Genomic DNA, 230,686 nt, shown 5'->3' on the forward strand with positions numbered 1-230,686 from the left:
TCGCCGAATACGCGTTGGCGATCCGCCTGGTCAGCCGGGCTGATCTGCCCCTGCTCGACAGTGCGCAACCGGCCGATGAGTGACGAGTGAGGGGAGTCTTCCCCATTGACGCCCGGGGTCGACGACCGATACTGCTTTACCCGTACACGGGGAGGAACGCGGTGAGTACAGCACAGGGTTCGGCGAATGCGTTTTACCGCGGTCAGGCGCGAGTGCCGGGGGCGGCCGACGAGGCGACCGGTCGGCTGGGCGGCGAGACGCTGAAGGAGCGCCGCAGGTGGCTGCCCTCGTTCGGCGGCATCGGCAAGCTGCCCAAGCGATTCGGGCGCAGCCTGCGCGGGCTGAAGCGGCGGACGGTCTCGTCCATCGCGCTGGTGCTCTCGGCCGGGCTCTTCGTGATAGCGGCACTCACCGCCGGCGGCTTCCCGGCCGCCGACCTCAACCTCAACGACGGCGGCGTGTGGGTCACCAACCGCAACCTGAACCACTTCGGCCGCTTCAACCGGCCCATCGAGCAGCTCGACGCGATGCTCCTCGCGGGCGGCGCGCAGCCCGACATCGATCTGCTGCAGCAGGAGTCGACCGTCTTCCTGGTCGACCGCACCGAAGGGCTGCTGCGCCCCGTGGACGTCTCCGGCGGGGTGCTCGGCGACAACGGTCCGGCGTTGCCAGCCAAGGCCGAGGTCGCCCTGGGCGCGGGCGTGGTGGCACTGCTGGACAGCTCCAACGGCAAGCTGTGGGTCCGGGACGCCGACAAGATCGAGAATCTCGACATCGCCCAGGACCCGCCGACCGCCGAGGTCGGCGGCGGTTCCGCCGTCGCGGTCGGGACCGACGGCACGGTCTTCGCCGTCTCGTCCGATCAGGACACGATCACGTCGATCCCGCGCACGGGCGAGCGGGAGACCCGCAAGCTCGACGTGGATGTGGAGGCGGCGCGGATCACCGCCGTCGGCGACGTGCCGGTCGTCCTGGGCAAGGGCGGCAAGCTGGTGCTCCCCGACGACGTGGTGACGATCGCCGACGGCGGGCTGCTGCAGCAGGTCGGTCCGGAGGGCGGGACCGTCCTCGTCGCCACCCCCAAGCAGCTGCTGGAGGTGGACCTGACCGGTGGCGGTGTCCGGGAGCTCGTCGGCGACGGCTCGGGCGACCCGGCGGCACCCGTACGCCTCGACGGCTGCGTCCACGCCGCGTGGGGTGCCTCGCCGCCGACCTATGTGCGCCAGTGCGAGGGCGCCGCGCCGGAGAAGGCCGTCTCGTTGCAGAACCTGCCCGCCGCCGCCGATCTGGTCTTCCGGGTCAACCGGGACGCGATCGTGCTCAACGACGCCGCGGGCGGCGCGATCTACCTCTTCGAACGCGGTGGCGAGGACCTGGGCAACTGGCAGGAGCTGCTGGAGCAGGCGAAGACCAACCCGAGCCAGAAGCCGCGCGACGCGGTCCGCGATCCGCGCGTCAACACCAAGCCGGCGGCGAAGGACGACGTCCTCGGCGCGCGGCCCGGCTCGGCGGCGCTGCTGCACGTGCTGGACAACGACTCCGACCCCGACGGCGACATCCTGATCATCCGGTCGGTGACGGCGGTGAAGCCGGCCGGCGCCGGGACCCTGTCGATCGTCTCGGGCAGCCAGATCCTGCAGTTCACCGCGAGCCCGGGCGACCGGACCGCGACGGTGAGCTTCCAGTACACGATCGACGACGGGCGGGGCGGGTCCGCGCACGCCGGCGTCACGGTCAACGTGCGCCCCGAGGCGAGCGGCAACTCGCTGCCCCACGAGCGGCCCAACCCGCAGGCGAAGGACCGCGAGGTGGCGCAGGGCGGCACGATCACCTTCAACACGCTGCGCGACTGGCGCGACGACGACGGGGATCCGCTGCTGCTCGTCGGTGCCGACACCGCTTCGCCGGACCGGGTCAGGTTCACCCCCGCCGGCGACATCACCTTCACCGCCGCACCGAACTCGTCGGCGGCGAAGAAGAACATCCAGATCGAGGTCTCCGACGGAATCGGCACGAAGAAGGCGACGGTCAACGTCGTCGTGGTCGACCGGGACCGGCCGCCGACCGCCGAGAACGACCTCTTCACGGCGGTCGCCGGGCAGACCGTGACGCTCCGGCCGCTGGAGAACGACTCCGACCCCAACGCCGGGGTTCCCGGCCCCAATCCGCAGCGGTTGCGGCTGACCTTCGTCTCGCCGATGAAGCAGGGCGCGAGCGCCACGCCGAACTACCTCGCCGGGACGATCGGGTTCACCGCCTCCCGGCCGGACACGTACTACCTGGAGTACCGGGTCACCGACGGCAAGGCCGAGGCGACGGGGCGGATCCGCGTCGACGTGCGCAAGGCGAGCTCGGCGTACGCGCCGGTGGCGGTCGCGGACCAGGTGGCGCTGCGCGGCAACGGACCCGCCGTGGTCGACGTGCTCGCCAACGACGTCGACCTCGACGGTGACATCCTGGTCGTGCGCTCGGTCGAGGTGCCCGAGAACTCCGGGCTCAGCGTCTCGGTGATCGAGCACCGGTGGCTGCGGATCGTGCTGACCCGCAGCGATTCCGGCGCACCGCGGTTCGTGCTGCGCTATGTCGTCTCCGACGGCGACCGCAGCGACACCGGTGTGGTCACGGTGGCGCTGCTGCCGCAGGCGCCGGAGAACCAGCGGCCGGTGACCGTGCCGGACATCGGTACGGTCCGGGCGGGTGATGTCGTCGATGTCGACGTGCTCGCCAACGACGGCGACCCGGACGGGACGGCGCTGTCCCTGGACCCCTCGGTCATCGACGACGACCTGGAGGGCAAGCGCGGTCTGTGGCTGGTCGCCAACGGCCGGGTGCGCTTCCACGCGTTCGACAAGCCGGGCACGGTCACCGCCAACTACACCGCGCGCGACGCGCTGGGGCTCTCGGACCCGGGCCGGGTCTCGGTGACGATCATCGCGGCGAACGCGCCCAACCAGATCCCGATGCCGCCGCCGATCCAGGCCCGCGACTTCGCCGGATCGACGATCAGGATCCACACCCCGCTCACCGGGGTGGACCCCGACGGCGACTCGGTGGTGCTGCTGGGGCCGGTCTCGGCACCGCAGCTCGGCCGGATCGTCCAGCAGGGCATCGACTTCTTCGAGTACGAGGCATACCCGGACAGCGCCGGGACGGATGTCTTCACCTATCGGGTGCAGGACGCGTTCGGCGGCCGGGGCACCGGCACGATCCGGGTGGGTGTGGTGCCCTTCCCGGACGTGGACTCCGCACCGGTGGCGGTCGACGATGTCTACACCGTGGCACCCGGCACCGGCGTACGGGTACCGGTGCTCGCCAATGACTCCGATGTGGACGGCGACTCGCTGCTGCTGGAGCCGCTGGCCCCGCTCAACCCCACCCTTCCGCAGGGTGCCTCCGTCGACCGGGACCGGGTGGTCCTCAACGCCGGCGGCCGTGACGGCGACGTGGTGACCCTGCGGTACGGCATCTCCGACGGCCGCGGCCAACGTGCCACCGCCTCCATCAAGCTGATCTCCAAGGACTCGGCGAACCTCGCCCCGATCGCCCGCGACGACGCGGCGGACCGGCTCACCAGCCCGGCGACCAGCGTCGATGTCGACGTGCTCGCCAACGACGAGGATCTCGACGGCCCCTTCGACGAGCTGAAGATCGAGCCGATCGACGTCGGCGGCGCCAACAAGGCGACCGTCACCTCCGACGGCAAGCTGCGCGTACCGCTCACCGCGTCGGCCCGGCAGGTCGCCTACCGGCTCACCGACGGCAAGGACGCCTCGGCGATCGCCTTCGTGCGGGTGCCCGGCACCGACAACCAGGCGCCCTATCTCCGGCCGGACGCGCCCGAGTTGGAGATGGTGAGCGGTGGCGAGCTCCAGGTCGACCTGGCCGAGCTGGTCGCCGACCCGCAGGGCCGGCCGGTGACGCTGACGAACACCGCGGCGATCTCCACCTCGCCCTCGGCCGGGCTGCGCCTGGTCCCCAACGCCAGCACCAAGACGGGCTTCAAGCTCGCCGCCGCCGCCAACTTCCGCGGTCAGGCAGCCGTCGTCTTCGAGGTGGAGAACGGCAGCGCGACGGCATCGCTGAGCGTGAAGGTGAAGGTGACGCCGTCCGGGACGACGCCACCGGTCCTCGCCTGCCCGCCGGCGGAGCCCGCGGCCGGGGCACCGGCGGTGCTGGTCAACCTCGCCCGCTGCGTCCGTGGCGGCGGCGCGGACGGGATGACGTTCAGGATGACCGGCCAGGCGCCGCAGGGCGTCACCGCCCGCCTCGCCGGGACGGTGCTGGAGATCTCCGCCACGCCGGACGCCGAGATCGGCGACCGGGGCAAGATCGCTCTCAGCGTGACCGACGCCAAGGGCGCGTCGGCCAACGGCACGATCGCCATCGTGGTACGCCCGTCCGGGCTCGCGGTGGCGGTGGCCGACACCGTCGACGCCGAGGTCGGCCGGGAGATGACGATCAACGTGGTCGCCAACGACCTCAACCCCTTCCCGAGCTCGCCGCTGAAGCTGATCAGCGTGGATTCGGACCTGCCGGGGCTGCGGTTCGACGAGGGCACCGGCGATGTCGTCTTCACCCCGGCCAAGCACGGCAAGTTCACGGCGCGCTACGTGATCCAGGACATCACCGGCAAGCCCGATCGCCGCGTCAGCGGCCAGCTCCTCGTCACGGTGATCGACAAGCCGACGGCGCCGGGGCAGCCGGTGGCGCGTTCCGTGGGCGACGAGTTCGCCGTGCTGGTCTGGTCCGAACCGGACAGCCGGGGCTCGCGTATCGACGGATACACCGTCACCGGGTCGAGCGGCTTCAAGCAGACCTGCACCGGTACGGTCTGCCGCCTGACCGGGCTCACCAACGGCCGGGACTACCGGTTCAAGGTGCGGGCGCACAACGAGGCGGGTGACGGGCCGGAGAGCTCGGAGTCGGCGGTGGTGAAGCCCGATGCCAAGCCGGATGCCCCGGACGCGCCGACGACCACCTTCGGCGACTCGTCGATCAAGCTCGCCTGGGCCGCTCCGTCGAGCAACGGCGGCTCGGCGATCAAGGAGTACGACGTCGAGATCTCGCCCGGCGGGACGATCCGTACCGTGACCACCACCTCCTACACCTGGACCGGGCTGACCAACGGTGCCGCCTACACGTTCCGGGTGCTGGCGCGCAACAAGAACCTCGAGAGCGGGTTCAGCCCGTCCTCGGCGCCGGAGATCCCGGCGAAGGCACCCGACGCGCCGCAGGCGCCGACGGGGTCCGGGGTCGCCGACGGCGTCGGCGAGCAGATCGTCGTCGACTGGGTCGAGCCGCCGGTCAACGGTGCCGCGATCACGCAGTACCGGCTGACCGTGGTCCGGGCCGGGGTGGTCGAGCGCACGATCAACGTCAACGGCGACACCACGCGGACGACGATCAGCGCCGACAACGGCGTCAATTACCAGTTCCGGCTGGTAGCGGTCAACAAGGCCGGGCCGTCGCAGCAGAGCCCGCTGTCGGCGGTGACGGTCGCCCACGGCAAGCCGTTCCCGGTGACGGCGCACAGCTACTCCGACAACAGCGGCGGCACCGGTCTCGACGGGCGGGTGACCTACTCGCTCTCGCCGCCGAACGACAACGGCATGGCGATCGCACGCTACGAGTTCGATGTGGACGGCAACGGCACCGCCGACCGGTCCGACACCGGTTCGACCGGGTCGGTGACCGGGCTCGCCAACGGCACGAGTTACCAGATCCGGGTCCGGGCCTGCAACGACGTCTGCGGCAACTGGTCCGGTGCGGGCAACTCGGTGACGCCGTACGGTCCCGTGCCCCGGCCCAACGCCGGTGCGTCGAAGCTCGGCGCCACCCAGGTCCGGCTCTCCTGGAGCAGCGGCGGCACCAACGGCCGCCCGCTCAACCGGGTGGAGTACCGGGTCAACGGCGGCGGCTGGGTCAACGGCGGCACGAGCGGGTCGGTGGATGTCGGCAACGGCAACAACCAGACCTGGAGCATCGATGTCCGCGCGTTCGACAGCGCCGGGCAGGTCTCGCCGACCGCGTCGGCCAGCGCGACGACGGATCCGCCGACGCCGCCCACGGTGACGGTCGAGAAGGGCGGCAGCGCCGTCGGCCAGCCGGGCTGCTCGGCACCGTCCTGCGCGTTCATCGTCGCGACGTTGACCAACTTCGCGGGCGGCACGGCGTACACCTGCTCGATCAACTCGTCGCAGGGTGCCCTCGGCTCGGTCACCGTCACGACCAACGGCAGCGGCAACGGCAGCAGGCAGTCCCTGTCCTACTTCGGCTTCCCGACCGGGTGGGTGTCGGTGACCTGCGCCGGCAACACCGGGCGCCGGGATCCCTGGGGCAACTGACCTTTCCTCGAAGAACGCACATTTCAACCTAGTGGAGATAAATTGACTACCACCCCGGACGAGGCCAGGCAGTTCCATCGGGACTTCATCAGTCTGGTCGACAACATCGAGCAGGCGGTGCTCGGCAAGCAGGTCTGCGTCAAGCTCGCGCTGGCGTGCCTGTTCACCGGTGGGCACCTGCTGCTCGAGGACAAGCCGGGCACCGGCAAGACGCTGCTCGCCAAGGCCATGGCGAACAGCATCGACGGGGACACCAAGCGGGTCCAGTTCACCCCGGACCTGCTGCCCGGTGACATCACCGGCGGCATGGTCTACAACCTGGAGACCCAGAACCTGATCATGCGTCAGGGCCCCATCTTCACCAACATCCTGCTCGCCGACGAGATCAACCGTGCCTCGCCGAAGACGCAGTCGGCGCTGCTGCAGGCGATGGAGGAGGCCCAGGTCACGATCGACGGCACCTCGCTGCGGCTCGCCGACCCGTTCATGGTGATCGCCACGCAGAACCCGATCGAGCAGGCGGGCACCTACCCGCTGCCCGAGGCGCAGCTCGACCGCTTCATGGTCCGCACCGAGCTCGGCGACCCCGATCCGGACTCGGCGCTGCGGCTGATGAGCGAGTCCTTCCAGATCGACCGGTCCTCGCTGATCAAGCCGATCATCAGCGCGGAGGGCGTGCACAACCGCAAGCGGATCGCCCGCGAGGTCCACGCCGACATCGCGGTCCTGCAGTACATCAACGACATCGCGATCGCGACCCGCAACGACAAGCAGGTGCAGGTCGGCGTCAGCATGCGCGGCTGCCTCGCCCTGGTCCGGCTCTCCAAGACCTGGGCCGTGGCCGAGGGCCGGCACTTCGTGCTCGGCGACGATGTCAAGGAGCTCGCGGTCGAGGCGCTCGCGCACCGGATGGTGCTCACCGTCGAGGCGGAGTTCCGCGGCGTGAAGCCCCAGGAGGTCATCCGCGGCATCCTGGACCGCCTGGTCGTCCCGGTGGGAGGTCCCGCGCGATGAGCGTGATGGTGGACGGCGTAGCGGTGCGCCTCAGCTTTCCGGCGCAGGTGGCCGCGGCGTTGCGCCCGTTGCTCCGGTCCACCGCGGTGTCGCGGGCCCGGGAGGTGCTGCGCATGCCGACCAGGCTGGGCTGGACGGTGCTCACGGCGGTCCTCGTCGCGGGCGTCGCGGGCTGGGTCTTCGCCTGGACGGAGCTGCGCGTCATCGCGCTGTCCGGCTTCTTCGTGGTGCTGCTCGCGATCCGCTACACCCTCGGCAAGGCCGACCTGCAGGTGAGCGTCGACGTCCCGGCACCGTGGGTCAGCCGCGGCGTCGAGCCCGGCGTCGAGGTCCAGGTGCGCAACATCGCCCGGCGCGGGCTGCGCCAGGGCGCGCTGATCGAGATCCCGATCTCGGTCGGCCGCCAGCGCCCCGAGATCGGCGAGCGCCCGCTCGGCTCCCTGGGCGCCGGGGCCACCCAGGTCATCCCGCTCACCAAGCAGGTGCCGACGGGCAGTCGCGGCGTGGTGACGATCGGCCCGGTCCGCACCGTACGCGGTGATCCGCTGGGCCTGCTGCGCCGTGAGATGGCCCTGGCCGAGCCGCAGGAGCTGCTCGTCAACCCGGACACCGTCGTCATCGGCAGCCTCGGCGCCGGCCTGCTGAAGGACCTGGAGGGGCAGTCCACCAACGACCGCTCGGTCAGCGACGTCTCCTTCCACTCGCTGCGCGACTACGTGCCCGGTGACGACCTGCGGCACGTGCACGCCTTCACCTCGGCCCGGTTCGGCCGCCCGATGGTGCGCCAGTTCGTCGACACCCGCACGGCGCGACTGTCCATCATGGTCAGCGGCGTCCGCGGCGAATACGCCAGCGAGCAGGAGTTCGAGGACGCGCTCTCGGTCGGCGGCTCGATCGCGATGCGCGGTGTCGACGACGACCAGCACGTCGCGGTGCTCGCCGCCGGGCAGCACGCCCCGGCCCGGCCGCGCCAGTCCCGGCTGCTGATCCTGGACCCCTTCGCCCGGGCGGAGCTCGGCGGGGGAGCAGACGTGATCGCCTCCGCCACCCGGATGCACCGCCTCGCGCCGGACACGAGCATCGCGATCTTCATCACCGGTGGGCCGGTCGAGCTGATGGTGCTGCGCCGCGCGGCGAACGTCTTCGGCCCGGATGTCCGGGCGCTGGCGATCCGGGTCGACGAGACCGCGGAGGTCGACGTGGCACGGGCCCGGCGGCTGCTCGTCGTCACCGTCCCGTCCCTCGCCGAGTTCGGCAAGATCGGCTCAGTCTTCGGGGAGGCCTGGTCATGACCGCGTCCACGTCCACCACGGGCGGCTCGGCACCGCGTACCTCGGCGCTGGACCTCGTCGTCATCGCGCTGCTGATGCTCGTCGCGCTCACCACCCTGGACTCCGTCTACGCCGGGCGCGGCTACCTGCTCGCCGGTGCCGTCGGGCTCGCCATCGGCATGGGCGTGGCCTGGCTCGCCAACCGCCGCCACTGGACCGCGCTGACGGCGGTGGCGGCCGGGCTGGTGCTGCTGATCCTCGGTGCCGGCCCGCTGGCGCTGCCCGAGACGCTGATCGCGCACACGGTGCCGACCTGGTCCACGCTGACCGGGATCTGGGACGGTGCGGTCGGCGGCTGGCGGGGCCTGCTCACCACCGTGCCGCCGGTCGTCGACGACGGTCCGCTGCTGCTCGTACCCTATGTTTCGGCATTTCTGGCCGGGCTCAGCGCGGTCCTGCTCGCCGGGCGGCGCCGGATGCTCGGCGCCCCGCTGCTGCCCGCACTGCTGCTGCTCGCGACCGGGCTGCTGCTCGGCACCAGCGAACCGGTCTCGATCCTGCTCAACGGCACCGTCTTCGCCGCGCTCGCGCTGATCCTGGTGACGGTCCGGCAGCGGCGGGCCACCGGGTCCCGGCTCGTCGGCGTGGACCAGGCCAAGCGGATCGCGCGTTCCACCACGATCGTCGCGATCGCGGCGGCCCTGGCCTGGGCCGCGTCGCTGTCACCGGTGGTGGCGAGCGCCGACGACCGGTTCGTGCTGCGCGAGCACGTCGAGCTGCCGTTCGACCCCAACATCTACCCGAGCCCGCTGAGCGGGTTCCGCCGTTACGAGGTGACGCAGAAGAAGGATGTCCTCTTCTCCGTCACCGGCCTGCCCGCCGACGCGCGGCTCCGGCTCGCGGTGATGGACACCTTCGACGGCGTGGTGTGGGCGGTCGCGCCGGTCGGCGGCCGCAACGCCGCCTCGGGAGTCTTCGAACGGGTCGGTGCGCGCATCCCGGTCAAGGAGGAGGGTGCCCGGGCCACCGTCCAGGTCACCATCCGCGACCTGGGCAGCGTCTGGGTGCCGACGGTCGGGTCCGCGACGAGCGTCACCTTCCCCGGCCAGCGGGGCAGGGAGCTCACCGAGGCGTTCCGCTACAACCGGGTCACCGCCACGGGCGTGCTGAGCGACCACACGAAGCTGCGCGAGGGCGACACGATCGTGCTGGAGGCGGTGATCCCGCCCGCCAAGGACTGGCTCTCCCACGGCAAGAGCCTCGCCGGGCAGCCGGTCCAGCAGCTCTCCCAGGCGTCGCCGCTGGGCGCGATGGACCGGGTCGACGCCGTCGTCGCCGAGCGTACGACCGGGATGACCGGCGCGGCCGAGGTGATCGACAGCCTCTACAAGTTCCTGCAGGCGGGTGACTTCAGCGACGGCACCGGCCTCGCGGGCAGCGGCCTGTCGGTCTTCCCCGGGCACAGCGCCGGGCGGATCAAGGAGTTCCTCAGCCCGGCGCGCCCCGTCGGCGACCCGGAGCAGTACGCCGCCGCCTACGCCCTGATGCTGCGCGAGCTGCACCTGCCCACGCGGGTGGTGCTCGGCGTGCGGCCCAAGGAGCGCAACGGCGCCACCGATGTCACCGGTGCGATGGTCACCGCCTGGGTCGAGGTGCTCTTCGACGGGGCCGGCTGGGTCGCCATCGACCCGACGCCGGAGGTGCGCAACAAGCCCCGCCCGCCGGACCCGCCCGCGGAGCAGAAGGGCACCGCGCAGCTCGTCCAGCCGCCGATCGCCCCCGAACTGCCCCCGGCCCAGCAGCCGCCGCCCAGCAGTGGCGACCGGCCGCCGCCACCGCCGCCGCCCGGGTGCACCTGGTGCGCCACGGTGCTGGCGATCCTCACCTACGTGGGGCCGCCGCTGCTGCTCGTCGCGCTGGTCTGCGCCCTGGTCATCGGGGTCAAGACGGTCCGCAGGCGGCGCCGGCGCTCCTATGACACGCCCCGGATGCGGGTCGCGGGCGGCTGGCTGGAGCTGCTCGACAGGTTGCGCGACCATCGCGTACCCGTCCCCTATGGGCAGACGCGGCGCGAGACCGTGAGCGCGCTCTATCGCCTGAGCGACGCGGAGCTCGCGGCGGCCCACAAGGTGGCGGTACGCAACCTGGCCCACCGCGCCGACCGGACCGTCTTCGGGCCGCCCGAGTTCGAGCAGGCGGACCAGGACACGCAGTTCTGGTCCGATGTGGAGGAGGCGATCCACGTGCTGGGACAGGGCCTTCCGTTCTGGCGGCGCCTGCGTGCGCTGCTCAATCCCGTGTCGCTGCTGCCGGCGACGACCTTCGGTAGTGGTGGGAAGCGACGATGACGAGCCTGAAACTGACCCTCCAGCAGGGCGAGGGCCGGGCCGACCTCGCCGTCACCGTGCCGTCGGGCGTGACCGTGGGCTCGCTCGCCGCCGCCCTCTTCGACCGGGACCCGGTCCAGGGCGACCGCGGCGGCAGCCCGGTCACCCTGGCCCTGCACGGCCGGGACGGGGTGCGGGCGCTGGACCCGGCGCACGAGATCGAGGAGGCGGGCCTCGGCTCCGGGGTGACGGTGAGCGTGCGCCCGGCGTCCGCCTTCGCCGGTGACGCGGGCTCGGTCGGCGTCGCCGGGCAGCTCCGGGTGCTCGACGGACCGGACCGGGGCCGCAGCTTCCCGCTGCGCAGCGGCAACAACCTGATCGGCCGGGACGCCTCCTGCACGGTGCGGCTCAGCGACACCCAGGTCTCCAAGGTCCACGCGAGCCTGCACGTCGGCGCGTCGGTCGAGATCCGCGACATCAACTCCACCAACGGCGTCGAGTTCGGCGGCGGGCTCGTGTCGCGGACCGTGCTCAGGCCCGGTGACCAGGTCAAACTCGGCAACACCGTGATCACGGTCAACGCCACCGCCCAGCCGATCGCCGCCCACGTCTCGGCGAGCCGCCACGCGACCCAGATGTTCAACCGGTCGCCCCGGCTCGACCCCACCTATGAGGGGGTGGAGCTGGACCCGCCGACCCCGCCGAAGCGCCCGAACAAGCGGCGGTTCCCGATCGTGCCCATGCTCACCCCGCTGCTCATGGGCGCCGCGCTCTTCATGCTCACCAGGTCGCCGTTCTCGCTGATCTTCATCTTCATGAGCCCGATGATGGTCGGCGGCTCCTACGCCGAGGACTACTTCAACCGCAAGAAGGAGTGGAAGCAGGCGCTCGCCGACTTCCGCACCGCGCTGGAGGCCCTCGACAAGAACCTGCGCAAGGCGGTCGGCGAGGAGCACCTGCAGCGCTGCGCGTCGCACCCCTCCGCCGGTGAGCTCGTCACCAGCGCGCACGCCTACGGCCCGCTGCTGTGGACCCGGCGCCCCGAGCACGCCAGCTTCCTGGAGCTGCGCACGGGCCTCGCCACGCTGCCGTCGCAGAACACGATCAAGATGCCCAACCGGGGCGAGTCGCCGCAGGAGGTGTGGGACGAGCTGACCGAGGCGGTCGCGCCCTACGCCACCGTCGACGCGGTGCCGGTCGTCGCCGCGCTGCGCAGCTGCGGTGCGCTCGGCGTCGCCGGGCCCGGCCAGGCCGCCCGGCGCGTCGCCCGGGGCATCATCGCCCAGCTCGTCACCCTGCACTCACCGGCCGAGCTCGTCGTCTGCGCGGTCATGTCGGCCGCCGCGGCCGCGGAGTGGAACTGGCTGAAGTGGCTGCCGCACACCTCGCCCTTCCCGCTGTCGGCGCACACGCCGCTGCGGGTGGACCACCTCACCACCGGCGGCGGCGCCTCGATCGCGCTGCTCGCCGCGCTCGACGACCTGATCAAGGTACGCACCGAGGCCCGCTCGGCACCGCTGCCCGCCGTCGTGCTGCTCGTCAGCGACGACACCGAGGTCGACCGCGGCCGCCTCGTGGACCTCGCCGAACGCGGACCCGAGGCCGGGGTGCACGTCATCTGGTTCTCCGCCAACGTGGTCCGGCTGCCCGCGGTCTGCCGCACCTTCGTCGAGGTCGCCGACGACGCCACGGCCGGCGAGGTCGGCCACGTGCGCACCGGCGACCGGGTCGAGCCGGTCCGGGTGGAGCTCATCAGCGGGGCACAGGCGGAGGCGCTCGCGATGCGGCTGTCGCCGGTCGTGGACGCCGGTGCGCGTACCTCCGACGAGAGCGACCTGCCGCGCTCGGCCTCCTTCGTGACCCTCGCGCAGGCCCCCGTCGACACGGATCCGCAGTGCATCATCGACCGCTGGGACGAGACGAAGCCGGGGCTGCGCGCGCTCGTCGGTGCGCTCGGCACCAACGAGGCATACCACCTCGACCTCGTCGCGCAGGGACCGCACGCGCTGCTCGGCGGCACCACCGGCGCCGGCAAGAGCGAGCTGCTGCAGACCTGGCTGCTGGGCATGGCGACCGGCCACGACCCGCGCCGGGTCAACTTCCTGCTCGTCGACTACAAGGGCGGGTCGGCCTTCGGCGTGATCTCGCAGCTCCCGCACTCGGTGGGCATGGTCACCGACCTCGACCCCCATCAGGTACGCCGTGCGCTGACCTCGCTGCGGGCCGAGCTGACCCGCCGGGAGCACCTGGTCAAGCGGTTCCGCGCCAAGGACCTCGCCGACATGGAGCGCTACCACCTCGACCACGCCCCGGCGCGCCTCGTCATCGTCGTCGACGAGTTCGCGGCGCTGAAGAAGGAGATCCCCGAGTTCGTCGACGGGATGGTCGACATCGGCCAGCGCGGGCGCTCCCTGGGCCTGCACCTGATCCTCGCCACCCAGCGCCCCACCGGCGTCATCAACGACCAGCTGCGCGCCAACACCAACCTGCGGATCGCGCTGCGGATGGCCGACGCGGGGGACAGCAACGACGTGCTCGGCTCGCCGATGGCCGCCGCGTTCGACCTGGACATCCCCGGCCGGGCGGCGGCACGCACCGGACCGGGCCGGGTCACCATGTTCCAGGCCGCCTACGCCGGTGGCTGGACCGCCGGTGACACCGCCGGGCAGGACGTGCTGATCCGGCCCATGCCGTTCGGCCTCGCCGACCCGTGGCAGGCCGCCTTCACCGCGCCCGACCACGTCGCCACCGACATCGGCCGGATCGTGGCGACCATCCGGCACGCCAACGACATCCTGCGCCTGCCCGAGCCGTTCGTGCCGTGGCGGCCGGAGCTGCCGGTGCGGCTCGACCTCGCGGCGAAGTCGGCGGGCGACGGCCCCGGCATCGTCATCGGCCGCCGCGACATCCCCGAGGAGCAGCGCCAGCCGCTCGCGCTCTTCGACCCCGACACCAGCGGCAACCTGATCGTCTACGGCTCCGGCGGCAGCGGCAAGAGCACGGTGCTGCGCTCGCTGGCGCTGGCGGCGGCCCGCGGCGACGCCGGTCCCTGCCACGTCTACGGCATCGACTTCGGCAACCACGGGCTCGATCCGCTGGAGGCGCTGCCACAGATGGCCGACGTGGTGCGCGGCGACGACGTGGAGAAGCTCACCCGGCTGCTGGGCCGGCTGCAGCGCCTCATCGACCAGCGCGCGCCGCTCGTCACCGCGGCGCAGCCGAGCAACCTCAGCGGATACTGGCAGCGGCTCTCGGTCGCCGACCGGTGGAAGATGCCGAGGGTGCTGCTGCTCGTCGACGGCGTCGGCTCGCTCTACCAGCAGTTCCCGCCCGGGACGGCGTCCGGCATCTACGAGCGGCTGATGGACGTCGCCACCCGGGGGCGCAGTGCCGGGGTGCACCTGGCGATGACGACGGACCGCCCCAACTCGGTGCCCGGCAGCCTCGCCTCGACCGCCCAGCAGCGCCTGGTGCTGCGCATCGCCGAGGCGGACTACAACCTGCTCGGCATCCGCAACACCGACGCGCTGAGCCCCGACGCGCCGCCCGGACGGGCCCTGGCCGACCGCACCGAGATGCAGGTCGGGATCGCCGGCGGCGCGGATGTCGAGGCCGAGCTCAACGCGATCGAGTCGCTCGCCGACGCGCTGCGCCGGGCCGACCTGCCGGTGCCCGCACCGGTCGACTCGCTCGCCTCCCAGGTCCGCCTCGCCGACCTGCCGGCCGGGGATCTGCCGGTGATCGGGCAGGCATACGACACGCTGGAGCCGGTCGGGTTCGACCCGCGCGGGTTCTTCGTCGTCGCCGGGCCCACCGGCAGCGGCCGCACCACCACGCTCACCACGATCGTGGCGAGCCTGCGCCGCTCGCGGCCGGGCATGGAGCTGCACCTCTTCTCGCCACGGGTCAACCCCGGCCTGGTCGGGGCCGCCCAGTGGGTCAGCAGCGCCACCAACGCCGACGACGTACGCAAGCTCGCCGAGCAGCTCACGGCGGACCTGCGTACGTCGGCGCCCCGCACGATCATCGTGGAGTCCTTCCCGGACCTCGCCGACATCCGCGATCCGCAGGCGACCCTGGAGAACCTCTTCAAGGTCTGCCGCGACCACGGCCACTTCGTGGTGGTGGAGGGCGACTCCAGTCGGATGCTGAAGTCGGACCCCGTCTACCAGCTCGTCCGGGCCCGGACCGGTGTCGGCCTCCAGGTCGCCCCGGCCCTGCAGTACGCCACGATCTTCGGCTTCGAGCAGGCGAAACAGCCCAAGCTGTCCTCGCCACCGCCGGGACGCGGCCTGCTGGTCCTGCGCGGGCAGCCGCGCATCGTCCAGATCGCACTACCCAACTGATCTCACAGACGAGGGGAGGCACGACATGAGCACCTACGTAGGGGCCGATCCGGTCCAGCTCGACGCCCTGGGCGAGCACCTGCTCAGCCGGGCGGCGCTGCTCGATGAACTGCGGCTGCGCCTGACCGCCGAGCTCTTCGACACCGGCTGGGCCGGTCCCGACGCGGAGGACGCGCGCTCGGACTGGGACGCCAGCCACGCCCCGGCACTGGGCTCGGCCGCCCAGCTCTTCCACGCGATGAGCCAGACGCTGTTCGCCAACGCCGGTGCGCAGCGCGACGCGAGCGCCGGTGAGGTGGCCCTGGCGGCGCTCTACACGCCGCGTATCCCGTTCCCCGGGCCCGATGCCACGCCGGAGGAGCTGCAGGCCTACTGGCTCGCCATCGCCGCGGACAGGGCCGGCATCGACATGTCGGTGTGGGACCCGGCCCTCGGTGCCACGGTCCTCAAGGACACCGTCACCGACGTCTACACCTATTACGGCAAGCTCTTCCTGGAGAACCCCAACCTGCAGTGGGCGGGGATGGCCAACATGGTCGGCCCGTCGCTGTCGGCCGGGTTCTTCGACATCGAGATGTTCCGGGACCTCGCGGCGAAGTTCGCGGGCCTGCCCGGCGTACCGCCGGGCATGGACCTGCTCGCCAACGCCTCCGAGGCGGAGCTGAAGTTCTACGAGACCACCTTCCTGCAGATGGAGAAGGACGTCTTCACCGACATGGCGATGCAGCACGAGGCCTACCTCGGCGCGGGCATGCCGGGCATCCAGCAGCTCGGCGACGCCGGGCTCATCGACGCGCAGACGGTCCAGGCCTGGGAGAAGATCGATCTGGGTACGCGCACCGGCGACCAGGACCTCGTCATGCAGGGCAACGAGGAGCTCCTGCACCGGGAGCAGTGGACCGTACTGGACCGCAACTACCAGCTCATGTACGACCACTCCCCGACCGGACCGGCCTTCACCTACGCGATGACGGCGATCGGGGAGCCGTCGATCCCGGGTGCGCACGGCTTCGGCGAATACCGGCCGTTCGAGTTCACCCAGGAGACCCCGGGCCCGGACCGGATCCCGTTCACGCCGTGGGACAACCCGCTGCAGGGCTCGGTGACGGTCACCACGCCGTTCCCCGACGGCAACCTCGCCAACTTCAACGACCGCTGGGACTACATCACCCACGACACCCTGCCGGCGTTCCAGGACCTCTTGCGCAACGATCCGGACCAGGCCCGTGCGATCATCAGCTCAGACGTCGTCGACCGGACCGAGGACAACCGGATCTACAACCGGCTCGACACGTTGGGCGAGCACTACTTCACAGACTGGAAAGTTGACTTCGACCAATGATCAACCGGAGACGGGCCTCGATGGCGTTGGCGTTACTCGTTCTGCTCGGTGTGGAGGGATGCTCGGTGGACAGCGATACAGGCACTCGGGACGTGAAGGTGTTCGACCTCACCAGTCCGCCCTCCCGTGCGGCGGTGGGGCTGCCCGACGGCAAGGCCCAGTACGCCTTCCAGACCGACGACCACAAGCCGTTCCCGATCAAGGTGAGCCTGCCCGGGGGCAAGCAGCTCGCCTTCGACGCCAAGATCGTCGGCGTCGACGCGATGCGCGCACCCGACCCGAAGACCGGCGCACCGACCACAATGGACATCCAGTTCTACGCGCCGACCCTGGAGGAGGGGCGCGACCACCTCGCCGCTGCCCTGAGTGATTTCGGTCTCGATGCCGGTGCCGCGCAGACCTGGTTTACCAAAGCCGCCGCCATCAGGGACTCCGGCAAGGTGGAGGAGACCCGCACACCGTGGGCTGCCACCAAGGTCGGATACCTCGACCTGCAGCTCCAGGGCGGATACAAGTCGACCGGCACCGCACCCGGCCAAACGGTCATCCACTACGTGTTCAGTTGGGCAGCAGCATAGGGGAGTTGTCCCCATGTACTTCCGTCCACACAGCCCCGTATCTTTCAGTCGGCGGACTTCGCGGCCTCAGCCGTGAAGGTGACTGAAACGGGAGATGAAGATGACTGGTCCCTACCTGGGTATGGATCCGGAGCAGGTCCGCGCGATGGCTGCCCAGCTTTCCACGGGCTCCACGCAGATCCGCGACCTGGCTTCGAGCATCGGCGCGCAGATCGAGGCCACGCCGTGGACTGGACCTGACCGGGATCAGTTCGTCGGCGAGTGGCAGGGTCACCACATGCAGGCACTGCTCGCTGTGGCCGACTCGATCGAGCACGCGGCGCAGAAGGCGCTGTCGAACGCCGACGCGCAGGAGCAGACCTCAGCCAACTGAGCTGCGACACGGGCCCGCGCAAGCGGGCCCGTGTCCGTATCCGTCACTGCGGGGGAGGTGGAGATCCATGTCAGGGTTCGTGGGCAATGACCCGCACCAGGTACAGATGCTCGGCCGCCACCTGCTGTTCGGAGCGCAGTTGCTGGAGGAGCTGCGCGGCCGGCTCACCGGCGCCCTGTTCCACTCCACATGGGACGGTCCGGACGCCCACGAGGCGCGGTCGGAGTGGGCCAGCTCCAACGCGCCCGCGCTCGGCCTCACCGCCGAGCTGATGCGGCGCATGAGCATCATCGCCTTCGTCAACGCCAACGAGCAGATCGAGGCGAGCCAGGACGGCCACGGCGTCTTCGGCGAGGCTCCTGCCGACGGTCACGGTGTGTTCGGCGAGGCTCCCGCCGACGGCCACGGTGTCTTCGGCGAGGCGCCGCACGGCCCGCTCGACGACTTCCTGCACTTCATGCACGGCCTGCACTTCTGGAGCGACATCGGCGACATCGGTCTCACCCTCGTCGAGCAGTCCGTGCACGCGCTCGACCACGCCTCGCCGCTGCTGAAGTTCCTGCGGCCCGCCGGTGCCGCCGTCGGTGTCTTCGGCCTCGCCCTGGACGGGTTCGCCCTGGGCGGCTACATCGTCGAAGGCGACACCGGCGGTGTGATCCTGATGGGGCTCGCGGTCGGACTCGGCGGTGCGGCACTCGTCGTCGGCCTGGTCGCGACCGCGCCGCTCACCATCGCCGTCGCGGCAGGCGTGGGGATCGTCGCCGCGGGGATCTCCATCGCCGCGAGCTACGAGCCGGTCCGCGACTGGGTCGGCGACCGGTGGGACGATGCCTGGGAGGCCGGCACCGGGCTCGTCGAGGGCGCCACCGAAGGCTTCCACGAGACCTTCGACCCGCTGATCGAGGGCGCGGGCAATGTGGTCGAGGGCGTCGGCAACCTCGCCTCCGACGCACTGAACACCGGCAGGGGGATCTTCAATGCAATCTTCTGAGGAAGAGCCGACGGCGCGCCTCGGCATGACGGCCTCCGCCGACCGGGTCTCGTTCACCGCAGCGGAGCTCTCCTACCTCATCGCCAGCAGCCCGGCGACGACACCGCTCGGCGGGCGGGCCGCGCAGGTGATCGGGCTGACCGACGCCGAGCGTGGTGAGGCCGCCATCTCGGCCGGGTTCAGCTCCCTGATCGTCCGCGGGCTCGCGGTCAGCGACGGCGAGCGGGTCACCTACGCCCCCGCGACGGGCGCCGTGAGCGAGGCGGTCACCAAGGCCTCGGTCTGCGTCCAGCTGGGGCTGATCTCGGCGGACAAGTCCGACGGCGCGGTCCTCTTCGACTCGGGGCGGGCCCGGCTGCTGGTGACGCCGCGCAAGCACCGCTGCTTCGACGTGACGGGCATGAACCGGACCCTCGACGTGGGCGGGCAGCTGCTCGCGGTGGCGCGCCAGTTCCTGGAGCGGAACCGCCCGGGTGTCGTCTCCTTCGCGGTCGACACCACCGGCAGCGGGGTGACCGAGGACATCGGGTGGGTCACCGCCGCCGCGGACAACGACACGTGGTCGGTGGTGTTCAGCCGCGAGCCGTCCGACGCCGACCGCGGGCTGAGCGAGTCCGAGGCGGTCGAGCGCCTGCAGCGCCGCCTGCACCAGCTCCTCCCCGTCGCCTGAGGCGCTGGCGCTGGAGTGCCGCGCTCGGGGCATGATCGCGCTGTTGCCCGGAAGTCGGCCCTTCACCGGCGGTGGCAGGGGACTGTTTCCGGGAACCTGCGTGATCAAGGGTGCGACGGTCGAGCGAGGATGAGCGCATGAACCACGTTCTGTCGACGCCGTCCGCCATCCCGGCCGGGACCCTCGTCGCGGCACCGCAACCCGTTCTCGCCGCCGGTGGCGGCGTGCTGCTGCGGCCGTGGGAGGCCGCCGATGCACCGGTGTTCCTCGCCGCCTATCAGGACCCGGCGATCCAGCGCTGGCACACGCGCCGACCGGTGTCCGAGGCCCAGGTCCACGAGTGGTTCGACGACTACCGCCGGGACTGGGCCCGGGAGAAGGCCGCGCACTGGGCGATCACCGGCGACGACAGCGGCGAGGTGCTCGGGCGGCTCGCCATGCGCGGGATCGACCTCGATGACGGTGTCGCCGGCTGCGCCTACTGGGTGCTCCCGGCCGCCCGCGGCACCGGTGTGGCGACCCGTGCGCTCACCGCCGTGAGCAGGTGGGCGCTGGAGCAGATCGGCTTCCACCGCCTGGAACTGGACCACTCCACCCGCAACGAGGCATCGTGCCGGGTCGCGGTCAAGTCCGGCTATCTCCTGGAGGGCACCAAGCGCAGCGCCGCCGTCCACGCCGACGGCCGACACGACATGCACCTGCACGCCCGCGTCCGGGACACCGGCACCGCCCCGAGCTGAGTGAACGCTCGGGGATCAGGCGACGAAGATGCAGAACGGGTGGCCGGAGAGGTCCGCGAAGACATAGAGCGGCTCGCCCTGGTCGGCCGTGCGGTCCAGCAGGATCTTCGCACCGAGCGACTCGGCCCGCTCCCGCTGGCGCTGCAGCTCCTCGAAGCTCGACACGGTGAAGTCGAGGTGCAGCTGCATCGGGACCTCGTGTGTCGGCCACGTCGTCGGCCTCAGCTCGGCTTCCTGCTGAAACGCGAGCTTGCGGACACCGTCGGCGTCGACGAGGACGAGCCAGTCCGCATCGTCGGCGGTGCCGTCGGCGGGAGGTTCGTCACCCGGCCGGTACTGAAGGCCGAGCAGGTGCCGATAGAACTCGGCCAGCGCCCGGACGTCGGTGGTGTCGAGCACGGTGTGCAGCAATTGCGGGAACTCAGCCATGGTCACCTCTCCTGTCCGGCCCATCCTTGCACGAGCCACCGACACCCGCCCGGAACGCGTACTAGGGTGCTCAGGTGGCGATGGTTCGGACGCGTACACCGGAGTGGGGTTGATCTTTGTGGCTGACGCCGACGACGTGCGCCGACTGGCGCTCGCGCTGCCCCACGTCGTCGAGATCGACAGCGAGGGCTTCGACTTCCGGGTCGCCGGCAAGGGGTTCGTCTGGTCCTATCCCGAACGGCAGCCGGGCAGGCCGCGCGTCATCCGCACCGATGTCGCCGTGCTCTACGTCGGTGACGAGGCGGAGAAGCGGGCGCTGCTGCTCGGCGAGCCGGAGCTCTTCTTCACGACGCCCGCCTATGACGGGATGCCGCTGGTCATGCTGCGGCTGGGGCGGGTCGATGCCGAGCGGCTCACCGAACTCGTCACCGACGCGTGGCGGATGCGCGCTCCGGCCGGCCTCGACCTGCCCGGCGGCCGTTAGCGGTCGATCCGAGGGCCTGCCACCGAAGGGAGGTCGAGCGTCAGGTGGTCCGGGCCGAGCGATCGCAGGAAGTCTCGCGCGTCGAAGAGTTCGCCGGCCGCGAAGACCCCGCTCGGCCCGCCCGGCACGGCGAGGATGCGCTGGACCGCCGCCACGACCAGGGGCGCGGTGACGGCATAGATGTCCTGGCCGCGGGCGACCGCGCGGCGCGTCTCGCCCGCCGCGTGCGCGACCACCTCGACGAGGAACGTCTGCGCGGACCGGCCCTGCGCGTCCGTCGCCTCCGGCGGTGGCGACGCCGGATCGCGCAGGTCCCTGACCGCATCGACCGACATGTACGTGTGGATCTCGCGCGTCGACAGGTGCGTGGGGATCGTGGCGCTGTCCGCCATCGTGAACTCCGCGACGACCGCCCGGGTTCCGATCGGCTCGGGGAAGGTCCACTCGGTGACCGGAGCCTCGCCGGTGCGGAACTCCAGCCGGTGGTTCGCGTAGCGGATCCGCCTGCCGTCCCTGCGCCCGGCGGAGACCTGACCCGTCGCCCGGGTGCCGTGCGTGGGCTTCCAGCTGCTGAGGGCGTAGGCGATGCTGATCCGGTCCGCCGCCGCCCAGTCGCCCATCGCCACCGTCGCGAGCAGGTCGCCGAGGCCGCCGAAGAACGCCATCGCCGGGACGACCGGGATGGCGGCGTCGCGGGCGCGGTCGGCGTACTGGGCGAACGTGTCGATGACCGCCTCGGTCTCCGCCGTCACGTCCAGGTAGGGGATCCGGGCCCGCAACGCCGCCTCGAGAACCGCTGCGGACGTTGAGGCGAAGGGTCCGGCGCAATTGATCACCGCGGCGGCACCGGCGAGGGCCCGGTCGAGCGAGGCCGGGTCGTCGACCGACGCGGGGCGGACCTCCGATCCGGGATGAGCCGCCCCGAGCGCGTGCAGCCTGCCGGCGTCACGACCGGACAGGATCGGAGTCAGCCCGCGCCGGCGCAGCTCCGCGACGACGAAACGGCCGGTGTGCCCGTACGCGCCGATGACGGCGACTGTCTGTTCTGTCATGCTCCCAGCCTCGCGTTCATGATCGTCGAGCACCAGTGGCCGCAATGACGTGCCCCGTACACTTTCGGACATGCACTCGGTCGCCCTGGCAGTCGCCGACGGAACCCCGCTCTTCGAGCTCGCCGCGGCGTGCGAGGTCTTCGGCACCGACCGGGGTCTCGCCGACCCGTGGTACGCCTTCTCCATCTGCGGTCCCGACACCGCCGAGGTCGGCGGCTGGCTGCGGGCCGGCATCCAGCACGGGCTCGACACGCTCGCGGCGGCGGACACCGTCATCGTCCCGTCCATCCGCAGCGCCGAGGACCCGCCGCCGCCCGAGCTGGTCGACGCCGTGCGCGCGGCACACGAGGCGGGTGCCCGGGTGGTCTCCCTCTGCACCGGGGCCTTCGTCCTGGCCGCCGCCGGGCTGCTCGACGGGCGGCGAGCCACCACCCACTGGGCGCACACGTCGCTGCTGGCCGAGCGGCATCCCCGGGTGCTGGTGGACCCGGATGTGCTCTACATCGACGACGGCACCGTCCTGACCTCCGCGGGGAAGGCGGCCGGGATGGATCTCTGCCTGCACCTCGTCCGGGCCGACCACGGCGCGGCGGTCGCCAACGCGCTCGCCCGCAGCCTCGTCGTGCCACCGCACCGGCAGGGCGGTCAGGCGCAGTTCATCCCGGCTGCGGTGTCCCACGGGCGGGACCACGTCCTCGCCGAGCTGCTGGCCTGGGCCGGCGCCCGGCTGGAGCAGGACCTGACCGTGCCGGACCTGGCCCGCCAGGCGAGCATGAGCTCGCGCAACCTCACCCGGCACTTCCACGCCGTCACCGGCACGAGCCCGCTGCGATGGCTGCTGACGCAACGGGTGCACCGGGCGCAGGAGCTCCTCGAGACCACCGACGACACCATCGAGCTGATCGCCGACCGGACCGGCATGGGCACCGCCGCCACGCTGCGCCGGCACTTCCACCGGCTGCTCGGGGTGCCGCCGGAGGCCTACCGGCGGACGTTCCGCACCGCCCGGCCGGGCCTCACCCGAGGCTGAGCCGGTGCTCCGCCAGCGCCGCCTCGATGATCCGCAGCGCTTTGGGCCCCATGCCGTGCAGCTTCGCCAGATCCTTCCCGGGTACGCCCGCCAGCTGCCGCAGCGTGGTGTAGCCGGCGGCGTTGAGCGCGCGCGTGGCGGGTGCGCCGATCCTCGGCAGGGCGTCCAGCGGGGATGTGTCCATCACCGCATCCTATGCGGAGGATCCGTCCTGAAACTTTCACGAGGCACGATGCGGCGATCGTGGTCGGGTCGGTCGGCATCAACACAGAATTGCTGATCGATGCCGAGTTGGAGAGGGCGAGAATTTCGTGAACTTCCGGAAGTTGTTGACAGTCCGATCGAGCTGAACGAATACTGCCAGCATCGATGAACTTCAACGCTGACGTGCGGCCGCGCCCTGGCGGCCCGCGACGGCGTCGAGTCGTGTCACGCGGCCTGGTCCTCGGGCCGCCCTCACGAAAAGGATGGACGCACGTGTCCGAACTCCCGTCCCCACCGTCGCGCCGCAGGCGCACCTACCCGAAGCTGCTCATCGCCGCCGCCAGTGCCGCCCTGCTGGCCGCAGCCTCGATGACCCTGGCCGGTGTCGCCCACGCCGAGGCCAACCGGACCATCACCTCCAACACCACCGGCACGCACAACGGGTTCTTCTTCTCCTACTGGAAGGACAGCGGCAACGTCACGATGACCCTCGGCGCCGCCGGGCAGTACAGCGTGCAGTTCAGCGGCATCAACAACACCGTCGTCGGCAAGGGCTGGAACCCCGGGTCGAGCCACACCGTGAACTACTCGGGCACGTTCAGCCCGGGCGGCAACGGCTACCTGGCGCTCTACGGCTGGACGACCAATCCGCTCATCGAGTATTACGTGGTGGAGAACTTCGGCAGCTACAACCCGAGCACCGGCGCGACCCGGCTGGGCTCCGTCACCACCGACGGCAGCACCTACGACATCTATCGCACGCTGCGCGTCAACCAGCCCTCGATCATCGGGAACGCGACGTTCTACCAGTACTGGAGCGTCCGCCAGCAGCACCGGACCGGCGGCACCATCACCACCGCCAACCACTTCAACGCGTGGGCGGGCCTCGGCTTGAACCTCGGCACCCACAACTACCAGATCCTCGCCACCGAGGGCTACCAGAGCAGCGGCAGCTCCAACATCACCGTGAGCGAGGGGACCGGCCCGCAGCCGAGCGCGACGGCGAGCTCGCCGCGTCCGAGCGCGAGCCCGAACCCGTCGACCTCGCCGGGCGGCGGCAACGGCACCTGCCGGGTGACCCAGTCGGTCAGTCCGTGGAACACCGGCCTCACCGACAACATCACCATCACGAACACCGGCTCGACGCCCACCAACGGCTGGTCGCTGCGGTTCACGCTCGCATCCGGGCAGACCATCACCTCCGGTTGGAGCGCCACCTACGCGCCGACGAGCGGGCAGGTGACCGCGACCAACGTCAACTACAACGCCGTCATCCCGCCGGGCGGCTCGACGACCATCGGTTTCCAGGCCAACCACAGCGGTAACGCCGCTGCGCCGAGCGGGTTCAGCCTTAACGGCACCGCCTGCAGCTGAGCACGGCGCGCCGTGCCGGGTCCGGGAATCCCGGACCCGGCACGGCGGCCACGCCGGTGCCGAGCCGATCCTGCCGCCCGCGGTGACCAGCCACTCGCCGGTCTCCCGGTCGTCGAGCCCCTCCACGCGCCTTGACGTGATGCTCGTCGATGGACTACAGAGGAACGATGAGACGAATGTCGATCGGTCGAGCCTCCGTCGTCGCGCTCGCCGCCATGGTGCTCGGGCTCCTGCCGGCCACCGGAGCGGCGGCTGCCCCGATCATGTTCCAGGCGGAGAACGCCACGATCAGCGGCGGAGCCGTCGCATCCGACCACAGCGGCTACACCGGCACCGGATTCGTCGACTACAACAGCGCGGCCGGCTCCTACGTGCAGTTCGCGACGAGCACCGGGATCGCCGGCTCGATGTATATCGGCTTCCGCTATGCCAACGGCTCGGCGACGAACCGGCCCATGGACATCACCGTCAACGGCGTGCTGGTCGCCCGCAACCTGGCGTTCGGCAGCACCACGAGCTGGGACGTGTGGCAGAGCACGGCGTTGAGCGTTTCCGTCCTCGCCGGTCCGATCGTCATCCGGGCGACCGCCGCCACGGGAGCGGGCGGTCCGAACCTCGACTCGCTGACCTTCGAGATCAGGCCGATCCCGCCGTCCGGGGCTACGGGCGGGGCGTCCGCCCGACCGTAGCCCCGGACAGCGCTCAGCCGAGGATCTTCTCGATCTCGGCGAGCTCGGCGTCGTCGAAGCCGAGGTTGTTCAGCGCGGCGACGTTGTTCTCGAGCTGGCCGACGCTCGACGCGCCGATGATGAGGCTGGTCATGCGGGGGTCGCGCAGGGCCCACGCCAGCGCGAGCTGCGCCAGCGACTGCCCGCGCCCGGCCGCTATCGCGCCCAGGGCGACGACCTTCGCCATCATCTCCTCGCTCAGCGCGGATTCGTTCAGGAAGTGGCTGGTCGCGATCCGGGAGTCGGCGGGTACGCCCTTCAGGTACCGATCCGTGAGCAGCCCCTGAGCGAGCGGCGAGAAGGCGATGGCACCGGCACCGGCGGTCTCGAGTGCGTCGAGCAGCCCGTCGCCCTCCAGCCAGCGGTTGACCATGGAGTAGGACGGCTGGTTGATGAGCAGCGGGATCCGGTGCTCGGCGAGGATCGCCGCCGCCCGGGCCGACTGCTCGGCGTTGTAGTTGGAGATGCCGACGTAGAGCGCCTTGCCCGAGGTGACGGCCGAGGCGAGCGCCCCCATCGTCTCCTCCAGCGGCGTCTCCGGGTCGAACCGGTGCGAGTAGAAGATGTCGACGTAGTCGAGGCCGAGGCGGCGCAGCGACTGGTCGAGCGACGCGGTGAGGTATTTCCGCGAGCCCCACTCGCCGTAGGGACCCTCCCACATGTAGTAGCCGGCCTTCGTGGAGATGATCAGCTCGTCGCGGTGGCCGTGCAGCTCGGTGGCGAGGATCCGGCCGAAGTTCTCCTCGGCGGAGCCGGCCGGCGGGCCGTAGTTGTTGGCGAGGTCGAAGTGGGTGACGCCGAGGTCGAAGGCACGCCGTGCGATCGCCGCCTGGGTCTCCAGGGGGCGGGCATGCCCGAAGTTGTGCCAGAGGCCCAGCGAGATGGCCGGCAGCAGGAGGCCGCTGCGCCCGGCGCGGCGGTAGGTCATGGAGTCGTAGCGATCGGTCACGCGGCCACCCTAACCAAGGTCACCCCGCTCCCGCCGCCGGACCGGTCGAATCCCGGACTGTCAGCTGAGGGCGCGCCGGTTGAAGCCGAGGATTCCCAGCGCGCTGAACAGGAGCGAGAACCCGACCAGCGCCGCCGCGGCCACCGCCGGAGGCAGGTGCACGATCTCCGGGACCATCGCCGCCCGGACCCCCTCCGCGCAGTAGGTCAGCGGGTTCAGCGACGTGATCACCTGGAACCACCGCATCGAGTCCAGCGACGACCACGGGTACTGCACGGCCCCGGTGAACATGATCGGCGTGATGATCAGCCCGAACATGATGTTGATCCGGTGGGGCGGGACGAAGGTGCCGATGGTCATGCCGACCCCGCCGCCCGCCCAGGAGCCCAGGACGAGCATCGCGATCAGCAGCGGCAACCCCTGCGGATGCCACGGCGCCGTACCGATGATGAGCGCGCCGACCGGGTAGATGATGGCGGCCGAGACCATGCCCCGCAGCATCGCCACGACCAGCTTCTCCACCGCGACGAGACTGGTCGGCAGCGGGGCGAGCAGCCGGTCCTCGATCTCCTTGGTGAAGCCGAACTCCATCACCAGCGGCAGGGCGACGCTCTGCAGCGCGGCGAGGAAGGTCGAGAGCGCGACGATCCCCGGCAGCAGCGTGTGGCCGTAATCTCCGGCGACGACCTGCATGGAGCCGAGGACCTTGGCGAAGATGAAGAGCATGAACAGCGGCGCGATGGCGACCTGGATCAGCAGGACCCAGAACTCCTTGCCGGTGACGAAGACATCGCGCCAGAGGATCGCCCGGAAGGCCAGCCAGGCCGAGGCGGCGGGCGAGACCGGGGGCGCGGGGTGCAGCGCGGTCAACGCAGGTCCCTTCCGGTGAGCTCGATGAAGACGTCGCCGAGGCTGCCCTGGGCGACGCGCACGTCGGTGACGACGGCCGCGCGGTCGGCCATCGCCGTCACCACGGAGCCGATCAGCTCCGGTGGTTCGCTGCTCAGGTGCAGCCGCAGGCGCAGCCCGTCCGGGTCGCCGCCGGGTCCGGCGTCGATGCGGGAGCCGCTCGACACCCCCTCGATCTTGAGCAGGACCTCCAGCAGCGACTCCGCGGTCGGGGCGATGGCCCCCGCGGCCGGGATCACGGCGAGCTCCAGGGTCGAGCCGCCGGTCAGCTCCCGGGTCAGCGCCGTCGGCGTGTCCAGGGCGAGGAGCCTGCCGTGGTCGACGATGCCGACGCGGTCGCAGAGCGCGGCGGCCTCGGACATGTCATGGGTGGTGAGCACGATGGTGACATCACGCGCGCGCAGCTCGCGGATCCGTTCCCAGACGAAGAGCTTGCTCTGCGGATCGAGGCCCGTGGCCGGTTCGTCGAGGAAGAGCACCTTCGGCTCGTGGATCAGCGCGCGGGCGATCATCAGTCGCTGCGCCATGCCGCCGGAGTACCAGGCGACCTTGTCGTCGGCGCGCTCGGTGAGCCCGAACTGGTCGAGCAGGTCCACGGCGCGCGCTCGCCGCTCGGCCCGGCCGACGCCGTGATAGGCGGCGTGGAAGGTGAGGTTCTGCCGGGGGGTCAGGGAGCGGTCGAGGGTGCTCGACTGCGGCACCACGGCGAGCAGGGACCGGGCCGCGACCGGGTTGCGCAGGACGTCGACCCCGGCCAGGCGGACCTCGCCCGAGGTGGCCCGGACCCGGGTGGTGAGGATGCCGACGGTGGTGCTCTTGCCCGCGCCGTTGGGTCCGAGCAGGCCGAAGACCTCACCTGTCCGCACCTGGAACGACAGCCCGTCGACGGCGTTGACCTTCCGCTTCGGATAGCGTTTGACCAGGTCGCGGACTTCCAGGGCGGCGTCACTCAACGACTTGCTCCCTCGGGCTGGCCGTGGCGGAACGGCGTACTCACCGTGAGGCATCCATGGTGCCAGATGAGTACGCCGTTGCCGCACGATGTTTCGTCTCAGCCGAACAGGCGCAGCGGAATCGCGTTGCCCATCGCGGTGTAACCGGCCGGGTTGGGGTGGATGTGGTCACCGCTGTCCCACTCGGCCTTCAGCTTCGTCGGCTGGGCGGGGTCCTTCATGACGGCGTCGAAGTCCATGACACCGTTGAAGTCGTTGCTGCCCAGCAGCCAGGTGTTGACCGCCTGCCGGGTCGCCTCCTTCTCCGGCGACCAGTTGACGTAGCCCTCGAACGGCGTCATGGTGCAGCCGATCGCGATCAGGCCGCGCTCGCGTACCTGGAGGGCCGCCTGCTTGAGCCCGGCGATGACGCGCTCGGCAGGGTCGTTGGAGAGCTGGATGTCGTTGATGCCGAGGCACACGAAGGCGGCACGGACGGCGGCCTGACCGAAGATGTCGCGGTCGAGCCGGGCCAGGCCGTTGACGCCGAGCCCAGGCGAGCCCGCCGCGCCGACCTCGGAGCCGTCGTGGGTGAGCTGGTTGCCGCCGATGCCCTCGTTGAGGACGCCGAGCTCGAACGGTCCGAGCGGCTTCTCCGCCTGGAGCCGCTCGGCGAGCCGGTCGCTCCAGCGGGTGTAGCCGTTGAACTGCGAGAACGCGCCATCCACGATGGAGTCGCCGAGGACGACGATCGAGCCCAGCGCCTTCCACGTCTGCACATCCACCCCGGTGAGGAAGTAGATGTTGGTGCGTACCACGGTGAATCCGGTGCCGACGGCCGTGGCCGCCTGATCGCCGGCGCCCACGTAGGTCTGGGCCGACGCGACGTTGTGGAACGTCGGCGGCCCGGTGGGGGTCGGCAGGTGGCTCGTGACGACCAGCTCCTGCAGTGCGGCGACGGTCATCGCGATCGGATCGCTGACGATCTCGGCGCCCTTGGGCACCAGGGTCGTCGGGCTGCCGCCGAAGGTCACCTCGCGGATGGTCGCGCTGTCGACGTCGGTCCGCTCGGGGGTGGCGGCGTTCGGCAGCGCGACGGTGGTGTGCCCGATGGTGATGTGGCGGTCGCCGAAGGTGTTGGCGAACCGGAGCCGAACGCTGTCGCCACTGATCGACGTACGCACGATCGAGCGGACCGACTGGTCGTTGAATCCGGCGAACGGCGCCGGGTTGGCCGGTCCGGGGACCGACGACGCCGCACTCCAGGAGCCCACCCACTGCTTGAGGCCGAAGGCGGGAGCCGCGGAGCTGTTCGTGGCACCGGCACTCACGATCGTGGTCATGATCGAGACTGCGAGCGCCGTGATGATGGCGGGCCGGAGCCCGCGGGAGCGTAATGTCACGTACTCAAATAGATACACTAAGCGATCATCATCGCTTCCACCTATTGGACGGCGTGACTCGGCCGTGCGGCTGGGGATTCGCCCTCGGGGGAGGAGGATGAGTTAAAGATTTATTCGTTTAGTTTGATCTATGTTAATGATAGCGTGTCCACCGTAACCGCCTGACCGGAGGGGGAGTGGGCAGGTGTCTGCACAGGTCACCGTTGCGGCGGTGCTGCGTCGGCATGCCGTCGAGCGCGCCGATCGGTCGGCGCTCATCTATGCGGCGGACCCGGCCGTGGCGACCGCCGACATCGCGCTGACCTACGCCGATCTCGACCGTGCCGCGCAGCGCCTCGCCGTCTGGCTGCGCGCCCGGATGCCCGCCGGATCCCGGGCGATGCTGCTCTACCCGCCCGGTCTGGGGTTCGCCGTCGCCTTCGTCGGCTGCCTCTACGCCGACGTGATCGCCGTGCCCGTGCCGATGCCCGCCGCCGGGATCCGCCAGCGCGACCAGCAGGCCACCGGCATCGCCCGCGACGCCGGGATCGCCGTCGCGCTCACCGAGTCGGCGAGCCTGCCCACCGTCACCGCCTGGCGCGACGCCGCCGGCCTGGCCGACGTGCTCTGCGCGGCCACTGACGCGCTCGACGACGCTGCGGACGCGCCGCCGTGGACTCCGCCGGACGCCGACGCCGCCTCGCCGGTCATGCTGCAGTACACGTCGGGCTCGACCGGTGACCCCAAGGGCGTGGTCATCACCCACCACAACGTGCTGGCGCAGGTCGCGATGACCCGCCGCGTCATGGCCGCGAGCGAGCAGTCCCGCTTCGGCGGCTGGCTGCCCATGCACCACGACATGGGCATGATCGTCCAGCTGCTCCAGCCGCTCGTCCTCGGCGCCACCAGCGTCTTCATGTCGCCCTTCGAGTTCCTCAAGCGCCCCGTGCGGTGGCTGCAGCTCATCGAGCGCCACCGGGTGGACATCTCCCTCGCCCCGCACTTCGCCTACGAGGTCTGCGCCCGGCACGTCACCGACGCCCAGGTCGCCGGGCTGGACCTGAGCTGCTGGACGGTGGCGGGGATCGGCGCCGAAGCGGTGCGGGCCCGGACCCTGGACGCGTTCTCCGAGCGCTTCGGCCCGGCCGGCTTCCGCCGCGAGGCGCTGACCGTCGGCTACGGCATGGCCGAGGCGACCGTCTACGCCTCCGTGGGCGCCCGGGGCATCGCACCGACGGTCCACGCCGTCGACGGGGACCTGCTGGAGCGCAACGAGTTCAGGCCCGTGCCCGCGACCCGGGACACCCCGACGATCGTCAGCTGCGGCAACCCGTGCGAGATGGAGATCATCGTCGTCGACCCGGCCACCTCGACCCCCCTGCCCGAGGGCGGGGTCGGCGAGGTGTGGCTGCGCGGCGACGGCGTCGCCGGCGGCTACTGGGGCGCGGCCGCCGCCACCGCCGCCACCTTCGGCGGGACGCTGGCTGGCGGCGAGAGCGGCTACCTGCGGACCGGTGATCTGGGCGCCGTGCACGGCGGCGAGCTCTACATCACCGGCCGGCTCAAGGACCTGCTCATCGTGCGCGGCCGCAACCTGCACCCGCAGGACATCGAGGACGAGGTCCGATCGCTGCACGAGGCCCTGCACACCCGCTACGGCGCGGTCGTCGCGGTGCCCGGCCAGCCGCAGGGCGAGCACGTGGTGATCCTCCAGGAGTGCTCCGGCGAGCTCGCCGGGGACACCGAGCGGCTCGCCGAGCTGGTCGGGCTCATCCGCGACCACGCCGCCAACCAGATCGGCTTCCACGCCGCCGCCGTGGTCCTGCTGCGCCCCGGCGGGGTGTCACGGACCGCCAGCGGCAAGGTCCAGCGGGCGCTCATGCGCGAACACTTCATGAACGCAGCCCTCGATCCGCTCCACGAGGAGCTCGACCCCGAGCTCCGCCGCCAATACCGAAAGGACAACGCCGGTGGACGTTACGGCCGACCTGCAGTCGTTCACGGCGCTGCGTGACTGGCTCACCGCCCAGGTCGCCGGTTACCTGGACCGGTCGGCCGACCAGATCGACCCGGCCGCGTCCTTCGCCGAGTCCGGCCTGGACTCCATGTACGCGCTGATGCTCTGCGGCGACGTCGAGGACACCTTCGGCCTGCCGATGGAGCCGAAGGTGGCCTGGGACAACCGCAGCATCGACGCGCTCGCCGGCTATCTCGGCGAGCGCCTGGCCCGAGTCCCGTTGTGACGTCGCTGGAATCCGTCGCCGTCTACCTCCCCGAGAACCGGGTCCGCATCGGCACCCTGCGCGAGCAGCTCGGGATGACCGTCCCAGAGATGAAGGTCTTCGAACGCTACTTCGGGCTCGCCGAGGTCCCCCGCGACGAGGGCGATCTGGCCGACCTCCTGCTCGGTGCGATCACCCGGCTGGAGCTCACCCCGCAGCGGGCCGCCCGGATCCGCTACGTCGTCTACGCCAGGTCCATCCCGGTCGTCGCGCCCTACCCGGCGAACCCGCTGCACGACGCCCTGGCCCGGGCGGGGCTGGGTCACGCGGTCGCCTTCGCGGTGACCCAGCACGCCTGCGCCGCCGGGCTGCTCGCCGTCGACCTCGCCGGGCGGCTGCTCGCCGCGACCGGCGATCCGGACGCCCGAGCGCTGGTGCTGACCGGCGAGAAGGCCTTCACCCGGGGCGCGATGCTGGTCCCGCGTACGTCGGTGATGGGCGAGGCGTCGGTGGCGTGCGTGGTACGGGCCGGTGGCGAGCGGGACCGGGTGCTGACCTACGCCGTGGAGCTGCGCGGGGAGTTCGACACGTTCCGGATCTCCGACGAGATGGCCGCCCAGTACCGCGAGGACTACCCGAAGATCCTCGGCGAGGTCATCCAGGCCACGATCGAGCAGGCCGGGCTGCGCCCCGAGGAGATCGCGCTGATCCTGCCGCACAACGTCAACACGATCTCCTGGGAGCGGATCTGCGACCTCATGGGCTTCCCCGTGGAGCGGGTGCTGCTGGAGAACGTGCCGAAGACCGGGCACTGCTTCTGCGGCGACGGATTCCTCAACTACCGGACCGCCGTCGACAGCGGACGGCTGCGGCCGGGCGACCACTACCTGATGATCGGGGTGGGCACGGGTGCCACCTTCGCCGCGATGGTCCTGCAGCACTAGGGCTGCGCAGACAGAGGAGGTTGGGATGGGCGAGGGCTTCACCCGCAGGCTCAAGACGGCGCTCACCGGTGACGCGGCGGCGCGGTTCGTCTTCATCGGCAACGTCGAGGTCGAGCGGCAGTGGGCGGTCGGCGCCATCAGCCTGCCCCGGATGTCGTTCGGCGCCTCCGACGTGGTGGTCAACCGGATGGACGAGCTGGCCATCACCCTCGCCGGTGCCGACGACTACGTGCTGCTCAAGACGGCACCCGACCCGGCCTACCTGAGCTACCTGGCGGAGCTGGGATTCGAGCTGCCGACGGTGGTCGCCGTCGCCGGGCAGGACCCGGGGCGGATGGTCACCGAGGACGCCCTCGCCGACGAGACCGTCATCGAGGAGCTCCGCCGGATCGCGAGCCCCGGCACCTACCTGCTGCCGCACGGGATCTCGGCGCTGGAGGAGGAGCTCGCCCGGCGTACCCGGATAGAGGTGGCGGGACCGTCGGCGGCCGTGTGCCGCGCGGTCAACAGCAAGGTCTACAGCCGTCGCGTCGCCGACGAGCTGGGCCTGCGCCAGCCGCAGGGGTGGGCCTGCGACGACCTGGACGAGTTCGCCGCCGCCGTCACCGCCGCGCACGAGGTACTCGCGGCCGGGCGGCGGGTCGTGGTCAAGGACGCGTTCGGCGTCTCCGGCAAGGGGATCGTGGTCGTGGACGATCCCCGCCGCCTCGACCGGCTGCACCGGATGGTGGTAAAGGAGGTCGAGCGCGACGCCGCGCAGGGCGGACACGGACGGGTCGCGCTGCTCATCGAGGAGTGGGTGGCGAAGGACGTCGACCTGAACTACCAGTTCACCATCGGCACCGGCGGCGGTGTGCACTTCGACTTCGTCAAACGGGCCGTCACCCAGGCAGGTGTCCACAAGGGACATCAGATGCCGTCGGGGCTCGACGGCGCCCAGCTCGAGCAGGTCCACCGGGCCACCGCGCTGCTCGGCGACCGGCTCGCCGCCGACGGCTTCAGCGGCGTGGTCGGGGTGGACGCGATGCTCGACCCCGCGGGCGGCGTCTACCCGGTCACCGAGATCAACGCGCGCAGCAACATGTCGACCTACCAGGCCACGCTCGCCGAGAAGCTGATCGGACCCGACGCCGTCGCGCTCGCCCGCCACTTCGACCTGAAGCTCACCGAGCGGCTGCCCTTCGACCGGCTCCGCGACCGGCTCGGCGGGCTGCTGCTCGACCGCGCGGGCGGTGCCGGGCTCATCGTCAACGCCTTCGCCACCGTCAACGCGGGCGCCACCGAGGACGGCGGGCCCTTCACCGGCCGCCTCTACGGCGTGCTCGTCGCGGACTCGGCGGCCGAACTAGAGAAGATCGACACGCAGATCGAGGGAGCCATCCATGAGTGAGCTGACGATCCAGGGCATCGGGATCACCGCCCTGGCGCAGACCTACGGGACGCCGCTGTTCGTCTACGACGGCGACGTGCTGCGGCGGCAGTTCCAGCAGCTCCGCGACGTGCTCGACACCCGGGTCGAGATGTTCTACTCGCTCAAGGCCAACCCCAACGTCTCCATCTGCGCGCTGCTGCACTCGCTCGGCGCCCGCGCGGAGGTGTCGTCCATCGTGGAGCTGATGACCGCCCGGCGGGCCGGCGTCGACCCGGAGAACATCATCTTCCTCGGCCCCGGCAAGAGCGACGAGGAGCTGGCGGCCTGCCTCGACGAGGGCATCTTCGCCATCGTCTGCGAGTCGTTCGAGGAGCTGGGGCGCATCGACGAACTCGCGGCCGAGCGTGGCCTGACGGCACCGGTCGCGCTGCGGGTCAACCCGAGCTTCACCACCACCGGTGCCGGGCTCACCATGTCGGGCAAGCCGCGCCAGTTCGGCATCGACGGCGACCAGCTCCTCGCCGCCACCGACCTCGTCGCCCGGCACCCGCACGTGCGCTTCCTGGGGGTGCAGGTCTACCTGGGCACGCGCATCCTCAAGGAGTCCGACATCGTCGACAACACGGCGCGGATCCTGGAGCTGGCGCAGGAGCTGTCCGACCGGCTCGGCATCGCGCTGGACCTCGTCGATGTCGGCGGCGGGCTCGGGGTGGCGTACTTCGCCAAGGAGACCGACCTCGACCACGAGGTGCTCGCGGCCGGGCTCAACCCGCTCTTCGCCGCCTTCGCCGACGCCCACCCCGGGACCCGGCTCGCGATGGAGCTGGGCCGCTACCTCGCCGCGCACAGCGGCACCTACGTCGCGCGGGTGCGCTATGTGAAGACGTCGATGGGGGAGAAGTACGCGGTCACCGACGGCGGCACCAACCACCACATGGCGGCCGTCGGCATCGGCTCCTTCGTCAAGCGCAACTTCCCGATGGCGCTGCTCAACCGCATCGACGAGGACGCCGACGAGACGTGGCAGGTCTGCGGGCCGCTCTGCACCCCCAACGACCAGCTCGGCAAGGACGTGCCGCTGCCGGCGGTGCGCCCCGGCGACCTGTTCGGGGTGCTGCGCTCGGGCGCCTACGGGCCGACCGCGTCACCGGGACTGTTCCTCAGCCACGGCTACCCCGCCGAGGTGCTCGTCGACGAGGGCGTCGACCATCTGGTCCGGGAGCGGGACCGCCCGGCCGACCTGATGCGCCCGCAGCGCCTCTACAAGGAGTAGGAACCGCGATGTATTTCGCCACACCGCCCAACCCCGGCACGGTGCCGGCGTCGCTGCGGATCGCGGCGGTGCGGCGGCGCTCCTTCACCGGCGAAGGGGAGGGCAGCCCGCGCCTGCAGCAGTACACCGAGGACCTGGCCAGGCCGTACGGTGTCGGCGTACGCGAGGACGTGCTGGCCCGGTCGCACACCTCCTACGCGGCGATGAGCGACGCCATGGTGGCCGACCTGGTACCGGAGGCGTCACCACCGGACCTGATCGTCATCGCCTACACCGTTCCCGAGATCGATCCGCGTCGGTGCGTGACGACCCGCCTCAACCAGCATTCGGCGGGTGACCCGTTCGGCTTCGCCGTCTCCGACCAGGGCACCGCGGCGCCGTTCACGGCACTGGCGCTGATCGGCGAGCACCTGGCGGCCGGCCTGGCCCACCGGGCCGTGCTGATCGTGGTCGAGCAGGGCGACGTGCCCTACGAGACCCCGCCGGGCACGGTCGTTCCCGGGCAGGACACGGCGGTGGCGCTGCTGCTGGAGGCGGCCGGTTCCCACCGGGTGACCGCCCTGCGCCGGCGCACCGGCGTCGCGCTGTCCGATGTGGACGCGATGGTCGCCGCCGAGCTCGCGGCCCTGCCGGACGGGCCGTCGCTGGTCACGGTGATCGGTCCCGACCGGGTGGTGGCGGACATGGTGTGTACGGCACCGTGGTGGACCCTGACCGAGGAGCTGGGTGCGGCGGGCCGGACGGTCGTCGTCGACCACGACCCGGACCTCGGCTACCTGTCGGTCCTCGTCGTCGACACCGAATAGGCCGCCTTCACGTGCTCGATCCCTCCCATAGGACCAACTCTTGAAGAGTTGGTCCTATAGGAGGCGGTGCTCAGCGCCCTTCGGACGCGGTCAGGGGGTAGCCGAAGTGGGCGGCGACCCGGATCAGGTCGGGGTCCTCCAGGTGCTCGGCGTAGGACTCGACCACCTCGTCGCGCGGTGCCAGCCTGCGCCGCGTCCGGCCCCACGGCGCCGGTGCGTGCACCACGTCGTCGAGCATGCCGTGATCCACCGCGCCGACATCGAGGTCCAGGAAGGCGCAGATCGACGCCAGGACGGCGGCCCGGTCGCCGGTGAGGTCCTCGTACCGGATGGGCAGGACCGTCCCGGCGAGGTCGGGCGCGTCGAGGAACGACCCGTTGATGTCGCGCCACGAGTGCAGCGCCGCGACCGTCCGCTCCCGCTTCCAGCGCCCGCCGGAGGTCAGCTCCCACCAGCCCAGCGAGCGCAGCACGGAGATCGGATCGCGGGTCAGGTGGATCACCCGGGCCTCGGGGAAGTAGCCGGTGAACCGGCGGGCGAACGCGGCGCCGTAGCGGACCTCCTTGAAGCCCCAGCGCAGCTCCCCGGCGGGTTCGGAGCCGTCCGGCAGCCGCCGGAACAGGCCGCGGATCATGGCGTGCACCTGCTCGCGGAGCACCGCCTCGGTGGGGGCGAGGTTGGCCATGAAGCCGGATGTGCCCGCCGCCTCGAACTCCTCGCCGGCGAGCGCACCCTGGTCGTTGCTCCAGGCGGCGAAGGTGTCGGCGGCGGCTAGCATCGTGTCGAGGGCACCGCCGTGCTCGCCCCAGATGAAGACGCCTGGGTGCGTGGTGAGGGCGCGCTGGAGCCAGGTGCTGCCGCACCGCTGTCCGGTAGCCAGGATGAGGATGGGGCGTTCGGCCATCCGCACATTGTGATCCGCTACGCCCCTGTCCGCCATCCACGGATCGACATAGGCTGAACCGATGTCGACCCGGGTCCTCTTCGTCAGCGGTTTCCACCGCAGCGGCACCACGCTGGTGACGGCGGCGGCCACCGAATCGACGGGGGGCGCGACGCTGACCGTGGGGCAGCTCGCCCGGCACATCCCCACGCTGGAGCGCTTCCTGCGGGCCGCCGGAGCCCGGCAGAAGGTGCCCGACCGGGGCGTGGACCGGCTGCCGGTCACCGAGTCCACCCCGGAGGAGTACGGCTGGCTCCTGCACCACGTCACCGGCGACTACGGGTTCGGTGAGCGGGCGGCGCGCGACGGCATCCTGGAGTCGCTCGTCGCGGAGATCGCGGCGGAGCCGGGCACCGGGATCGTCATCCTGAAGAACCCGTGGGACACCGGTCGCGAGCGCGAGCTGCTGCGCCAGTTCCCCGACGCCCGCATCCTGCTCGTCCGCCGAGGCTTCGCCTCGATGGAGGAGAGCATGGCGCGGGCCTGGGAGCGGTACGTCACCTCCAGCGGCTACCTGCGCGCGCTGATGGGGGACCGCACCGCCGCCGCGCAGCTCCTCGGTGTGCTGATGGACCCGGCCAAGCGGGCGGCGATGGTGGCGCGGTCGCGGTGGCGGGTCCGGCGCAGCGCGCTGCGCCTCGCCTTCACCGTGGCGAGCCTGCCGCCCGACCGGGTCGCCTACCTCTCCTACGACGAGCTGCGGGCCGATCCCGGGTCCGGGGCGGCGTGGGCGGCACATGTGCTCGACCCGGCGGCGTTCGCGGCCTCGCTGGCGGCCCATACGTTCCCGGAGTACAACCGGGAGGGCGGTGGGGACCGGGTGGTCCGCCTGCTCGACGCGCTGCTGGAGCGGGCCTGGCGCCGGGCCCGCCGTCGCCAGGTCAGGGCGGGTCTGCTGGCGCCGCCGGCCGGCCGTCCCCGGAGCTGAGCACCTCCCGGCCCCGCCAGGCGCGGTCATCGTCCACGTCGGACGGTGCATCGGCGCAGAGGACGTAGCGGCCGGGGGCGATCGTCGTGTAGGCGAGGTAGTCCAGCGCGGCGGGCCCCGGCAGCGCCGCCACGCAGAGCTCATGGGCTTTCTCCGGGCTGTCCGCCGGGCCGCCCGCGACGTAGGCCACGAGGACCGCAGTGCCGTCCGGCGCCGGCTCGACGAGGACCGTGGTCACCGCCGGTTTCAGTGCGTCGGCGACGAGCCTGCGAGCCTGGGCCAGCTCGATCCAGCAGCCGTCGACGTAGTGCCAGCCGGGTCCGCGCGCAACGGGTTCCACGCCGGTGCACTCGGTCAGCTCCGCCAGGTCGACATCGGTGTCGGCGGCGGCGATCAGCAGCGCCTCGATGCCCCGGGACAGCATCTCCAGGTCCGCGGCGGGCACCCACCGCACGGAGGCGGTCGCGAGGCGGAAGGTCAGCGCGGTGGCGTCGAGGCGGAACATCCGGAAGTTGAGCAGCTGCGGTACGCGTTCCCAGGATGTCCACTTGGTGCTGGTCAGCGCTGCCGCCGCGGGGATGCCGGACAGGTCGGCCGGGGTCGGGTCGACGGTGTGGTTGCCGAGGGCGTGGTGGATGTTGTTGACGACGATGTCGCGGGCGAAGGCGACGCCGCGCTGGGCGTACACCTCCTGGGAGAGCTCGTTGAGCGCGGCCACGTCGACGACGGAGTGGCGCGCGGCACCGAGCGACGCGTTGCCGGTGCGCCGGGCGAGATCGTCGAAGCCGGCGGCGTCGGTCTCGACCTGGACCAGGCTCGGCCCGGCGATCGTGCCGACGTAACCGTGCAGGTGCCGCCCGAGCCGGTTGCCGACCAGGGAGATGAAGGCGCAGCGGGGATGGCCGGTCCGCCGGGCCAGAACGGCGACGAACGCGGCGACCACGACCATGGTCGGGCTGACCCCGGTCCGCTGGGCGATGTGCGGCACGGCGATGGCGGCGGCCGGGCTGCGCAGCTCGAAAGCGGGTGAGCGGCGGTCCGCCGCGCTGCTGCCCGGCGGTGCCCAGTCGGCGGGCGCCCGGGGGGCGAGGGGTACGGCGTAGACGCAGTGGGGCGCGGTGCGGAGCTGCCGTTCCCAGTAGCGCAGGGCGCTGCCGAGCTGTCGCTGCCCGCTCGGTGACCGCTCCCATTCCGCGCGCTCGACCGGCTGCCAGGCGCCGTCGGCGAGCGGCGCGGCGGCGGGGTCGGCGGCGAGCTCGGTGAACCGGCGTCCCGCCAGCGCCGCGCCGCCGATGTCGAGGGCCAGGTGCGAGAAGGTCATGACGCCGGTCCGCACCGTCCCGTCGACCACGAGCAGCCCGATGCGGACGGGCAGCTCCGTCGCCGGGTCGAAGGGCGGGTGGCGCAGCCGGTGGTGCAGGTGGTCCACGGCCGTGTCGTCGTCGACGGTGCGGTCGCCGGTGAACACCTCGACGGGCAGGTCACCGGCACCGAGGACCCGCTGCCGCTGCTCGCCGTCGAGGTCGAAGCAGGTGCGCAGCGATTCGTGGTCGGCGACCAACCGCGACAGGGCGGCCCGGACGTCGTCGACGGTGCGGCCGGGCGGGACGGTGAGCGCCCACTTGTTGACGCCGATCGCCGCCGTGCCGGCCTTGCCGAGCCAGATCAGCACGTTGCGCTGCCCCACGGTCAGCGGTGCCGCCCGCTCGGGCAGGCCGTGGAACGCCACCGGGAAGCTGCCCGCCCGGGCGATCTCAGGCGACATTGCGGGCCGCGGCGTCGGTGGACCGGGCCTGCTCCTGCTGCGCCTCCAACCGGGAGAGCCGGTCCCGCAGCGACTTGCGGATGATCATGTAGGCGTCGCTGCCGAGGGCGAGGCGGCGCGGTGCCGGCTCGCCCGCCGCGGAGTCGATGATCGCCTCCGCCATCAGGCCGACATCGCCGGGCTGGCGCACGGTGCCGTCCTCGATCGCGCGTCGCGCTCGCCCGGCCGGAGTTTCGGCGTACGCCGCCAGTGCTGGACCCGTCTCCCGGCTGCGCGCGGCGAACCCGGTCGGCGCGCTGCCCGGCTCCACGATGGTCACCCCGATGCCGAATCCGGCGACCTCGGTGCCGAGGGAGTCGAAGAAGCCCTCCACACCCCACTTCGACGCGTGGTAGATGCTCATGTTCGGCAGCGCGACCTGCCCGGCGGCGCTGGAGATCTGGACGATCCGGCCGCCGCCCTGCGCCCGCAGGTGTGGCAGCACCGCCCGGGCGAGCTGGATCGGCCCGACGAGGTTGGTCCGCAGCTGCCGGTCGATCTGTTCGTCGGTGACCTCCTCGGCGGCGCCGAAGAGGCCGTAGCCGGCGTTGCTGACGACGACATCGATCCTGCCCAACGCGGCGAAGGCGTCGTCGACGCAGCGGCGGAGCTGGTCGTGGTCGGTGACGTCGAGTCGGCCGGTCCACCACTGCCGCGCGTCGGCGGGAGCGAGGTCGGTGAGGGTCTGCGGGTCGCGTGCGGTGGCGGCGACCCGGTGGCCCCGGGCGAGCAGGCGTTCGCAGAGCGCCCGGCCGAGGCCCGAGGAGGCGCCGGTGACGAACCATGTGTCGGCTGGCATCCGCGAATTTTAGTGCGGCGACAGAGAGCCGTCGATCCCCGTGGTGGCGATGGTTCAGCGGGGCATAGACATATATGCTCGAAGTCGCATCACATTCAAGATCATTTGTGGCAAGGGGAGTCGTCATGGAGCGCAGCGAGATCGTCGCCGTCGTCGAGAGCTCGATCGCCGAGGTGCGCAAGGAGGAGGTCACCGGCCTCACCGAGGAGACCCGCCTCCTGGAGGACCTGCACCTCGACTCCACCTCGATCCTGGAGCTCCTGATGTCCCTGGAGGACGCGCTCAACATCGAGATCGACGCGCAGAGCCTGAGCATGGACGACTTCGCCACCGTCGGCACCCTCGCCGACTACATCACCACGGTCCTGAGCGTCACGGCATGATGCGCCTCGGCGTCGACCTCGTGGCGGTCGACGAGCTCGACCGGCTCATCGAGCGGGCCTGGTTCGTGCGCTACTTCTTCGCCGACGTCGAGATGGCCCACGCCGACACGCTCAGCGGCACCCGCCGCCGGGAGTTCCTCGCCGGGCGGTTCGCCGCCAAGGAAGCCGTGCTCAAGGTGCTCGGCGTCGGGATCTTCGACAGCGTCGTCCCCCGCGACATCGTCGTCGAACGAGGCTCCTCCGGTGCGCCGACCGTCACCCTCGCCGACAGCGCCGCCCTGGCCGCCCAACGCGTGGAGATCGAGCAGGTGAACGTCTCCATCTCGCACAAGCGGGAACTCGTGGCGGCCGTCGCCGCCGGGTGGTGACGCGGTGCTCGAGACCGTCCGCCGCTACCCCTTCGGCGAGCCCGACCGGATGCTGCTGGACCCCGCCTACGCCCGGCTCCAGCGCGATGAGCCACTGGCCCGGGTCCGCATGCCCTACGGCGACCTGGCCCTGCTCGCCACCCGCCACGCCGACGTGCGGGCCGTGCTCGCCGACGCCCGCTTCAGCCGTGCGTTCGGGCGCGACGAGCCGCGGACCGTCGAGCAGCTCACCGACGGCGGCATCTTCTCCCTGGACCCGCCCGAGCACACCCGCATCCGCGGCCTCGTCGTCAAGGCGTTCACCGTCCGCCGGGTCGAGCAGCTCCGGGAGCGCACCGAGCAGCTCGCCGACCGGCTCGTCGACGAGATGATCGCCCACGGCGGGCCGCTGGACCTGGTGGAGCACTTCGCCCTGCCGTTCCCGGTGACGGTGATGTGCGAGCTGCTCGGCGTTCCGGTCGCGGACCGCAAGCGCTTCGGCACCTGGGCCAGTGTCATCGTCGCCACGACCTCGCTGTCCCCGGAGAAGATCGTCGAGTACAGGGCGCGCCTCGGCATCTACATGGGACGGTTGATCGACCGCCGCCGCCGCGAACCCACCGACGCCGACCTGCTCGGCGCCCTCGTCCAGGCCCGCGACGACGACGACCGCCTCACCGAGGACGAGCTGCTGCACCTGTCGGCGACCCTGCTCAGCGTCGGCTTCGAGACCACCTCCGCCGAGATCCCCAACTTCATGTACCTGCTGCTCACCCGGCCCGACCTGCTCCACCGCCTGCGGGCCGAGCCCGAGCTGCTGCCGACCGCCGTCGAGGAGCTGCTGCGCTATTCGCCGATCGCCGCCTTCGCGATGTTCCCCCGCTATGCCCGGGAGGACGTCGAGCTGCCCGGCGGGCCGGTCCGCGCGGGTGAGCCCGTCCTCGTCCACACCGCCGCGGCGAATCGCGATCCCCGGGTCTTCACCGACCCCGACGAGATCGACCTGGCCCGGTCGCCCAACCCGCACCTGGCGCTGGGCCACGGGGTCCACCACTGCCTCGGCGGGCCGCTGGCGCGGATGGAGCTGCGAACCATGCTGGCTACGCTGATCCGGCGCCTGCCGAACCTGCGGCTCGCCGTCACCGCCGAGGAGATCCCATGGAAGACCGGACAGCTGATCCGGGGACCGCAGTCACTGCCGGTGACCTGGTGAATCCCGAGGCCACCTGGCGGGTGCGGGTCAACACCGGCGCCTGCATCGGATCGGGGAGCTGCGTGGGGATCGCACCCCGGCACCTCTTCATGGACAGCTATGTGGCGCTGCCGCTGCGGGAGCTCGTCGAGCCCGACGAGGACCTGCTCGCGGCCGCCGACTCCTGCCCCGCCGAGGCGATCAACGTCATCGACACGGCGACCGGCGAATCTCTGATCCGTTAGACGATCGAGTTCGAAATCCTGGCCGCCCCGGTTTGCGGTGCCCTGTGCGCGAGTAGCGCGGCCGCGGGTCGGTGTGGCCATGACCGTTACTCAGTGTCAACGGACTGGTGGGGTGGCCTGTTCGTGTGCGCGGCGCTTTGCTCTGCTTACACCGGCGCATCACCGGGAATGTCCGGATCTAGTGGTCGATGCGTGGGTGTAAGCAGAGCAAAGCGCCGTGCGAGGTGGTGGTCCCGGAGCGGAGGCGCGTCACTGTCCGCGATGGCGGCCGCCGGCCCGTCACGCTCAGAGCATGTCCACCACGTCCGCGGTCGCCGACACCGCTGCGTGGGTGTAAGCAGAGCAAAGCGCCGTGCGAGGTGGTGGTCCCGGAGCGCAGGCGCGTCACTGTCCGCGATCGCGGCCACCGGCCCGTCACGCTCAGAGCGCGTCCACCACGTCCGCGGTCGCCGACACCGCGTCGATCGGCTGCGACAGCGGCTGCGGCAGGGTCACCCGCCCCCGCGCCAGGACGGCGTCGAGCTGGCGCAGCACCGCATCCGGCTCCCACGACGACTGCGGCAGCCAGTGTGCCAGCGAGACCGCCGCCAGCCGCCGGGCGTTGTCCGGCCGGTCGAACCCGGACGGCAGGATCAGCTGCGGCGTCCCCGACACCAGCGCCCGCGCGCTCACCCCGATCCCGCCGTGGTGGATCACCGCCGCGACCTGCGGGACCACCTCCCGAAAGGGAAGGTGCGGGAACCACCGCACCCCCGACGGCAGCGGGTCGGGCAGCAGCTCCGGGCTGCGGGTCGCGACGATCACCGGCCGCCCGGTGGCGACGGCCGCGGACACCGCAGACCGGTAGAACCGCGCGCTGCTCAGTGCACCCGTGCTCCCCGCGACGAGGACGGCATCGCCGGTCACCGCTTCCGGCAGCGGCCCGGCCGCCGGGCCGTCCTCATCGCCAAGGACAAAACCGGTGAGGTGTACGCCGTCCGGCGCCCGCGCACCGGCCGCGTCGAACCACGCCGGCCAGGTCCCGATCCGGGTGCCCGCGCTGCCCAGCCACGACACCCAGTCCGCGATGCCCGGCAGGCCGAACTCCGCCCGGACCAGGTCCACGCCGGTGCCGAAGATCTCGGCATACTCGGCGGCTGCCCGGTCCAGCACGGCGAGGTGGTGCGGTGACGCGGCGAGGCACACCGCCGGGGCGCCCAGCAGCTCGGCCGCGGTGAGCACCGACAGGCACGACAGGCTCAGTCCTACCAGGACGGTCTCGCCGGGGCGGTGCAGCCGTCGCAGGGCCCGGCACTCGAAGCGGAGCTGGGCACCGAATCCGTGCCGCTCGTAGTAGTCGCGTACGGCGGCGAGGTCGGTCCGCTCGCCGATGCTGTTGAGGTCGGCGACACCGTCGGCCTGGCTGTCCGCGTCGGCGGCGACGGTGTCGACGGCCACGAACCGGATCCCGGCGGCCCGGGTGCGCCGCGAGTAGCGGGCGTGGGTCAGCAGCGCCACCCGGTGCCCGCGCCGCTGCAGCTCCGCCCCGATCCGGATCACCGGCGCGACGTCGCCGTCGGTGCCGTGGGCCACCATCAGGACGGTCGTCACGGGGTGCGGATCAGGTTCAGCAGCGGTTGCGTACCCACCAGGTCGTCGACGGTGATCCCCTCGATGCCGCGCGCGCGGAGCTCGACCAGGAGCTCGGCGACGCGTTCGAACCGCCCACCCGCCAGCGAGTAGGGGAGCGCGAGGTCGATCCGGTCCGCGGCGAGGGCGGGGTGGGCGGCCGCGATCGCCGCGGCGAGGGCGATCTCGGCGTCGCTCTGCGGCAGCAGCGGTTCGTCGGTGCTGCCGGACCCTTCGGCGAGGGTGGTCGCGGCCGACCACGCGGCGTGGTCGTCGCGCTGTGCCGGTGCCGCCGCGACCACGGTGAACAGGTGCGGGGCCAGCACCTGCCGGTGCTCGGGGAGGCGGCCGAGGACCGCGAGCCGCAACCGCCGCAGATCGGTGAGCCGGTCGTCGCCGACGAGGAAGGCGTGCAGCCGCCCGGCCCGGGCGAAGACCGCGCAGTCGGCCACCCCCGCGACCTCGCCCAGCAGGGTGGACACCCCGGCCAGGTCGACCCGGGTGTGGTCGACGGTGACGACGGTGTCGGCCGGACCGGGCGGTCCGACCTCCGCGACCGCCTCGGCGAGCTTGCCCAGTGGCAGGTCGCCCTGGGCGGCGAGGGCCGCCAGCACGGCGGGGAAGAGCGCGACCACCCGTTCGGCGGTGGCGAAGTCGAAGATCTGCTCGCCGCCGATCAGCTCGACGGTGACCCGGCGCCACAGGATCTGCGCCCGCAGGTAGACCCCGTCGAGGGGGCCGGGCAGCAGCTTCGCCCGGTACTCGTCCTCGGGAACGGGCGGGATGTTCGCGGGCAGCACAACGTCGGGCCGCCGGGTCGCGGCCGCCCCGACGCCGAAGATGTTGAGGATCGGCAGGCGTTCCAGCTGGACGCCGCGCTCCAGGCCCACCTCGGCGGCGGCGCGCAGCAGCGTGTTGGGGTCCGCGTGGCTGTGCTGGTAGGCACCGATCGTGGCGGCGGCCACCAGCCCGGCCCAGGCGCTGAAGGTCTGTGCGGGGTCGGCGACGACGTTGATGAGGCTGCGGTCGAGCATCGGGCTGACCGAGCGGCGCAGGTCGCGGTGGCTGCGGTTGTTGGAGGCGATGGTGGCGCAGACCCGGGGCCAGCCGCCGACCCAGGAGAGGATCGCCAGCGCCGTGGCGGTCAGGATGGCGGGCTCGGTGACGCGGAAGGCGGCGGCGAGGTCGCGCACGATCGGCCGGAGGTCCTCGCGCCCCAGGAAGATCGTGAACCGGGAGTCGTCGGGCCGGCCGGGGCGTGCCGTGGTGAAGAGCGTCTCCGGGGCGGTGATCATCGCGCGGCGCCAGTAGTCGAAGGCGCGCTCGTCCCGGCGGCTGCCGGCCGGAGACTGCTCGAAGGCGGCGATGTCGATCGGGTTCCACGCGGGCGGCTCGGTGCCGTCGATGATGGATCCGGTCCGGAAGCCCCGGTGGAAGCAGCCCCGGATGACGATCGAGCCCTCCCGGTCCAGGATCATGCGGTGCACCGCGAGCCGCAGCACCCAGCGGCCGTCGGCCCGGCGCCACGCCGCGACCCGCAGCGGCCAGGCGCCGGTCAGGTCGAAGGGCGCGGTGAGCCATGCCGTCGTCTCGGCCGGTGGCTCCCCGTCGGCCGGGTGGGCCTGCGACACCGAGCGGGGATAGCCGTCCGCGCGCATCGGGTGCACGACCTGGCGGGTGGCCCCGTCGGCGGGTTCGAAGGTGGTCCGGAGCCCCTCGTAGCGCTCCACGATGTCGTCGAGGAGACCGAGCGCGGTCTCGACGGTGGCCTCCGGCGGTGCGATCACGTCGAAGGTCAGGATCATGAAGTAGGTGTTCTTGTCCGGTGCCGCGTTCTGCGTCACCCACGGCAGGTACTGGCCCCAGGTGAGGGGACCGGATCGCTCGTTCATGTGCTCCCCGCGATGACGCTATTCGGGCGCAGTCGGCAACGCCGCAGCGGCAGGGAATAGACTCAATGATGAGTCCGCCAATCGGCGAACCGATTGACGGACCTGATGCTCTTGCTCGCAGTGACCAGCTTAGGTGTCGAAGCCGACAGCTAAAACTAGTTCGCCTGCTGCGTGATGTTGATCAGGTCGCTCATAGCGGTCTCCCTCCACGATCATTCACACGTTAAAGATTTGTTCACTGGAGGCTAGCGCAGCCCTCCAGCAGCGTCAATCCATTCGCATGGATCGATGACGTTTAGTAGCTGGTCGGTATACCCTGCACCCCCGTTGACGTGCTCGGATCCAGTGCCGCCGACACGAGCACCTCCTCGATGGAGAGCAGAATCGCCTCCTGCTCGGCGGGCGTCAGAGCGTGGGTGTCGACCCGGAGCGTGTAATTGATCGTGTCCGATGCCCGATTGACATTGAGATAGGCGCTCGTATCGGGATTGCTGAAACGCACCCCCGCGGTCAGGGCGGATCGCCCCAGCGCCGCCCGGATCTCCTCGGCCGTCGGCACCGAGCCCTCGCCCGCCTTCGCCGCCGCCCGCCGCCGATCGTTGAAGTAGCACAGCGGGTCGGCCGGGAATCCCTGCTCGGCACCGAGCCGGTCCAGCAGCGACCACAGGTCGCGCGGGTCGTAGTAACCGTGCTGGGCCGCCGCGAGCTGGCTGCGCCACGCCCGCCGGACCGCCTCCTCCACCGTGCAGTCCGCCACGTCGATCACGCAGAGTCCGGGCTGCACGAGGGTGCTGACGGAGCCCGCGAAGTCGGGCCGGAATCGATTACTGACCTGCGTGCGCAGCACCCGGGGGCTGATCCCGGTCACCCGGGCGAGCGCGACGGCATAGGCCGCCATCAGCACCGGACCCGTGTGGACCCGCAGCCGCGCACCGATCGCCGCCGCCGCCAGAAACGCCGCGGGCGAGTCGTAGGTCGCCTCCCAGTAACGCGGCTCGCGCCGATCGGGCGAGTCGCGGAACTGCCGGGGCGGGTGGTGCCGCAGCAGCCGCTCCCAGTGCCGGACGGCCTTCGCGCTCTGCCGCCGCGCCGCCGCCCCGCGCTGCTCCCGAGCAAGATCCATCGGTTGTACGCCGACCCGGGGCCCCAGGTGCCGCCCGGAAGTCCGGTCCAGCTTGCGCAGGTCGGCGATGAGCGCCGCGAAGCCGTATCCGTCGATCACCACGTGCGGGTACATGGCGACGAAGTGCGCGGGTTCTCCGTCGCGGAGCACCACGGCCATCCGTACCGGCCACTGCGTCGCGAGGTCGAAGGGCTCCCCGGCGTAGCGCGCCCGGACCGCCCGCGCCACCTGTGCCGGGTCCGCCCCGCCGCCGGCGTCCACGATCTCCAGGGCCACCTCGCCGGCTTCGGCGAGCACCTGCACCGGCCTGCCGTCGGGCTCGGTCCGGATCCGGGTCCGCAGCGACTGGTGGCGGCTCATGATGAACGACAGCAGGTGCACGATGTGCTGGATCGTGGTGCCGGGGGTCAGCGGCATCGTCCCGCCGACCATGCGCGGCGCCCCCGAGTTCTGCGTCGTACGCCAGACGTCGTGCTGGCCCCAGGTGAGCTCCTCGACTCCCGATCCGTCTCCCGCGAAGGGGACCAGGATCCGTTGCGGCACCGCCGTCACCGCCATCTCGCGCTCCACATCTCGTCAATCTTCGATGGCTGCGCTGGCGGCGTCAATCGCAAGATCGAGATGCGTACCCTGCGGCATCTCGGCCCCGGCATCCCCGATGTACCTAATTGGACGGTGAAGGTGCACGATAGTCCGCGATGACTGACCTCCACGCCGAGGCGCCCCGCGCCCACCACCGCTCCCCGAACCCCCGCCGCCGGGTCCGGCGCAGCCTCGACTTCTTCGCCGCCCACCTGCAACCCGGCATGCAGCTGCTCGACCTCGGCTGCGGACCCGGGTCGATCACGGTGGAGCTCGCCGACCTGGTCGTGCCGGGCACCACCACCGGCGTCGACCAGACCGACCCGGGCGAGCTGCCGGGCGTGACGTTCGTCCGGGCCGACGTGCGGGACCTGCCGTTCGCCGACGGCTCGTTCGACGCGATCCTCCTGCACGGGGTGCTCCAGCACCTGCCGGACCCGCTCGCCGCGCTCCGCGAGGCCCGCCGGGTCGCGGCCTCGGGCGCCGTCATCGGCGTACGCGACGCCGACTGGGACGGCCAGCTCATCGCGCCCCCGGACCCGGCCCTGCCGCGCACCTTCGAGATCCTCGCGGCGCTGCGGTCGGGGACCAGCCCGCGGGTCGGCAAGCACCTGCGCGGGCTGCTGCACGAGGCGGGGTTCGTCGACTGCACGGCGAGCGCGAGCGTCGACTACGACGGCACCGCCGAGGCCGCCTGGTCCACCGCCGAGGCGCACATGGCGGTGCTGTCGCGTCCCGCGCTCACCGAGCGGGCCGTCGCGGCCGGGCTGACCAGTGCGGCGGAGCTCGCGGAGCTGCGGGAGGCGTGGCGGCGCTGGGGCGAGCAGCCGGGCGCGTTCCTGGCCCGCTTCTGGTGCGAGGCGATCGGCTTCGCCGACTAGCGCGGACGGGAGCCGGCCCGGTAGCGGCTAGAGGGCCTTGAGCTGGGACCAGCCCGTGGCGACCGGCCGGTAGCCGAGCCACTCGTTGATCGCGAGCATCGGCCCGTTGACCTCGTCGTTGCTGGTGTAGGCCGTGACCACCCCGTGCGCAGCAGCCCGGTGCAGGCAGACCCCCTTGGCGATCTTCGCCAGCCCGCGCCCCCGGTACTCGCGCAGCGTGCCGGTCCCGCCCGACCACCCGCGGCCGGTCGGCCGATCCACCTCCAGCAGCGTCACCGCCGCCGGGACCCCGTCGACGAGCACGCCCACGCTGAGCTCCTTGTCCAGCTCCGGACCGTCCCAGACGTGCAGAAGCCACTTGTCGTAGTCGATCCGGTCGTTGGGGATGTCACCCGGCTCGTCCAGCGTGGCGACGCTGTCCACGGCGTAGACGGCTGCGGGTCCGAGCTCCGCGAAGGTCGCCGTCGTCACCCCGGCAGGCAGGGAGGGCACCGGCGGCAGCGCGTCGAGCCCGATGGCGGAGTAGCGCAGCTCGTGTCCGGCGGTGAAGCCGTGCGACGCGAGCCAGCGCATCGTCTCGGCGTCGTCGGCCGACCAGCCCTGCATCCGGGTTCCGCCGACACCGCGCAGGTGCTCCTCGGCCTGGGCGAGGAGCTGAGTGCCGATGCCCTGGCCGCGGTGGTCGGGGTGCACGAGCACGAACACGATCGCGGTGCCCTCCTCGCTGCTCCAGGTGTTGAGCCCGGCGCGGGAGAAGCCGACGAGCTGCCCGTCTCGTTCGGCGGCGACGAGGCGCAGGTGCTCGTCGGCGGGCACGTTGCGCCAGAAGTGGCGTACCCCCTCGATGGTGTTGACCTGGTGCGGGAAGACCAGGTTGCGCAGGGCGAGGTAGCGCTCGACGTCATCGGGTCCGGCGGTGCGGAAGGTCGTCATCCGCCCTGTCTATCCCGCCGGACGGGGAATCTCACCTGATTTTGGCGGGCCGGGCCTCGCGGTGGGCCTGCTGTCGGACCCGCGCGGCGGCCACGAGCAGCTCGAAGTGCGGTGCGAAGGTCGGGTTGACCTCGGCGGGATAGGTCCGGGCCCGGTGGTCGCGTTCGGCGGCGATCGCCGGGGCGAGCGCGTGCCAGGCGCGCATGGCCCGCGTCGAGACGAGCGGCAGGATCGTCTCGGCCCGGACGAGCTGCCCGGCGACGAGCCCGCCGATGTCGTCGAAGGCCTCGGTGACGAGCTGCGCGCTCTCCCGGTCGGGCGCGGCGAGGGAGTCGAAGCCCATCGGCAGCTCCAGGTCCGCGGGCAGGCGCACGGCCGCGTCGAAGGCGTCGCGGAATTCGGGGGTACGCAGGTCGTGGAGCAGGCCGGCCACGACCGCGAGTTCCTTGCCGCCGACGCCGATCTCGGCAGCCCGCACGGTCTGCCGCCAGGCGCTGAGGACCGCCACGATCGCGACGGCGGCACCGGCCACGATGATCCAGCTCTGCTGATCCACAGTCGACTCCCGGGGGCGGAGGGACGTCCTGAACCTCAGGGTAGTCATCTCCGGCGATGGCTGCTCGCTGATACACCCGATGGTGTCTCATGTCAAGATCGGCCGAGCTGGGATGGTGACGTGGGCCTCACCGCAGAGCCCGCTGGCGTAACAGACCCGCAACATCATTCCTGGTAGCGTTACAGGTGCCAAACACCCGCGCGGGAGAGTCCGCGAGCCCAGGTTCGACCAGGGCAGACGGCGCCGAAGGGGCAATTCCTCCCCGGAACCTCTCAGGCACCCGAACCGCGATGGGAACGGCGACGCTGAAGCGACGGCGCGACAGCGGGGGAGGGACTGACTCATCGTCCCCGCAACCCCGTGGAGCAGCCGCATGACCAGCAACTTCGCCGAACGACACCTCGGATCCGGCCCCGACGCGATCCGCCGCATGCTCGACACCGTCGGCTACACCAGCCTCGACGAGCTGATGAACGCCGCGATCCCCGAGTCGATCCGCTGGCACGCCGAGCTCGACCTCCCCGCCGCGGGCAGCGAGGCCGAGGTCCTCGCCGAGCTGCGCGAGCTCGCGAGCCGCAACACGGTCGCCACCTCGATGATCGGCCTGGGCTACTACGGCACCCACACCCCCGGCGTGATCAAGCGCAACGTGCTGGAGTCCCCGGCGTGGTATACGGCGTACACCCCCTATCAGCCCGAGATCAGCCAGGGCCGGCTGGAGGCGCTGCTCAACTTCCAGACGATGGTCTGCGACCTGACCGGCATGCACACCGCCAACGCCTCGATGCTCGACGAGGGCACCGCCGCCGCCGAGGCGATGACGATCGCCCGCCGCACGTCCAAGGCGAAGGGCCAGGTCTACGCGGTCGACGCCGACACGCTGCCGCAGACGATCAACGTCATCGCGACCCGGGCCGAGCCGCTCGGCATCGAGGTCAAGCTCTTCGACACCGACCGTGACGAGCTGCCCGAGGGCGTGTTCGGCGTGCACCTGCAGTACCCGGGTGCCTCCGGTGCGATCCGCGACCACGCCCCGATCGTCGAGGCCGCCCACGCCGCCGGTGCGCTCGTCACCGTCGCGGGTGACCTGCTCGCCCTGACGCTGCTGCGGGCGCCGGGGGAGATCGGTGCCGACGTGGCGTGCGGGAGCGCGCAGCGGTTCGGCGTACCCATGGGATTCGGCGGACCGCACGCGGGCTATCTCGCGGTGCGCAGCGGCCTGGAGCGGGCACTGCCCGGCCGCCTGGTCGGCGTCTCGAAGGACGCCGACGGCGCCCCCGCCTACCGGCTCGCCCTGCAGACCCGTGAGCAGCACATCCGCCGCGAGAAGGCGACGAGCAACATCTGCACCGCGCAGGTCCTGCTCGCGGTCATGGCGAGCATGTACGCGGTCTACCACGGCCCGGACGGCCTGCGCGCCATCGCCCGGCACGCCCACGACCACGCGACGCTGCTCGCGGCCGGTCTGACCGCCGGTGGCGTGGAGCTGGCGAGCGGGCAGTTCTTCGACACGGTCACCGCGATCGTGCCCGGCCGGGCCGCCGAGATCGTCGCCGCCGCCGAGGCCGCCGGGGTCAACCTGTGGCACGTCGACGCCGACCGGGTCGGCATCGCCTGCGACGAGACGACCACCGCCGAGCACCTCTACACCGTCTGGGCCGCCTTCGGGGTCGAGCCCGCCGACGCGACCGACGTCGCCGACCTGGCGCTGGCGCGGACCACCGACTTCCTGACCCACCCGGTCTTCCGCACCCACCACTCCGAGACCGCGATGCTGCGCTACCTGCGCCGCCTCTCCGACCTCGATTACGCGCTGGACCGGGGCATGATCCCGCTCGGCTCCTGCACGATGAAGCTCAACGCGACGACCGAGATGGAGTCGGTGACCTGGCCCGAGTTCGGCGCCATCCACCCCTTCGCCCCGGCGTCGCAGACCGAGGGCTACCGGGAGCTGATCGGCTCGCTGGAGTCGTGGCTCGCCGAGATCACCGGCTATGACGCGGTCAGCGTGCAGCCCAACGCCGGTTCGCAGGGCGAGCTCGCGGGACTGCTGGCGATCCGGGCCTTCCACCGCGCCAACGGCGACGTGCAGCGCGACGTGTGCCTCATCCCGTCGAGCGCCCACGGCACCAACGCCGCGAGCGCGGTCATGGCCGGGATGCGGGTCGTCGTGGTCGCCTGCGACGACCTGGGCAACGTCGACCTCGTCGACCTCGACCGCAAGATCGAGGCGCAGGGCGACCGGCTCGCCGCGATCATGGTGACCTACCCCTCGACGCACGGCGTCTACGAGACCGGCATCGCGACGCTCTGCGCGAAGGTGCACGACGCGGGCGGCCAGGTCTACGTCGACGGCGCCAACCTCAACGCGCTGGTCGGTTTCGCCAAGCCGGGCAAGTTCGGCGCGGACGTGTCGCACCTCAACCTGCACAAGACCTTCTGCATCCCGCACGGCGGCGGCGGCCCCGGTGTCGGACCGGTCGCGGTCCGCGAGCACCTGGCTCCCTACCTGCCCGGCCACCCGCTGCACCCGCAGTCCGGGGTGGGCGCGATCAGCGCCGCGCCGCACGGCTCCGCCGGGATCCTGCCGATCCCGTGGGCGTATGTCCGGCTGATGGGGCCCGACGGTCTCGCCCAGGCGACGGCCCACGCGGTGCTCGCTGCCAACTACGTGGCGGTCCGCCTGCGGGAGCACTACCCGGTGCTCTACTCCGGCAACAAGGGCCTGGTGGCGCACGAGTGCATCCTGGACCTGCGCACGATCACCAAGGCGACCGGTGTGACCGTGGACGACGTGGCGAAGCGCCTGATCGACTACGGCTTCCACGCTCCGACGATGTCGTTCCCGGTGGCCGGCACGCTGATGGTCGAGCCGACCGAGAGCGAGGACCTGGGTGAGCTGGACCGGTTCGTCGCGGCGATGATCGCGATCAAGTCGGAGATCGACGCGGTGGGCCGTGGTGACTGGCCTGCTGATGACAATCCGCTGGTCAACGCGCCGCACACGGTGAAGTCGGTGAGCGCGGACATCTGGGAGCACGCCTACCCGCGATCGGTGGCGAGCTACCCGGCGGGTGTGATGCCAGTAGGTAAGTACTGGCCGCCGGTGCGTCGCATCGATGGCGCCTACGGCGACCGGAACCTGGTGTGTTCCTGCCCGTCGCCGGAGGATTTTGAGTAAGACTTCTACAGCTCCCCGGCCCACTGCTTCGTGGTGGGCCGGTGGCGCTGGTCAGCGCTGGCGGATCTGTGCTGCTGGGGCCCTTCCCCGGGTCCGCGGTCGGCTTTGGCCGCGGCGGGGAAGTGTGGCGTGGTTCGCTTTAGGCGAAGGCGTGGACCGCGGGGCCCCGGTGGGGCGCTACGGTGCTGCCGTCGGGGAGCAGCTCGCCGGTGTCTTCGAAGACGATGACGCCGTTGCAGAGGAGGCTCCAGCCTTGCTCCGGGAAGGAAGCCACTACGCGAGCTGCGTCGTGGTCACCTGCGTCGGCGGTGGGGCAGGGCGGGTTGTGCTGGCACATGAGGGTTGACTCCGGTGAATTATGGGCGGTCCGGGCGCGCCGCTTTAGCGGTCTGCACGGTCCCCCCGCGGGGTTGCGCTCGGTTTCTCGCCTGCATTGGCGGGTCGCCTCGCGCTATGAGGTTGTGCCGGGTGCCTTACGTGGTGCCGGGGGTGGTGGCTGCAAGGTCACTGCGGTGTGTAGTTGGTCACATGTTCAGTGATGAACGCTACCAAGGCGAACGATGCTTTTTCGAGCAGGTGACGGGGGTCACCCCCTGTAATCAACCCTTTGGATGATCACATTGCGTCCGAACGTCGTAGATTCGATAGCCATGCGGGGCCATCACCCACCCGTCGTACCGAAGTCGTGCCGCGGATACGCCGTCGAGCGGGCCCGTTTCTCGTGGCGGCTGGGCGACCCCGGCGACCCGGCCGCGTTGCTGGAGGATTTCCTTGCCGGGCAGGGTCTGCCCGTCGTGGATCTCTCGGCTGCAACCGTTTCCGCCCCGGGCCATGACGCACGCTCCCACGACATCTGCGGCGCCGCCGTCTACCTCTCCGCGGCGGCGGGCGCAACGCTCATCGGCGGACCGCCGGGGCGCCCCAGTCCGGTGCCGGGATTGCCGGATTGCGTGGCGATTGTCTACGCGCATGGGCGTGATTTGATTACGGAGAGTGAGATTTCGACGGGAAATGGCTGGGATCTGGGCCCCTGGCGGCCGAGCTGGACCGATGCCGATCACGCCGCAGCCGTCGCCGAGGTTCGCGACGCCATCGCCCGCGGCGACGTCTACCAGGTCAACGTCGTCGGTCACGCCGCCGCCGAATACTCCGGCGACCCCGTCGCCGCGCTGGCCCGGATCGCGGCGGTGCCGGGCGCCCATTACGCGGGCCTCGTCGCCGGGGACGGTTGGGTCATCGGCTGCGCCTCCCCGGAGACGCTGGTGGAGGTCAGGGACGGGCGCATGCTCACCCGGCCCATCAAGGGCACCGGGCCCGCCACCGCCGAGGGCCGGACCGAACTGCTCGCCTCTGCCAAGGAACGCGCCGAACACATCATGATCGTCGACCTGGAGCGCAACGACCTCGCCCACGTCGCGAGCATCGGCAGCGTCCGCGTCGACGAACTCTTCGCGCTGCGCCGCTGGGGCGACCTCTGGCAGGCCGAATCGACCGTCAGCGCCGCCGTGCGCCCCGGCACCGGCCTCGCCGCCCTGCTCCGGGCGGTCTGCCCGCCCGGTTCGGTCACCGGCGCGCCGAAGCTCGCGGCGCTCGCCCAGATCGCGATGCTGGAGCCGGTCGGGCGGGGTGCCGGGATGGGCGCCTTCGGCTGGGTCGGCCGCGACCACATCGACCTGGGTCTCACCATCCGGACCGTCGCCGCCGACCGGCACCGGCTGCACCTGTGGGCGGGCGGCGGCATCACCTGGGGCAGCGACCCGATCGCCGAGGTCGCCGAGGCAGCAGCGAAGGCGGCCCCGATCCGGGCCCTGCTCGCGTAGCGCTGTCACCCGCACATTCCCACGGTGCCACGGCCGGCGGCACGAGCCTTCACCCGTTCGTGCGCTGTTCACAATGGTCATGGATGCGTCACGATCGTGGACCGACCTGTATCGGGTGCGGGACAGGCGAGTGCGCAATCAGGGTCCTGCGGTAATGGGACGGTTACAGTACGCGTAACGCCCGAGTAGCCCCGGCCATGTGGAGACAGCGATGACCCAGCTCACCATGAACGAGTCGGCACTGTTGTGGTTCGAGTCCGATGTCGATGGTCACAGCGCCGCCGTGACCGTCTACCGCGACCGTGTCGAGTGGGCCCGCCCCGAGTACGCCATCTGCGCCAAGATCGGGCTCTCGACGCTGGCGGTCCTGACGCTCGGGCTGTCCCTGCTCGTCCCGCCGGCCCGCCCGTGGCACCGGGGCATCCGGCACACGATCCCGGCCCGCTCCATGCACGCGATCAGCGACCACCGGACCAGCCCGACCCAGCGGGAGATCATCATCTCCGGCGGCGCCTTCATCCTCACGCTGCGCGTACCGCAGCACCAGGCCGACACCATCCGGGCGGCACTCGCCCGCGTCTCGATGGGCAACACCGAGTTCGCCGCCTGAGAGGTTGCCGAGGCCCGACTGTTCGGGAATGATCGACGGTGAGATGCGATGTGTTCTTGCCGAATCGACGCGGCTGGGTTACGCCGCGGACAGTCTGACGGGGCTCTCCGTCGGGGATGCGCTTGGCGCGCAGTACTTCACGGTCGGCCCGAAGGTCGACGACCTGCTCGCGGGGATCGTCCCACCACCGGTGTGGGAGTGGACCGACGACACCGAGATGGCCTGCTCGATCGCCTGGATGCTGGCCGACTCCGGCCGCGTCGACCAGGACGAACTCGCGGCGGCGTTCGCGGATCGGTGCGAGCCCCATCGGGGCTACGGCGTCGGCGCCTTCGTGATCCTGCACAACATCCGCCTGGGTATGCCGTGGCGCGAGGCGGCCGCCGGGGTCTTCGACGGCCAGGGCTCGATGGGCAACGGGGCGGCGATGCGGGTGGCGCCGCTGGGTGCCTATTTCCCGGACGACCTGCTCCGGGCTGCTCGGGAGGCACGCCTGTCCGCCGAGGTGACGCACGCGCACCCCGAGGGCGTCGCCGGTGCCGTGGCCGTCGCGGTCGCCGCGAGCGCCGCGGTCGCGGGCAGGCTCGCCGGGGAGCGCCCGAAGGCAGGGCCGTTCCTGGACACGGTGATCGAGGCGACGCCCGCCGGCCAGGTCCGCAAGGGCCTGGTCCGGGCGCGCACGATGCTGCACCTCTCGGTGGCGGAGGTGGCATACGAGCTCGGCAACGGAGCGCTGGTGCTCGCGCAGGACACCGTGCCGTTCACACTGTGGGTGGCGGCTCGCTGCCTCGCCGACTATCCGCGGGCGATCCGTGAGTGCGTGCAGGCGGGCGGGGACATCGACACGACCGCGGCGATCGCCGGCGGGGTCGTCGCCGCGTACAGCGGGGTCGACGGCATTCCCGCGCCGTGGCTGGCGTCCCGTGAGCCGCTGCCGGACTGGCTGCAGCTGTAACGGTCCGCGTCGGCGAACTTCGGGTGAACAGCGGCGCCGGATCTTCCACCCCGGTCCGGCCGGGTTCTATGGTCCGATCATGACCGCACCGTTCCCCGCGCTGTGGCTGCGCGACAACTGCGACTGCGCCGCCTGCCGCGACCCGCGCAGCGGCCAGAAGCTGTTCGGCATCACCGACCTGCCGGCCGATCTCGCGGTCGCCGACACCGCCGTCGACGGCGACCAGGTCACCGTGACCTTCGCCCCCGACGGGCACGTCTCGGTCTTCGACGCCGCGTTCCTGGCCCGGCCGGCTGAGGCCGACCCGCGCTCCGAGCACGCCAAGGCCGACCCCGGCGGCACCGTCGCCGAGGGGTCGTGGCCCCGGTTCCGGTCCGATCCCCTGCACCGGGAGCACTGCCTCGACGCGGTGCTGCGCCTCGGATCCGTGCTGCTCCGCGACGTCCCGGTGGTGCCGGGGGCGGTCCTGGAGGCGGCTGCGGGCTTCGGATACGTGCGGGAGACCAACTACGGGAAGATCTTCGAGGTACGCGTCGAGCCCGCACCCACCAACCTCGCGTTCACGTCCCTGGCGATCTCCCCGCACACCGACAACCCCTACCGGGATCCGGTGCCGACGGTCCAACTGCTGCACTGCCTGGTCAACGATGCCGACGGCGGCGAATCCGGCCTCGTCGACGGCTTCGCGGCCGCCGCGGTGCTCCGCGCGGAGGATCCGGCCGCGTTCGCGATCCTCAGCACGACGCCGGTGACCTTCCGCTACGCCGACGCCGACACCGACCTCACCTCGACCCGGCCCATGATCGGTGTGGACCCGCGCGGGGCGATCCGGGAGATCCGGTTCAACAACCGCTCGACCCAGCCGCTGCGCCTGCCCCGTGCCGAACTGGACGCGTTCTACGCCGCCTACCGCGCGTTCGCCACGATCATCGCCCGGCCGGAGCTGCGGGTGGACCTCCGGCTCGTACCCGGCGATTGCCTGGTCTTCGACAACACGCGGATGCTGCACGCGCGGACGGCCTTCACCGCCGACGGCGCCCGGCACCTCCAGGGCTGCTACGCGGACCTGGACGCGGTCGCGAGCAACCTCGCGGTCCTGCGCCGCGACCCGGTGGGGCGGCTCGCCGCGCTGTTCGGCGGTGACGGCGCCGCCGACTACCTCGGCGAGCCGGTCACCCTCGCCGAGCACATGCTCCAGGCCGCCACCCGGGCGCGGGCGGCCGGTGCCGACGACGCCCTGGTCGCCGCCGCGCTGCTGCACGACATCGGCCACCTCGCCGGGGTGGTCACCGGCGCGGAGCTGATGGCCGGCACCGACAACCGGCACGGCCACACCGGTGCCGACTGGCTCGCCCGGTGGTTCCCGCCGCAGGTCACCGAGCCGGTACGCCTGCACGTGGCGGCGAAGCGGTACCTGTGCGCGGTCGAACCGGCATACGCCGCGGAGCTGTCCGAGGCGTCGGTGTTCACCCTGGCGGTGCAGGGCGGACCGATGACGGCGGCGGAGGTCGCGGCGTTCGAGGCCGAGCCCTACGCCCGGGCAGCGGTCGCGGTGCGGCGCTGGGACGACGAGGCCAAGGACCCGGAGGCCGACACCGCCGGTTTCGACGAGTTCCGCCCGCTCCTGCAGCGGCTCCTCCGGTGAAACGGCACGTCAGCGGCGACAGCCGACCGGCCAGCGGGTGAAATTCGCCGCCGCGGGCTGCTGTCGCGTGGCACAGTGGCGGGCGTGGAGAGCAGCCTCACCCGCGACACCCTGCACCACCCGGCCGTCACCGGCGAGGTGCCCTTCGCCGTGCTGACCCCGGCGGAGTGGACCACCGCCGAGAAGCTGCCGCTCATCGTCGTCCTGCACGGCGCGAACTCCTCCTGCGAGCTCCTCGCCATGCTGCAGCCGCTGATCGAGGGCTTGTGGGCGGACGATTCGCTGCCGCGGTCGGTCGTGGCGTGTGCGTCCACGCCCACGGTCGGCGGCTTCTATGTCGACGCACCCGGCGGCGCCTGGGAGACGCTCGTCGCGGAGGTGCTGCCGCAGGTGGTGGTGGAACGCTTCCACACCGACCCGGCTCGTGCCTCGCTCGTCGGCGCGTCGATGGGCGGCTACGGCGCACTCAAGATCGCTTTCGCTGATCCGGGACGCTGGCAAGCGGTGGCCGCGGTCGCCCCGGCGCTCCTGCCGGGGTTGTCACCGGAAGCCGTGCTTCCGCGCAACACCCTGGGCGTGCTCGCCGACCTCGTCACCCGCATGGCCGGCGGCGGTGCCGACGAGCGCCGGTACGCCGAGAACCATGTGCTGCACCGGCTGCACGCCCACGCCGACGCGATCAGGGCCAGCGGGCTGCCGATCCTCCTGCGCTGCGGCGACCGGGACGTGTTCAACATGCACGACGGCACCGAGCAGCTCCATCGCGCGCTCTGGGATCTCGACATCGGCCACGACTACCACCTCGTCCTCGGCGCCGACCACATCGGACCCGAGGCGATGGCGGCCCAGCGAGCCGCCTTCGCCTTCGTCGGAGCAGCCCAGCGGGCGCAGGCGGGCCGGGACCGGACCCCGGCCGACCGGGCGCTCGAAGCCGCCTGGCATGAGTGGAGTGCCCGGGGACGGCAGGGGAGCCCGCCGGACCTCGACGCGTTCGGCGTCACCGGTCCCGTCGCCGTGCGGGTGCTGCTCGAGGCGGAGCTCGCCGAGGCGGCGCGGCGCGATCCGACGGCGGCTCGCCGCTATGGCCAGGTCGCGCCGGAGTAGCGGCGAGTGCTGTTCCGCCGGGCGGAAAGGTCGGTTGCACCGGTCAGCGGTGATTTCCGATGCCGGGCCTCCCGACCCGAGGAGGCGATGGTGGGAGCAGCCACGTCTGCGCCTCCGTCGTCGGCGCCGGACCCGAACGCGGCGCCTACATACTCCCGATCCACATCACCAAGGTCATCGAACCAGGTGGCTACGCCCCCGAACCGGCCCGCGGGTGATCACTCGTCGGTCCGGAGGCGGTGGGGTGTCCAACCTCTGCTGACGGCGCCGATGAGCTGCGGTGGTGTCGACTTGCGGGCCATCGCCCGGAAGACCAGGTAGGTGCCGATGAGGATCGCCCACCGCAACACCTGGAAGGCCAACGAGACCGCCGGCCTGCCGCAGCCGAGGGTGGCGGAGGTGTCGTTGGCGGAGTGGACGGCCATGACCAGGATGATGGCGCCGACCGCACCCGTGGTGCCCTGGCGGCCGTAGAGGTGCCACAGCCGCCATGCGACCGCCACGGCGATGCCGGTCCAGAGCCAGTGCAGCGGCGACACGGTGAAGATCCGCATCACCTGCGCCTGGATCACCGAGGTCACGGTCGGTGCGGCGGTCTCGGTGCCGCAGAAGTCCGGTCCGGATGCCTGCGCGGTCGCGTAGGCGTACTGGGTGGTCTCGGTGATGGCGAATCCGAACCCGGCGGCGAGCCCCAGCCCGATCCCGGCGCGGGGATCGCGGTAGCGGCCCAGGGCGTAGAGGGCGAGCGGGACCAGCAGCTTGGTTCCCTCCTCGACGAAGCCGACGGTCCCCGCCGCCAGCCGGATGCCGCCCGCGTCGATGAGCGCCGAGTTGGCGTTGGCCGCGATGAGGATGACCGCTCCGGCGACGGCGGTGGCGACCGCGATCATCTCGGTGATGCCGATGGCGTCGTCGAGGGCCAGCTGTCGGGCGGCGAAGCGGTAGAACGCCCAGCACACCCCGGTCATGGCGAGGCCGCTCGTCACCGCCATGACGTGCACGTTCCCCGTCGTCCGGTAGACCGCGCAGCCGACGGCGAGAACGACGAGGGTGGCCGCCAGGATCCAGATCCACCGGCCCAGGAACCGGCCGCGCAGGTGCCGTCCCCGATTGGCGGCCGCCGATCCGGGCTCGACCTGCGACGTCCAGGCACGCGCATCCCACCGCCGCGAGCGCAGGAACATGCTGGCCGGGTCGGGGAACCATCCCGCGGCGGGGACCCCGGCCCGCTCCCGCGCCGACAGGTACGCCGCGACGAAGCCGCCGAGCAGGAGTACCGCGCCCACGGCATTGAGGATGACCATGGCGCCAGAATCGCATAAATCACCCCAGTAGGGATGATTTTGGTTCATGCCAGCGCCTCAGCACGGGTACATGGGCGCAACGTGCCGGGCGTAGATTCGCGGCATGCGCGTGCTCTTTGCCAGTCTGGCGACGGTCGGCCACACCTATCCGCTCATCCCGCTCGCGCTCGCCGTGCGGGACGCCGGGCACGAGGTGCACTTCGCCGTCGGCGAGGAGGTGCACGAACCGCTCGCCGCGCACGGGCTGCTGCCGTTCCGCCCGGCGGACTCGTTCTACGAGATCTACGCCGAGGACCTCGCACCGGAGCTAGCCCGGTTGGAGCCCGACCTCGTCGTGCACGAGTGGGGCGTGCCGGGAGCCGCGGTCGCCGCGCACCGGGCGGGGATCCCCGGCATCTGGCACGGGTTCGGCCGCATGATCCCCGACGGGATCGGCCTGGAGTCGCCCCTCGGCAACGCCGAGGCGCCCGGGCTCCCGCACGTCGACATCTGCCCGCCGTCCCTGCAGGACCGCGACTTCCTCGCCACCGGCGACCGCATCGAGCTGCGCCCGGTGCCGTTCTCACCGCCCGCGCCGCTGGCCGCATGGGTCGGCCACCGCGACGGGCGCCCGCTGATCTATCTGACGCTGGGGACGGCGTTCGGCACCCCGGAGCTGCTCACGGCGGCCATCGCGGGGCTCGCGTCGCTCGACGCCCGGGTGCTGGTCGCCGCCGGCCGGGTGCCGCTGGACCAGCTCGGCAAGCTGCCCGGCAACGTGACCGTGCGGGCCTGGGTGCCGCAGGCGGAGCTGCTGCGGCACGTGGACGCGGTCGTGCACCACGGCGGCAGCGGCACCACCCTCGGGGCGCTCGCCGTCGGCGTGCCGCAGCTCGTCATGCCCCAGGGGGCCGACCAGTTCGCCAACGCCGACGCCCTCGTCGCCGCGGGTGTCGCGCTGCGGCTGCTCCCCGCCGACTTCAGCGCGGACGCCCTCGCCGCGCAGACCCGCGCGCTGCTGTCACCGCCCTGCGGCCACCGCGACGCGGCTCGGGGGATCGCCGAGGAGATCGCCCGGATGCCCACTCCGCACGATGTCGCCCGGCGGCTGCCGGACTACGCCCGTCGATAGGCGGCCGACGGGATCGTTCACGACATCTTTAGATTCATCATCTTCCATTTATCGACTCCTGGCGGAGATCATGGTGTATCCGTGCCCCCCGGTCCCAGGAGGAACCCGTGACCGTCACCCCCCGCCGCGCGAGCGCTCCATCGTGGACGCTGCGCATGCTCCTCGTCGCCGTGACCCTCGTCGCCGCCGTCGTCGCCCCGGTCGCCGCCGCCCCGGCATCGGCGGCCGTCTACTCCTCGTGCACGATCTCCCGCTGTGCCGACGCCCGCGCCGCGCAGGCCGGGTGGTCCGCGAAGGGCTACCCCACCACCAGCGGTTGGTACGCGTGGAGCGGCGGCAAGTACAACTACACCGGTGGCCGCTTCTACAACAGGGAGGGCCAACTCCCCGCCGGTGCCACCTACTATGAGTACGATGTCTACGCGCGGACCAAGGGTGCTGCTCGGGACGCCTACCGGATCGTCGTCAACCGCAGCACCGGGGTCACCTGGTTCTCCCCGAACCACTACACCGACTTCTACCGGCTCTGAATCGCGCGGGCGAAGGAGATCCTCATGGCGTACCCGGCCGGATGGCTGAGGATCTCCACCGCCGGCGTACCGGCCGAGGGTTTCGTCGTGCTCGACGCGCGGCGCTGCCGGACCAGGACCGGGCTCTTCGCCGAGTTCGCCGCGGCGCTGCGGCTGCCGGGGTATTTCGGGCACAACTGGGACGCGCTCGCCGACTGCCTGAGCGACCTCGGGGCCGACGGGCCGCCCCTCGCCGTGCTGCACGCGGAGGAGCTGCTGGCGGACGAGGCGCCCCGGCAGCTGGCGACGCTCCTCGACATCCTCGCCACCACGGTGCCGGGGGTCTCCGTCGTGCTGCACACGGCGGCGGGCGTCGAACTCCGGCGGCGGGTCGGGGATGCCCTCGGGCTCTGACCGGCGCCAGGTCCGGCGTCACGCGAGATAGCGGCGCAGCAGCTCCTTGAGCTCGGCGAGGATGGTCTCGTCGCCGCGGGGGTTGGCGCGGAACGCGCGCGTCAGCAGATCGTCGGCGACGTTGATGGCGACCCGGAGCCGGATCCGCAGCTGCTCGGTGGGCGGCCGCCCGAGCGTCGTGGTCAGCACGTCGAAGAGCCTGCTGACCAGCAGATCGTCATTCTCGACGAGGGCGCCGGGGGTGAACTGCGCCTTGACCGGGCCGAACCAGATCTGGCGCAGTCCGGGGCTGGGCAGCTCGTGCTCGCCGCGCCAGAACGCGGCGAAGGCGTCGACCACCTGGTCGACCAGGGCGTCCCCGTCCGGCGGCGCCTCGGCGAGCGCCCCGTCCATGATCTCGACGTAGCTGTCGAGCCAGTGCTGCCCCAGGGCGTCGATGACCGCCTGCTTGTCGACGAAGAAGCGGTAGAGCGAGCCCACCGAGACGCCGGCCCGGGCCGCGATGTCCTTGGTGGTGATGCGCTCGAAGGGGACCTCTTCGAGCAGCTCGCCGACGGCCACCAGGATCCGGTCGCGCTTGTCGCGGCTGCGCCGCTGCGACGGTTCGGCGCGGATTCCAGTCGTCATGCGCACGATTCTTCCACGCGGGTCCTTGACTGTCGGAAAAACCTGAACCAGACTCCGGTTCATGTCTGAGTTCCGGCTCCTGCTCGCCGCCTCGACGGTCTCCTCGCTCGGCAACGGCGTGCGGTGGATCGCCCTGCCGCTGCTCGCGGCGCAGATCTCGGCCGATCCGCGCGCGGTGTCGCTGGTGACCGCCGCCGAGCAGGCGCCCTTCCTGCTGTTCGGGCTGCTCGCCGGGGTGCTGGCCGATCGCCGGGACCGCCGGGCGCTGATGTGGCAGGCGGACCTGGTCCGGGGCCTGATCATGGCGGCCTTCACCGTCGCCGTCCTGCACGGCACGGTCGAGATCTGGATGGTCGCCGCGATCGGATTCCTCATCACCTGCGGCGACATGATCAACAATGCGGCGTTCGCCGGGCTGGTGCCCGTCCTCGTCACCGCCGAGCGGCGCCCGAAGGCCAACAGCCGGGTGCAGATCGGCGTACTCATCGCGGATCCCCTGGTCGGCTCGGTGCTCGGCGCCGTCCTGTTCGGACTCGCCGCCGCGCTGCCGTTCGGGCTCGACGCCGCGACGTTCTTCGCCGCCGCGGCCCTGGTGGCGCTGGTCCCGGGCAGATTCCGGCCGCAGCGTGCCGCTCGGCCGACGATCCGGGCGGACCTGGCGGAGGGGGTCCGGTTCCTGGTGCGCAGCCGCCCGCTGCGCCAGCTGTGCCTGCTCTTCGCCTTCTCCCAGCTGCTCGGCGCCGGGCTCGTGGCGATCCTGGTCCTCTACTCCGGCCGGGAACTCCACCTGAGCGCGACCGGATACGGCCTGCTCATCGCGTCCTTCGCCGTCGGCGGTGTGGCCGGGGCGCTGCTCACGCCACGGCTGGCGGCCGCCATCGGCGACCGCCGGGCGCTGCTGCTCGGCATCGGCATGTGCGCCGCGACCACGCTCACCATGGGGGTCACCGCCAGCCCGACGGTGGCGGCGGCGGCCGTGGCGCTCTACGGCGGAGCCAGCTCGATCCTCGGCCTCGTCACGACCACGGTCCGGCAGGCCCTGGTGCCGCCGGAGCTGATGGGACGGGTGGTCAGCACCTACCAGATGGTGGTCTTCGGCGTGACCCCGCTCGGCGCCATCGGCAGCGGGCTGCTGGCGCACGCGGCCGGCCTGCGCGCGCCGTTCCTGGTCGCGTCGGTGGCACTGGTGGGCGCGCTGGGGGTCGCGGCCTGGAAGATCAGGCTGCCGTCCGTCAGCGCGGCCGAGCCGCTGCTGTGACAAGCCCACTGTGGGTACGGGCCGAGCCCCCTGAGCACCGTGGCCTACTGTGCGGAGATGTCTTCGCGTGATCGGGCCAGAGCGCGCCGTGGATCCGTGCCCGGCCGGGCCCCGATCGAGAAGGGGCGCCGCGACGGCTCCGGTCCGTGGCAGGCGACTGTGCCGTTCGGACCCGCGGGCCGCCTGCTGGCATCCACCCTGTGCGTCCTGGTCTGCCTACCCGGGCCGGTCCTGCTGTTCTTCGCGGCCACCGTCGGCGAGATCACCGCGGGGGAGCGGTGGGGGCTGGCCGCCGGAGGGGTCTTCACTACGCTGGTCGGGGTCTTCTGGGCCGTCGTCATCGGGCGCTGGGAGCGCAGTGCCCGCCGGGACGCCGAGCGGCTCAACGAGGTCGGCGTCACGGCCGTCGCGGAGATCGTCGCCATCGCACCCGCCATCGTCGGCGACGACAACGGCATCGCCCTCAGCCTGCGCATCAGCGGTCCGGGCGTGGAACCCTTCGACGCCGTGTCGGAGTGCATGGCGGACCCGTCCCTGGTGGTCGGGGCGCGCCTGGCGGCCGTGGTCGATCCGGCCGACAACCTCTTCGCGATCGTGCCCGGCTGACCCCTCGCGTCCGTGTCGACCGGATCGCGGGCGGGTGTGCTCGCCGTCCCGGACCCCGGCTACGCTCGGCGGATGGTGGCCGCCATCGGCATCCCGGCGGATGTCCACGCCTTCGTCCGGGAGCTCGCGGACGCGCTGCGCGCGGTGCGGTCCGACCTGGTCGGGGTCTATGTGCACGGGTCCGCCGCCCTCGGCGGGTTCCGACCCTCCGCCAGCGACGTGGACGTGCTCGCCGTCGTCTCGGCATCCGCCCCGACCGCGGTCCAGCACTGCGCCGGCGAGGCGATGGCGTCGGTCGGAGGGTGCCCCGCCACCGGTCTGGAGATGAGCGTCATCACCGCCGCCACCGCAGCGGAGGTCGGCGGCTGCGAGTTCGAGGTCCACCTCAACACCACCGGCCCGGCGCCGGTGATCGTGCCCGGCGCCGGCGGGCCGGGCGACCCTGATCTCGTGCTGCACTGCGCGGTCAGCCGGGATCACGCGGTCGCGGTCGTCGGCCCGCCCGCCCGGCAGGTGTTCGGGCCCGTCCCGCGGCCGCGGATCCTCTCGGCCATGGTGGACGAGCTGCGCTGGGCGGCGGACCACGCCTGCGGCGCCTACGCCGTCCTCAACGCCTGCCGTGCGCTGCGCTACGCCGCGGACGGGCGGCTGTGCTCCAAAGTCGACGGTGGTGAGTGGTACCTGTCGGCGCGGGCACCCGACCGCATCGTCGCCGCCGCGCTCGATCTCCAGCGCGGAGGGACGAAGCAGGTGGCTCGGGGCGACGCGGCACGGTTCGTCGAGGAGTCGTGCCGTGCCCTGAGGGGAGTCGGCGGATAGCGGATCAGGGGCAGGCGGCGACCACGGCCAGGTTGGTCACGCCGGTCAGCGCGATGACAGCCGGATCGTGGCTGCCCGCGACCTCCAGGCGTACCTGTCCGCCGTCGGCCGACAGCAGCGTTCCGCACGTCGTGCCGTGCTGGTCGGTCACCCGGACGTAAGCCGGTGGCTCCGACGGGATCGGCGGCGCCCACCAGGTGGCGATCACCCCGGTCAGCAGGAGGGCGATCGACACGGCGACCGCGGTGCGGGCCCTGCTCAGCCGCTGGCCGGCGCTCTTGGCCAGGGCGACCTGATAGGCGGCGACCGACGCGTGCCGGGCGTGGATGTCGGCCAGGGTCAGCGGCGCGGCGCGGGTCCCCGCCTCGGCACCGAGGGCATGCCACAGCCCCACGACGGCGGCGGCGAGCCCGGCGCCGATCAGCACCGTGATCCCGGCCCGCCAGCCGGGCGAGAGTTCGGCGGCGGTGGTGCGACCCTGGATCGCCACCCCCGCCGTCACCAGGCCGATCAGCGCGGTCAGCCCGTTTCGCCAGGCCTGGGCACTGGCACGGACGGTCGGCAGCGACTGCGCGACCAGCGCGTCGAACGCGGCGCGCTCGTGGCGGCTGACCGGCTCCGGGCCGCTCGCGGGCTTCCGGTAGGACGGGGCCGGCTCATCGGTCATGACGTCACCCGCACGGTGAGCTCGACCCGGAAGCTGACGCCGCAGCCGGTGGTGTCGCCGGGCGCGTGCGGGTGCGTGTGCGTGCAGCCGCAGGCGATGTCGACCGGCAGCTGGATCGGCGGCGGGGTGCCCTTGGTGGCCGGACGGCGACCCGGCCACCGGAGCTCGTCGACGAGCGCCGTGTGCACCTGCCGGTCGTCCAGCTGGTGCCCGCAGCGGGGGCACGGACCCCAGACGTGCGAGGAGAGAACGCCGTCGGCGGCGAACGCCCTGCCCTGCAGATCGCCGCTGCTCAACAGCTCGTATGCCCGCTCGGTCCACCGGTAGGCGGCGCTCTCGTCATACTGCTCGTCGTCGCGTGGTCGGATATCCGTCGCCATAGGACTCTGCTTCTCCCCAGCCATACAGTGTGGTCGATCGCCTTCCGGTGAGCCAGTGACTACCATAGGGCACTCGCGCCGCTCGGAGAGATCCGTGGGAGGAGACGTATCACCATGGGGAACCTGCTGCGGCTGCTCATCGGCACCGTGCCCCGTCGGCTCCTGACGGCTGCGGTCGGGGCGGTCGCCATCAACGCGACCTTCTCCGCGCTGGCGGGCGGCTTCTCCACGCGTACCCTCGTGATTGGCACTGCCTGCTCTTTCGTGTCCTTGATCTTGTTTTTGGGCACCTTTCGCGGCCAGCCGGCGGACCCGGCCAGGACGGCGGCGGAGGCGAACCGGCGAGGCCGTGCCGAGCTCGTCTCGTTCTACAACCTCGGCCGCGTGCTGCACCTCAACATCGCCGTCAAACTCTTCACCTTCGCCCTCGAGGTCGCTCCCGCCGACGATCCCGAGCGGGGCCGCTACGCCTCCGGGCTCGCCACCGCGCTGGCCGCCCGCTACGAGAAGAACGGCGATGCCGAGGACCTCGACGCGGCGATCGAGGCGGACCGGCTCGCGGTGGCCACGATCGCGCCGGACGCGCCGGACCGCGGCCAGATCGGATCCGACCTCGCCATGTCCCTGCTGCTGCGGTTCGGACGGTCCGGCGACCTGGCCGACATCGACGCCTCGATCGACGCGGGCTCGGCGGCCGTCGACGCCCTGCGGGACGCGGAGTCGGGTCCGGGTCCCGCACTGGCGCTGAGCAACCTCGGGGCGGCCTACACCACCCGGTTCGAGCGCACGGGGGAGCAGGCGGACCTCGAAGCCTCCATCGACCTGTGCCGAAGGGCCGTGGCGGCGTTCCCCGCGGATTCACCGCATCGCTCGATCGCCATGTCCAATCTCGGCATCGCACTCAAGCAGCGCTTCGAGCGCACCGGTGCGGTCGCGGACATCGACGAGGCGGTCGAGATCGGTCGGGCCGCCGTCGCGGCGACGCCGGACCGCCACCCCAACCGGCACAAGCACCTGCTCAACCTGGGCATCACGCTGGGCGTCCGGTTCAACCACGGCAGGCAGGCCCGCGATCTCGACGACTCGATCGACATCCTCGAGCAGGGCGCTGCCGCCACCGGACCACGCCATCCCGACCGGGCCATGGTGCAGTCCAACCTGGCGCTCGCGCTGTCGCAGCGGTCCGAGCCGGCCGAGGGGTCCGACCTCGACCAGGCGGTGGCGGCGGCCCGGTCGGCAGTGGACCTGGTCGCCGACGACGGCCACCCGCACCGGGCCGGGATGCTCTCCAACCTGGCGCTCATCCTGGGGGAGCGGTTCGACCAGACCGGCCAGGTGGCAGATCTCGACGCGGCGATCGAATCCGGCCGGGCCGCCGCCGACGCCGTGCCCGACGACGATCCGGGCCGGGCGATGTATCTGTCCAATGTGGGTGGACTGTTCCTGAAGCGCTTCGAGCGCACCGGCGACGCCGGTGACATCGACGCCGCGATCGACGTCACCCGGCGGGCGGTGACCGTGCTGCCCGACGACCACCCGGATCGCGCCGCCTACCTCAACAACCTGGGCTACCTCGCGCTGAGCCGGTTCGAGCGGACCGGGCAGCCCGGCGATCTGAAGGCCGCGCTCGCCTACCAGCGCACGGCCGCCCAGGTGGCGGCCGCCCCGCCGACGATCCGGCTGAAGGCGGCCCGGGAGTGGGGAACGCTGGCGATGACGGCCGGTGACCCCGCCTCGGCCGCCGACGGCTGGGCCGCCGCCGTGGGGTTCCTCCCCCGCCTCGCCTGGCACGGGCTGGACCGGACCACTCGGGAGGACCAGCTCACCCGGTGGCAGGGGCTGGCACCGGACGCCGCCGCAGTCGCGATCGCCGCCGGGCGGCCCGAACTCGCCGTCGAGCTGCTGGAACTGGGTCGCTCGGTGCTGTGGACCCAGGCCCTGCACCTGCGCGGCGACCTGAGCCTGCTGGCCGAGACGGCGCCGGAGCTCGCCGCCGACCTCCGCCGGGTCGGCGACATCCTCGATCAGCGCACCGGCGACGCCGGGGCCGACGAGCGGCGCCGGTACGCTCGGGAGTGGGACGAGCTGATCGGCGAGGCGCGGCAGCGGCCGGGGTTCGAGCACTTCCTCGAACCCGTCCCCTTCGACGAGCTGCGGACCGCGGCCACCGGCGGCCCGGTCGTGATCGTCAACGCCAGCGCCTACGGCTGCCACGCGCTCGTGGTCACCGCCGAGCACGGGGTACGCGTCACCGCGCTGCCGTCGCTCACGCTGGCCGAGGCGGACGAACGGGCCACCGCCTTGCGCGGGATCCTCGACCGGGGGATCGCCGACACGACCACCGCACGGCCGCTGCCCGCCCGCGAAGCCGACCGGCACGCGCTGCTCGACCTCCTGGAGTGGCTGTGGGACACCATCGCCGCGCCGGTGCTCGACGGACTGCCCCCGGCCGCAGCCGATCCCGCCCGGGTGTGGTGGTGCCCGACCGGACCGCTGACCTCGCTGCCGCTGCACGCCGCGGGTCGGCACACCCGCACCAACAGCCGTCCCACGGCCGTCGCCGACACCGTCGCCGGCCGGGTGGTGAGCTCCTACACGCCGACGCTCGCGGCGCTGCGGCGAGCCGGCGCGGCCGCGGCGAACCCCGCGATCCGGCAACTCGTGGTGGGCCTGCCGCAGACACCGGGCCAGTCGCCGCTGCCGGCCGTCCGCGAGGAGCTGGAGATCCTCGCCGGTCACCTGCCGCCGCCCGAGTCGGCCCGGCACCTCGTCGACTCGGCCGCGACCCGGGCCCGGGTCCTCGCCGAGCTGCCGGACCATCCCTGGCTGCACCTGGCCTGCCACGCCGTGCAGGACGACCGGGACCCGTCGCGCAGCGCGCTGATCCTGTGGGACGGCCAGATCACCGTCGCCGACCTCGCCGAGCTGCGCATGGAGGCGGCCGAGTTCGCGTTCCTGTCGGCCTGCCAGACCGCCACCGGCAGCCGCCGGCTCGCGGACGAGGCGGTGCACCTGGCCGGGGCGATGCTCCTGCTCGGCTACGGCCAGGTGGTCGCGACACTGTGGACGATCCGCGACGCGGCCGCGCCCCGGGTGGTGGAGGCGGTCTATGCCGAGCTGCCCGGCTCCGGGACGGGCGGACCGGTGGCGTCCGCCGCGGCGCTGCACCGGGCGGTGGAGGCGTTACGGCTGACGAGGCCCGCCGATCCGCTGCTCTGGGCGCCCTACATCCACACCGGTCGCTAGGTCGCTACTCGGCTGAGGGCAGGGGGATGCGCAGGCTGAAGGAGCCGCGCAGGTCGAGCCAGGCGCCCGCCGGATCGCGGACCACCCGCAGCACCACCTCGTCACACCCGGCGCAGCGTGCGACCAGTCCCGGTGCCTGGGCGTAGACGCGCAGTGCGGCGACGGGCCCGGTCTGCCCGCACCCGGCGCACCGGCTGCGGGCCACGGTGATGTCGACGGTGAAGATCTCGCCCAGCGGACCGGCGAGGGCGTTGCCGTCCAGATAGGAGTCGGTCATCTCAGGCTCCGCTCGGGCCGAACCGCTCGGTCCTGACCCGCTGCGGGTCGTGGCCGAGCGCGACCAGGATGTCGGCGACGGTCTCCACGAAGCCGGTCGGTCCGCAGATGAAGCACTCCGGCTCGAAATCGGCCGGCCAGCCGTGCGTGTTGACCTCGGCGACCCCCAGCCGCCGGGGCGGTGACGGCCAGCCGTCGGGCACCGCCCGGGTGAAGGCGTAGGCGACGTCGAGCCCGGCGTCGTCGCGGGCGCGCATCCGCAGCTCATCGGCGTAGTAGATGTCGTGCGGCGTGCGCACCGAGTAGATCAGCCGGAACGGCACCCGGCTGCCCGCGGCTCGGCGGGCCCTGATCATCGCCATCAGCGGCACGATCCCCGACCCGCCCGCGATGAGCAGCACCGGTGCGGTCGACTCCGGCCGCCAGGCGAAATAGCCGCCGACGGGCCCGCGGAGCTCCACCGGGTCGCCGATCGAGAGCACCTCGCCCAGGTAGGGCGAGACCTCGCCGTCCGGCACCTGCTGCACGGTCAACTCGACGGTCTCGCCGTCGGCCGCCGACGCGATCGAGTAGCTGCGTTGCGTGCTGTAGCCGTCCTCGGCGGTCAGCCGCACGTCGACGTGCTGCCCGGCGAGGTGGCCGGGCCAGTCTGGCACGGTGAGGACGAGGGTACGGGCGGTGGCCGTCTCGTCGCGGATCGCCGTCAACCGGGCCACCCGCCAGACCAGCCGTGCGCTCAGTCGCCCTGGTACCGCTGCTCGCGCCACGGGTCGCCGTATTCGTGGTAGCCGGCCGTCTCCCAGAAGCCCGGCACATCGTCGAGCAGGAGCTGGATGCCCCGGATCCACTTCGCCGACTTCCACAGGTAGAGGTGCGGGACGAGGAGCCGGGCCGGGCCGCCGTGCTCCGGATGCAGCGGCTCGCCGTCGTACTCGTAGACGATCCAGGCCTTGCCGTCGAGCAGGTCCGCCAGCGGCAGGTTGGTCGTGTAGCCGCCGTAGGACCGGGCCATCGCGAAGTCGGCCGCCGTCTCCACGTCACCGAGAAGGGTGTCGAGCGAGACCCCGCGCCAGCCGGTGCCGAGCTTGGACCACTTCGTCACGCAGTGCAGGTCCACGGTCGGCGTCTGCGCGGGCAGCGCGGTCAGCTCCGGCCAACTCCACGTATACGCCGTCCCGGCCTCCGTCGTGATGCTGAACTCCCAGGTCTCCAGCGGGATCCGCGGCGTCGGACCGGCCGACAGCACGGGGAAGTCCTCGGTCAGGTACTGGCCGGGTGGCAGCTGCGGACCCGGCGATCGGGGTCGGCCGCGAAACCCGGGCGAGATGATGCCCACGCCATAGTCCTACCACCTCGGGCGGGGTCAGCGGCGGCGGACGGCGAAGCGCTCCACGGTGATCGTCCCGCCGTCGAGGCGGACGCCGAACCCGTAGCGGTACTGGGCGCGGACGGCGGGGTCGTCGAGGCGTGCGTACCGGCCGGCGTCGGCGGTGAAGAGGTACTGCCAGCCGTTGGCGGCGACCGCGTAGGCGGTGAGCTCGTCGCCGTGCAGGACGCAGGCGAGCCGGGCGTTCGGACCCGGGTAGTTGATCTTCCCGTCGAGCTGGGTGATGCGCTCACCGGTCAGGACGCCTGCGATCCGCACGTCCCAGCCGACCCGCTTGAGCTTGTGGTTGTACCAGACCAGGAAGTAGTTCGCGGCGTCCTTGACCAGCCCGGCGAAGAGGGTGTCCTGGCTGGTCGCGGCGGCGCCGGCGTAGGACCGCTGGCTCACGATGACCGCGACATCGGTGTGGGTGGCGGGTATGTCGGAGCGCAGCAGCGCGAACGCCGGCGCCCCGCCGGCCGCGACGGTCAGCGCGCCGCCGGCCGCGGCGACGGTGCCGGCGCGCTGCTCCGGCGCCGGGGCCAGCACGGTGAGCCCGCCCAGCCCGCCGTCGAACTCCTGCTCGGTCACGAGGACCGGCAGGTTGGCGGGGGAGGGTTCCGGCGGGAACAGGTCGACATCGCGCAGGTGCGCGTCGAGGGCCGCCTGCAGCTCCTGGGTCTTGGCCGGCAGGCTGGTGGCGAGGTTCGCCGTCTCGCCCGGGTCGGCGACGAGGTCGAACAGCTCGGTACGCCCGTCGTGCAGGTATCGCAGCAGCTTGTGCTTTCCGCGCCGGACGGAGGCGGTCGGCGCGCCCGGGTTGTGCCAGTGCGGGTAGACCCAGAACAGCGTGTCCCGCTGCGGTGCCGCGCCGCCGCTGAGGAGCCCGGCGAAGCTCACCCCGTCGAGGTGCACGCCGGGCGGCCGGGCCACCCCGGCGGTGTCGAGCAGCGTCGGCATCACATCGACCGTGCTGAACGGGGTGTCGACCACCCGTCCGCCCGGTGCCGCGGGGTGGTAGGCGATCATCGGCACCCGGACACCGCCCTCGTAGAGGGTGGCCTTGGCGCCGCGCAGCGGGGTGCTCGGTGCCACCGCGCCGTCGCCGCCGTTGTCCGAGAGCAGCAGGATCACCGTGTCGCCGGCGATGCCGAGCTGGTCGAGGGTGGCCCGGATCGCGCCGACGCCGTCGTCGACGACCTGCAGCATCGCGGCGAGGACCGGGTTGCGGCCGGGCTGTCCGGCGCCGGGCTTCGCAGCGTACTTGTCGATCAGGGGTTGGGGAGCGGCGAGCGTCGCGTGGGTGGCGTAGTGGGCGAGGTGGAGGTAGAACGGCACACCCTGCTGGTGGGCGGCGATGATGAAGTCGACCGCCTCCAGGTTGAGCCGCTCGGTGAGGTACTCGTTCGGAAGGCGCTGCGGCAGGTCCGGCAGCATGAAGTAGGGGTGGAAGTAGTCACCCCCGGCGATGTACTTCTGCTCCGAGGCGATGACGTCGGTGAAGCCGTGCGACCAGGGGTTGCCGGGCCGGTTCCGGACCGGCCCGGTGTAGGTCTCGGAGAGGTGCCACTTGCCGATGAGGCCGGTCCGGTAGCCCGCGGCCCGCAGCGTCTCGGGCAGGGTCTGGAAGCTGGTCGGCAGGAAGTCGTCGCCGGCGGGGCCGAGGAACTCGGTGATGCCCACCCGCGCCGGGTACTGCCCCGTCATCAGGCTGGCCCGGGTCGGCGAGCAGACCGGCGCGGCCGAATACCCGGCGGTGAACCGGGTGCCGTCGGCGGCGAGCCGGTCCATGTGGGGCGTCTCGTTGAAGGTGTTGCCGTAGCAGCCGAGCTCCCGCCGGGCGAGGTCGTCGATGAGCACGACGATGACGTTCGGTGGAGTCGCCGCCTCGGCGGCATCCGCACCGATGGCCCAGCCGGTGGCGGCCCCGAGCCCGGCAGCGCCCAGCCCGCGCAGGATGCCGCGGCGGTCGATCTTCGCGTCGGTCATGGCGGCGACGCTACGGCGGGCCGAATCCTCCGTCAATGATTGATAAATAGAAATTTATTACCTTTATGTGAACGCTCGGTGATCCAGAAAGCATACATATCCTATCTGTGAAGTAGGGTATGTGCAATAGATTTACGTCCTTAAGTGCGAAACACAACACCAGCAGCGCGAATCGTTGACAGTGGACACGGCATTGGGTTGGACTGTGGGTATGTCCTGCGAGCTGCGGTTGACGACGCGCTCCCACATCGACTTCGGTCGGGTGTGGTCGAGCTCCTGTCCGAGCTGACCTTGTGAGCTGAACCGGCGGTCCCTCACCCGCCGGTGGGTGAACCTGCCGCCTCACGCCACCTCTTGTGCACGCACCCACGCTCTGTCCGTCCCGGGCCGGGCGGCGCACAGCCGCGCCGTCCCCCCGGATGCCCTCTCTCGGTGATGTCCTGATCGGACTGGAGTTCCATCGATGCTGCCCTTTTCGCGTACCCCGAGGCTGGCCGCCGCCGCCGCAGCCCTCGCTCTCGCCCTGACCGCCTGCTCCGGTGGCGGCACCGGTGACACCGCCGACTCCGCCGGGCAGCCGGTCGCCGGCGGCGCCCTGACCTGGGGCATCGAGACCGAACCGATCACCTTCAACCCCCACCAGTACGCCCAGGCCAAGGCCCGGCTGCTGGTGTGGAATTCGTTCGAGGCGCTGCTCACCCACGACGCCGACGGCGGCTTCGTGCCGTGGCTCGCGACCGGCTACCAGGTGTCCCCGGACGGCCTCGTCTACACCGTCAAGCTGCGGACCGATGTCACCTTCCACGACGGCGAGAAGTTCGACGCCGCCGCGGTGAAGGCGAACTTCGACCAGCTCCTGCAGCCCGGCTACGCACCGGCCCTGCGCGGGGTGCAGCTGCGCAACCTGGGCAGCGTCACCGTCACCGTCACCGACCCGGCCACCGTCACGATCACCCTGACGGCCCCCGACGTGCTGATCCTGGACTTCCTCGCCTCACCCCAGGGCGCGCAGATCTCGCCGAAGTCGCTGCGGGAGGCGAAGAACCTCAAGGCCGGCGGCCCGGATGTCGTCGGCACCGGCCCCTTCGTCCTCGACCGCTACACCCCCGGCCAGGAGGTCCACTACCGCAAATACCCCGCCTACCACTGGGCGCCGGCCAACGCCGGGCACCAGGGCGCCGCCTACCTCGACGAGGTCACCTACCGCTTCCTCAAGGAGTCATCGGTACGGGTCGGCGCCCTCACCTCCGGACAGGTGCAGGTCATCGAGGGCGTGCCCGCCACCGATCAGGACCTGGTCAAGACGACACCGCAGCTCGCGTTGAACAAGTCGCTGAACTCCGGCTCCGCGTACTCGTACTACTTCAACACCGGCCACGCACCGTTCGACGACGTCCGGGTGCGCCGGGCGTTCCGGGACGCCGTCGATGTCGACGCCGTCCTGCAGGCCGTCTACCGGGGCACGGCGACGCGGGCGTGGAGTGTCATCGGGCCGACCAGCCCGCTCTACGACAAGCGGTTCGAGGGGAGCTACGGCAACAACGCCGCCAACGCCGACAAGCTGCTCGACGAGGCGGGCTGGAGCGGGCGCGACGCCGAGGGATTCCGCACCAGGGACGGCAAGCGCCTCACCGTCCGGGTGGTCCAGTCCGCGCCCTACGTCCGGGACCGTCGCGACATCCTGGCCCAGGCCGTGCAGGCGGCGGTGAAGCAGAGCGCGGGCATCGACCTGAAGGTGTCCATCGTGGACCAGGGCACCGCGACGGCGGCGATCGCGGCCAACGAGTTCGAGATCTTCGACAACTCCCGTGCCGACACCGACGCCGGTGCCGCGCTCAACCTGCTGCTCTTCTCGACCGGCGCGATCAACCGGACCAACTACAAGGACCCCGAGCTCGACGGGCTCCTCGCCGCCGGGCAGGCGACCGGTGATCCCGCCAAGCGGGTCTCGGTCTACTCCGACATCCAGCGCCTCACCGTCGCCGACCAGGCCCTGCTGCTGCCGCTGTATGCCCCGGCCGACCAGATCGGCGCCGCCCGCACCATCGGCGGGATCGGCTTCGAACCGACGGCGGGCGTGCCGGGCAGCGCCTACAACATCTGGATCGGCAAGTGACCCTCGTTCGAGCGGTCGCCCGCCGGCTCGCCACGGCGGCGGTGGTCCTCTGGGCCGCCGCCACCGCGGCCTACCTCGCCCTGCTGCTCGCGCCCGGCAGCACCGTCGACAGCATCATCGGCGACGGCGCGGACACCCCGGAGATCCGGGCGCAGATCATCGCCGAGTGGCACCTCGACCGGCCCGAGATCGTCCAGTACGCCACCTACCTGCTGCGCGCCGCCCAGGGCGATCTCGGCCGCTCCTACCAGCTGCAACGCCCCGTCAGCGATGTCATCGGCGCGCAGCTGCTCCCGACGCTGAAGCTCGCCCTCGCCGCCGTCGCCATCGCCGTGGTGATCGCGGTCGTCGTCGCGGTCGTCACCGCCGGGCGCCGGCCGTGGCTGCGCCGGGCCAGCTCCACCACCGAGCTGGTCCTCGTGTCGACGCCGACGTTCCTCATCGGACTGATCCTGCTCAACATCTTCTCGTTCCGGCTGGGTCTCTTCCCGGTCTCCGGCGACCGGGACCTCTCCGCCCTCGTGCTGCCCGCGATCACCCTCGCCCTGCCGATCGGGAGCCTGCTCGCCCAGGTGCTGCGCGACGGCATCGAGCGCGCGCTCGACGAGCCGTTCGTCGTGACCGCCCGCGCCCGGGGCGTGCGCGAGACCGCCGTGCTCGCCCGCCACGCGCTGCGCCACGCCCTGCTGCCCGCGGTCACCCTGACGGGCTGGCTGTTCGGCGTACTGATCGGCGGCACCGTGATCATCGAGCAGGTCTTCGGCCGCCCCGGCATCGGCCAGGTCACCCTCCTCGCCGTCTCGACCAAGGACATGCCCGTCGTCCTGGCGGTCGTGGTGCTCTCCGCAGCCGTCTACGTCGCCCTCAGCACCGCCGCCGACCTCGCTTACCTGCTGATCGATCCACGGCTGCGAAGGAGCTGACGCGATGAGCCTGACCACCGAAGCCGGCCCGCTGACCAGGGTCGCCGCACCCGCGACGGCGGACCCGTCGGCACGCCGCCGGTGGCGGGCCCGTCCCGGTGTCATCGCCGGCGTCGGTTACCTCGTGCTCGCGCTGATCGCCGTCGTCCGGCCGCAGCTGCTCGCCGGTGCCGATCCGCTCGCCGCCGACCCGTTCCACGTGCTCGAACCGCCCAGCAGCGGCCACTGGTTCGGCACCGACTATCTCGGCCGCGATGTCTTCGACCGGGTCGTGCACGGCGCCCGGCACTCGCTGAGCATCGGCGTCGCCGCGACCGGAATCGCCGTGGCCTGCGGCGTCCTGCTCGGTGTCATCGCCGGGCTCGCGCACCGCGTCGCCGACGAGGCGCTCTCCCGCTCCTTCGACGCGCTGTCGGCGTTCCCGCTGCTGCTGTTGGCGCTGCTGTTCATCGCGATCGCCGGACCGGGCACGGTCAGCCTCATCGTCGCCATCGGCATCGCCACCCTGCCGCACTACGCCCGGGTCGTGCGCTCGCAGACATTCGTCGTCCGCCGGGCCGGCTATGTCGAGCAGGCGGTCGCGTTCGGCGCCTCGCGGACCCGGCTGGTGATCCGGCACGTCCTGCCCAACGTGCTCGGCCCCATTCCGGTCATCGCCGTGATCGGGCTCGGCGAGGCGATCCTCACCGCCGCCGGGCTCAGCTTCCTCGGCATGGGACCGCAGCCGCCGTCGCCGGAGTGGGGCGCGATGCTGTCGGACGGCCGCAGCTACCTGCGCATCGCCTGGTGGGCGTCGATCACCCCCGGCATCGCCGTGACCCTCACCGTCATCAGCCTCACCGTGCTCGGCCGCCACCTCCAGCGCCGCTTCGACGGCAGGTCGGGCCGATGACCGCGCTGATCCGGGTCGAGGACCTGCACGTCACCTTCCGGACCGCCCGGCACGACGTGCCCGCCGTCCGGGGGATCACCTTCGACATCCACCGGGGTGAGTGCGTGGCGATCGTGGGGGAGTCCGGCTCCGGCAAGAGCGTCACCGCGCGGACCCTCGTCGGTCTCGCCGGATCGAACTCGCAGGTCAGAGCCGAGCGCCTCGACATCGACGGCAATGACGCCACCGGTTACCGGACCCGTGACTGGCGACGCGTCCGCGGGCGCTTCGCCGGGCTGGTCCTGCAGGACGCGCTCGTCTCCCTCGACCCGCTGCGCACCGTCGGCGACGAGATCGGCGAGGTCCTGCAGACCCACGGCGTCGTGCCCTGCTCCCAACGCTCGCAGCGGGTGGAGCAGTTGCTCGCCGATGTCCACGTGCCGGAACCAGCACGCCGCGCCCGGCAGTACCCGCACCAGCTCTCCGGCGGGCTGCGCCAGCGGGCCCTCATCGCCTCCGCTATCGCGGCCGAGCCGCCGCTGCTCATCGCCGACGAGCCGACCACCGCGCTCGATGTCACCGTGCAGGCGCAGATCCTGCGGCTGCTCGCCGAACGCCGGGCGGCCGGAGCGACATTGCTGCTGATCAGCCATGACCTCGCGGTCGTGGCCCAGCTCGCCGACCGGGTCCTGGTGATGAAGGACGGCGTCATCGTCGAGGAGGGGGAGACCGGGCAGGTGCTGCGTGAGCCTCGGCACGCGTACACGAGACTGCTCTTGGCGGCGATCCCCTCGGCGGCCTCGCGCGGGCGGCGGTTGTCCACGCCGGTGAGCGCGGTCGCGGCGGCCCTGCCGCCGGTCACCGTGGACCCGGCGGCGGTCGTGGCGCGGGTGGAGGGCGTGCACAAGCGCTACGGCGACCACGAGGTGGTCCGTGATGTCAGCTTCACCATCGCGCGCGGCGAGACCCTGGGCCTCGTCGGCGAGTCAGGGTCCGGCAAGACCACCGTCGCGCAGCTGCTGTTCGGGCTGGTCGAGCCCACGGCGGGATCGGTCGCCTTCGGCGGGCAGCGGTGGTCGGGCATTCCCGAGCGGCAGCGCCGTGCCCAGCGCCGCGGGATGCAGCTGATCTCCCAGGACCCGCTGAGCTCGTTCGACCCCCGCTATCCGGTGGAGCGGATCATCGCCGAGGCGCTGCCGGACGCGCGCGATCGCCGGGCCCGGGTCGCCGAGCTGCTCGACCGGGTCGGGCTGGACCGCGACGTGCTCGACCGCTATCCGCGGCAGCTCTCCGGCGGGCAGCGGCAGCGGGTCGCGATCGCCCGCGCGATCGCGCCCCGGCCGAGCCTGATCATCTGCGACGAGCCGGTCTCCGCCCTCGATGTCTCCGTGCAGGCCCAGGTCCTCGACCTGCTCGCCGAGATCCGCGCGCAGGACGGCACGGCGCTGCTGTTCATCTCGCACGACCTCGGCGTCGTGCACCACCTCAGCGACCGGGTCCTCGTCATGCACGAGGGCAGCGTCGTGGAGCAGGGCCACGTCGGCGACGTGTTCGTGCACCCGAAGCACGCCTACACCCGGACCCTGCTGGACGCGCTTCCGGCGCTGGGGGTGTGACGGCCGTGACCGCCTTCCACTGGTTCCTGCCGACCGGCGGCGACAGCCGCACGGTCGACGTCGGCGTGCACGGCACCACGATCGGCGCGAGCAGCGCCGCCGCCGGCACCCGGCCGCCGACGCTGGACTACCTCGGCCAGCTCGCCCGCGCCGCAGACACCCTCGGCTACACCGGCGTGCTGACACCGACCGGCGCGCACTGCGAGGACGCGTGGGTCGTCACCGCCGCGCTCATCGCGCAGACCCGGCGCTTGCGCTTCCTGGTGGCGCTGCGGCCGGGGCTCGTCGAGCCGGTGCTCGCCGCGCAGATGGCGGCCACGTTCCAGCGGTTGTCGGGCGGGCGGGTCCTGCTCAACGTCGTCGCCGGCGGCAGCGACGAAGAGCAGCGGGGGTACGGCGACCGGCTCGGCCACGACGACCGTTACCAGCGGGCGGCGGAGTTCCTCGACGTGGTCCGCCGGGCGTGGAGCGGCGAATCGTTCGACCACACGGGCAAGCACTACACCGTCGAGGGCGGACACCTGCGCCGGCCGCCCGACCCGGTGCCGGAGGTCTACCTCGGCGGGTCGTCACCGGCCGCCGTCGAGGTCGCCGCCCGGCACGCCGATGTCTACCTGACCTGGGGCGAACCCGTCGACCAGGTGGCGGCGAAGGTGCAGCGGGTCCGGGCGGCCGCCGCCGAGCACGGGCGGGCGCCGAGGTTCGGCATCCGGCTGCACGTCATCGCCCGCGACACCGCCGAGCGGGCCTGGGCGGACGCCGACCGGCTCATCGCCGGGCTCGACGACGAGACCATCGCGGCCCGGCAGGCGGCACTGCGCCTGCTGGCGTCGGACGGCCAGCGCCGGATGCTCGACCTGCACGGCGGCGACCGCGACCGGCTCGTCGTCGGCCCGAACCTGTGGGCCGGCATCGGCCTGGTCCGCGGCGGTGCGGGGACGGCGCTGGTGGGCAGCCACGCCGAGATCGCCGACCGCATCGAGGACTACCGCCGGGTCGGGATCGACGAGTTCATCCTGTCCGGCTACCCGCACCTGGAGGAGGCCTACGCGTTCGCGGAAGGCGTCCGGCCGCTGCTGCTCCCCACCGGCGAAAGGCTTCCACCGCGATGAAGGTCCTGCTGATCACGCTCATCACGCACCTGCCGGACCCGATCACCGGGGTCCGCCTGTCGACGACCGAGCGGCTGCGGCAGGTGGTGGCGAAGGCGGTCCTCGCCGAGGAGCTGGGATTCGACGGCTTCGGCGTGGGGGAGCGCCACGAGCGCCCGTTCATCTCGTCATCGCCACCGGTGGTGCTGAGCCACATCGCGGCGAAGACCTCGACGATCCGGCTCTTCACGGCGGTGACCACGCTGAGCCTGCTCGACCCGGTCCGGGCCTATGAGGACTACGCCACCCTCGACCACCTCTCCGGCGGCCGGCTGGAGCTGATCATCGGCAAGGGCAACGGTGCCGCGCAGGCACAGCTCTACCACGTCACCACGCAGGACCAGTGGGACCGCAACCGCGAGGGCTACGAGCTGTTCCGGCGGCTCTGGCGGGAGGAGAGGGTGAACTGGTCGGGGCGGTTCCGGCCGTCGCTGACCGAGGCCGAGGTGTGGCCCCGCCCGTTGCAGCAGCCGATCCGGGTCTGGCACGGCAGCGCGACGAGCCGCGAATCGGTGGACCTGGCGGCGTTCTTCGGCGATCCGCTCTTCTCCGCCAACGTCACCAACCCCATCGAGCCCTACGCCGACCTCATCGACCACTACCGCGAGCGGTGGGCGCACTACGGGCACGATCCCGCCGACGCGCTCGTCGGTGCGGGGTCGGCGGGCTTCTACGCGGCGCGCACGTCGCAGGAGGCGATCGAGACCTACCGGCCGATCTACGAGGCGCGCCGGGCCGCGTTCGCCCGGCTCGGCATCGATCCGGTGTTCCACAGCCTGGAGGACGCGATCGAGCGCAGCTCCATCCTGGTCGGCAGCCCGCAGCAGATCCTCGACAAGGTGCACCGCTATCACGAGCGGTTCGGACACGAGGTGATGCACCTGACCGCCGACGGCGACGGCCTCACCGACCACCAGCACCGCGCGACGCTGGAGCTCTTCCAGAGCGAGATGGCGCCGGTGCTGCGCCGCGACATCCCCAGCCGCCCGTTCGCCGACCTCGGAGGAGCCACCCGATGACCGTTCCACTCTGCATTCTCGACCTGTCACCGGTCCCGGCGGGCGGCGGTGTCGCCGCCGCGCTGCGCAACAGCGTGGACCTGGCCCGCCGGGCGGAGGAGTTCGGCTACCACCGCTACTGGGTCGCCGAGCACCACTTCGCTGCCGGGGTCGCCAGCTCCCATCCGGCGCTGCTGATCGCGCAGATCGCCGCCGCGACGAGCCACATCCGGGTCGGGTCCGGCGCGGTGCAGACCGGCCACCAGACCGCGCTCTCCATCGCCGAGCAGTTCGGGCTGCTCGACGCCCTCTACCCCGGCCGCATCGACCTCGGGCTGGGACGGTCCGGGCAGCGGCGGGTCGAGGCGATCGCCGAACTCGGCCGCCCGCCGGTGGCCCCGCCCGAGGCGCGGGTGGTGGACGGGCTGCTGATCCCGCGGCCGTTCTCGTTCGCGAAGCTCATCGGCTCCCCGCGCTTCGCCGTCTACGCATCCCTGCTGCAGCAGGAGGGCGCGCTGCCGCCGGACTTCCCGGCTCAGGTCGACGAGATCCTGGCGCTGCTCGCGGCGGAGTACCGGAGCGAGGACGGCGTCGAGGCGTACGCCCGCGCGGGCGAGGCCACCGACGTCGAGGTGTGGGTGCTGGGCAGCAGCGGTGGGGAGAGCGCACGGGTGGCGGGTGCCCGTGGGCTGCCGTTCGCGGCGAACTACCACGTCAGCCCGGCGACGGTGCTGGAGGCGGCGGAGGGCTACCGGGCGGCGTTCCAGCCGTCGGCCGGTAACGCGGCGCCGAGGATGATGGTCTCGGCGGATGTCGTGGTCGCCTCCGACGACGAGGAGGCCCGCAGGCTGGCGACGCCGTACGCGTTGTGGGTACGCAGCATCCGGCTCGGCGAGGGCGCGATCCCCTACCCGACCCCGGAGCAGGCGGCCGCATACGCCTGGAGCGACGAGGACCGGGAGCTCGTCGCCGACCGGCTCGCGACGCAGTTCGTCGGCTCGCCGCAGACCGTGGCGGAGCAGCTGCGCACGCTGCAGCGGGTGACCGGTGCCGACGAGGTGCTGGTCACCACGATCACCCACGACCACGCCGACCGGGTGCACTCGTTCGAGCTGCTTGCCAAGGAGTGGTACGCATGACCGTCCTGACGCCGGCCGTCCGCGGCGGCGACCCGTCCGTCCCGCCCCAGGCCGGCCCGCCCGACCCGGCGGATCTCACCGTGGTGGCGGCGAAGCGGCCGTGGCGCTGGGTCGTCTCGATCGCCGCGATCGTGATCACCGCGCAGTTCGCCCACGGGCTGGCGACCAACCCCGGCTGGGACTGGGCGACGTTCGCGGGCTACTTCCTGGAGCGCTCGGTCGTCGACGCGCTCATCGTCACGCTGGAGCTGACCGCCGCGAGCGCGATCCTCGGCTTCCTCGGCGGCACGGTGCTCGCCGCGATGCGGCTGTCGAAGAACCCTGTTCTCCAGGCGTTGAGCTGGACCTTCGTCTGGGTGTTCCGGTCGGTGCCGCTCATCGTCCAGCTGCTGTTCTGGGCCAACCTCGGCTACCTCTACCAGACGCTGCAGTTCGGCGTACCGTTCGGACCCGGCTTCTACGAGGTGCAGACGCTGCACCTGGTCAGCTCGTTCGGGGCGGCCCTGCTCGGGCTCAGCCTGCACGAGGCCGCCTATGCCGGGGAGACCGTGCGGTCCGGCATCATCTCCGTCGACCAGGGGCAGCTCGAAGCGGCCGCCGCGCTCGGCATCCCGCGCGGACGGCAGTTCCGCCGGATCCTGCTGCCGCAGGCGATGCGCGCGATCCTGCCGTCGGCCGCCAACTCGCTCATCAACCTGCTCAAGAGCACGTCGGTGGTGTATGTGCTCGCCATCGGTGAGCTGTTCTACCAGGTCCAGGTCGTCTACGGGCGCAACGGCCGGGTCGTGCCGCTGCTCATGGTCGCCACCGTCTGGTACGTGGTGCTCACCGCGATCCTGTCGGTGCTGCAGTATTACGTCGAGCGCCGCTATGCCCGCGGCGCCCTGCGTACGCTGCCGCCGACACCGTTGCAGCGCCTGCGCGCGAGCCTCGCCCGGGGTGCCCGATGAGCGCCATGGTCGAGGTACGCGGAGTGCACAAGACCTTCGGCACCCACGAGGTGCTGCACGGCATCGACCTGACCGTGCACGCGGGCACCGTCACGGTGATCCTGGGCCCGTCCGGCTCGGGCAAGTCGACACTGCTGCGCGCGATCAACCACCTGGAGAAGGTCGACCGGGGCCTGATCAGCGTCGACGGCGACTTCATCGGCTACCGGCGCGTCGGCAACCGGCTGCACGAGCTCAGCGAGCGCCACATCCTGCGCCAGCGCGCCAACATCGGCTTCGTCTTCCAGAACTTCAACCTCTTCCCGCACCTGACCGCGCTGGAGAACGTCGTCGAGGCACCGATCTCGGCGCTGCGGCGGCCGCGCGCGCAGGCTCATGAGCACGGTCGCCAGCTTCTGGAGCGGGTGGGCCTGGCGGACAAGGCGGACGCCTACCCCCGGCAGCTCTCCGGCGGCCAGCAGCAGCGGGTGGCGATCGCCCGCGCGCTCGCCCTCGAACCGAAGCTCGTGCTCTTCGACGAGCCCACCTCGGCGCTCGACCCCGAACTCGTCGGCGAGGTGCTCGACGTCATCGCGACCCTCGCGCGGTCGGGGACCACCATGATCGTCGTCACCCACGAGATCGGCTTCGCCCGCGAGATCGCCGACACGATCGTCTTCCTCGACGAGGGGCGCGTCGTCGAGCAGGGGCCTCCCGAGCAGGTCCTCGACGACCCGCGCCACGAGCGGACCCGCGCGTTCCTGTCGAAGGTCCTCACCTGACCTCCGCCGGTGCTCGCGACCCGAGCGCCGGTCTCCGCCCTCACACCACAGAAACCCAAGGAGCGATCCATGAGAGTACGAGCGATACTGCTGGCACTGGCGGTCTCGGCAGGCGTCGGCGCCTGCGCGGCACCGCAGGAGACGCCGAGAAACGTCTCGGCCAGCGGTTCCGCCGCCGCGTTCGTCGTCAATGACGGGCCCGACCAGCACCGCATCGTGCCCGCGAAGGTCGACGCGATCGCGAGCCTCGTACCCGAGGCGATCCGCACGACCGGCAAGCTGCAGATCGGCATCGGCGCGGCCGGTTCCGGGTTCCCGCCGCTGGCGTTCACCGCCACCGACAACAAGACCCTCATCGGCAACGAGCCCGACATCGCCGTCGCCATCGCCGGGGTCCTCGGCCTGGAACCGGTGCTGGAGAACACCTCCTGGGAGAACCTGTTCGTCGGCCTCGACAGCGGCAAATACGACGTGGGCGCCTCGAACATCACCGTCACCGAGCTGCGCAAGCAGAAGTACGACTTCGCCACCTACCGCCTGGACAACCTCGCGTTCGTGGCGAAGAAGGGCAGCACCTGGCGGGTCGACGGACCCAAGGACGTGGCCGGGAAGAAGATCGCCGTCAGCTCCGGCACCAACCAGGAGAAGATCCTCGTCGAGTGGGCCAAACAGGTCGAGGCCGAAGGGCTGGCCCCGGTCGAGATCAAGTACTACCAGACCAACCAGGCCACCCTTCTCGCCATCGGGTCCGGCCAGATCGACGGCTACCTCGGCCCGAACCCCAGCGCCGCATACGGGGCCGCGGTCACCGGGCAGACCCAGATCATCGGCACCTACTCCGGGGCCGGAGCCAGCCTCCAGGGCAAGATCGCGATCACCACGAAGAAGGACAACGGCCTGGTCAAGGCCCTCGCCGAGGCGCTCAACCACCTGATCAAGTCCGGTGACTACGCGGCGATCCTCGCCCGGTGGAACCTCACCAACGAGGCCACCACCGAGTCCGAGGTCAACCCGCCCGGGCTGCCCATCGCCGGGAAGTGAACCGGTCGGCCGGTGGGTGTCGGGCGCCCACCGGCCGACCGCCGCACCGCACGCCATCCGAGGAGAAACCCATGACACCGCCCCTTCCCCTGCACCTCGCCGTCGCGCTGGACGGCGCGGGCTGGCACCCCGCCGCGTGGCGGCAACCCCGCGCCCGCCCCGGTGACCTGCTCACCGCCGGTTACTGGGCCGACCTCGCCGCCGAAGCCGAACGCGGGCTGCTGGACTTCGTCACCATCGAGGACTCCCTCGGCCTGCAGTCCTCGCGTATCGACGGGCTCGACGGACGCACCGACCAGGTACGCGGGCGCCTCGACGCGGTCCTGACCGCCGCCCGCATCGCACCGCTCACCAGCCGCATCGGTCTCGTGCCGACGGCCACCGTCACCCACACCGAGCCGTTCCACGTCTCCAAGGCGCTCGCCACGCTCGACTACGTCAGCACCGGCCGGGCCGGGTGGCGGGTGCAGGTCTCCGGCCGCCCGGACGAGGCGGCGCACTTCGGCCGCCGCGGCATCCCGCGGGTGCCCCTGCACGACCTCGCCGACCCGGCGGTGCAGGCGCTCATCACCGAGCTGTTCGACGAGGCCGCCGACCACGTCGAGGTGGTCCGGCGGCTCTGGGACAGCTGGGAGGACGACGCCGAGATCCGCGATGCCGCCACCGGCCGCTTCATCGACCGCGACCGCCTGCACTACATCGACTTCGAGGGACCGCGGTTCAGCGTCAAGGGGCCCTCGATCACCCCCCGGCCGCCGCAGGGCCAGCCCGTCGTCACCGCGCTCGCGCACGCCACCATCCCCTACCGGCTGGCCGCCCGCGCCGCCGATGTCGTCTACACCACGCCGGTCGACGCCGACCACGCCCGCGCCATCGTGGGGGAGGTCTGCGCCGAGCAGGCCGCCGCCGGTCGCGAGCACGACACGCTGCACGTCTTCGCCGATCTCGTGGTGTTCCTCGGCGAGACCGACGCGCTCGCCGCCGATCGCAAGCAGCGGCTCGACGAGCAGGCCGGCGATGCGTACACCTCGGATGCCCTGGTTTTCACGGGGACGCCGCAGGGCCTCGCGGACCTGCTGCTGCGGTGGCAGGGCGCGGGCCTGAGCGGTTTCCGGCTGCGACCCGGCGTGCTCCCCGACGACCTCGAGGCGATCACCCGGGGCCTCGTCGGCGAGCTGCGGAGCCGTGGCGCGTTCCGCCGCGACTACGCCACCACCACCCTGCGCGGGCACCTGGGCCTGCCGCGCGCCGCCAACCGCTACGCCGCAGCATGAAGGCCGAGGACGACAGATGACCGAGCCACGCAAGCAGATCCACCTCGCCGCGCACTTCCCCGGCGTCAACAACACGACGGTGTGGAGCGACCCGGCGGCGGGCAGCCACATCGAGTTCTCCTCCTTCGTCCACCTGGCACAGACCGCCGAACGCGCCAAGTTCGACTTCTTCTTCCTCGCCGAGGGACTGCGGCTGCGGGAGCAGGGCGGGAAGATCTACGACCTCGACGTGGTCGGGCGCCCCGACACGTTCACGGTGCTCGCCGCGCTCGCCGCCGTCACCGAGCACCTCGGCCTCGCCGGGACCATCAACTCCACCTTCAACGAGCCCTACGAGGTGGCCCGGCAGTTCGCCTCCCTCGACCACCTGTCGGGCGGGCGCGCGGCGTGGAACGTCGTCACCTCCTGGGACGCGTTCACGGGGCAGAATTTCCGCCGCGGCGCGTTCCTGCGCGAGGACCAGCGCTACACCCGCGCCGAGTCGTTCCTCAGCGCCGCCCGGGGGCTTTTCGACTCCTGGCGCGGTGACGAGATCGTCGCCGACAAGGACGGCGGCACCTTCCTCGACGACCATCGCGCCGGGGCGTTCACCCACCGCGACGAGCACTTCGACATCACCGGGCAGTTCAACGTCCCCCGCAGCCCGCAGGGCCGCCCGGTGATCCTGCAGGCGGGTGACTCCGACACCGGCCGGGAGTTCGCCGCCGCCTCCGCCGACGCCATCTTCAGCCGGCACTCCACTCTGGAGGCCGGCAAGGCCTTCTACACCGATGTCAAGAACCGGCTGCCGCGCTACGGGCGTACCCCCGATCAGCTCCTCGTCCTGCCCGCGGCGACCTTCGTCCTGGGCGACACCGACGCCGACGCGCACGAGCGCGCCGATGTCGTCCGGCGCCAGCAGGTCAGCGGCCAGACCGCGCTGCGGTTCCTGGAGCAGCTCTGGAACCGCGACCTCAGCGCTTACGACCCCGACGGGCCGCTGCCCGGGATCGACCCGCACGTCGGCGAGAACACCATCTCCCGCGGCCGCGCCAGCGACCGGGCGCACCGCGACCCGATCGCCACCGCCCGGCAGTGGCGCGAGCTCGCCGAGGCGAAGCAGTTGTCGATCCGGGAGCTGGTCATCGAGGTCAGCGGGCGCCAGACCTTCATCGGCTCTGCGGCGACCATCGCCGAGACCATCAACGACCTGGTCCAGCAGGACGCGAGCGACGGGTTCATCCTCGTGCCGCACGTGACCCCGACCGGCCTCGACGAGTTCGCCGACACCGTCGTGCCGCTCCTGCAGGAGCGCGGCGTCTTCCGCACCGAATACACCGGCCCCACCCTGCGCGACCACCTCGGCCTCGCGGTTCCCCACCCCCACACCACCACGGGGGGAAGCCGATGAGCGCCCTCGACACCGTCGGCGCGGACCTGCTCGACAACCCGGTCTGGGCGACACTGACCGGCTCGCACGCCCGGTTCGCGCAGACCGTCGGGCAGGCGACCCGATTCGACCCCGAGGTCGCCCTGTTCGCCGCGCTGGCCCCCGGCGCCGATGACACGGCCTGGGCCGACCTCGCCGCTCTCGCGGGCCCCGGCGGGCTCGTCTCCCTGACCGGCACGCTGCCGCCCCTGCCCGACTGGCCGGTGACCTGGAACACCGACGGCGTCCAGCTCCTCGGCACCGACGTCCACGGCGCGGACGACCCGGAGGCGGTCCTCCTCACCGCCGACGACGTGCCGGAGATGCTCGACCTGGTGCAGCGCACCCGCCCCGGGCCGTTCCTGCGGCGGACGATCGAACTCGGCACCTACCTCGGCATCCGCCGCGGCGGCGCCCTCGTCGCGATGGCGGGCGAACGGCTCCAGCCGCCGGGCTGGACCGAGATCAGCGCCGTCTGCACCGATCCCGCCCATCGCGGGCAGGGCCTGGCGACCAGGCTCACCCTCGCCGTCGTGGCCGGGGTACGCCGACGCGGCGCGGTGCCCCTCATCCACACCCGGATCGGCAACACCGACGCGATCCGGCTATACGAATCCCTCGGGTTCCGGCTGCGCCGGCGTACCCCGTTCATCACCGTCAGCGTCCCGGACCCCGGAGCCGCGACCAGCGAAGGAGATCCGAGATGACGACGACCCGGCATGCGGTGATCGCCGACGAGGACGAGTGGGTCCGGGAGTGGCGGCGCTGGCACTCCGGGCGCGACGAGGACCTGCGCTCCCCGTACGGGCTGCTCAGCCTCACCGGTCTGCACTGGCTGGACACCGCACCGGCCACTGTGGATGGTCTGCCCGGGCTCTGGTCGGCGGACCGGTCGGGGATCGAGGTGACCGCCCTCGCCGATGCGGAGCTGCGCCTCGACGGTGAGCCGGTCGCCGACGGCACCCGCTACGCACCCGCCGACGCCGCACCCGGGATCACGCTGGCCCACGGCGGCATCCAGATCGAGCTGATCCGCCGCGGCGACCGGCACGCCGTTCGCGTCCGCGATCCCCGCTCGCCCGCGATCGCGGGGTTCGTCGGCATCCCCGCCTACCCGCCGTCGACCTCGTGGGTCCTCGCCGGGCGATTCGAGCCCTTCGAGTCGCCGCAGGTGGGGACGGTCGGATCGGTGGTCGACGGGGTCAGCCACATCACCGTCTCGCGGGGCGTGGTGCGCTTCGCCGTCGGCGGCGAGGACCATGCGCTGACCGCGTTCGGCGCCGGGGCGGGCCTGTCCATCCAGTTCCGCGACGCGACGAGCGGGGTGACCACCCACGCGGCCTCACGGGTCCTGGCGGTCGACGCGCCCACTGCCGACGGCACGGTGGTGCTGGACTTCAACCGGGCCGCGAACATGCCGTGCGCGTTCACCGACTTCACCACGTGCCCGCTGCCGCTGCCCGAGAACACGCTGCCGTTCCCGGTCGAGGCGGGCGAGCAGGCCCCCGCCTGACTCCTGTGCGCCGTTCGACGCCGGGAAGGCCGATCACGGCCTTCCCGGCGCGGTCGATCCGTGCCGCCCTCACTGGTCGTATTTCTGGCGTGCCTCGACGATGTCGGGAGCGTGCTCGATCGCCCAGCTCATGAGCGACCAGGCGGTCTTCAGGAAGGTGTGGCCGAGACCGGTGAGCTCGTAGTCGACCCGGGGCGGAACGACCGGATAGACGGTCCGCGACACCAGTCCGTCCCTTTCCAGATTACGCAGCGATGCCGTCAGCATGCGCTGGCTGATTCCATGAATGGCCCTTTTCAATTCTGTGAACCTTCGCGTGCCGCCGCCGAGTTCGTTGACGATCGCGAGTGACCACTTGTCGCCGACACGGTCGAGAATCTCACGGACCTGGCAGGTCAGCTCGTCGTGTGGCAGCGGGACCTGCACGGTTACCTCCATGTCACTGACGCAGTAAATAGTGCCGTCTTCCCCGGCAGGTCGATGGTTCCGCACGATGGGTTCAGTTGCCAACCCGTACCATTGAGAGGGTCTGAATTGAGCATCGACGAAACGTTCGACGAGTCCTTTGCCGCCCCGGCCGACGCCGGTCAGGTCGATCGGGCGGCGGGCGCCCTGCAGGAGAACGGCTTCACCGTCCACGTGGTCGACACCGCGGAGCAGGCACGTGACCTGGTGCTCGGGCTGCTCCCCACCGACCAGGCGGTGTTCACCGCGCTCAGCCAGACGCTGCGCAGCGTCGGGATCGCCTCGGCCGTGGACGAGAGCGGCAGCTTCGTCTCGGTACGCCGACTGGCCGGGCAGCTCGCCGACGACGACCTCGACGGCAAGCTGCGCCTCGGTGCCACGCCGGACGTGGTGGTCGGCAGCGTGCACGCCGTGACCGAGGACGGCCGGCTGGTCGTGGCCTCCGCGAGCGGGAGCCAGCTCGGGCCCTACTCCGCCGGAGCCCGCAAGGCCGTCTGGGTGGTCGGCGCGCAGAAGGTGGTGTCCGATCTGGACACCGCGCTGCGCCGGGTGCGCACCTACAGCCTGCCGCTGGAGCGCCGCACGTGGCAGGCGCAGGGCGGTGACTCCTTCATCGGCAAGATCCTGATCGTGGAGCGGGAGTTCCTGCCGGGCCGGGGCACCGTGGTGCTGGTCCGCGAGCCGATCGGGCACTGAGCACGGTCGCCGGACGGGGCCGGGCCGCGGGGACGGCTCCGCCCGGCGAGGTGCGTCAGCGTGCCGCCGCCAGCCGGTCCCGCCGAGCCGCCGGCACGACCAGCGGGGTGCCGGCCTGCGGATCGGTGATGATCTCGCACTGCAGGCCGAACACGTCGGCGACGAGCTCGGCGGTGACGATGTCACCGGGGCGGCCCTGCGCGGCGATCCTCCCGTCGCGCATGGCGATCAGGTGGGTGGCGTAGCGGCAGGCGTGGTTGAGGTCGTGCAGCACGGCGACGAGGGTCCGTCCTCGGTGTTCGTGCAGGTCCGCACAGAGGTCCAGGACGTCGATCTGGTGGGCGATGTCGAGGAACGTGGTCGGCTCGTCGAGCAGCAGGATCGAGGTCTGCTGGGCCAGCGCCATCGCCAGCCACACGCGCTGCCGCTGCCCGCCGGAGAGCTCGTCGACATAGGCGTCGGCGAGATCGGTCACCTGGGTGGCGGCCATCGCCTCGGCGACCGCCGCCTCGTCCGCCGGCGACCACTGCCGCAGCGGGCCCTGGTGCGGGTAGCGGCCGCGGGCGACGAGGTCGACGACGGTGATGCCGTCCGGCGCCACCGGTCCCTGGGGGAGCAGGCCGAGGCGGCGGGCGACCTCCTTGGACGGCAGGCGGCGGATCTCCTGGCCGTCGAGGTGCACCGCACCGGCGGTCGGCTTGAGCATCCTGGCCAGGCCGCGGAGCAGGGTCGACTTGCCGCAGCCGTTGGCGCCGACGATGACGGTGAAGGACGTGTCCGGGATCTCCACGTCGAGTCCGTCGACGATGATCCGCCGGTCGTAGCCGAGGGTGACCTGCGCGGCCCGCAGCCGGCTGGTCCCGCCGGGCTCGCTGTTGCTGTTCATGCGCGTCCTTTCCGCCACTGCGCGGCGAGTAGCCAGGCCAGGTAGACGCCGCCGACGGCGGCGGTCATGACGCCGACCGGCAGCTGGGTCGATCCGAGCAGCCGCTGCGCGGCGAAGTCGCTGACCACGAGCACCAGCGCCCCGGTGAGGGCCGAGACGACGATGTTGGGGCCGGGTACCTTCGTCAGCCGGCGGGCGACCTGGGGTGCGGCGAGCGCGACGAAGGCGATCGGGCCGGTGCAGGCGGTGGCGATCGCGGTCAGGCCGACGCCGACCACGACCGAGGCGAGCCGGGTCCGCTCCGCGGCGATGCCGAGCGCCCGGGCGGTGTCGTCGCCGAGCTCGAGCATCCGCAGGTGCCGGCCGAGCCAGATCGCGGGTACCGCCAGCACCAGCAGGGCCAGGGCGACCGGTCGGACCTGCTCCCAGCCCCGGCCGTTGAGGCTGCCGGTCAGCCACAGCACCGCGGTCTGCGCGTCGGTGATCCGCGCCCGGGTGATGAGGTAGTCGTTGACCGCCATCAGCATCGCGGCGATGCCGATGCCGACGATGATCAGCCGGTATCCGGACACGCCGCGTTTGATGGCGAGCAGGTAGACCGCGATGGCGGTGCCGACCCCGCCGACGACGGCGCCGGTGGCGACCTGGGCCATCGTGCCGTGCCACAGCAGGATCACCAGCAGCGCCCCGGTCGCGGCGCCGGTGTCGAAGCCGACGATGTCCGGGCTGCCCAGCGGGTTGCGGGACACGCTCTGGAACATCGCGCCGCCGACGGCGAGCGCCGCGCCCACGAGCAGCCCGGTCAGGAGCCGGGGGAGCCGCAGCGTCTCCACGATGAACGCCTGCGCGGTGGTGCCCTCGCCGGCCAGGGTGCGGATCACGTCCATGATCGGGATCTGGTAGGCGCCGGTGGAGAGCGCTATCACGGCCATCACCGCGATCGCCGCGCCGAGCACGGTGCCGACGAGCAGGGCGCGCCGCTCGATCCTTATCGAGAGGGGGCCGAGGCGCAGCGCGCGGGGGCGGCGCCGGGGGAGGGCGGGAGCGGTCACAGCTGCGCCATCCGCCGTCGCCGGGCCAGCGCGATGAGCACGGGTGCGCCGATGAACGCCGTCACGATGCCGACCTCGATCTCGCCCGGCCGGGCGATGACCCGTCCGACGACGTCCGCGGTGAGCAGCAGGATCGGTGCGAGCACCATCGAGTAGGGCAGCACCCATCGCTGGTCCGGTCCGGTGATGGCGCGGGCGATGTGCGGCACGGTCAGACCCACGAAGGCGATCGGGCCGGCGGCTGCGGTCGCGGCACCGCAGAGCAGCGTCACCGCGCCGATGCCCCAGGCGCGGGTGGTGCCGAGCCGGACGCCGAGGGAGCGGCCGGTGTCCTCGCCCAGCGCCAGCGCGTTGAGCGGCCGGGCCAGGGCGAGGGCGATCACCGCGCCGACGATGAGCAGCGGTCCGGTCTGGTAGAGGACCGACAGCGGGCGCCCGGTCACCGAGCCCACCAGCCAGAACCGGAAGTCGTTGAAGGTCGACTGGTCGGTCAGGACGACGGCGGTGATGAACGCGTCCAGCACGGCGCTGATCGCCGCACCTGCCAGGGCCAGGCGGACCGGGGTCGCGCTGGCCCGGCCGCGGGACCCGAGCGCGTAGACGAGCACCGAGGCGGCACCCGCACCGGCGAGGGCGAACCACACGTACGCCGAGGGCTGCGTGAGGTGCAGCATCGCGATCGCGGCGACGACCGCGGCCGAGGCGCCGGCGTTGACACCCAGCAGGCCGGGGTCGGCCAGCGGGTTGCGGGTCAGCGCCTGCATGAGGGCACCGGCCAGGCCCAGCGCGGCGCCGACGGCGAGTCCGAGCAGCGTCCGCGGCAGCCGCAGGCTGTGGATCACCACCCCGTCGGCCGAGCCGTCGAAGTGCGCCAGCTGCTGCACCACCGTGCCGAACGGGATCGACTTCGCGCCGACCGCGAGGCTCGCCACCACGACCAGACCCAGAACCAGGGCCGCGAGGAGCAGGCCCGCGGACCGCGTCAGCCAGGACCGGCGTTTCGGACCATCCGGGGGTACGCCGGGCCGGGGCCCGCTCTCGCGAGCGACGGTGGGGGCGAGCACGGCAACTCCTTTAGGTTAGCCTCTACAAAGTTAGGGAAGCCTAACCTAGTATGCCGTTGTGGATCTAGTGGCCCCCGCCGCCGCGATCCCGCAGTAGCACCCCATCGACCTGCACCACTGCACAGAAGAAGGAACCCCATGCGACCCCGAACCGCGCTTCGCGCCCTGCTGGCGGCGACCGTCGCCGCCGTCGTGCTCACCGGGTGCTCCGGCACCACCGACGCCGGGCCGGACGCCGCCGCCCCCTCCACCTCCGCCGGAGCCGAGGCCGGTGCGTTCCCGGCCACGTTCGACCACGTCTACGGCAAGACGACCGTCACCGCGGCGCCGAAGCGCGTCGTCACCGTCGGCCTCGTCGAGCAGGACGCGCTCCTGGCGCTCGGTGTCGTGCCCGTCGGTGTGACCAACTGGTTCGGCAACGCCCCCGGGCGGATCTTCGACTGGGCCAAGCCGAAGCTCGGCGCCGCGCCGCTGCCCGAGGTGCTCGGCACCGAGACCGAGTTCGAGAAGGTCGCAGCCCTCAAGCCTGACCTGATCATCGCGCTCTACGCGGGCATCAAGAAGACCGACTACGACCTCTACAGCGCCATCGCGCCCACCATCGCCCACCCCGCCGGGCAGAACGACTACTCGATCTCGTGGCAGGACGTCACGCGTACCGTCGGGAAAGCGGTCGGCAAGCCGGCGGCGGCCGACAAGCTGGTGGCCGAGGTCGACGCGCGGTTCGCGCAGGCCCGCAAGGACTACCCGCAGTTCGCCGGGAAGCGCGCGCTGATGGTGACCCCCTACGAGGGGATCTTCATCTACGGTCCGCAGGACCCGCGCGGGCGCATCCTGTCCGACCTCGGCCTCGTCTTCCCGCAGGAGCTCAACTCGGTCGTCACGGACGGCTTCGGCGCGTCGATCTCCGCCGAGAACGCGCACCAGGTCGACGTCGACCTGCTGATCTGGATCAACTCGCGGGCCGACGTGGACAAGGCGATCCCGACCTACGGGCAGCTGAAGGTGGCGAAGGGGAACCACGCCGTCTACATCCCCGAGAACGACGACGACGCGTACTACGTCTCCACGTCGTTCGTGACCGTGCTGAGCCTGCCCTTCCTGCTCGACAAGCTGCTGCCGCAGCTGGCCGCGGCACTCGCCGGAACCGCGAGCTGACATGGGACAGCACATCGGAAGGCTCGCCACGGCAGCTCTGCTCGCCGTCGCGCTCACCGCGTGCGGTGGCCAGGGCGATGACACGGCGACCCCGGCACCGTCGGCGGGGGCGGCGTTCCCGGTCACGATCGAGCACAAGTTCGGCGCCACCACGATCCCGGCCCGGCCCGGCAAGGTCGTCACCGTCGGCTGGAACGACCAGGACTTCGCGCTCGCCGTCGGTGTCGTCCCGGTCAGCACCCGGGAGTGGTTCACCGAGTACCCCACCTACCCGTGGGTGCAGCCGAAGCTCGGCGGCAAGCCGCTGCCGGCGTTCTCGGCGGAGCTGAATTACGAGGCGATCGCCCAGGCCCAGCCCGATCTGATCATCGCCATCTACGAGACCGTCACCCGGCAGATCTACGACCGGCTGTCGCAGATCGCGCCGACGGTGATCCAGGCCGCGGCCTATCAGGACGAGCAGACGCCGTGGCACGTGCAGGCCCTCACGGTCGGCACGGCCCTGGGCAAGCAGGCCGAGGCGCAGGCCCTGGTCGACAAGGTCAACGCGAAGATCGCCGCGGTCAAGCAGGCGCACCCGGAGTTCGCGGGCAAGACGCTCGTCGTCGACTACGGCCCCGACCAGGGCCAGCACTGGCTCATCGGCGCGGGCGACCCGCGACGGTCGCTCTTCGACGCCCTGGGCTTCGCGACCCAGGACACCGCGGACGAGATCAGCGAGGAACGCCTCGACCTCATCGACCACGACGCCCTGCTCGTGATCGGCGCCACGAAGGCGGCGATGCTGAAGTCGCCGGTCTTCAGTGCGCTCAAGGTCGTCCAGACCGACCGCACGCTCTACACCGCGTTCGAGACCCCGCTCGCCGGAGCCCTCTCCTACAGCGGTCCCGAGGCGCTGCTCTACGCCCTGGATGTCCTGGTGCCGCAGCTCGCCAACGCGCTGGACATGAACCCGGCGACGCCGGTGGCCGACCTGTCGGCCATCAGCTGATCGCGATGCCCGACACCCTCGCCGCCACGCTGGCGTCCCTCCACCTCGACACCGGGTTCCGGCTCGTCGCGGGACCACCCGACGGCCCGGACTGGTTCGGTCTCGACGAGATCGCCGCCGATCCGGTCCTCGTCACCCGGTGGCTGGATGACCTGCGTGGTGGCGAGGCGTGCGGGCGGACCGATGTCGCCGCGGTCAGCCTCGTCACCTACCTGGTGTCGGCGGTCGCCGACCCGTTGACGATCGCCGTTTGCACGCTGCGGCAGGGGTGGTCGCTCCCGCCGGGAAGTCTCGCCGTCCACCGGCATCCCGACGGCTGGTTCGACGGGCTCGCCGTGGCCGACCCTTCGACCGTCGTGCCGGTCGAGGCCGAGGGCGCCGTCGATGGGCTCAGCGCGCAGCTTGTCGCGCTGTTCCGGCCGGTCTTCGACCTGATCCGGGAGCGGACCCGGCTCGGCCGGCCGGTCATGTGGGGCGCGCTCGGCGACACGATCGCCGGAGCCGCCGTCGACAACGCCCGTGAGGCGGGGACCGACGCCCGCGTCGCCTGGCGCAGCGCCGCCGCGCTCATCGACGGCATCGCCCGGCTGGTGCCGCAGGTCCGAGCGCGGCGGTCACCGGCCACGGTGGAGTGGTCGGGTGGGACGGCTGTCTTCGTCAACCGGGGCGTGTGCTGCCTCTACTACCGGGTGGCATCCGCCGAGGAGTGTGCCGACGGCGGGGGCAACTGCACGCACTGTCCCCTGCGCTCGCCCGACGACCGGGTCCGGCGCTGGGCGGCGTACCTGGAAGAAGAACGCTCCGGGCATTGACCACCGGTGTTCTCGGCCGGTGTCGATGAACGTCCTGTTTGATGTGGTGTCCGCCCGTGTTCAGGCGGCCCTCGGCGGCGACGCCCACGTCGTGCTCGACGAGCAGGCGCTCGCCGATGCCGCACCACACCGCCGCCATCGGCGCACGAGGGCTTGATCATCGGTGGGAAAGGCTGCACAATCCGCCGCATGCAGCCGGAGAACGAGGACGCCGTCGAGGTCACCATCACGCCCACGGTCGAGGACTACCGCAGTGCGGCGTACCGGGCCGGGGGCGTGTTCGGGTGGAACGCAGCCCTCAGCGGACTGCTGGTGCTCGGGGCGTTCCTGAGCTGGGCCGCGACCCAGATGGTCGGTGCGATCATCTGCGGCGGCATCGCCGCGCTGCTGCTCGGCTACACCTACCTCTCCGTGGGTGCGCAGCTCCGGGCGCTTCCGCAGTGGGCTTTCGCGGAACAGACCTACCGCCTCGCGAGTGACGGTCTGGCGATGAGCAGCCCTGTCGGCCACCACCTGGTCCACTGGAGCGCCATCTCGGCGACGCGGAAGGATCCGATCGCCTACTGGTTCTCCGGCGCGGGCAATGTGCGGATGCTGCTCTTCCGTCGGACGCTCTCGGCCGAGCAGGAGGCGGCGCTCGACGCGGCCATCAGCCGGTTCGCCGCGCCGCCGAGCGGGGCGGTAGTCGTCGGATGACGGCGCCAGACGGCCGACGACGTGATCCTGAGGCTCCGGACCTGCACGGTAGCAGCATCCAGGTACTCCGGCGCGCGGTCGGCACGTAGTTCCTGGATGCTGCCACCGGGCAGCGAAGTGACGGGTCAGCTGACCCGGAAGGTCGTCAGGACGGCCGCGTGGTCGGATGTCCAGGCGTTGCTGCCGGGATTGGTCTGGGACGGCGTGCCCTCGACGACCGTCTGCGATGCCTGGACCGCCAGCGGCCCGCGGTAGTGAATGAAGTCGATCCGGTCCTGTGGTTCGGGCTCACCGGCGTGGCTGTCGTAGCCGTAGCCGCCGGTGTACGTCTTGAAGACGGGGGACCAGGTGTTTCCGGGTGCCGTCGCGGGGTTGGGGTTGGCCTGGCGGAAGGAGTCGGTGAGACCCGCGTTCTGCGGGGCCGTCGAGGTGGGCCAGGCGACGGCGCCGTAGCCGCAGCGGGAGTTGCCGCCGGTCCAGTCCAGATGGGACGGTGCGTTGAAGTCCCCGACGAGCAGCACCGGGACGGATGACGAAGCCGTCAGGTCCGCCTGCATCGCGGTGATGATGCTGGTGATCTGCTGGGTCCGTCCCGACTGGGCCTCACGGTTGAGCAGTTGCGACGTGCTCATCCTGCCGAAGCACGCGTCGTAGGGGCCGTAGGGGGTGTAGCCGAGGTGGGCGCTCCACAGCTTCACCGACCGGCTGCCCAGATTGATCGTGGCGGCGATGGCCGAACCCGCCACGACGGGGCCGGTGGCGGTGATCGGGTAGCGGCTCAGCACGGCGATGTCGCTGTTCTGGTGGTAGCTCCAGCCGAGTGCCTGGGCGAGCTGCTGCGCCGCGCTGCCCTCGTTCTCCTGGATGCCGACGGCGTCGACATCCTGCTCCAGCAGGAACCGCAGCTGCTTCTCGCGGTAGCCGCCGACCTGCGTACCACCGTGCCAGAGGTTCCAGCTGAGCACCTTGAGCGTCGGTACGAGGACGCTCGCCTGGACCTCGACCCGGGCGACGGTGTCGGCGGTCAGCCCGGAGGCGTTCGTCGCGCGGATGCCGACCGGCGCGATGCCGGTCGCGGTCGGAGTGCCGCTGACGGTCCCGTTGGCGGCGACGGCCACCCAGGCGGGTCCGGAGGTCTTGCGGAACGTCAGGCCGGTGGTGTTGCCGACGACGAGCCCGCCGACGGTGGCACTGTATGCCGTGCCGACCTTCGCGTTCCTCAGGTCGAATGCCGTGCTGACGAAGCGCGGCTGGGTGGTGGCGACCAGTTGCACGGTGACGGGCGGCGCAGCCCACGCGTAGCCGTCGTCGCGCAGGAAGTAGAGGATGTACCGCCCCGCCGTGAGTCCGGCGCTGGGCAGCGAGCCGGTGCCGCTGGCAGCGGCGGTGTAGACCCACTTCGTCGACGGACCCACATACTGCTCGTTCACCGGACCGTTGCCCGGGTCGCTGTAGAGCCCGACCCAGTTCTTCGCGTTCGGCAGCGGCGTCGTGTAGGAGAACCCGATCGCGTCGCCCACCAGGACGGTGGCGGAGGTGGGGGTGAGCGTGCCGTCCGGCGCGGAGTGTGCGGGCTGCGCGAGCAGCAGCACCGGTAGGGCCGCCAGCGCAAGGGCGAGTATTCGCCGCATGGGTGCTCCTCAAATAGATCATCGTGGAATGCCCAGCCTGGTCAGCCCAGGTGAACGCATGCCGTCGAAGGACGCACCGGCTCGCGAACGGTAGTCGACGCCCGTGCCACCCGATCGTCGTCCGGATCGCGCGGCCAAGATCGCGCCGCCAAGATCGCCGCAACTCTTGAAGAGTTGGTCCTATCGGCGCGGCCGCTACCGCTACCGCTGCCGGTGCCGGTGGCGTGCCGGTGCCGGCCGGGCAGGGCGGGGGAGAGCCGACGGGCCCGGGTGGGAACGGCTGGTCGGCCGGTCCCACCCGGGGTGCGTGCTAGGCGACGGTCAGCGCCGTGTCGTCGATGACGAACGACGTCTGCAGCGAGGAGTCCTCCACGCCGGTGAACTTCAGGGTGACGGTCTGCCCGGCGAAGGCGGACAGGTTGTAGGAGCGCAGGGTGTAGCCGCTGACGTTGAGGTTGGAGAAGACCTGCAGCGTCGTGGTGCCGACCTGGACGGTGAGCTTGTCGTACTGCACCGTGGTGGTCGTCTCCGCCGTGCTGATCTTCAGGTAGAACGACAGCGTGTAGCTGCTGCAGCCGGCCGGCAGCGTCACCGACTGGGACAGGGTGTCGGTGTTGGTCGATCCGACGCCGTTGAGCCAGGCGGAGCGGGTGCCGCTGCGGGGCGAGCCGTTACCGGTGAAGGCGCCGATGACGCCGCTCGTCGCGGTCCACGGCGACGACGCGGTCTCGAAGCCCGGGTTGCCGAGCTTCTGACCGGGGCTGCTGCAGGTCCCGGTCCCGTTGACGGTCAGCGTGTAGGTGGCGGAGTGGGTCGCGCTGCCCGTACCCGTCACGGTGATCGTGTAGGTGCCGGGCGCGGCCGAGCTGGTGGTCGAGACCGTGAGGGTCGAGGAGTTTCCGGAGGTGACCGACGACGGGCTGAAGCCGACCGAGACGCCGGAGGGAGCGCCGGAGGCCGTCAGGGCGACGGTCTGCGCGCTGCCGGAGGTGGTGGCGGTGTTCACCGTGGCGGTGACCGACGAACCCGGGTTGACCGAGCCCGAGGTGGGGCTCAGCGACAGGGAGAAGTCGTTGGTCGGGGTGCCGCCGGTGGTGAGACCCCAGACCGCGTACGCGATGGAGTTGGCGTAGCGGCCCAGCGACGTGCTGTTCACATTGGACGGGTAGGTGTCGCACGACCGGTGGTAGCACGGGTCGTAGGCCGCGCCGGCCGTGCCGCCCCACTTGGTGACCTGGGCGCTCGTCTTGGTGCGGCTCGCGCCGGTGGAGTTGATCGAGGCGGGGATCCCGGCGTCGCGGAACGAGCCGTCGTCGCTGCAGCACTCGGTCGAGGTCTCCGTGGGTACGCTGATCGAGCTGAAATACTCCCGCAGCTTCACCGCGACGGCGTCGGTGCCGGTGACGAAGTAGCCGCCGTTGGTGGAGGCGATCATGTCGAAGGTGCCGTAGGCCTTGATCGCCGTCCGCTGCGCCGAGGTCAGCGAGTTGACGTAGAACTTCGAGCCGACCAGGCCCTGCTCCTCGCCGGTCCACCAGCCGAAGCGGACGTGGTTGGTCATCGTCGGGTTCGTCGCTGCGAGCTGCAGCGCGACCTCCAGCAGCGCCGACGAGCCGGAGCCGTCGTCGTTGATGCCGGGGCCCGCCGAGACGCCGTCGAGGTGGGCGCCGAACATGTAGGTGTTGCTGGTGTTGCCGCCCGGCCAGTCGGCGATGATGTTCTTCGCCGAGCCCGAGCAGGTGGTGCAGGTCTGCGCCGTGACGGTGAAGCCGGCCGCCGTCAGCTTCTGCGACACGTAGTTGAACGACGCGGTGTAGCCCGCGGTGCCGGTCGCCCGGTTGCCGCCGTTGTTCGTGGCGATCGTCTGCAGTTGCTGCAGGTGGGTCTTGACGTTGTTGACGTCGATGGCGGGGGGTGCGGCCAGCAGCGTTGCGCCGGACGCCAGCGTGGGGTGGCTGGCCGATCCGGGAGATGATGCTGCCACCGACGACTGGACGCTCAGCGCCAGCACGACTGCGGCGAAGACAGCTACGGCAGGTCCTGCCGCCACCGTTCCTCTTCTCATGGGGGGCTCCTATAGTCGGGCCGATTTCACGGCTGGCCGTAGATAAGCAGAATTGATCACCTCGCACAAGAGATAGGAACCCTTAAATTTAATCTTGGCCCGAAACCTTATCCGAAAACGCATTTCGCAGCGGTTGCGGGCCGGTGCCGAGAGTGGCACCGACCCGGGCCATTCAGCCTGCGACCGGGACGAATCCACCTGGTTCTATAACCTTGGCGATATGGACCGGCAGTATGTAGGCGCCGCGTTCGGGTCCGGCGCCGACGACGGAGGCGCAGACGAGGTCGCCGTCGGTGATGTCGCCCTGATACAGGTCGTCGTGGAGCATTTTGGCGGTGCTGGCGCTGACGAGGTTGCCGAAGCGGCGGGCGTTGGTCGGTGCTTTGCCGTCGGGGAGGTCGGCGAGGCGGGCGAACTCCTGGACCAGGGCGGGGCTGGCCTGGTGGGTGTAGATCCGCTTCACCCGGTCCACATAGCCCGGCAGGGCGGTGTCCAGGGCGGCGTGGTTGAGCATCATCCCCTTGGTGTAGTAGCGCTTCACCTGCGGCCCGTTCATCCCGTAACACGCCAGCTCCGCCGCTCCCGGGGTGCCGGTCGGGTGGACCGCGCCGCCGCCGAGGTAGTGGATCAGCGGATCGGCGAATCCCGGCTCGTCCCCGAACGCCTGCGAGTCGCGGGAGTAGAGCACCAGCCCGGGGCTGTCGGTGTGGCGGGTGAAGACCAGGGCGGCGGCACCGTCGGAGAAGATCCCGGCCGACGCCCACAGACTGCGCCCCAACGGATGCACGTCGTTGTGCCGGTAGAGCGGGTTCACGCCGCCGTCCAGATCGCCGGTCACCCGGCTCGGCGCGTTGTAGGTGACCACCAGGACGTTCGACGCGTCCACCCGGGCCGCCAGGGCCGCAGCCCGCGCCAACCCGGCGCACCCCGCCCCGATCTGGACCGGTACGACATGATCAGGCAACCCCAGCTCCCGGGCCAGCCGGAAGGTGTCCTGATCCAGCATCACCTCATACGGCGAGCAGGTGACGACGATCATCGCGTCGACGTCGTGCGGCTGCAGGTCGGCGGAGACCAACGCATCCCGGGCCACATCGGTGATCCGGCCCAGATCCGCGAACAACCGCGGATCCCAACTCTTCCCCGCGATCCCCAGGATCCGCTCGACGAGCTCACCGGACATGACACCACCACCGCTGCGCTGCGGGATCTGCGCCGCATCCGCCCACTCGTCGATGCTGAGCACCTGCCCGACCAGCGTGCTGAGACCGGTCACGGCGTACGGAAAGGGTATGGCATTTACGAACTTCATTCTTGCTCCCACTGTTGGTCGCAAGCAGTCTCGTTCGGCGCCGTGGCCGTGCACACTAGGAAGATCCCTAGGGGCTTCCGCCATGATCCGACAGAAGATCGCAGCCTTCGGCTCGTCGGGCGGGCCTTGGCCCCTCGACCTACACTCGGCTCGTGATCAACAATCGCGGCGCGGAGCAGCCCGTGGCCGCCGATCCGCAGACCGCAGCCCGTGTGATCTTCGAGGAGTTCCTCGCGGTGTCGCGGACGGCCGACGCGGCGAGCCTGCTCGCGCTGGTCACCCGGCTGGAGGAGCTGCGCGCCGACCCGCCGGACCCGGTCGTCGAACTCCTGGCTCACACCCTGGCCGGTGTCGTCGGCGTCCGGGCCCGGCTCCCCGACGGATCGCAGCGGCTGGAGGCGGCGCTGCGCGTCTTCGCCGACCACGACCTGACCGGCGACCCGCTCTTCCTCGAATGCGCGCTCCTCGCCACCCTCACCCTGATCCGTCCACATCAGACTCGACCGCTGATCGCCCCGCTCGTCGACCGGCTGCCGCTCGACCCGGCGCAGCGGGCCCGGCTCGTCGCGATGATCGGTCTCGGCGACGCGTGGGCGGGCAACCTCGTGCGCGGCCAGGCCGAGATGCTCGAAGCCCGGGAACTCGCCATCGTCGCCGAGCGCTCGGACGTGCAGGCCGAGGTCACGTCCTGGCTGGTCAAGTGCGAGGCGCTGCGCGGCGACCTGGCCGCGTCGGCGGTCCACCTCGCCGAAGCCCGGGAGCTGGCCGCACGGACGGGTTCAGCCTGGGTGGCCGGCCACGTCACCGAGAGCGCCGCAGCCCTGCACTTCGCCAACGGCGACACCGAGGCCTGGCTCGGGCTGCTCGAACTGATGGTCGCCTCCGGCCTCGGTGTCGACTCCGGCCTGCTCTTCGAGTACCGCTGGGAACTCGCCACCCACCACGCGCTGTGCGGCGACCACGCGGCGGCGAGCGCCCTGCTCGACGGCTGCCCCGATCCGCCGTTCGTGTGGCCGGGCGGCCCTGCGATGCCCGCGTGGCGGGCCTGGATCCTCAATCCCGACGACCCGCAGGCGATGGCCGCGTTCGAAGCCGTGCTCCCCGCCCTCAGCCAGCCCGCCGAGCGGCTGCCGCGGGCCCGGATGGCCTGGCTCCTCGGCGGGCACCACGGTCGCGCGGGTCGGCGGGTGGAGGCGGTCCGGCTGCTGGAGGCGGCCTGTGCCGGTTACGCCACGATCGGCGCGGCCGGGATGCTGGCCCGGGTCGCCGCCGATCTGCGCGAGGTGACCGAGCGGTTCTCCTCGCCGATGCCCCGCACCGCGCCGCTGCTGCTGGCGCCGACCGTGGGGGAGCAGCCGCTGACCGGGTCGGAGGTGCGGGTGGCGGTCGCGATCGCCGACGGGCTGAGCAACCGCGAGGCGGCGGAGCGGCTTTTCGTCTCGGTGAAGACCGTCGAGTTCCACCTGGGCAACATCTTCCGCAAGCTCGGCGTACGTAACCGGACCGAACTCGCGCGCAGGCTCGGTTACCTCGGCTGAACCGTCGTCGGGCGGAAGAGGTAGAGCAGGTCGTCGAGGGCGGCGACGAGGCCCCCCACGATCAGGCCGGCGAGTGCGGCGACCAGCGCCGGGCCGAGCAGCACCGCCCCACCGGACCCGGCCGCCACCGCGCCGAGCACGGCGATCGCGATGAGGAAGACGTTGCGGATCACATGGTGGCGGCCCAGCGGCGTGGCGGAGCGGCCGAAGCACCGGCACGGTTGCGTGTTGCCGCGCCGCAGCGACAGTCCGATGGCACCGGCGAAGACCGCGAGCAGCCCGGCGGCGAGCACGAAACCGGCGGCGGCGGCGACATCGCGCGGCACCGCGAGCAGCACGACGACGGCGACCTCGACGGCGACGGCGATCCCGGCGAGCGGTCCGGCCCAGCGCGACGGAACGACCCGCATCTGGCGCAGGGAGCTGACGAAGTCGCGGTAGGCGGCCCGGCCGGAGAGCTTCCCGACGGCCGCGACGACGAAGACCACGGCGAGGACGACCCGGCACGCTACGGCGACATACTGCACATCGACGACGATAACAGCGAGATCAACCTCGCGGGTACCGGTCCGCCCGTGCCGGGTGGCCGACGACTGTGAAGCTGCTGTTCTCGACGGCGGCGCTCGTGCCCGAGGACCGGATGTGTGGCGGCCGGACCCCAGCCCGGGTCCGGCCGCCACGATCGCAGATCACATCACGTGCTTGAAGGTGCCCCAACCATTCCCGATCTGTACGGGCGCCGAGAGCCCCGTGCCGTTGTGCGGGTAGTACCACAGCAGTCCGGCGGCGTCCACGCCGAGCACGTCGGCGGCTCCGTCACCGCTGAAGTCCGATGCGATGACCTGCTTGAAGGTGCCCCACCCGTGCCCGATCTGCACCGGTGCGGAGAGCCCGGCGCCGTTGTGCGGGTAGTACCAGAGGTCGCCTGCGGCGTCCACGCCGAGCACGTCGGCCTTGCCGTCGCCGCTGTAGTCGGCTGCCATGACGTGCTTGAAGGTGCCCCAGCCGTTGCCGATCTGCACCGGTGCGGAGAGCCCGGCGCCGTTGTGCGGGTAGTACCAGAGCAGGCCGCTTGCGTCGACGCCGATGACATCGGCCTTGCCGTCGCCGCTCCAGTCCGCCGCCATGACGTGCTTGAAGGTGCCCCAGCCGTTGCCGATCTGCACCGGTGCGGAGAGCCCGGCGCCGTTGTGCGGGTAGTACCAGAGCAGGCCGCTTGCGTCGACGCCGATGACATCGGCCGCGCCGTCGCCGCTCCAGTCCGCCGCCACGACGTGCTTGAAGGTGCCCCAGCCGTTGCCGATCTGCACCGGAGCGGAGAGGGCCTGGCCGTTGTTGGGGTAGTAGAGGAGCAGCCCGGCCGCGGTGACACCGAGCACGTCGGCCGCGCCGTCACCGCTGAAGTCGGAGACGTGGTCGTGGCTCGTCGTCCGGCCGCAGTTGGCGCTGGTCACGTTGCGGGGCGCCGAGACCGGGCCGTTGACGTAGATCGGGCCGGTGGCGGCGCTGCCGTCGGAGGTGATGCCGGACGGCACTCCGTTGAAGTAGGCCTCGGTCTTCACGCCGTCGCGGTTCTGGGCGTGGTGCAGGTGCGGGCCGGTGGAGTTGCCGGTGCTGCCGACGTTGCCGAGCTGCTGCCCAACCGCGACGGACTGCCCGTTCGAGACGATCGGCGCGCTGATCATGTGCAGGTACTCGCTGGTCCAGCCCCCGCCGTGATTGATGATCACATACCAGCCGCCGCTGTTGCCCCACCCGGCGAACGAGACGGTGCCGCTCGCGGCGGCGAGGATCGGGCGGTTGTTGCTGGCGCCGCCGGTGAAGGTCATGTCGATGTCGTAGTCGTCGTGCCCGGCATAGGTGGCCAGGCGCCAGGTCTCACCGCACGGGAACGGCAGCTGGAAGTTGGGGCGCGGCCCGGCGGCGTGCGCGGTTGTGGGCGCGGCGAGTCCGGTCGCGGCGAGGCAACCGACCGCGAGGAGCTGGATCAGCCTTCGAAACATGAGGACCTACCTATGTCGAAGTGACGAAGTCGGTCGATGGTAGGGCGGATCCGAAAGTGACGAAAGGCGATGTGTGGCGGATGTATGGGTTCGGCGGGCGGTCCTGCCGTTTTGTCCGCCGGGTGTGTGGTGACCGTATGAGGCTTCGGCCGCGCTGCGGCAGCCGGGTGGCGGGCCGGTGCTGCCGGCGTCACTGAACCGTGCAGGGGAGCGGCTTGCGGCCGGTCTCCGGTGACAACGCCGCCGGGAAGTTGAAGATCAGCGTGGCGGAGTTGTTGCCCTCGTCGCTCTCGGCGATCTGCTTCTTCGGGTCGACGACGAATCGCAGCCGACCCGGCCGGCCGAGGGAGGTGGGTCCGATGTCCTCGCTGGCGAACACCTTCAGCGAATCCGTCGTGAGGATGCTCGTCAGCCGCCGCTGGGTCTCCGTGGTCACCTGCCCGGCCAGGGTGGTGGTCGCCACCGCGTACGCCGCGAAGGGCGGATCGTGCGTCCAGGTGACCTCGTAGCCGTAGTGCACCCGCCAGCTCGTCGGGACGCCGTTGACGTGACCCTGTGCCTCGACCTGGCACTCGCCGACCGCCACTATCGCGAGGTCGGGCAGGGGCGGGGCGGAGGAGGTCGCCACCGCGGGGCTGACGGCCGCCAACGGTGACTGCGTCGCCGCGGGCAGCGCGACCGGTGACGCCGACGCTGCCGTCCAGGGTGTGCCGTTGATGCTGGCGGGCGGCAGGTCCGGGCCGTCTCCGCAGCCGACGAGGCCCAGGGTGGCGAGCAGGCACACCGAGGCGAAGATCAACGGCAGTCGCATGGCGGCACGCTACGAGGGGCGGGCCAACCGCCCGGGTCCCGGCTGTGAACGCCACATGGCCGCCACGTGGCCGGTGCCGCTCAGGTGCGCAGCAGCCAGGAGGCGGCCGCCGCGCGGGCGGTCTGTGGCGCGTGCGGATGCTCGCGAATATACGCCAGCAGGCTGCGGTGGCCCTCGGTCCCGATCCCGAAGGCGATCCCGTGCAGGATCGACCCGTTGGTCGTGTTCGGCGACTGCCGCCACGCCGCGAACTGGACCGTGAGGATCTGCCGCCAGATCGGTTCCGGGAACCGGCCGAAGCAGAACGGTGTCGCCCAGGCCGCCGCCTGCCGGACCGTCTCGCTGGCGCCGCGCTTGGTGAGCAGATCGTGGACCAGCGGCCGGTGGGTGTCGACGCCGAGGAGGGTGAGTGCTCGCAGCGCCGAGGCGAGGGGGTAGGTGCCGCGCTGCCGGGCGAGGTCGAGTTTGACCTCGTCGAGCAGCATCTGCGTGAACGGGATCCGGTAGGGCGTGGCCCCGATCAGCATCGCCGAGGCGAGGCTCAGGTCCGGGTCGGGATGGAACATCGTCTCCTCGACGAGCGTCGCCAGGATGGCGTCCGTGCTGCCGGCCTCGCGGGCGAGCTGGTTGTGGACCCGGGCGGCGATGCGCGCGCTGACGACCTGCGCCGCGGTCGGCTCGGCCGAACGGCGGGCGGTCCACGCGTCGTGCACGACCGGGCCGGTGTGCAGCTGGAGGGGGACGACGCCGGCGTAGGAGGGCTGTCGCGAGAGCCGCCGCCCGGCCTCGACGGCGAGTGCGAGGACGGCGCCGCTGGTCGAGGCGTCGTTCATCAGGGAGGTGAGCGATGCGACGAGCCGGATCGACTCCTGGTGGTGGAAGTGCTGCTGACTGACCTTGCGGATGACCGCCTGAAGCGCTCCCTCCAGCGCTCGTTCGCCGTCGGGGTGTTCGAGCTGCCGGAGCACATATCGGTTGGCGACGGGATCCTGGGTGTTGTTCAGCAGGGACAGCGGCTCGACGATCGAGAGCGACGTGGGGTCGCTCGCGTGCGCGATGCATCCCTCGACGGCGTCGTGGCGCGCCGCGGGGTGCCGAAGGAGCCTGCTCATCGCCTCCTGCCGTTGCAGCCACTCGATGCCGACGGCGTCGACCATCTCGTCGAGGAGCCGGTCGGTGATGGCGAGCCAGATCTTCGACGGGTAGAGCTCGAGTTGGGGGCGGGCTGCGACCAGCTCGGTCAGCGAGCTCCAGTCGGCCCCGCTCAGGGCGTCGGCCCCCGTCACGCGGTCGAGCATGTGGAAGAGGCGGACCCGATCGAGATCATCGTCGGTCTCGTGGCTCGACCGCAGGGATGCGCCATCGGCGGCGTATCGCATCGTCGTGTCGGCGACCGACACCAGCGACTCGGGAGTGAGGTGCAGCAGCTGCTCGTATCGGCGGATCGCCTCCCGGCCGAGCGGCAGTTGGCCGGTCTCCCAGCGGGTGATCTGCGATGGCGCGAGCGGGCGGCTTCCCAGGGCGGAGAAGGCGCGCGCGAATGTCCGGCCGGAACGCAGCGCCTCGTCCGCGCCGAACCTGCGGCTCGTCCGAAGCAGCCAGCCGATGCGGCGGGTCGCGGTCGCCAGGCTCATTGACCGAGGGTGCTCCATTCACCGAAGCGATGTCAATAGATAGTAATCAATTGTGACTGATGCCGTCGAATACGAGCGTTGCATGAAAATACCAACCGGCAACACCGGGCAACCCCGCGACTAGAGCATCACAGAATTGCGTGAGCACATCGCTCGAACGGAACCTGACCAACGCCCCAGTTCCACGGGGGACTGGGGCGTTGGCCATAGTGGATTCACGGTGGCGTTCTGCCAGTCGAGTGAAGATCTCCTCGGTGCTGGAATCGCTATATCCGGCGACCTGCACCATCGCGTCGAAGTCCCCGGAGGTGAGTGGGCCGTCGCCATCGGTGTCGAACATCGCGGAGCGCCGTGGCGCAAGGGCTTTCCGGGGTTCCCGCGGGGGAGGTCTGGGCCTATGGTCTGTCTGACGGATCACCGGCGGCTGGAGGCATCGCGATGCGCATCGCCCGCATCTTCGACGGGGTCACCGCCGATGCCGGACCCCGGATGGCCGCCGACCATGCGAAGGCCGAGCCCGCCGCGGCGGAGCGGCTCTCGGCGTACCTGCGAAGTGGTGTTCTTGTTCTGGGGAGTGCCGCGACTCTGGACGACGTGGTCGACCCCGCGCGGGGTGCCGTGGTGCCGATGAGCTTCCGCACCGATGGCGACTGGGTCTGGTGCGAGGCGGTCGCCTACTACGTCGAGGAGCACGGGCTGCTGCCGGAGGCCGAGTTCGTGGCGGCGATCCAGGCGCGGGGCTTCGTCCATCGACCGGTCGACGACGCGACGCTGCGGCTGGCGCTGACTGTGCTGCTGGAGCCGGATCCGGCGGACGGACCGGCCTGGGTCAAGCCCGGCTGACCCGCGGCGCTATTGATCATGGATGCTGGCTGGGTGGTCCTGGCGTCGGCGCTCGGCGGCGGGCTGATCGGCGGCGCCGCCGTCTACTGGCGCATGCGTCGCGACAACGCGGCGATGGCGCAGCAACTCTCCAGTGTGGAGCAGCTCGTCGAGCGCCGGGCGGATCAGATCAACGCGCTCAGCCATGAGCTGCGGACGCCGCTGAGCATGATCAAGGGAGCGGTGGATCTGCTGCGGGAGGGTATGCCGGGACCGCTGACCCGGTCGCAGGAGCGCCTGTTGCAGGTCGCGGGGCACCAGTCGACACAGGTCATCGATCTGTGTGAGAGTCTCCTGATACAGGCCAAGATCGAGGCGGGCCTGTTCGCGCCCAGGCTGGAGAAGGTGGACGTGTCGGTGGTGGTCCGCGACGTCGTCACCGCGATGCGGTCGCTCTGCGAGCAGCGCGACCAGCGGATCAGCCTGGACCTGCCGCAGGTGATGCCGCGGATCCCGGGTGACCCGATGCTGCTGGCCCAGGCCCTGACCAACCTGCTCTCCAACGCGAGCCGCTTCACCACGACCGGCGGGAGCATCACGGTCCGGGTGATGGTGATCGACAGCGGGGTCGCGGTCTACGTCACCGACGACGGGGCCGGGATGACGACGGCGGAGCGGCACCGGCTCTTCCAGCGGTTCGGCACCGGACGGCCGCTCGCCGACGGAACGGGTCTGGGCCTCGTCATCACCAAGACGATCATCGAGCTGCACGGAGGCGAGATCATGGTGCACACCGCGTCCACCAAGGGGACGACGTTCCTGTTCACCCTGCCGAGGGGCGCGTGAGCGGCGACACGGGCGCCGGTCCCGTCGCGCTCGTCGTCGACGACGAGCCGCAGATGACGATCATCGTCGGTTTCGCGCTGGAGACGCAGGGCTTCACCGTGCTCACGGCCCACGACGGGGCGACGGCGCTCAACCTGATGCGGACGCGGGCGGTGGACCTGGTCGTGCTCGACGTGATGATGCCGACGATGGACGGGCTCACACTCTGCCAGCGGATCCGGGCCCGGTCCGAGGTGCCGATCATGCTGCTCACGGCACTCGCGCAGCACGACGACGTGATCGTCGGGCTGGAGCACGGCGCCGACGACTATGTCACCAAACCCTTCCACCCCCGCGAGGTCGCGCTGCGCGCGCAGGCACTGGTACGCCGCCGCCGCGGCTCCGGTGCCGTGATCCGCGTCGGCGACCTGGTGATCGATCCGGCCGCGCAGACCGCCACGCTCTCCTCGCACCGCCTGGACCTGCCGTTCACCGAGTTCAAGCTGCTCACCCACATGGCGACGCGGAAGGGGACGCCGCAGTCGTGGCAGGACCTGCTGCGCGAGGTGTGGGGCACGACCGACCTGATCGGCGGCCGCGACGTGGTGAAGTCCACCGTCTACCGGCTGCGGTCGCGGCTGGCGGCGGTGCCGGGCGGGTCGGTCTACATCCGCACGCTGCGCGGGATCGGTTACCTCATCCCGGATCTGCCGTCGCACGGGTGAGTTTGGTGACGGCGGTGTCACCAAGGATCACGCCGCTGTTACCGCAGCACCCGTCACACGCCCATAACCTTCCCGTAACATCGGCCCGCACGGGTGGGCCGGTCGGATAACTGGAGGTCAACGACGTGATGACGGATATGTTGCACCGGCGCGTGGCGAAGTCGATCGCCGTCACCGCCCTTGTCGCCCTCGCCGCCACCGGCTGCGCCCGCGAGGCGGCGGCGCCCGGCACGACCAAGGACGGCGGCGTCGTGCACGTCGTCTGCGGCGCCACCGAGGACTGGTGCGCGGCCACGACGAAGAAGTTCACCGAGACGTCCGGGTTGAAGGCCGACTTCGTCCGGCTCTCCAGCGGTGAGGCGCTCGCCCGCATCAAGGCGGGCAAGGGCAACGCCGAGTTCGACGTCTGGTATGGCGGTCCCGCCGACGGGTTCTCCGCCGCCAACGAGGGTGGATTCCTGGAGCCCTACGTCTCGCCGAACGCAGCCAAGATCCCGGCGAAGTACAAGGACGCCAACGGCGCCTGGACCGGTGTCTACGTCGGCGCGCTCGGGTTCTGCAGCAACACCAAGCTCCTGCAGGAGAAGGGGATGGAGGTCCCGAAGTCCTGGGCGGACCTGCTGAACCCCAAGCTCGCCAAGGACATCGGCATCGCGCACCCCTCGACGTCGGGCACCGCCTACACGGCGCTGTGGACGCAGGTGCAGCTCGCGGGCGGCAGCGAGGACAAGGCGCTGGACTACATGCGCAAGCTGCACCCGAACGTGCTGCAGTACACCAAGTCCGGCGCGGCACCGGCCCAGATGACGGCCCGCGGCGAGGTCGCCGTCGGCGTGATCTTCTCCCACGACTGCATCGCCACCAAGGAGGCGGGCTTCCCCGGCCTCGAGGTGAGCTTCCCGTCGGAGGGCACCGGCTACGAGACCGGCGGCGTGGCGCTGATCCAGGGCGCGAAGAACCCGGTCAGCGGCAAGAAGTTCGTCGACTGGGCGCTGACCAAGGAGGCCCAGGAGGTCGGGCCGACCGCGAAGGCATACCAGTTCCCGACGAACCCCGACGCGAAGGTCTCCGACAAGGTCGTCGACCTCGCCGGCATCACCATGGTCGACTACGACGCCGTCGCGGCCGGCAAGGCCAAGATCGCCCTGACCAAGCGTTTCGACGCCGAGGTCGCGCAGGCACCGAAGTCATGACCACGCTGCTGCACGACCGCGTACCGGCCGCCTCTCCGCCTGAGGTGACCACCCCGCGGCGGCGGCGACGGCTCGACCTGGGTGTCCAGGTGCTGATCATCATCAGTGTCGTGCTGGTGGTGATCGGCAGCGTCATCCCGCTCGTCGCCGTCCTGGCCGCCGCGTTCGCCCCCGGCGCGCTGCCCCGGTACGCCGAGTTCTTCACCTCCACGGTGGACCTGGGCATCCTGCGCAACACGATCGTGCTCGGCGCGCTCGTCGGCACCTGCGGCACGGCGCTCGGCTTCCTGTTCGCCTTCGTCCAGACCCGCCTCGACGTACCGGGCAAGAAGATCCTGCACGTCATCGCGATGGTCCCGATCGTCAGCCCACCGTTTGCGGTGGCGACGGCCACGGTGGTGCTCTACGGCCGCCGCGGCGTCATCAGCCACGAGATCCTCGGCCTGGAGTACGACATCTACGGCCTGGACGGCCTCGTCTTCGTCCTGTCGATCTCGCTCTTCCCGGTGGCCTATCTCGGCCTGCTCGGGATGATGCGGGGCCTCGACCCGGCGCTGGAGGAGGCGGCGATGAACCTCGGCGCGAGCCGCTGGCAGATCCTGCGCACCGTGATCCTGCCGCTGCTCGCTCCGGGCCTCGTCGCCCCGTTCATGCTGCTGTTCGTCGAGGCGATCGCCGACCTCGCCAATCCGTTGGTGCTCGGCGGCGATTACACGGTCCTCGCCAGCCGGGCCTACCTCGCGGTGACCGGCGAATACGACACCACCAGCGCCGCCGTCTACTGCGTGATCCTGCTCGTGCCGTCGCTGGCGATGTATTTCGGCCAGCGGGCGTGGCTGGGCAAGAAGAGCCGGGCCACGATCACCGGGCGGCCGTCGGGCAGCGTACACCTCATCACGGGGTGGAGCCGGTGGCCGATCTACGGCCTGGCGCTGTTCGCCGCGGCGGTCATCGTCAGCCTCTACGGCACGGTGATCCTCGGTTCGGTGACGAAGGTGTTCGGGGTGGACAACACGTTCACGCTGGACTACCTCAAGGAGGTCCTGGTGGGGCCCGGCACCGAAGCGGTGCTGGACACGCTCACCTTCGCGGCGATCGCGACCCCGATCGCGGCGATGGTCGGCCTCATCGTGGCCTGGCTCGTCGTGCGGCACCTGCGCTGGACCGCCTGGCTGCTCGATCTCGGCGGCACCCTCGGTGTCGCGGTGCCGGGCACGGTCCTGGGCATCGGGTTCGTGCTCGCCTACCGGCCCGACCGGATGATCGGCGACTACGAGATCTTCCCCAGCCTCGTCGGTGGCAGCGCGCTCGCCGGGGGAGCTGTCGCGATCATTCTCGCGTTCGTCGTGCGGAGTTTGCCGGCTGGTCAGCGTACCGCCGTGGGAGCGCTGACACAGTTGCACCCGTATATCGAGCATGCCTCCACGGATCTGGGTGCCAGCCCCTTGCAGACGTTCCGCTTCGTCACGCTGCCGCTCATTCGCCCGGCGCTGCTGACCGGGCTCAGCTACAGCTTCGCGCGCAGCATGACCTCGATCTCGACGATCGTCCTGCTGGTCACCCCCGAAACGAAGATCATCACCGCGCAGGTGCTCAGTGCTGCCGGCACGGGGCGCTACGGGGTGGCGTTCGCCTACTGCACCGTGCTCACGGCGATCGTGCTCTCCGCCTTCGCCCTCATCCGATTCATCGTCGGCGGGGGCGCCTCCCTGCACCGGGTCGCCGGACACTCCGAAAGGCAGAAATGATGACCATCGCCGCGCCCGAACCGGGCACTGTGCCGTCGGTGGAAGCCGGCACCGGGCGGCTGCAGTTGGACGCCCTGACCAAGCAGTTCACCGGCCGCTCCGGCACGGTGACCGCCGTCGACCACGTCTCGCTGGACGTCGCGCCGGGGGAGTTCATCACCCTGCTCGGCCCGTCGGGCTGCGGCAAGACCACCACCCTGCGCATCGTCGCCGGGTTCGAGGAGTCCAGCAGCGGGCGCATCCGCCTCGACGGCAGCTACATCGATGACATGCCGCCGCAGCGCCGCCCGATGGCGATGGTGTTCCAGTCCTACGCGCTCTTCCCGCACCTCACGGTCGCCGAGAACATCGGCTACGGCCTGCGGCTGCAGAGGCGCGGCAAGGACGAGATCGCCAGCGCCATGCGGATGGCGGTGACGAGCATGAACCTCGTCGGCCTGGAGGACCGCAGCCCGCACGAGCTCTCCGGCGGTCAGCAGCAGCGCGTCGCGCTGGCCCGGGCGCTGGTCGTGCAGCCGAAGGTACTCCTCTTCGACGAACCGCTCTCCAACCTCGACGCGAAGCTGCGCGACGCGATGCGCGCCGAGATCCGCCGCATCCAGCGGATGTTCGGCATCACCAGCATCTATGTCACGCACGACCAGGACGAGGCGATGAGCATGTCCGACCGCATCGTGGTGATGAACAAGGGCAAGGTCGAGCAGGTCGCCACGCCGGGCGAGATCTATGCCCGCCCGTCCAGCGTCTTCGTCGCCGACTTCATCGGTCGGGCCAACTTCATCGAGACGGTCCCGCAGCGAATGGTGGGGACGTCCGCGGTGGTCACGGCACTCGGCCACGAGCTGACCGTCGCCGCACACCCGAAGATCTCGGCGGGTACGGACAGCGCCTACCTCATGGTGCGACCGGAGACGGTGAAGGTGTCGGCGGTGACCGACGGCGGCAGCGGGATCGGGACGGTGCTGCGCACCACGTTCCACGGCCCGACGATCGACTACGAGATCGAGACGACCGGCGGGACGATCACCGTCACCGAGGCCGGCATCGACTCGCGGCTCGCCCTGTCGGAGGGCACCAACGTCCACCTCGTCCTCAACCCCGAGCGGGCCTATCTCCTCACCCGCGACTGACCCGCCCCCGGTCACGTTTTGCAGCAAAGCGTGGCTTCGCGAAGCGAAATGGCCACGCTTTGCTGCAAAACGTGACCGGGGTGGTGCGGGAACGATTCGCACCACCCACCAAAGAGGCAGAAGAGTCCGCCCTTGTCGAGTCGATCCATTCGAGGAGACTGTGTCCATGATCGCCGTCAAAGTCGCCGGCCGTGACGAGCTGGCCGCCGAAGCCCTGGCTCACAAGGCCTCCGGTCGTCATGTCGTCCTCATCGGAGCGACGGGGGTCGGGAAGTCCACTGTGCTGCGGGCTCTCGCCGACCAGGTGGCGGCGGAGGGGGAGCTGGTACTCCGGGCGGCTCCCGTCGAGGCGGACGCGCGGTTGCCGTTCGTGACGCTGATCGATCTGCTGGGCGGCGTACCCGACGCGGTTCTCGCTCGGATGGGCGCGTCCTCGCGGCGGATCGCGGAGCTCGCGCTGCGACGGCGCGATCCGGCCGGCGGCCCCGTCGACACCCTCGCGGTCTGCCTGGCGATGCTGGAGCTGCTGCGGCTCACCGGCGAGGCCGGACCGACGCTGCTCTGCATCGACGATCTGCAGTGGATCGATCCGGCCAGCGCCGAGGTGCTCACGTTCGTGATCCGGCGGCTGCCCGCGGGTGGCGTGACCGTCCTCGGGGCCGAACGGGTGCTGCCGGGGCACGGCCGGCGCGGGCCGCAGCTCGCCGGGGCCGCGGAGCTGGAGGTCGGGCCGCTGCCGGAGGAGGTGCTGATCCAGGCGGTGCTGGACCGGGTCGGCGGGCTGGTCGGGCGGCCGATCGCGCGGCGGATCTGCCTGCTGTCGGGAGGCAACCCGCTCTTCGCCCTGGAGATCGCCGACGGGATCCGGCGCGGCGGGGTCCGGCCGGTGCTGGACCAGCCGTTGCCGGTGCCGCTGCACCTGGACGCGCTGATGCGCCAGCGCCTCGCCGTGCTGTCGGCACCCGCGTTGCAGCTCGTCCGGGTCGCCGCCGTCGCGCACCGGGCCACCCTCGACACGCTGACCCGCGCCGACTGCCCCGACGTGGTGGCGAGCCTGACGGAGGCGTCCGCGGCCGGGGTCTGCGATCTGGGAACGGACGGCTCGGTCTCCTTCGGACATCCGCTGCTGCGGGCCGCCGTCTACGCCGAGGCACCGGCGATCGTGCGGATGTCACTGCACGCACGGCTCGTGGAGGCCGTGGACGATCCGATCGAGCGGGCCCGGCACCTGGCGCTCGCCACCGCCCGGGCCGACGCCACGGTCGCGGCGGCGCTGACCACCGCCGCCACGCTCGCCGCCGGACGGGGGGCCGCCGGGGTCGCCCGGGAGCTGTCGGGGCTGGCGGCGCTGCGGACCCCCGCCGCCAACGTCGAGGACTGGGCGGAGCGGAAGCTCGCCGAGGCCCGCTACGCCCACCGGGCCGGGCTGCCGGAGGAGGCGATCGAGGCCGCCGACGCGGTGCTCGCCGCCGAGGTGCCCCGCGACACCCGGGTCCGGGCTCGGCTGGTGGCGTTCGAATCCGCCGGTGACTGGATCGGGCGGATGGGCGACCAGGTGACGGCGGCCCTGACCGAGGCGCGCGGGGACAGCGTGCTGGAGCCGCAGGTCCGGGTGCATCTGGCGCGTTACTACGCGATGGGGCTGCGGTCCGGGGAGGCGCTCGCCGAGGCGCTGGCCGCGGCATCGGCGGCCGCCGCGGTCGGCGACCACCGGACGGAACTGCTCGCGCTGCACGTGGTGCTGACCGCACAGTCGCGTCTCGGGCAGCCACGGGAGGAGATCCTCGCGCGGGCCTGGCGGCTGATCGGGGAGCATCCGGGGCTGGGGGAGTCCGCGCCGATGGTGACCTATGAGGTGGCGTGGGACGACTACGAGGCAGACCGGTGGGACGCGGCCTATTCGACGTTGGCGGGGGCGGTGATCACGGCGGACGAGGCCGGGGTGGTCGGGTCGCTGGAGCCGGTGCTGTGCCTGATGGCCGTCATCGACCTGCGACGGGGGCGCACCGCGCAGGCCCAGGCGGCACTGGCACGGGTGCAGCAGATCTCCGCGTACGCCGAACTCGCCAGCCGGGACCGATACCTGATCGTGGCCGCGCTCGCCGAGTCGATCAGCGGGAGCGTGCCGCGGGCCCTGTCGCTGGCGCAGGCCGCGGTCGAGGAGGCGGAGAGCATCGGCAGCGCGGGGCGGCTGATCACCTACTGCCACCTGCTGGGGGCGCTGCGGCTCTGCTCGGGGGACGTCACCGGCGCGGCGGAGACGCTGAGCCAGGCTCGACTGCACGCCGCCGGGCGGGTGCACACCAACGAGACCACCCGGCTGCTCGCCGATCTCATCGAGGCGCTGGTCCGAGTGGGTCAGCTCGACGAAGCCCGGCAGATCATGCCGGAGCTGCGGGGCCGCACCCCGGTGGGCGGTGAACCGGTGAACCGGGCACTCGGGTCGGCGTGTGCCTCGGCCCTGCGGGCCGAGGCACACCTGGCGTTCGCGGAAGGGCAGGCCGAGCAGGCCGCTGCCCTGCTCACCCAGGCCGCCGAGGTTTATCGCGGGCTGGGTGCGCCGGTCGAACTGGTGCGGGTGCTGCTCGCCGCTGCCGACGTGCAGCGGCGGGGCCGGCGGCGGGCCACGGCGCGGAAGCTGTTGGAGGAGGCGCGGTCGCTGTGCGTCGAGGCCGGTGCCTCGGTGTGGCTGTCCCGGGTGGAGGCGGAACTGGCTCGGCTGGCGCCGGTGCGGGACGGGGTGAGCACGCTGACGCCGATGGAGGAGCGGATCGCGGCGCTGGTGGTGCAGGGTGCGACCAACCGGGAGATCGCCACGTCGCTGCATATCGCGGTGACGACGGTGGAGGGGTCGCTGACGCAGATCTACCGGCGGCTGGGACTGCGGTCGCGAGTGGAGCTGGCGCGCGCGTTGGGCAGCGGCCAGTGACCGGCGGCGGTCGGTGACCCGGGTGGGATGCCCCGGCGTCCCTTAATCGCTGGCGCTCGGGCGAGCGGTTGGCGACACTCTGCTGGTGAGCCGCTGGACATTCGAGGTCGACGACTCCTTCACGATCACCGGTCGAGGTGTCGGCATCGTCGGCCGGTACGAGGGCGTCATGCACTCCGGCGAAGCCGCGGTCGTCGACACGTCGACCGGTGCCGTTCCGGTCAGGAGGATCTCGGTGGAGATCTGTACCGGCATGGACGGCAGCCGGGTGGCGCTCCTCCTCGTCGGCGTGCAGAAGCACCAGGTTCCGCCGGGTGCGACAGTGAGATCAACCGACTAGATCTCTCGACGGGTACGCGATGGGCGGATCCCCGGGCACCCGGATGCGGCTGCAGGCGCTACCGTGACGATGTGACGATGATCGATCGCAGGTCCCGATGAGCGGCGGCCTGGCCGTCGCGGTCCGTGAGCTGCGCCATCTGCCGTCGGTGTGGCGGGCGCCCCGGCGCGATCCGGCGACGACCAGGCGGCTCGCCCTGGCGGGGGTCAACGAGATGCTCGCCTACTGCCGGGAGCGGGTGCCGCACTTCGCGGGTGACGCCTATGCCGGTGGGCCGCTGCGCAGCCTCGACGAGCTCGCCACGCTGCCGACGCTGACCAAGCGCGAGGTGCTGGACGCGGGCGTCGAGGCGTTCCACGCACCGGACCTGCCGGAGAGCCGCTTCCGTACCGATGTCACCAGCGGTACGACCGGCACCCGGCTGACGATCCGCCACGATGTCGACGCCTATGGCTACCACGGCGCGACGGTGCTGCGCCGGTTCCTGCTGTCGGGTTACCGGCCGTGGTGGCGGATCGCGCACATCAAGCCGTTCCCGCGCCCGACGCGGTGGTTCCAGCGGCTGGGCCTGTTCCCCCGGGTGGTGGTCAACGCGGGGCAGTCGGAGGCGGCGATCGCCCGGGACGTCCTGGCGGTCCGCCCCCAGCTGATCATGGGTTACCCGGTGGTGCTGCGCGGGATGCTGCGCAGCATGGACGACGGGGATCTGACGGCTCTGCGCCGTGGCCTGCGGCTGGTGATGACCGACTCCGAACTGCTCACCGATGAGGTCGCCGCCCTGCTCGGCGACCGGTTCGGCGTCCCGGTCTATGACGAGTACTCGGCCTACGAGGTGCTGACCGTGTCGTCGGGGTGCCGGGCCGGGAGCATGCACGTCGACGAGGACCGGGTGTGGCTGGAGATCGTCGACGACGACGGTGTCGCGGTGCCCGACGGGACCGCCGGTGCGGTGGTGGTGACGCACTTCCGCGAGCGGGCGATGCCGCTGCCCCGCTACCGGCTCGGCGATCGGGCGATGATCGTGCCCGGCGGGTGCCCGTGCGGCAGCGGCTTGCGGCGGATGAAGCTGGTCGACGGGCGTACCAACGACTTCATCGAGCTGCCCGGCGGTCGGCGGGTCTACAGCGGGGTGTTCCTGTCGCTGGCGATGTATACGCCGGGAGTGGCCGAGTGCATGATCCGGCAGGACGCGAGCGGGGAGATCACCGTGCACCTGGTCCCGGACGCGCCGGGCCCGGCGGCCTTCGCCGCGGCGTCGCAGGCGTTCACGACGGCGTTCGCCGCGCTGGTCGACGAGCCGGTGCCGCTGCGGTTCGTCGAGGCGGAGCGGATCGAGCTGACCCCGGGCGGCAAGGGCCGCTTCGTCGAGTCCGCCTATCGGGACGGCGGAAGGCCCGTCAGCGGAACTGCGGGATGAGCACGGCCCACTGCCGCACCACCTGCTGACCGAGGCGGGCCTTCTCGACGAGGCTGCCCTGTCCGCCGAGGAACCCCTGGCGTCCTGTCTCGACACACCAGCGGGTCAGCTCGGCGTGGCTGTGGTACCACAGGTCGCGCCGCCCGCCCTCGTCGACCGTGTAGGCGCCCCAGATCGCCGACATCGGCAGCTCGTGGTGGTCGAAGACCAGGTGCACGGCGATCAGGCGGCCCGATCCGTCGCGGTAGGCGCGCAGGTGCGTCCCCGGCTCGGCGAGCAGCGCGGTCGCCATGACCGGCGACAGGTATCGCCGGCGCAGCCACCAGGTGCGGTGGTGGCGGTTGACGACGCTGTCGGTGAGCGCGCACAGGTCCGCCGGGGTGATCTCGGGCCGCGGACCGCCGTCGAGGCTGCTGGTGACGGTGAGGCCGGTGTCGTTGCCGACCTCGGAGTAGATGCGGCGCAGGTCACCGCGGCGCTTCTTCTTCAACGACGCGAGATAGGCGTCGAACGAGTCGAAGGTGTTGGGGAACCACGTCACCGACCCGCCCTCGCGGACGACGGCGGGCCACCGCAGCACGGTCGGCAGGGCGGGTTCGAGGATCTGGCGGAACGCAATCGCGCGTACCCGGCGGCCGTGTTCTCGGCGCAGGGCCAGGCGGACGGCCGCGACGGCCTCGATCTGCGCGGCCCGGTCGGCCCCGGCCGCGAGCACGATGCCGGGCAGGGCGCTGGTGGTGAGGCTGTCGATGTCGACGATGCCCGCGACCGGCCGGGCCCCGCGCCGGACGCGGGGGCCGATGAAGCGGCCGGTGACGAGCCCGACCACCCCGGTGCCGTCGTGGATGGTGCCCGCGACGACGGGCACGCGACCGGCGGCGGCGGCGACCACCAGCGACCACGACCACGCGGCGATCAACCGCTGGGCGTCGATGAATTCGGTCCAACCGCTGGGCGGGACAGGCTGATGTGGATCGTGCAGACTGACTGTCAGACTCGCGGTCACCGCGCCGCCATCGCCTTCATGGCTGTTGACCATACCCGGCTCCGACGACTCCAGGGACATCGATGACCCGCCTGCCCCGCAGCATCCCGATCCTGCCGGTCCTGACCAACCTCGCCATCGCCCGGTCGCGGGATCGGGCGAGGCCCGAGGCCCTGGCACCGATTCAGGCAGACCTGCTTCGCAGACTGGTACGCCACGCCGCGGCCAACGTCCCGCACTACCGCGACACCTACGACCCGGCGATCGTGGCCGCCCTGGCGGGGCCCGCCGACCTCGCGGCGCTGCCGACCCTGACCCGGCGTGCCGCAGCCGATCTCGGCCCCGCCCGGCTGCTCGCCGACGGACTGTCGATATCGGACACCCGGACCGCGACGACGAGCGGCTCGACGGGCGAGCCCGCGACCTTCTGCTACTCCGAGCACGACATGAGCTACCTGCGGGCGACCTACCTGTGGGACATGCTGGCGTGCGGGATGCGCCCCACCGACCGGGTCGGGTATTTCCGGGTGGGCGGGTTCCGGCGGCACCGGTTGGAGAAGCTGGGCCTGGCCCGCAACGTGCACGTCAACACCAGCCTGACCGTGGCCGAGCAGACCGACGCGTTCCTGGCCGGGCGCCCGACCCTGGCGGTGGGGTTCCCGACCGCGATCGCCGCCGTCGCCGCCGAGCTGCGCCGCCGCGGGATCTTCTATCCGCACCTGCGGACGGTGATCTTCGCGGGGGAGCCGACCCTGTCCGGCGGCCGGGACGAGGTGTTGGACTACTTCGGCGCCACCGGCCACGAGGTCTACGCCTCGGTGGAGGCCTACACGATCGCGCGGAGCTGCCGCCGGGGCAGCCTGCACCTGCGCTCCGGCGACGTCGTCGTGGAGGTCCTCGGCGACGACGGCACGGTGACGGTCGCCGAGGGCACGGGGGAGATCGTGGTGACCCGGCTGCGGGCCGAGGCGATGCCGCTGATCCGTTACCGCCTCGGCGACCGGGTGGAGATCGTGCCCGACGACTGCGACTGCGGGGACAGGTTCACCCCGGTCGTGCGGTCCGTTCTCGGGCGCGTCGAGGATCGCATCGTCACCCTGCAGGGCGCCGAGCGCAACGGCGACTTCATCTCGTCGCTGATCAACCCCGTGACCCGGGATGGAGTGCTGCGGCTCCAGTTCGTGCAGGACCGCCCGGGCGCCCTGCGGATCTGCGCCATGGTCACCCCGGGTCGGGAGGAGCTGCTGACCGCGGCGATCGAGCGGGTGACCGCCCCGGCGCGGGCCGAGTTCGACATCGAGATCGAGATCGTCGACGCGATCCCGCTGGAGCGCAACGGGAAGATCCGCCTGGTCAAGCGCCTATGGTAAATATTCAATGATCTAACCCGTACGATCCTCCGATGGCATTGGTACGCGTGATCGGCGCCGGTCTCGCCGGGGCGGCCGTCGCCCACCTGCTGCACCGGGCGGGCCGCGCGGTGGAGGTGGTCGAGGGCGACCCGACGTGGGGCGGGCAGCTGCGCACGGCGAGTGCCGCCGGTGTGCTCTACGAGCCGGCCGGGGCGCACATCTTCCACACCGCCGACACCGAGGTCTGGGAGCTCGTGACGAGCCTGGTGCCGATGCTGCCCTACCGGCACGTGGTGCGCACGGAGGCGTTCGACCGGGTGCTGAGCTGGCCGCCGCAACTCGCCGAGCTGCGGGAACTGCCCGGCTGGGCGGGCATCGAGCGGGAGCTCGCGGCGCGCCCGGCGGTGCCCCGGGCCGACAACTTCGAGTCCTGGTGCGTGGGGCTGATGGGGGAGACCCTCTACCACGAGTTCATCGAGGGCTATACCCGCAAGCAGTGGGGGGAGGACCCGAAGAACCTCACCGCCGCCTGGGCGCCCAAGCGCATCGAGCTCCGCGACGACGGATACACCGACCTGTTCCGGGACCCGCATCAGGGCTGGCCGGACGGCGGTTACCCGCGGCTCGTCGACGGGCTGCTGCGCGGCGTACCGGTGGTGATGGGGCAGCGGATCACCATCGACGACTGGGACGACGTGTGCGCCGGCGCCGACGCGGTCGTCATCACCTGCGCCCTGGACGAGTTCTTCGCCGAGCACCTGGGCAGGCTGCCGTGGCGCGGCGTACGCCTGGTCAACCACTACCTGCCCGGCGTCGACCACGTCCTGCCGTGCGGGGTGCTGAACACCCCCAGCCCGCTGCTGGCGCACACCCGGGCGATCGAGACGAAGTGGATGAGCGGGCAGACCGGACCCGGGACGGTCGTCAGCTACGAGTACCCGGGCGCCCCGGCCCGGCACTACCCGATCGACGACGTCGCCGGAGCCAACCGGGCGCTGGCCCGCCGATACCTCGACGAGCTGCACGCCCTGCCCGGGCCGCCGCGGTATGTCGCCGGGCGGCTGGCGACCTACGCCTACATCGACATGGATCAGGTGATCCGGCAGGCGATGAACATCACCCGCCGGGTCCTGGACCAGCTCACCACTGGTTGAGGCCGCCCTACCCCGCCTCGGGTGCGGGGGCGGTGGTCTGCCAGCCGTCGAAGCGGTCCAGCCAGCGGCCCAGCGGCAGCGCCAGGACCACGGCGGCGAGGACCAGGTGCACCGCGCAGAACGTGATCGCGACCGCCTCGCTCGGCGGCCCGCCGGTGAAGACCGCGATGTGCGACGCCCACTTCAGCGTCCCGGGCCGACCGCCGGGCCAGTGGTAGGTGTAGTAGAACGACAGGTCGTTGAGCCCCGAGAGCAGCACCAGCACCGCCGCGACCCCGGCCCGGACCACCCGCCCGGCCGTCGCCCCGCCCAGCCGGTAGGCGAACAGCGCCGCCAGCACCGTGAAAGCGTTGATGAAGATCGTGAACTGGTAGAGCTGCGGGAACGCCGCGTCCTGGTCCGGGGACTCGGCGTAGTCGAAGATATGGCTGATGTTGAGGGTGTCGAGCACCCCCATGTAGGCGACGAACAGCAGCCCCATCAGCGCCAGCCCGAGCCCCTTGCGCTGCGGGAAATAGGCGATCGCCGCGACGGCGAACAGCAGCGGGCTCGCCTTGAACAGCACCTCGCCCACGTTGTCGATGGTCCGGTCCGCCGGCAGCACCAGCATGATCAGGACGGCTGCGGCTGCGCCGACCAGCGCCGGTGCGAGCCACCACCAGCGGCGGATCACTTCTCGGTCCAGAAAGGACCGAGAGCGAGAGCGTCCATGTCGGTACGCAGGTAGCAGCTGACCGCCTCGGCCGGCGTACACACGATGGGCTCCTCGTTGTCGTTGAAGGACGTGTTGACCACCATCGGCACCCCCGTCAGCTCGTCGAACCGGGTGATCATCCGATGGTAGAGCGGGTTGTCGGCGGCCGACACCGTCTGCACCCGGGCCGTACCGTCGGCGTGGGTGATCGCCGGGACCCGCTCGCGCTGGTGTTCGAGCACGTCGAAGACGAGCAGCATCACCGGCGACCGGTAGCCGGAGGCGAAATACTCGCCCGAGCGCTCCTCGAGGCAGGACGGTGCGAAGGGCCGGAACGTCTCGCGGTGCTTGACCTTCTCGTTGAGGCGGTCCTTGGTGTCCTTGCCGCGCGGGTCGCCGAGGATGGACCGGTTGCCCAGGGCCCGGGGACCGCACTCCATCCGCCCCTGGAACCAGCCGACGATCTTGCCGTCGGCCAGCGCGCTCGCGGTCGTGTCGGTGATCTCGTCGGCGCGCCGGTAGGCCAGGCCCGCGTCGGCGAGCGCCTTCTCCATCTCGGCCTCGCCGTAACTCGGGCCGAGGAAGATGTACTCGCCGGTGGGGCGGGGGGCGCCGTGGCCGACGCTGACCGACAGGGCCGCGCCGAGCGCGGAGCCGTCGTCGGCGGCGGCGGGCTGGGCGAAGAACTCCTCGAACCCGGTCTCCAGCAGCAGGCGGCCGTTCATGACGCTGTTGAGCGCGACACCGCCCGCGGTGACGAGGTTCGTCTCGCCGGTGTGCTCCTGCAGCCAGCGGGCCACGTGCAGCCCGGCCTCCTCCAGCGTGACCTGCAGGCCGTAGGCGATGTCGGCGTAGTGCTGCGGGACCGCGTCGCGACTGCGCGCCCGGGGCGGGCCGAAGCGCTCGACGAACTTCGGCGACATCTGGTGCTTGCCGGTGGCGTGGTGCCGGAACCAGCTCAGGTCCAGCTCGTAGCGGCCGTCGGGCAGCAGCCGGACCAGCTCGCTCATCGCCGCGACGTGCTCAGGCCTGCCGTAGGCGGCCAGCCCCATCACCTTGCCCTCGTCGCGGGTGGGGTGGAAGCCGAGGTAGCTGGTGACGCAGGCGTAGAGGGCGCCCAGCGAGTGTGGGAAGGCGACCCGGCGGATGTCGCGGATCCTGTCGCCCGTGCCGACGCCGAGGTAGGTGGAGGTGCCGTTGCCGATGCCGTCCCAGGTGATGATCGCGGCCCGGTCGAAGGGCGACAGCAGGTAGGTGCTGGCGGCGTGGGAGATGTGGTGGTCGACGAGGTGGACCTTGAACTTCACCGGTCCGGTGTGGCCGATCGCCTCGCAGAGGATCTTCTTCAGGGTCAGCGAGCGGCGCAGGTGCAGCAGCAGCGCGCCGCCGACGTGGTAGTCGTCGGAGTGCGACTGGATCCCGCCGGAGCGCAGGGTCGCGGCCATCCCGGCGGCCTTGCCGTCGTAGGTCCCGGCGTCGTTGCGGAACACGGCGAGCGTGTCGGGCAGGTGCCGGACGAAATGGGTCAGCGCGTGCGTGACCTCCTTGCGCGCCTGCCAGAAGTAGGCGACATGGTCCACATCGGAGAGCGTGATGCCCGCCATCTCCAGGCACGTGCGGACGGCCTTGGCGGGGAAGGTCCCGTCGTGCTTGACCCGGGAGACCCGCTCCTCCTCCAGGAAGGCCACGATCTCCCCGTCGCGGACGAGCGCCGCCGCCGAGTCGTGATGCTGGTTGATGCCCAGTACGTACATGGCGCGGAACCCCGATCTCCGTCGATTGGTCGTCTGAGAGTGTGCCTCGCGCCGCCGACCCGCACAACATCGCCGGTCATTTGTCCGCATAGATCGACTCAAAGCCGACGGGGGCCGTGCGGATGGTTCCGGTGGGGCTATCGTGTGCGCATTCATGCGTCGACGTACGCCCATACGTCGACATGATCAAGGGCGCGACGGTGCGCCGGGAAGGCAGCGGAGTGCCGAGTAATGAGGAGTTCGCGCTCACCGTCGTCGTTCCCTGCCTCAACGAGGCCGACAACATCGACGCCGTCTACCGCGAGATCGTCGACGAGCTGAGCTCGTACGCCGGGCTCGAGATCCTCTTCGTCGACGACGGCAGCACCGACGCCACCCTGGCCCGCTTCCGCGACCTCGCCGAACGCGATCCGGCCGTCTCCTACCTCTCGTTCACCCGCAACTTCGGCCTCGAAGCCGCGTTCTCGGCCGGCTACCGCTACGCCCGCCACCCCTGGGTGCTGCACCTCGACGCCGACCTGCAGTTCCCGCCCGCCGAGGCGCACAAGCTGATCGACCGCGCCCGCGACGGGTACGACGCCGTCTTCGGCATCCGGGTCAACCGGCAGGACCGGCTGCTGCGCCGGGCGGCGTCCGGGCTGCACGAATTCATCGCGCGACGGCTGCTGCGCATCGAGATCCCCTCCGGCGGCACCAGTTTCCGCCTGGTGCGTACCGACCTCGCCCGCCGCGTCGTCGATCTGCGCCTGGGCACCCCGTACTTCATGGCGACCCTGCCCCGGCTCACCCGCGCCTGGACCACCGTCCCGACCGCGCACCGCGCCCGGCGCAGCGGCGAGGCGAAGGTGACCGTCCGCGGCCTCGCCCGGCACGCCGTCGAGCTCTTCATGTCCTACTCGGTGCGGCCCATCGTCTTCGCCGGGCTGCTCAGCCTCGCCGCGGCCGGGGTCGCCCTCGCCGCGGCGGTCGTCGCCGTCATCCCCGGCGGGTTCGCCCCGGCCGAGGCGCTGATCGGCCTCGCCGCCGCAGCCGGGCTGCTCAGCCTCGCCGTCATCGCCCGCTACCTCGTGCACATCGGCAACGGTCAGCCCGGCACCCCGCTGTTCCTGATCGCCGAGACCAACATCCCGGTCGACGCCCGGGACCTGCTCCACCAGCCCCGCCAGCTCCACCCGTCGGCCGACGGCCTCGACCGCACCACCTCGCGCCTCGCGGAGACAGTCCCATGACGACGCTCGCCGTGCTCGGCGGCGCGGACGGAGCGATCACCACCCTGATCACCGCCCGCCGCCTCGGAATCACCACCATCTGCATCGACGCCCGCACCGACGCCCCCGCCGTCGAGTACGCCGACGAGTTCCTCAACGTCAGCACCCGCGACGTCGACCAGCTCGCCGCCCGCCTCGCCGACCGCCCCGACCTCGCCGGGGTCGTCTCGCCCGCCAGCGACGTCAACCTGCCCGCCCAGTACCAGCTCGCCCAGCGGCTCGGCCTGCCCAACGGGCTGTCCCCGCAGGCCCTGCGCGCCTCCGTCGACAAGGGATTCTTCCGCGAGGTCTGCGAGTCCCTCGGCCAGCCCGGACCGCGCTTCGTCCAGGGCATCCCCGACCAGGTACGCCACACCGCCGCCACCCTGCGCCACCCGGTGATCGTCAAACCCACCGACTCCAGCGGCGGCCGCGGCATCAGCCTCTGCGCCGACCCGGCCGGTCTCGACGACGCCATCCGCGGCGCGGTCGCCTACTCCGCCAGCGGTGTCGTCATCATCGAGGAGTTCCTCGACGGCGACCACTACGCCGTCGAAGCGGTCGTCGTCGACGGCCGGATCGCCGTCTTCGGCCTCGGTGCCCGGCAGCTCACCGCACCACCGCACTTCGTCACGCTCGAACACGTCATGCCCGGCGGCGACACCGGCCTCGCCGACCGGTGCCGCGCCATCCTCGACGAGATCGTCACCGCGCTCGACTACCGCTGGGGCTCCCTCAACGCCGACCTGCTCGTCGATCGCGACGGCCGGGTCATCGTCATCGAGCTCGGCGCCCGCCTCGGCGGCAACGGCTCCGCGGAACTCCTCGGCCTCGTCAACGGCATCGACGTCACCGCCGCCTACGTCCGCGCCGCCTGCGGCGAGCACCCCGCCGTCACCCCGGCCCGGACCGGCTGCGCGGCGATGCGGGTCCTGCACACCACCGAGGCGGGCAAGCTCATCGCCGTCACCGGCCTCGCCGAGGCCCGAGCCCTGCCCGGCGTCGTCGACCTGATCCTCGCGGCCCGCCCCGGCGACCACGTCGAGCCCTACCACCGGGCGGGCGCGAAGCTCGGCTACCTGCTCGCCACCGCACCCGACCACGACTGCCTGCGGCACACCCTCGCCCGGGTCGACGAGCTGCTGCGGTTCGAGGTCGAACCGACGTGACGCCCGGCGCCGGTGCGCTGCCGCGGGCCCGGGTGGTCGCGGCCCTGCTGGCCGGGCGCGGCGTCTACCGGGCCGCGGTCTACGCCGGCGGCATCGCGCTGCTCGCCACCTGGGGTCCACAGACCTTCGCCGGGTACGCCGCACCGGTCGGCGCGCTCGCCTGGCTCACCGCGGTCACCTCCAGCGGGCCGGAGAAGGCGGCGCTGACGCTGATCCCGCTGCGGGGCGGCGCCCACCTGCACGGATTCCTGCGGTCCCTGGCGATGGTGTCGCTCGCCCTGCCGCTCGCGGTGTGGCTCGTGCTCGCCGCCGCCGGGGCGGGTGACGGGGCTGTCCGATACGGCGCCTCGGCCGCACTGGCCGGCGGGGTCGGGTGCGCCACGGTGCTGGTGGCGCTGCACCGGCTGCGCGGGGCTCCGCTCGTCGACAGCGCAGCTTATCTCGGCATCGCCGCCGCCTACGGGCTCGCGGTGGTGCTCGCCCTGTCGGGTGCCGGGCCCACCGCCGTGCTCGCGGTGCTGGCCGCCATGGTCGCGGTGGTGAACCTCGCGCTGGTCGGCGGGCTGATCCGGGGGGACCGGCACCATCCGGTCGAGGCGGTCGCCGAACCCGTGCCGCGGGGCACCGCGCTGCGGGCCGCGTTCGTGCTGGGCGCCGCGGAGATCCTCGGTACCGCCGGTGTCTCGGTGCTCTACATCCTGCTCGCCGCAGCCGACCACGCCGACGAGACGAGCCTGTTCTACGTCCTGGTGCTGGTCTCGGCCGTCGTCTCCACCGGGTGGGGCTACCTGCTGCGGCTCGGGCAGCCCGCCGCCGTCACCTGGATCGAGCGCGAGGGGGAGCGGACCGGGTGGCGGACCGCGCGCCGGGTGCTGGGCTGGACCGTGGCTGTCGGCGTACCCGCCGGGGTTCTCGTGGGTTGGGTCTCGATCCACGGCTGGCGGGGCGCGGTCCATGCGGCGATCGGCGTGGAGATCGCGTTGTTCGCGGCGAACGCGGTGTCGGCGCTGCTGCTGGAGGTCAGCGGGGCGCGCGGGCGGCGCTGGTCGGCGCAGGGCGCGGTGGCGCAGTTCGCCGCGGTGGTCGGGGTCGGCTGGGCGCTCATCCCGGTATCGGGGGCGCTCGGCGCGGTGACCGCGCTGATCGTGGGCGAGATCGTGCGCGCCGGGCTCCTGCTCGCCGCTCCCGCGCCCGCGCCCGCGCCCGCGCCTGAGTCCGCCTGACCCCGAGATCGCCGCAACTCTTGAAGAGTTGGTGCTAACGGAGCTCTCCAGCACCGACTCTTGAAGAGTTGGTGCTTGCGGCGGGTGGGGCACATGTATCGGGCGGCGCGTGCTTCGATGGTGGGGTGACCAGCCCACACGAAACCGCGAAGATCGTCACCGCCGGCCGCGACGTGGCCGCGCCCGCTGCCGAGATCTTCGAGCTCATCGCCGATCCGTCCCAGCAGCCCCGGTGGGACGGCAATGCCAACCTCGCCGAGGCGCCGTCCGGGCAACGGGTCCGCGCCGTCGGCGATACCTTCGTCATGACGCTCACCGGCGGCGCGGTCCGGGAGAACCACGTGGTCGAGTTCGTCGAGGGCAGGCTCATCGCATGGCGGCCGAGCGAGCCCGGGCAGCCGCAGCCCGGGCACCTGTGGCGGTGGGAACTCGAACCGATCGACGACGCGCACACCCGGGTGACCCACACCTACGACTGGACGCGGCTGACGGACGAGAAGCGGCTCCCGCGAGCGCAGGCGACCACGCCGGACAAGCTGCAGGCATCGATCGACAGGCTCGCCGAGGTGGCCGAAGCCCGCTGACGACTGCTCTCGGACGGCGGGCCGCCGAACGACCCAAGGCGCCAGCGGATTGTCGTCAAGGTTGATCGTGTCCAGGGCAGCGAGGCTGCCGAGAATCTCGGGGACCTGTGTGAACTGCCTGTCGTCCAGCCGCACTGCGGTCAGGTTGATAAGGGCGCCGAAGGTGAGCTGATTGTCGAACCGGAACAGGGCGGTCCGGTTGGTGAGGAATTCACGCTGTAATGACCTATGCCTTTCGATCAATCAGCGGACGCTTCGTATTCGGCGAGGAACCGTGGGTGCACCCATTTGTAATGCTCGCGGTCCTTGACTCGGCGCAGCCCGCCGAAGGAAGGGTCGCGATCTCCGATGATCTTGTGGAGGGTGGACAGGAGGGCCGGGTTGACATAATCGGGGGCTTCGTCGCCGGTGGCTCGGCGGAGGTGGCGTTCCTCGGCCCTGTCGATGGGCGTGAGAGTGGCGGCGTCGAAGGAGGCTTCGAAGCTGTCCTCGACAATGCGGAGCTGGTTGGCGAGCGTGCTCCGGTGGGCATCGGCGGGCAGGTCCATGATGCCAGTGGCGATGGGCAGGAGGGTGCGCAGGATGACGGAGGTGGCTTTGAGCCAGGGCCCGGCGGCGACGAACCATTGGTGCGGCAGATCGATGTCGTAGACGCCGGAGGTGGGGTCGTCGTTGAGGAGAGGGAGTGGTTGGCGGGAATGCTCGCACCACAGGGTGATCCGTACGCGGCGGTGCGTGAAACCGGGGTGTTGAACGGTGCGGTTGGGGATGGTGTGGGTGAACAGCCGGGGGCCGTTGCGGGCGGGCTCGTCGAGGGAGCGGATGAGGTCGCGGTAGCGCTCCTCTGCCTGGCTGATGGCCTGCTGGGTCTGGTTCCCCTGCATGAGAATGGCTGCGGTGATCGCATCGAAATCGGGACGCAGAAGTTCTGCGACCGTGACCGCGAGGCGGGCGGCTGAGGGAACCTGGCTGACTGGGACGGCGAGCATCAGCTCGTCGACATTCTGCATCAGGTCGCAGGAGCGGCACGGAATCCGCGGGGCGGCGTCTCGCTTGCTGGCGATGAGCGCCTTCACGCTGAACCGGCCGCGGCCGGGGGTTCCGTTGGCGCAGGAGGTGGTACAGGGGACGAGGGTCTTGACATCGACGCCGAGCCAGTAGCCGGTGATGTGCTCGCGGATGTCCTCGGTGAGCCGGCTGAGGAAAAACTGAGGGTAGGCGGCACGGACGGTGACGGTGATCCGGTTGTCGTCGATCGTGATCAGCGCGCGACCGTGGTCGCCCTGGTCGACGACGAGACCGGTCTCCCAGTGCAGGCTGCGGGTGTGGTCGTCGCGCCCGAGGGAGAAGCGGTGGAAGCGGGCGATGAGCTGATACATCAGCCCTTCGGGAATGACCGGTTTGTCGGTGGTGGGGTCGGTGATCTCGCAGATCTGGGTCTGTTCCTCCAGTCCGGCACCGTAACCGGTCCAACTCCTCAGATCGGGCTGGGTGGTTGGGACGAGCTGAGTGATGAGGATCTTGGGTTCATCATGCAGGCCGGCTGACCGGACGGGGTAGGAGATGTCGAACTTCTGCATGAGGTGCCGGAACGCGGGATGCAGCGAGGCCGGATAGACGGGTTCGTCGGCGCGTGGCGGGTGCGTCCAGGTATGAGCGAGGCTTCGATGACTGACCAGACCGTGGTGGTCGTGGACCTGGGGATCTTCGAGGACGTAGCTGATGGCTTTGCTGAGCCAGTCGGGTTTGAAGATGATGATGCTGTTGAGGGCGTCATCGGTGTCGTAGTAAATCCACTGGCCGAGGGCGTTGGCGTTGCGGGCGAGGGATCGGGCGCTGGTGGTGGTGAGTCCGTGGGCGTTGGCGCGACGTTCGTACTCGTCGTAGACGAGGTAGGTATCGGTGCCTTCGCGGAAGGCCTGGAGCAGGCTCAGCCAGCTGCGGGGGTAATCGCGGCGTAGGTGCGGCAGGGTGGCCGCGGTCGCGGCGATGGCTCGTTTGAGTTCGGCGATGCCGGTGCCGGTACGGCTGTCGATGTGGTGATAGCCAGCGATCATGTCGCCGTGCTGTTGGGTGAGGCGGGCTTCGTCGATCAGGGCATGGCGGTCGGTGTCGTCGGCGAAGCTGGCGACGATGTGGATGCGGGCGGTGTCGCCTGCGCGGTGTTTGATGAGGTTGGTCCAGTATTCGACGTTGCTGACGTCGGGGCCGCGTCGTGGGCTCCAGACGACGAGGTAGATGGCTGGTGCGGTGAAGTAGAGCTGGTGGGTGGGCCGGTAGAAGGGTTGTCCGCCGAAGTCCCAGCCGTTGAGGGTGGCGGGTTGTCCGTATACCTCGATGCCGACGGGTTTGACTTCTACGCCGTGGGTGGTGAGGCGGCCGTCGATGAACTCCTCGCCGCGTAGTGCGGCGAGGAGGCTGCTCTTGCCTACTTCGCCTTCGCCGACGAGGACGAGCTTCGCTTCGCGTACCTCCTCGCCCTCCCTCTGGAGGGACCGGAGCAGGGAGCCAAGCTCATCTGCACCCTCGGCGATGGCCGCAGCCACCTCGGGCACGAGTGGGTTGTCCGTCAACATCATTGTCTCGGCCAACGGCCAGAGCAACGGAGGGACGGTGGTGAGCCGGTTGCCGTCCAAGCGGAGTGAATACAGGTTGTTAAGGCCGCCAAGAGTGTGGGGAACCTGGGTGAGCCGGTTCCTGCTCAGGCCAAGCGTAGTCAGGTTGGTGAGGGAGCCGAGGACATCGGGGATCTGGGTGAGCTGATTGCCGTTCAGGGTCAGCTCGGTCAGCTTCGTGAGCTGGCCGATGGTGTCGGGGAGCCGCGTGAGCTGGTTGCCGTCCAGATTCAACTCGATCAGGTTGGTGAGGGAGCCGAATATGTCGGGGATGTGCGTGAGCTGGTTGTTGCTCAGATAGAGCGTGGTGAGGTTGGTGAGCGACCCGATGGTGTCGGGGAGCTGGGTGAGCTGGTTACTGTCCAGATAGAGCGTGGTGAGGTTGGTGAGGGAGCCGAGCATGTCGGGGAGCTGCGTGAGTTGGTTGCCGTCCAGATCGAGCCTGGTCAGGTTGGCGAGAGAGCCAAGAATGTCAGGGACCTGTTTGAACCGGTTGGCGTCCAGGCGCAAGGTGGCCAGCCTGGTAAGGGAGCCAAAGGTGTCGGGGATCTGTGTGAGCTGGTTGTTATGCAGATCGAGCGTGGTCAGTTTGGCGAGGACGCTGAAGATGTCGGGGATCTGTGTGAGCTGGTTGTCATGCAGGTGGAGCGTGGTCAGTTTGGTGAGGGAGCCGAGGATCTCAGGGATCTGCGTGAGCTGGTTGCGGTCCAGGTGAAGTGTGGTCAGTTTGGTGAGGGAGCCGAGGATCTCAGGGATGTACGTGAGCTGATTGTTGCTCAGATAAAGCGTCGTCAGGTTGGTGAGGGAGCCAAAGGTGTCGGGGATCTGTGTGAGCTGGTTGTCATGCAGGTGGAGCGTGGTCAGTTTGGTGAGGGAGCCAAGGGTGTCGGGGATCTGTGTAAGCCGGTTACCGTCCAGGCGAAGCGTGGTCAATTTGGTGAGGACGCTGAAGATGTCTGGGATCTGCGTGAGCTGATTGTCAGCCAGGCCAAGCGTGGTCAGATTGGTGAGGGAGGCGATGGCCTCAGGAAATTGCGTGAGTTCGTTGCCGTCCAGGTGAAGTGTGGTCAGTTTCGTGAGGGAACCGAGGACGTCGGAGACTCGCGTGATCTGGTTGCTGTTCAGGTACAGCTTGGTCAGGGTGGTGAGGGAGCCGATTATCGGGGGAACCTGTGTGAACAGATTGCCGTCCAGACGCAACTCGGCCAAGTTGGTGAGGGATCCCAAGGCTTCCGGGACATCGGTGAGTCCGAGTCTGGACAGGTCGAGGTGGGCGGCGTTCGTCTTTGCGGCATGGGCGATGCGTTCTGTCGCGGCGTCTGGTAGCAAGACCTTGTGTCCTTCGGACTGGACGTAACCAACGCCCACATCAGACACCGCTGTGCCTGATCAAATCGAGTCGATCAACATTGCTCCCAACCACAACTACAGTGTGGATGCCTGCTCACGGAGATTCTCGGTCGGGACCGGGTAGTCCGGGTAGGGGAGCTGTTCCGGCTCGTCGAACTTGTCGCCGCCGGGGCTGGTCGTGCGCACCACCTTCAGGTAGAGCACGCCACCGGTCGTGGTGACCTTGATTCCGCAGGGTTTGGCGTTGGTGCCGGGCTTCTCGTACGGCTCGACCTTGACGATCTCGCCCTGGCCCTCGGCGACCGACAGGACGTCCAACGCGAACGAGATGAAGCGTGCGGTGCGCATCACCGACCACCCCGCCCACGACCGGTGCCCGGCTGAAGGTCAAGCTCGGTGTCCTCGGGCAGGTGCAGCCCGACGACCGGATAGCCGTACGGATCGCCGCCGTCGTGGTACGAGATCACGCGACCGTCGGCGAGTTCGGCGATCCCGGGCCGGTCGCCCGTCGGCGCCGCCGATAGGACCAACTCTTGAAGAGTTGCGGGGATCTTGATGCGTGGGGCCGGCGGCCGGTCGCGCGCACGAACGTGCCGGGGAGCCTGAGTGAACCGGAGGGTGGCGGTCCGCGTAGTAGGGGCGACATACCTACCGTGGAGGTGCGTGATGGTGCTGCGGGGCCGCCTGCTGGCAGCTGTCGCGCTCGCTGCCGCCGCCGGGCTGCCCGGTGCGGCCGCGGCGGCGGCGCCCACGGTGAACTGCACCACCCCGTCGCAGCAGCTCAGCCGCGAGATCCCCTGGACGCACAAACGCCTCGCCCCGTCGCGGGTCTGGCCGCTCACGCGGGGCCAGGGTGTGACCGTCGCGGTGATCGACACCGGGGTGGACGCTCTCGTGCCGCAGCTGTTCGGCAAGGTCCTCCAGGGAGCGGACATCATCAACGGGGGCGGCAACGCCAACACCGACTGCTACGGCCACGGCACCTTCGTCGCCGGGATCATCGCCGCCGAACCCATCACCGGCTCCGGCGTCTCCGGTATCGCCCCGGGCGTGAAGATCCTGCCGATCCGGCAGGCCACCGGACCCAACGACGGCTCGTCGTCCACATTGGCCAACGGCATCAGGGCGGCCGTCACCGGCGGCGCGAGCGTCGTCAACATCTCCGCCACCGCGTTCTTCCCCAGCGACGACCTCCGCGACGCGGTCCGGTTCGCCGCCGAGCGCGACGTCGTCCTCGTGGCAGCCGCCGCCAACGAGGCCCAGACGGGCAACCCGATCGCCTACCCCGCCGCCTATCCGCAGGTGATCGCGGTCGGTGCGATCGGGCAGGACGGGCAGCGCAGCGAGTTCTCCGAGGTCGGGTCCTACCTGGATCTGGTGGCACCGGGGGTGGACGTGGTGAGCCTGTCCCGGGGCGGCACCGGTCACCTGCTCGACAGCGGCACCAGTTACGCCACCCCGTTCGTGACGGCGACGGCGGCGCTGGTCCGGGCGTACCACCCGAAGCTGACGGCCCGGCAGGTGATGCGGCGGCTGGAGCTGACCGCGGACCATCCGGGCGCGGCCCTGCCCGACCCGCGCGTGGGGTGGGGGGTGGTGAACCCCTACGCGGCGGTCACCGCCGTGCTGGCGGAGGAGGGCGGCCAACCGGCGAAGGCGGTGGCCGGGGCGCCGGTGGAGGTGGCGCTGCCGGTCGCGGCGGACACGTCGGCGAAGACCGCGGCGCTGGAGTTCACGATCGCGGTCGCCACCGTGACCGCGGTGATCGCGCTCGTCGCCTACCTCGTCCCGCACGGCATCCGCCGCCGCTGGCGCAGCGTCGACGAGGACCCGGCCGAGCCGCCGACCAAGCCCGGGAGGGGCCGATGAGCACGATCCCGGTCACGCGCGGCCAGCGCCGCCCCGCCCCGCCGATCGACAAGGGTGACTTCCCGCTGCAGGAACCGCCCGGGCTGCCCGAGGCGGCCGGCGGCAACCTGTCGAACATGATGATGTACCTGCCGATGGTCATCGGCTCCGGTGCGATGATGCTGTTCTACCTGCAGCCGGGGCAGAACAAAGCCATCCTCTATCTGGCGATGGGTCTGATGGCCGTGGCGTCGGTGGTCGGCGTCGGCGCGATGATGATGCGGACCGGCTCCGAGCGCAAGACCAGGCTCAAGGGCGAGCGCCGCGACTACCTGCGCTACCTCGGGCAGGCCCGGCGGCAGATCCGGCGCAGCGTCGACAAGCAGCGCACCTCGGTGCTCTTCACCCACCCGGATCCCGATCGGGCCTGGGCGCTGGTGCCGACGGAGCGGCTCTGGGAGCGGCGGGCCAACCACGCGGACTTCGCGGAGGTACGCATCGGGCTGGGCCAGCAGCGCCTGGCACTGTCGTTGCAGGCGCCGCAGACCAAGCCCGTCGAGGACCTGGAACCGTTGTGCGCCAGCGCGTTGCGCCGGTTCCTGCGGGCCTACACGGTCATCGACGACATGCCGGTCGCGGTCTACCTGCGCGGGTTCGCCCGGGTGAGCCTCGACGGCGACGAGGAGGTCACGCGGGCGCTGACCCGGGCGATGGTGGCTCAACTCGCCGTCTTCCACTCGCCGGAGGACCTGCGGATCGCGGTGCTGACCAGCCCGGATCGGCTGCGGCACTGGGAGTGGGTCAAGTGGCTGCCGCACGCGCTGCACCCCGACGAGAACGACGCGGCCGGTGGCGTACGCCTCGTCTGCGACGCGTGGGCGGATCTGGAGCGGCTGCTCGGCGGCAAGGCGATGGACGAGCGCGGGCGTTACGAGCCGGGCCAGATGGCGAGCGCCGCGGAGCCGTTCGTGGTGGTGATCCTCGACGACGCCCCGATCTCGGGTTCGCACCGGCTCGCCGGGGCCGGTTACCGCAACCTGGTCGCGATCGACGTCTGCGGCGGGCTGCCCTGGGACGGCGCCGCGACGACGCTGCGGCTGCGGATCGCCGACGACTCGGTCGAGAAGGTCGACATGACCCGGGCCGGTGACGAGCAGACGACCGTGATCGGGCGCCCGGACGCGATGAGCCTGGTCCGGGTGCGAGCCCTGTCCCGGCTGGTGGCGCCCTACCGGTTGGGCGGGACGAGCACGGCGAGCGAGACGACCGCCACCTCGGCCGACCTCGCGGCGCTGCTCGGGATCGCGGACCTGCGCAGCCTGGATCCGCAGGTGCTGTGGCAGGCCCGCACGGCCTGGGACCATCTGCGGGTGCCGATCGGCATCACCGAGCGCGGCCACGTGGTCGAGGTCGACCTGAAGGAGTCGGCGCAGGGCGGCATGGGCCCGCACGGCATCCTGATCGGCGCGACCGGCTCGGGCAAGTCGGAGCTGATCCGGACCCTGGTGCTGTCGCTGGCGCTGACGCACTCGTCGGAGAAGCTCAACATGGTCCTCGTCGACTTCAAGGGCGGCGCGACCTTCCTCGGCCTCGACGGTCTGCCGCACGTCTCGGCGCTGATCACCAACCTCGTCGACGAGCTGCCCCTGGTCGACCGGATGCAGGACGCCCTGCAGGGCGAGCTGGTCCGCCGCCAGGAGCTGCTGCGGCGCCACAGCCACACGTCGGTGCTGGAGTACGAGCGGGCCCGGGCCGGTGGCGCCGTCCTCGAACCGCTGCCCACCCTGGTGATCATCGTGGACGAGTTCGGCGAGCTGCTCAGTGTGAAGTCCGAGTTCGTCGACCTGTTCATGATGATCGGCCGCCTCGGCCGGTCGCTCGGAGTGCACCTGCTGCTCGCGTCGCAGCGCTTCGAGGAGGGCCGGATCCACACCCTGGAGACGCACCTGTCCTACCGGATGGGCCTGCGGATGTTCTCCTCGATGGAGTCCCGCAGCGTCATCGGGGTCAGCGACGCCTATGACAAGCCGCTCGCGCCGGGCTCGGGCTACCTGCGCACGGACACGACGACGCTGGTGAAGTTCCGCGGTGCCTACGTCTCCGGGCCGTGCCCGGTCCGGGGCCGCCGGGTGGCGCGGCCGGTCAGCCACGCGCGGATCGTCGCCTTCGAGGCCGGGTACGTGGTGCCGTCACGCCCCGTCGAACCGCCGCCGCCGGCCGCCACCGACGAACCGGGGGAGGCGACCGAGACGACGCTCGCCGTGATCGTGGACCGGCTGCGCGACGCGGGGCCGCCCGCCCACCGGGTGTGGCTGCCGCCGCTGTCGGATCCGGCGACGCTCGCCGAGGTCACGCCGGTGCTGTTCACCGATCCGGTACGCGGGTTCGGCGCACCCTATGGCGGGCTGCGGGTGCCGGTGGCGCTGGTGGACCGGCCGTTCGAGCAGCGCCGGGAGATCCTGCACGCGGAGCTGGAGGGTGCCAAGGGGCACGTCGCGGTGATCGGCGCGCCCCGGACCGGCAAGAGCACCATGCTGCGGGCCATGATCGCCGGGCTCGCGCTCGCGCACACCCCGCGCGAGGTGCAGTTCTATGTGCTCGACTTCGGCGGCGGCGCGATGGCGGCGCTGGGCGGGCTGCCGCACGTCGGCGGGGTCGCCAATCGGCGGGACCGGGAACGGGTCACCCGCACGGTCGCCGAGGTCGCCGACATCCTCGATGCCCGGGAGGACCGCTTCGGCCGCCACGACGTCGAGTCGATGGCGGCCTACCGGCGGGCCCGCTCGGCCGGGCAGCACACCGAGGACCCCTTCGGCGACGTGTTCCTCGTCATCGACGGGTGGTTCACGCTGCACCAGGAGTTCGAGGGACTGGAGCCGGTGATCCAGGAGATCGCGACCCGGGGGTTGAGTTACGGCGTACACCTCATGGTGACCGCGGGCCGCTGGTCGGAGATCCGGCCGTGGCTGCGCGACGTCCTGCAGAGCCGCTTCGAGCTGCGCCTGGGCGACCCGATGGACTCCGAGATCGACTTCCGCAAGGCGAAGACGGTCCCGGAGTCGCCGGGCCGGGGGCTCACCGCGGACAAGTTCCACTTCCTGTCGGTGGTGCCGCGCCTGGACGCCGCCGTCGGCAACGACGATGACGGCACCGGCCTGTCGGACCTGGTCGACGCGGTCGCGACGCACTGGTCCGGACCGACCGCGCCGCGGGTGCGGATGCTGCCCAAGGTCCTCGACGCCGCGACCCTGCCGGTCGGCCCGCCCGACGGCGAGGTGCGGGTCGTGCTCGGCCTCGACGACCAGCGCCTGCAGCCGGTCTGGCACGACTTCGCGCTGACACCGCACCTGATGGTCTTCGGGGACAACCAGACCGGCAAGACCAACCTGCTGCGCCACATCGCGGCCGCGATCACCGCGCGCTTCGAGCCCGCCGAGGCCCAGGTCCTCATCGTCGACCCGCGCCGCAAGCTCGCCGACGCCGCACCCGAAACCCAACGCGTCGGGTACGCCCTGAACGGCCCCGCCCTGCGCGAGGTGATCGCCCGGGGCGCCCCGGTCCTCAAGGAACGCGTTCCCGGCGCCGACATCGGACCGGAACGCCTCGCCGCCCGCGACTGGTGGACCGGGCCCCGGCTCTTCGTCCTCATCGACGACTACGACATGGTCAGCGGCATCGGCGACTACCCCGGCGAAGCGCTCGTCGAGCTGCTCGCGCACGGTGCCGAGATCGGGCTGCACGTCGTCGTCGCGCGTACCACGTCCGGGGCGAGCCGGTCGATGAACGACCCGCTGCTGCGCCGGATGTGGGACCTCGGCACGCCCGGCGTGCTCTTCTCCTGCGCCCGCGAGGAAGGTGCCTTCCTCGGCGGCGCGAAACCGCTCGTGCTCCCCGTCGGCCGGGCCCAGTTCGTCCGGCGCCGCGGCGAGCCCGTGCAGATGCAGACCGCCATGGCCAGTTCCGCTCCCGGGGAGGCGCAGTGACCGACGTCAGCCGGGTCGTACTGATCACACCACATCGGACGGTGGAGATGGCGCTGCCGTCCACCGTGCCGCTCGCCGACCTGATCCCGGTGCTGGTCCAGCGGGCCACGATGTCCGGGATGCTCGACTCGGCCGGCCGCAACCGGGCCTTCACCGGCGACGGCGACTGGGTGCTGCAGCGCCTGGGTACCGGCCCGCTCGACGAGGAGATGACCCCGGCGGCGCTGCAGATCCGCGACGGCGAGACGCTCTACCTCAACCCCCGCGACGCGGCCCTGCCACCGGTGCACTTCGACGACCTGATCGACGGCATCGCCAGCGGCGTGCGGCACCGCCCGGACCGGTGGCGCGACGGGATGACCCGGGCCCTGTTCCTGGTCGTGGCGGCATTCGTTCTGGTCACTGCGTATGTGATCGTGCTGCGGTCGCCGGTGGAGTCGCGGCTGACGATCGCCGCCGCCGGTGCCGTGGCGCTCGCCTTCGGCGCGATGATGTGCTCCCGGGCGCTGGGCGACGGCTGGGCGGCGATGACGCTCGGGGTCGCGGCGATCCCGTGGGCGGCGATGGCGGGTTACGCCGTCCTGCCGCCGGGGGAGTCGACCGACCCGCAGTGGCTCTGCGCCACCGTCTCGGCGAGCGCCATCGCGCTGATGCTCACCTTCGCCCTCGGCCACCACCGGGCGCTCTTCCTGGCGGTATGGCTGGTCACGCTCGCCGTGGCGGCCGGTGCGCTGCTCGTCATCGGCGGGCTGACGGTCGGGCAGGCCGCGGCGTCGGCGGTGGCGGGTGCCCTGGTCGCGACCGCGTTCGCGCCGTCGGTGGCGTTCCGGCTGGCGCTGATGCGGCTGCCCCAGCTCCCGACGAGCGCCGCGGACCTGTCCGAGGACATCGAGCCCTACGCCGGTCCGAAGCTGATCAGCGGTGCCGTCGTCGCCGACACCTACCTCACCTGGATGCTCGTCGCGAGCGGCGTCGTCTGCCTCGGCGGGCTCGCCGTCCTCGCCGAGGAGCCCGGCTGGGCCACCACCTGGTTCGTCGTCGCCGTCATGGGCGTCCTCGCGATCCGGTCGCGCGGGCTCGGGTCGGGCTGGCAGCGGGCCGCCACGGTGGTCCCGGTCCTCGTCGGCGGCTCGCTGCTGCTGATCCGGCTCGCCGACGGCCGGGGCGGCCCGGCGACCGCGATGACCGTGCTCGTCCTCTTCGGACTCGTCGTCGCCTCGGTCGGCCTCGCCCGGTCGCTGCCCGGCAAGCGGCTGCTCCCCTACTGGGGGCGCATCGCCGACATCGTCGAATACCTCTTCGCCCTCGCCATGATCCTGCTGCTGCTGGCCGTCTTCGACGCCTACCAGTGGGCGCGGGCGCTGGCCGGGTAGGGGAGCGGCAGCCGTGCAGAATCGCCGGGACCAGGTGCAGGCCCACTCGTTCGTGCTGGGCCGGCTCGTCTCCGCCCTGCTGCGGGCCGAGCCCGACGCGCAGATGACGCCGCTGCGGCGGTTCGTCGTCGGCACCGTCGTCGGCGTGCTGGTCGGCGCCGTGGCGCTGATCGGGTTCGGCGCCTTCGGGTTCTTCGTCCCCGGCGGCAGCAAGGCCTGGCAGGCGCAGGGCGTCATCGTGGTCGAGAAGGAGACCGGCGCCCGCTACGTCGTCGTGGACGGGGTGCTGCGGCCGGTCGTCAACTACACCTCGGCCCGGCTGATCCTGGGCCGCGCGCCGACGACCGTCTCGGTCTCCCGCAAGTCCCTCGCCGGGGTGCCGCACGGGCTGCCGATCGGCATCGTCTCCGCACCCGACTACCTGCCCGACCCGGCCGGGCTCGACGTGCGGCAGTGGCGGGTCTGCTCCGGGCTGCGCCAGGACGCCACCGGCGCCAGCCAGCCCAGCGTCGCGCTGGAGGCGCGGCGGTCGGCCGAGATCCGGGCCTCGGGGGTCGAGGAGTCACTGCTGGTGCGTACGCCGGACCAGCGGCTCTTCCTGATCTGGGGCAACCAGCGGCTGCGCCTGCCCGAACCCGCGATCCAGGCGGCGCTCGGCTACGCGGCCACCGCACCCCGCCTCGTCGGGTGGTCGTTCATCAACGCCATCCCGGCCGGCCCGGACCTGTCGGCGGAGTATGTCGCGAGCAGGGGCACGGCCGGGGCCCGGATCGGCGGGCAGACCACCGTCGTCGGGCAACTGTTCAAGGTCGACGGTGTCGAGGGCGGCACGGGTACCCAGTACTTCGTCATGCGCTCCGACGGGCTGTCGCCGCTCACCGCCACCGGCGCGGCGCTGCAGCTCGCGGACCCGGGGGTGCGGACGGCGTACCCGGGGAGGGCGGTGACCATGCTCGACCTGACGCCGGCCGCGCTGGCCGGAGCCCCGCGGTCGCCGTTCTCCTCGCCGAATCCGGCGCTGCCCGCGCAGCCGCCCCGGATCATGACCATCGCCCAGGGCGAGCTGCCCTGCCTGCTGATCCGCCACGGCACCGACGGACCGCAGGTGAGCGTCGGCGTCGCGGTGCCCGGCGTCAAGCTCGCGACCGAGGCGGCCCCGGCCGGTGCGGACACGATCGTCGTCGAAGCGGGGCGGGGCCTGCTGATGCGGGACCTGCCCGCGCCCGGCGTCACCAACGGCACCCTCTATCTCCTGGCGGACACCGGCATCCGGTACCCGCTCGCCGAGGCCGACGTCGCCGCGGCGCTGGGCTACGCCGCCGGGTCGGCGCTGCCGGTGCCCGGCGAGATCCTGGCGCTGCTGCCGGTCGGCCGACCCCTCGACCCCGTCGCAGCCAGGCTCACCGTGCCCGCCGTGGCACCGAGTCCGGCATCACCGTAAGGACAGTGCACCACCGTCACCAGAGAGGAAATGGCATGGGCCAGCCTGTATCCAATACCAGCGAGGGTATGCGCAGCTCCGGCGCGCAGTTCGTCGCGACCTACAACGAGATCGACGGCTACATGAAGGGTCTGCGCAACGAGCTGCAGGCGCTGTCGGGCCAGTGGACCGGCGAGGCGTCGACCGTCTTCCACAACACGATGGACCAGTGGGGCGTCGAGTTCGACGCGATCCTCAAGGACCTCGACGCGATGGCGGACAAGCTGCTGGGCGGCGCCGGCCACGTCGAGAGCGCCGAGGACTTCGCACTCCAGCAGGGTCATTTCTTTAAGTAACACAGCTTCAAATAGGAAAGCAGGTATGCGCCATGGGCCAACCCACCTACAGCTACAGCGCCGAGGCGATCATCGCGGGCATCACCGCGATCCGCAACGCGCACAACAAGATCGACACAGCGCTGGACCAGCTGGAGAGCTACTCCAACGGGCAGCTCGCCACCTGGGACGGCGATGCCCGGGCGATGTACACCCAGTACAAGCTCGACTGGGACGGGCACGTCGACAAGATGAAAAGCATCATGACGACCAATGCGATCCCGTCGCTGGAGCGCATCCTCGACAACTACGACCTCACCGAGCGGTTCAACTCGCGGACCTGGCAGGACGGCTGATGGGCGCCGGGGCCGGCGGCTGACGCGGCCGGCCCCGACGCACTCGACAGAAGGGAACGGTCATGGCGGAGCCCGTCGTCGCGGACTCGATCGGCATCAAGAAGCTCGGCGAGAACCTGCTCGCCTGGGCGGAGGAGCTGGACCGGATCGTGGGACTGGTGCAGCTCGCGGTCATCAAGCCCGGCTACCTGCCCGCGGCGCTCACCCTCAAGGAGCGCTACAACACCCGTGTGACCAGCGAGTATGTCGCGGTCCTGGGCAACGTGCAGAAGTCCTTCTTCGACATGGGCACCGAACTGATCAAGATCTCGAAGGTCTACGCGACCACCGAGGAGCTCAACAAGGACGACCTGGCCCGCCTCAGCGGGATCATCCGGAAGGTCGGCAAGTACTTCCCCGATTACCAGCCGGTGCCCGCACCGCCCACCCCGTAGCGACTGCTCGCGAAAGGAACTGACGTCATGCCGCGGTACTCCACCTATACCCTCGCCGCCATCACCACGGCGCTGCGGCCGGCCACGCCGACCTCGCTCGACAGCGCGGGCGCCGATGTCGCGGCGGTCCGTTCCCACCTGCTCGGCCTGGAACTGGAGCTGCCCGCCGCGGTCCGGGGCATCACCACCGACACCGGCGAGTGGGAGGGCCCGGCGGCGACGACCTTCACCGCCGTCGCCGCGGAGTTCGTCACCTTCGTCGGCGACCTCGCCGACGCGCTGGTGCGCTACGAGCCGACGCTGGTCGCCTGCGGTACGGCGCTCACCACCGCGCAGTCCGCCCTCGCCACGCTCGTCACCGAGGCCGAGGAGTACCGGACCCGGGCCGTCACCGCCGGGCTGGTCCCCGACGAGACCGCGATCGACGCCGAGGCGCAACGCATCCTGACCGATCTGGGAGATGCCTACCTCGCCGCCTTCGCCGACCTGCCGACCGTGCCGATCTCGCCGGAGGAGGTGCTCGTCCTCGCCGAGACGAACGGGAACACCCCTCGGGACCTGCCGCCGGCCGAGGTCGACCCCGACACGCGGCTCGCGGCTCTCACCGGGCCGGTCACCGGCGTCCTCACCCCGCCGGGGGTGATCGGCGCGGTCACCGGGCCGGGCTTCGGCGTCCAGTCCGTCCTCACCGGGCCGCTGCCCGTGGCGTCGATCTACGAGGGTCCGCAGACGGTGCTCAGCAGCTTCCGCGGCACCCTGCCCGAGCTGCCGCTGCCGACCGGGCCCGGGTCGGGGCCGGGCACCGGGGTTCCGGGCCCGGGCACGCCCAACGCCCATGTCAGCCTGGCGAGCGGCGGCTTCGGTCAGCGGCCCGCCGCGACGCATCTCACCTCGCGGCGCATTCCGGGACTCGGTGCCGAAACGCCGGACGGGCCCGGCATCGTCGGCGACCGACGCTTCCCGCCGCCGCTCGGACGGGGCATCGGCGGGCTCGGAGCCAACGGCGAGGAGGAGCGGTCGCCGGAGCGGCAGACGGAGCTCATCGGCGACGAGGACTGGACCGACGCGGGTGGCCTCTCCGAGGCGATCGGTCGTACGCCGCCGACCGAGGCGAGGTAGCGGTGAGCGCGTACGACGACTTCCGAACGGCCTGGGACGCGGTCCTGACGAAGCTGCACAAGCGGATCAAGGACCCGGTGAACTACGAGTCCTCCGGCGACGGCGCCAAGCAGGCGACCCCCGACGCCGCCGTCTTCGCCGCGGTGAAGCTCCGGGAGGCCGCCACCGCGCTGCAGAACCTGGGCCGGGACCTGAAGACCGCCAACACCGGCCGTGAGGGCTACTGGCGGGGCCCGGCCTCGACGCTGTTCGGCGAGACGATGGCGGCGTTCGTCCAGTACGCCGACACCCTCGCCACGCAGAGCAACTCCTACGCCAAGTCCATCGACGACCACCTCGTCGAGAGCCACAAGAAGGCGATCAAGGACACCGAGGACATCCGGGTGGACCTGGTCAACCGGTGGAACGCCATGCTCAACAACAGCGGCACCGATGTCCGGATGCTCACCCCGATCGTGCAGAAGATCTACAACGACGGTGTCACCAACGGCAGCGCCTCGCACGTCCTGTTCAGCACGTCGCTCGCCGAGGCGCGGGTGCACTTCGTACCGTTCCCGCTGAGCCCGGACTTCGACGAGGTCAACAACAACCATCACGGGAGCAACGGCCCGCCGGACGAGGGCGGCGACGAGGGCGACGAGCAGGACATCCTCAACGACCTGCTCGAGAAGCTCGGGCTGGGACCGGGCGGCGGCTCCGGCGGTCCTCCGCCCGACCTGTCCGGCATCGGTGGTGGTGGCGGCGGCCCGCCGGACCTGGGCGGGGGCGGCTCCGGGCTGCCGTCGGGAGGGCTGCCCGGCGGCGGCCTGCCGGGCGGGGCCGGTGGTCTGCCGGGTGGCGGCCTGCCGAGCGGTGGGGGGTCCACCGGCGGCGGGTCGTCTGGCGGCGGAGCGTCGGGTGGCGGGTCGTCGGGTGGCGGGTCCTCCTCCGGCGGCGGGTCCGGCGGCGGGCTGGGCGGGAACGTCGTCACCGGCCCGGACGGCACCACCGGCACCGACGTGACGGGGAACGGCGTACCCGACATCGGGGCTTCGGGGCAGCGCCTGCCCGGCGGCGACCTGCCGGTCGGCGCCCGCGTCGTGCGCCGTCCCGACGGCAGCAACGGCATCGACCTCAACGGCGACGGCGTCGCCGACGTCGACATGCGGGGCCGCGCGGTGCCCGGCGGCAGCGCGCCGGCGGGCGCCCGGCTCGTGACCGGGCCCGACGGCACCACCGGCTACGACATCAGCGGCAACACCGTGCCGGACCTCGACCTGGATCTGCACCCGCTGCCCGACGGCGACCTGCCGCCGGATGCCGCCCTGGTGACCGGCTCCGACGGCGAGCTCGGCATCGACCTGAACGGCGACGGCGAGCCCGACATGAGCCTGTCCGGCCGGGCGCTGACCGGGCCCGCCGCCGGTGGACAGCTCGTCACCGGCACGGACGGCGTCACCGGGTTCGACACCGACGGCGACGGCATCCCCGACATCGACTTCGACGGCGATCCGCTGCACGGCGGCGAGGAGCCCAGCCCCGATCCGGGCGGTGTCGTCCCGGGCGACCAGTTCCGGCTGAGCCCGGTCGACCGCTCGGGCGCGAGCGCCGGCTCGGCCCTGGATCCCGGCACCGCCGGCTACCCGATGATGCCGCCGATGATGGGCGGGATGGGCGGGATGGGTGCCGGCGCGGGCGGCGCCGGTGGTCAGGAGGGCAACGGCGAGCGGGAACGCCAGACCTGGCTCCAGGAGGAGGACGAGGTCTGGGCGGAGGACCTGCTGCCCGTCGCCGCCCTGGGCCGCCCCGATGACGAGGACGACGAGTCCGATGAGGACGACCTGGTCGACGAGTGGGTCGAGGTGCCGGTCGCGGCGCCGCGGCCGGGTGCCCGGGTGCCCGCGCCGGGGCTGCCGGTCGGCTGGTCCCCGCAGGGCAGGCGGTGATCGCATGGCCAACAAGCTGGAGGACCTGACCAACAAGCGGCGCAAGGAGTGGCAGGACGCGCTCGACGCGCTGCACAAGACGATCGTCCGCCCGCAGACGCGCGAGTCCGACGCCGACGACGCGCCCGAGGTCTCCTACCTCACCGCCAAGCAGACCGGACTCGATCTGAAGAACGCGGCCGAGCGGATCGAGACCGTGCGGGCGTCGCTGGTCGCCGCGGGGATCAACCGCGACAACTACTGGCGGGGACCGGCCGGGAAGCTCTTCGGCGAGACGATCGACGCGTTCGACACGTTCCTGGAGGGCTTCGCCGCGACCACCGCGAAGTACGCCAAGGTGACGACCGACGATGTCGCGACGCCGCACGAGACCGCGACCACCGCCGCGGAGAACCTGCGGGTGTGGCTGGAGGCCGAGTGGGCCCGGCACACCGGCGCCAACTGGACCACGCTGATGCGGCTCGCCGCCAACGGGCCGAGCAGCCAGACCGCGGCGCAGAAGTGGACCAAGGGCTACAACGACTGGAACACCGCGGTGCAGAAGTCCTATGACGACGCCGTCACCTCGCGCAACACGTTCCAGAACACCTTCCAGGCGTCGCTGACGAGCGCGCGCCAGAAGTACACCCTCTTCGTGACCAGCCCGGACTTCAGCGACATCAAGGTCGACGGGCCGACGGACCACGACACCGACGGCAACGGCAACGGCAGCGGGCCGCCGAACCTCAACGACATCCTCAACGGACTGGACGACCCGCCCGGCGGTCCGGATCTGAACGGACTGGGCGGCCTCCCGCCGCCGGCGGCGTTCGACCCGAGCACCCTGCCGGACATCCCGGACTTCGCCGGGGGCGGCGGCGGGCTGCCGGGCGGCGATGTGCCCGATCTGGACCTGCCGTCGCTGTTCACCCCGAGCGGGGGCGGCCTGCCCGACCTCGGTGCGCTGGGTGCGCTGGGCGGACTCGGTGCGCTCGGTGGGCTGGGCAGCGGCCTGCCCGGCAGCGGCCTGCTGGGCGGCCTGCCTGCCCGGGCCCGGATCGTGCCCCGCCTCGACGGCTCCACCGGGCTCGACCTCAACGGTGACGGCATCGCCGATGTGGACATGGACGGCAACGCGATCCCCGGCGGTGATGCCCCGCCCGGTTCCCGCCTGGTCACCGGGGCGGACGGGATCAGCGGCTACGACACCGACGGCGACGGCATCGCCGATGTCGACCTCGACGGCAACCCACTGCCGGGCGGGCGTCCGGGCTCCGGCGGCTCCGGCGGCGAGGTCCCCTCCGACCAGTCCCGCCGACCCGGTGCGTCGATGCAGCCGGTCGACGACGACCTCGCCCCGGCCGCGGCGGTCTCCGCCTATCCGCCGATGATGCCGCCGATGATGGGCGGCATGGGCGGGATGGGCGGCATGGGCGGTGGCAAGAACGAGGAGCGGGAGCGGCTGGCGCTGCTCGTGGACGAGTCCGATGTCTGGGCGGACCGGGGGGTGCCGGTCGCGTCGATCGGCCGTCCGGTGCCGGTGGCCGACGAGACCGAGGACGAGTGGGTCGCCAAGCCCCGCAAACCGAAGAAGCGCGGGCAGCCGGTGCCGCGTACCACACCGCCGGGCGGGTCGACCCCGACCGGCCGGCACTGAACGTCCATCGCGAGAGGGTGAGCAGGAATGGCAACAGTCAACGCGGACGCGATCCACACGCTGGCGACGAAGATCGAAGCGCTCAAGACGACCTACGTCACGACATCGCTGACGAAGGTCGGCGAGGTCGCGCTCCTGCCGGGTGACTTCCCGGACGGCACCGCGCTGAAGACCCACGTCACCGATCGGATGACCGAGCTGAAGACGGCCCTGACCAACATCGGCAAGGCGATGGACGACATCAAGGCGAAGCTGGACCTCGTCGCCAACAAGTACGCCGAGACCGGGGACCACACGGCGGAGATCGCGGAGTACCTCAGCCAGCTCGTCACCAGCCTGGGCACCGACCTGCCCGGGTTCGAGGCGTAGGCGACGGCGATGGGCGAGGACTACGACACCTGGACGCTGATCAGAGCCAGGGCGGCGCTGACGGCGGGCACCGACACCAGCTTCACCGAGGCCGGGACCAGGATGAACGACGTCGACAAGAACCTGAAGGACCTCAGCTCGAAGATCATCTCGGAGGCCGCGGCCGTCGCCCAGAAGCAGGACGTGTGGACCGGCCCGGCGGCCGACACCTTCCACATCATCGCGCGCAGCCTGGCGGCGTTCGTCGCCGATCTCGAGAAGCCGATGCCGGCCTACAAGACCGCCCTCGACAACGCCGGTGGATCGCTGCGGTCCGCCAAGTCGCAGATGGAGCTGCTCTACAACCAGTGGGTGGCGGCGGCGAATCCGGACCGGGTGGCGTTCAACAACAGCGCGATCGGCATCCTCAAGCAGCTCGCGACGCAGTACAAGGCGCAGGCGCTGCTGATGAAGCACCTGCCGGTGGACCCGGAGACGGTCCTGACCCTCGCGGCGGAGGAGCAGCGCAACAACGAGCACCACGACGAGGGTGAGGACGAGCACGGCAACGACGAGCACGGCGAGGACGAAGGCGGCGACGAGGGCGGTGGCGGCGGCTCGGGGGAGGGCGACACCGGCGGCGGTGACGAGGGCGGCACCGGCGGCGGCGAGGAAGGCCCGGGGACCGGTGGCGGCGAAGAGGGCACCGGTGGCGGTGGCGGTGCGGACCCCGGCGGCCTGGGCGGTGGTGAGGACCCCGGCGGCGGCGGGACCGGGACCGACGGCGGCGCCGGGACCGGCAGCGGAACCGACGACGGCACGGGCACCGGCGACGGGTCGGGCGGCACCGGCGGCCCGATCGGCGACGGCTTCCGCTCGCTGCCCGGTGCGCCCATGGCGAAGGGCAAGGACGGCAGGACCGGCATCGACGTGGACGGCGACGGCGACCCGGATCTCGGGCTCGACGGCAAGCCGCTGGCGGACGCGAAGCTCGTGGAGTACAACGGGCTCAAGGGCGTCGATGTCAACGGGGACGGCCGCCCCGACATCGGCGTCGACGGCGAGATCCTCCCCGGTGCGCCGATCGTGCAGGGCGTCGACGGGACGATCGGCATCGACGTCAACGGCGACGGGGAGCCCGACATCGCGATCAGCGGCCAGGTGCTGCCGGACGCGCCGATCGTCACCAAGGACGGCGTCCGCGGCATCGACGTGGACGGCGACGGCCTGCCCGACCTGGGCATGGACCGCAAGCCGCTGCACGACGCCACGCTGATCACGGTCGACGGGATCACCGGTGTCGACGTCAACGGCGACGGCAAGCCCGACATCGGCGTCAAGGGGGAGATCCTGCAGTGGGCGCCGCTCGTCACCACTCCCGACGGCATCACCGGTGTCGACGTCAACGGCGACGGCAAGCCCGACATCGCGATCACCGGCGGCCTGTCCGCACCGCTGAAGACGGGCGCGGACGCGATCCGGATGCCGCCGCTGCCGATCACCCCGGCGAGCGCCGCCACCACCTCGACGAGCCTGACATCGCTCGGGCTCGGCGGCAACGCGGTCACCTTCGTCCCGGACTCCGGGGACACGCCGACCGTGCTGACGAGCCTGGGACCGGTGCTCGCCACGGCGCGGGGAACCACCGGCGGCCGTGGGCCGGCCGGCTACGAGGAGGGCTCCGGCGGCTACCTGCCCGCCTCGGCCGGTGCCGCCGGGGGCGGGGGGCTGGGAGCCGAGCCGCAGCGGCGGCGGATCCTCGCGTCCGACGACGCCTGGGACGACGGCCGCGCCACCCTCTCCGTCCTGGGCAGGCCGGTAGAGGATGACGACGATGACGACGGTGAGGAGCACGCGCCATGAGTTCCGGGTTCGAATCGCTGATCAACGAGATGATGACCGAGCTGGAGAGGCAGCGGGCCGAGATGACCCGGCTGCAGGAGGGGCTCGCCTCGATCACCGCGACCGCCGTCTCGCCCAAGCGGCAGGTCTCGGTCACCGTCGACGCCAAGGGCGAGGTGACGGAGCTGAAGTTCCTCACCCAGGCATACCGGACGATGGCGGGTGCCGAGCTCTCCGACCTGATCGTGACGACGCTGCGCGACGCGCAGCGCGACGTGAAGGGCAAGCTCGCCGCGCACGCCGGCACCGCCGGGCCGCCCGGGGCCACCCCCGCAGACATCGCCAACGGCACGGTCGACTGGTCCGTGGCGCTCACCGACATCTTCACGATGCCGGCGTCCCTCGTGGACCTGCTCGGGCACCGCCCCACCGACCTGCTCGACGGCGTCGACATCGACCGGCCGGACGTGGTCCTCGACGAGCTGCGCGAGGCCCGGGACAGCGGCCGCAAGCCACAGGAGCGAGGACCCGCCCAGTGAACTCCCGTCGCGTGCTCACCGTCTCGCCGACGGAACCCGGCTGCCACCGGCGCATCTCCGACGCCCTCGCGGTGGCCGAGAGCGGCACCATCATCAACGTCCTGCCCGGCGAGTACGCCGAGACCCTCCGCCTCGCCGTCCCCGTCACGATCACGGCCCGCGACGGCCGGGGCAGTGTGCTCATCGTCCCGGTCGAGGGCCACGGCGTGCTGATGCAGACCGAGACCGCCACCCTCGCCGGCCTCGTCATCCGGCACCGCGACGACAAACTCGCCACCGTCGACATCGGCTCGGGCCGGTTGCGGCTGGACAACTGCGCCCTGACGGCGGAGGCGCCGACGGCGGTCTTCGTCCGCAATGGAGCGTCGGTCGTCCTCGCCGACTGCGCGATCACCAACTCCGTCGGGGCCGGTGTCATCGCGGTCGAGGAGGCGTCGGGCTCGGTGGAGCGCTGCTCGATCGGCCCGGTCGGCACCTCGGGCGTGGTGCTGCGCGGCGGCGCCGACCTCGCCGTCCGCGACTGCGTCATCACCGGCGCGCAGGGCAACGGGGTCTGCAGCACCGACGGGGCCAAGGGCGTGGTGCAGCGCTGCGAGATCTCCCGCACCGGCGGCCCGGCCGTGGTGCTGGAGAAGCTCGCCACGACCCGCCTGTCCGGAGTCCGGATCCACGACACCTCCGACGTCGGGGTCTACCTCGCGGGCGGGCGGACCACGATCGACGGATGTGAGATCACCGAGACCGCCGGCGACGGGATCCTCGTCGCCGAGGGCGCCGACCCGGTGGTGAGCGCGGCCCGGGTGAGCCGCACCCGGGGCCACGCGATCCGGTTCATCGGCCGGTCCCGGGGCACCTTCGACCAGTGCGAGGTCCGCGACACCCCGGTCACCGGGATCTGGGTCGGCGGCGGCAGCGACCCGACCTTCACCGGGCTGCGGCTGCGCGACTGCGCCGACGCTTCGCTGCTGGTGAGCGACGGTGCCACCGGCACCTTCGACGACGTGGAGATCCACCATTCGCGCCAGCACGGCGTCCGGGTGGCGTCGGGGGCGAACCCGCTGCTGCGCAAGCTGACCATCACCGGGTGCCACGGCCACGGGATCGTCGTCGCGGAGAACGGGCGCGGGCGGGTGCACGGCGCGACGATCACCGACACCCGCTTCGCCAGCGTACGCAGTCTCGACGGCGGCAGCCCCGAACTCGTCGAGGTCAGCCTCGGCGGGAGCGGCGACGTGGGCGTACTCGTCGGGGGGCAGGGGCGCTGCGCGCTGCGCGACTGCGAGATCTTCGAGGCGCGGGCGGGCGGCGCCGCGATCGAGGACGGCGGCGAGCTGACCCTCGTCGGCTCGACGGTCCGCGACTGCGGCGGCGACGGGGTGCGCTTCGCCCAGGGTGCCCGTGGCGAGCTGCGCTCCTGCGAGATCCGCGGCAACGAGGCCGACGGCGTCTGCGTCGACAGCGACCAGCCGATCGTCATCCGCGACTGCGTCGTCACCGGCAACGGCGGCGCCGGGCTCAGCCAGGCGGTTCCCGGCCCCCGGCTCAGCGTGGAGAACCTCCGCAGCGAGGAGAACGAGTCCGACGACGAGTACGGCCCCGGCGCCCGCGCCACCAGCCGGGGAACGGGCGCCACCGGCCACGCGAAGCCGAAGCGGGTCACCGGCGAGCTGGAGTCGACCGAGGCGCTCCTGGCGCAGCTGCAGCTCCTCGTCGGGCTCGCCTCCGCCAAGCGGGAGGTGTCCACGCTGGTCAACCTGCAGCAGCTCGCCCGCAAACGGGCGGCGGTGGGCCTGCCGAGCCCGCCGATGAGCCGCCACCTGATCTTCGCCGGGCCACCGGGTACCGGGAAGACGAGCGTCGCCCGGCTCTACGCCCGGATCCTCGCCTCGCTGGGCACCCTGCCCGTCGGCCACGTCGTCGAGGTGGCCCGGCAGGACCTGGTGGCGCAGTACGTCGGCGCGACCGCGATCAAGACGACGGAGAAGTTCACCGAGGCGCTCGGCGGCGTCCTGTTCATCGACGAGGCCTACACGCTCTCGGCGGACTCGGGCGGCTCCGGTGCGGATTTCGGCCGGGAGGCGATCGACACCCTGGTGAAGCTGATGGAGGACCACCGCGACGAGGTGATCGTGATCGCCGCGGGCTACTCGCACGAGATGCGCCAGTTCCTGCAGTCCAATCCGGGCCTGGCGAGCCGCTTCACGCGTACCGTCGAGTTCGACAGCTACACCCCCGAGGAGCTGGTCACGATCGTCGAGGGGTTCTGCAAGACCCATCAGTACACATTGGAGTACGGCACCCGGGCCGCGATCGAGCGCTACTTCGCCCGGATGCAGCGCGACGAGACCTTCGGCAACGCGCGCAGCGCCCGCAAGGTCTTCGAGGAGATGGTCGACCGGCAGGCCCAGCGGCTCTCCCAGGACTCGGCCACCTCGCCCGGCGAGCTCTCCAAGCTGCTGCCCGAGGACCTCGGCTCGGTGGCCGGGCCCGGCATCGGCACGACGGCGGGCACCACCAGCGCCGACCTGCCCGCGCTGATCGAGCAGCTCAACTCGATGGTCGGCCTGGCGTCGGTGAAGCGCGAGGTCACGGATCTGATCAACCTCATCGGTACGGCGGAGCGGCGCCGCCGGGCCGGACTGCCGGTGCCCAACCTCTCCCGGCACCTGATCTTCTCCGGAGCACCGGGCACGGGCAAGACGACGGTCGCCAGGCTCTTCGGTCAGGTCCTCGCGGCTCTCGGGGTGCTCGCCAACGGCCAGCTCATCGAGGTGTCGCGGGGCGATCTCGTCGCCGAGTACATCGGACAGACGGCACGGCGTACCAAGGACGCCTTCGACCGGGCCCGCGGCGGCGTGCTCTTCATCGACGAGGCCTACGCCCTGACCCGGGGCGGTGGTGGCGGCGGGGACTTCGGCACGGAGGCGGTGGACACGCTGGTCAAGCTGATGGAGGACCACCGCGACGAGGTGGTGGTGATCGCGGCCGGCTACGTCACCGAGATGCGGCACTTCCTCGCCGCGAACCCGGGCCTCGCGTCGCGCTTCTCTCGGCCGCTGGAGTTCGAGAACTACACCCCCGACGAGCTCGTCGTCATCTTCAACCAGCACGCCGAGACCGCCGGCTATGTCTGCACCCCCGCCACGCTCGCCGCCCTGACCAGGCACTTCGGTGCGATCGAGCGGGGTGCCGACTTCGGCAACGGCCGCTACGCCCGGCAGGTGCTCGACCGGATGGTGACCCGGCAGGCGGGCCGAACGATGGCCCTGCCGAATCCGTCTACGCAGGACCTGGCCGAACTTCTCCCGGAGGACCTGCAGCCATGAGGACAGCACCCGGCACCGAGGACGGCCAGCGGCTGCGTATCGAGGAGACCGGCGAGTCGCTCCTCGTCACGACCGGCGGCGCCCATCCGGCGGCGATGAAGGTGGCCCGGTCGCTGCCCGTCGAGCGGGACCGGCTCAACGTCGTCATGACCGACCCCGGGCTGGTCGGGCACCCCGAGCTCGCGCAGCGGCTGCGGCGCTGGGTGCCCGGCCGGGCCGACTCGATGCGCCTGATCGCGCCGTGCGCGGCGAGCCCCGGCCCCACCGGCACGATCCCGGCGCAGCGCCTCGGCGACCTGCTCGACTGCGACGTCATCGCCCCGGTGGGGGAGTTCGTCGCGGTCCCCGGCGGGTCGCTCTTCGCCCTGGCGGGCAAGGACGCGGCGGGGAGTGGACAGTGGCTCCGCTTCCGGCAGGGGCGTCCCCCGGTGCCCGCCGGGCGACGGTTCCCGGCACCGGTGTGGGAGGTCGAGCTGGCCGAGTTCGTCGACCCCGGCATCCCGGAGCTGTCCATCGAGGAGATTCCGGCCGGGCTCTGGGTGCACTGGGCGCGGCTCGGCGGCGACCGGCCGGACCCGAACGACCTCGCCTACTCCAGCCCCGTCGAGGCCGAGAGCGTCGTGCTGCTCGTGTCCCGCCCGGGTGACGCCCCGCTGCGCGCCTCGGACCTGCGGCGCGTCATCGAGGCCCTGCCCGCCCCGATCCTGGAACGCCTCGTCGTGGTCCCCTACGGCGACGACCCGGTCTCCGACGGCGCGCTCGGCGAGGTGATCGCCGCCGCCGCCGGACGGTCGGTTCGGGTGCGGACCGGGCTGCCGCTGCACCTCGCCGGTCGCGGGCAGCACATGGTGGCGGTCGGCGCCGACGGCAGGCCGACGTGGATCCCCTTCGCCCGCGAGGTCGCCTGGCGGCCGCACGGCGGTTCGCGCCTGCTCGCCTGGACGGCACCGGTCGAGCAGCTCCTGCCGACCGGCCCCGGCCAGCTCATGCTCAACGAGCGGTGGATGGTGGAGGTGGTCGAGGCCGGGCTGTGGATCCGCGAGGCGCACCGCTCCGAGGGCGCCGGTGCGGTGCGTCGGCTGCCGCTGGACGCCGACCGCTGCACCGTGGTGATCGGCGTCGGTGACGCCGACCAGATCCAGCCGCCGTGGCGAGCCGTGGAACGCCTGCTCAAACAGCTTCCGCCCGATGCGCTGGCCCGGCTGCGGCTCGCCGTTCCGGCTGCGGCGGGGGAGTGGTTCGCGGTGGCGGTGACGCGGGGCTGCCGCAGCGTGCTCGACGGGGACGCGCCGGACGTGCTGACCCGCAGCGGGCGGCTGGTGCCGTGGACGACGGCGAGCGCGCCGGTCCCGCAGCACACCGTGCAGACCGCACCGGACACGGCGGAGCAGCCGGCCCCGAGCATCTCCGCTCCGGAGGCGCGCCGCCGCCGGAGCAAGGAGACCGAGCTGAGCTCGCTGCTGTCGTTTGTGGACCAGATCCGCCGGGCACCGGCCTGGGACGAGCTGCCGCCGGAGGGAGTGGCGGCACCGGGCTCGGCCGCACCGGGTGCTGCAGCGCAGGGCGTCGCGGTGCCGGGGGCGGCGGCCGGCGTACCCGACGAGGAGTGGTGGCAGGACACCGCGGAGCCGCGGGCCGCGACGGCCCGGACCGCCGAGCAGCCGGCCGCGCTCCTGCCGCAGCGCGCCGAGATCCACGAGGAGAAGTGACGCGCATGGCGACCTCCCGCACCCGCAACGGCCTCAGCGGCGGCCTGATCCTGGTCGTCGTGACCTCGGTCGTGCTCGTCATCGCGCTCGCGGTGGTGCTCGCGAACCGGCCCGGACCGCCGTCCGTCCCGGCGGGCCAGGCCGGACCGACGGCGGCGCCGACGAGCGCCGCGCCGTTCGAGCCGCTGCCGGGACTCAGCCCCGGCTGGGATCCGCTCACGCCCGACGCGCCGGTGGCGCCCTCCGATGATGACGACGGCGGCGGCTACCCGACGGCGAGTGGTTCGCCCGGCCCGGTGCGGACCTCGCCGACCCCGCGGCCGGTACGCAGCACGGCCGCCGCGTTCACCGCCGTCGCGGGCAACGGCTGCGCCGAGACCGCCACCGCCGGAGCGTTCGCCTCCTTCACCGCCGGTGAGCCGGTGACGAACCTGGCGGGCGGCTGGACCGGGACGGGCTGCGCCGCCGGGCGCTTCTGGTCGGTGCCGATGTCGGGCGACGCGCAGCGCGACGACGAGTCCACCGCGGTCACCTGGTGGTTCAAGGTCGGCGGGGTCACGCAGGGGCGCTGCGAGGTGTGGGTCTTCATCCCGAAACCGGCGAAGGAGACCGAGGCGGCCGGAAAGCCGACGCACTACTACGTGACCCGGGGCCGGGGCTCGACGACGGTGGTGGGCCAGTTCACCGTCGACCAGCCCGACAGCCGGGGCGCGTGGGCGTTCGGCGGAACGTTCGCCCTCACCGGCGGACAGCTCGCCGTGGAGCTGGTCAACCGGGGCGCCGGCGCCGGGGGAGCCCGGCACGCGGCCGGGCAGGTGCAGATCGGGTGCTGGCCGTCATGAGCAGCACTGAACCGATCCGCCCGGCCGTCCGTAGTCCAGGGCATGAGCGCTCTGATCATCATCGACGCCGATGCGTTGAACCGGGTCGCCGCGGAGCTGAAGGTGCCGGCCGAGACCGTGCGCAGGGCGATCGAGGCCTTCAACGACACCATCGCGGGGATCGGTAAGCCGTGGGGCGACGACAAGCTCGGCAAGGAGTGGGCGAAGGTCTACAACCCCGGCGTGCTCAGCGTGCAGGAGGGGTTCGACCAGATCGTCGACAGCCTGATCGGCCTCTCCGAGGACTTCAAGACGATGGCTAAGGCCTATCTCCACGCCGAGCAGTCGAACACCAGGTGACCCATGTCGATCGCAGGTCCACCCGACGGTCTCAAGTGGCTGAGCTACGTCCTCGTCGGTGAGAACTGGCCGGAGGGCGACGAGGACGGCATGCGCGCGCTCGCGGCGGCGTGGCGGCAGCTCGGCAAGGACCTCGGGCCGCTGGAGGCGCAGCTCAACCAGGTGGTCAACACGCTGGTCGCGTCCGGCCAGGGACCGGCGCTGGACGCGGCGCGGCAATTCCTGGAGCAGATCAGCGGCGGTTCCAACGCGGTGCTGCCCAAGGTGTTCGAGTCGATCGACGGCGTCGCCGAGGGAGCCGAGAAGGTCGCCCTGGAGATCGAGTACACCAAGCTGATGATCATATTCATGGCCGCCTATCTGGCGATCCTGCTGGTCAAGCTGGCCTACGTCACCATCATGACCTGGGGTGCGGGGACGGCGCCCATCGTCGCACTGATCGAGACGGTCAAGCAGATGGCGCTGCGCCTGCTCAAGCAGCTCGCGCTCGCCATCATCAAGGGCGTCATCTTCATGGAGGTGCTGAACTTCGCGGTCCAGGCCTACCAGGCGCTCATCCTCAAGACCCGGCACGGCGTCGACTGGGACAAGACCCGCGACATGGCGCTGATCGGCGCGATCGGCGGCGTCCTCGGCTGGGCGCTCGGCTTCCTGCGCCACATCAAGATCCCGAAGTTCCAGCTCGGCACCGTCAAGTTCAAGGGCTTCGACACCTACAACATGGGCCTGGGCCGGGGCTCGGTCCGGGACTTCATCTTCTCCGCCTTCAAGAACTCCCAGGCCGAGGGCATCCCGGAGCTGATCGCCGGTGCCATCCACGAGGCCGGCGGCCCCGACTCCGGCATCCGCGCCGACTACGCGGGCGGTGTCATCTCCGGTGCCATCGAGGGCGTGGTCGAGCACGCGATCAAGGTCCGCGGCGGCCGCTACGCGCTGTTCAACTCCGGCCTCACCAATTTCCTCAACCACAAGCTCGTCTTCGACCTGCACTTCCCGGTGGCACCGCCGGTGCTGGACCTCGGCGCGACCGACCCCGGTCTCGCCGACCCGAAGCCGTCGCCCGGATCGTCGACCGACGACCTGACGATCGCGAAGAGCTCGCCCGACTCCTCCACCGACGACCTCACCCTGAGCGGCACGACCGTCGTCGCCCTGGTGGGCACCGGCAACGGCACCGGCGCCGTGCCCGCTTTGGCCGCACTCAAGGTCGGACCCGGCGCCCCGGCCCCCGTCCCAGGTGCGTCGTCGTCGCCGACCGCGACCGGCCGCTTCACCGAGAACCGGCCCGACGCACCCGTCCGGTCCATCGACAACACCACCGCCGACCAGGGGAGACTGTCGCGGGCCGCCTACTACCGCGAGCACAGCGAGGCCGACCTCGACCACTTCTCGCGCAATCTCGACCAGGTCCTCGACACCCTGGACCTGCCCGCCGACGTGCGCGAGCACATGCACGAGCACTGGCTGGACCAGGCCCGGCAGGTCCACGACGACACCTACGCCCCGCTGCTGCTCGCCGAGGACCCGATCACCGGCCAGCCGATGTGGCAGGGCACCCCGGAGCACCTCACCGCCCGGCTCGACGCGATGGACCGCGCCTGGGACGGCTTCCTCGGCCAGGTCGACCTCACCGCCCAGCTCTCCACCACCGTCTCCGACACCGTCTGGTCCGGGGTCACCCTGGTCCAGGGTGTCGTGCAGGCCAACGTGGAGAGCCTGATCGAGGAGTGGACCGCCGCGCACCCCGACACCGCGCTCCCGGTGGCCGAGATCTACGGCATGCGGGACCGGTTCGTCGCCCAGGCCCGCGTCGACCTGCTCACCGAGATCACGACCACCGCCGCCGGGCTCCCGCTGCCGGAGGCCGTCGTCCGCAAGCTCGCCACCGACCACGTCACCGACCGGGTACCGCTCCTGCCGCAGCAGGTCCGCGACGCCTTCACCCGGCTCGTCGAGCGCGGGACCGGCGGCGCCGAGGTCCCGATCGACCAGGTCTTCGCCGCTCCGACCACGACACCCGCGCCGACCCTGGCGCCGGTGGCCGCGACGGCTGCACCGAGCCCGGCCGCCCCACCGGAGCAGCTCCGGGCGCAGGCCGCCACCGCCCGTCCCGAGCCGCCGGCCCGGTCGCCGGTCCGGCCCGCAGCCGCCGCCGCGCTCCCCGTCACCTCCGGCCGATACCTTCCGGGTACGCTGACCGCCGCCACCGCCGAGCTCGAGACCGCAGCCGCCCTGCCGAGGTTCTCCTCGACGCACCCGGCCGGCGACTGGTTCACGGTCACGGCGCACCTCGACCGCGCCACCGGCGGCATCCGGCTGGGCGACCGGGTGCTGACGGCCGAGGCGTTCGCCGCCGAGGTCCGCACCTGGCCGGAGTGGCGGGGCCGCCCGATCATCCTCGTCGTCTGCGGCGCCGCGCGGGCCGACACCGCCGCCCGGATCCGCGACGGGCTCGGCGTGGACGTCATCGCGGCCGACGCCGACGTCTGGTCCAGCACCGGCGGCCGGGTGTTCGCCGGTGCGTTCACGGTCACCGCCGCCGGTCTGAGCAAGGTCTACGAGGCGGGTGCCGCCTGGCAGCACTACACCGCCGAGACCGGCTCGGCGCCCGTCGCCCTCACCGCGGAGCTCGCCGAGTCGGTGGACCTGGCCAACCGGGGTGTGCCGGAACCCGCCACGCCACCGGTCGCCCGCCGGCACTGGACCGAGCGGTTCTCGCGGAGCCGCCGGATCAGCGGCGACCTGGCGAGCCGCGCCGTCACGGTCCGGCACGCGCTCGAACCCGGCACCGTCCTGCCGGGCACCTGGACGAGCTGGGAGGGCGGCCGCTACGGCCCGGTCACGATCAGGCGGATCCTGCCCGCCGGTGACAAGCGCAAGGGCGTGTCGGTCCTGACGACGGCCGACGGGCGGGCCGGTCTGCTCTTCGTCGGCACCGAGCTGACCGACGTACCGGTGCCGGACCAGGAGCTGCTGGAGCTGAGGCACTCCATCCTGCCGCCGCGTACCGGCCAGCTCACGCTGCACCTGACGCGGGAGGCCCTCGACGCGCTGCCCAAGGGTGAGCTGGAGATGGCGGTCGCCCGGATACCCGACGCCGCGGGCAAGAAGCAGGTCCTGGAGCTCGCCGCGCTCCGGGAGGCCCTTCCGCTCGGCCGCTTCTGGGAGCACCGGTCGAAGCTGTCGACGAAGACCGAGCAGATCTTCGACATCGACTCCATGCGCAAGGCCCTCAACACCCGGGCCACCGCGGCCTACCAGCGGTGGCGCTCGACCCTGCCGCTGATGAACATGCGGCCCGACGGGGACTGCTTCTTCCACGCGGTGATCGAGAAGTTCGGGCCGCAGATCCAGGCCGTGACCGGTCGGCCGCCCACCGTCGCCGACGTCCGCCAGGCCTTGGCCCGGCACGTGGCGGCAGACCTCGCCCGGGGTCCCGACTCCGTCTACCGGCCGTTCCTGCGCGCCGCCAGTGGGGTGAGCGACGAGGCGCTGGTGCGGCACATCCGCACGATGGGCCGCTGGGCCAACGAGGCCGGGGACATCGTGCCGCAGGCGTTCGGCCTGATGTTCGACATCCACCTCACGGTCCTGGGCCCGGCCGGGCCGATGTCCGTCGGCCCGGCGCAGCAGCCGGTCCAGGGGTACGCCTACTACTCCGGCAACCACTACAACCTCGTGGAGACCGACGGCGACCTGCTCAGCGGGCGGGACCTCGCCGAGCGCATCCGCAACTCGCTGTGGACCGGCGAGGTGGCCTCCCTGCAGAGCGCGCCCGCACCGGAACCCAGCCGCATCGTCCCCCTCATCGACGCGACCGATGGCGCGCCCGGCCTGAGCGCGGTGGTCAGCGGCAGGTTCGCGGCCGTCTTCGAGACCTCGGGCGAGGGCAAGCCGCCCGATGCGGTCCTCGACGTCCTCGGGATGGAGCTGGCGAACGGGAGGCCCCGACCGGACGCGATCGAAATCCTGCGGGCGGGCCCGATGACCGACGACCGGCTGGACCAGGCGATCGTGGCGCTGCGGATGAAGCTGCCACCGGTCAGCCGGACCTTCCTCGACAACCTGCTCTACGAGTCGCCGCCGGTGACGCCTGCGACACCCGTGTCGCCCGTCCACGTCCTGCAGGGCCCGAGCCCGGACCCCGCCGTCGCGCAGACCCTGACGGAGCAGCTCGGCGGTCTGGCGGTCCGGGACCGGACGATGGTCGTGGCGCTCGCCGACGATGTCGCCGCGTCGGGATCGGTGGCGGCGCAGCTCGACCAGCTCATGATCGACGTCCCCGCCGATCGGCGGCACCTGATGGTCGTCACGTCGTCGTCGCGGCTGGCCCACACCGGCGTACGCGATGAGCTTCTCGCTTTTTCCCGCGAGCATCCCGGGATGCTCATCCTCACGCCGCAGTCGCTGGTGCAGCCGCCCGCCGATCCGCCGGACCCGCCCGACACCGCCGCACCCGCGACGGCCCGGCCCACCGCGAGCGTCCTGGCCGGACCCTGGTCGGAGGTGCACGCGGGCAAGGTGGAGCAGGCCATCGCCGGTGACCTCTCCACCGCCGGTGCCAACGAGCTGTTCCGCAAGCGCCTGAGCCCGTCCGGCCCGCCCGGGCCCGCCGCCTCGACCAGGTCGGGTCCCGCGACGATGGCCGACGTCGACTGGGCGTTGCGGATGCTCCCGCTGATCGCGGAGTACAAGACCCTCGCCGACAGGATCGCCGAGAAGCCGACCGCGAGCGCCGAGGACAAGGCCGCGGCGGGGAAGCTCGACCAGGCGCTCCGGCGGATGGTGCGGCGGAGCAACCGGGTGGGTGACCAGGTGCGGCAGGGCCGGTCGCTGGCCGAGCGGATCATCGCGATGACCGAGGCCGACCGCGCGGCGATGCGGACCTGGGTCGCCGAGCAGGTCCAGGCACCGGTGGCGAAGGGCGTCTCCGCCGACCGGCATGCCTGGCAGACCGCCTACTTCGTGGAGTACCCGGAGATCGCGTGGCTGAACCGGCACGGACGCGCGGAGCTGACCGAAGCCGATCTGCTGCCGCTGGCCCGCGACATCTTCGGCATGCTCGACGCCACGGGCGCGAGGCCCCGCTCGGCGTCCGACGCGAAGGCCAACCTGGCGACGCTGGACCGGTTCGCCACCGAACTGCGCCTCGGCGGGGAGCCGGTCACGGTTCGGAACCTGCACCGGCAGGAGGAGTTCGCGCGGCTCGGCAGGGAGCTGCCGGAACCCGCGCCGGCGCCCAGCCCGGCGTCGGATACGGAGGTGACCTACCCGCCGACCGCCCCTCCCCGCAGCATCGACGCCGTGATCACGGATGTCGTCGCGCATCAGCGTCTGGGTGCGCAGGCCACCGCGCGGCGGGTCGCCGAGCTGCGCGGGCTGGTGGAGCTCACGCGGCTGCCCGCCGCCGTGACCCCGCACCCGGTGGCGGCGTCGGCCCCGTCGACGGAGGCGACCCCGACCCCGCCCGACCAGTGGACCGAGGCGGAGGTCCGGTTGCTCGCCGGGGCCGTGCACCTGGCGCACCGGCGTTACCGCAAGAACAACCACGGGCACGGCCTGCCGGGTCCGATGACCCCGGCCCACCTGGAGACCCTGGTACGCCACAAGCTGGGCGAATCGGCGCCGTTCACCTGGGCGTCGCTGCGGATGATCGCCGACCCCGTCGCCAACGCCGCCCGGCACCGGCAGGCTGCCCGGAACCTGTCCAAGCGCATCAACCACACCAGCGTCGTCACCTGGGCGGCCGGCGGGGTGAAGCACACCTCGGCCTACCGGATGTCGTCGGCGTGGCGCAAGCGCCAGGCGAACCGCTACCTCGCCCAGCGGCCGGACACGCATGAGGCCCGCGTCGCGGAGCGCACCGCGCTGCTGGCGGTGATCCGCAACAGCTCCACCGCCGCCGACTGGCGGACGGTGCAGGTGGCCCCGGGCCGGACCGTCCAGGTCACCGACGAGCTCATCGACCATCTGGTGTGGACACGCCGGATCGCCTTCAGCGACGGCCGCTTCCGGAAATTCCAGGACGTCGGGGACTACTCGTCGATGTCGCTGCTGCTGCTCGGCTCCGGCGGCAGGCCGACCGGTGTGCAGCTCGTCCGCCTCGCCGAGATGGCCAACCGGGCCGCGCCGCTGAGCGAGCGCCTGCTCAAAGCGCGCATCGGTGCCGGGGGCGTCCGCCGCAGGCTCGGCGAGATCGCGATGGAGCGGTGGGAGAACGGCACGCCACCGGCGCGGACGGATCCCGGCGGAGACCACAGCGCCTACGTCACCGCCTTCCACTCGATCGCCACGGTGGAGAACGCCGACCTGCTGGCGGAGTGGCTCAACGGGCTCATCCCCGGCGGCGGCACGATCACGGCGAGCGAGGTCGAGCGAGCGCTGAAGGCCAACTTCGGCAAGGCGCTCGACGACGGCGCCGAGTTCATCGTCACCACCGGCGGCAAGACCTACGACGTGCGGATGTGGCCGGTGGCGCGGAGCCGCCCGGTGGTACGCAAGCCCTCGTCCTTCGTCGGCGGGCTGGAGAACCGCACCTACGCCTACGCGCTGCGCGGGCTGACCCGCAGCCGGGTCAAGGGCGGCTACGGCGAGGCCCAGGGCACCTACAAGTACGGCCCCAAGGGCGTCGCCACCGCGGAGGTGAGCCTCGCCGCCGGTGTCGGCCGGACGGCCGGGCACCGCAACGTCCGCAGCATGGCCGCGTCGGTCTACCAGTTCCTGCGGGCCAAGGAGGCACTGGGCGAGGTGGACCTGCCGGTCCGCTGGGAGGCGCGCATCGAAGAGCGCGGCGGCACGCACCGGTGGACCCACGCGGTCCTCAACGACCCGGAGGCGGCGCCGGAGACCCCGCTCGACGACGTGGTCAGCTATGCCGTACCGGACTTCATGCTGCCCTACACCGCCGACCAGGTGGTGGAGCTGAAGGACGAGGTCAGGGAGCTCTACGACCCCGACTACGGCAGCGCCGTCACGGCGATCGAGGACCGCGAGGACTTCCCGCTCTGGCGGCTGCCCTACGCGGTGACCCGGCTCAAGCTCGCCGACGCGGTGATGGCGGGCCTGCGGGGCAAGCTCAGCCGCGAGGACTACGCCTTCTGGAAACCGGTCGTGGAGGCGGAGCTCACCAACGACCAGCTCGCCAGCAAGCTCGCCAACATGCTGCGCCCTCCGTCGGAGGCCGAGTTCCAGCAGGTGGTCCGCATCGCGCTGCAGTCGCAGGGACGGCACCTGAGCCTCAGCCTGTCGCAGCCCGACGACCCGGTCGGCGGCGACCCGACGACGCCGATCACACACGTCGAGCGGATCAGCCAGATCAGCCGCAGCGGCGAGACCCGGTTCGACCGGATCGCCACGATGCTCGGCGGCACGGTGCACGGCCGCGACACCAACTGGATGCTCAAGGTCGCCGGCAGCGTCGCGGGCAAGTTCCTGCTGGATATCATCGGCATCCTGGCCAAGGCGACCTATACCCACCGGCGCAGCGGCCAGCTCCTGCACAACAACCGGGCCTGGATCACCCGGGCCGTCCGGCAGGTCGGGCCCGAGCAGGTCATGAAGATCGACTTCACCGTCAACCTGGACGTGCACCAGAGCCGCTCCGGCGACGGCGGCACCACGGTCGTCCCGCCCGCCGACGGCGTCAACGGCCCCACCCCCATCAGGGGGTACGCCCACGTGATGGTCAGCTACGACGCGCTCGACGCGAAGCTGCGACCCGACCCGGTGGCGGTACCCGACGACGCGGTGGCGCCGAAGACCCCGAAGACCCGGGTCGAGGCACAGCTCGTCGACAACAAATACCAGCAGGACAAGCTGGACGCCGCGCGGGCCGACCCCGATGTCCACTGGTGGAACATCGGCTCGGAGTACGGCCTGTCCCTGGACTTCCTGGAGACGCTGGACGGGCGCGACCGGCTCTACAACTCGATCGTGCCGGTGCTGGTCGCCCGGGGCTACCTCCCCGCCGAAGCGCTCGGCAAGGCGCCGCACAGCCCGTGGGAGCACCTGCGCACGCTGGACGTGACCGCCTTCCAGCTCAACCAGCCCGGCCAGGCCTACCGCAACTGGCGGGACCTGCTCGCCCAGGTGTCGCTGGAGGGCATCCAGGCCAGGTCCGACGACCTGCCCGGTGCCGGCAACGGCCAGCCCGGCATCACCATGCTCTTCCCGCACCCGACCGACCCCGCCGGCCCGTCCTTCACCCTCGGACTGTGGGCCGAGTTCGGCAGGGCCACCCACGCCGGCACCACGTCCTACCAGCTCCAGTACGGCCATACCAACGTCGACGCCCTGTCGGAGAAGAAGCTGCGCGGGCACGCCCTGGACCTGCTCGCGCAGGCCGGTTTCGAGAAGTTCCTCAAGTTCTTCCTCGGCTACCAGAAGACCTGGCAGGGGTCGGTCAAGGCGGGCCGGACCCAGTCCAACGCGCTCACCTCCGACACCGACGGGCAGCGCATGCCGAGCGCCCGCTACGACGTGGAGATGACGTGGCGCTGGATGGGCACGGTCGGCGAGACCCGGGTCGACATCCCGGTCCCGTCGACGGGCACCACCGCCCCGGCGACCTACCCGCCCGCCACCACGAAGACGGCCGGCATCCCCGGCCGGGCCAGCGTGCTGCAGCCGCTGGAACTCGCCGACCGGGGCACGTCGGGCCGGTCCGCGCCGCCGGAGATCCTCGACACCCAGCGGTCGGTGCTGCGGGAGATGAACACCTCCATCTACACCGTGCTCGGGGTCAGGGGCCTGGGCAAGCTGCAGGCAGACCTGATCAAGGGACCGAGCCGGCCCGCCAGCGCCGACGTCTGGCACAGCCTCAGCCCCAGCTACTACCGCACCCAGGCGCTGCGGGCGCTCGGCGGCAGCGCGACCGTGCCGATCGGCGAGCAGGAGTACCAGCTCATCGTCGAACCGGTCGGGCAGCCCGAGGTGCACAAGGTCTGGTTCCCCTACACCCAGCAGGTCCAGGAGGCCCAGGTCGGCGCCGAAGCCTTCGACGATCACGTCTCCATGGGCGGCACGGTCACCAACGTCGGCGCCAACACCGACAAGGTGACGACCGATGAAGGCGAGTCCGCGCTCGTCAACGGCGTCACGGTCGTCACCGAGGATCCCACCAGCTTCAAGGCCGGTGTCGAGGGCACCCGGACCGACCTGTCGGGCGACATCGAGGCCGCACTGCGGCTCGCCACCGAGGGCAGTTACCGGGGCGCCTTCCAGGACAAGGAGATGGCGATCGTGCGTACCAAGGTGCGCAACACGATGCTGCTGCCCGGCGGCGGGAAGGTGGTCGTCTACGGCGAGGTGCTGCTCAACGTGGTGCTCGCCGAGGTGCTCACCCACCGCGACGCGTTCGGGGACCCCTATCTCGCCCTCGCCGGGCACATCGACAAGCTGCTGCTGGAGGGCAAGCCGGTGCCGCCGCCGGTCGATACGTGGCGGACCTTCACCGGGCTGCAGACGCAGTGGCGGGCGCCGGCGAGCGTCGAGGACGGCAACTTCTGGCAGCCCATGTGGTCGCTGACCTTCCCCGGCCCCGATGACGGCCCGCACGCCGCCCGCCTGCGCGACACGTTGCAGGAGATGAGCGAGGTCTTCCACGACGAGGAGCTCGGCAACCAGATCGCACCGCTCGCCACCTGGGCCGGGACGCTGCTGCCGGAGATGCGCGACGGCGGCGCCGCGTGGCGGTTCTCCACCGCGAGCGGCGACTACGAACTCGCCGTCAAGGCGACCACGGTCGGACCGCCGCGCAACGGCCGGCCCAGCGCCACCGGCACGAAGCTCTACACCCGCGCCAACCAGTACACCGACGGGGCGACCGGTGCCGTCTCCGCCGTGACCACGACGGTCACCGTGCCCGCGTCGGGCACCGACGACGCGCACGGCGCCGCGGCCTCCGGGTCGAAGGCCACCACCGACCGCACCGAGGACACCCTGGTCCGTGCGACGAACCTGCTCTCCATGACCGGACTGCGGGCGAACAAGACCTACGACTTCGACCAGGCGGTCAGCTACGACATCGTGCTGAAGGAGATCACCACCCGCAGGAGCACACCCGTCAACCGTACGGTCACCCAGGACCACACCGCGACGGTCCCCGAGGAGGGCATGCGCCCGCACCACCGGCAGGAGCAGGTCTACGACTTCGGGCTGCGGCCGACGGTGCCCGGCGACGACTACCGGGTCCTCGGCGCGGTCGGGCTGGAGGCGATCTTCAACGCGGTCCGGGACATGGGCCGGAATCCGACCGCCGTCGCCGCCGAGGCGCCGAGCGCCGACCCGGTCGTGCCGGACCGGTTGACCTCGCGCTCGCTGCGGACGGCCCTGCCCACGATGCTGACCCCGGAGGGCGCCGGGTTCGGCTCCGTCGCCACGGCGTCGGACCTGATCACGGTCGGGCCGGACCGGCTGCGGGTGAAGGCCAAGTACGGCCAGGTCCGGCAGGTGTTCCGGATGGAGAAATCGGAGTTCGAGAGCTACAACCACCTGACCGACCAGGAGATCCAGGCCGTCACCGAGACCGAGCGCGTCTCCAAGGCCGTCTCGGCGGGGCCCAGCGGCAAGAGCAACCTCGAGCTCGGCGACGGGATGCACAGCCTCAGCGGCAAGTTCACCGCCTCCTATGACACGGCGCGCTCCCGGGTCCAGGCCATCCAGGACTGGATCGAGAAACGGGCCTGGCTGCGGACGAACAGCTCGGTCTACTTCGTCTACTCCACGGTCGACTACGAGGTGGAGGTCTACGACCGGGGCGGCAGACCCACCACCGTCCACGTCACCGGCACGATCGAGATCGTGGTCACCGAGGCGGGCGCGCTCGCCATGGGAGTGCCGCAGGACGTGCTCACCGGGCTCGCGACCAAGACGACGAAGCACACCGACGCGGCGGAGACCACCGACGCCACGGAACTCGCGCTCGTCAAGGCCTTCCAGGAGGCGGTCGAGGCGCTGGAGCAGATCGGTGTCACGACCGTGGACCACTACACCGTCGGCGACGGTACGCCGTTGGAAGACATCACCGTCCCGCCGGTCAGGAGCAAGGACATCGCGTCGATCCTGCGCGGGGAGTGGTGACCATTCACCGGCACCGGGTGCGCGTCCGGCGCACGGTGGGGTCCTTCCGGCGCAGTGCAAGGGTTTTCCAGGGTTCGACCCGGGTGGGATCTCCTGAGAGTGGGGCGCAGGAGGTACGCATTTACATGATTGCCAACGACTGCCGCCCCGCCCGCGCCGCGACGCTGGAGGAGCTCTACCGGACCAACGCGGGCTCGCTCTACGCGTACTCGCTGAAGCTGACCCTCGGCGACGTGTCGCGCGCGGAGGACCTGGTCCAGGAGACGATGATGCGGGCCTGGGAGCACATCGACGAGCTCGACGTGACCCGTTCCGCGGCCCGGCCGTGGCTGTTCACCGTCGCCCGCCGCCTCATGATCGACAACTTGCGTGCCCGCGCGGCCCGTCCCGTCGAGGTCGGCGGCGAGCACCTCGACGGCTGGTCGGCGGTGCACGACGACACCGAGGCCGCGCTCACCCGGATGACGGTCCGCAGCGTCATGGCGGAGCTGCCGGGCCACCACCGTGACGTGCTCGCCCATCTCTACCTCGCCGAGCGCACCACCGAGGAGACCGCGCAGGCGCTCGGCATCCCGGCGGGAACGGTCAAGTCCCGGGCGCACCACGCCCTGCGCCGGGCCCGCCGGGCGCTGTAGTCGTCGCTCCGATCCGACAGCATCTCCACCCCTGGTTGGATTCACATGGGACCGATGCTGTTTTGATGACGATCATGATTGAAGGCACCTGGATCGGCCGGACACCCGCCGGCACCGTCATCGCCCGGCCCGCCGGTGACCACCTCGCCGTCGACCGCCCCGCGCTGGGCGAGTTCCGCCAGGCCTACCCGCTGCGGCTCGACGACGGGGCGCCGGTCGTCGACGGGGTGACCCTGACCCGGATGGCCGACGCCGCCGACGCCGTCACCGCAGCCTGCGGGTGGTACGGCAGGGATCGCGACATCCTGCTGGCCCAGGTCGCCGAGGCCTACTGGGGCGAGCCGATGGTCCTGGTCGGCGCGGGCAGCTGGGCGCAGCGGGCATATCCGGTGGCGCCGGACCGGCTGCTCGCCGACGACGGCACCGAGATCGTCCTGCAGGACGGCACGCTGGGGCTGCCGACGGGGCCGATCGCCCGGGCGCTGCGCGAGGAGCGGGTCGCCTTCACCGCCGGTGCCGCGGAGCTGGCCGGCACGGTGGTCTGGCCGGACGGACCGGGGCCGCACCCGGCCGCCGTCTTCGTGCACGGCGCCGCCGGCGGGCAGCGCGACTTCTGCCGCCTGTTCGTCGCGCCGCTGCTCGCCGCGGGGGTCGCCGTCCTGATCTATGACAAGCCCGGGCACGGCGCCTCCGGCGGACCGGCCGATCCCTCCATCTACGACCAGGCCGATGCCGCCTCGGCCGCGCTGGACCACCTGCTGACGATGCCGCAGGTGGACCCGGCGCGGGTCGGGCTCAGCGGGTTCAGCAACGGCATGTGGTCCGTGCCGATCGTCGCGGCGAGGCGCGCTGACGTCGCCTTCGTCGTGGGGGCCGGGTCGCCCGGGGTGTCGATGGCCGCGTCCGAGGTGCACCGCCGCACCAAGACCCTGCGCGACGCCGGTGTCTCCGAGGCGACGGCGGCAGCCGCCGGGCGGGCCTGGGCCAACCTGTTCGCCATCGTCGCCGCGGGTCAGTCCACGTCGGAGACGTTGGGCGGCCTGGAGGAGGCGCTCGCCGCACTCGGCGCCGCCACCGACCTCGACCGTTACGAGGTGCCGGTCTTCGCGCAGGACAACCCGATGCTCTCGCCGATCCCGCCGCTGATGCCCGCGTCGGACCTGGCCGCCATGGCGAGCGCCGCGCACGATCCCCAGCTCGGCCACGACCCGGCGGCCGACTACCGCGCCATCGGCTGCCCGGTGTTCCTGCAGTACGGCTCCGACGACACCAGCGTGCCCGTGGACGAGTCGGTCGCGCGGATCGAGCAGGCCTGCCACGAAGCGGGCGTACCCGCCTGGATCGAGGTCTATCCGGGGTTGGAGCACATGCTCAACGTGCTGCCGGGCGGGGTCACCGGACTGTCCCGTGAGGACGTCATGTACCAGTTCCACGGCTTCAGCTTCGGTCCCGACCTGACGGCCTGGCTGCGGCAGCTGCTAGGGCTGGGCGCCCCGGCCGCGTAGCAGCGGCAGGTAAACCTCGTCGATGATCTCGACGAGCACGTCGTCGGAGACCGTGGGCGTGCCGCGCGCCACGTACTCGTTGCGCAGCAGGGCGATGGGGACCGTGGCGACCCTCGGGTGCAGGGCTTCGGGGCGGAGCTCCCCCCGGGCCACGGCCCGGCCCAGCACCGTCAGCCACATGCCGGACCCGGCGTCGCCGGCCCGTTCCTGGATGAGCGTCAGGAGCTCGGGGTCGTCGGCGACGCCGGCCAGCAGGCTGCGCAGGATCGCACCGATGGGCGAGGTCCAGGTGCTGTTGGCGAGGCGGAGCAGGGCCAGCGTGTCGCCGCGCAGGTCACCGGTGTCCGGCGGCTGCGCGGTGGCGACCGCCAGCTGCCGGTACGCCGCCACGGCGAGCGCGGCCCGGTGCGGCCAGCGGCGGTAGATCGCGTTCTTGTTGGTCCCGGCGCGCTGGGCGACCCGGTCGATCGTCAGGCCCGCGTAGCCCGATTCGACCAGCTCGTCTGCCGCCGCCCGCAGGATCGCCTGCTCCAGCGCCGCCCCGCGCCGCCTCGTCGGTGCCGCCTCGCCAACCATCCGCACTCCCTGATGCCGGTACGTGCCGTACCTTATCGCACCGCCTTGTGCGAGCGGCGATCTCGTCTTAGGGTACGTCTAGTACCTTAATGAGAGGCGCATCATGCGAGCCAAGGGCATCACCTACGACACCGGCTTCATCCCGACCGGGCGGACGGGGCTCAGCACCCACGAGCCGTTCGACCCGGCGATCGTCGAGCGCGAGATGCGCATCATCCGCGACGACCTGCACTGCGCGGCCGTCCGCATCACCGGCGGTGACCCCGAGCGGCTGGAGCTCACCGCCGGGTTCGCCGCCGACGCCGGCCTCGAAGTGTGGTTCTCGCCGTTCACCTGCGACCTCACCACCGACGACCTGCTCGATCTCCTCGCCGACTGCGCCGACCGGGCCGAACGGCTGCGCCGCCGGGGCGCCGAGGTCGTCTTCGTCACCGGTGGCGAGCTGACACTGTGCACGATCGGGTTCCTGCCCGGTGCCACGATCCACGACCGGCTCGCCCTGCTCCAGCAGCCGCACCTGGTGCGCGAGGCGATGGCCGGGGTCCCCGCCCGCCTCAACGACTTCCTCGGCCGGGCCGTCCGGGTGGTCCGGGACCGGTTCGGCGGTCCGGTCACCTATGCCGCGCTGCCGACCGAGCGGGTCGACTGGACGCCCTTCGACTTCGTCGCCGCCGACGCCTACCGATCGATCGAGGTCGCCGACGGCTACGCCGACGCCATCCGCACCCTCGTCGCGCAGGGAAAGCCCGTCGCCGTCACCGAGTTCGGATGCACCACCCATGCCGGTGCGGCGGACCTCGGCGGACGCGGCGGCTTCATGGTCGAGTGGCTCAGCGTCAGCGAGGGCCGGCTCGTGGCCCCCTATCTCCGCGACGAGACCGAACAGGTCGGCTACCTGCGGGAACTGCTGGAGATCTTCACCGCCGAGGGTGTCGACACCGCGTTCTGGTGCACCTTCTCCTGCCACCACCTGCCGCACCGCGCCGACCCCGCCGAGGACCTCGACCTCGCCTCCTACGGGGTGGTCAAGGTCCTCGAAGGACGCACCGGCGAGGCCTATCCCGGGATGCCGTGGGAGCCGAAGGCCGCCTTCGCGGCCATGGCCGAGGCCTACCGGACCGCCTAGGCGGCCACCGCGAGGTGCCACGCGGTCAGCTCCACCGCACCGGCGGTCCCGGTCGCGGCGGCGACGAAACCGGCATGCGCGGGCCCCTTCCCCAGCACGGCGGCGAGCCCGACCGTCGCGGTCAGCAGCGCCTCGGCGGGCTTCTGCGCCCCCGCCGAGACGAAGACCCGCAGGCTCCGGCTCCCCGCCAGGTAGTCGACCCACACCACCACCGAACTGCCGCCCAGGTCCGCGTCCGGGCGGGCGCGGGCGAGCACGGTCGCCCGCCGGGCCGCGTCGACGGTGCTCACGCTCACCTCGCCCGCCCGCAGCTCGACCTGCAACCGGGGGCCGAGCGCCGCCAGCGCGCTCCCCGCCGTCGCGACAGGCCTGGTGTGCAGGACGAACGCGACCGATGAGGCCGGATCGGTCGCGGCGTAACGGAAGGCGGTGTTCATCGACGAAGCCGGGTTGATCGCGAACGCCGACCACACCGCGCCGGTCTCCTTCGCGGTGCCGACCAGGCGGATCGTGGTCCCGGTCGGTGCCGCCGCCCCGGTCACGGCGAGCCCGGTCGGGTCGGCGAAGGTGGCGTAGCCGATCGGGACACCGGGCAGCGGCACCGCCGACGGCGGCGGCCCGGCGGCGGTCGCGGTGGTGCTCGGCCGCACGGGCGGCGGGCCCGCGGCGATCAGGTCCGGCACCCTCGTCACGATCAGCCACGCGGCGGCGGCGGTCACGGCCAGGACCGCGACCGGCGAGAGCCACCGCCACGACATCGGCCGTCGCGGCCGCCGCACCCGGACAACCTCCGGGGGTACGCCCACCGGCGCCGACGGCTGCGCCACGGGCCTGGTCGACGGCGCGGCAACGGCGGGTACGGGCGAGGCGGGCCGGGAGAGGGGGAGCGTGACGGTCGTCGTACCCGGCGATGGTTGGCGCTCCGGGACCGGCGCGACCGGCGCGACTGCCGGGACCGGCCTGCCGTCGGGGGCGCCCGGCGGTCGCTCCTCGACCGGCGGCGATGGTTCGGGGCCCACCTGGTCCGGCGCGTCGCGGGGAGCCTGGAACCAGACCGAGCGCAGCGGCCAGAGCTCCTCGGAGTCCGATGAGGACGGAGAGGCCGATCGCGCCATGGACGGCTCCTGTCTAGCGATGCCCGACTGCTACCGACATTACGCAGCAGCGTCCGGCAAGGTTCACCGCGACGGTGAACCCGTGCCCCCGCCGATCCGTAGTGGTCGGAGACGGAGGAAGGTCTTGCAGATGAGCGATGACGATCGGCGCAGGTCAGGGTCGCAGGAGTTCGACGAGGGCTGGGCCGAGCCGGGCGAGGAGCCGGGCCTGTGGCGGCGGGTCACCCGCGACGGGATCCAGCGCGTCTCCACCCGGTGGATGATCGTGCTGTGCGCCACGGTGCTGGTCATCCTCACCGGCGTGGTGCTCGGCAACCAGGCGCGGCAGGACGCGAGGACGCCGCAGGGCATGGCGGTGACCGACCAGCCGCTCGCGGACCTGGGGATCGAGTTCTCGCCCATCGCGGCCGACCCGACCGCCGTGGTCGCCGTCACCGACAGCCCGGCTCCCGGCGCCACGTCGCCCGCACCGGTCACGCCGACCTCCGCCGCGGCCAAGCCCTCGCCCGCGGTGTCGCCCTCGGCCAGGCCGCCGTCGCCGAAGCCGTCCCCGGCACCGCCGAAGGTGACGTTCCAGGCGGTGGGCGGCTACGGCTGCTCGACGGCGAACACCGGCTACTACGCGCACGACCGCGACCCGGGGGCGGGCTGGGGGGCCTCGGACCACGGCGGTTGGGGCTCCAACGGCTGCTCGGGGACGTTCGACTCGATGCCGATGTCGGGCAGCGACACCGTCGAGGACCCGACCCAGTACGCCGACTGGTCCTTCACCGTGGGATCCGCCAGCAGGAGTTGCGACCTGTCGACCTACGTGCCGGTCTACGGCGGGGACGCCAAACGGGCCGGGGGCAATCCCGCCCAGTACCGCGTCGGCGACGGCCAGGGCTCCTCGTCGAAGGGGACCTTCACGGTCGACCAGCCCGCCAACGGAGGGCGGTGGATCTCCATCAAGACCTACCCGGTCAGCGGGGGGAAGCTGTGGATCCGCGTCCTGAACCGGGGGATCGACTGGGGCGCCCGCGAGGGCTACCGGATCGGGCTCGCCCAGTTCAAGGTCGTCTGCCACTGACCGGGTCGGCGGATCAGTCCGATCGGACCCGCGTAAAGCTTGAAGATTGTCGATGATCGGCGAGTTGAGAGGATTGTCGAAAACCTGGGATCATGACCCTCCGGTGCGGAGTGAACGGATTGCGGTGAGGCATGCGGGGGGCACTCCGGCGGCGGCTCTGGCTGCTCGCGGCGCTGTTCGTCGCGCTGGTCTCGGCGGGCGCCCTGGCCTGGTGGACCCTGTTCCTGAGCGGGCAGGACCGCGCCGCCGCCGACAACTGGTCGAGCATCGCCTCCGCTCCGGCGGCCTTCGCCAGCCTCCTGCTGGGCGTGCTGGCGATCATGGTGCGACAGGGACTGCGTTCGGGCCGGACCGATGAGCCGTCACCGGTCGAGGCGCTCCGCGACCTCGTTCGCGTGGCCTGGGCGGCCGAGGTGGTGTCCCAGCAGGTCTTCCTGCCGCGCCCGCTGCGGCTGCGCTGGCGATCGGCGACAGCGCCCGGCGTCCAGGCGGGCATCGCCGCGCCGTCCGACTCGGGTGACGGCGCGGTCAGCGGCTCGCTCGGCCCCGAGCCGGACCTCGGCCGGCAGGCGGCCTGGCAGCTCGTGCGCGCCTTCGAGGACGGGGGACTGCGGCAGCTGGTCGTGCTCGGCGAGGCCGGTGCCGGCAAGAGCACCCTGGCGCACCTGTTCGTGGTCGCCTCCGTGGCCGACGCCGGAGCCGACTCGGCCGTCGCGGTGCTGCTGCCGATAGCGGCGTGGGTGCCGGCCGAGTCCGATGGCCGGGGCCTGGGCGACACCATCGAGGAGTGGATCGCGGCACGGATCCGCGACGACCATCCGCAGATCACCCCCGATCAAGCCGACTGGCTGGTCCGGCACCACCAGGTCATCGCGGTCCTGGACGGGCTGGACGAGCTGCCGGTGCCGCTGCAGGGCAGGGCGCTGGGCCACCTGGAGCGGGCCGCCGCCGCCGGGCTGCGCATGGTGGTGACGTGCCGCAGCCAGGAGTACGCCGCGATCGTCGCGGCCGTGGGCGTCCTGCCGCAGGCGGTGATCGTCGAGGTCGAGCCGGTGTCGCTCGACGACGCCGTCGCCTACCTCACCGAGCGCGAGGCCGTCGGCAGTTCCCGGTGGCAGGCGCTGACCGCGACGATGACCGCCGATCCCGGCGGAGCGCTGGCCCAGGCCCTCTCCACCCCGCTGATGATCTCGCTGACCAGGCAGGTCTATCAGCGGCCCGGCACCGATCCCGGCGAACTGGCCGCGCTGAGCACCGGGAACGAGATCCACCAGCGGATCCTGGGCAGGTTCCTCCCGGCCGTCTACGGCGACCGCTCGCCGGTGGTCGCGAGGTGGCTCGCCCACCTGGTCCCGCGGTTGCAGGCCTTTCCGCGAGATCCCCACCTGGCCTGGTGGCGGCTGGCGAAATCGTTGCCCAAACCGCTGCTCGCCATCCTGGTGGCGGTGCAGATGCTGGTCCTGAGCATGCTGCTGTGCTTCGGCATCGACGCGGCTTTCACCGCCACCCCCGAACCGGGGTCGGCGCTGCTGGCCGGAGCCGTCTACGGCACGCTCCTCGGACTCGTCGCCGGGCTGCAGACGGCCCGCGCGGTGCATGCTCAGGACGAGCCGCCGCGGCGGCTGCCGCGCCTGCGGGCCGGCCTGCGAGCGGTCCGGGACGTCTACTTCGTCGCCGGTGCGCTGTCGGTGATCAGTGCGCTGGTGCTGCTCGTCGGGCTCTGGCTGGATGAGGACTACGCGCGCCAGGCGAGCATCTCCATCGCCTATCTCCTCAGCGGACCCGGACATGTGGACCGCGATGTCGTCCTGTCCATCCTGCTCACCGTGATCGGTGTGATCACGGTGCTGATGACGGCGAGCTGGCTCGGCGGCGGCCAGCCGGGCATCCCGCACCGCACCGCACCCCGGCTGCGCAGCCTGCCCCGGCAACTCGCCGCCGGACTGGGGATCGGACTGCTGCTGGGGCTGCCGTGGGCCGCGGCAGGCGAGCTCACCGCCGCCGGTGTGATCAACGTGTTCGAGGCGGACGTCGGTCGGGGAGTCGCCGCCGGAGCCGCCGTCTACGTCGGAATCCTGGTCGGGCTGGTGCGGTGGCTGCGAGCTCCGGTGCCGCCGCAGGAGCTCCTCACCCCGGACGCCGCCCTGCGCAGCGACCGGACCGCACTGCTGCTCGCCACCGTCGGCGGGGCCGCCACCGCCGCCCTGATCACCGCGGCCATGTACCGCATCTACGGCGGATCATGGAGCCACCCCGCTGCGTGTCTCCTCGTCGGAGCGGCGAGCGGGCTGCTCGTCTTCTACGGCTCCGGCTCGGCCTGGCTCGCCTTCACCACCGCGCGGATCTGGCTGGCGGTGTGCCGACGCCTGCCCGCACGCCTGCCGAGGTTCCTGCGGCACGCCCACGCCGCGGGGGTCCTGCGCCATGCCGGAGCGTTCTACCAGGTCCGACACGAGCTGATCCGTGCCTACCTGCCCGTCGAGAGCCGGTCCGCTCGATCGGACCGCTCCGCATCACGGCTGCGCAGCGCCCTGTCCGCCGGTGCCGTACGCAGATGGGCACCGCTGATCGCCGGTGCGGTGGCGCTGAGCATGCTGCCGGTGACGGCCATCGGCATCGACCCGCGACCGGGCACCGGAGTCCTCCGCCTGCTCGTCAGCGGCGGCACCGCGGCGGGACTGCAGTCGATCCTCCGAGACGCGGATCTGGCCACCGGCGTACACGTGGTGGTCAGCGAACTCAGCACCGTCGGCATCGCCGAGTCGGTCGCCAGCGGCGACATCGGGCGCTACGACGCGCTGCTCGTCGCCTCCCGGCACGCCTTCACCCCGCCGTCCCTGGCCCAGGCGCCGTCGGTGTCCACAGCCAGATCGCCGATCGTCGTCGGGGTCCGCCCCGCGGTGGCGGCACGGTTGGGCTGGAATGCGAAGACCCCCACCTGGTCCGAGATCGGTGCCGCGATGGCGGACGGCAGCCTCGCCCTGGGGATGTCCAATCCGAGCACGTCCCTCGAGGGGACGCTGAGCCTGGCCTCGGTCGCCGCGCCGGCGGGCGGGACGGCCGTCACCGCGCAGCAGGAGCTCCTGCGCCGACTCGCTCTCGGCCGGGGAGTGGCGCCCTCGACGCGGTCCCTCGCCGACCGGTATTTCGACCCCGTCGGGCTGCCGGTGGACGGCCTCGTCGGGTACGAGTCCTCGCTCGTCACGGCCAATCTGACCCACCGCGACCGTGAGCAGCTCGCGCTGGTCTATCCCGCCGACGGGTCGATCGTCGCCGACTTCCCCCTGATCCTGCTCAACCCCGACTCCGTCGTCAGGCGCAACTACCACGCGCTCGCGGCCTACCTGCTGCGACCGGCGACCCAGGTCGAAGCCATGAGCCGGACCTACCGTCGGCCGGCGGTCCCCGGCCTGACCGGTCTCTCCTGGGCCGCCGACGACGGGCTGCTGACCACGGCGGCCTTTCCGCAGCCCGTGGTCATCAACGACCTGCTGGCCCGGTTCCGAGCCGCCCGGCTGCCGGCCAACACGATCTATGTCGTCGACACGTCGGGCTCGATGAACGAGAACGGCCGGCTCCGGTCCGCCGTCGGCGCGCTCGCCTCGGTCCCCTTCGGATCCGCCGACAGGATCGTGCTCCTGCCGTTCGCCGGCACCGTGGCACAACCCCGCTCCTTCGACCTGGCACAGGCCGGTCCGAGCGCCGTCGAGGCCTTCCGGCAGGAGCTCTCCAGGCTTGTCCCCCGGGGCAACACCGCCACCTACGACGCCCTGACCACCGCTTACGACATCGCGGAAGCGCTGCGCGCCGAGGCACCGGACCGGACCACCTCGATCGTGCTCATCACCGACGGAGTGCCGAGCACCGGCCGCACCTTCACCCAGTTCCGCAGCTCCTACCAGCTCCGCCACCTCAGCGGCGACATCCCCACCTTCACCGTCTACCTCGGCGGACCGGCGCCGCGGGAGCTGCGGGACCTCGCGGCTCTCACCTTCGGCCAGACCTTCGACAGCCCCGCCGGTGCGACGGCCGAGGTGCTCAGCCGGATCCGGGGTTGGTGACGGGCCTCATCCTTGACGGGTCCGGCGCCGGTGCCGGATTCGCCGGAGGTCGAAGAGCGTGAAGCCGAGCAGCGCCACGAACGGAATGGCGTAGAAGAGGTTGCCGAACAGGGCGCCGGTCCGTTCCGGCCAGCTGTCGGTGACAGTGGCGTGGATCGCCACGCCCTCCCCGCACGTGAAGAAGAGCACGCCGAGCCAGAGCAGGCCGCGGCCGACCCACGGCCACACGGATCTCCGCTGCGCGACGGCGGGCGGTGGGAGGGCCGACGACGGCGAACCGCCGAGCTCGTCTGCTGCTTCGCCGACCACGGCTGGTGTCGGCAGCTCGGTGCCGGGCGGGGGCGCGTTCCGGGGGAGCAGCCGCAGGTACTCGTCGGACGGCATGCGCCCGCCCTCGACGTCGTCGTACTGCACATCGCTGAGGCGGAAGAACCGGTCACCCCGCAGGAGCAGCGGCAGTATCGGCTTGCCTCGCAGCTCGGCCTGGTTGAGCTCCCGATTCACCCACTGTGACTCCTCAGCGGCGGGGCTCATCACCACGATCAGGACGCTGCAGGTGTCGATCTGCTCCTTGATCACCTCATGCCAGCGCGTGCCGGAGATGATCTCCTTGTCGTACCAGACGGGCACGCCCGCGCTGACGAGGTAGGCGGTCAGTTTCTCCACGTACGGACCATCATGTGCGTGGCTGTAGCTGATGAACACGTGGCCGGTCACGGGCGAACGGTACCGTCAGGCATCGATCAGGGTGCAGCCGCATCCGCGTTCGGACAGCGGAGTCAGTCGAAGATGGAGACGCGGGTGCGGTGGTGTCGCGGCGTCTCGATCTCGTCGACGATCGCGACCGCCAGGTCGGCGTAGGAGAGCGTCGATCCGGACGCGGTGTCGCCGCCGATGCGGTAGCGGCCGGTCCGCTGCCCGGCCGGGTCCAGCCCCGCCGGGGGAGTGAGCATGAGCCAGTCTACCTCGGTCTCGACGGTGCGGAGCCGCTCCAGGCCGGCGGTGTGCGCCAGCGCGAAGGACCGCAGCTCGCGGGGGAAGGCGGCCGGATCGTCGAGCACGAGCCCGCCGGTGCCGTCCCGCAGGTTGGCGAAGAGGCCGATGACGATCAGCCGGGGTACGCCCGCCCGCGCCATCGCCTGGCGGAGCGCATCGGCCGCCGTGACGAAGAACCGCTCGTCGAGCTGTCCGAGGTTGGCGAGTGCCTCCGGTCCCGAGGCGGGGCTGACCGCGTTGACGACGGCGTCATGGCCGTCCAGGCGCAGGTCCGGATCGGTGACGTCGCCCCGCTGGACGCGTACCCCCTGGGCTTGCAGACCGCTGTGCGCGGCCGGGTCCCGCACGATGGCGGTGACCAGGTGCCCGCGGTGGCGTGCCTCGGCGGTGACCGCCCGCCCGGCCCGGCCGCCTGCTCCAAAGATCGCGATGCTGCTCATGCCTGCCTCCGTCGTCGGGGGGTCTGACCTCGTTGAGCAGCACGTTATGGGGCGGGATCCTGGTTACTGCAACGGTACCGGCGCTAGCCTGCGGAGCATGCCCGAGGAGCTGAATCCCGCGATGTTCGATCCGGTGTGCCCGTCCGGCGCGATGCCGTTCCAGATCGGTGACAAGTGGACGGCGATGATCGTGATCTGCCTCGAGCACGGTCCCCGGCGGTTCGGCGAGCTCAGGGTTCCGCTGCGTGCCGTGACGCCGAAGGTGCTCACCGAGACGCTGCGGGCGATGGAGCGCGACGGCCTGGTGACCCGCACCGCGTACGCCGAGAACCCGCCCCGGGTCGAGTACGCGCTGACGGACCTGGGGCGGACCCTGCTGACGCTCATCGAGGCCGCCCGGCAGTGGAGCCGCGCCCACCTCCCGGAGCTGCTCGCGGCCCGCGAAGCCCACGGCCGACCCACCGCGCCATAGCGGCACGGCAGGCCGACCGCGCTGTTCACACTGCGGGGAACGGGCCGGGAATCGGCGCGGGTTGCGGTGCCGGGGCCGGGACCGGAGGTCCGGGCTGTCCCGGCTCCGGGTTGGGTTGCGGCTCCGGCTGGGGCAGCGGGTCCGGCAGAGGACTGGGCTGCGGCATCGGGTCTGGCTGCGGAATAACCATCGGAAGTAACCGCCTTTTTGAGGTTTATCTTCAAATACCCAGATCAGCGCGTACTAATCCTCAGACGGTGAGGACCGGCGTCCGGTCGTGGCTGCGGTCCCGCTGCGGTCCCGTCGGGCACAGCGCAGCCGCCTCGGCCAGGAGCAGGGAGAACTCCTCTGGCAGCGAGTGCGGGAAGGCATGCGCGCCCGGCAGGGTGAACGAACTGCCCTGGCGCGCGAGCGCGGCCAGTCGGCGCCCCCACGGCGGCGTCGACAGGTAGTCGTGCTCGCCGCTCACGACGACCACCGGGCAGCGGACGCGGCCGATGAGCCGCTCCGGCGGGTCGGCGAGGCCGCTGCGGGCGAAGGCCGCCAGCGCGACCAGCCCCGCCCGCCCGAAGTCGGCGGCGATCGCGCCCAGGGCCGAGAGCGGGTCATGGCCGAGGGTCCGGCTCAGCGTCCCGATCAACCCCATGGGGGTACGCGCACCGGGGTCGAAGGTGACACCGGCGAGCACCAGGGACCCCACCGCGGCCGGTGCCGTCAGGGCGGCCCGCAGCATCGCCTGCCCGCCGGTCGAGTGTCCGACCAGGACCACCGGGTCGGTGGCATACCGGGCCAGCCAGGCGGCGGTCCAGTCGGCGACGGCGGCGACGTTCGGCGCGCAGCTGTCCGGGCCCCGCTGGTGGAACCCGGGCAGGTCCAGCACCACGCACCTGGTCCAGCGCGCCGTGGCGGCCTGGATCCGGTCCATCGAGCCGACGGCGCCGAGGCCCGGGACGATCACCACGGTCGGCACCCCCGGTCGGGCCTGCCCGCAGGTCGCGGCCTGGACGACACCGTCGCCGACGTCGAACGACTCGCTGATCACGTCAGGCACGTCGGCTCTCTCTCATGGGGTGGGGTGTCGCTGAGCCCATCCCCGGTCGGCCGCCGCCCGAAACCTCCGGACCGTGCCGCCATCGAAAAGGGAAGTTATCGCCCTGCGCCACCCCGCTTTACGTAATGTGAGTGTTGCTCCAATTGTCGGGGTGAGTGCTGAATCGCGGCCCGACCTGCGGGGCCGCCTGGAGAGGGGCACACGTGAGCAGTCGACAATTCGGCTTCTTCGTCGGTCTGGCCTTGGCTGTCATCTGGGCCGGGCCCGGCTTCCTGGTCATGATCGCCGCGGCTGTCGCCGGGCTCGTGGGGTACGTCGTCGCGCGAGTCGTCGACAACGACCTCGACCTGCGCGAAGCCCTGAGCAACCTCGGCAGCGGTGCCGCCAGGCAGCGCTGATCCGCACCGAACGCCACTGCTACCTAACGGGGGAAACCAGACATGACCAGCCCAGCCGAGCTCAAGAACGACGAGAAGACCGCCGACAAGCCGCGCGACGACGGGCGCGGCAACGGCGATCCGCGAGCGGCGACGCCCAACGGCGTGGCCGCCCGCCGCAACGCGCCGCCGCTGCCGGACAAGGCGGGCGTCTCGCTCGTGACCGACACCGGCAAAACCAAGATCGCGGACAGCGTGGTCGCCAAGATCGCCGGCCTCGCCGCCCGCGACATCCCCGGCGTCTACTCGATGGGCACCGGCATGGCCCGCCGGGTCGGGCAGCTCCGCTCGCTCATCCCCGGCAGCAACGATCCCGCGTCGGGGGCGAGCCAGGGCGTCAGCGTCGAGGTCGGCGAGAAGGAGGCCGCCATCGATCTCGACGTGGTCACCTGGTACGGCCAGAGCATCGTCGAGGTGACCGGCGCCGTGCGCGAACACGTCATCGACCAGGTCGAGAACATGACCGGGCTGAAGGTCGTCGAGGTCAACATCAGCGTCGGCGACATCCAGGTCGAGGCCGAGCAGCCCGCACCGGCCGTTGAGGCACGCGTCCAGTGACGGCGAGCCGTTTCGAGGTCGCCAGGGCCGTGGCCGACGCCGTCGCAGCCCTGCCGCAGGTCGCCCGCCTCACCGCGGGCGGCCTGCACGGCCACGGCGTCGAGGTCGCCACTCTGATCCCGGGCGGCCGGGTCGTCGGCGTGCTCGGGGACGCCGACGCCGTCCGGGTGCAGATCGTCGCGGCCCGGCTTCCGCTGCAGCCGGTCATCGCCGCGGTCACGGCCGCCGCCGCGGAGGTCCTCCGCCGGTACGCCGACGACCGGCCGGTGGAGGTCTTCGTCGCCGATGTCAGCGACGAAGCGCTGCGTGCCCTCATCGCACCGGTGCCGGTGGAGGTGTGATGCGACTCGTCAACCGGATCGCCTCGTCGGTCCTCGGGCTCGCCCTGATCGGCGGTGGACTGCTCGCCGCGGTCGAGGCGGTCCTCGCCTTCGCGGGCCGGGCACCCGTGCTGCCGCTGCGGCAGTGGTACGCGCGGCTCGTCGACACCGAATACACCGACCGCTGGGTGCTGCTGATCGCGATCGGCATCGGCCTGCTCGGGCTCGTCATCCTGATCGCGCAGCTCCGCCCGCAGCGTCCGGACCGGTTCCGCCTCGGGCCGGTGGCCACCGACGACGCCACCCGCTGGAGCATGCAGCGGCACTCACTGGAGCAGCAGGTGGCGGCAGCGGTGACGGGCGTATCGGGAGTCGGTGCCGCCCACGTCGAGGTCGCGGGCAAGGAGACGGACTGGTCCGTCCGCGTCCGCGCCACCGGCCGCCCCGATCAGCGCGACTCCGTCCAGAGCGCCGCCCGGGCCGCGCTCGGCCGCCTCGACGCGCCGCCGACCGTGGGGCTGCGGATCGACCTGCGCGAACCCCGGATCGAGCGGCGCGAACCCAGGAGGGTGTCATGAACACCGGCAACCGCGTACTGTGGATCTTGATCGGTCTCGTGCTCACCGCCGTCGGTGTCCTCGGGGCGCTGATCAGCCTGGACCGGCTGCCCCGCACCTACCCCGATCAGCCGCTGCTCTGGCCGGGCCTGCTGGAGCAGTGGCGGGCACGGCAGGGGTGGGCCACCGCCGCCGTCGTCGCGCTCGGGCTCGTCGCGGCGGTGCTCGGCTTCTGGCTGCTGCGCGTGCAGCTGCGGCCGCAGGGCAAGCGCCACCTGCCGGACCTCGTCTTCGGCGAGCCCGCGCAGCACCGGCCGGATGCGGCCCCGGTCGCGGCCGAACCCACCGCCGCGGCGGCCGGGGTCACCGAGGTGCGCTACCGCGCCATCGCCGACTCCCTCGCCGCCGACCTGCGGCGCCAGCAGTCCGTCCACAAGGCGAGCGTGCTGCTGACCGGCCATGCCGAGGCACCGGAGCTGCGGTTGAACCTCACCGCCCGGCCGGGAACCGATCTCGCCACGCTGCGCCGGGGAGTGGACACGGCGCTCGTGCGCTTCACCACCACGACCGGCATCACCGCGTCGTCGGTCCTGGTCGACACCCGCGTCGAGACTCCGGCGGCCGTCGCCGCCGACACGAGCCGGGTGCACTGACCGCCTCCGGTCACGTCCCGGCGGTCATCGTGAAGGCCGACGTGTCCACGATCACGTCGGCCCGGTCGCGCGTGCCGTCGGCGGCGAAGAACTCGTCCTCCTCGCGCATCCACCGCTCCCACAGCTCCGCCTTACCGTCATGGGTGCTGTCCCGCGCCAGGCCCCGGGCCAGCCGGAGCTCGGCGGGTGCTTCGACCCAGATCGCGTACGCGAGCCGGCCCACCGTCTCCCGCCGGGTGCAGGTGACGCCCTCCACGATGACCGTCGGCGACCACGGCTGGGTCTTCCATCCGCCCAGCGACGACCCGTACCAATCGGACCAGTCTCTGACCTGGTAGTGAGCGTCCTGGGCGGACAGCAGCGGGGTGAGGACCTGGGAGTCGAAGCGCGGCCACCAGCCGGCGAAGCAGTCCCAGGAGACGAAGTCGTCGATCTCGATGATCGGCGCGGTCAGCGCGGCCGACAGCCGGGCGGCGAGGAAGCTCTTCCCGGACCCGCTCGGGCCGTCGACACCGATGACGCGGATGCCGTCGACCGGGGCTCGCCGGGCGGCGTCGGCGATGATCGTGTCCAGCGGTCGGTGGGTCATCGCACCGAGGTTACGCACGGCGGAGGGTTTCGTCGCCCGAGTTCCGGGCAGTGGTGAGGGGAATTGCCCTCACACTGAAAGGAGCCGGCGTGGATATCGACAGCGTCGTCACCGACACCCTGCGATCGATCGCACTCTTCCTGCCCAAGGCACTGGGATTCGTCGCCATCCTCGTGGTCGGCTGGCTCACCGCCCGAGCGCTGCGGATGCTGGCGGCGAAGTTCCTGGAACGGATCGGCTTCGACCGGCTCGTCGAGCGCGGCGGCCTCAGCTCGGCACTGGCCCACACCCGCGTCGACGCCTCCGACCTCGTCGCCAAGCTCGTCTTCTACGCGGTGCTGCTCTTCACGCTGCAGCTGGCGTTCGGCATCTGGGGACCCAACCCGGTCTCGGACCTGATCTACTCGATCGTGACGTGGCTGCCGAAGGCCTTCGTCGCGATCGTCATCGTGGTGATCGCGGCCGCCATCGGCTCCTGGGTCCGCGACCTCATCGCCGGCGCCCTGGCGGGGCTGTCCTATGGGCGGCTGCTGGCGCGGTTGGCCTGGGTCTTCATCATCGGGCTCGGGATCATCGCGGCGCTGAACCAGATCGACGTCGCGACGACCGTGACCACCCCGATCCTCATCGCGGTGCTCGCCACCATCGGCGGCATCCTCATCGTGGGTGTCGGCGGCGGACTCGTCCGGCCCATGCAGGGCCGCTGGGAGGAGTGGCTGCAGCGCGCGCAGCAGGAGTCGTCGACCGTCGCCGAGCACGCCCGCGCCTACGCCGCCGAGCAGGCCGAGGCCGCTGCGATGGCGGTGCCGGCCGAGCGGGTCTCCGCCTCCGCCGCGGTGCCGACCCAGCCCGCGGTGCCGACCCAGTACCGCAGCGCGTCGGTGCCCGTGCCGACCCCTGCGCCGACCCCGGCTGCGTCGGCTCCGGAGTCGGCGATGGCGGCACCGACCCAGCAGCTGCGCAAGCCCGGCCGGAAGCCCACGCGTACGGCCGAGGCGACCCGGCCGATGGAGACCGACGCCGTGCGGCCGACGGGCGGCGGTGAACCGGCAGCCGGTGGCGCCTCGACCTCCGAGGAGTAGCGGCACCGGGGCGGTCCGGACGGATTCGTCCGTCCGGACCGCCGGTCCCGCATACCTTGACAAGCACCGATGGCTGACCCATGATTCGTCCAGAGAGCGCTCTCCAGCTTGATCGCTCTAGCCGGACACCTCGCGGACGGCGGGAGCCCGCACCGCGACACCGAGGTGGTCCGAGTGTCTGACGCAACGGCACAGCTCAACCAGGTCGTGGCGGCCGCCGCGGTCGCCCGCTCGGTCCTGCTGGGCCGAGCCGCCGTCACGATGACCGCCACCGCCGTCGGCCTGCGCCTGCGGGCCGACCCGTATCCGCAGCTCACCGCACTCGCCCTGGTCGCCGTCGTGACGGCCGTCGCGCTGGCCGTGCTCAACCACGACCCGCACGTCGTGCGCCACCCGCTGCCGATCCTCGCCCTGGATTTCGCCGCCGCGCTCGGCCTGCTCGCCGTCGGCCACGGCGACGTGGCCTACTTCTGCTACGCCGTGGGCGCCTGTGCGCTCGGCGGTGTCCTGACCGGACCGTGGGCGCTGCTGCCCGCCGCGCCGCACGCAGCCGTCGGCTACCTCGCCGCCGCCGACGTGCTCGACGCGGCCGACGCCTCCGTGCGGCTCGCCGGGTTCGTGCTCGCCTTCCCGACCGCGGGGCTGCTCGCCGCGGCGGGAGCGGCCGCGATCACCACCGGGGTCGCCCGCCACCTGCGGCTCTCCGTCGAGCTCGTCGCCGCGGCACAGCGTTCGGCAGCCGCGTCCGAGCGGGCCCGGCTCGCCCGCGAGCTGCACGACTCGGTGGCCGCGACGCTGCGCGGCGTGTCGTTCGCGGCCGTGGCCCTGCCGTCGTCGCTGCGGCGCCACCCGGCCCTGGCGCAGCGGCTCGCCGACACCGTCTCGCAGGGCGCGTCCGCCGCCGTCGCACAGGCCCGCGACCTGCTCGACGGGCTGCGCCTGGACCGGCCCGACGAGGAGTTCGCCGGTGTCATCGACGGCATGTGCCGGCAGTGGTCGAAGGACTGCGGCGTGCCGGTGGTGGTGCGCGCCGACCACGCCGACCCGCCGGTGGCGGTGCGCTACGAGCTGTGCCGGATCCTGCAGGAGGCGCTGCGCAACACCGCTCAGCACGCGAAGGCCGACCAGGTCGACGTCGTCATGGGCGCGGCGGGCGGCCAGCTGCGGATGCGGATCAGCGACGACGGGGACGGTTTCCGGATGCCCGCCGACGCCGCCGAGCTGCGCGAGGACGGCCACCTCGGCGTCGTCGGCATGATCGAGCGGGCGCGTCTGCTCGGCGGCACGCTGCGCCTCGCCTCCCGGCCGGGGTCGGGGACCGTCATCGACGTGGCCGTGCCGTTGCCGGTCGGGACCGCGCCATGATCGACGTACTCGTCGTCGACGACAACCCCATCGTCCGGTCCGCGCTGCGCGGCGTCCTGGACGCCACCGAGGATGTCCGGGTCACCGCCGAGGCCCGCGACGGCCGGGAGGCGATCGTCACGGCGCGACTGGTCCAGCCGGCGGTGACGCTGCTCGACCACCGCATGCCCGTCGCCGACGGGCTCTCCGTCCTCACCGAGCTGACCGTCCACACCAGCGTCATCGCTCTCACCAGCGACGCCGATCCCGAGCTCATCGGCCGGATGCTGCGCGGCGGCGCCCGCGGCTACCTCGTCCACGGCGAGTTCGACCCCCGCGAGCTGCACCGCGCGATCCTCGCCGTCGCCGCGGGCCACGGCTGGCTCTCCCCGGGCGCCGCCGCCGTCGCCACGGCGAGCGTACGCGAGCAGGCCCGGCGGGAGACGGTCCAGCGCGATCTCGCCGAGCGCCAGCGGCACACCCGCGCCCACTACCGCCTGACCCACCGGGAGCAGGACGTCCTGGCGCTGCTCGCCGAAGGGCTCTCCAACGCGGCGATCGCCCACCGGCTGCTGCTCACCGAGAAGACCGTCAAGAACCACCTGCAGCACATCTTCGCCAAGCTGCGGGTCACCAGCCGCACGGAAGCGGTCCTGCGCTGGACCGGCCACATCTGAGGAGGGGGTCTGCGCCATGCCCGGGACCTGGAACGGCCGTGCGGCGGGCTGGGCGGCGCTCGCCGTGGCGGTCGCGGCCGCCGTCATCGTGGTCCCGCCCCTGGTGCTGCCGGAGCCCGGACAGCCTCCGGCGCGGTCACTGCCGTCGCCGTCCACAGTGGTGGGTGCTGTGCCCGCGCCCTCGCTGCCGGTCTCCAAGCCGCCGTCGCGGGCGGCGTCGGCGTCGGCGGTCGCGACCAGGACACCGGTGGCCACCCGGACACCGGTCGCGGTGCCGTCCCCGCCCGCCCCGACCCGGTCCGGTCCCGCGTTCCCGACCACGCGGGTCCACGCCGCCGATCCGGCGAACATCCGCGAGGGAGCGCGGATCATCGAGTGCGCCACCTGCGCGGGCGGTCGGCGGGTGGGGTATATCGGCGGACCGAACATCCTGGCGATTCCGGTGAGCGGCGTACGCGCGGCGGGGACGAGGACGCTGACGATCACCTACGAGACCGAGCAGCCCCGGACACTGATGATCTCCGTCAGCGGCGGCCCGGTCCGGGAGCTGTCGTTGTCGGGAGCGGGCAGCTGGCTGATCCCGGCCACGGTCTCCGTCACGGTCTTCATCCCGGCCGGGACGAGCTGGATCAAGTTCTTCAACAGCGCGGGCGACGCGCCCGACATCAACCAGATCGCGGTGAGCTGAGGCTGCGATGGTGCCGCTCCGCCGTCGTCCCTCCGGCGGAGCGGCCGATCATGCGGCCGTCAGAACTGGCCGGCGGTGTTGCACTTCGCCTTCTGCACGATGCAGTTCTTCACCCGGTGGCCCAGGGCGGCGTTGTCCCAGGCGTTGAAGAAGTCGCCGTGCATCGACGAGGCCATCCCGGAGGCGAGGGTGAAGCCGTCCACGCTGCCCGGGGTGGGGTAGGCGATGACGAAGGAGACCGACGGGATCGCCACCGGGTAGGCGCCGGTGCAGGTTCCGGTGTAGGAGTAGGCGAGGTGAGACTTGTGGTTGGGGCTGTCCAGGTGCTGGCCGTCCCAGCAGTCCGGGAAGACGAGCTGGAAGAGCAGGCTCGCGCCCGGTGCGCAGCGCGGCCAGTTGCCGTCGGCGCTGCGGCCGATCTCGCCGCCGGGACCAGCGCAGTAGAACTGGTTGACCGAGCCCGCCGGGGTCGGCGTCTGCAGGCTCGCGGTCCCGGCGATCATCCGGAATCCCAGCGGGAACGGGACCGTGGCCGCGGAGTCGGCGAGCCGGGATCCGTAGTAGACGATCACGGCTTTCGGCTCGACCGCCACGCCGCGCTCGAAGAGCGTGGGCACCCAGTAGGCCGACAGGTCCTGGGCCGGTCCGCAGCTCGTGCCCGGGTTGGCGAGCAGGGACGCGAGGGTGGTGTTCGCGTTGGTGCTGCGGTTGCCGATGAAGCTGTGCATGTGCGACGCACCGGCCAGGCCGGGGAAGACGATGGGGTCGTCCGGCTTGGAGTGGCTGTAGGTGCAGGACGCGTTGAACTCCGGCACCCGGACGGCGTTGGGCGGTGCGGGGTCCATCGCCATCGCCCGGAACGCGGCGAGCTGCGCCGCCCATGCCGCCTGGTCGACGTCGACCCAGCCGGTCGCGGCGGAGGTGCTGGGCGAGGGCGTCGCTCCGGTGGCGAACGAGAACCAGTTGATGTTGACGAAGTTGGCGCCGGTGGTGTTGCGCATGACGGCGAAGACCGTCTGCTGCCCGGTGGGGTGGGTGGCGGCGGTGGCGGTCCTGGTCGTCCAGGCCTGCCAACCGCCCGTCGAGGTGATCGCGAACTGGGCCAGCACTGGTCCCGTGACCGAGCCCGTACGCAGCTCGACGACGCCGGTGCCGGCCGTGTCCGCCGACGCGATCCGGGCACCGACGGTGAGCGTCCCGGCCGGGCCGAGATCGACGCCGTCATAGCGCAGCCAGTCCCCGGTGGCGAGGTAGCCGACGTTCTGCCCGCCGCCGGTGTCGACGGTCGTCTCGACCTGCGCACCGGACTGGGCGGCGAACGACTCCGCCTGCACGACGAGGTCGAGGGCGGCCGCCGTCGACGGGATCATCGCGGCGGTGGCGGTGGTGAGCGCGATCGCCACCAGGGAGCTGAGGAGCATGACCTGACGCCGGGGGCGGTGCGCGGTCGGGCGTGAGCCGAATGACATGGAAGACCTCCTGATGGGGCAGCACAGGATGAGTCGGCGGGCCGGGACCTCCCGCCGGGCCCGTACGGATCGGGAGGGACGGTGATCGATCCATTGCGGGCGTTTTTCACCGTAGCCACCGCGCCGCCCCGGCACATGAGGCCAAGGCCTCAGCCCGCGGCCCGATTCGCGGGCAGCGTGCTCGACGTATGCCGAACGTATGACCGGGCCACCGCATCGTTGTGGCGTTCCCCCTCCTAGCGGAAGGCAGAGCGTCATGTCAGTACTGCGTCGCATCGGTGCCGTGGCAGCCGCGGCTGTCCTCGGCGCCACCCTGTGCGCCCCGGCCGCCAACGCGGATTGGACCTTCTACCGCACCGACCCCCACGTCATCGCCTGCTGGCAGAAGGTCAACGCCTACGGCGGCGTCTACCAGGTGAGCAACGGACTGCTCAACGGGACCGGGGGTTACCACACCGCCCAGGTGCAGACCTACCGGCCCGGAGCGGGCGTCATCGCCGACCAGGTCTACACCTCGGCGCCCGGTGAGTGGAAGCTCGGCGCGCTCGCCCACGTGGCCCTGGTCCCCAACGACAGCTTCCTCTACTACCTCGACGGCGGCCAGGCGGTGAACATCCCGGCCAACGGCATCCCGTACTACATGAACCACTGCAAGGTGAAGGAGTCGCCGTCGGCGAAGGTACGCCTGGCGATCAGCTACGGCCTGGCCCAGCTCGACTCGGTCTACGTGGGCTGCTACGGCGGCAACTACCGGCACGGGGTCGTTCCGACCAGCGACAAGTACCACGACGGCCGCAAGTGCGGTCAGTCGCGCGTCTACTACCAGCCCGCCGGCGTCAAGGGCTTCGACTGCTCCGGGCTGGTGATGGAGATGTACAAGGCCGCCGGGGTGCCGTTCACCTGGGACGGCTCGGACCTCATCCGGGGCGGGGTGCCGCAGGTCCCGAAGTCGCAGATCCAGGTCGGCGACCTTCTCGCGAAGTCCGGCCACGTCGCCTTCTACCTCGGTGACGGCGACGGCGACGGGGTGGCGTCCGTGCTGGAGGCGACCCCCAAGACCTACAACGCCGACGGCACCTGGACCGGCGTGGTGATCAGCGACGCGACGGGCTACCTGAACGACGGCGCCTACACCGCCCACCGGGTGCCGGGAGCGGGAATCTGATCCGCCGGGAGCCCCGACGGCACCGGCGGCGGGCTCCCGCATTCCCCATCGTCGATGCCATCCGCTGTACGATGCGGACGATGATCGACCACGGTGGTGAATGCGTCTTTCGCATCCTCGGGCCGGTGCAGGTGCAGGCGGCCGACGGGTCGGTGACGTTCGCCCGGCGGCAGCAGCGGGATCTGCTCGCGCTGCTGCTGTTGCGGGCCGACCAGGTGATGCCGGTCGATCACATCGTGGACGCCATGTGGGGCGCGGATGTCCCCCGCACGGCGAGCCTCCAGATCAAGAACATGGTCTCCGGGCTGCGGTCCGCGCTGACCGAGGGCACCTCGCGGTTGGCCACCGTGGACTGGCAACCGGCGGGATACCGGATCCGCATCCGCCACGGGCAGCTCGACCTCGCGGTCTTCACCGGACTCGTGGCGCGGTCGCGGACGGCGCCGGCGGCCGAGGCGATCCCGCTGCTGCGCCAGGCCGTCGGACTGTGGCGCGGGCGGCAGGCGCTGGCGGGCGTACGCGCGGTCTTCGCCGACGATGCGCGTACCCACCTGGAGGAGCGACGGACCGACGCGCTGGAGGCGCTCTTCGCCGCGGAGCTCGACACCGCCAACCACGCGGCCGTCATCGCGCCGCTCGCCGAGGCCGTGACCGAGCACCCCACCCGCGAGCGCCTCGTCGCCCAGCTGATGACGGCGCTGCACCGCAGCGGCCGGACCTCCGACGCGCTCGGCGCCTATCAGCGCGCCAGGCGCGTTCTCATCGACGACTACGCGCTGGAGCCCGGCCCGCAGCTGCGGCACCTGGAGCGCCAGATCCTCCAGGGCGACCCGGCCGTGGACGCACCGGCCGCGCGAGCGGCGGTGGCGCTGCCGAGGCGATCGTCGCTGCCGGTCCCCGCGCAGCTCCCGCCCGACGTGCGCGGCTTCGCCGGGCGCGCGGCGGAGCTCGCGCTGCTCGACGCTCTGGTCGATGACGCCGACCAGGCCGGAGCCGTCGTGATCTCGGTGCTGATGGGCAGTGCCGGGGTTGGCAAGACATCCCTCGCGATCCACTGGGCGCACCGGGCCGCCCACCGGTTCCCCGACGGCCAGCTCTATGTGAACCTGGCCGGCTTCGAGGCGGACGCGGTGCCGATGGCGCCCGGCGAGGCGGTCCGGGGCTTCCTGGAAGCGCTCGCCGTGCCGCCGGAGCGGATCCCCACCGGCCTGCACGCCCAGGCCGCGCTCTACCGCAGCCTCGCCGCCGGCCGGCGGATGCTGGTCCTGCTCGACAACGCCGTCAGCGCCGAGCAGGTCCGCCCGCTGCTGCCGGGCGCCACCGGCTGTCTGGTGCTCGTGACGAGCCGCAACCGGTTGACCAGCCTCGTCGTGGCGGAGGGAGCCCATCCGGTGACGCTGGACCTGCTCACCGACGCCGAGGCGCGAGACCTGCTGGTCGCGCGGCTCGGTGCGGCCCGGGTCCGCGCCGACGAGCGCGCGGTCGAACGCATCGCCGACCGCTGCGCCCGGCTCCCGCTGGCACTCGCGGTCGTCGCCGCTCGCGCCGCGATCCACCCCGCAATTCCGCTGGGTACGCTGGCCGCGCAGCTCGCCGAGGCGAACGCCCTCGGTGCGCTGGCCGGCCAGGACCCGGGTGCCGATGTCCGGGCGGTCTTCTCGTGGTCCTACCAGCGCCTCGGCCACGACGCGGCGGGCGTGTTCCGCCGACTCGGCCTCCATCCCGGCCCCGAGATCGCGATCTCGGCCGCGGCGAGCCTGGTCGGGATGCCGGTGGAGTCCGTCGACCCGCTGCTCACCGAGCTGACCAACGCCCACCTGATCGCCGAGGCCGGACCGGGCCGGTTCGTCCTGCACGATCTGCTCCGGGCTTACGCGGCCGAGCTCTCCGCCACCGCGGATCCCGCCCTCGGCCGCCGGGCCGCGGTGCGCCGCCTGCTCGACCACTATCTGCACACCGCCGACCGGGCGGCTCGGCGGCTCTATCCGCACCGCTACCAGATCCGGCTGCTCGCCACCGATCCGGACGTCACCGTCGACACCGTCGGGGACCGCGATCAGGCGCTGGCCTGGTTCGGCGGCGCGCACCGGGTCCTCGTCGCGGCCGTGGAGCTGGCCGCGGCCGAGGACCTGGGCGACCATGCCTGGCAGCTCGCCGCGACGATCGGGACCTTCGCCGACCGGCGGGGCCACTGGGACGACTGGATCAGCGCCCTGCGGACCGCGCTCGCCACGGCGGAGCGCCTCGGCGGCACGATCGGGCAGGCCCATGCCCACAGCGGACTCGGGTTGGCCCGCAGCCGCCTGCGCCGGTACGCCGAGGCCCACGACCACCTGGACCGGGCGCTGACCCTCTTCGCCGAGCTCGACGACGGCCTCGGCGCCGCCTACACGCACCTGCGGATGAGCGCGGTCTGCGAGGGCATGGGCCGACCCGGCGACGCGCTCGCCCACTCCCGGCAGGCCCGCCGGCTCTACGGCGTCGTCGGCCACCGCGAGGGGGTGGCGCAGGCGCTCAACAACATCGGGTGGTACCTCGCCCAGCTCGGCAGCGACCGTGCGGCGATCAGCCACTGCGAGCAGGCGCTGGCACTGCACCGGGAGCTGGGGGATCGGCAGGGGACCGCGCACACGCTCGACAGCCTCGGCTACGTGCACCACCGGCTCGGCGACTTCGACCGGGCGGCGGCGTACTACCGGGAGTCCGCGACGATGCTCCGCGAGTCGGGGGACCGGTCGCACGAGGCGTTCGCGCTCACCCATCTCGGCGACGCCCACGGCGCGGCCGGGCATCGGGAGCAGGCGCTCGACGCGTGGGCGGCGGCCCAGCGGATCTTCGACGAGCTGCGCCACCCGGAGGCGGACCAGGTCGCGGCGAAGATCCGCGAGCTCAGGCGTCGAGGGCCGCGTCCAGCGCCATCCGGGTGAAGCGGACCGCGTCGCGCCGTCGGGTGAACGGGTTGCGGTAGGTGCCGGGCTGCCCGGACCGGTGGGCGAGGGCATCGGTGACGATGCGGTGCCAGCGACTGTCGTAGGTGGACAGCGCGAACTCCCCGGCTCCGGTCTTGGAGGTGATGCGGCCGGTCCGCAGCGTGTGGTGCAGCCGGGGGATGCCGAGGACGCCCCACGCGGCGGCACCGCGATGGAGCAGGCTCCACGAGGCGCCGTCGACCCAGCCGGTCCAGTAGCCGCGCAGGTTCTCGCGCTGGTAGGACAGGAGCGCGTCGGTCGAGTCCCACACCGCGAGGGCCGACGGCGGCGGGCCGTGGGCGACGACGGCGTGGTGCGCGAGCGTGTGCCACGTGACGGGGTTGTGCTCGAACGTGCCGGCCCGGTGCAGCCGGTGCGCGCGGGCGTAGGGGGTGGGGCCGATGGCGAGCGGCCCGGCGGCCAGCTCGTCGCGGGTCACGTAGATGCCGTCGAGGTGGGGGCCGCCGAGAGCCCGGTGGACCGCGCCGAGCCGGGCGAACGCGTCGTCCGACAGCGGCGCGCCGACGACGGCGACGAAGTCGATGTCGCTGATGCCTGCGCGGTAGTCGCCGAGGGCAGCCGAGCCGTGGAGGTAGAGCCCGTCGATGAGGTCTGCGGCCTGGCCGAGGTAGCGGTCGACGGTCTCCGAGAACATCCGGCCACCCTATGACAGGCGGCAGCGCGCCGTGGTGCCCCGCACCGCGGGGAACCACGGCTGCCGACTACTGCCAGGTGATGTCGGCGGTGCTGTAGAAGCAGTTCACGCCGTCGGCTCCGCTGCCGATGTGGGTGGGTTCGCTGCCCTTCGGTACGCCCTTGTACTTGTCGCAGATGATCGTGCTGTGCGACGGGTCGCCCAGGACCGTGATCCGGGTGAAGCGGGCCGTGTCGCCCCAGTTGGTGTTGATCCCGGCGACGATGTCGGTGCCGGTCACCCGGACGTTGTCGATGACCACGTGCCGCTGGTAGGAGTTGGTGCAGTTGCCGCACGCCCGGTAGAGCTTGCCGATGTCCTCGGTGTAGAAGCCGCTGATGTGCACCGTGCCGGGACCGTTGTGCTGGAAGACCTTGTCCGAGGCGTGGCGGGCACCGCCGCCGATGACGTAGTAGTTGCTGCCGCCGAGGAAGGTCGCCGCGTCCTCGCCCACGTCCTCCCACCAGACGTTCTGGATGGTGCAGTCGCCGAGGCAGTGGATGCCGTCGCCGGCGGGAGCTCCGAGGATGACGTTCTTGATGGTGGCGCCGGGAGCGAGCTCGAAGACCGGGTCCTGGCTCTCGCCCTGACCGCCGTCGCCGATGCAGCAGTAGCGCTTCATGCCGCCGTCGAAGACCCCGCTGACCGGGATCGTGCCGTTGTTGACCGGTGCCTGTCCGGTCGGGGTGGGCCAGCTCGTGGACGGCGGGCTGGAGCTCGCCGACGGGCTGGGCCGGGGGGAGGCGCTCGCCGACGGGGTGGGACCCGAGGTCGCGCTCGCGCTCGGGCTGGGCGGCGTGGTGGTGCCGGTGGTGACGACCACGGTGTCATAGGAGGCCGTGCTGTAGGCGGTCTGCAGCCCGATGCGGCCGGTGGCGGTGAGGCTGGAGCTGGCGGAGGCGACCTGCGCGCCGTTGACGAGGCCGCGGATGGTGCTGCCGTTGGCCTCGATGGCGAGCGTGTAGTAGGTCCCCGTGGCGGTGCTGCGGCTCGCGGAGCCGAGCACGGTGACGGCCCCGCTGTTGACGGCCTGGAGCTGCACGGTGTTGCCGGGCAGCAGGGCCAGCCGGAAGAACGTCGTCGAGCCGGTCGACCGGGCCAGCAGGGCGACGAAACCACCGCTGCCGTAGCTCAGCGGCTTGACCGACGCGCTGACGGTGTAGTTGGTCCAGCTCGTCGAGCCGGCGAACTGGCGGGCGTTGTCGGTGGTGGCCTTGGTCTGGCGCAGGGCCTTGGAGCCGTCGGTCACCACCGACCAGTCGCCACCGGACTTCGACCAGCCGTCGGCGTTGCCGTCCTCGAAGTCGTCACTGAACACCGTCGCCGCGAAGGCGTTCTGTCCGAGGACGACAGAGGCGGCGGTCACGGCGATGACGGCGCCGATGACGAGGGGTAACAGCCGTAGCCATGGATGGGGGAGCGTGCGAGTTCCCACAGGAACCTCCGGGTCGGGAACGGGCCATGTCGTTGGGCGACGACAAGGGGCGTGCCGCCGGGACGACGGCGAGCCGCGGGTACGGCCACCGGCGAACCGGCGCTTGGAAAGCGCATTCCGTAGGCGACCGTAACCCCGCCGCTCCCGACGGTCAACCGGCAATTATCGATGTCAGGGGGCTGCCGTGAGAGCTAGGGGAACGGCGAACGGGCCGGCGCCGCCTCGACGCCTACGCGGCATCCGTCCGATAGGCGCATAGATGCCCGGGCAGCGGGGCAGGATAGGGGTATGGCGAAGACAGTGCTCGTGACAGGCGCGTCCGGATTCATCGGCTCCCACCTGACGTCGGCGCTGACCGAGGCGGGTTACCACGTCCGGGCGATGACCCGGCACCCCGAGACCTACACCGGGCCGGGAGAGCCGGTCGCCGGTGACATCGCCGACCGGGACAGCCTGGACCCGGCACTCGCCGGGGTCGACGTCGCCTACTACCTGGTGCACTCGCTGGGCTCCGACGACTTCGAGGAGCGCGACGCGCAGGGTGCCCGCAACTTCGCGGCCGCCTGCTCCCAGGCCGGGGTCGAGCGGATCATCTACCTCGGCGGGCTGGGTGTCGACGACGGCGAGCTGTCGGAGCACCTGCGGTCCCGGCGCGAGGTCGAGCACCTGCTCGCCGAGGGCGACTGCCCGGTGACGGTGCTTCGGGCCGCCGTGGTGATCGGGCACGGCGGCATCTCCTGGGAGCTCATCCGCCAGCTCGTCGACCACCTTCCGGCGATGGTCACCCCGAAGTGGGTCAACACCCGTACGCAGCCGATCGCCCTGCCCGACGTGGTGCGCTACCTCGTCGGCGTGCTCGAACCGGTCGAGGCCCGGGGCCGGGTCTTCGAGATCGGCGGTCCGGACGTGCTGCGCTACATCGACATGCTGACCCGGGTCGCCGCCGTGCACGGCAAATCCCTGCCCTACCTCACCGTGCCGGTGCTGACGCCGCGGCTCTCCTCGGCCTGGCTCGCCCTCGTCACCGATGTCGACCTCGCCACCGCCCGCAACCTCGTCGACTCGATGACCAACGAGGTGATCGTCCGCGACGGAAACGCCATCGCCGAGATCGTCCCGGGGCCGACCATCGGCTACGAGGAAGCGGTGTGCCTGGCGATCGCCGAGCGGAACCGATCCCGACCGGATCCGCTGGTCAGCGGCGCCCGATGAGGGCGGCGATCGCCCGGCTGCGACTGCTGCTGGCGCCGTCGCTGATCGACATGGTGCCGCGCGACCACGCCCAGACCGGCGCGGCCTTCCGGCGCCGCCGGGTGGTGGTCGTCGTGACCCTCGTCCTCGGTGCGGTGCTGCTCGGCGTCTCGCTCTCCACCCAGCCCGGCGACTCGTCGTTCTATCTGCGCACCATCGTCCTCGCGCTCACCTGGGCCGTGGGCGGGCTGCTCTCCGGACCGCTGCACCTGGGCTACCTGACGTTCCGGGGCGGATTGCGGCGACCGCTGATCACCCCGGTCGCGACGGGGCTGCTCATCGGCGGGGTGTTCCTCGTCGGCGCGCTGGTCGTGCGCGAGATCCCGCCGCTGAACGCCTACGTCGTCGACGTGCTGGACCACGCCTACCAGGGCGACATGGTGCCGATCGCGACGGTGACGGTGATCAACGCCGTGGCCGAGGAGATCTTCTTCCGGGGCGCCCTCTTCGCCGCCATCGGCCGGGTCCATCCGGTGCTGATCTCGACGGTGATCTACGCGCTGGTCACGATCGCGACCGGCAACCCGATGCTGGTCTTCGCCGCCGTCACCCTGGGGTTCGTGCTGGCGCTGCAGCGGCGGTCCTCCGGCGGCATCCTGGCCCCGATCCTCACTCACGTCACCTGGTCGCTGGTGATGCTGTTCGCCCTGACCCCGCTCTTCGACTGAGCGCGCCCCACGCCGTGGTGGTCACACCCTCCTCAGCGAGAACGGTGTGACCACCACGGCGCGCCGACCCTGAGGACCACCTCTTCAAGAGGGGGTCCTCAGGGTCAGCGCGCCGATCCTGACCGAGCGCTGTCAGTGGCGCCCCGAGCCGCCGCGGCCGCCGTCGGACCCGCCGTGATCGTCATCCGAGCCGCCGTGATCATCCGAGCCGCCGTGACCCCCGTGGTCGTCGGCCGACCGGGACGGGCTCGGCGTACCGGCGGCGCCGCCCGACCGCTCCATCCGGATGAGGGCCCCGGTCACGGCGTCCAGGCTGACCTCGAACCGGCCGCCCGGAGCGGTCAGATGGACCTTCCACACGCCGTCGCGCAACCGGATCTCGGTGACCGACCCGCCGGGAACGGCGACCAGCGCGAGCCGCCGCGCCTCAGCCGCACCGATCGCGCCGCGCCCGGCCGCAACCGAGGCCGACCCGGACGGCGAAGCCGGCGCCGAGACCGGCGGCATAGCCGAAGCCGACGCGGACGGGAATCCCGATGCGCTCGCCGACGGGCCGGGGGTGTCGCTGGACGCGGCTGCCACCGCACCGATCGCGAGCGCCGCCGCGGTGGCGGCGACTCCTACTGCCAGAAGCTTTCGCATGATGTGGCTCCTCCTGTGTCGTCTAGGAGGAGATTCGCCGATGGTGCGATAGCGGCGCGCTACGGCGACCCTAACGGCGGGATAAGGGGAAGCTCGACGGTGACGACCGCGCCGTGCGGGTCCGCGTCGCCGAGGACGAGCCGCCCGCCGCTGCGCCGGGCGGTCTGCTCCGCGATGTCGAGGCCGAGGCCCGTGGAGCCGGCGCCGCTGACGCCGCGTCGGACCGGTGTGCCGCCGACGAACCCCGGCCCCCGGTCCGCCACGACCAGCACCGCCCCGTCCGGCCCGGCGGTCAGCCGGACGCTGAAGCCGGTGCCGTCGGGGGTGTGGCTGAAGACGTTGCCGAGCAGCGCGTCCAGGCACGCCGCGAGGTCGGCCGGGGCGACGCGGACGGGCAGCGGGCCGGGCGCGAGGTCGACGCGCATCGACCGGTCCTGATCCTCGGCGAGGACCTGCCAGAACGCCGCCCGCTGCGCGACGACCGCGGCGGCGTCGCAGCTGCCCGGCTCGGCGCCACGGCGGCGGACGTCGTCGATGACGGCGGTGACCGCCCGGTCGAGCGCGTCGACGTGGGCGCCGAGCCGTTCGGCGTCGTCGGGGTCGGCGAGCGCCTCCGCGTCCAGGCGCAGGGCCGTCAGCGGGGTACGCAACCGGTGTGACACGTCGGCGACGGCCTCGCGTTCGGCGACCACGAGGTGCTGGATCCGTCCGGCGAGGTGGTTGAGCGCACCGGCGACGGCGCGTATCTCCGGCGGTCCCGAGGGCGGCACCCGGGTGTCGAGGTCGCCTCCGGCGAGCCGGTGGGACACGTCGGCGAGGCCGGTGATCTCCCCGACCAGGGTCCGGGCGAGCCGGTCGGCGACGACGATGCCGATGCCGATGAGCACGACGCCGAGCAGCGCCAGGATCAGCCAGGCCCGGTGGACGCCCCGGCTGAGCGCGGTGTCGGGGACGACGGTGCGGATGACGGCGGTGCCGGCGGGCTGCCCGACGGCGATGAGGATCTCCCGCCCGTCGGGGCGTTCGACGGTGATGCTGTTGCCGAGGGCGGCGAGGCGCACCCCGTTGGTGGGCGGTGCCTGCTCGCCGACGACCGTGCCGTCGGGGAGGTAGACGGTGACGGGCTGCCCGGACCGGGCGGCGGTCTCGTCGACGGCGAGGGTGAGGGCGGTCCGGTCGCCGGTGGCGACCACGGGGACGAGCGCCTGCGCCTCGATGGTGGCACGGGATGCCGCCTGGTCGGCGGCGGCGCTGCGGATGAGCAGGGCCAACGGCAGCAGGAAGGCGAGCAGCACCAGGGTGGTGGTGGCGGTGACGAGCAGCGCCAGGCGCCGTCTCATGGCGTACCCCCGGGTGGTGCGCTGAGCCGGACCCCGACGCGGCGTACGGTGTGCAGGTAGCGCGGTTCCTGCGCGGTCTCGCCGAGCTTGCGGCGCAGCCACGACAGGTGCACGTCGACGGTCTTGTCGCCGCCGGACCAGGGCAGCCGCCAGACATCGGTGAGCAGGTCGTGCTTGCTGACGACGGTGTCGGCCCGGACGGCGAGGTAGTGCAGCAGGTCGAACTCGCGCGGGGTCAGATCCAGGGGGTTCCCGGCGAGGGAGGCCTGCCGGGACGCGGGGTCGATGCGCAGGTCGCCGACGACCACGGCGGCGGTGGCGACCTCGTCGCCCGGCAGCCGGCGCAGCACCGCGCGGATGCGGGCGTCGAGCTGGGCCCCGCCGAAGGGCTTGACGATGTAGTCGTCGGCACCGGCGTCGAGCGCGCGGACGATCTCGGCCTCGTCGCTGCGGGCGGTGATCACGAGGATCGGGATCGGGCTGATCGCCCGGAGCATGCGCAGCAGCTCCCGGCCGTCGAGGTCGGGCAGGCCCAGGTCGAGCAGGATCACGTCGGGTTGCTCGGCGACGACGAGCCGCAGCCCCTCCATCGCGGTCCCGGCCGACGCGACCGCGTGGCCGCGCTGGGTGAGGGCCCGGATCGCGGCCGTTCGGATGGTGGCGTCGTCCTCCACGATCAGCACCTTCGGCATGCGGGAACGGTAGCCGACCGCGCGGCGTCCGTCGCCCCGGCGGGACGCACCATAGCCCGGCCTTATCCTGCCGTTAACCATCGGCGGGGCATAGTGGTCGGGTGCGCAGACGAACGGTGGCGGTAGCCGGAGGGTGGCTGGTGGCGGCGGTGGCCGCGACGGCGCTCGGTGTGGCGGGCATCGACTCGCTCGGCGCCGGGCTGCTCGGCGGAGGCGGAGCGGCGGGCGAGCGGCCGCTCACCTCCGCCGAGGTCGACCGGCTGCTGGCGGCCGAGACCGCCGCCCCGTCGGTGTCGCCGTCCGCAGCGCCGTCGCCGCCGTCCGGAGCCGCCGTCCGGTCGCTCTCCACCGGGGGCGGGGTCGTGCACGCGAGCTGCGCGGGCGGCCTGGTGTCGCTCACCTCGTGGAGCCCGGCGCAGGGCTACCGGGTCGACGACGCGGAGCGGGGCCCGGCCGCCGAGGTCCGGGTCAAGTTCAAGCGCGGCAAGGATGAGCTGCGGGTCTTCGTGACCTGCGTCGGCGGTGTCCCGACCGCGCGGTCCGTCGCGCACGGCTGACCGCGCGCGGCCGCGTGGCGCTGATCACGTCGGCGGGTACGCCGCCGGCCGCTCCCGGTAGAGTCGCCACCGCGAGGGGGAGTAGTCCCGAACGTGGTGGTCGACATACTGGTGCGCTCGCGTGCCCGGCTGCCCGGCCCTGGTTTTCGACAGGGCGGACGAGACCTTCGACTCAGGCAGATGATGCCGGGTCGAGGTCGTCGTGCCCCCACCCGGTGAAGGTTCCCGGGAGGGCACACAGATGACAGGCTTCCTCGCCGCGTCGGCGATCAGCTTCGGCGTGATCTTCGTAGCGGAGCTCGGCGACAAATCCCAGCTCATGGCGATGACGTTCGCGACCCGCTACCGGACGGTCACGGTGCTGACCGGCATCACGATCGCCACGGCCCTGGTCCACCTCGTCTCGGTCGGTGTCGGGGTGTGGCTCGGCGCCGCCCTGCCCACCGGCCCGATCGGGCTCGTCGCTGGCGTCGCGTTCCTCGTCTTCGGTGCGTGGACGCTGCGCGGCGACTCGCTGACGGAGGAGGAGAAGTCCAAGGCGCAGCGGACCGGCCGGTCGGCGCTGTGGGCGGTCGGCGGCGCGTTCTTCCTCGCCGAACTCGGCGACAAGACGATGCTCGCCACGATCACCCTCGCGACGCAGCACGGGTGGTTCGGCACCTGGATCGGTTCCACGGTCGGCATGGTGGCCGCGGACGCGCTCGCCATCGTCGTCGGCCGGCTGCTCGGCAGGAACCTCCCCGAGAAGGCGATCAAGTACGGGGCGGCGGCGCTCTTCGCGGTCTTCGGCGTCTGGCTGATCATCGACGCGATCGGGCAGTTCTGATGCCCTCACCGCTGCCGTGTCGGTCCGGTCGTCGAGGCGGCGCTGGAGGAGCACCGGCTCAGCCTCGGGTGACGGTCCGCGCCTGGTAGGTCGCCCGGCTCGCCTCGATGTGCGGCACGTGCTCGATGGCCCAGCCGGCCAGGGCGAGCGCGGGTGCGATGAGGCTCTTGCCGGTGGTGGTCAGCGCGTACTCCACCCGGGGCGGGACCTCGGCGTAGACGGTTCGGGACACGAGTCCGTCGCGTTCGAGGTTGCGCAGTGTCAGGGTCAGCATGCGCTGGGAGATCCCGGGTATCTGCTGGTGCAGGTCGGTGAAGCGCAGCGTGCCCTGGTCCAGGGTCGCCACGATCAGCAGGGTCCATTTGTTGCAGATCTGATCGAGGATGGCCCGGATCGTCCGCCCGCCGTCGCCTCGGATCATGCAGGTGTGCTCGTACTCCGACATGACAGCTCCCTGTGCCTCACGTACACGCGTGTGCCTTTTGTAGGCCGCTCAATGGTGACGCATCATGTAGCTGCCGTACGGCTGGTAACTATCCTGCTCGCTGAGGGGCCCACATGGAAATCGCCTACTGGATCGTCGCGGCGCTGCTCGCGGTGTTCTACCTCTACGCCGGCGGCAAGAAGGCCGTGCAGAGCCAGGAGCAGCTGCAGCCGATGATGGGCTGGGTCGACCGCGTCCCGATGCCGCTGGTCCGCACGATCGGGGTGCTGGAGATCCTCGGTGCCGTCGGCCTGATCCTGCCGCCGCTGACCGGGATCGCGACCTGGCTCGCCCTCGCCGCGGCGATCGGGCTGGTCCTGATCCAGGTCGGCGGCATCGCGGTGCACCTTTCCCGGGGCGAGGCGAAGCTGATCGGGCTCAACATCGGCCTCCTCGTGGCCGCCGCGGCGGCCGCATGGCTCGCCACCACCTGGCTCTGAACCACGAACCGGGTCAGGTGTCGGACCGGACCGTCCGGAGCAGGAAGCCGGGCAGCGTGAGGTCCCCGTCGCTCGTCCGTGCCGCCACGTCGATCCGCTCGACCCCGGTGCCGGTCCACACCGGCTCGGCGAAGCCCGCCCGCAGGTAATCCTCGGTCACGCCCCAGCCGTTGCCGTCCTCGATCGACACGGCGAGGACGACGACGGTCGCGCCCGGCGCGGCGAGTCCCGGCAGCAGCGCGAGGTAGTCGTCCGCCGCGCCGCCGCCGTTGCGGTGCAGGCTGTGCAGCAGGCCGGAGTCGAAGATCGAGTCGAACGGCGCCGACGGTAGTGACAGCTGCGCGGCGTCCTGGACCTCGAACCGCACGGCGAGGCCCTCGGCGGCGGCCTTGGCCCGGGCCATGTCGATCGCCACCTGCGAGATGTCGACCGCGGTCACCTCGTGGCCGAGGCGGGCCAGGGCGATCGCGAGATCACCGGTGCCGCAGCCGATGTCGAGCACCTTCGGTCCCCGGACCCCGCCCGCGAGCACCGGGGCGAGCGCCGGTTGCGGGCCGCCGATGCTCCAGGGCGGCCCGCCCGTGTCCGCGGTGTCGCGGTAGAGGGCGTCGTAGTCGATGTCCGTCACGCTACCGCGTTTCGGGGCGCGAGTCCGTCGAGCACGACTGAGAGCAGGTGCTCCTGCCGCCGGGCGATCGCGGGTGCCTGGTCGGCGATCCACCCCACGGCGGTGACCAGCGCGAAGAGGTCCGTCCCGTCGATGTCGTCGCGGATGTCCCCGCTCGCCTGCGCCCGGGCGAGCAGCCGCGCCCCGCCCTCGCGCATCGCCAGGCACGCCGCGTGCAGCGGCGACTCTTCGTCGCTGAGCGTCGCCAGGATCGAGCCGGAGAGCCCTCGGTAACGCGCGGACCCCACGGCGAAGTCGGCGAGCCACTCCCGCAGCGCCGCCAGGGGCGGAGCGGATTCGCCGAGTGCCGCCGCCCGCGCGGCCAGCCGCTCGAAGCCCTCCCGCATCAGCGCCTCCAGCAGCGCGTCCCGGGTGGGGAAGTGCCGGTAGAGGGTGCCGAGCCCGACCTCGGCCCGACGGGCGACATCGCGCAGCGACGCCTCCGTCCCCTGCTCCGCGACCACGATCCGGGCGATGTCGAGTATCCGCTGGTAGTTGCGTTGAGCATCGGCCCGCTGGGCACGGGGCGCGGCGGAATCGGTCGTCATGGAACACCTCGCTCTTGACAAGTGGAGCAGTGTTCCGGATAGGCTCGATTCCGGAACACTGCTCCACATCTTAGCGAACGGAGACAGCGATGAAGGCTATCCGGGTCCACCGCCAGGGCGCGCCGGACGTGCTGACCTACGAGGAGGTGCCGCGCCCGGTGCCGGGCCGCGGCGAGGTCCTGGTCCGCGTCCACGCCGCGGGCATCAACCCACCCGACTGGTACGCCCGCCGCGGCCTCGCCAACATCCCGGCCGAACTGCGCCCCGAGATCACGTTCCCGTTCACGCCGGGCTCGGACATCTCCGGAGTCGTCGCCGAGACCGGGGCGGGCGTCACGGAGTTCGCCGTCGGCGACGAGGTCTTCGGACTCCTCTTCCGGCTGACCCCCGGGGTCATGAACGGCGGCAAGGCCTACGCCGAATACGCCACGGCACCCGTCACCGCCCTGGCCCGCAAGCCGGTGAGCGTCGACCACGTGCAGGCGGCGGCGGTGCCGATGGCGGGGCTCACGGCGTACCAATATCTGTGGGAGATCCTGAAGCCCGACCCGGGCGCGACCGTGCTGGTCAACGGCGCGGCCGGCGGGGTCGGCCACTTCGCCGCGCAGCTGGCGAAGGTGCGCGGAGCGCGGGTCATCGGCGTCGCCTCGACCCGGCACGAGGCCTTCCTGGCGGAGCTCGGCGTGGACCGGTTCGTCGACTACACCGCGACCGCCGTCACGGAGGCGGTGCGGGACGTGGATGTCGTCATCGACACGGTCGGCGGCCCGCACGGCCACCGGTTCCTCGACGTGCTCGCACCGGGCGGCGTGCTCAGCCCGGTCTTCTTCGGCGATTACCACCGCGATCGCGCCGCTGAGCTCGGGATCGCGGTCGTCGGCGGCCAGGTGCGGTCGGACGGGGCGGGCCTCGCGGAGCTGGCCCGCCTGATCGACGCCGGCCGGGTGCGGATCGGCATCGACAGCGTCTTCGACCTCGCCGATGCCGCCGCCGCGCACGAACGCGCCGAGCGGGGGCACATCCAGGGCAAGATCGTCCTGCGGGTGCGCTGACGGCGGATGCCCTGAGACGCGGCCGGGCCGGCCCCCTCCGATGCGAGGGCCGGCCCGGGTCGCTTCACGGTGTCAGACCGGCGTCCCTGGCCAGCAGCGCGACCTGGACCCGGTTGGAGCAGCCGAGCTTGGCGAGGATGCGGCTGACGTAGGTCTTGATAGTGGTCTCGCTCATGAACAGGCTGCGTCCGATGTCCGCATTGGACATACCCTGGGCGATCAGCCGCAGCACGTCGGATTCGCGATCGCTGAGGGCCGCGAGCCGGTCTGCGGCATCCGCGCGCCGGTTCGTGGGGTTGACCAGGCCCAGCAGCATCCGTGTCACCGCCGGGGAGAGGTAGGCGTCGCCCTCGTGCGCCGCCCGCACGGCGCGGATCAGCTCGTCGGGCGTGCAGTTCTTCAGCAGGAACCCGCAGGCGCCGTTCTCCAGCGCCCGCATGACATGGGGCTCGGAGCCGTAGGAGGTGAGCATCAGGACCTTGGTCGCCGCCCCTGAGCGCCGCAGGGATTCGAGCGCGCCCAGCCCGTCCAGCCCCGGCATCTTGATGTCGATCACGGCGACGTCCGCGCGCCAGGAGCGGGCCTGCTCGACGACGGCGGTGCCGGTCTCGGCCTCGGCGACGACCTCGATCTCCTCGGCCGACTCGAGCACGGTGCGGATGCCGGCGCGGATCAGCGGCTCGTCGTCGACTATCAGCACCCTGATCATGCCGACACGCCCGTCACCATGCCCACCTGGAGCAACCCGAACATGATGACGGCGGCGGCCACCCCGACCGCGACGAGCCGTCCGCGCCCGGCGCGCGGTTCGGCGTCGGCCGGCTGCTCGGCCACTGGAAGCATCGCCACCAGGCGAAACTGTCCGTCGTGGAGCCGATGGTCGAGGAAGCCCTCGGCCAGCACGACCCGCTCGCCGAGACCCAGCAGGCCGTGTCCGGCGGTCGCCCGGCCCGGCCCGCCGGGCGGGCTCGGGTTGGCCACCGTCACCAGCAGGGCGTCCGGCTCCCACGCCACCTCCACGCTGACCGGCTGTCCCGGCGCGTGCTTGGCGGCGTTGGTGAGGCCCTCCTCGACCACCCGGTAGGCGGACTCCTCGCAGCCCGCCGTCACAGGTCTCGCCCTGCCGCGCTGCCGCAGCTCGACCACCAGCCCGGCGGCCCGGGCCCGGGCCACCAGGGACGGGATCGCCGAGACTCCCCGCGACGGCGAGGGCGGAGGCACGCCGTCGGTCCGCAGCGCGCCGATCAGCTCATAGAGCTCGTCCATCGCGCTCCGGGCGGACCCCGCCAGCTGCTCGACGGCGGCTCGCTGCTCCGGCGGCAGGCCCGCCACCTCCAGCGCCGCGGCCTGCACCGAGACCAGGCTGAGCCGATGGCCCAGCGAGTCGTGCATGTCGCGGGCGATCCGCAGCCGCTCCCGCAGCCGCTCCTGCTCGGCGAGGATCTCCCGGCCCTGCCTCAACCGGCGGTTGTTCTCCGCCGACGCCTCCAGGAGGCGCTGATGCTGCGCCATGGAGCGCCCCACGAGCACGGGCAGCACGACGAACACCAGGAGCGTGAAGATCAGGGACGGGATGGACTGCGGCTGCCCGGCCCGGATCACGAGCTGACCGGCGACCGCACCGGTGACCGCACCGACCACGGCCACCACCTCGACTCGGGAGACGATGGACCGCCCGGCCTGCCAGCCGGCCCACAGCAGCAGCACGTATCCGGGTCCGGCCACCGACATCATCGCCAGGGCGGCGACGAAGGCCGTGCCCGCCGAGCGGCTGCCGACCAGGACGACGAGCGTGACCGCGAGGCCGTAGCGGGCCGCCTCGCCCCACCCCGGATGCACGGCGGCGTGCACCGCGACCTCGGCGAGAACCACACCCGCCCACAGCAGATACCGGGTCATTCCAGCAGGCTACTGGGGGAGCGGGGCAACTTTGGTATCCGATGGGGACGACTTTCGGTGACTGCGGTGCCGCCGCCCCGGCTCCTAGCGTGAGCATCGTGATCGACATCCGGCACCTCACGAAGCGTTACGGCCGCACGACCGCCGTCGACGACCTGACCTTCACCGTCACCCCCGGCCAGGTCACCGCCTTTCTCGGGCCCAACGGCGCGGGCAAGTCCACCACGATGCGGCTCATCCTGGGACTGGACCGGCCGACCAGCGGCGAGGCGCTCATCGGCGGCAAACGATATGAGCAGATCCGGCGGCCGCTGCACAGCGTGGGCGCGATGCTGGAGGCCCGGTCGGCGCACGGCGGGCGCAGCGCGTACCACCATCTGCTGTGGCTCGCGCAGAGCAACCGCATCCCCGCAGCGCGGGTGACGCACGTCCTGGCGACGGTCGGCCTGCACGACGCGGCGAGGCGGCGGGTGAACGGGTTCTCGCTGGGAATGACCCAGCGGCTCGGGATCGCGGCCGCGCTGCTGGGAGACCCGCCCGTGCTCCTGCTCGACGAGCCGGTCAACGGTCTGGACCCGGAAGGCATCGTGTGGATCCGCCACCTGATGCGGGACCTGGCCGCCGAGGGCCGGACCGTCTTCGTCTCCAGCCACTTCATGGCGGAGACGGCCCTCACCGCCCAGCACCTGATCGTGATCGGGCGCGGCCGGCTGCTCGCCGACGCGACCGTCGACGACCTCGCCGGTGCGTCGGGCTCGCTCGAGGAGGCTTTCCTGCGATTGACCGGAGGTACGCCGCGATGACATCGATGCTGCTGGCGGAGTGGACGAAGCTCCGCTCGGTGCGCTCCACGGTGTGGACGCTGCTGCCGACCCTGGTGCTCAGCCCGGCCATCGCCTACCTGGCCGGGCAGGGTTTCAGCGCCGCGCTCGCCGACCGGTCCGGCGTCTTCGACCCGCTGTTCGCCACCTTCTACAGCGTCACGCTGGGACAGCTGGGGCTCGCCGTCTTCGGCGTGCTGGCGGTCGGCGCGGAGCACTCGACCGGGACCATCCGGTCCGCCCTGATGGCCGTGCCGCAACGCGGAATGCTCTACCTGGCGAAGGTGTGCGCGGTCGCCCTGACCGCGCTCGGTGTCTCGGCGCTGATCGTGCTCGCCTCCTTCTTCGCCGCGCAATCGGGCCTGGGCGCCCACCGGGTCTCGCTCGGCGACGGCGGAGTGCCGCAGGCGGCGGTCGGTGCCGTGCTCTACCTGACCCTCATCAGCCTGCTCGCGATGGGGATCACGGCGGTGCTGCGCAGCTCGGTCGCCGGACTGGTGATCCTCCTGCCGCTGCTCTTCCTCGGCGGGACGGGCCTGGGCACGATCCCCCAGATCAGGGACGTGGTGCAGTTCCTGCCCGACCAGGCCGGGTTGCTCATCATGCACCTCAACGTGCCCGACGATCCGCAGCAGCTCGGCCGCGACTACGGCCCCTGGACGGGCCTGGGCATCATGGCGGCGTGGACCCTCGCGGCGCTGCTCGCCGGAGCGTTCACCCTGCGCCGCCGCGACGCGTGATCAGCGCACGGGCGGGGCGGTCGACTCGCGGTTGATGAGGTGGGTCGCGAGCTCGATCCGGGTCGACTCCAGCCGCTCGCCGCCGATGATGCGGAGCAGGGTCCGTGTCGCAGCCACCCCCATCTCGTGCAGGGGCTGGCGGACCGTGGTCAGCGGGGGCGCGGTCCACGCGGCGAACTGCAGGGCGTCGAAGCCGACCACGCTGACATCGCCGGGGATGCTCAGCCCGGCCTGCCGGATCGCCTCATAGACACCGGTCGCCTGCTGGTCGCTGCCCGCGAAGATCGCCGTCGGCGGGTTCGCGCGGCTCAGCAGCCACTGGGCGCCGCGCAGCCCGCCGTCGTGGCGGAAGTTGCCATACTGCACCAGCTCCCGGTCGATCGGGAGCCCCGCCGACTCCAGGGCCGCCTTGTAGCTGGCGATCCGAGCCCGGGTGCACAGCATCTGCTCCGGCCCGCCGATGACGCCGATCCGGCGGTGCCCGAGCGAGATCAGGTGCTCGGTGGCGGCGTACCCGCCGGGGCTCTATCCGCTCGGTCAGACGCTGTGGATGTCGCTGCACGACTGGCACCTCATCAACGGTGATGCCGGGTTCGTCGGCTTGCAGAACTTCGGCGACCTGCTGGCCGACGGGGACTTCTGGAACGCGCTCGCCAGCACGCTGAGCCTCTTCCTCCTCTCGACCGTCCCGCAGCTCCTGCTCGCCCTCGGCCTCGCCGCGGTGCTCAACACCGGCCTGCGCGCCCGGGTCTTCTGGCGGGCCGGCGGATCGACCGGCACTCCCGGGAGGCCGGTCGGCACGTCGGGGTGCTGAGCTGCGATCGGGGGCGGCTCAGCCGGGTCGGCGGGCTCGTGGCGATCCCGGACGGCCCGATCCGTCTGCGCCTGGACGTGGACGGGGACCGGCTGGGGTTCGCCTTCGGGTCAGCGGCAGAGGGGCCGCTGACCGCGTGGTCGTCGTTCCTCGACGCGGGGATCCTCTCCGACGACCACGCCGCCGAGGAGCGCGACGGCGTACCCCAGCTCTGGGGTTTCACCGGCGCGTTCCTCGGCCTCTGGGCGCAGGACCTGACCGAGGGCCGTGCCTTCGTGGACGTGGACAGCGCGACCTACCGGGAGCGCTGAGCAGCCGGGTTCCCGTCCGCACCGGTGTGCCGGCGCCCGTGTGGGCGGGGAACCACCTCGCGAGCGGGACTCAGCTCGTCGGGGACTCGGCAGCGGCGCGGGCGGCGTCGCGGCGGTTGGCGTGCAGGCTCGCCACGATGACGGTGGCGAGCACCGCGAGGATGACGCCCAGCGACACCGGGGTCGGGATCTCGGGCAGGCCCGGCCACGTGCCGTGGGCCCAGTGCAGCACGAGCTTGACGCCGATGAACGCGAGGATGATCGCCAGTCCGTGGTTGAGGTAGCGCAGGGTGCTCAGCGCGTTGTGCAGCACGAAGTAGAGCGCGCGCAGGCCCAGCAGGGCGAAGGCGTTGGTGGCGAAGACGAGGTAGGGGTCCTCGGTGACGCCGTAGACGGCCGGGACCGAGTCGACGGCGAAGACCACGTCGGTGATGAAGACCGCCGCCACCACCAGCGCCATCGGCGTGAGGGTACGCACACCGTCGAGCACCACCGTCAGCCGCGAGCCGTGGTAGTCACGGGTGACGGGCATGAACCGCCGCATCACCCGGACGCTGCGGAGATCATCGATCTGGATCTCGTGCTGCCCGCCGCGGAGCGCGTCGCGGAGCACCTTCACCGCGGTGACGAGCAGCACGGCGCCGAAGAGCAGGAAGGCCCAGGTGCCGCTCTGCAGGACCGCGGCTCCGGCGGCGATGAACACACCGCGCAGCACGAGGGCGCCGACGATGCCGTAGAGCAGCACCCGCTGCGCCAGGTGCGCCGGGACGGCGAACGCCGTCAGCAGCAGCATGAACACGAAGAGGTTGTCCACCGACAGCGACTTCTCCACCACGTACCCGGTGAAGAACTCGACGCCGGGGGTGCCGCCGTAGCGCGACCAGACGAAGATCCCGAACGCGACGGGCAGCGCCAGGTAGAAGGCGGACCAGCCGACCGCCTCGCGCATGCTCACCTCGTGCGGCCGCCGGGTGATGACGAAGTCGACGGCGAGCAGCCCGAGCAGGATCAGCACCGTGGACGCCCAGAGCCAGGGCGTTCCGATGCTGGTCAGGGTGGTTGCGGCGAGGACTTCGGCGGGCATGCGGACTCCAGACATGTGTCTGAAGTCTCCCTCGCCCGCGCCGTGCGTGAGCGGCCGTCCGAGGACCAGTGCTGGTCCGTGATGACCGGATCGACCAGGTGAGGTACTCCCCTCAGCGAGGCAGTCTACCAGCGATCACGGGCACCCACCCTGATCAAGGGCGCTCGACACGGGTGGGATTGCCCCGGACGAGCGCGTCGTGAACGCGCCAGCGGGAGGTGACGAGGTCGCGTCCGGCCGCCTCGTCGGCCTGCTCCAGCCGCCGCCGCAGCAGGTCGATGGCGAGGCTGCGGTTGAGGCTGAAATACCGCTCGGTGTCGACCACGACGGTGTCGCCCGACGGCCGGTGGGTGGCCCGCGCCGCCGTGCTCGCCTTGTCCCGATGCTGGCCGCCGGGACCGCCGGTGCGGCAGGGCACCACCTCGACATCCGCCTCGCGGAACTCCGTCCGCTCCGCGTCGACCTCGCATTGCTGGGCGATGACATACCAGTTCTTACGGCCGGTGCTCGCCCGATAGGGGCTCGGCGCCTGCCAGCACAGGGTGCCCGTCCACGAGGCGGCGAACGCCTCGGCCCCGGCCCCGGTGATCCGGATCAGGACCGACCGGAGGGTGCCGGGCCGGTCCCCGGCGACGGTCTCCACCCGCGTGGTCGCCAGCTTCTGCCGGGTGGCGTCGGCCTCCAGGCGGCGCAGCAGCATCGCCAGCGCCCAGGTGCACTCCTGCGGACCGCGCCCGGCCGAGACGAACAGGTGCAGGCTCATGACCGCCCCCGCCGGCGGCGCTGGTCCCGGCGGTCCCGGCCCGGCCCGGGTCCCTGGTCGGGCGTCTTGTAGGTGACGAGCGGCACGGTGGTGGCGATCGGCGTGGCGAGCCGGTGGTCGACGAGGTCGTCGATCACGCGCTCGATCCGCTTGTAGGCCGTCGGCGCCTCCTCGAAGAGCAGTTGCCGGTCGCCGCAGACCACGACCGAGCCCACCGGCGTACGCCGCAGCTCCTCCACCGTGTGCTTGGCCCGCCCCCGGCGCAGGGCGTCGGCGCGGGACATCTTGCGCCCGGCACCGTGTGCCACCGAGTGGTTGGCGTCCGGCCCCGCGTGGGCGGCGACGAGATAGGACGGTGTGCCCCGGGTCCCGGCGATGAGCACGTCACGGCCGTCGCCCGGAGCCGCGCCCTTGCGGTGCAGGTAGACCCCGTCGTGGACCTCGACCAGGTTGTGGCACTGGTCGACGATCGGCTCGGTGGGCTCGGCGCCCAGGGCGTGGGCGACCCGAGCCGCCATCAACCGCCGGTTGAGCGAACCCCACCGCACGGCGTCGTCGTGCGCGGCGAGGTAGGCGGCCGGATCAGCGGCGGGACCAGCGCCGTGGACCTCGGTGTGCGCCCGCAGGATCTGCTCGCCGAGGCCGCGGGAACCACTGTGGACGATGAGGACGAGGTCACCGGCGGCGAGACCGAGGCGGGCCGCGTGGTCCGGGTCGAAGACGGTCTCGATCCGGGCCAGCTCGACGAAGTGGTTGCCCCGCCCGACCGTACCGAGGCCCTCGGTGTGTCCGGCCGGGATGTCGCCGTCCAGGACGGTCCAGGCCGGATCGTCGGGGTCGATCGTGTGGTCGAGGTCGGGGAACCGGGCGGCGAGCTTCTCCGGCTGGGGGCGGTGGAGCGTGATCGGGAAGACGGCGATGCCGCAGCCGATGTCGGAGCCGACGAGCAGCGGATAGAGCACGGTCGAGGACATCGCGGCGCCGATCGGGGCGCCCTTGCCGGGGTGCAGGTCCGGCATGGCGGCGACATGGATCATGCCGTCGAGGGCGGCCACCTGGTGGCACTGGTCGACGGCGTCGGACTCGATCCAGCTCGTGGGGGAGGCGAACACGGACACGGTGGCGGAGTGCTGAGACAAGAATGACGCTCTTTCGGAGAAGGCTTCAGGGCGAGGGCGCGGGCGGGCGGCGTCAACGACAGGAGTCGGAGCCGCGGGCCTCGGAGCAGCGAAGGTGCTTCCCTCATAACGTCATGGCGATCAGGTTCCCCGAGTCCGCCGCGAGCGGCAACCGATTTACGGCTCGCAGCCGCGGGGCTGACAGCCGAGACGCGGCGTTGTACGCTTCCGGCGATGATTACCTCCTCGCACAGATCGGGGGTCCAGTCCGCTCGAAGTGAGTGCTGATGCACTCGTCGAACGCGACTGGCGATTCCCGCCTCCACGTCTGGCTGCGCGTGCGCGAGTTCGCCGTGCCGCCGTCGATGATCGAATCCGCGACCGCCCGGCGTACCGTCGGGGATTGGGCCGGAGCCTGCGCTGCCGCGCGGATCGACGTCGACCTGAATCTGCGGGCACTGGCCCGCACTCATGGCCGGGAGTTCGCCACCCGGATCCGCTCCGACCTCCGCCACCTCGCGCCGGATCTGCTGCGCTGGCACCTGCCGAGAATCGCCCCGGACGGCCTGCTGCGCCCGGGTCTGACCCTCGCCCTGGCCCGCTACGAGCAGCCGGTGGGCACCGTCCACCTTGTCGTCCGGACACCGCCGGCCTGGGCCGACGCGGGCCAGCGCATCAGCCTCGCGCTGTGGGACGGATCCGGCACCGGGGCGGGCGAGCACCCGCACCCGCATCCCGACCGGCGCTTCCGCCTCGACCTGCACCGCCACCTGTGGGATGTCCGCAGGATCGGTGACCTGCGGGAACGGTCCAGCACCGGTGCCACGGACCGGGACCCGACCGGGCTGGTGCCGCCGGGGATCGGCTGCGCCGTGGACCGGTGGGCGGCCGAGGCGGCGATCGTGCTCCGCTCGCTGGGGCGCGACAGCGGTGCCGTCACCGTGCGGCTCGACACCCGCCGCCGGCTCGTGCTGGACGTGGACGGCATGTCCGAGCCGCGGATCAGGGCGGCGAAGGGCGGCACCGGGCCGGTGCTGCCGGACGCGGCGACCTGGGTCCTTCCCGACCTGGAGCTGCTCCGGCTCGGGCTGATCGACGCCGATCAGCTGCACCCGCTCGTCGCGTCGGCACTCGTCCCGGGCCGCCCGCCCGCCCGCGTGCCCCGGACCCGGGACGGCGCGGGCGATCCGCGCATCGTCGACTGCCGCGGTGCCCGGCACCGGATCGGCCTCGTCGACGGGGTGCTCGTTCCGCTGGACCACGACCCGGCCGAGACCCGGCGCGAGGAGCTGCTCGCCGCGCTGGGCGGCACTCCGATGCCGTGCCTGCGGGTGATCGACGAGGCGCACCGGCGACCGGAGAGCCTCGCCGATGTCCGGGCCCGCCTGGACCACGGCGACGCCGCCGGTGCGCTCGCCGCCGTCGAGGACCTGCTCGGGCCGGATGCGCTGCTGCGCAGCGGCGCGCTGCGCGACGAGTTGGAGACGGCGGCGCAGCGCCGGGTCACGCACGGGCTCTACCGGGCCGGACTCGTCAACTCCGGGCCGAAGCAGTCCGAGCGACAGAACCGCCGCCGCCTCGACGCGCAGGCGCACCAGCGCGCCCGCCGCTGATCTCAGCACTCCTCCCCGTCCCAGCACTCGACGTCAAAGGTGATCACTATGACCAGCTCTGCCCTGCCCGAAGCGCGGCGGCTCGACACCGCGGCCGCCCTGCTCGACCTGCTCGCCGACACCGCCACCGAGCCGCGTACCGACCTGCAGCTCGAAGCCCTGACCCTCGCCGTCGCCGCCGACCTGCCGGTGCTGCTGTGGGGCGAGCCGGGCATCGGCAAGACCGCGGCCCTCACCCAGCTCGCCGCGGCCCTCGACCTGCCGCTCACCACGGTCATCGCCAGCGTGCACGAACCGTCCGACTTCTCCGGTCTGCCGGTGATCGGCGACGATCCTGCCGTGCAGGGCGTCCCGATGGCCCCGCCGGACTGGGCGGTCCGGCTGGTCCGGGCCGGTCGGGGCCTGCTGTTCCTGGACGAGCTCTCCACCGCGCCCCCGGCCGTGCAGGCGGCCCTGCTGCGCGTCGTGCTCGAACGCCGGATCGGCGCCCTGCACCTGCCGCCCGGCGTCCGCATCGTCGCCGCCGCCAACCCCCGCTCGTCGGCGGCCGACGGCTGGGAGCTCAGCGCGCCGCTCGCCAACCGGTTCGTCCATCTGCAGTGGACATACGACCACGATGTCGTGCTGCGCGGGCTCGGCGGGACCTGGCCCCGGGCATCGCTGCCGCACCTCGACCCGGCCCGGTTGCGCGAGGCCGTGGCGTTCGCCCGCCGGGCGGTCTGCGGGCTGCTCGCGACCAGGCCCGCCCTCGTACACCGGCTGCCGAACAACGAGACCCGCCGGGGCGGTGCGTGGCCGTCGCCGCGCAGCTGGGAGATGACGCTGCGGCTGATCGCCTTCGCCACCGCGGCCGGCACTTCCCGGGAGGTGCTGTCGATGCTGGTCCGGGGCACCGTCGGCGACGGTCCGGGGCTGGAGCTGCTGGCGAGCCTGGACCGCCTCGACCTGCCCGATCCCGAGGCGCTGCTCGCCGATCCGTCATCGGCGGTCCTGCCCGAGCGGGGCGACCTGCGCCAGGCCGTGCTCGACGGCGTGGTCGACGCGGTCCGCCAGCGACCGGACCAGGCCCGCTGGGATGCCGCGTGGGCGCTGCTGGTGACGGCTCTGGAGACCGGCGCACCGGACCTGGTGGTCGTCCCGGCGGCGACCCTCGCCGGGCTGCGCCGCGACGACTGGGCGGTCCCGGCCGCGATCGAGCGCCTGGCGGGTGCGGTGTCGCTGTCGCGAGGAGCAGACCACGCGGGGGTACGGGCCGAGGCCGTCGTGGGTGCGGCCCGGTGACGGCCGGCCAGCTCGACCGGGACAAGCTCTTCACCGCCCGCCTCTACGCCGCCCGGGTCCGCCCCTACCTCGCGACGGCGCTGTTCGCCCTGCACCCGGTGGAGTCCCGCCGGGTGCCGACGATGGCGGTGGACAAGCACTGGCGGTGCTACGTCTCACCGGCCTTCGTCGACCGGACCCCGGTGGAGGAGCTCGCCGGGGTCTGGGTGCACGAGGTCTCCCACCTGCTGCGCGACCACCACGGCCGGGGCGACCGGTTCGCGCTGGCCCGCGGGCTGACCGGGCCGGGGGAGCGGCTGCGGATGAACATCGCCGCCGACTGCGAGATCAACGACGACGTCTACGGCGACGGTCTGCCCCGGCCGGAGGGAGCCGTGCTGCCGGGGCACCTCCGGCTGAACCCGGGCGAGCTGATGGAGGACTACCTGTGCCAGTTCACCCTCGGCCCGTACACCCAGGGATTGTCCTGGTTGGACTGCGGCAGCGGCGCCGACGGCCTGGACCGGGAGTGGGACCTGGGCCCGGACGGCGCGCACGGGCTCAGCGAGCAGGAGCGCGACGCGGTCCGGTTCCGGGTGGCGCAGGGCCTCACCGGGCGGGGGAGTACGCCGAAGGGCTGGCAGCGGTGGGCCGAGGAGGTCTTCCACCCGCCGCAGCCGTGGCGGGAGCTGCTCGGCGCCGCGGTCCGCTCGGCGGCGACCGGACCCGGCGGCGAGGACTACACCTATGGCCGGCCGCCGCGCCGGGCGGCGAGCCTGCCCGGTGTCGTCCTGCCGAGCCTGCGCCGCCGACCGCCCCGGGTCTGCGTCATCATCGACACGTCCGGGTCGGTGAGCGACGTGGAGCTGGGCAGCGCGCTGCTGGAGGTCACCGCGATCTCCCGCAGCGTCGGCGGGCGGCGCGACCTCGTCAGCGTGCTCGCGTGCGACGCCGCCGCCGGGGTGGCGCACCCGCTGTGCCGGGCCGAGGGGATCCCGCTGATCGGCGGCGGCGGCACGGATCTGCGGGCGGGCTTCGCCAGGGCGCTGCGGACCACTCCGCGCCCCGACGTGATCGTGGTCCTCACCGACGGGCAGACGCCCTGGCCGAGCGAGCGGCCGCCGTGCCGCACGGTGGTCGGCCTCTTCCCCCGGGACCGGGTCGCCGAGTGGGACGAGGACGATCCCGACCAGGTGCCGGACACGCCGCCCGACTGGGCGCGGGTCGTCACCATCGGATGACGAGGCGTGCCGGAGGGTGCGGCCGACGGGGGCGCACCCTCCGGCGTGGTCAGTGCCGAGCGGTGCAGGCGTCGGGGACGGGACTCTCATAGGGCCTGATGCATGCCCACACCCAGTGGCTGTCGTCGGCCAGCCCGGTGTTGGGCCCGGACACGCCCGGCGCCGTGCAGCAGAGCATCTCGTCCCAGGAGGTGCGCGGTGCGGTCGGCGTGGTGGCCTCGTTGAAGGTGAGCAGGTAGTAGACGTCCGGCGAGGCGCCGACGCCCTCGGCCCACGAATACCCCGGGCAGACGGTCGAGGCGTAGATCTTCACCGCCGTACCGCTTCCGTCAAGCGCCGTCGCGGAGTCCACCTCGACCGGGTTGGTTGCGCAGCCGTCGTCGTAGGGGTCGTGGAATTCGCAGCCGGTGTCGCGGCACAGGTTGTCGAAGACCAGCTCCCAGGTACGCGGAGGGCTGCGGAAGGCCGAGCGCGCGGTCAGGTTGCCGGCGATCTCCGCCGGTGCCGTCTCCAGCACCGCGATCCTGTTGAAGGCGATCGTCCGGATGTTGAGCCAGCCGGTCCAGCCGGGGAGGTCGAACTGCTCCCACGGTCCCACGGCGGTGGCACGGGCCCGCATCAGCCCCAGCAGATTACCGGTGTAGCCGAACTCGGCCGACACGTAGCGGTGGTTTTCGGTGGATCGGATGGTCCAGTAGATCCCGGACGTGGGGGTGGCCGGAACCCGGCAGACCTCGAAGATCTCGGCGCTGCCGATGGTGGTGGACCCGGCGCGCAGCCGCCCGTTGAGATCGCCCTGGGCGGCCAGGTCGGTCTTGACGTAGGTGTTCTTGTCCACGGACCTGATCGCCGCCGACCGGCAGCCGTAAGGCAGATCGGCCTGAGCCGGTGCGGCAGCGACGGGCACTGCGGCCAGGGCCAATGCCAACGCGGCCAGATAGGGGTGGAGTCTGCTGCGCACCGGGGCCTCCGCCGATCATGTGCATACATGGATGGACCAGCTCACTATGAGCCACGGGCACAACATGTCCGCATCGGTCGGCCGGACGGCGTGGTGGGGCATGCGAGAGCCGCCACCACGCCGCTGTCAGGTGATCAGTTGCAGTTGTAGTAGTTGCTGGCGCAGCCGGAGTACACCTTGTAACAGTTGTACCCGTCGTACGCGTAGCAGTACTTGTAGCCCTGGGTGCGGGTGCCGCTGCAGTAGCAGCCGGTCACGTAGCACGACGGGCACGCCGCCGCGGCGTCGGCCTTGGGCACGACGAGTGCGGTCAGGCGGTCGCTGACGCGCTCGATCAGCTTGATCATGGAAACTCCTCTCGGTCGGGTGGCTGACGCTAACGTCGCGGCATACACGAACCCGCCGATTGCGCTACGCATCCAGGGATGTATCTGTTTTGTATCTGCTCCCGGCAGGCTCAGGCGATGTGGACCATCGCCGTAGCGGGAACCCTGATCGTCGTCGGCAGCGTCGTGCTGGTGATCCGGCGGATGCGCGGACGGCTGACCGTGGTGACGGTTCACGGGCCGAGCATGACTCCGGCGCTGCACCCCGGCGACCGTGTGCTCGTACGCCGGGCCACCCTCGACGGCGTACGCAACGGCGACGTCGTCATGGTCGCGCGCCCGTCGCCCGCCGACAGCGCCGGGTGGACGGTGCCCGGTGTGGAGAAATCGGCGGTCCTCGCCGATGAGGCCTGGGCGAGCGCGACCGGATCCTGGCTGATCAAGCGGGTCGTCGCCGTCCCCGGTGACGAGGTGCCGTGGCAAGAGGTGGCGGCGCTGCGATACGTCGACCACCCGGTGGTGCCCCCGGGTCGTTTCGTCGTCCTGGGGGACAACGCCGATCTCAGCTTCGACTCCCGCAGCTGCGGCTACTTCACCGACGAGCAGCTGTGGGGGGTGGTGCTGAAGAAGCTCGAACCCGCGTCGCGGTGATCGTGCGTTTACGATCTATGTTCCTGAGCGGCTCAGGGAGGCTTGCATGGGTTGGGAGTTCCGTGTGCTCGGCCCGCTGGAGCTCCGGCGGGACGGGGTCGCCGTCGCCGCGGGCTCCGTCAAGCAGCGGATGCTGCTGACCTCGCTGCTGCTCGACGCCAACCGCGTCGTCTCCCTCGACCGTCTCATCGCCACCCTGTGGGAGCGTGACCCGCCCACGTCGGCCATCGCGAACATCCGCACCTACGCCTCGCAGCTGCGCCTGACGCTGACCGACGGCAGCGGGGACAGCCGGTTGACCGGCCGGCCGCCCGGCTACCTGCTCACGGCCGCCGACGACGAGCTCGACCTCGCCCACTTCACCCAGCGTGCCGCCGCGGGCCGAGCCGCGATGAGCCGAGGTGAGCTGCGGCGGGCCGTGGGTGCCTTTCGGGAGGCGCTGGCGCAGTGGCGGGGCGCGGCGGGCGAGGACACGAGCCGGTCCGGCCTGCTCGCGGCGCGGCTCGCCGGGCTGGACCAGCAGCGGCTCAACGTCGTGGAGGAGCTGATCGCGGCCCGCCAACAGCTGGGAGAGAACGCCCAGCTCATCCCGGAGCTGCGGCAGCTGACCTATGAGCACCCGCTGCGCGAGCGGCTCTGGCAGCAGCTCATCCTGTCCCTCTACCGCACCGGCGACGTCGCGGGCGCCCTCGACGCCTTCGGACAGGCCCGGCTGGCGCTCGTCCGCGACCTCGGGGTCGACCCCGGCGCGGAGCTGTCCGCCCTCTACCAGGCGGTGCTCAGCCGGGACCCGGCGCTCCTGCCCGAGTCGAAGACCGCCGACGGCACGGAGATCCGCCCCCGGGAACTGCCCACGGATGTGGCGCGCCTGGTCGGGCGGGACAGGGAGATCGCGCTGGCGGTCGACGCCCTGACCGGGCTGCCCGCCATCGCCTTCTACGGCCCCGGCGGTGTCGGCAAATCCGCGCTCGCCGTCCACGTCGCGCATCAGGTGGCACCCTCCTTCCCCGACGGGCAGATCTACGTCGACCTCGCCGACGGCCCCGGTGCGCTGCCGCAGGAACCGGTGGACGTGCTGCGGCGGATCATCCGTACCCTCGGCGTACCGGCTGATCAGATGCCGCAGACCGAGGCGGAGGCGGCCGCCCGCTACCGCTCCTTCATCCTGGAACGTCAGATGATCGTGGTGCTGGACAACGCGGCCAGTGCGGAGCAGGTCCGCCCCCTGCTGGTCGGCGGCGGCGGCTCGGTGGTCATGATCACCAGTCGGCGGATGCTCGCCACGATCGACCGAGCCGTCCACATCGAGCTGAACCGCCTCACCGGGCCGGCCGCGGCGCAACTGCTGGCGACGGTGTGCGGCGCCGAGCGCATCGCGGCCGAGCCCGAGGAGACCACGCGGCTGACGACGCTCTGCGACCGGCTGCCGCTCGCGGTGCGCATCGCCGGTGCGCGGCTGGCCGCCAGGCCGCTGTGGAGCGTCGGCGAGCTGGTCCGGCAGCTCTCCGACGAGCAGACCCGGCTCGACACGCTCGCCTTCGGGGACCTGGCGATCCGCTCCAGCATCGAGCGGAGCTTCCGCGCCGTCGGCAGCGACGCCGCGGCCCTGCTCGGGCTGCTCGGCACGGTCCGCATCGAGGAGTTCACGCTGGCGGCGGTGGCCGCGCTGGGCGACCTGTCCCACGCGCAGGCGGCGCCCGCTTTCGACCAGCTGGTGGAGCAGCGCCTGGTGGAGCAGACCGGGCCGGGCCGCTACCGGATCGGCGAGCTGGTGCGGCTGTTCGCCGCGGACCTCGCCGTCCCCGGCCGTCCCGAAGCGCTGCACCGCCTGCTGTGCTTCTATCTCTGCACGGCCCGCCGCGCGTGGGAGCTGGTGCACCCCGCGTTCCGGCCGGCCCGCGACGACGGATTCTTCGAGACCGTCCCCCGCCTCGAACTCGCCGACGCGTCGGCGGCCACGGCCTGGCTGGACCAGGAACGCGCCAACCTGCTGACGACGGCCCGCCAGGTCGCCGACGAGCCCGCCGCGGTCGCGCGCTTCGTGCCGCTGCTGCTCGCCGCGCTGCACCAGCACCTCACCGCCGGTGGCCGCTGGGACGACCTGGATGAGCTGGCCCAGCTCTCGCGGACCGTGGCGGTCCGGGACGCGGCCTGGCACGCCGAGGCCGAGGCGATGGTGAGCCTCGCCGCCGTCTGCCGGGCCCGTGGCGCGTTCGGCCAGGCGATCTCCTACCTGGAGCGGGCGGCCGATCTGCGGCGCCGCTTCGGCGACGAGCAGGGCGTCGCCGCCTGTCTGTTCGCGCTGGGGCAGACGCTGGTGCACTCCGGCGACCTCGGGGCGGGGCTGGCGCGACTCCAGCAGAGCGCCGCCCTCTACGACCGGCACGGCCTGCTGCCGGCGGCTGGCCAAGCGCTGCACGAGTCCGGGGAGGTCCTGCGCCGATTGAGCCGCTATCCGGAGGCGGAGGCGGCGTTCGACCAGGCGCTGGCGGTCCGCCGGGCCGAACGCGACCTCATCGGCGAGGCGATCACCCTGGTGGCGCTGGGCAGCACCGACTGCCTGCGCGGCAGTGACCTGCGCGCCGTCGGCCGGCTGACCGAGGCGCTGGCCCGCTGCCGGGCCACCTCGGCGCACGACCACAGCTGGCAGGCGCTGCTCTGGCGGGCCGCCGCCCATCAGCGGTCGGGGCAGGGCAGCGAGGTGGAGGCCGATCTGCGGTCGGCGCTGGACCTGTCGCGGTGGTGCGGTGACCCGAACCGCGAACGTTTCGCCGCCGCCCTGCTGGAGCGGCTCGGCCGAGGAGAGGAGCGCGACCTCAAGGACCGGGTCGCGTCCGAGCTCCTGCGCTAATCGGCCTGGCCCGCCGCCTGCTCGGACAGCTGGTAACCGGCCGCCTGCAACTGGAACAGCTCCGCGTAGGCGCCGCCACCGGCCATCAGCGTCACATGGTCGCCCTGCTCGGCGACGGTGCCGTCGGCGAGCACGACGATGAGGTCGGCGTCGCGCAGCGAGCCGAGCCGGTGGGAGATGAGCAGGCTCGTCCGGCCCGCCCGGTGCTCCCGGAGCCGCTGGTGCACCTCGTACTCGGCCTGGGCGTCGAGACCCGCACTGGGCTCGTCCAGGATCATCAGATCGCGTTTGTCGCGCAGGAACGCCCGGGCCAGGGCCAGTCGCTGCCACTGCCCGCCGGAGAACCGGACCCCGGTCTCGGGATCGCCCTGATCGGACTCGCCGAAGAACATCCGGCTCAGCATCGTGTCGTACCCCCGGGGCAGCGCCTCGACGGCGGGGTGGACGCCCGCGCGCTGCGCCGCCGCGACCAGGGCGGGCCGGTCGTCGATGCTGGCGATGTCACCGAGCCCGATGTTGTCGGCGGCGGTCAGGTCATAGCTCATGTAGTCCTGGAACACGGCACCGATGCGCGCCCGCAGCTCGGTGATCTCGACGTCGCGCAGGTCGACGCCGTCCCAGGTGATGGACCCGCGGTCCGGGTCGTAGAAGCGGCAGACCAGCTTCACCAGCGTGCTCTTCCCGGCGCCGTTGAGCCCGACCAGCCCGACCGTGCTGCCGTGCGGGATGAACATGCTGACCCCGCGCAGGACCCAGGGGTGCTCGTCGCTGTAGCGGAACCACACGTCGCGCAGCTCGATGCCGCGCCGCAGCACGGGGAGCGCGACCGGCTCCGCCCGCAGCGGCAGGTCCGGTGCGGCGCCGACGACCACCGCGTAGTGGTGGAACATGGTGAGCTGCTGGTGGGTGTGCGCCACCGACACGATCAGCTGCTGCATCGCGCCCAGGACGCTCGGCACGGCGACGAGGAACAGGGCGACGTCGCCGATCGTGAGGGCCCCGGCACGCGCCTGCCGCGCCGCCCAGACCAGGCCCACCCCGGCGACGACGGCGCTCAGCGCGGCGAGTCCACCCTGGACGATCAGCTCACGGCGGTCCATCCGCCGCTTCGCACCGAACACCTCGCGCAGCTCGGTCAGCATCCGTCCGCGCAGGAAGCCGCCGATGCCGAACAGCCGGATCTCCTTGGCGGCGTCGACACTGCCGAGAAGGTTGCGGTAGAAGAACTCCCGCCGCTCGGTCGGGCCGAGGTCCCAGATCATCGCCGCACGCCGCCGGGAGAGCTGGATCTCCAGCAGCAGCGTCGGCACCGCCGTCGCGAGGACCGCGAGCGCCATGACCGGGCTGATCACCGCGAGCGAACCGAGGAAGCCCAGCAGCGTCAGAACGCCGCGGGTCACCCCGAACGTGCCGTCGACCACCTGCGCCGGTGCGGCAGCTCCCTGCTGGGCCAGCCGGAGCCGGTCCAGGAAGGCGGGGTTCTCGAAGTAGGCGAGGCCGCTGAACCGCTCCACCGCGAGATACAGCTCATCCTGTGCCAACAGGGCGACCCGCTGGTCCAGCTGCGTCCGCAAATACTGGTTGATCTGGGGGAACGCCGCGGCGGCGAGGCCGGCGACCGCCAGGCCCACCGCGACCGCCGTGACCGCGCCCAGCGCTCCGCCCGTCGTGATCAGGTCGATCAGCACCTTGGTCAGCCAGGCGGTGGTGACCGGCACCGCCGCCGCGACCAGGGTGGACAGTGCGTAGGAGGCGGTCGTGGCGGCGGCGCCGCGACGGGCGAGGACAGCCGCGAGGACGCCCACCCGCAGCAGGTCGCGCCGGTTCGGCTGGGCGGCCGATGTGAACTCGGCGGTCATACCGCGGCGGGCCGGGGCAGGCCGGAGAGCATGGAGCCGCTGGCGACGACGGTCCCGTCCGCGTTGACGAGGCCGACCGCGGGGAACCCCTTCACCCCGAAGGCCGCGGCCACCGGTCCCTCGTCCTTCTCCAGCACCACCCGCGCCACACCGGCGAGCTGGTCGATGGTCTCGGTGGCCTCCGAGGCCACATCGGAGACGACGACGGCGAAGACCCGGTCCGCGCCGCCGAGCTCCGCGGCGTAGGCGACGAACTCGGGCAGGCGCTCGCGGCAGGGCGCGCAGCCGGGCGAGAAGAAGCCGACCAGGGTGCCGTCGCGGAACGACGTGGTGGAGACCGCGTCCCCGGCGGTGGTGACGGCCGAGAAGGAGCCGATCTGGGCGCCTGCGGGCAGGATCAGGTCGCCGGCCGTGGGCCCGGTGGGCATCTTGGCGAGCAGCGCGGTGTGCTCGCGCAGGCGGCGGACGACGCCGAACACCAGGAGGAGATTGAGCAGGCTGATGGTGGTGACGACAGCGAAGGCGATCCATAGGTAAGCCATCCGCGCAGGCTAGTCAGCACGGATACAAGCGGCATACAACATTGATCCAGATCGGCTGATCTTTGATGGCGCGGTGGCTGCGCTCGCGCGGTAGAGTTCATGTTGCTTGATCAATCGAGGGTGGGTGCGAAGGTTGTCCCTGCGGTTTCGGTGTCTCGGCTCCGTGGAGATCCGCTGCGCGCACGAGTGGCGACCGGTCGCCGGTGGCAAGGCCCGCACCCTGCTCTCCGTCCTCATGATCCACGCCGGTACGCCGGTGCCGGTCGCCCGCCTCGTCGAGGAGCTGTGGCGTGGTGCCCCGCCCGCCTCGGCACGGTCGCTGGTCCGCGGCTATGTCCTGGCGCTGCGCCGATCGCTCGGTGCGGAGGGTCCGGAGATCCTGACGGCCCAGGCTGATGCGTACCTGCTGGACGTGGCGCGGGAGGCCGTCGACGCGTACCGGTTCGAGCAGCTCGCCGCCGACGGCCAGGGCGCGCTGCGGACGGGCGACGTCGACCGGGCGGTACGCCTGCTCGGCGCGGCGCTGACCCTGTGGCGAGGACCGGCCTTCTCCGGCGTGGCCGCCTCGCCGCTGATATCGGCCTATGTATCCCGGCTGGAGGAGCTGCGCCTCGCCGCCCTGGAGGCCCGGCTGGAGTCGGACCTGCTCGCCGGACGGGCCGAGGAGGTGCTCGGCGAGGTACGACAGCTGATGCAGGAGCATCCGGCGCGGGAGCGGATCATCGCCCTGTGGATGCGGGCCCTGCACGCTCAGGGGCGGCGTGCGGAGGCGCTGAGCGCCTATGTGGACGCGCGGCGCCGACTCGCCGGGGAGTTCGGCATCGAGCCGGGACCCTACCTCCGCCAGGCCCATCGGGACATCCTCGCCGAGGACGGCGCCGCGGACGCGGCGGGTACGCCGACCGCCGACCGCACACCACCGGCACGGCCCCGCGAGGTGCCCTGGCACGCGCCCGCCTCCATCGGCGACTTCACCGGCCGCCACGCCGAACTCGCCGGCTGCCTGAAGATCCTCGAACAGGAACCGGGAGCGGTGATGCAGCTGGTGGCGATCTCGGGCCGGGCCGGAGTAGGCAAGACGACGCTCGCGATCCACACGTCCCACCTGCTGCACGACACCTATCCCGACGGCCGGCTCTACGCCGACCTGCGCGGCGACAGCGCGGTTCCCGCACCCGCGGACGAGGTGCTCGGGCGCTTCCTGCGGGCACTCGGCGTGCAGGGATCGGAGATGCCGGAGACCACCGACGAGCGGGCGGCCCTGCTGCGCAGCCGATTGGCCGGGCGCAAGATGCTGATCCTGCTCGACAACGCCAGCAGCGAGCAGCAGGTGCGCCCGCTGCTGCCCGGGACCGGACCCAGCGCCGCCGTGGTCGTGAGCCGTCGGCGGCTCTCCGCACTGGACGGCAGCCACTTCGTCGACCTGGACGTGTTCAGCCCGGAGTGCGCGCTGAGCCTGCTGGGGCGGATCGCGGGCGTGGAGCGGGTCATGGCCGAGCCGGACGCCGCCAGCACCCTCGCCGCGCTGTGCGGCCACCTTCCGCTCGCCGTACGCATCGCGGCGGCGCGCGTCTCGGCGTCGCCCGAGACATCGCTGTCCTGGCTCGTCCAGCAGCTCATGGACGAGCGGAGCCGCCTCGACGAACTGAGCATCGGCGATCTCGACGTGCGGACCACCATCGCCGCCGGCTACCAGGGCCTGTCCGCCGCCGAACAGCGGGCGCTGCGCCGGCTGTCCCTGCTCGACGTCGCGGACTTCCCCGCCTGGGTGGTGGCCGCGGTCGCCGACCTCACCGCCGCCGAGACCCGCCAGGTGCTGCGTACCCTGGTCGACCGGCGCCTGCTCGACGAGACCCGCGTCGACCAGGTCGGGCAGCTGCGCTACGGCTTCCACAGTCTGGTGAAGCTCTTCGCGCGGGAGCTGGCCCAGCAGAGACCGGCTGCGGCACAGCTCGCAGCGATCGACCGCGCGCTGGAGGGCTGGCTGGCACTGGCCCGGGCCGCCGGTGCGGCCCTCGCCTCGGGAACCCTGGCCCAGATCGGGCCGCCGCGAGCGGTCGCGGCGCCGCCGGGCGGGGTCGAAGTCGCGGCCCGCTCACCGTCGGCGTGGTTCGAGGCCGAGCGCGCGGCCATCGCCGCCGCGGTGGCGCAGGCGGCCGACCTCGGACGGACCGACCTGTCCTGGGGACTCGCCGCGGCGGCACACAGCTTCTACGAGCTGCGCGACCTTTTCGACGACGGGCAGCACGTCCACGAGACCGCCCTCAGAGCTTGCCGCGCCGCCGGCGACCAGCTCGGCGAGGCGGTCATGCTGCGCAACCTCGCGGACCTGTACAGCTCGAAGCCCGGCTCCGAGCTGGGGCAGAAGCTCGCCTTCGCCTCGGCGGCACTGCACCTCTTCCGGCAGGTGCGCGACACCCGGGGCGAGGCCGACGCGCTCTACCTGTGCGCGACGGTGCACCGGATGCGCGGCGAGCACGCCGAGACCGTCGCCCGGCTGGAGCAGAGCCTGCAGGCGTGCCGCTCGGCCGACTATCGCCTCGGCGAGCTGCATGTCTGGCAGCTGCTGGGCATGGTGCGCCGGCAGGAGGGGCACAACGATGAGGCGCTCGTCCACGCGTCCCGGGCCCTGACCATCGCCCGGGAGCTGGCCAGCTCCCGCGATCAGAGCGTGGCGCTGACCCTCATCGGGATCATCCACCGCGACCAGGACGAGCCCGAGCAGGCGGAGCGGGCGCTGGTGGAGGCGATCGACATCGCCGAGGAGTCCGCCGACCCCGTGCAGCTCGCGTTCCTGCACGGGCACCTCGGCGCGCTCTACGCCGGCAGCGGGCACCCGCGTGCGCGTCCGATCCTCGAACGCGGGCTGGAGCTGAGCCGGGCGAGCCGGTCCGTGTTCGGGCAGGCGCTGGCACTCAACGCGCTCGGCCGGCTGGACCTCGCCGAGGGCGATGCCGCGGCGGCGCTGGACCGCCTCTGCGCCTCCGCCCAGCTCTACCGCGAGGCGCAGAACAGCTACGCCGAGGCCAAGGCGCTCGCCGTCCTCTCGGAGGCCTACCGCCAGGTCGGCGACGCCGAGCGGGCACGGGCCAACGCCGGCGCCGCGGTGCTGCTCTTCCGGCGGCTGGGCAACGAGACCGAGGCGGACCAGATGGAACTCCTCGCGGGCGGCCTGTCAGGTGGCTGACAGGTAGATATAGCGATGTCATCTCGGCGGCCTATCATGCGGGCATGCTGGTGCCGGGCGCGCCGACCACGTCCCGGTTCGCCGAGGGCGTGCGGGTCGCCGTCAACGACCGGCTCGCCGAGCTGCTCGGCGCCGAGGGACCCTTCCGCGACATCTACGCCTACGTGCTCTCCCGGCCCGGCAAGCGCCTCCGCGCCGGGCTCACCGTCGCAGCCAGTCGGCTCGACCCCGGTGAGCGTAGCGACGAGGGAAGGCGCCGCGCAGGGGCGCGCGGAGCGGAGCGGCCCGGAAATACCGAGCGCAGTGGAGCGCGTCGCGACGCCTGGACTGAGGAGCGTAGCGACGAGGGAAGGCGCCGCGCAGGGGCGCGCGGAGCGGAGCGGCCCGGAAATACCGAGCGCAGTGGAGCGCGTCGCGACGCCTGGACTGAGGAGCGTAGCGACGAGGGAAGGCGCCGCGCAGGGGCGCGCGGAGCGGAGCGGCCCGGAAATACCGAGCGCAGTGGAGCGCGTCGCGACGCCTGGACTGAGGAGCGTAGCGACGAGGGAAGGCGCCGCACAGAGGCGCGCGGGAGCGAAGCGACCCAGAAATACAGCGTGTCCGATGCGGACGTGCTGGACCTGGCCTGCGCGGTGGAGATGCTGCACGAGGCGTCGCTGCTGCACGACGACATCTGCGACGGCTCCCTGATCCGGCGCGGCGGCCCGTCCGTGGCGGCAAGTTCCGGCACCCGCACGGCGGCCCTGGCCGGGCTGCACATGGCCGGTGCGGCGCTGCGTCTCTTCGCCGACGTCCTCGGCCGCAACCCGGTCGTCGCCGCGCAGGTCAGCGCACCCTGGGGCGTCAACGAACTGCACCGGGTCGGCGAGCTGGCGCTGGGCCAGATCATCGAGAGCGTCCCGCCGACCGCCACCGACCTCGCCGGGCTGCGGCGCAACTACCGCCTCGTCGCCGTGGCGAAGACCGGCACGCTCTTCCGGCTCGCCTGCGCGCACGGCGGTGCCGCGGCGGGCTGCGACCGCGACGGCCTGCGGGCGCTGGCCCGGTACGCCGACCACCTCGCCGTGGCGTTCCAGATCATGGACGACATCCACGACGTGCAGAGCCCCACCGGCACCGATCTCGCCGGGCACATCACCACCTGGCCGGTGCTCGAGTGGCTCGGCTCGCGGCCGAACGCGGCCGAGCAGTGGCGTGCCGCCGGTGCCGCGGCGGCGAACCTCGACCGGATCCGCGCCGACGTGGTGGGCAGCGGGGCTGTCGAGCTCGCCCGTACCGGAGCCGCTCGCGAGGCCGAGGCGGCGAGGGCCGCGCTCGACGGGTTCCCCGACACCGACGGGCACCGCCATCTCGCCGAACTCTGCTCCGCGGTGCTGGCCCGATGAGCCGGGGCGCGATCTCCGCCGACGGGGTCCGCCGCCTCGGGCTGGTCCTGCGCGGGATCGCGTCGCTGCGCAGCCCGCCCGACCTCGCCGGTGTCCTCGCCGCACCCGACCCGGTGGCGATGGGGCGGCGGGCACTCGTACCCATGGCCAGGCATTTGGGCGTCGCGACCTGCCTGCTGCCGGCCGCGATGCGCGAGGAGGCGACCGCAGCGTTCCTGGCCTGCCGGGTGCTGGACGCCTTCGAGGACCTGGGGGAGGACCGCGCGGCGCGGCTGGGGCTCGCCGTCGACTACCTGTGCGGGCGGCGGGCGCGGCCGCCGGAGCTGCTGGGCCCGGTGCCGGGCCGGCGGCTGGACCGGCTCGACGCGGTGCTGGCGGGCCGGATCGCCGATGTGCGCGACCTGCTGCTGGCGCTGCCCGCCGAGCGCCGGGCCCGGATCCGGTCGCTGCTCGACGACATCGGCGCCGCGATGGCCCGCAATCTCGCGCATCCGCTGCCGCGTGACACCTACGGCCGGGAGGTTCTCGGCCGGGTGGTCCGCTACGCCGTCGAACTCGTCGCGGCGCGGCCGGTCCCGGCGGACCTCTGCGGTGCGGTCGGCGTCCTCGCGCAGATGGCGAACGACCTGCGCGACGGCGATGGCGAACCGTACGGCGCCACCACCCGCGCCGAGCTCTCCCGGCAGGTGTTCCTGCGGCTGCCGCCGCTGGTCCTCGCCGCGTTCGCGCTGCTCGGCCAGGTCGGCGCCGCGCCGCGCGGCCGGGGTGTGCGAGCCGCCGCCGCCTACGTCACCGTGACCACCGCCGGATTCCTGTGTGGACAGGCGGGGGTGCGCGCTCCCTACCGGCGCCGGGCCCAGCTTCCCGCCGCCCTGCTCGCGGCGCTCGGTCCGCGGCGGTTCACCGCCGTGCTGGACCGGGTCCGGGCCGCCGTCAACGAAGCGGTCACCCATCTCGGCGGTACGCGGGGGATCACCCTCGTCGACGCCGCGCCGCCGAGCGGGACGGGCCTGCCGGAGCTGCTCGTCGGGGCCGCGTTCCGGCTCGTCGGCGACCTGCCGACCGGCCCGCTCACCGGCGGACTCGCCGGAACCCACGTCCTGCGCGTGATGCTCGCCGACCAGCTCGCGCTCGGCGCGCTCAACGGTCTCGACGAGCGCGGGCCCGACTTCATCGACGAGATGCGCCACCTCGCCGACCTGATCCAGCAGGCAGCCGTCAAAGGAGTGAGGCCATGAGCACCACCACGAGAGCGGGCGCTCTCGGCTACCACCTCCCGTCAGCGCTGCGCCTGGGCGAGCACGCCGCCCGCCGGGTGCTGCGGCTCGAACACGGCGCCAACGCGCTGCCGATCGGCCACATCCTGTGCTATCTGGGACTCTTCGCCTTCGCGCTGACGAGCCCGTGGTCGATGGCGCCGCTCGTCGCGGTGCCGACGTTCACGCTGCTCCTGCTGCTCAGCTACTCGATCACCATCGGGGTGCTGCACATGCACGCGCACCGGCCGCTCTTCGTCGGTGCCGGGGCCAACCGGGTCCTCGATGTGCTGTGCTGCGTGCCGAGCTGGCTGTCGGCGGCCGAGATGCGCACCGTCCATGTCGTCAACCACCACCGGTTCGACGACGGGCCGGGTGATGTCACGTCGACGGTGACCTATGAGCGAGGGCTGCGGGCGCTGTGGTACTGGCTGCGCTACGCCTACATCGTCCGGCGGGCCACGGTCCGCTCGCTCTTCGCCGCCGATGCCTCGGCACAGCGGCGGCTGCGCCGGCGTACCTTCGTGATCGATCTGTCCCTGGTCCTGGCCGCGATGGGCGTGCTGACGGCCGTCTTCCCGCTGCGGATGCTCGTCTTCTACTGGGTGCCGTTCCTGCTGACCCACCTGACCTCGGGTTACTTCGCCTGGCTCACCCACGCGCCCGCGCGGGCCTTCGAGG

Annotated in this window: 197 protein-coding genes, 2 pseudogenes and 1 riboswitch (2 of these 200 running past the window's edge); of the genes and pseudogenes, 133 read left to right on the forward strand and 66 right to left on the reverse strand. The window is 71.9% G+C overall.

From position 1 onward, the window contains the following. The 12 genes from F4553_RS37015 to F4553_RS37070 all read left to right on the forward strand — a co-directional run. Window positions 1–83: the final stretch of a hypothetical protein gene (locus F4553_RS37015; RefSeq protein ID WP_221470628.1), read on the forward strand. Its footprint begins 631 nt before the window's first position; 83 of the gene's 714 nt are visible here — the last part of the coding sequence; the start codon falls outside the window, past its left edge; its stop codon occupies window positions 81–83. A 78-nt stretch (window positions 84–161) separates the two neighbouring features. Then, complete coding sequence (locus F4553_RS37020) at window positions 162–6,344, forward strand: Ig-like domain-containing protein (protein WP_184845860.1); 6,183 nt, start codon at window positions 162–164, stop codon at window positions 6,342–6,344. A gap of 42 nt (window positions 6,345–6,386) precedes the next feature. Further along, window positions 6,387–7,358: an AAA family ATPase gene (locus tag F4553_RS37025; RefSeq protein ID WP_184845862.1), complete on the forward strand. Its 972-nt coding sequence runs from the start codon at window positions 6,387–6,389 to the stop codon at window positions 7,356–7,358. After that, the gene (locus tag F4553_RS37030) at window positions 7,355–8,650 is read left to right on the forward strand and encodes a DUF58 domain-containing protein (protein ID WP_184845864.1); all 1,296 of its coding nucleotides are present in this window, start codon (window positions 7,355–7,357) and stop codon (window positions 8,648–8,650) included. The genes F4553_RS37025 and F4553_RS37030 overlap by 4 nt, the downstream gene beginning before the upstream one ends. Further along, entirely contained in the window at window positions 8,647–10,977 is a 2,331-nt protein-coding gene (locus tag F4553_RS37035) for a transglutaminase TgpA family protein (protein WP_184845866.1), read from the forward strand. The genes F4553_RS37030 and F4553_RS37035 overlap by 4 nt, the downstream gene beginning before the upstream one ends. Further along, entirely contained in the window at window positions 10,974–15,302 is a 4,329-nt protein-coding gene (locus F4553_RS37040; RefSeq protein ID WP_184845868.1) for a type VII secretion EssC family protein, read from the forward strand. The genes F4553_RS37035 and F4553_RS37040 overlap by 4 nt, the downstream gene beginning before the upstream one ends. Before the next feature lie 25 nt (window positions 15,303–15,327). Then, window positions 15,328–16,644, forward strand: coding sequence for a hypothetical protein (locus tag F4553_RS37045; RefSeq protein WP_184845870.1), 1,317 nt, complete (start codon window positions 15,328–15,330; stop codon window positions 16,642–16,644). A gap of 65 nt (window positions 16,645–16,709) precedes the next feature. Beyond that, window positions 16,710–17,222 carry a hypothetical protein gene (locus F4553_RS37050; RefSeq protein WP_184845872.1) on the forward strand — a complete coding sequence of 171 codons (513 nt, stop codon included), beginning with the start codon at window positions 16,710–16,712 and terminating at the stop codon, window positions 17,220–17,222. Window positions 17,223–17,322: 100 nt separating this feature from the next. Then, window positions 17,323–17,595: a WXG100 family type VII secretion target gene (locus tag F4553_RS37055; protein WP_184845874.1), complete on the forward strand. Its 273-nt coding sequence runs from the start codon at window positions 17,323–17,325 to the stop codon at window positions 17,593–17,595. Window positions 17,596–17,662: 67 nt separating this feature from the next. Next, a complete protein-coding gene (locus tag F4553_RS37060) occupies window positions 17,663–18,586 on the forward strand; it encodes a hypothetical protein (protein ID WP_184845876.1) in 924 nt (307 codons plus the stop codon). Further along, window positions 18,573–19,256, forward strand: coding sequence for a hypothetical protein (locus tag F4553_RS37065; protein WP_184845878.1), 684 nt, complete (start codon window positions 18,573–18,575; stop codon window positions 19,254–19,256). Before F4553_RS37060 ends, F4553_RS37065 begins: the two co-directional genes overlap by 14 nt. 137 nt (window positions 19,257–19,393) lie before the next feature. Continuing rightward, window positions 19,394–19,996 (forward strand): GNAT family N-acetyltransferase, encoded by a 603-nt coding sequence (locus F4553_RS37070; protein ID WP_184845880.1) that lies wholly within the window; start codon window positions 19,394–19,396, stop codon window positions 19,994–19,996. Between the two features lie 15 nt (window positions 19,997–20,011). Here F4553_RS37070 and F4553_RS37075 read toward each other — a convergent pair whose 3' ends face one another. Beyond that, entirely contained in the window at window positions 20,012–20,425 is a 414-nt protein-coding gene (locus tag F4553_RS37075; protein ID WP_184845882.1) for a VOC family protein, read from the reverse strand. Window positions 20,426–20,543: 118 nt separating this feature from the next. Here F4553_RS37075 and F4553_RS37080 point away from each other — a divergent pair, with 118 nt between their 5' ends. Continuing rightward, the gene (locus F4553_RS37080) at window positions 20,544–20,909 is read left to right on the forward strand and encodes an MmcQ/YjbR family DNA-binding protein (RefSeq protein ID WP_184845884.1); all 366 of its coding nucleotides are present in this window, start codon (window positions 20,544–20,546) and stop codon (window positions 20,907–20,909) included. On the opposite strand, the gene F4553_RS37085 is transcribed toward F4553_RS37080, so the two are convergent. Next, complete coding sequence (locus F4553_RS37085) at window positions 20,906–21,961, reverse strand: saccharopine dehydrogenase family protein (protein WP_184845886.1); 1,056 nt, start codon at window positions 21,959–21,961, stop codon at window positions 20,906–20,908. The two genes, F4553_RS37080 and F4553_RS37085, sit on opposite strands and share 4 nt — an antisense overlap. A gap of 70 nt (window positions 21,962–22,031) precedes the next feature. Between F4553_RS37085 and F4553_RS37090 the strand changes: the two genes are divergently transcribed. Further along, the gene (locus tag F4553_RS37090) at window positions 22,032–22,991 is read left to right on the forward strand and encodes a helix-turn-helix domain-containing protein (RefSeq protein WP_184845888.1); all 960 of its coding nucleotides are present in this window, start codon (window positions 22,032–22,034) and stop codon (window positions 22,989–22,991) included. On the opposite strand, the gene F4553_RS37095 is transcribed toward F4553_RS37090, so the two are convergent. Further along, a complete protein-coding gene (locus F4553_RS37095) occupies window positions 22,978–23,175 on the reverse strand; it encodes a helix-hairpin-helix domain-containing protein (RefSeq protein ID WP_184845890.1) in 198 nt (65 codons plus the stop codon). The genes F4553_RS37090 and F4553_RS37095 overlap by 14 nt on opposite strands. Before the next feature lie 293 nt (window positions 23,176–23,468). Between F4553_RS37095 and F4553_RS37100 the strand changes: the two genes are divergently transcribed. After that, window positions 23,469–24,569 carry a glycoside hydrolase family 11 protein gene (locus tag F4553_RS37100; protein ID WP_376776338.1) on the forward strand — a complete coding sequence of 367 codons (1,101 nt, stop codon included), beginning with the start codon at window positions 23,469–23,471 and terminating at the stop codon, window positions 24,567–24,569. A gap of 176 nt (window positions 24,570–24,745) precedes the next feature. Next, on the forward strand, window positions 24,746–25,258 hold the full coding sequence (locus tag F4553_RS37105; RefSeq protein WP_184845910.1) for a carbohydrate-binding protein: 513 nt from the start codon (window positions 24,746–24,748) through the stop codon (window positions 25,256–25,258). A gap of 13 nt (window positions 25,259–25,271) precedes the next feature. Here F4553_RS37105 and mgrA read toward each other — a convergent pair whose 3' ends face one another. The 4 genes from mgrA to F4553_RS37125 all read right to left on the reverse strand — a co-directional run bounded on the left by mgrA (window position 25,272) and on the right by F4553_RS37125 (window position 29,490). Continuing rightward, complete coding sequence (mgrA, locus tag F4553_RS37110; protein WP_312875536.1) at window positions 25,272–26,246, reverse strand: L-glyceraldehyde 3-phosphate reductase; 975 nt, start codon at window positions 26,244–26,246, stop codon at window positions 25,272–25,274. Between the two features lie 60 nt (window positions 26,247–26,306). After that, on the reverse strand, window positions 26,307–27,116 hold the full coding sequence (locus F4553_RS37115) for an ABC transporter permease (RefSeq protein WP_246467591.1): 810 nt from the start codon (window positions 27,114–27,116) through the stop codon (window positions 26,307–26,309). After that, window positions 27,113–28,108: an ABC transporter ATP-binding protein gene (locus tag F4553_RS37120; protein WP_246467593.1), complete on the reverse strand. Its 996-nt coding sequence runs from the start codon at window positions 28,106–28,108 to the stop codon at window positions 27,113–27,115. Before F4553_RS37120 ends, F4553_RS37115 begins: the two co-directional genes overlap by 4 nt. Window positions 28,109–28,206: 98 nt before the next feature. After that, window positions 28,207–29,490, reverse strand: coding sequence for an SGNH/GDSL hydrolase family protein (locus tag F4553_RS37125; RefSeq protein ID WP_184845914.1), 1,284 nt, complete (start codon window positions 29,488–29,490; stop codon window positions 28,207–28,209). A gap of 184 nt (window positions 29,491–29,674) precedes the next feature. Between F4553_RS37125 and F4553_RS37130 the strand changes: the two genes are divergently transcribed. The 6 genes from F4553_RS37130 to F4553_RS37155 are packed head-to-tail and all read left to right on the forward strand — an operon-like array spanning window position 29,675 to window position 36,086. Next, window positions 29,675–31,483 (forward strand): fatty acyl-AMP ligase, encoded by a 1,809-nt coding sequence (locus tag F4553_RS37130; protein WP_184845916.1) that lies wholly within the window; start codon window positions 29,675–29,677, stop codon window positions 31,481–31,483. After that, window positions 31,440–31,712, forward strand: a complete 273-nt coding sequence (locus F4553_RS37135) for an acyl carrier protein (RefSeq protein ID WP_221470630.1) — start codon at window positions 31,440–31,442, stop codon at window positions 31,710–31,712. Before F4553_RS37130 ends, F4553_RS37135 begins: the two co-directional genes overlap by 44 nt. Further along, the gene (locus F4553_RS37140) at window positions 31,709–32,635 is read left to right on the forward strand and encodes a 3-oxoacyl-[acyl-carrier-protein] synthase III C-terminal domain-containing protein (RefSeq protein WP_184845918.1); all 927 of its coding nucleotides are present in this window, start codon (window positions 31,709–31,711) and stop codon (window positions 32,633–32,635) included. Before F4553_RS37135 ends, F4553_RS37140 begins: the two co-directional genes overlap by 4 nt. Window positions 32,636–32,660: 25 nt before the next feature. Next, complete coding sequence (locus tag F4553_RS37145; RefSeq protein ID WP_184845920.1) at window positions 32,661–34,025, forward strand: preATP grasp domain-containing protein; 1,365 nt, start codon at window positions 32,661–32,663, stop codon at window positions 34,023–34,025. Continuing rightward, the gene (locus tag F4553_RS37150) at window positions 34,018–35,280 is read left to right on the forward strand and encodes a type III PLP-dependent enzyme (RefSeq protein WP_184845922.1); all 1,263 of its coding nucleotides are present in this window, start codon (window positions 34,018–34,020) and stop codon (window positions 35,278–35,280) included. Before F4553_RS37145 ends, F4553_RS37150 begins: the two co-directional genes overlap by 8 nt. Window positions 35,281–35,288: 8 nt before the next feature. After that, on the forward strand, window positions 35,289–36,086 hold the full coding sequence (locus F4553_RS37155; protein ID WP_184845924.1) for a hypothetical protein: 798 nt from the start codon (window positions 35,289–35,291) through the stop codon (window positions 36,084–36,086). A 70-nt stretch (window positions 36,087–36,156) separates the two neighbouring features. On the opposite strand, the gene F4553_RS37160 is transcribed toward F4553_RS37155, so the two are convergent. Further along, entirely contained in the window at window positions 36,157–36,990 is an 834-nt protein-coding gene (locus F4553_RS37160; RefSeq protein WP_184845926.1) for a sulfotransferase family protein, read from the reverse strand. Between the two features lie 61 nt (window positions 36,991–37,051). On the opposite strand from F4553_RS37160, the gene F4553_RS37165 reads away from it, so the two are divergent. Further along, window positions 37,052–37,957 carry a sulfotransferase gene (locus F4553_RS37165; protein WP_184845928.1) on the forward strand — a complete coding sequence of 302 codons (906 nt, stop codon included), beginning with the start codon at window positions 37,052–37,054 and terminating at the stop codon, window positions 37,955–37,957. On the opposite strand, the gene F4553_RS37170 is transcribed toward F4553_RS37165, so the two are convergent. Next, window positions 37,911–39,722: a condensation domain-containing protein gene (locus F4553_RS37170; protein WP_184845930.1), complete on the reverse strand. Its 1,812-nt coding sequence runs from the start codon at window positions 39,720–39,722 to the stop codon at window positions 37,911–37,913. The two genes, F4553_RS37165 and F4553_RS37170, sit on opposite strands and share 47 nt — an antisense overlap. After that, a complete protein-coding gene (locus tag F4553_RS37175; RefSeq protein WP_184845932.1) occupies window positions 39,712–40,560 on the reverse strand; it encodes an SDR family oxidoreductase in 849 nt (282 codons plus the stop codon). Before F4553_RS37175 ends, F4553_RS37170 begins: the two co-directional genes overlap by 11 nt. A 125-nt stretch (window positions 40,561–40,685) precedes the next feature. On the opposite strand from F4553_RS37175, the gene F4553_RS37180 reads away from it, so the two are divergent. From F4553_RS37180 to F4553_RS37195, 4 genes are read left to right on the forward strand one after another with little or no spacing between them, the layout of a single operon-like run. Continuing rightward, the gene (locus F4553_RS37180) at window positions 40,686–40,943 is read left to right on the forward strand and encodes an acyl carrier protein (protein WP_184845934.1); all 258 of its coding nucleotides are present in this window, start codon (window positions 40,686–40,688) and stop codon (window positions 40,941–40,943) included. Next, window positions 40,940–41,311: a holo-ACP synthase gene (gene acpS, locus F4553_RS37185; RefSeq protein WP_221470631.1), complete on the forward strand. Its 372-nt coding sequence runs from the start codon at window positions 40,940–40,942 to the stop codon at window positions 41,309–41,311. Before F4553_RS37180 ends, acpS begins: the two co-directional genes overlap by 4 nt. A gap of 4 nt (window positions 41,312–41,315) precedes the next feature. Continuing rightward, complete coding sequence (locus tag F4553_RS37190) at window positions 41,316–42,503, forward strand: cytochrome P450 (RefSeq protein WP_312875537.1); 1,188 nt, start codon at window positions 41,316–41,318, stop codon at window positions 42,501–42,503. Then, window positions 42,500–42,727, forward strand: coding sequence for a ferredoxin (locus tag F4553_RS37195; RefSeq protein WP_312875538.1), 228 nt, complete (start codon window positions 42,500–42,502; stop codon window positions 42,725–42,727). Before F4553_RS37190 ends, F4553_RS37195 begins: the two co-directional genes overlap by 4 nt. 420 nt (window positions 42,728–43,147) lie before the next feature. On the opposite strand, the gene F4553_RS37200 is transcribed toward F4553_RS37195, so the two are convergent. The 3 genes from F4553_RS37200 to F4553_RS37210 all read right to left on the reverse strand — a co-directional run bounded on the left by F4553_RS37200 (window position 43,148) and on the right by F4553_RS37210 (window position 47,908). Then, a complete protein-coding gene (locus tag F4553_RS37200; protein ID WP_184845938.1) occupies window positions 43,148–44,317 on the reverse strand; it encodes a glycosyltransferase in 1,170 nt (389 codons plus the stop codon). After that, window positions 44,314–46,227 carry a condensation domain-containing protein gene (locus F4553_RS37205; RefSeq protein WP_184845940.1) on the reverse strand — a complete coding sequence of 638 codons (1,914 nt, stop codon included), beginning with the start codon at window positions 46,225–46,227 and terminating at the stop codon, window positions 44,314–44,316. The genes F4553_RS37200 and F4553_RS37205 overlap by 4 nt, the downstream gene beginning before the upstream one ends. A gap of 295 nt (window positions 46,228–46,522) precedes the next feature. Further along, complete coding sequence (locus F4553_RS37210) at window positions 46,523–47,908, reverse strand: condensation domain-containing protein (RefSeq protein WP_184845942.1); 1,386 nt, start codon at window positions 47,906–47,908, stop codon at window positions 46,523–46,525. Between the two features lie 140 nt (window positions 47,909–48,048). Between F4553_RS37210 and F4553_RS37215 the strand changes: the two genes are divergently transcribed. Further along, the gene (locus F4553_RS37215; RefSeq protein WP_184845944.1) at window positions 48,049–48,813 is read left to right on the forward strand and encodes a methyltransferase domain-containing protein; all 765 of its coding nucleotides are present in this window, start codon (window positions 48,049–48,051) and stop codon (window positions 48,811–48,813) included. 27 nt (window positions 48,814–48,840) lie between these two features. Here F4553_RS37215 and F4553_RS37220 read toward each other — a convergent pair whose 3' ends face one another. Both F4553_RS37220 and F4553_RS37225 read right to left on the reverse strand, forming a co-directional pair. Continuing rightward, window positions 48,841–49,746: a GNAT family N-acetyltransferase gene (locus F4553_RS37220; protein ID WP_184845947.1), complete on the reverse strand. Its 906-nt coding sequence runs from the start codon at window positions 49,744–49,746 to the stop codon at window positions 48,841–48,843. A gap of 31 nt (window positions 49,747–49,777) precedes the next feature. Beyond that, window positions 49,778–50,302, reverse strand: a complete 525-nt coding sequence (locus tag F4553_RS37225) for a hypothetical protein (RefSeq protein ID WP_184845949.1) — start codon at window positions 50,300–50,302, stop codon at window positions 49,778–49,780. 191 nt (window positions 50,303–50,493) lie between these two features. After that, window positions 50,494–50,600, forward strand: a riboswitch (glycine riboswitch). Window positions 50,601–50,675: 75 nt separating this feature from the next. Here F4553_RS37225 and gcvP point away from each other — a divergent pair. Next, on the forward strand, window positions 50,676–53,483 hold the full coding sequence (gene gcvP, locus F4553_RS37230; RefSeq protein ID WP_184845951.1) for an aminomethyl-transferring glycine dehydrogenase: 2,808 nt from the start codon (window positions 50,676–50,678) through the stop codon (window positions 53,481–53,483). Between the two features lie 139 nt (window positions 53,484–53,622). Here the strand turns inward: gcvP and F4553_RS37235 are convergent, their stop codons facing one another. Beyond that, window positions 53,623–53,820 carry a DUF5999 family protein gene (locus tag F4553_RS37235; protein WP_184845954.1) on the reverse strand — a complete coding sequence of 66 codons (198 nt, stop codon included), beginning with the start codon at window positions 53,818–53,820 and terminating at the stop codon, window positions 53,623–53,625. Window positions 53,821–54,133: 313 nt separating this feature from the next. Here F4553_RS37235 and F4553_RS37240 point away from each other — a divergent pair, with 313 nt between their 5' ends. The 6 genes from F4553_RS37240 (at window position 54,134) to F4553_RS37265 (ending at window position 59,835) form a co-directional block, all read left to right on the forward strand. Beyond that, window positions 54,134–55,303, forward strand: coding sequence for a chorismate-binding protein (locus tag F4553_RS37240; protein WP_246467595.1), 1,170 nt, complete (start codon window positions 54,134–54,136; stop codon window positions 55,301–55,303). Window positions 55,304–55,514: 211 nt separating this feature from the next. Next, window positions 55,515–55,913, forward strand: a complete 399-nt coding sequence (locus tag F4553_RS37245; RefSeq protein WP_184845958.1) for a hypothetical protein — start codon at window positions 55,515–55,517, stop codon at window positions 55,911–55,913. Between the two features lie 43 nt (window positions 55,914–55,956). Beyond that, a complete protein-coding gene (locus F4553_RS37250; RefSeq protein WP_184847427.1) occupies window positions 55,957–56,868 on the forward strand; it encodes an ADP-ribosylglycohydrolase family protein in 912 nt (303 codons plus the stop codon). Between the two features lie 79 nt (window positions 56,869–56,947). Next, a complete protein-coding gene (tmpA, locus tag F4553_RS37255; protein ID WP_184845968.1) occupies window positions 56,948–58,513 on the forward strand; it encodes a 2-trimethylaminoethylphosphonate dioxygenase in 1,566 nt (521 codons plus the stop codon). 84 nt (window positions 58,514–58,597) lie between these two features. Beyond that, window positions 58,598–59,617 carry an alpha/beta hydrolase-fold protein gene (locus F4553_RS37260; RefSeq protein WP_184845970.1) on the forward strand — a complete coding sequence of 340 codons (1,020 nt, stop codon included), beginning with the start codon at window positions 58,598–58,600 and terminating at the stop codon, window positions 59,615–59,617. Between the two features lie 59 nt (window positions 59,618–59,676). Further along, window positions 59,677–59,835 carry a hypothetical protein gene (locus F4553_RS37265; RefSeq protein ID WP_184845972.1) on the forward strand — a complete coding sequence of 53 codons (159 nt, stop codon included), beginning with the start codon at window positions 59,677–59,679 and terminating at the stop codon, window positions 59,833–59,835. On the opposite strand, the gene F4553_RS37270 is transcribed toward F4553_RS37265, so the two are convergent. Continuing rightward, window positions 59,836–60,921 carry a PrsW family glutamic-type intramembrane protease gene (locus F4553_RS37270; protein ID WP_184845974.1) on the reverse strand — a complete coding sequence of 362 codons (1,086 nt, stop codon included), beginning with the start codon at window positions 60,919–60,921 and terminating at the stop codon, window positions 59,836–59,838. Between the two features lie 103 nt (window positions 60,922–61,024). Here F4553_RS37270 and F4553_RS37275 point away from each other — a divergent pair, with 103 nt between their 5' ends. From F4553_RS37275 to F4553_RS37285, 3 genes are all read left to right on the forward strand, one after another. Further along, window positions 61,025–62,032 (forward strand): glycosyltransferase, encoded by a 1,008-nt coding sequence (locus F4553_RS37275; RefSeq protein WP_184845976.1) that lies wholly within the window; start codon window positions 61,025–61,027, stop codon window positions 62,030–62,032. Between the two features lie 155 nt (window positions 62,033–62,187). Continuing rightward, the gene (locus F4553_RS37280) at window positions 62,188–62,562 is read left to right on the forward strand and encodes a ribonuclease domain-containing protein (RefSeq protein WP_184847429.1); all 375 of its coding nucleotides are present in this window, start codon (window positions 62,188–62,190) and stop codon (window positions 62,560–62,562) included. Window positions 62,563–62,586: 24 nt separating this feature from the next. Then, window positions 62,587–62,955 carry a barstar family protein gene (locus tag F4553_RS37285; RefSeq protein WP_184845978.1) on the forward strand — a complete coding sequence of 123 codons (369 nt, stop codon included), beginning with the start codon at window positions 62,587–62,589 and terminating at the stop codon, window positions 62,953–62,955. 18 nt (window positions 62,956–62,973) lie between these two features. Here F4553_RS37285 and F4553_RS37290 read toward each other — a convergent pair whose 3' ends face one another. After that, the gene (locus F4553_RS37290; RefSeq protein ID WP_184845980.1) at window positions 62,974–63,582 is read right to left on the reverse strand and encodes a TetR/AcrR family transcriptional regulator; all 609 of its coding nucleotides are present in this window, start codon (window positions 63,580–63,582) and stop codon (window positions 62,974–62,976) included. A 61-nt stretch (window positions 63,583–63,643) separates the two neighbouring features. Between F4553_RS37290 and F4553_RS37295 the strand changes: the two genes are divergently transcribed. Genes F4553_RS37295 through F4553_RS37305 form a run of 3 tightly spaced genes read left to right on the forward strand, consistent with a single transcriptional unit; the run spans window position 63,644 to window position 66,265 of the window. Further along, complete coding sequence (locus tag F4553_RS37295; protein ID WP_184845982.1) at window positions 63,644–64,840, forward strand: MFS transporter; 1,197 nt, start codon at window positions 63,644–63,646, stop codon at window positions 64,838–64,840. 57 nt (window positions 64,841–64,897) lie between these two features. Further along, window positions 64,898–65,446 (forward strand): hypothetical protein, encoded by a 549-nt coding sequence (locus tag F4553_RS37300; RefSeq protein WP_184845985.1) that lies wholly within the window; start codon window positions 64,898–64,900, stop codon window positions 65,444–65,446. 12 nt (window positions 65,447–65,458) lie between these two features. Continuing rightward, on the forward strand, window positions 65,459–66,265 hold the full coding sequence (locus F4553_RS37305; RefSeq protein ID WP_184845987.1) for an aminoglycoside adenylyltransferase domain-containing protein: 807 nt from the start codon (window positions 65,459–65,461) through the stop codon (window positions 66,263–66,265). Between the two features lie 4 nt (window positions 66,266–66,269). Here the strand turns inward: F4553_RS37305 and F4553_RS37310 are convergent, their stop codons facing one another. Next, window positions 66,270–66,932 (reverse strand): hypothetical protein, encoded by a 663-nt coding sequence (locus F4553_RS37310; RefSeq protein ID WP_184845989.1) that lies wholly within the window; start codon window positions 66,930–66,932, stop codon window positions 66,270–66,272. Then, window positions 66,929–67,312: a hypothetical protein gene (locus F4553_RS37315; RefSeq protein WP_184845991.1), complete on the reverse strand. Its 384-nt coding sequence runs from the start codon at window positions 67,310–67,312 to the stop codon at window positions 66,929–66,931. Before F4553_RS37315 ends, F4553_RS37310 begins: the two co-directional genes overlap by 4 nt. Window positions 67,313–67,426: 114 nt before the next feature. On the opposite strand from F4553_RS37315, the gene F4553_RS37320 reads away from it, so the two are divergent. Further along, on the forward strand, window positions 67,427–70,558 hold the full coding sequence (locus tag F4553_RS37320) for a CHAT domain-containing protein (protein WP_184845993.1): 3,132 nt from the start codon (window positions 67,427–67,429) through the stop codon (window positions 70,556–70,558). A gap of 4 nt (window positions 70,559–70,562) precedes the next feature. On the opposite strand, the gene F4553_RS37325 is transcribed toward F4553_RS37320, so the two are convergent. The 4 genes from F4553_RS37325 to F4553_RS37340 are packed head-to-tail and all read right to left on the reverse strand — an operon-like array spanning window position 70,563 to window position 74,189. After that, the gene (locus F4553_RS37325; protein ID WP_184845995.1) at window positions 70,563–70,835 is read right to left on the reverse strand and encodes a DUF6510 family protein; all 273 of its coding nucleotides are present in this window, start codon (window positions 70,833–70,835) and stop codon (window positions 70,563–70,565) included. Window position 70,836: 1 nt separating this feature from the next. Continuing rightward, window positions 70,837–71,574, reverse strand: coding sequence for a ferredoxin reductase (locus F4553_RS37330; protein WP_221470925.1), 738 nt, complete (start codon window positions 71,572–71,574; stop codon window positions 70,837–70,839). After that, window positions 71,571–72,170 (reverse strand): sulfite oxidase-like oxidoreductase, encoded by a 600-nt coding sequence (locus F4553_RS37335; protein ID WP_184845999.1) that lies wholly within the window; start codon window positions 72,168–72,170, stop codon window positions 71,571–71,573. The genes F4553_RS37330 and F4553_RS37335 overlap by 4 nt, the downstream gene beginning before the upstream one ends. A 27-nt stretch (window positions 72,171–72,197) precedes the next feature. After that, window positions 72,198–74,189 (reverse strand): sulfatase, encoded by a 1,992-nt coding sequence (locus tag F4553_RS37340; protein WP_184846001.1) that lies wholly within the window; start codon window positions 74,187–74,189, stop codon window positions 72,198–72,200. Between the two features lie 463 nt (window positions 74,190–74,652). Here F4553_RS37340 and F4553_RS37345 point away from each other — a divergent pair, with 463 nt between their 5' ends. The 14 genes from F4553_RS37345 to F4553_RS37410 all read left to right on the forward strand — a co-directional run bounded on the left by F4553_RS37345 (window position 74,653) and on the right by F4553_RS37410 (window position 89,950). Then, complete coding sequence (locus F4553_RS37345) at window positions 74,653–76,305, forward strand: ABC transporter substrate-binding protein (protein WP_184846003.1); 1,653 nt, start codon at window positions 74,653–74,655, stop codon at window positions 76,303–76,305. Next, on the forward strand, window positions 76,302–77,228 hold the full coding sequence (locus F4553_RS41530; RefSeq protein ID WP_184846005.1) for an ABC transporter permease: 927 nt from the start codon (window positions 76,302–76,304) through the stop codon (window positions 77,226–77,228). The genes F4553_RS37345 and F4553_RS41530 overlap by 4 nt, the downstream gene beginning before the upstream one ends. Before the next feature lie 4 nt (window positions 77,229–77,232). Beyond that, on the forward strand, window positions 77,233–78,120 hold the full coding sequence (locus F4553_RS37355) for an ABC transporter permease (RefSeq protein WP_184846007.1): 888 nt from the start codon (window positions 77,233–77,235) through the stop codon (window positions 78,118–78,120). Next, window positions 78,117–79,715, forward strand: coding sequence for a dipeptide ABC transporter ATP-binding protein (locus F4553_RS37360; RefSeq protein WP_184846009.1), 1,599 nt, complete (start codon window positions 78,117–78,119; stop codon window positions 79,713–79,715). Before F4553_RS37355 ends, F4553_RS37360 begins: the two co-directional genes overlap by 4 nt. Before the next feature lie 5 nt (window positions 79,716–79,720). After that, a complete protein-coding gene (locus F4553_RS37365) occupies window positions 79,721–80,827 on the forward strand; it encodes an LLM class flavin-dependent oxidoreductase (RefSeq protein WP_312875539.1) in 1,107 nt (368 codons plus the stop codon). After that, a complete protein-coding gene (locus F4553_RS37370; RefSeq protein WP_184846012.1) occupies window positions 80,824–81,885 on the forward strand; it encodes an LLM class flavin-dependent oxidoreductase in 1,062 nt (353 codons plus the stop codon). The genes F4553_RS37365 and F4553_RS37370 overlap by 4 nt, the downstream gene beginning before the upstream one ends. Then, window positions 81,882–83,003 carry an MsnO8 family LLM class oxidoreductase gene (locus F4553_RS37375; RefSeq protein WP_184846015.1) on the forward strand — a complete coding sequence of 374 codons (1,122 nt, stop codon included), beginning with the start codon at window positions 81,882–81,884 and terminating at the stop codon, window positions 83,001–83,003. The genes F4553_RS37370 and F4553_RS37375 overlap by 4 nt, the downstream gene beginning before the upstream one ends. Beyond that, on the forward strand, window positions 83,000–83,953 hold the full coding sequence (locus F4553_RS37380) for an amino acid ABC transporter permease (RefSeq protein WP_184846017.1): 954 nt from the start codon (window positions 83,000–83,002) through the stop codon (window positions 83,951–83,953). The genes F4553_RS37375 and F4553_RS37380 overlap by 4 nt, the downstream gene beginning before the upstream one ends. Then, window positions 83,950–84,714 (forward strand): amino acid ABC transporter ATP-binding protein, encoded by a 765-nt coding sequence (locus F4553_RS37385; RefSeq protein WP_281395590.1) that lies wholly within the window; start codon window positions 83,950–83,952, stop codon window positions 84,712–84,714. Before F4553_RS37380 ends, F4553_RS37385 begins: the two co-directional genes overlap by 4 nt. A 69-nt stretch (window positions 84,715–84,783) precedes the next feature. After that, window positions 84,784–85,755, forward strand: coding sequence for an ABC transporter substrate-binding protein (locus F4553_RS37390; protein ID WP_184846019.1), 972 nt, complete (start codon window positions 84,784–84,786; stop codon window positions 85,753–85,755). Between the two features lie 71 nt (window positions 85,756–85,826). Further along, window positions 85,827–87,029, forward strand: coding sequence for an LLM class flavin-dependent oxidoreductase (locus tag F4553_RS37395; protein WP_184846021.1), 1,203 nt, complete (start codon window positions 85,827–85,829; stop codon window positions 87,027–87,029). A 16-nt stretch (window positions 87,030–87,045) separates the two neighbouring features. Next, window positions 87,046–88,419, forward strand: coding sequence for an NtaA/DmoA family FMN-dependent monooxygenase (locus F4553_RS37400; RefSeq protein WP_184846033.1), 1,374 nt, complete (start codon window positions 87,046–87,048; stop codon window positions 88,417–88,419). Continuing rightward, window positions 88,416–89,144 (forward strand): GNAT family N-acetyltransferase, encoded by a 729-nt coding sequence (locus tag F4553_RS37405; protein ID WP_184846035.1) that lies wholly within the window; start codon window positions 88,416–88,418, stop codon window positions 89,142–89,144. The genes F4553_RS37400 and F4553_RS37405 overlap by 4 nt, the downstream gene beginning before the upstream one ends. Further along, window positions 89,141–89,950, forward strand: a complete 810-nt coding sequence (locus F4553_RS37410) for a DUF1684 domain-containing protein (protein WP_184846037.1) — start codon at window positions 89,141–89,143, stop codon at window positions 89,948–89,950. The genes F4553_RS37405 and F4553_RS37410 overlap by 4 nt, the downstream gene beginning before the upstream one ends. A 69-nt stretch (window positions 89,951–90,019) precedes the next feature. Here the strand turns inward: F4553_RS37410 and F4553_RS37415 are convergent, their stop codons facing one another. Continuing rightward, the gene (locus F4553_RS37415; protein WP_312875540.1) at window positions 90,020–90,376 is read right to left on the reverse strand and encodes a winged helix-turn-helix transcriptional regulator; all 357 of its coding nucleotides are present in this window, start codon (window positions 90,374–90,376) and stop codon (window positions 90,020–90,022) included. A gap of 108 nt (window positions 90,377–90,484) precedes the next feature. Here F4553_RS37415 and F4553_RS37420 point away from each other — a divergent pair, with 108 nt between their 5' ends. Beyond that, a complete protein-coding gene (locus tag F4553_RS37420) occupies window positions 90,485–91,111 on the forward strand; it encodes an LUD domain-containing protein (RefSeq protein ID WP_221470632.1) in 627 nt (208 codons plus the stop codon). A 55-nt stretch (window positions 91,112–91,166) separates the two neighbouring features. On the opposite strand, the gene F4553_RS37425 is transcribed toward F4553_RS37420, so the two are convergent. Genes F4553_RS37425 through F4553_RS37435 form a run of 3 tightly spaced genes read right to left on the reverse strand, consistent with a single transcriptional unit; the run spans window position 91,167 to window position 94,035 of the window. After that, complete coding sequence (locus F4553_RS37425; protein ID WP_184846041.1) at window positions 91,167–91,997, reverse strand: ABC transporter ATP-binding protein; 831 nt, start codon at window positions 91,995–91,997, stop codon at window positions 91,167–91,169. Beyond that, on the reverse strand, window positions 91,994–93,049 hold the full coding sequence (locus tag F4553_RS37430) for a FecCD family ABC transporter permease (RefSeq protein WP_312875541.1): 1,056 nt from the start codon (window positions 93,047–93,049) through the stop codon (window positions 91,994–91,996). The genes F4553_RS37425 and F4553_RS37430 overlap by 4 nt, the downstream gene beginning before the upstream one ends. Next, a complete protein-coding gene (locus F4553_RS37435; RefSeq protein ID WP_221470929.1) occupies window positions 93,046–94,035 on the reverse strand; it encodes a FecCD family ABC transporter permease in 990 nt (329 codons plus the stop codon). The genes F4553_RS37430 and F4553_RS37435 overlap by 4 nt, the downstream gene beginning before the upstream one ends. A 216-nt stretch (window positions 94,036–94,251) precedes the next feature. On the opposite strand from F4553_RS37435, the gene F4553_RS37440 reads away from it, so the two are divergent. From F4553_RS37440 to F4553_RS37460, 5 genes are read left to right on the forward strand one after another with little or no spacing between them, the layout of a single operon-like run. Next, on the forward strand, window positions 94,252–95,271 hold the full coding sequence (locus F4553_RS37440; protein WP_184846046.1) for an iron-siderophore ABC transporter substrate-binding protein: 1,020 nt from the start codon (window positions 94,252–94,254) through the stop codon (window positions 95,269–95,271). 1 nt (window position 95,272) lies between these two features. After that, window positions 95,273–96,262 carry an ABC transporter substrate-binding protein gene (locus tag F4553_RS37445; RefSeq protein WP_184846048.1) on the forward strand — a complete coding sequence of 330 codons (990 nt, stop codon included), beginning with the start codon at window positions 95,273–95,275 and terminating at the stop codon, window positions 96,260–96,262. 5 nt (window positions 96,263–96,267) lie between these two features. Further along, on the forward strand, window positions 96,268–97,074 hold the full coding sequence (locus tag F4553_RS37450; RefSeq protein WP_184846050.1) for a (2Fe-2S)-binding protein: 807 nt from the start codon (window positions 96,268–96,270) through the stop codon (window positions 97,072–97,074). A gap of 19 nt (window positions 97,075–97,093) precedes the next feature. Then, window positions 97,094–97,231 (forward strand): hypothetical protein, encoded by a 138-nt coding sequence (locus F4553_RS37455; RefSeq protein ID WP_184846052.1) that lies wholly within the window; start codon window positions 97,094–97,096, stop codon window positions 97,229–97,231. Between the two features lie 32 nt (window positions 97,232–97,263). After that, window positions 97,264–97,770, forward strand: a complete 507-nt coding sequence (locus tag F4553_RS37460; protein WP_184846054.1) for a hypothetical protein — start codon at window positions 97,264–97,266, stop codon at window positions 97,768–97,770. A gap of 125 nt (window positions 97,771–97,895) precedes the next feature. Here F4553_RS37460 and F4553_RS37465 read toward each other — a convergent pair whose 3' ends face one another. The 3 genes from F4553_RS37465 to F4553_RS37475 all read right to left on the reverse strand — a co-directional run bounded on the left by F4553_RS37465 (window position 97,896) and on the right by F4553_RS37475 (window position 102,778). Beyond that, the gene (locus F4553_RS37465; RefSeq protein WP_184846056.1) at window positions 97,896–99,401 is read right to left on the reverse strand and encodes an endonuclease/exonuclease/phosphatase family protein; all 1,506 of its coding nucleotides are present in this window, start codon (window positions 99,399–99,401) and stop codon (window positions 97,896–97,898) included. Between the two features lie 310 nt (window positions 99,402–99,711). Continuing rightward, window positions 99,712–101,466, reverse strand: a complete 1,755-nt coding sequence (locus F4553_RS37470; protein ID WP_184846058.1) for a M28 family peptidase — start codon at window positions 101,464–101,466, stop codon at window positions 99,712–99,714. 172 nt (window positions 101,467–101,638) lie between these two features. After that, the gene (locus F4553_RS37475; RefSeq protein ID WP_184846060.1) at window positions 101,639–102,778 is read right to left on the reverse strand and encodes a 3-oxoacyl-[acyl-carrier-protein] synthase III C-terminal domain-containing protein; all 1,140 of its coding nucleotides are present in this window, start codon (window positions 102,776–102,778) and stop codon (window positions 101,639–101,641) included. 152 nt (window positions 102,779–102,930) lie between these two features. On the opposite strand from F4553_RS37475, the gene F4553_RS42700 reads away from it, so the two are divergent. After that, window positions 102,931–104,316 (forward strand): helix-turn-helix transcriptional regulator, encoded by a 1,386-nt coding sequence (locus F4553_RS42700; RefSeq protein ID WP_184846062.1) that lies wholly within the window; start codon window positions 102,931–102,933, stop codon window positions 104,314–104,316. Here the strand turns inward: F4553_RS42700 and F4553_RS37485 are convergent. From F4553_RS37485 to F4553_RS37505, 5 genes are all read right to left on the reverse strand, one after another. Beyond that, a complete protein-coding gene (locus tag F4553_RS37485) occupies window positions 104,304–104,843 on the reverse strand; it encodes a MauE/DoxX family redox-associated membrane protein (protein ID WP_184846064.1) in 540 nt (179 codons plus the stop codon). The genes F4553_RS42700 and F4553_RS37485 overlap by 13 nt on opposite strands. Before the next feature lie 162 nt (window positions 104,844–105,005). Further along, window positions 105,006–106,319 carry an FG-GAP-like repeat-containing protein gene (locus tag F4553_RS37490; protein WP_184846066.1) on the reverse strand — a complete coding sequence of 438 codons (1,314 nt, stop codon included), beginning with the start codon at window positions 106,317–106,319 and terminating at the stop codon, window positions 105,006–105,008. Window positions 106,320–106,509: 190 nt separating this feature from the next. Beyond that, complete coding sequence (locus F4553_RS37495; protein WP_184846068.1) at window positions 106,510–107,130, reverse strand: hypothetical protein; 621 nt, start codon at window positions 107,128–107,130, stop codon at window positions 106,510–106,512. Between the two features lie 80 nt (window positions 107,131–107,210). Next, window positions 107,211–108,764 carry a hypothetical protein gene (locus F4553_RS37500; RefSeq protein WP_184846070.1) on the reverse strand — a complete coding sequence of 518 codons (1,554 nt, stop codon included), beginning with the start codon at window positions 108,762–108,764 and terminating at the stop codon, window positions 107,211–107,213. A gap of 46 nt (window positions 108,765–108,810) precedes the next feature. Further along, window positions 108,811–109,104: an EF-hand domain-containing protein gene (locus tag F4553_RS37505; protein ID WP_184846072.1), complete on the reverse strand. Its 294-nt coding sequence runs from the start codon at window positions 109,102–109,104 to the stop codon at window positions 108,811–108,813. Between the two features lie 98 nt (window positions 109,105–109,202). Between F4553_RS37505 and F4553_RS37510 the strand changes: the two genes are divergently transcribed. From F4553_RS37510 to F4553_RS37550, 9 genes are all read left to right on the forward strand, one after another. Further along, on the forward strand, window positions 109,203–109,607 hold the full coding sequence (locus tag F4553_RS37510) for a hypothetical protein (RefSeq protein ID WP_184846074.1): 405 nt from the start codon (window positions 109,203–109,205) through the stop codon (window positions 109,605–109,607). Window positions 109,608–109,625: 18 nt separating this feature from the next. Next, complete coding sequence (locus tag F4553_RS37515) at window positions 109,626–110,432, forward strand: sensor histidine kinase (protein WP_184846076.1); 807 nt, start codon at window positions 109,626–109,628, stop codon at window positions 110,430–110,432. Further along, window positions 110,429–111,136, forward strand: a complete 708-nt coding sequence (locus F4553_RS42705; protein ID WP_312875542.1) for a response regulator transcription factor — start codon at window positions 110,429–110,431, stop codon at window positions 111,134–111,136. Before F4553_RS37515 ends, F4553_RS42705 begins: the two co-directional genes overlap by 4 nt. Window positions 111,137–111,264: 128 nt before the next feature. After that, on the forward strand, window positions 111,265–112,329 hold the full coding sequence (locus tag F4553_RS37525) for an ABC transporter substrate-binding protein (RefSeq protein ID WP_221470633.1): 1,065 nt from the start codon (window positions 111,265–111,267) through the stop codon (window positions 112,327–112,329). Beyond that, entirely contained in the window at window positions 112,326–114,077 is a 1,752-nt protein-coding gene (locus F4553_RS37530) for an ABC transporter permease (RefSeq protein ID WP_184846078.1), read from the forward strand. The genes F4553_RS37525 and F4553_RS37530 overlap by 4 nt, the downstream gene beginning before the upstream one ends. Then, complete coding sequence (locus F4553_RS37535; protein WP_221470634.1) at window positions 114,077–115,207, forward strand: ABC transporter ATP-binding protein; 1,131 nt, start codon at window positions 114,077–114,079, stop codon at window positions 115,205–115,207. Before F4553_RS37530 ends, F4553_RS37535 begins: the two co-directional genes overlap by 1 nt. A gap of 166 nt (window positions 115,208–115,373) precedes the next feature. Next, a complete protein-coding gene (locus tag F4553_RS37540; RefSeq protein ID WP_184846082.1) occupies window positions 115,374–118,136 on the forward strand; it encodes a helix-turn-helix transcriptional regulator in 2,763 nt (920 codons plus the stop codon). Window positions 118,137–118,221: 85 nt separating this feature from the next. Continuing rightward, window positions 118,222–118,476, forward strand: a complete 255-nt coding sequence (locus F4553_RS37545) for a hypothetical protein (protein ID WP_184846084.1) — start codon at window positions 118,222–118,224, stop codon at window positions 118,474–118,476. A gap of 97 nt (window positions 118,477–118,573) precedes the next feature. Next, window positions 118,574–119,893, forward strand: a complete 1,320-nt coding sequence (locus F4553_RS37550) for a phenylacetate--CoA ligase family protein (RefSeq protein WP_184846086.1) — start codon at window positions 118,574–118,576, stop codon at window positions 119,891–119,893. Here the strand turns inward: F4553_RS37550 and F4553_RS37555 are convergent. Further along, the gene (locus F4553_RS37555) at window positions 119,874–120,899 is read right to left on the reverse strand and encodes a GNAT family N-acetyltransferase (protein WP_184846088.1); all 1,026 of its coding nucleotides are present in this window, start codon (window positions 120,897–120,899) and stop codon (window positions 119,874–119,876) included. The two genes, F4553_RS37550 and F4553_RS37555, sit on opposite strands and share 20 nt — an antisense overlap. Window positions 120,900–120,961: 62 nt before the next feature. On the opposite strand from F4553_RS37555, the gene F4553_RS37560 reads away from it, so the two are divergent. Beyond that, a complete protein-coding gene (locus F4553_RS37560) occupies window positions 120,962–122,248 on the forward strand; it encodes a phenylacetate--CoA ligase family protein (RefSeq protein WP_221470635.1) in 1,287 nt (428 codons plus the stop codon). Window positions 122,249–122,280: 32 nt separating this feature from the next. Beyond that, the gene (locus F4553_RS37565) at window positions 122,281–123,384 is read left to right on the forward strand and encodes a UDP-galactopyranose mutase (protein WP_184846090.1); all 1,104 of its coding nucleotides are present in this window, start codon (window positions 122,281–122,283) and stop codon (window positions 123,382–123,384) included. 7 nt (window positions 123,385–123,391) lie between these two features. On the opposite strand, the gene F4553_RS37570 is transcribed toward F4553_RS37565, so the two are convergent. Both F4553_RS37570 and F4553_RS37575 read right to left on the reverse strand, forming a co-directional pair. Next, window positions 123,392–124,057: a hypothetical protein gene (locus tag F4553_RS37570; protein WP_221470636.1), complete on the reverse strand. Its 666-nt coding sequence runs from the start codon at window positions 124,055–124,057 to the stop codon at window positions 123,392–123,394. Further along, window positions 124,054–125,832: a carbamoyltransferase family protein gene (locus tag F4553_RS37575; protein WP_184846093.1), complete on the reverse strand. Its 1,779-nt coding sequence runs from the start codon at window positions 125,830–125,832 to the stop codon at window positions 124,054–124,056. The genes F4553_RS37570 and F4553_RS37575 overlap by 4 nt, the downstream gene beginning before the upstream one ends. A 182-nt stretch (window positions 125,833–126,014) precedes the next feature. On the opposite strand from F4553_RS37575, the gene F4553_RS37580 reads away from it, so the two are divergent. The 4 genes from F4553_RS37580 (at window position 126,015) to F4553_RS37595 (ending at window position 130,055) form a co-directional block, all read left to right on the forward strand. After that, complete coding sequence (locus F4553_RS37580; RefSeq protein WP_184846095.1) at window positions 126,015–127,061, forward strand: glycosyltransferase family 2 protein; 1,047 nt, start codon at window positions 126,015–126,017, stop codon at window positions 127,059–127,061. Then, window positions 127,058–128,248, forward strand: a complete 1,191-nt coding sequence (locus F4553_RS37585; protein WP_184846097.1) for an ATP-grasp domain-containing protein — start codon at window positions 127,058–127,060, stop codon at window positions 128,246–128,248. Before F4553_RS37580 ends, F4553_RS37585 begins: the two co-directional genes overlap by 4 nt. Then, window positions 128,245–129,471, forward strand: a complete 1,227-nt coding sequence (locus tag F4553_RS37590) for a hypothetical protein (RefSeq protein ID WP_184846099.1) — start codon at window positions 128,245–128,247, stop codon at window positions 129,469–129,471. Before F4553_RS37585 ends, F4553_RS37590 begins: the two co-directional genes overlap by 4 nt. A gap of 125 nt (window positions 129,472–129,596) precedes the next feature. Then, window positions 129,597–130,055: an SRPBCC family protein gene (locus F4553_RS37595; protein ID WP_184846101.1), complete on the forward strand. Its 459-nt coding sequence runs from the start codon at window positions 129,597–129,599 to the stop codon at window positions 130,053–130,055. 239 nt (window positions 130,056–130,294) lie between these two features. Here the strand turns inward: F4553_RS37595 and F4553_RS37600 are convergent, their stop codons facing one another. Next, on the reverse strand, window positions 130,295–134,047 hold the full coding sequence (locus F4553_RS37600) for a leucine-rich repeat domain-containing protein (RefSeq protein WP_221470639.1): 3,753 nt from the start codon (window positions 134,045–134,047) through the stop codon (window positions 130,295–130,297). Between the two features lie 48 nt (window positions 134,048–134,095). Further along, entirely contained in the window at window positions 134,096–134,368 is a 273-nt protein-coding gene (locus F4553_RS37605; protein ID WP_184846105.1) for a hypothetical protein, read from the reverse strand. On the opposite strand from F4553_RS37605, the gene F4553_RS37610 reads away from it, so the two are divergent. The 21 genes from F4553_RS37610 to F4553_RS37710 all read left to right on the forward strand — a co-directional run bounded on the left by F4553_RS37610 (window position 134,356) and on the right by F4553_RS37710 (window position 170,613). Further along, window positions 134,356–134,544: a hypothetical protein gene (locus F4553_RS37610; protein ID WP_184846107.1), complete on the forward strand. Its 189-nt coding sequence runs from the start codon at window positions 134,356–134,358 to the stop codon at window positions 134,542–134,544. The genes F4553_RS37605 and F4553_RS37610 overlap by 13 nt on opposite strands. 142 nt (window positions 134,545–134,686) lie before the next feature. Further along, on the forward strand, window positions 134,687–135,889 hold the full coding sequence (mycP, locus tag F4553_RS37615) for a type VII secretion-associated serine protease mycosin (RefSeq protein WP_184847444.1): 1,203 nt from the start codon (window positions 134,687–134,689) through the stop codon (window positions 135,887–135,889). Further along, window positions 135,886–139,851, forward strand: coding sequence for a type VII secretion protein EccCa (eccCa, locus tag F4553_RS37620; protein WP_184846109.1), 3,966 nt, complete (start codon window positions 135,886–135,888; stop codon window positions 139,849–139,851). Before mycP ends, eccCa begins: the two co-directional genes overlap by 4 nt. Then, window positions 139,848–141,224, forward strand: a complete 1,377-nt coding sequence (gene eccD, locus F4553_RS37625; RefSeq protein ID WP_184846111.1) for a type VII secretion integral membrane protein EccD — start codon at window positions 139,848–139,850, stop codon at window positions 141,222–141,224. The genes eccCa and eccD overlap by 4 nt, the downstream gene beginning before the upstream one ends. 13 nt (window positions 141,225–141,237) lie before the next feature. Next, window positions 141,238–142,665 carry a type VII secretion protein EccB gene (gene eccB / locus F4553_RS37630; protein ID WP_184846113.1) on the forward strand — a complete coding sequence of 476 codons (1,428 nt, stop codon included), beginning with the start codon at window positions 141,238–141,240 and terminating at the stop codon, window positions 142,663–142,665. A 35-nt stretch (window positions 142,666–142,700) separates the two neighbouring features. Beyond that, the gene (locus F4553_RS37635; RefSeq protein ID WP_184846115.1) at window positions 142,701–143,000 is read left to right on the forward strand and encodes a WXG100 family type VII secretion target; all 300 of its coding nucleotides are present in this window, start codon (window positions 142,701–142,703) and stop codon (window positions 142,998–143,000) included. 32 nt (window positions 143,001–143,032) lie between these two features. Beyond that, window positions 143,033–143,335 (forward strand): WXG100 family type VII secretion target, encoded by a 303-nt coding sequence (locus tag F4553_RS37640; protein WP_184846117.1) that lies wholly within the window; start codon window positions 143,033–143,035, stop codon window positions 143,333–143,335. A gap of 62 nt (window positions 143,336–143,397) precedes the next feature. Continuing rightward, window positions 143,398–143,769 carry a hypothetical protein gene (locus F4553_RS37645; protein ID WP_184846119.1) on the forward strand — a complete coding sequence of 124 codons (372 nt, stop codon included), beginning with the start codon at window positions 143,398–143,400 and terminating at the stop codon, window positions 143,767–143,769. Window positions 143,770–143,796: 27 nt separating this feature from the next. Further along, entirely contained in the window at window positions 143,797–144,888 is a 1,092-nt protein-coding gene (locus F4553_RS37650; RefSeq protein ID WP_184846121.1) for a hypothetical protein, read from the forward strand. A gap of 2 nt (window positions 144,889–144,890) precedes the next feature. Beyond that, complete coding sequence (locus F4553_RS37655) at window positions 144,891–146,813, forward strand: hypothetical protein (RefSeq protein ID WP_184846123.1); 1,923 nt, start codon at window positions 144,891–144,893, stop codon at window positions 146,811–146,813. A 4-nt stretch (window positions 146,814–146,817) separates the two neighbouring features. Beyond that, window positions 146,818–148,449, forward strand: coding sequence for a hypothetical protein (locus F4553_RS37660; protein ID WP_184846125.1), 1,632 nt, complete (start codon window positions 146,818–146,820; stop codon window positions 148,447–148,449). Between the two features lie 27 nt (window positions 148,450–148,476). Continuing rightward, a complete protein-coding gene (locus F4553_RS37665) occupies window positions 148,477–148,818 on the forward strand; it encodes a hypothetical protein (RefSeq protein ID WP_184846127.1) in 342 nt (113 codons plus the stop codon). Between the two features lie 9 nt (window positions 148,819–148,827). Next, on the forward strand, window positions 148,828–150,660 hold the full coding sequence (locus F4553_RS37670) for a hypothetical protein (RefSeq protein WP_184846129.1): 1,833 nt from the start codon (window positions 148,828–148,830) through the stop codon (window positions 150,658–150,660). Beyond that, the gene (locus F4553_RS37675; protein ID WP_184846131.1) at window positions 150,657–151,178 is read left to right on the forward strand and encodes a YbaB/EbfC family nucleoid-associated protein; all 522 of its coding nucleotides are present in this window, start codon (window positions 150,657–150,659) and stop codon (window positions 151,176–151,178) included. The genes F4553_RS37670 and F4553_RS37675 overlap by 4 nt, the downstream gene beginning before the upstream one ends. After that, window positions 151,175–154,504, forward strand: a complete 3,330-nt coding sequence (locus F4553_RS37680; protein ID WP_184846133.1) for a right-handed parallel beta-helix repeat-containing protein — start codon at window positions 151,175–151,177, stop codon at window positions 154,502–154,504. Before F4553_RS37675 ends, F4553_RS37680 begins: the two co-directional genes overlap by 4 nt. Next, a complete protein-coding gene (locus F4553_RS37685) occupies window positions 154,501–156,213 on the forward strand; it encodes a hypothetical protein (protein WP_184846135.1) in 1,713 nt (570 codons plus the stop codon). The genes F4553_RS37680 and F4553_RS37685 overlap by 4 nt, the downstream gene beginning before the upstream one ends. A 5-nt stretch (window positions 156,214–156,218) precedes the next feature. Next, window positions 156,219–157,055 (forward strand): hypothetical protein, encoded by an 837-nt coding sequence (locus F4553_RS37690; RefSeq protein ID WP_184846137.1) that lies wholly within the window; start codon window positions 156,219–156,221, stop codon window positions 157,053–157,055. A gap of 42 nt (window positions 157,056–157,097) precedes the next feature. Continuing rightward, window positions 157,098–157,394: a hypothetical protein gene (locus F4553_RS37695; protein WP_184846140.1), complete on the forward strand. Its 297-nt coding sequence runs from the start codon at window positions 157,098–157,100 to the stop codon at window positions 157,392–157,394. Between the two features lie 3 nt (window positions 157,395–157,397). Then, window positions 157,398–168,473: an OTU domain-containing protein gene (locus tag F4553_RS37700; protein WP_184846142.1), complete on the forward strand. Its 11,076-nt coding sequence runs from the start codon at window positions 157,398–157,400 to the stop codon at window positions 168,471–168,473. Between the two features lie 125 nt (window positions 168,474–168,598). Beyond that, window positions 168,599–169,108: a sigma-70 family RNA polymerase sigma factor gene (locus F4553_RS37705; RefSeq protein ID WP_184846144.1), complete on the forward strand. Its 510-nt coding sequence runs from the start codon at window positions 168,599–168,601 to the stop codon at window positions 169,106–169,108. Between the two features lie 65 nt (window positions 169,109–169,173). Further along, a complete protein-coding gene (locus tag F4553_RS37710; RefSeq protein ID WP_184846146.1) occupies window positions 169,174–170,613 on the forward strand; it encodes an alpha/beta hydrolase family protein in 1,440 nt (479 codons plus the stop codon). On the opposite strand, the gene F4553_RS37715 is transcribed toward F4553_RS37710, so the two are convergent. Continuing rightward, entirely contained in the window at window positions 170,587–171,189 is a 603-nt protein-coding gene (locus F4553_RS37715; RefSeq protein WP_184846149.1) for a TetR/AcrR family transcriptional regulator, read from the reverse strand. The two genes, F4553_RS37710 and F4553_RS37715, sit on opposite strands and share 27 nt — an antisense overlap. 103 nt (window positions 171,190–171,292) lie before the next feature. On the opposite strand from F4553_RS37715, the gene F4553_RS37720 reads away from it, so the two are divergent. Beyond that, on the forward strand, window positions 171,293–172,315 hold the full coding sequence (locus F4553_RS37720; protein WP_184846151.1) for a glycoside hydrolase family 113 protein: 1,023 nt from the start codon (window positions 171,293–171,295) through the stop codon (window positions 172,313–172,315). On the opposite strand, the gene F4553_RS37725 is transcribed toward F4553_RS37720, so the two are convergent. Beyond that, complete coding sequence (locus F4553_RS37725) at window positions 172,312–173,430, reverse strand: hypothetical protein (protein WP_184846153.1); 1,119 nt, start codon at window positions 173,428–173,430, stop codon at window positions 172,312–172,314. The genes F4553_RS37720 and F4553_RS37725 overlap by 4 nt on opposite strands. Before the next feature lie 130 nt (window positions 173,431–173,560). Between F4553_RS37725 and F4553_RS37730 the strand changes: the two genes are divergently transcribed. Both F4553_RS37730 and F4553_RS37735 read left to right on the forward strand, forming a co-directional pair. After that, window positions 173,561–174,499 (forward strand): hypothetical protein, encoded by a 939-nt coding sequence (locus F4553_RS37730; RefSeq protein ID WP_184846156.1) that lies wholly within the window; start codon window positions 173,561–173,563, stop codon window positions 174,497–174,499. A 131-nt stretch (window positions 174,500–174,630) separates the two neighbouring features. Next, complete coding sequence (locus tag F4553_RS37735) at window positions 174,631–178,560, forward strand: substrate-binding domain-containing protein (RefSeq protein WP_184846158.1); 3,930 nt, start codon at window positions 174,631–174,633, stop codon at window positions 178,558–178,560. 6 nt (window positions 178,561–178,566) lie between these two features. On the opposite strand, the gene F4553_RS37740 is transcribed toward F4553_RS37735, so the two are convergent. Both F4553_RS37740 and F4553_RS37745 read right to left on the reverse strand, forming a co-directional pair. Beyond that, on the reverse strand, window positions 178,567–179,277 hold the full coding sequence (locus tag F4553_RS37740) for a toll/interleukin-1 receptor domain-containing protein (protein ID WP_184846160.1): 711 nt from the start codon (window positions 179,275–179,277) through the stop codon (window positions 178,567–178,569). Between the two features lie 62 nt (window positions 179,278–179,339). Continuing rightward, window positions 179,340–179,996, reverse strand: a complete 657-nt coding sequence (locus F4553_RS37745) for an NAD(P)-dependent oxidoreductase (RefSeq protein ID WP_184846162.1) — start codon at window positions 179,994–179,996, stop codon at window positions 179,340–179,342. A 97-nt stretch (window positions 179,997–180,093) separates the two neighbouring features. Here F4553_RS37745 and F4553_RS37750 point away from each other — a divergent pair, with 97 nt between their 5' ends. Further along, window positions 180,094–180,468: a winged helix-turn-helix transcriptional regulator gene (locus F4553_RS37750; protein ID WP_184846164.1), complete on the forward strand. Its 375-nt coding sequence runs from the start codon at window positions 180,094–180,096 to the stop codon at window positions 180,466–180,468. A 250-nt stretch (window positions 180,469–180,718) separates the two neighbouring features. Here the strand turns inward: F4553_RS37750 and F4553_RS37755 are convergent, their stop codons facing one another. After that, window positions 180,719–181,519 carry an alpha/beta fold hydrolase gene (locus F4553_RS37755; protein ID WP_184846166.1) on the reverse strand — a complete coding sequence of 267 codons (801 nt, stop codon included), beginning with the start codon at window positions 181,517–181,519 and terminating at the stop codon, window positions 180,719–180,721. Between the two features lie 203 nt (window positions 181,520–181,722). Here F4553_RS37755 and F4553_RS37760 point away from each other — a divergent pair, with 203 nt between their 5' ends. From F4553_RS37760 to F4553_RS37780, 5 genes are read left to right on the forward strand one after another with little or no spacing between them, the layout of a single operon-like run. After that, window positions 181,723–181,917 carry a hypothetical protein gene (locus F4553_RS37760; protein WP_184846168.1) on the forward strand — a complete coding sequence of 65 codons (195 nt, stop codon included), beginning with the start codon at window positions 181,723–181,725 and terminating at the stop codon, window positions 181,915–181,917. A 42-nt stretch (window positions 181,918–181,959) separates the two neighbouring features. After that, complete coding sequence (locus F4553_RS37765; protein WP_184846170.1) at window positions 181,960–182,514, forward strand: Asp23/Gls24 family envelope stress response protein; 555 nt, start codon at window positions 181,960–181,962, stop codon at window positions 182,512–182,514. After that, window positions 182,511–182,855: a hypothetical protein gene (locus F4553_RS37770; RefSeq protein ID WP_184846172.1), complete on the forward strand. Its 345-nt coding sequence runs from the start codon at window positions 182,511–182,513 to the stop codon at window positions 182,853–182,855. The genes F4553_RS37765 and F4553_RS37770 overlap by 4 nt, the downstream gene beginning before the upstream one ends. Beyond that, window positions 182,855–183,412 (forward strand): DUF6286 domain-containing protein, encoded by a 558-nt coding sequence (locus tag F4553_RS37775; RefSeq protein WP_184846174.1) that lies wholly within the window; start codon window positions 182,855–182,857, stop codon window positions 183,410–183,412. The genes F4553_RS37770 and F4553_RS37775 overlap by 1 nt, the downstream gene beginning before the upstream one ends. Beyond that, entirely contained in the window at window positions 183,409–184,044 is a 636-nt protein-coding gene (locus F4553_RS37780) for an Asp23/Gls24 family envelope stress response protein (RefSeq protein ID WP_184846176.1), read from the forward strand. The genes F4553_RS37775 and F4553_RS37780 overlap by 4 nt, the downstream gene beginning before the upstream one ends. Before the next feature lie 10 nt (window positions 184,045–184,054). On the opposite strand, the gene F4553_RS37785 is transcribed toward F4553_RS37780, so the two are convergent. Further along, on the reverse strand, window positions 184,055–184,633 hold the full coding sequence (locus F4553_RS37785) for a uridine kinase family protein (RefSeq protein ID WP_184846178.1): 579 nt from the start codon (window positions 184,631–184,633) through the stop codon (window positions 184,055–184,057). 62 nt (window positions 184,634–184,695) lie between these two features. On the opposite strand from F4553_RS37785, the pseudogene F4553_RS37790 reads away from it, so the two are divergent. From F4553_RS37790 to F4553_RS37805, 4 genes and pseudogenes are all read left to right on the forward strand, one after another. Continuing rightward, window positions 184,696–185,421, forward strand: a pseudogene (locus F4553_RS37790) (mechanosensitive ion channel family protein); the annotation flags it as partial. A 468-nt stretch (window positions 185,422–185,889) separates the two neighbouring features. Beyond that, window positions 185,890–187,080, forward strand: coding sequence for a sensor histidine kinase (locus F4553_RS37795; protein WP_184846180.1), 1,191 nt, complete (start codon window positions 185,890–185,892; stop codon window positions 187,078–187,080). Further along, a complete protein-coding gene (locus tag F4553_RS37800) occupies window positions 187,077–187,736 on the forward strand; it encodes a LuxR C-terminal-related transcriptional regulator (RefSeq protein WP_184846182.1) in 660 nt (219 codons plus the stop codon). Before F4553_RS37795 ends, F4553_RS37800 begins: the two co-directional genes overlap by 4 nt. A 16-nt stretch (window positions 187,737–187,752) precedes the next feature. Continuing rightward, window positions 187,753–188,424 carry a carbohydrate-binding protein gene (locus F4553_RS37805; protein WP_184846184.1) on the forward strand — a complete coding sequence of 224 codons (672 nt, stop codon included), beginning with the start codon at window positions 187,753–187,755 and terminating at the stop codon, window positions 188,422–188,424. A 59-nt stretch (window positions 188,425–188,483) separates the two neighbouring features. On the opposite strand, the gene F4553_RS37810 is transcribed toward F4553_RS37805, so the two are convergent. Further along, window positions 188,484–189,893 (reverse strand): DUF1996 domain-containing protein, encoded by a 1,410-nt coding sequence (locus F4553_RS37810; protein ID WP_246467598.1) that lies wholly within the window; start codon window positions 189,891–189,893, stop codon window positions 188,484–188,486. 256 nt (window positions 189,894–190,149) lie between these two features. Between F4553_RS37810 and F4553_RS37815 the strand changes: the two genes are divergently transcribed. Together F4553_RS37815 and F4553_RS37820 are read left to right on the forward strand one after the other, a co-directional pair. Next, window positions 190,150–191,058: an NlpC/P60 family protein gene (locus F4553_RS37815; RefSeq protein WP_184846186.1), complete on the forward strand. Its 909-nt coding sequence runs from the start codon at window positions 190,150–190,152 to the stop codon at window positions 191,056–191,058. Window positions 191,059–191,138: 80 nt separating this feature from the next. Then, entirely contained in the window at window positions 191,139–193,985 is a 2,847-nt protein-coding gene (locus F4553_RS37820) for an AfsR/SARP family transcriptional regulator (protein WP_184846188.1), read from the forward strand. On the opposite strand, the gene F4553_RS37825 is transcribed toward F4553_RS37820, so the two are convergent. Both F4553_RS37825 and F4553_RS37830 read right to left on the reverse strand, forming a co-directional pair. Further along, complete coding sequence (locus F4553_RS37825; protein WP_184846190.1) at window positions 193,948–194,682, reverse strand: nucleotidyltransferase domain-containing protein; 735 nt, start codon at window positions 194,680–194,682, stop codon at window positions 193,948–193,950. The genes F4553_RS37820 and F4553_RS37825 overlap by 38 nt on opposite strands. 67 nt (window positions 194,683–194,749) lie before the next feature. Then, window positions 194,750–196,156 (reverse strand): pectate lyase, encoded by a 1,407-nt coding sequence (locus F4553_RS37830; protein WP_312875544.1) that lies wholly within the window; start codon window positions 196,154–196,156, stop codon window positions 194,750–194,752. Window positions 196,157–196,444: 288 nt separating this feature from the next. Between F4553_RS37830 and F4553_RS37835 the strand changes: the two genes are divergently transcribed. Further along, window positions 196,445–197,368: an NAD(P)H-binding protein gene (locus tag F4553_RS37835; RefSeq protein WP_184846192.1), complete on the forward strand. Its 924-nt coding sequence runs from the start codon at window positions 196,445–196,447 to the stop codon at window positions 197,366–197,368. Further along, entirely contained in the window at window positions 197,365–198,075 is a 711-nt protein-coding gene (locus F4553_RS37840; protein ID WP_184846194.1) for a CPBP family intramembrane glutamic endopeptidase, read from the forward strand. The genes F4553_RS37835 and F4553_RS37840 overlap by 4 nt, the downstream gene beginning before the upstream one ends. 132 nt (window positions 198,076–198,207) lie before the next feature. Here F4553_RS37840 and F4553_RS37845 read toward each other — a convergent pair whose 3' ends face one another. From F4553_RS37845 to F4553_RS37855, 3 genes are read right to left on the reverse strand one after another with little or no spacing between them, the layout of a single operon-like run. After that, a complete protein-coding gene (locus tag F4553_RS37845; protein WP_184846196.1) occupies window positions 198,208–198,717 on the reverse strand; it encodes a PepSY domain-containing protein in 510 nt (169 codons plus the stop codon). 59 nt (window positions 198,718–198,776) lie between these two features. After that, window positions 198,777–200,057 carry a sensor histidine kinase gene (locus tag F4553_RS37850; protein WP_184846198.1) on the reverse strand — a complete coding sequence of 427 codons (1,281 nt, stop codon included), beginning with the start codon at window positions 200,055–200,057 and terminating at the stop codon, window positions 198,777–198,779. Continuing rightward, the gene (locus tag F4553_RS37855) at window positions 200,054–200,749 is read right to left on the reverse strand and encodes a response regulator transcription factor (RefSeq protein ID WP_184846200.1); all 696 of its coding nucleotides are present in this window, start codon (window positions 200,747–200,749) and stop codon (window positions 200,054–200,056) included. The genes F4553_RS37850 and F4553_RS37855 overlap by 4 nt, the downstream gene beginning before the upstream one ends. Window positions 200,750–200,850: 101 nt before the next feature. Between F4553_RS37855 and F4553_RS37860 the strand changes: the two genes are divergently transcribed. Then, window positions 200,851–201,306 (forward strand): hypothetical protein, encoded by a 456-nt coding sequence (locus tag F4553_RS37860; protein ID WP_184846202.1) that lies wholly within the window; start codon window positions 200,851–200,853, stop codon window positions 201,304–201,306. 241 nt (window positions 201,307–201,547) lie between these two features. After that, a complete protein-coding gene (locus F4553_RS37865; RefSeq protein WP_184846204.1) occupies window positions 201,548–202,132 on the forward strand; it encodes a TMEM165/GDT1 family protein in 585 nt (194 codons plus the stop codon). A 58-nt stretch (window positions 202,133–202,190) separates the two neighbouring features. On the opposite strand, the gene F4553_RS37870 is transcribed toward F4553_RS37865, so the two are convergent. Beyond that, window positions 202,191–202,577 carry a winged helix-turn-helix transcriptional regulator gene (locus F4553_RS37870; protein WP_184846206.1) on the reverse strand — a complete coding sequence of 129 codons (387 nt, stop codon included), beginning with the start codon at window positions 202,575–202,577 and terminating at the stop codon, window positions 202,191–202,193. Window positions 202,578–202,690: 113 nt separating this feature from the next. Between F4553_RS37870 and F4553_RS37875 the strand changes: the two genes are divergently transcribed. Then, the gene (locus tag F4553_RS37875) at window positions 202,691–203,056 is read left to right on the forward strand and encodes a DoxX family protein (RefSeq protein WP_184846208.1); all 366 of its coding nucleotides are present in this window, start codon (window positions 202,691–202,693) and stop codon (window positions 203,054–203,056) included. Window positions 203,057–203,069: 13 nt separating this feature from the next. Here the strand turns inward: F4553_RS37875 and F4553_RS37880 are convergent, their stop codons facing one another. Both F4553_RS37880 and F4553_RS37885 read right to left on the reverse strand, forming a co-directional pair. Next, window positions 203,070–203,684: a class I SAM-dependent methyltransferase gene (locus F4553_RS37880; RefSeq protein WP_312875545.1), complete on the reverse strand. Its 615-nt coding sequence runs from the start codon at window positions 203,682–203,684 to the stop codon at window positions 203,070–203,072. Beyond that, window positions 203,681–204,271 carry a TetR/AcrR family transcriptional regulator gene (locus tag F4553_RS37885; protein ID WP_184846210.1) on the reverse strand — a complete coding sequence of 197 codons (591 nt, stop codon included), beginning with the start codon at window positions 204,269–204,271 and terminating at the stop codon, window positions 203,681–203,683. Before F4553_RS37885 ends, F4553_RS37880 begins: the two co-directional genes overlap by 4 nt. Before the next feature lie 89 nt (window positions 204,272–204,360). Between F4553_RS37885 and F4553_RS37890 the strand changes: the two genes are divergently transcribed. Continuing rightward, window positions 204,361–205,323 (forward strand): NADP-dependent oxidoreductase, encoded by a 963-nt coding sequence (locus F4553_RS37890; RefSeq protein ID WP_184846212.1) that lies wholly within the window; start codon window positions 204,361–204,363, stop codon window positions 205,321–205,323. Window positions 205,324–205,387: 64 nt separating this feature from the next. Here the strand turns inward: F4553_RS37890 and F4553_RS37895 are convergent, their stop codons facing one another. Further along, the gene (locus F4553_RS37895) at window positions 205,388–206,032 is read right to left on the reverse strand and encodes a response regulator (RefSeq protein WP_184846214.1); all 645 of its coding nucleotides are present in this window, start codon (window positions 206,030–206,032) and stop codon (window positions 205,388–205,390) included. Further along, entirely contained in the window at window positions 206,029–207,222 is a 1,194-nt protein-coding gene (locus F4553_RS37900) for a sensor histidine kinase (RefSeq protein ID WP_184846216.1), read from the reverse strand. The genes F4553_RS37895 and F4553_RS37900 overlap by 4 nt, the downstream gene beginning before the upstream one ends. Before the next feature lie 98 nt (window positions 207,223–207,320). On the opposite strand from F4553_RS37900, the pseudogene F4553_RS37905 reads away from it, so the two are divergent. After that, window positions 207,321–207,959 (forward strand): annotated as a pseudogene (locus tag F4553_RS37905) (ABC transporter ATP-binding protein); the annotation flags it as partial. A gap of 62 nt (window positions 207,960–208,021) precedes the next feature. Further along, complete coding sequence (locus F4553_RS37910; protein WP_184846230.1) at window positions 208,022–208,783, forward strand: ABC transporter permease; 762 nt, start codon at window positions 208,022–208,024, stop codon at window positions 208,781–208,783. On the opposite strand, the gene F4553_RS37915 is transcribed toward F4553_RS37910, so the two are convergent. Continuing rightward, window positions 208,784–209,278: a substrate-binding domain-containing protein gene (locus F4553_RS37915; protein ID WP_184847454.1), complete on the reverse strand. Its 495-nt coding sequence runs from the start codon at window positions 209,276–209,278 to the stop codon at window positions 208,784–208,786. It abuts the gene before it with no gap. On the opposite strand from F4553_RS37915, the gene F4553_RS37920 reads away from it, so the two are divergent. Together F4553_RS37920 and F4553_RS37925 are read left to right on the forward strand one after the other, a co-directional pair. Continuing rightward, window positions 209,217–209,597, forward strand: a complete 381-nt coding sequence (locus F4553_RS37920; RefSeq protein ID WP_184846232.1) for an ABC transporter permease family protein — start codon at window positions 209,217–209,219, stop codon at window positions 209,595–209,597. The genes F4553_RS37915 and F4553_RS37920 overlap by 62 nt on opposite strands. Continuing rightward, window positions 209,591–209,908: a beta-xylosidase family glycoside hydrolase gene (locus F4553_RS37925; RefSeq protein ID WP_184846234.1), complete on the forward strand. Its 318-nt coding sequence runs from the start codon at window positions 209,591–209,593 to the stop codon at window positions 209,906–209,908. The genes F4553_RS37920 and F4553_RS37925 overlap by 7 nt, the downstream gene beginning before the upstream one ends. 70 nt (window positions 209,909–209,978) lie before the next feature. Here F4553_RS37925 and F4553_RS37930 read toward each other — a convergent pair whose 3' ends face one another. From F4553_RS37930 to F4553_RS37940, 3 genes are all read right to left on the reverse strand, one after another. Beyond that, on the reverse strand, window positions 209,979–210,992 hold the full coding sequence (locus tag F4553_RS37930; protein WP_184846236.1) for a TerC family protein: 1,014 nt from the start codon (window positions 210,990–210,992) through the stop codon (window positions 209,979–209,981). A 154-nt stretch (window positions 210,993–211,146) separates the two neighbouring features. Continuing rightward, window positions 211,147–211,755: a peptide chain release factor H gene (gene prfH, locus F4553_RS37935; protein ID WP_184846239.1), complete on the reverse strand. Its 609-nt coding sequence runs from the start codon at window positions 211,753–211,755 to the stop codon at window positions 211,147–211,149. Then, on the reverse strand, window positions 211,752–212,894 hold the full coding sequence (locus F4553_RS37940) for an RNA ligase RtcB family protein (protein WP_184846241.1): 1,143 nt from the start codon (window positions 212,892–212,894) through the stop codon (window positions 211,752–211,754). The genes prfH and F4553_RS37940 overlap by 4 nt, the downstream gene beginning before the upstream one ends. A gap of 266 nt (window positions 212,895–213,160) precedes the next feature. Here F4553_RS37940 and F4553_RS37945 point away from each other — a divergent pair, with 266 nt between their 5' ends. Genes F4553_RS37945 through F4553_RS37955 form a run of 3 tightly spaced genes read left to right on the forward strand, consistent with a single transcriptional unit; the run spans window position 213,161 to window position 216,987 of the window. After that, window positions 213,161–214,486 carry a hypothetical protein gene (locus F4553_RS37945; protein WP_184846243.1) on the forward strand — a complete coding sequence of 442 codons (1,326 nt, stop codon included), beginning with the start codon at window positions 213,161–213,163 and terminating at the stop codon, window positions 214,484–214,486. A gap of 48 nt (window positions 214,487–214,534) precedes the next feature. Continuing rightward, window positions 214,535–215,767: an AAA family ATPase gene (locus F4553_RS37950; protein WP_184846245.1), complete on the forward strand. Its 1,233-nt coding sequence runs from the start codon at window positions 214,535–214,537 to the stop codon at window positions 215,765–215,767. Further along, a complete protein-coding gene (locus F4553_RS37955) occupies window positions 215,764–216,987 on the forward strand; it encodes a vWA domain-containing protein (RefSeq protein WP_184846247.1) in 1,224 nt (407 codons plus the stop codon). Before F4553_RS37950 ends, F4553_RS37955 begins: the two co-directional genes overlap by 4 nt. 49 nt (window positions 216,988–217,036) lie before the next feature. On the opposite strand, the gene F4553_RS37960 is transcribed toward F4553_RS37955, so the two are convergent. Continuing rightward, entirely contained in the window at window positions 217,037–217,948 is a 912-nt protein-coding gene (locus tag F4553_RS37960) for a fascin domain-containing protein (protein ID WP_184846249.1), read from the reverse strand. A 134-nt stretch (window positions 217,949–218,082) separates the two neighbouring features. After that, complete coding sequence (locus tag F4553_RS37965; protein WP_184846251.1) at window positions 218,083–218,295, reverse strand: hypothetical protein; 213 nt, start codon at window positions 218,293–218,295, stop codon at window positions 218,083–218,085. Between the two features lie 117 nt (window positions 218,296–218,412). Here F4553_RS37965 and F4553_RS37970 point away from each other — a divergent pair, with 117 nt between their 5' ends. Beyond that, on the forward strand, window positions 218,413–218,925 hold the full coding sequence (locus F4553_RS37970) for a S26 family signal peptidase (RefSeq protein WP_184846253.1): 513 nt from the start codon (window positions 218,413–218,415) through the stop codon (window positions 218,923–218,925). Between the two features lie 46 nt (window positions 218,926–218,971). Next, entirely contained in the window at window positions 218,972–221,776 is a 2,805-nt protein-coding gene (locus F4553_RS37975) for an AfsR/SARP family transcriptional regulator (protein WP_184846255.1), read from the forward strand. Here the strand turns inward: F4553_RS37975 and F4553_RS37980 are convergent. Both F4553_RS37980 and F4553_RS37985 read right to left on the reverse strand, forming a co-directional pair. Continuing rightward, window positions 221,773–223,635 (reverse strand): ABC transporter ATP-binding protein, encoded by a 1,863-nt coding sequence (locus tag F4553_RS37980; protein WP_184846257.1) that lies wholly within the window; start codon window positions 223,633–223,635, stop codon window positions 221,773–221,775. The two genes, F4553_RS37975 and F4553_RS37980, sit on opposite strands and share 4 nt — an antisense overlap. Further along, window positions 223,632–224,177, reverse strand: coding sequence for a TlpA family protein disulfide reductase (locus F4553_RS37985; RefSeq protein WP_184846259.1), 546 nt, complete (start codon window positions 224,175–224,177; stop codon window positions 223,632–223,634). The genes F4553_RS37980 and F4553_RS37985 overlap by 4 nt, the downstream gene beginning before the upstream one ends. A gap of 163 nt (window positions 224,178–224,340) precedes the next feature. On the opposite strand from F4553_RS37985, the gene F4553_RS37990 reads away from it, so the two are divergent. The 4 genes from F4553_RS37990 to F4553_RS38005 form a co-directional block, all read left to right on the forward strand. Then, a complete protein-coding gene (locus F4553_RS37990) occupies window positions 224,341–227,364 on the forward strand; it encodes an AfsR/SARP family transcriptional regulator (protein ID WP_184846261.1) in 3,024 nt (1,007 codons plus the stop codon). A gap of 596 nt (window positions 227,365–227,960) precedes the next feature. After that, window positions 227,961–228,749 (forward strand): polyprenyl synthetase family protein, encoded by a 789-nt coding sequence (locus F4553_RS37995; RefSeq protein WP_184846263.1) that lies wholly within the window; start codon window positions 227,961–227,963, stop codon window positions 228,747–228,749. Further along, complete coding sequence (locus tag F4553_RS38000) at window positions 228,746–229,987, forward strand: hypothetical protein (protein WP_184846265.1); 1,242 nt, start codon at window positions 228,746–228,748, stop codon at window positions 229,985–229,987. Before F4553_RS37995 ends, F4553_RS38000 begins: the two co-directional genes overlap by 4 nt. After that, a protein-coding gene (locus tag F4553_RS38005; protein WP_184846267.1) for a fatty acid desaturase family protein crosses the window boundary here: on the forward strand, window positions 229,984–230,686 show its 5' portion. Its footprint extends 314 nt past the window's final position; only the first 703 of its 1,017 coding nucleotides appear in the window; its start codon is at window positions 229,984–229,986; its stop codon lies beyond the right edge, outside the window. The genes F4553_RS38000 and F4553_RS38005 overlap by 4 nt, the downstream gene beginning before the upstream one ends.

This window comes from Allocatelliglobosispora scoriae (assembly GCF_014204945.1).
GTDB lineage: Bacteria > Actinomycetota > Actinomycetes > Mycobacteriales > Micromonosporaceae > Allocatelliglobosispora > Allocatelliglobosispora scoriae.

Bases quoted from the DNA above. Each gene is read 5' to 3' on its own strand.
- F4553_RS37700 (WP_184846142.1), top strand. From the start codon at position 157,398: ATGTCGATCGCAGGTCCACCCGACGGTCTCAAGTGGCTGAGCTACGTC.
- F4553_RS37370 (WP_184846012.1), top strand. From the start codon at position 80,824: ATGAAGGTCCTGCTGATCACGCTCATCACGCACCTGCCGGACCCGATC.
- F4553_RS37945 (WP_184846243.1), top strand. From the start codon at position 213,161: ATGCACTCGTCGAACGCGACTGGCGATTCCCGCCTCCACGTCTGGCTG.
- F4553_RS37825 (WP_184846190.1), bottom strand. From the start codon at position 194,682: ATGTTCTCGGAGACCGTCGACCGCTACCTCGGCCAGGCCGCAGACCTC.
- F4553_RS37985 (WP_184846259.1), bottom strand. From the start codon at position 224,177: ATGGCTTACCTATGGATCGCCTTCGCTGTCGTCACCACCATCAGCCTG.
- F4553_RS37720 (WP_184846151.1), top strand. From the start codon at position 171,293: ATGCGAGCCAAGGGCATCACCTACGACACCGGCTTCATCCCGACCGGG.
- F4553_RS37075 (WP_184845882.1), bottom strand. From the start codon at position 20,425: ATGGCTGAGTTCCCGCAATTGCTGCACACCGTGCTCGACACCACCGAC.
- F4553_RS37750 (WP_184846164.1), top strand. From the start codon at position 180,094: ATGCCCGAGGAGCTGAATCCCGCGATGTTCGATCCGGTGTGCCCGTCC.
- F4553_RS37380 (WP_184846017.1), top strand. From the start codon at position 83,000: ATGACCGTCCTGACGCCGGCCGTCCGCGGCGGCGACCCGTCCGTCCCG.
- F4553_RS37510 (WP_184846074.1), top strand. From the start codon at position 109,203: ATGCGCATCGCCCGCATCTTCGACGGGGTCACCGCCGATGCCGGACCC.
- F4553_RS37055 (WP_184845874.1), top strand. From the start codon at position 17,323: ATGACTGGTCCCTACCTGGGTATGGATCCGGAGCAGGTCCGCGCGATG.
- F4553_RS37170 (WP_184845930.1), bottom strand. From the start codon at position 39,722: ATGTCGCCTGAGATCGCCCGGGCGGGCAGCTTCCCGGTGGCGTTCCAC.
- F4553_RS37975 (WP_184846255.1), top strand. From the start codon at position 218,972: ATGGGTTGGGAGTTCCGTGTGCTCGGCCCGCTGGAGCTCCGGCGGGAC.
- F4553_RS37490 (WP_184846066.1), bottom strand. From the start codon at position 106,319: ATGTTTCGAAGGCTGATCCAGCTCCTCGCGGTCGGTTGCCTCGCCGCG.
- F4553_RS37845 (WP_184846196.1), bottom strand. From the start codon at position 198,717: ATGCGAAAGCTTCTGGCAGTAGGAGTCGCCGCCACCGCGGCGGCGCTC.
- F4553_RS37875 (WP_184846208.1), top strand. From the start codon at position 202,691: ATGGAAATCGCCTACTGGATCGTCGCGGCGCTGCTCGCGGTGTTCTAC.
- F4553_RS37970 (WP_184846253.1), top strand. From the start codon at position 218,413: ATGTGGACCATCGCCGTAGCGGGAACCCTGATCGTCGTCGGCAGCGTC.
- F4553_RS37205 (WP_184845940.1), bottom strand. From the start codon at position 46,227: ATGAACGAGCGATCCGGTCCCCTCACCTGGGGCCAGTACCTGCCGTGG.
- F4553_RS37745 (WP_184846162.1), bottom strand. From the start codon at position 179,996: ATGAGCAGCATCGCGATCTTTGGAGCAGGCGGCCGGGCCGGGCGGGCG.
- F4553_RS37855 (WP_184846200.1), bottom strand. From the start codon at position 200,749: ATGCCGAAGGTGCTGATCGTGGAGGACGACGCCACCATCCGAACGGCC.
- F4553_RS37360 (WP_184846009.1), top strand. From the start codon at position 78,117: ATGACCGCGCTGATCCGGGTCGAGGACCTGCACGTCACCTTCCGGACC.
- F4553_RS37220 (WP_184845947.1), bottom strand. From the start codon at position 49,746: ATGACGACCTTCCGCACCGCCGGACCCGATGACGTCGAGCGCTACCTC.
- F4553_RS37840 (WP_184846194.1), top strand. From the start codon at position 197,365: ATGAGGGCGGCGATCGCCCGGCTGCGACTGCTGCTGGCGCCGTCGCTG.
- F4553_RS37735 (WP_184846158.1), top strand. From the start codon at position 174,631: ATGCGGGGGGCACTCCGGCGGCGGCTCTGGCTGCTCGCGGCGCTGTTC.
- F4553_RS37705 (WP_184846144.1), top strand. From the start codon at position 168,599: ATGATTGCCAACGACTGCCGCCCCGCCCGCGCCGCGACGCTGGAGGAG.
- F4553_RS37400 (WP_184846033.1), top strand. From the start codon at position 87,046: ATGACCGAGCCACGCAAGCAGATCCACCTCGCCGCGCACTTCCCCGGC.
- F4553_RS37850 (WP_184846198.1), bottom strand. From the start codon at position 200,057: ATGAGACGGCGCCTGGCGCTGCTCGTCACCGCCACCACCACCCTGGTG.
- F4553_RS37660 (WP_184846125.1), top strand. From the start codon at position 146,818: ATGGCCAACAAGCTGGAGGACCTGACCAACAAGCGGCGCAAGGAGTGG.
- F4553_RS37425 (WP_184846041.1), bottom strand. From the start codon at position 91,997: ATGAACAGCAACAGCGAGCCCGGCGGGACCAGCCGGCTGCGGGCCGCG.
- F4553_RS37345 (WP_184846003.1), top strand. From the start codon at position 74,653: ATGCTGCCCTTTTCGCGTACCCCGAGGCTGGCCGCCGCCGCCGCAGCC.
- F4553_RS37635 (WP_184846115.1), top strand. From the start codon at position 142,701: ATGGGCCAGCCTGTATCCAATACCAGCGAGGGTATGCGCAGCTCCGGC.
- mycP (WP_184847444.1), top strand. From the start codon at position 134,687: ATGGTGCTGCGGGGCCGCCTGCTGGCAGCTGTCGCGCTCGCTGCCGCC.
- F4553_RS37780 (WP_184846176.1), top strand. From the start codon at position 183,409: ATGAACACCGGCAACCGCGTACTGTGGATCTTGATCGGTCTCGTGCTC.
- F4553_RS37085 (WP_184845886.1), bottom strand. From the start codon at position 21,961: ATGACAGAACAGACAGTCGCCGTCATCGGCGCGTACGGGCACACCGGC.
- F4553_RS37265 (WP_184845972.1), top strand. From the start codon at position 59,677: ATGCCGGGCCTCCCGACCCGAGGAGGCGATGGTGGGAGCAGCCACGTC.
- F4553_RS37765 (WP_184846170.1), top strand. From the start codon at position 181,960: ATGACCAGCCCAGCCGAGCTCAAGAACGACGAGAAGACCGCCGACAAG.
- prfH (WP_184846239.1), bottom strand. From the start codon at position 211,755: ATGAGCCTGCACCTGTTCGTCTCGGCCGGGCGCGGTCCGCAGGAGTGC.
- F4553_RS37910 (WP_184846230.1), top strand. From the start codon at position 208,022: ATGACATCGATGCTGCTGGCGGAGTGGACGAAGCTCCGCTCGGTGCGC.
- F4553_RS37465 (WP_184846056.1), bottom strand. From the start codon at position 99,401: ATGCGGCGAATACTCGCCCTTGCGCTGGCGGCCCTACCGGTGCTGCTG.
- F4553_RS37645 (WP_184846119.1), top strand. From the start codon at position 143,398: ATGGCGGAGCCCGTCGTCGCGGACTCGATCGGCATCAAGAAGCTCGGC.
- F4553_RS37730 (WP_184846156.1), top strand. From the start codon at position 173,561: ATGAGCGATGACGATCGGCGCAGGTCAGGGTCGCAGGAGTTCGACGAG.
- F4553_RS37145 (WP_184845920.1), top strand. From the start codon at position 32,661: ATGGGCGAGGGCTTCACCCGCAGGCTCAAGACGGCGCTCACCGGTGAC.
- F4553_RS37725 (WP_184846153.1), bottom strand. From the start codon at position 173,430: ATGGCGCGATCGGCCTCTCCGTCCTCATCGGACTCCGAGGAGCTCTGG.
- F4553_RS38000 (WP_184846265.1), top strand. From the start codon at position 228,746: ATGAGCCGGGGCGCGATCTCCGCCGACGGGGTCCGCCGCCTCGGGCTG.
- F4553_RS37165 (WP_184845928.1), top strand. From the start codon at position 37,052: ATGTCGACCCGGGTCCTCTTCGTCAGCGGTTTCCACCGCAGCGGCACC.
- F4553_RS37965 (WP_184846251.1), bottom strand. From the start codon at position 218,295: ATGATCAAGCTGATCGAGCGCGTCAGCGACCGCCTGACCGCACTCGTC.
- F4553_RS37835 (WP_184846192.1), top strand. From the start codon at position 196,445: ATGGCGAAGACAGTGCTCGTGACAGGCGCGTCCGGATTCATCGGCTCC.
- F4553_RS37565 (WP_184846090.1), top strand. From the start codon at position 122,281: ATGGCATTGGTACGCGTGATCGGCGCCGGTCTCGCCGGGGCGGCCGTC.
- eccCa (WP_184846109.1), top strand. From the start codon at position 135,886: ATGAGCACGATCCCGGTCACGCGCGGCCAGCGCCGCCCCGCCCCGCCG.
- F4553_RS37775 (WP_184846174.1), top strand. From the start codon at position 182,855: ATGCGACTCGTCAACCGGATCGCCTCGTCGGTCCTCGGGCTCGCCCTG.
- F4553_RS37950 (WP_184846245.1), top strand. From the start codon at position 214,535: ATGACCAGCTCTGCCCTGCCCGAAGCGCGGCGGCTCGACACCGCGGCC.
- F4553_RS37175 (WP_184845932.1), bottom strand. From the start codon at position 40,560: ATGCCAGCCGACACATGGTTCGTCACCGGCGCCTCCTCGGGCCTCGGC.
- F4553_RS37450 (WP_184846050.1), top strand. From the start codon at position 96,268: ATGCCCGACACCCTCGCCGCCACGCTGGCGTCCCTCCACCTCGACACC.
- F4553_RS37340 (WP_184846001.1), bottom strand. From the start codon at position 74,189: ATGACCGACGCGAAGATCGACCGCCGCGGCATCCTGCGCGGGCTGGGC.
- F4553_RS37505 (WP_184846072.1), bottom strand. From the start codon at position 109,104: ATGTTCGACACCGATGGCGACGGCCCACTCACCTCCGGGGACTTCGAC.
- F4553_RS37535 (WP_221470634.1), top strand. From the start codon at position 114,077: ATGACCATCGCCGCGCCCGAACCGGGCACTGTGCCGTCGGTGGAAGCC.
- F4553_RS37495 (WP_184846068.1), bottom strand. From the start codon at position 107,130: ATGCGACTGCCGTTGATCTTCGCCTCGGTGTGCCTGCTCGCCACCCTG.
- F4553_RS37525 (WP_221470633.1), top strand. From the start codon at position 111,265: ATGACGGATATGTTGCACCGGCGCGTGGCGAAGTCGATCGCCGTCACC.
- F4553_RS37150 (WP_184845922.1), top strand. From the start codon at position 34,018: ATGAGTGAGCTGACGATCCAGGGCATCGGGATCACCGCCCTGGCGCAG.
- F4553_RS37160 (WP_184845926.1), bottom strand. From the start codon at position 36,990: ATGGCCGAACGCCCCATCCTCATCCTGGCTACCGGACAGCGGTGCGGC.
- F4553_RS37900 (WP_184846216.1), bottom strand. From the start codon at position 207,222: ATGACCCGGTATCTGCTGTGGGCGGGTGTGGTTCTCGCCGAGGTCGCG.
- F4553_RS37275 (WP_184845976.1), top strand. From the start codon at position 61,025: ATGCGCGTGCTCTTTGCCAGTCTGGCGACGGTCGGCCACACCTATCCG.
- gcvP (WP_184845951.1), top strand. From the start codon at position 50,676: ATGACCAGCAACTTCGCCGAACGACACCTCGGATCCGGCCCCGACGCG.
- F4553_RS37105 (WP_184845910.1), top strand. From the start codon at position 24,746: ATGTCGATCGGTCGAGCCTCCGTCGTCGCGCTCGCCGCCATGGTGCTC.
- F4553_RS37355 (WP_184846007.1), top strand. From the start codon at position 77,233: ATGAGCCTGACCACCGAAGCCGGCCCGCTGACCAGGGTCGCCGCACCC.
- F4553_RS37530 (WP_184846078.1), top strand. From the start codon at position 112,326: ATGACCACGCTGCTGCACGACCGCGTACCGGCCGCCTCTCCGCCTGAG.
- F4553_RS37895 (WP_184846214.1), bottom strand. From the start codon at position 206,032: ATGATCAGGGTGCTGATAGTCGACGACGAGCCGCTGATCCGCGCCGGC.
- F4553_RS37180 (WP_184845934.1), top strand. From the start codon at position 40,686: ATGGAGCGCAGCGAGATCGTCGCCGTCGTCGAGAGCTCGATCGCCGAG.
- F4553_RS37035 (WP_184845866.1), top strand. From the start codon at position 8,647: ATGACCGCGTCCACGTCCACCACGGGCGGCTCGGCACCGCGTACCTCG.
- F4553_RS37045 (WP_184845870.1), top strand. From the start codon at position 15,328: ATGAGCACCTACGTAGGGGCCGATCCGGTCCAGCTCGACGCCCTGGGC.
- F4553_RS37930 (WP_184846236.1), bottom strand. From the start codon at position 210,992: ATGCCCGCCGAAGTCCTCGCCGCAACCACCCTGACCAGCATCGGAACG.
- F4553_RS37710 (WP_184846146.1), top strand. From the start codon at position 169,174: ATGACGATCATGATTGAAGGCACCTGGATCGGCCGGACACCCGCCGGC.
- F4553_RS37810 (WP_246467598.1), bottom strand. From the start codon at position 189,893: ATGTCATTCGGCTCACGCCCGACCGCGCACCGCCCCCGGCGTCAGGTC.
- F4553_RS37805 (WP_184846184.1), top strand. From the start codon at position 187,753: ATGCCCGGGACCTGGAACGGCCGTGCGGCGGGCTGGGCGGCGCTCGCC.
- F4553_RS37270 (WP_184845974.1), bottom strand. From the start codon at position 60,921: ATGGTCATCCTCAATGCCGTGGGCGCGGTACTCCTGCTCGGCGGCTTC.
- F4553_RS37215 (WP_184845944.1), top strand. From the start codon at position 48,049: ATGACTGACCTCCACGCCGAGGCGCCCCGCGCCCACCACCGCTCCCCG.
- F4553_RS37460 (WP_184846054.1), top strand. From the start codon at position 97,264: ATGCAGCCGGAGAACGAGGACGCCGTCGAGGTCACCATCACGCCCACG.
- F4553_RS37475 (WP_184846060.1), bottom strand. From the start codon at position 102,778: ATGAAGTTCGTAAATGCCATACCCTTTCCGTACGCCGTGACCGGTCTC.
- F4553_RS37785 (WP_184846178.1), bottom strand. From the start codon at position 184,633: ATGACCCACCGACCGCTGGACACGATCATCGCCGACGCCGCCCGGCGA.
- F4553_RS37095 (WP_184845890.1), bottom strand. From the start codon at position 23,175: ATGGACACATCCCCGCTGGACGCCCTGCCGAGGATCGGCGCACCCGCC.
- F4553_RS37820 (WP_184846188.1), top strand. From the start codon at position 191,139: ATGATCGACCACGGTGGTGAATGCGTCTTTCGCATCCTCGGGCCGGTG.
- F4553_RS37585 (WP_184846097.1), top strand. From the start codon at position 127,058: ATGACGACGCTCGCCGTGCTCGGCGGCGCGGACGGAGCGATCACCACC.
- F4553_RS37885 (WP_184846210.1), bottom strand. From the start codon at position 204,271: ATGACGACCGATTCCGCCGCGCCCCGTGCCCAGCGGGCCGATGCTCAA.
- F4553_RS37390 (WP_184846019.1), top strand. From the start codon at position 84,784: ATGAGAGTACGAGCGATACTGCTGGCACTGGCGGTCTCGGCAGGCGTC.
- F4553_RS37500 (WP_184846070.1), bottom strand. From the start codon at position 108,764: ATGAGCCTGGCGACCGCGACCCGCCGCATCGGCTGGCTGCTTCGGACG.
- F4553_RS37550 (WP_184846086.1), top strand. From the start codon at position 118,574: ATGAGCGGCGGCCTGGCCGTCGCGGTCCGTGAGCTGCGCCATCTGCCG.
- F4553_RS37605 (WP_184846105.1), bottom strand. From the start codon at position 134,368: ATGCGCACCGCACGCTTCATCTCGTTCGCGTTGGACGTCCTGTCGGTC.
- F4553_RS37690 (WP_184846137.1), top strand. From the start codon at position 156,219: ATGGCGACCTCCCGCACCCGCAACGGCCTCAGCGGCGGCCTGATCCTG.
- F4553_RS37800 (WP_184846182.1), top strand. From the start codon at position 187,077: ATGATCGACGTACTCGTCGTCGACGACAACCCCATCGTCCGGTCCGCG.
- F4553_RS37575 (WP_184846093.1), bottom strand. From the start codon at position 125,832: ATGTACGTACTGGGCATCAACCAGCATCACGACTCGGCGGCGGCGCTC.
- F4553_RS37065 (WP_184845878.1), top strand. From the start codon at position 18,573: ATGCAATCTTCTGAGGAAGAGCCGACGGCGCGCCTCGGCATGACGGCC.
- F4553_RS37235 (WP_184845954.1), bottom strand. From the start codon at position 53,820: ATGTGCCAGCACAACCCGCCCTGCCCCACCGCCGACGCAGGTGACCAC.
- F4553_RS37410 (WP_184846037.1), top strand. From the start codon at position 89,141: ATGACGACGACCCGGCATGCGGTGATCGCCGACGAGGACGAGTGGGTC.
- F4553_RS37070 (WP_184845880.1), top strand. From the start codon at position 19,394: ATGAACCACGTTCTGTCGACGCCGTCCGCCATCCCGGCCGGGACCCTC.
- F4553_RS37540 (WP_184846082.1), top strand. From the start codon at position 115,374: ATGATCGCCGTCAAAGTCGCCGGCCGTGACGAGCTGGCCGCCGAAGCC.
- F4553_RS37385 (WP_281395590.1), top strand. From the start codon at position 83,950: ATGAGCGCCATGGTCGAGGTACGCGGAGTGCACAAGACCTTCGGCACC.
- F4553_RS37245 (WP_184845958.1), top strand. From the start codon at position 55,515: ATGACCCAGCTCACCATGAACGAGTCGGCACTGTTGTGGTTCGAGTCC.
- F4553_RS37665 (WP_184846127.1), top strand. From the start codon at position 148,477: ATGGCAACAGTCAACGCGGACGCGATCCACACGCTGGCGACGAAGATC.
- F4553_RS37675 (WP_184846131.1), top strand. From the start codon at position 150,657: ATGAGTTCCGGGTTCGAATCGCTGATCAACGAGATGATGACCGAGCTG.
- F4553_RS37640 (WP_184846117.1), top strand. From the start codon at position 143,033: ATGGGCCAACCCACCTACAGCTACAGCGCCGAGGCGATCATCGCGGGC.
- tmpA (WP_184845968.1), top strand. From the start codon at position 56,948: ATGACCGCACCGTTCCCCGCGCTGTGGCTGCGCGACAACTGCGACTGC.
- F4553_RS37300 (WP_184845985.1), top strand. From the start codon at position 64,898: ATGTCTTCGCGTGATCGGGCCAGAGCGCGCCGTGGATCCGTGCCCGGC.
- F4553_RS37870 (WP_184846206.1), bottom strand. From the start codon at position 202,577: ATGTCGGAGTACGAGCACACCTGCATGATCCGAGGCGACGGCGGGCGG.
- F4553_RS37155 (WP_184845924.1), top strand. From the start codon at position 35,289: ATGTATTTCGCCACACCGCCCAACCCCGGCACGGTGCCGGCGTCGCTG.
- F4553_RS37890 (WP_184846212.1), top strand. From the start codon at position 204,361: ATGAAGGCTATCCGGGTCCACCGCCAGGGCGCGCCGGACGTGCTGACC.
- F4553_RS37240 (WP_246467595.1), top strand. From the start codon at position 54,134: ATGCGGGGCCATCACCCACCCGTCGTACCGAAGTCGTGCCGCGGATAC.
- F4553_RS37395 (WP_184846021.1), top strand. From the start codon at position 85,827: ATGACACCGCCCCTTCCCCTGCACCTCGCCGTCGCGCTGGACGGCGCG.
- F4553_RS37315 (WP_184845991.1), bottom strand. From the start codon at position 67,312: ATGGCGACGGATATCCGACCACGCGACGACGAGCAGTATGACGAGAGC.
- F4553_RS37090 (WP_184845888.1), top strand. From the start codon at position 22,032: ATGCACTCGGTCGCCCTGGCAGTCGCCGACGGAACCCCGCTCTTCGAG.
- F4553_RS37715 (WP_184846149.1), bottom strand. From the start codon at position 171,189: ATGGTTGGCGAGGCGGCACCGACGAGGCGGCGCGGGGCGGCGCTGGAG.
- F4553_RS37210 (WP_184845942.1), bottom strand. From the start codon at position 47,908: ATGGCGGTGACGGCGGTGCCGCAACGGATCCTGGTCCCCTTCGCGGGA.
- F4553_RS37670 (WP_184846129.1), top strand. From the start codon at position 148,828: ATGGGCGAGGACTACGACACCTGGACGCTGATCAGAGCCAGGGCGGCG.
- F4553_RS37980 (WP_184846257.1), bottom strand. From the start codon at position 223,635: ATGACCGCCGAGTTCACATCGGCCGCCCAGCCGAACCGGCGCGACCTG.
- F4553_RS37310 (WP_184845989.1), bottom strand. From the start codon at position 66,932: ATGACCGATGAGCCGGCCCCGTCCTACCGGAAGCCCGCGAGCGGCCCG.
- F4553_RS37515 (WP_184846076.1), top strand. From the start codon at position 109,626: ATGGATGCTGGCTGGGTGGTCCTGGCGTCGGCGCTCGGCGGCGGGCTG.
- F4553_RS37375 (WP_184846015.1), top strand. From the start codon at position 81,882: ATGACCGTTCCACTCTGCATTCTCGACCTGTCACCGGTCCCGGCGGGC.
- F4553_RS37815 (WP_184846186.1), top strand. From the start codon at position 190,150: ATGTCAGTACTGCGTCGCATCGGTGCCGTGGCAGCCGCGGCTGTCCTC.
- F4553_RS37470 (WP_184846058.1), bottom strand. From the start codon at position 101,466: ATGAGAAGAGGAACGGTGGCGGCAGGACCTGCCGTAGCTGTCTTCGCC.
- acpS (WP_221470631.1), top strand. From the start codon at position 40,940: ATGATGCGCCTCGGCGTCGACCTCGTGGCGGTCGACGAGCTCGACCGG.
- F4553_RS37060 (WP_184845876.1), top strand. From the start codon at position 17,663: ATGTCAGGGTTCGTGGGCAATGACCCGCACCAGGTACAGATGCTCGGC.
- F4553_RS37650 (WP_184846121.1), top strand. From the start codon at position 143,797: ATGCCGCGGTACTCCACCTATACCCTCGCCGCCATCACCACGGCGCTG.
- F4553_RS37320 (WP_184845993.1), top strand. From the start codon at position 67,427: ATGGGGAACCTGCTGCGGCTGCTCATCGGCACCGTGCCCCGTCGGCTC.
- F4553_RS37580 (WP_184846095.1), top strand. From the start codon at position 126,015: ATGATCAAGGGCGCGACGGTGCGCCGGGAAGGCAGCGGAGTGCCGAGT.
- F4553_RS37290 (WP_184845980.1), bottom strand. From the start codon at position 63,582: ATGACGACTGGAATCCGCGCCGAACCGTCGCAGCGGCGCAGCCGCGAC.
- F4553_RS37405 (WP_184846035.1), top strand. From the start codon at position 88,416: ATGAGCGCCCTCGACACCGTCGGCGCGGACCTGCTCGACAACCCGGTC.
- F4553_RS37325 (WP_184845995.1), bottom strand. From the start codon at position 70,835: ATGACCGACTCCTATCTGGACGGCAACGCCCTCGCCGGTCCGCTGGGC.
- F4553_RS37040 (WP_184845868.1), top strand. From the start codon at position 10,974: ATGACGAGCCTGAAACTGACCCTCCAGCAGGGCGAGGGCCGGGCCGAC.
- F4553_RS37560 (WP_221470635.1), top strand. From the start codon at position 120,962: ATGACCCGCCTGCCCCGCAGCATCCCGATCCTGCCGGTCCTGACCAAC.
- F4553_RS37295 (WP_184845982.1), top strand. From the start codon at position 63,644: ATGTCTGAGTTCCGGCTCCTGCTCGCCGCCTCGACGGTCTCCTCGCTC.
- F4553_RS37250 (WP_184847427.1), top strand. From the start codon at position 55,957: ATGCGATGTGTTCTTGCCGAATCGACGCGGCTGGGTTACGCCGCGGAC.
- F4553_RS37685 (WP_184846135.1), top strand. From the start codon at position 154,501: ATGAGGACAGCACCCGGCACCGAGGACGGCCAGCGGCTGCGTATCGAG.
- F4553_RS37695 (WP_184846140.1), top strand. From the start codon at position 157,098: ATGAGCGCTCTGATCATCATCGACGCCGATGCGTTGAACCGGGTCGCC.
- F4553_RS37280 (WP_184847429.1), top strand. From the start codon at position 62,188: ATGCTCCTCGTCGCCGTGACCCTCGTCGCCGCCGTCGTCGCCCCGGTC.
- F4553_RS37445 (WP_184846048.1), top strand. From the start codon at position 95,273: ATGGGACAGCACATCGGAAGGCTCGCCACGGCAGCTCTGCTCGCCGTC.
- F4553_RS37440 (WP_184846046.1), top strand. From the start codon at position 94,252: ATGCGACCCCGAACCGCGCTTCGCGCCCTGCTGGCGGCGACCGTCGCC.
- F4553_RS37285 (WP_184845978.1), top strand. From the start codon at position 62,587: ATGGCGTACCCGGCCGGATGGCTGAGGATCTCCACCGCCGGCGTACCG.
- F4553_RS37865 (WP_184846204.1), top strand. From the start codon at position 201,548: ATGACAGGCTTCCTCGCCGCGTCGGCGATCAGCTTCGGCGTGATCTTC.
- F4553_RS37030 (WP_184845864.1), top strand. From the start codon at position 7,355: ATGAGCGTGATGGTGGACGGCGTAGCGGTGCGCCTCAGCTTTCCGGCG.